This window comes from Serratia sp. CY82433 (assembly GCF_052166535.1).
Lineage (GTDB): Bacteria > Pseudomonadota > Gammaproteobacteria > Enterobacterales > Enterobacteriaceae > Serratia > Serratia sarumanii.
Genome location: NZ_JBJNOR010000001.1, coordinates 340,057 through 563,049, shown reverse-complemented (window position 1 = coordinate 563,049; position 222,993 = coordinate 340,057). Strand labels below are relative to the sequence as shown.

222 protein-coding genes, 6 tRNA genes, 2 other RNA genes, 1 pseudogene and 1 riboswitch (1 of these 232 only partly in view) are annotated in these 222,993 nt (G+C 61.9%); of the genes and pseudogenes, 100 read left to right on the top strand and 131 right to left on the bottom strand.

The genetic code is table 11. The features are described from left to right. Positions 1 to 71 precede the first annotated feature (71 nt). The 3 genes from ACJ8PI_RS02845 to ACJ8PI_RS02835 are packed head-to-tail and all read left to right on the top strand — an operon-like array spanning position 72 to position 3,203. Positions 72 to 716 (top strand): hydrolase, encoded by a 645-nt coding sequence (locus ACJ8PI_RS02845; protein WP_033637618.1) that lies wholly within the window; start codon positions 72 to 74, stop codon positions 714 to 716. 48 nt (positions 717 to 764) lie between these two features. Further along, positions 765 to 1,310, top strand: coding sequence for an antibiotic biosynthesis monooxygenase (locus ACJ8PI_RS02840; RefSeq protein WP_033637617.1), 546 nt, complete (start codon positions 765 to 767; stop codon positions 1,308 to 1,310). A gap of 21 nt (positions 1,311 to 1,331) precedes the next feature. Continuing rightward, positions 1,332 to 3,203 (top strand): amidohydrolase, encoded by a 1,872-nt coding sequence (locus ACJ8PI_RS02835; protein ID WP_033653428.1) that lies wholly within the window; start codon positions 1,332 to 1,334, stop codon positions 3,201 to 3,203. 102 nt (positions 3,204 to 3,305) lie between these two features. On the opposite strand, the gene ACJ8PI_RS02830 is transcribed toward ACJ8PI_RS02835, so the two are convergent. From ACJ8PI_RS02830 to ACJ8PI_RS02820, 3 genes are all read right to left on the bottom strand, one after another. Continuing rightward, on the bottom strand, positions 3,306 to 4,436 hold the full coding sequence (locus ACJ8PI_RS02830; RefSeq protein WP_060426488.1) for a Gfo/Idh/MocA family protein: 1,131 nt from the start codon (positions 4,434 to 4,436) through the stop codon (positions 3,306 to 3,308). A 228-nt stretch (positions 4,437 to 4,664) separates the two neighbouring features. Then, on the bottom strand, positions 4,665 to 5,288 hold the full coding sequence (locus tag ACJ8PI_RS02825; protein WP_033646945.1) for a glutathione S-transferase family protein: 624 nt from the start codon (positions 5,286 to 5,288) through the stop codon (positions 4,665 to 4,667). Between the two features lie 9 nt (positions 5,289 to 5,297). Next, the gene (locus tag ACJ8PI_RS02820; protein WP_033637613.1) at positions 5,298 to 5,480 is read right to left on the bottom strand and encodes a DUF1127 domain-containing protein; all 183 of its coding nucleotides are present in this window, start codon (positions 5,478 to 5,480) and stop codon (positions 5,298 to 5,300) included. Between the two features lie 180 nt (positions 5,481 to 5,660). Between ACJ8PI_RS02820 and ACJ8PI_RS02815 the strand changes: the two genes are divergently transcribed. Beyond that, positions 5,661 to 7,100 carry an aminotransferase-like domain-containing protein gene (locus ACJ8PI_RS02815; RefSeq protein ID WP_033646949.1) on the top strand — a complete coding sequence of 480 codons (1,440 nt, stop codon included), beginning with the start codon at positions 5,661 to 5,663 and terminating at the stop codon, positions 7,098 to 7,100. On the opposite strand, the gene ACJ8PI_RS02810 is transcribed toward ACJ8PI_RS02815, so the two are convergent. Further along, the gene (locus ACJ8PI_RS02810; RefSeq protein WP_101427933.1) at positions 7,088 to 7,510 is read right to left on the bottom strand and encodes an NUDIX hydrolase; all 423 of its coding nucleotides are present in this window, start codon (positions 7,508 to 7,510) and stop codon (positions 7,088 to 7,090) included. The two genes, ACJ8PI_RS02815 and ACJ8PI_RS02810, sit on opposite strands and share 13 nt — an antisense overlap. A 101-nt stretch (positions 7,511 to 7,611) precedes the next feature. Between ACJ8PI_RS02810 and sseA the strand changes: the two genes are divergently transcribed. Beyond that, positions 7,612 to 8,457, top strand: coding sequence for a 3-mercaptopyruvate sulfurtransferase (gene sseA / locus ACJ8PI_RS02805; protein WP_033653435.1), 846 nt, complete (start codon positions 7,612 to 7,614; stop codon positions 8,455 to 8,457). Here the strand turns inward: sseA and ACJ8PI_RS02800 are convergent. After that, complete coding sequence (locus tag ACJ8PI_RS02800) at positions 8,454 to 9,323, bottom strand: LysR substrate-binding domain-containing protein (RefSeq protein WP_164134051.1); 870 nt, start codon at positions 9,321 to 9,323, stop codon at positions 8,454 to 8,456. The two genes, sseA and ACJ8PI_RS02800, sit on opposite strands and share 4 nt — an antisense overlap. A gap of 124 nt (positions 9,324 to 9,447) precedes the next feature. Between ACJ8PI_RS02800 and ACJ8PI_RS02795 the strand changes: the two are divergent. The 5 genes and pseudogenes from ACJ8PI_RS02795 to ACJ8PI_RS02775 all read left to right on the top strand — a co-directional run. Then, a pseudogene (locus tag ACJ8PI_RS02795) lies at positions 9,448 to 9,588 on the top strand (DUF4865 family protein); the annotation flags it as partial. A gap of 76 nt (positions 9,589 to 9,664) precedes the next feature. Next, the gene (locus ACJ8PI_RS02790) at positions 9,665 to 10,900 is read left to right on the top strand and encodes an FAD-dependent oxidoreductase (RefSeq protein WP_164134050.1); all 1,236 of its coding nucleotides are present in this window, start codon (positions 9,665 to 9,667) and stop codon (positions 10,898 to 10,900) included. A gap of 68 nt (positions 10,901 to 10,968) precedes the next feature. Next, complete coding sequence (locus tag ACJ8PI_RS02785; protein WP_033637606.1) at positions 10,969 to 11,229, top strand: type II toxin-antitoxin system Phd/YefM family antitoxin; 261 nt, start codon at positions 10,969 to 10,971, stop codon at positions 11,227 to 11,229. Between the two features lies 1 nt (position 11,230). Further along, positions 11,231 to 11,536, top strand: coding sequence for a type II toxin-antitoxin system RelE/ParE family toxin (locus ACJ8PI_RS02780; RefSeq protein WP_033637605.1), 306 nt, complete (start codon positions 11,231 to 11,233; stop codon positions 11,534 to 11,536). A gap of 24 nt (positions 11,537 to 11,560) precedes the next feature. Next, entirely contained in the window at positions 11,561 to 12,073 is a 513-nt protein-coding gene (locus ACJ8PI_RS02775; protein WP_043146939.1) for a GNAT family N-acetyltransferase, read from the top strand. Between the two features lie 22 nt (positions 12,074 to 12,095). Here ACJ8PI_RS02775 and ACJ8PI_RS02770 read toward each other — a convergent pair whose 3' ends face one another. Further along, on the bottom strand, positions 12,096 to 12,608 hold the full coding sequence (locus ACJ8PI_RS02770; RefSeq protein ID WP_033653439.1) for a DUF2165 family protein: 513 nt from the start codon (positions 12,606 to 12,608) through the stop codon (positions 12,096 to 12,098). A gap of 135 nt (positions 12,609 to 12,743) precedes the next feature. On the opposite strand from ACJ8PI_RS02770, the gene ACJ8PI_RS02765 reads away from it, so the two are divergent. The 3 genes from ACJ8PI_RS02765 to ACJ8PI_RS02755 are packed head-to-tail and all read left to right on the top strand — an operon-like array spanning position 12,744 to position 13,290. Then, a complete protein-coding gene (locus ACJ8PI_RS02765; protein ID WP_049195072.1) occupies positions 12,744 to 13,007 on the top strand; it encodes a type II toxin-antitoxin system ParD family antitoxin in 264 nt (87 codons plus the stop codon). Next, on the top strand, positions 12,992 to 13,201 hold the full coding sequence (locus ACJ8PI_RS02760) for a hypothetical protein (RefSeq protein WP_229601695.1): 210 nt from the start codon (positions 12,992 to 12,994) through the stop codon (positions 13,199 to 13,201). Before ACJ8PI_RS02765 ends, ACJ8PI_RS02760 begins: the two co-directional genes overlap by 16 nt. After that, positions 13,150 to 13,290, top strand: coding sequence for a type II toxin-antitoxin system RelE/ParE family toxin (locus ACJ8PI_RS02755; protein WP_230116467.1), 141 nt, complete (start codon positions 13,150 to 13,152; stop codon positions 13,288 to 13,290). Before ACJ8PI_RS02760 ends, ACJ8PI_RS02755 begins: the two co-directional genes overlap by 52 nt. A gap of 7 nt (positions 13,291 to 13,297) precedes the next feature. On the opposite strand, the gene urtE is transcribed toward ACJ8PI_RS02755, so the two are convergent. The 15 genes from urtE to trpS form a co-directional block, all read right to left on the bottom strand. Then, positions 13,298 to 13,996, bottom strand: a complete 699-nt coding sequence (urtE, locus tag ACJ8PI_RS02750; RefSeq protein ID WP_033653440.1) for an urea ABC transporter ATP-binding subunit UrtE — start codon at positions 13,994 to 13,996, stop codon at positions 13,298 to 13,300. 12 nt (positions 13,997 to 14,008) lie between these two features. Further along, positions 14,009 to 14,815 carry an urea ABC transporter ATP-binding protein UrtD gene (gene urtD / locus ACJ8PI_RS02745; protein ID WP_103829716.1) on the bottom strand — a complete coding sequence of 269 codons (807 nt, stop codon included), beginning with the start codon at positions 14,813 to 14,815 and terminating at the stop codon, positions 14,009 to 14,011. Further along, entirely contained in the window at positions 14,812 to 15,888 is a 1,077-nt protein-coding gene (gene urtC, locus ACJ8PI_RS02740; RefSeq protein ID WP_049195078.1) for an urea ABC transporter permease subunit UrtC, read from the bottom strand. The genes urtD and urtC overlap by 4 nt, the downstream gene beginning before the upstream one ends. Next, a complete protein-coding gene (gene urtB / locus ACJ8PI_RS02735; protein WP_164134049.1) occupies positions 15,888 to 17,468 on the bottom strand; it encodes an urea ABC transporter permease subunit UrtB in 1,581 nt (526 codons plus the stop codon). The genes urtC and urtB overlap by 1 nt, the downstream gene beginning before the upstream one ends. 56 nt (positions 17,469 to 17,524) lie before the next feature. Continuing rightward, positions 17,525 to 18,793, bottom strand: coding sequence for an urea ABC transporter substrate-binding protein (gene urtA, locus ACJ8PI_RS02730; protein ID WP_164134048.1), 1,269 nt, complete (start codon positions 18,791 to 18,793; stop codon positions 17,525 to 17,527). 35 nt (positions 18,794 to 18,828) lie between these two features. Continuing rightward, positions 18,829 to 19,539 (bottom strand): GntR family transcriptional regulator, encoded by a 711-nt coding sequence (locus ACJ8PI_RS02725; protein ID WP_033646979.1) that lies wholly within the window; start codon positions 19,537 to 19,539, stop codon positions 18,829 to 18,831. 14 nt (positions 19,540 to 19,553) lie between these two features. Beyond that, positions 19,554 to 23,174 (bottom strand): urea carboxylase, encoded by a 3,621-nt coding sequence (uca, locus tag ACJ8PI_RS02720; RefSeq protein ID WP_164134047.1) that lies wholly within the window; start codon positions 23,172 to 23,174, stop codon positions 19,554 to 19,556. Between the two features lie 2 nt (positions 23,175 to 23,176). Further along, positions 23,177 to 25,006 carry an allophanate hydrolase gene (gene atzF, locus ACJ8PI_RS02715; RefSeq protein WP_164134046.1) on the bottom strand — a complete coding sequence of 610 codons (1,830 nt, stop codon included), beginning with the start codon at positions 25,004 to 25,006 and terminating at the stop codon, positions 23,177 to 23,179. 223 nt (positions 25,007 to 25,229) lie between these two features. Next, positions 25,230 to 27,797 (bottom strand): putative mucin/carbohydrate-binding domain-containing protein, encoded by a 2,568-nt coding sequence (locus tag ACJ8PI_RS02710; protein WP_164134045.1) that lies wholly within the window; start codon positions 27,795 to 27,797, stop codon positions 25,230 to 25,232. Between the two features lie 177 nt (positions 27,798 to 27,974). Then, complete coding sequence (locus ACJ8PI_RS02705; protein ID WP_004939471.1) at positions 27,975 to 28,439, bottom strand: DUF1456 family protein; 465 nt, start codon at positions 28,437 to 28,439, stop codon at positions 27,975 to 27,977. Positions 28,440 to 28,547: 108 nt separating this feature from the next. Then, complete coding sequence (phnE, locus tag ACJ8PI_RS02700; protein WP_033637591.1) at positions 28,548 to 29,447, bottom strand: phosphonate ABC transporter, permease protein PhnE; 900 nt, start codon at positions 29,445 to 29,447, stop codon at positions 28,548 to 28,550. Further along, entirely contained in the window at positions 29,444 to 30,307 is an 864-nt protein-coding gene (gene phnE, locus ACJ8PI_RS02695; RefSeq protein ID WP_033637590.1) for a phosphonate ABC transporter, permease protein PhnE, read from the bottom strand. Before phnE (ACJ8PI_RS02695) ends, phnE (ACJ8PI_RS02700) begins: the two co-directional genes overlap by 4 nt. Before the next feature lie 78 nt (positions 30,308 to 30,385). Continuing rightward, positions 30,386 to 31,318 carry a phosphonate ABC transporter substrate-binding protein gene (gene phnD / locus ACJ8PI_RS02690; protein ID WP_025302014.1) on the bottom strand — a complete coding sequence of 311 codons (933 nt, stop codon included), beginning with the start codon at positions 31,316 to 31,318 and terminating at the stop codon, positions 30,386 to 30,388. Between the two features lie 41 nt (positions 31,319 to 31,359). Next, positions 31,360 to 32,193, bottom strand: a complete 834-nt coding sequence (gene phnC / locus ACJ8PI_RS02685) for a phosphonate ABC transporter ATP-binding protein (protein WP_038880081.1) — start codon at positions 32,191 to 32,193, stop codon at positions 31,360 to 31,362. 117 nt (positions 32,194 to 32,310) lie between these two features. Beyond that, entirely contained in the window at positions 32,311 to 33,318 is a 1,008-nt protein-coding gene (trpS, locus tag ACJ8PI_RS02680; RefSeq protein ID WP_164134044.1) for a tryptophan--tRNA ligase, read from the bottom strand. Between the two features lie 279 nt (positions 33,319 to 33,597). Between trpS and ACJ8PI_RS02675 the strand changes: the two genes are divergently transcribed. Further along, positions 33,598 to 34,473 (top strand): NAD(P)-dependent oxidoreductase, encoded by an 876-nt coding sequence (locus ACJ8PI_RS02675; RefSeq protein WP_033653447.1) that lies wholly within the window; start codon positions 33,598 to 33,600, stop codon positions 34,471 to 34,473. Between the two features lie 33 nt (positions 34,474 to 34,506). On the opposite strand, the gene ACJ8PI_RS02670 is transcribed toward ACJ8PI_RS02675, so the two are convergent. From ACJ8PI_RS02670 to ACJ8PI_RS02660, 3 genes are all read right to left on the bottom strand, one after another. Continuing rightward, positions 34,507 to 35,034 carry a cysteine hydrolase family protein gene (locus tag ACJ8PI_RS02670; RefSeq protein WP_033653449.1) on the bottom strand — a complete coding sequence of 176 codons (528 nt, stop codon included), beginning with the start codon at positions 35,032 to 35,034 and terminating at the stop codon, positions 34,507 to 34,509. 29 nt (positions 35,035 to 35,063) lie between these two features. Then, positions 35,064 to 36,167, bottom strand: a complete 1,104-nt coding sequence (locus ACJ8PI_RS02665) for a suppressor of fused domain protein (protein WP_033653450.1) — start codon at positions 36,165 to 36,167, stop codon at positions 35,064 to 35,066. Between the two features lie 163 nt (positions 36,168 to 36,330). Beyond that, the gene (locus ACJ8PI_RS02660) at positions 36,331 to 37,203 is read right to left on the bottom strand and encodes an oxygenase MpaB family protein (protein WP_164134043.1); all 873 of its coding nucleotides are present in this window, start codon (positions 37,201 to 37,203) and stop codon (positions 36,331 to 36,333) included. 241 nt (positions 37,204 to 37,444) lie between these two features. Between ACJ8PI_RS02660 and ACJ8PI_RS02655 the strand changes: the two genes are divergently transcribed. The 4 genes from ACJ8PI_RS02655 (at position 37,445) to ACJ8PI_RS02640 (ending at position 40,677) form a co-directional block, all read left to right on the top strand. Further along, positions 37,445 to 37,888, top strand: a complete 444-nt coding sequence (locus tag ACJ8PI_RS02655) for an acetyltransferase (protein ID WP_015377088.1) — start codon at positions 37,445 to 37,447, stop codon at positions 37,886 to 37,888. A gap of 264 nt (positions 37,889 to 38,152) precedes the next feature. Continuing rightward, a complete protein-coding gene (locus ACJ8PI_RS02650; protein ID WP_041034030.1) occupies positions 38,153 to 39,178 on the top strand; it encodes a methionine ABC transporter ATP-binding protein in 1,026 nt (341 codons plus the stop codon). Next, positions 39,171 to 39,839: a methionine ABC transporter permease gene (locus ACJ8PI_RS02645; RefSeq protein WP_033637581.1), complete on the top strand. Its 669-nt coding sequence runs from the start codon at positions 39,171 to 39,173 to the stop codon at positions 39,837 to 39,839. Before ACJ8PI_RS02650 ends, ACJ8PI_RS02645 begins: the two co-directional genes overlap by 8 nt. A gap of 19 nt (positions 39,840 to 39,858) precedes the next feature. Continuing rightward, entirely contained in the window at positions 39,859 to 40,677 is an 819-nt protein-coding gene (locus ACJ8PI_RS02640) for a MetQ/NlpA family ABC transporter substrate-binding protein (protein WP_033653453.1), read from the top strand. Between the two features lie 35 nt (positions 40,678 to 40,712). Here ACJ8PI_RS02640 and ACJ8PI_RS02635 read toward each other — a convergent pair whose 3' ends face one another. Continuing rightward, a complete protein-coding gene (locus ACJ8PI_RS02635) occupies positions 40,713 to 41,357 on the bottom strand; it encodes a TetR/AcrR family transcriptional regulator (RefSeq protein WP_033637579.1) in 645 nt (214 codons plus the stop codon). Between the two features lie 176 nt (positions 41,358 to 41,533). On the opposite strand from ACJ8PI_RS02635, the gene bhsA (ACJ8PI_RS02630) reads away from it, so the two are divergent. The 3 genes from bhsA (ACJ8PI_RS02630) (at position 41,534) to dapF (ending at position 43,231) form a co-directional block, all read left to right on the top strand. Then, entirely contained in the window at positions 41,534 to 41,791 is a 258-nt protein-coding gene (gene bhsA / locus ACJ8PI_RS02630; protein WP_442528078.1) for a multiple stress resistance protein BhsA, read from the top strand. A 193-nt stretch (positions 41,792 to 41,984) separates the two neighbouring features. Next, positions 41,985 to 42,242, top strand: a complete 258-nt coding sequence (gene bhsA, locus ACJ8PI_RS02625) for a multiple stress resistance protein BhsA (protein WP_087762142.1) — start codon at positions 41,985 to 41,987, stop codon at positions 42,240 to 42,242. Positions 42,243 to 42,355: 113 nt separating this feature from the next. After that, positions 42,356 to 43,231: a diaminopimelate epimerase gene (gene dapF / locus ACJ8PI_RS02620; protein WP_164134042.1), complete on the top strand. Its 876-nt coding sequence runs from the start codon at positions 42,356 to 42,358 to the stop codon at positions 43,229 to 43,231. On the opposite strand, the gene ACJ8PI_RS02615 is transcribed toward dapF, so the two are convergent. Together ACJ8PI_RS02615 and ACJ8PI_RS02610 are read right to left on the bottom strand one after the other, a co-directional pair. After that, positions 43,206 to 44,504, bottom strand: a complete 1,299-nt coding sequence (locus tag ACJ8PI_RS02615) for an SLC13 family permease (protein ID WP_164134041.1) — start codon at positions 44,502 to 44,504, stop codon at positions 43,206 to 43,208. The two genes, dapF and ACJ8PI_RS02615, sit on opposite strands and share 26 nt — an antisense overlap. A gap of 84 nt (positions 44,505 to 44,588) precedes the next feature. Beyond that, positions 44,589 to 45,494 carry a bifunctional helix-turn-helix transcriptional regulator/GNAT family N-acetyltransferase gene (locus tag ACJ8PI_RS02610; RefSeq protein WP_080353487.1) on the bottom strand — a complete coding sequence of 302 codons (906 nt, stop codon included), beginning with the start codon at positions 45,492 to 45,494 and terminating at the stop codon, positions 44,589 to 44,591. A 481-nt stretch (positions 45,495 to 45,975) separates the two neighbouring features. Here ACJ8PI_RS02610 and ACJ8PI_RS02605 point away from each other — a divergent pair, with 481 nt between their 5' ends. The 5 genes from ACJ8PI_RS02605 (at position 45,976) to ACJ8PI_RS02585 (ending at position 50,253) form a co-directional block, all read left to right on the top strand. Further along, complete coding sequence (locus tag ACJ8PI_RS02605; protein WP_033647014.1) at positions 45,976 to 46,647, top strand: CsgG/HfaB family protein; 672 nt, start codon at positions 45,976 to 45,978, stop codon at positions 46,645 to 46,647. Positions 46,648 to 46,665: 18 nt separating this feature from the next. Then, positions 46,666 to 47,022, top strand: coding sequence for a DUF4810 domain-containing protein (locus ACJ8PI_RS02600; protein WP_033637573.1), 357 nt, complete (start codon positions 46,666 to 46,668; stop codon positions 47,020 to 47,022). Then, a complete protein-coding gene (locus tag ACJ8PI_RS02595; RefSeq protein WP_033647017.1) occupies positions 47,019 to 47,675 on the top strand; it encodes a DUF799 domain-containing protein in 657 nt (218 codons plus the stop codon). The genes ACJ8PI_RS02600 and ACJ8PI_RS02595 overlap by 4 nt, the downstream gene beginning before the upstream one ends. Before the next feature lie 118 nt (positions 47,676 to 47,793). Beyond that, positions 47,794 to 49,284: an alpha-amylase gene (gene amyA, locus ACJ8PI_RS02590; protein ID WP_033647018.1), complete on the top strand. Its 1,491-nt coding sequence runs from the start codon at positions 47,794 to 47,796 to the stop codon at positions 49,282 to 49,284. A 120-nt stretch (positions 49,285 to 49,404) separates the two neighbouring features. Beyond that, complete coding sequence (locus tag ACJ8PI_RS02585; RefSeq protein ID WP_033637570.1) at positions 49,405 to 50,253, top strand: PA4780 family RIO1-like protein kinase; 849 nt, start codon at positions 49,405 to 49,407, stop codon at positions 50,251 to 50,253. Positions 50,254 to 50,262: 9 nt separating this feature from the next. Here ACJ8PI_RS02585 and ACJ8PI_RS02580 read toward each other — a convergent pair whose 3' ends face one another. Continuing rightward, positions 50,263 to 50,481 (bottom strand): DUF7661 family protein, encoded by a 219-nt coding sequence (locus tag ACJ8PI_RS02580; RefSeq protein WP_033653456.1) that lies wholly within the window; start codon positions 50,479 to 50,481, stop codon positions 50,263 to 50,265. A 69-nt stretch (positions 50,482 to 50,550) separates the two neighbouring features. On the opposite strand from ACJ8PI_RS02580, the gene ACJ8PI_RS02575 reads away from it, so the two are divergent. After that, positions 50,551 to 51,378, top strand: coding sequence for an AraC family transcriptional regulator (locus tag ACJ8PI_RS02575; RefSeq protein ID WP_060438047.1), 828 nt, complete (start codon positions 50,551 to 50,553; stop codon positions 51,376 to 51,378). Here the strand turns inward: ACJ8PI_RS02575 and ACJ8PI_RS02570 are convergent. From ACJ8PI_RS02570 to lsrG, 3 genes are all read right to left on the bottom strand, one after another. Next, positions 51,354 to 51,944 carry a LysE family translocator gene (locus ACJ8PI_RS02570; RefSeq protein WP_033647484.1) on the bottom strand — a complete coding sequence of 197 codons (591 nt, stop codon included), beginning with the start codon at positions 51,942 to 51,944 and terminating at the stop codon, positions 51,354 to 51,356. The two genes, ACJ8PI_RS02575 and ACJ8PI_RS02570, sit on opposite strands and share 25 nt — an antisense overlap. Positions 51,945 to 52,027: 83 nt before the next feature. Then, a complete protein-coding gene (locus ACJ8PI_RS02565; protein WP_033647025.1) occupies positions 52,028 to 52,933 on the bottom strand; it encodes an EamA family transporter in 906 nt (301 codons plus the stop codon). Positions 52,934 to 53,020: 87 nt separating this feature from the next. Next, the gene (gene lsrG, locus ACJ8PI_RS02560) at positions 53,021 to 53,314 is read right to left on the bottom strand and encodes a (4S)-4-hydroxy-5-phosphonooxypentane-2,3-dione isomerase (RefSeq protein ID WP_004939559.1); all 294 of its coding nucleotides are present in this window, start codon (positions 53,312 to 53,314) and stop codon (positions 53,021 to 53,023) included. A 193-nt stretch (positions 53,315 to 53,507) separates the two neighbouring features. On the opposite strand from lsrG, the gene lsrK reads away from it, so the two are divergent. From lsrK to ACJ8PI_RS02530, 6 genes are all read left to right on the top strand, one after another. Next, positions 53,508 to 55,073 (top strand): autoinducer-2 kinase, encoded by a 1,566-nt coding sequence (gene lsrK, locus ACJ8PI_RS02555; protein WP_033637567.1) that lies wholly within the window; start codon positions 53,508 to 53,510, stop codon positions 55,071 to 55,073. A gap of 221 nt (positions 55,074 to 55,294) precedes the next feature. Then, positions 55,295 to 56,479 carry an MFS transporter gene (locus ACJ8PI_RS02550; RefSeq protein WP_033637566.1) on the top strand — a complete coding sequence of 395 codons (1,185 nt, stop codon included), beginning with the start codon at positions 55,295 to 55,297 and terminating at the stop codon, positions 56,477 to 56,479. A 59-nt stretch (positions 56,480 to 56,538) separates the two neighbouring features. After that, positions 56,539 to 57,432 (top strand): LysR family transcriptional regulator, encoded by an 894-nt coding sequence (locus ACJ8PI_RS02545; protein ID WP_060438968.1) that lies wholly within the window; start codon positions 56,539 to 56,541, stop codon positions 57,430 to 57,432. 79 nt (positions 57,433 to 57,511) lie between these two features. Then, positions 57,512 to 57,853 carry an HNH nuclease YajD gene (gene yajD / locus ACJ8PI_RS02540; RefSeq protein ID WP_016928619.1) on the top strand — a complete coding sequence of 114 codons (342 nt, stop codon included), beginning with the start codon at positions 57,512 to 57,514 and terminating at the stop codon, positions 57,851 to 57,853. Positions 57,854 to 58,124: 271 nt separating this feature from the next. Continuing rightward, positions 58,125 to 58,760 carry an AAA family ATPase gene (locus ACJ8PI_RS02535; RefSeq protein ID WP_033637564.1) on the top strand — a complete coding sequence of 212 codons (636 nt, stop codon included), beginning with the start codon at positions 58,125 to 58,127 and terminating at the stop codon, positions 58,758 to 58,760. Further along, a complete protein-coding gene (locus ACJ8PI_RS02530) occupies positions 58,757 to 59,059 on the top strand; it encodes a hypothetical protein (RefSeq protein ID WP_033637563.1) in 303 nt (100 codons plus the stop codon). The genes ACJ8PI_RS02535 and ACJ8PI_RS02530 overlap by 4 nt, the downstream gene beginning before the upstream one ends. A 39-nt stretch (positions 59,060 to 59,098) precedes the next feature. Here the strand turns inward: ACJ8PI_RS02530 and ACJ8PI_RS02525 are convergent, their stop codons facing one another. The 5 genes from ACJ8PI_RS02525 to ACJ8PI_RS02505 all read right to left on the bottom strand — a co-directional run bounded on the left by ACJ8PI_RS02525 (position 59,099) and on the right by ACJ8PI_RS02505 (position 64,592). Then, positions 59,099 to 61,342, bottom strand: coding sequence for a xanthine dehydrogenase family protein molybdopterin-binding subunit (locus ACJ8PI_RS02525; RefSeq protein WP_049212834.1), 2,244 nt, complete (start codon positions 61,340 to 61,342; stop codon positions 59,099 to 59,101). A 2-nt stretch (positions 61,343 to 61,344) separates the two neighbouring features. Then, positions 61,345 to 61,797, bottom strand: coding sequence for a (2Fe-2S)-binding protein (locus tag ACJ8PI_RS02520; RefSeq protein ID WP_033653460.1), 453 nt, complete (start codon positions 61,795 to 61,797; stop codon positions 61,345 to 61,347). 16 nt (positions 61,798 to 61,813) lie between these two features. Beyond that, the gene (locus tag ACJ8PI_RS02515) at positions 61,814 to 63,145 is read right to left on the bottom strand and encodes a c-type cytochrome (RefSeq protein ID WP_053088907.1); all 1,332 of its coding nucleotides are present in this window, start codon (positions 63,143 to 63,145) and stop codon (positions 61,814 to 61,816) included. Further along, positions 63,142 to 63,666, bottom strand: coding sequence for a MarR family winged helix-turn-helix transcriptional regulator (locus tag ACJ8PI_RS02510; RefSeq protein WP_049212833.1), 525 nt, complete (start codon positions 63,664 to 63,666; stop codon positions 63,142 to 63,144). The genes ACJ8PI_RS02515 and ACJ8PI_RS02510 overlap by 4 nt, the downstream gene beginning before the upstream one ends. Positions 63,667 to 63,836: 170 nt before the next feature. Then, a complete protein-coding gene (locus ACJ8PI_RS02505; RefSeq protein ID WP_047568735.1) occupies positions 63,837 to 64,592 on the bottom strand; it encodes a CDP-diacylglycerol diphosphatase in 756 nt (251 codons plus the stop codon). Positions 64,593 to 64,829: 237 nt separating this feature from the next. Between ACJ8PI_RS02505 and ACJ8PI_RS02500 the strand changes: the two genes are divergently transcribed. After that, on the top strand, positions 64,830 to 65,630 hold the full coding sequence (locus ACJ8PI_RS02500) for an alpha/beta fold hydrolase (protein WP_080335407.1): 801 nt from the start codon (positions 64,830 to 64,832) through the stop codon (positions 65,628 to 65,630). 28 nt (positions 65,631 to 65,658) lie between these two features. Here the strand turns inward: ACJ8PI_RS02500 and ACJ8PI_RS02495 are convergent, their stop codons facing one another. The 5 genes from ACJ8PI_RS02495 to ACJ8PI_RS02475 all read right to left on the bottom strand — a co-directional run bounded on the left by ACJ8PI_RS02495 (position 65,659) and on the right by ACJ8PI_RS02475 (position 69,799). After that, on the bottom strand, positions 65,659 to 66,384 hold the full coding sequence (locus tag ACJ8PI_RS02495) for a substrate-binding domain-containing protein (protein WP_164134164.1): 726 nt from the start codon (positions 66,382 to 66,384) through the stop codon (positions 65,659 to 65,661). Continuing rightward, positions 66,377 to 67,156: an ABC transporter ATP-binding protein gene (locus tag ACJ8PI_RS02490; RefSeq protein ID WP_041033997.1), complete on the bottom strand. Its 780-nt coding sequence runs from the start codon at positions 67,154 to 67,156 to the stop codon at positions 66,377 to 66,379. Before ACJ8PI_RS02490 ends, ACJ8PI_RS02495 begins: the two co-directional genes overlap by 8 nt. Then, the gene (locus ACJ8PI_RS02485) at positions 67,149 to 68,150 is read right to left on the bottom strand and encodes a FecCD family ABC transporter permease (RefSeq protein ID WP_164134040.1); all 1,002 of its coding nucleotides are present in this window, start codon (positions 68,148 to 68,150) and stop codon (positions 67,149 to 67,151) included. Before ACJ8PI_RS02485 ends, ACJ8PI_RS02490 begins: the two co-directional genes overlap by 8 nt. Beyond that, positions 68,147 to 69,220: an ABC transporter substrate-binding protein gene (locus ACJ8PI_RS02480; protein WP_319861243.1), complete on the bottom strand. Its 1,074-nt coding sequence runs from the start codon at positions 69,218 to 69,220 to the stop codon at positions 68,147 to 68,149. Before ACJ8PI_RS02480 ends, ACJ8PI_RS02485 begins: the two co-directional genes overlap by 4 nt. Positions 69,221 to 69,406: 186 nt before the next feature. Next, entirely contained in the window at positions 69,407 to 69,799 is a 393-nt protein-coding gene (locus ACJ8PI_RS02475) for a hypothetical protein (RefSeq protein ID WP_038879962.1), read from the bottom strand. A gap of 380 nt (positions 69,800 to 70,179) precedes the next feature. Between ACJ8PI_RS02475 and ACJ8PI_RS02470 the strand changes: the two genes are divergently transcribed. Both ACJ8PI_RS02470 and ACJ8PI_RS02465 read left to right on the top strand, forming a co-directional pair. Beyond that, positions 70,180 to 70,500 carry a methyltransferase dimerization domain-containing protein gene (locus tag ACJ8PI_RS02470; RefSeq protein WP_239509765.1) on the top strand — a complete coding sequence of 107 codons (321 nt, stop codon included), beginning with the start codon at positions 70,180 to 70,182 and terminating at the stop codon, positions 70,498 to 70,500. Continuing rightward, entirely contained in the window at positions 70,500 to 70,637 is a 138-nt protein-coding gene (locus ACJ8PI_RS02465; protein ID WP_223182132.1) for a hypothetical protein, read from the top strand. Before ACJ8PI_RS02470 ends, ACJ8PI_RS02465 begins: the two co-directional genes overlap by 1 nt. On the opposite strand, the gene ACJ8PI_RS02460 is transcribed toward ACJ8PI_RS02465, so the two are convergent. The 3 genes from ACJ8PI_RS02460 to ACJ8PI_RS02450 all read right to left on the bottom strand — a co-directional run bounded on the left by ACJ8PI_RS02460 (position 70,634) and on the right by ACJ8PI_RS02450 (position 74,962). Beyond that, positions 70,634 to 71,557 carry a DUF7916 family protein gene (locus tag ACJ8PI_RS02460; protein WP_164134038.1) on the bottom strand — a complete coding sequence of 308 codons (924 nt, stop codon included), beginning with the start codon at positions 71,555 to 71,557 and terminating at the stop codon, positions 70,634 to 70,636. The two genes, ACJ8PI_RS02465 and ACJ8PI_RS02460, sit on opposite strands and share 4 nt — an antisense overlap. A 74-nt stretch (positions 71,558 to 71,631) precedes the next feature. Beyond that, a complete protein-coding gene (gene bglX, locus ACJ8PI_RS02455) occupies positions 71,632 to 73,929 on the bottom strand; it encodes a beta-glucosidase BglX (protein WP_033647044.1) in 2,298 nt (765 codons plus the stop codon). Between the two features lie 112 nt (positions 73,930 to 74,041). After that, a complete protein-coding gene (locus ACJ8PI_RS02450; RefSeq protein WP_041033988.1) occupies positions 74,042 to 74,962 on the bottom strand; it encodes a LysR substrate-binding domain-containing protein in 921 nt (306 codons plus the stop codon). Positions 74,963 to 75,080: 118 nt separating this feature from the next. On the opposite strand from ACJ8PI_RS02450, the gene ACJ8PI_RS02445 reads away from it, so the two are divergent. Both ACJ8PI_RS02445 and ACJ8PI_RS02440 read left to right on the top strand, forming a co-directional pair. Further along, entirely contained in the window at positions 75,081 to 76,235 is a 1,155-nt protein-coding gene (locus tag ACJ8PI_RS02445) for a pyridoxal phosphate-dependent aminotransferase (protein WP_033653470.1), read from the top strand. A gap of 34 nt (positions 76,236 to 76,269) precedes the next feature. After that, positions 76,270 to 77,049: an ABC transporter substrate-binding protein gene (locus ACJ8PI_RS02440; RefSeq protein ID WP_130042675.1), complete on the top strand. Its 780-nt coding sequence runs from the start codon at positions 76,270 to 76,272 to the stop codon at positions 77,047 to 77,049. Between the two features lie 34 nt (positions 77,050 to 77,083). Here ACJ8PI_RS02440 and ddlA read toward each other — a convergent pair whose 3' ends face one another. Beyond that, a complete protein-coding gene (gene ddlA / locus ACJ8PI_RS02435; protein ID WP_049195873.1) occupies positions 77,084 to 78,187 on the bottom strand; it encodes a D-alanine--D-alanine ligase in 1,104 nt (367 codons plus the stop codon). Between the two features lie 168 nt (positions 78,188 to 78,355). On the opposite strand from ddlA, the gene ACJ8PI_RS02430 reads away from it, so the two are divergent. From ACJ8PI_RS02430 to ACJ8PI_RS02410, 5 genes are all read left to right on the top strand, one after another. After that, a complete protein-coding gene (locus tag ACJ8PI_RS02430; protein WP_006324220.1) occupies positions 78,356 to 78,559 on the top strand; it encodes a ParD-like family protein in 204 nt (67 codons plus the stop codon). Beyond that, positions 78,556 to 79,350: a type I methionyl aminopeptidase gene (gene map, locus ACJ8PI_RS02425; RefSeq protein WP_033653472.1), complete on the top strand. Its 795-nt coding sequence runs from the start codon at positions 78,556 to 78,558 to the stop codon at positions 79,348 to 79,350. Before ACJ8PI_RS02430 ends, map begins: the two co-directional genes overlap by 4 nt. A gap of 125 nt (positions 79,351 to 79,475) precedes the next feature. Then, positions 79,476 to 81,182 (top strand): D-lactate dehydrogenase, encoded by a 1,707-nt coding sequence (gene dld / locus ACJ8PI_RS02420; protein ID WP_049234974.1) that lies wholly within the window; start codon positions 79,476 to 79,478, stop codon positions 81,180 to 81,182. Positions 81,183 to 81,404: 222 nt separating this feature from the next. Next, the gene (locus ACJ8PI_RS02415) at positions 81,405 to 81,830 is read left to right on the top strand and encodes a PAS domain-containing protein (protein WP_049234976.1); all 426 of its coding nucleotides are present in this window, start codon (positions 81,405 to 81,407) and stop codon (positions 81,828 to 81,830) included. Between the two features lie 5 nt (positions 81,831 to 81,835). Then, complete coding sequence (locus ACJ8PI_RS02410; protein ID WP_164134037.1) at positions 81,836 to 83,359, top strand: flavodoxin domain-containing protein; 1,524 nt, start codon at positions 81,836 to 81,838, stop codon at positions 83,357 to 83,359. A 13-nt stretch (positions 83,360 to 83,372) separates the two neighbouring features. Here the strand turns inward: ACJ8PI_RS02410 and ACJ8PI_RS02405 are convergent, their stop codons facing one another. The 3 genes from ACJ8PI_RS02405 to ACJ8PI_RS02395 are packed head-to-tail and all read right to left on the bottom strand — an operon-like array spanning position 83,373 to position 86,066. Further along, a complete protein-coding gene (locus ACJ8PI_RS02405) occupies positions 83,373 to 84,380 on the bottom strand; it encodes a FecCD family ABC transporter permease (protein ID WP_049195876.1) in 1,008 nt (335 codons plus the stop codon). Continuing rightward, a complete protein-coding gene (locus ACJ8PI_RS02400; RefSeq protein WP_164134036.1) occupies positions 84,377 to 85,333 on the bottom strand; it encodes an ABC transporter substrate-binding protein in 957 nt (318 codons plus the stop codon). Before ACJ8PI_RS02400 ends, ACJ8PI_RS02405 begins: the two co-directional genes overlap by 4 nt. 16 nt (positions 85,334 to 85,349) lie before the next feature. After that, on the bottom strand, positions 85,350 to 86,066 hold the full coding sequence (locus ACJ8PI_RS02395) for an ABC transporter ATP-binding protein (protein ID WP_060420052.1): 717 nt from the start codon (positions 86,064 to 86,066) through the stop codon (positions 85,350 to 85,352). Between the two features lie 598 nt (positions 86,067 to 86,664). On the opposite strand from ACJ8PI_RS02395, the gene ACJ8PI_RS02390 reads away from it, so the two are divergent. Beyond that, positions 86,665 to 87,516, top strand: a complete 852-nt coding sequence (locus ACJ8PI_RS02390) for a DMT family transporter (RefSeq protein WP_033653478.1) — start codon at positions 86,665 to 86,667, stop codon at positions 87,514 to 87,516. Positions 87,517 to 87,573: 57 nt separating this feature from the next. Here ACJ8PI_RS02390 and ACJ8PI_RS02385 read toward each other — a convergent pair whose 3' ends face one another. Further along, positions 87,574 to 88,164: a Yip1 family protein gene (locus tag ACJ8PI_RS02385; protein WP_033637547.1), complete on the bottom strand. Its 591-nt coding sequence runs from the start codon at positions 88,162 to 88,164 to the stop codon at positions 87,574 to 87,576. Between the two features lie 205 nt (positions 88,165 to 88,369). Here ACJ8PI_RS02385 and ACJ8PI_RS02380 point away from each other — a divergent pair, with 205 nt between their 5' ends. From ACJ8PI_RS02380 to ACJ8PI_RS02355, 6 genes are all read left to right on the top strand, one after another. Further along, positions 88,370 to 88,837: an acyltransferase gene (locus tag ACJ8PI_RS02380; protein ID WP_033647061.1), complete on the top strand. Its 468-nt coding sequence runs from the start codon at positions 88,370 to 88,372 to the stop codon at positions 88,835 to 88,837. Next, complete coding sequence (locus ACJ8PI_RS02375) at positions 88,837 to 89,379, top strand: GNAT family N-acetyltransferase (RefSeq protein ID WP_041033982.1); 543 nt, start codon at positions 88,837 to 88,839, stop codon at positions 89,377 to 89,379. The genes ACJ8PI_RS02380 and ACJ8PI_RS02375 overlap by 1 nt, the downstream gene beginning before the upstream one ends. A 104-nt stretch (positions 89,380 to 89,483) precedes the next feature. Further along, complete coding sequence (locus tag ACJ8PI_RS02370; RefSeq protein WP_049234982.1) at positions 89,484 to 90,335, top strand: DUF1460 domain-containing protein; 852 nt, start codon at positions 89,484 to 89,486, stop codon at positions 90,333 to 90,335. 130 nt (positions 90,336 to 90,465) lie between these two features. Next, positions 90,466 to 91,278 (top strand): MetQ/NlpA family lipoprotein, encoded by an 813-nt coding sequence (locus tag ACJ8PI_RS02365; protein ID WP_033653481.1) that lies wholly within the window; start codon positions 90,466 to 90,468, stop codon positions 91,276 to 91,278. A 158-nt stretch (positions 91,279 to 91,436) separates the two neighbouring features. Next, on the top strand, positions 91,437 to 91,976 hold the full coding sequence (locus tag ACJ8PI_RS02360; protein ID WP_033653482.1) for a GNAT family N-acetyltransferase: 540 nt from the start codon (positions 91,437 to 91,439) through the stop codon (positions 91,974 to 91,976). A gap of 103 nt (positions 91,977 to 92,079) precedes the next feature. Beyond that, positions 92,080 to 92,163: a membrane protein gene (locus ACJ8PI_RS02355; RefSeq protein WP_016928643.1), complete on the top strand. Its 84-nt coding sequence runs from the start codon at positions 92,080 to 92,082 to the stop codon at positions 92,161 to 92,163. A gap of 42 nt (positions 92,164 to 92,205) precedes the next feature. Here the strand turns inward: ACJ8PI_RS02355 and ACJ8PI_RS02350 are convergent, their stop codons facing one another. Together ACJ8PI_RS02350 and ACJ8PI_RS02345 are read right to left on the bottom strand one after the other, a co-directional pair. Beyond that, positions 92,206 to 93,126: a DUF808 domain-containing protein gene (locus ACJ8PI_RS02350; protein WP_033653484.1), complete on the bottom strand. Its 921-nt coding sequence runs from the start codon at positions 93,124 to 93,126 to the stop codon at positions 92,206 to 92,208. Between the two features lie 94 nt (positions 93,127 to 93,220). Next, positions 93,221 to 93,625 (bottom strand): VOC family protein, encoded by a 405-nt coding sequence (locus tag ACJ8PI_RS02345; protein ID WP_103772549.1) that lies wholly within the window; start codon positions 93,623 to 93,625, stop codon positions 93,221 to 93,223. 75 nt (positions 93,626 to 93,700) lie between these two features. On the opposite strand from ACJ8PI_RS02345, the gene ACJ8PI_RS02340 reads away from it, so the two are divergent. Next, the gene (locus tag ACJ8PI_RS02340) at positions 93,701 to 94,156 is read left to right on the top strand and encodes a GNAT family N-acetyltransferase (RefSeq protein ID WP_033647069.1); all 456 of its coding nucleotides are present in this window, start codon (positions 93,701 to 93,703) and stop codon (positions 94,154 to 94,156) included. Between the two features lie 34 nt (positions 94,157 to 94,190). On the opposite strand, the gene pbpG is transcribed toward ACJ8PI_RS02340, so the two are convergent. The 3 genes from pbpG to ACJ8PI_RS02325 form a co-directional block, all read right to left on the bottom strand. After that, a complete protein-coding gene (pbpG, locus tag ACJ8PI_RS02335) occupies positions 94,191 to 95,120 on the bottom strand; it encodes a D-alanyl-D-alanine endopeptidase (protein WP_041033978.1) in 930 nt (309 codons plus the stop codon). A gap of 151 nt (positions 95,121 to 95,271) precedes the next feature. After that, the gene (locus tag ACJ8PI_RS02330) at positions 95,272 to 96,375 is read right to left on the bottom strand and encodes an adenosylhomocysteinase (RefSeq protein ID WP_164134035.1); all 1,104 of its coding nucleotides are present in this window, start codon (positions 96,373 to 96,375) and stop codon (positions 95,272 to 95,274) included. 45 nt (positions 96,376 to 96,420) lie between these two features. Further along, complete coding sequence (locus tag ACJ8PI_RS02325) at positions 96,421 to 97,365, bottom strand: GlxA family transcriptional regulator (RefSeq protein ID WP_033653487.1); 945 nt, start codon at positions 97,363 to 97,365, stop codon at positions 96,421 to 96,423. 91 nt (positions 97,366 to 97,456) lie between these two features. Between ACJ8PI_RS02325 and ACJ8PI_RS02320 the strand changes: the two genes are divergently transcribed. Both ACJ8PI_RS02320 and ACJ8PI_RS02315 read left to right on the top strand, forming a co-directional pair. Next, the gene (locus ACJ8PI_RS02320) at positions 97,457 to 98,134 is read left to right on the top strand and encodes a DJ-1/PfpI family protein (protein WP_033653488.1); all 678 of its coding nucleotides are present in this window, start codon (positions 97,457 to 97,459) and stop codon (positions 98,132 to 98,134) included. Between the two features lie 50 nt (positions 98,135 to 98,184). Beyond that, positions 98,185 to 98,748 (top strand): DedA family protein, encoded by a 564-nt coding sequence (locus tag ACJ8PI_RS02315; protein ID WP_033647075.1) that lies wholly within the window; start codon positions 98,185 to 98,187, stop codon positions 98,746 to 98,748. A gap of 16 nt (positions 98,749 to 98,764) precedes the next feature. On the opposite strand, the gene ACJ8PI_RS02310 is transcribed toward ACJ8PI_RS02315, so the two are convergent. Next, positions 98,765 to 99,658 carry a LysR family transcriptional regulator gene (locus ACJ8PI_RS02310; RefSeq protein ID WP_033637531.1) on the bottom strand — a complete coding sequence of 298 codons (894 nt, stop codon included), beginning with the start codon at positions 99,656 to 99,658 and terminating at the stop codon, positions 98,765 to 98,767. Between the two features lie 112 nt (positions 99,659 to 99,770). Here ACJ8PI_RS02310 and ACJ8PI_RS02305 point away from each other — a divergent pair, with 112 nt between their 5' ends. Further along, the gene (locus ACJ8PI_RS02305; protein WP_033637530.1) at positions 99,771 to 100,208 is read left to right on the top strand and encodes a PACE efflux transporter; all 438 of its coding nucleotides are present in this window, start codon (positions 99,771 to 99,773) and stop codon (positions 100,206 to 100,208) included. Positions 100,209 to 100,644: 436 nt separating this feature from the next. Beyond that, complete coding sequence (ansP, locus tag ACJ8PI_RS02300) at positions 100,645 to 102,111, top strand: L-asparagine permease (protein ID WP_033637529.1); 1,467 nt, start codon at positions 100,645 to 100,647, stop codon at positions 102,109 to 102,111. A gap of 37 nt (positions 102,112 to 102,148) precedes the next feature. On the opposite strand, the gene ACJ8PI_RS02295 is transcribed toward ansP, so the two are convergent. After that, positions 102,149 to 102,928 carry a HalD/BesD family halogenase gene (locus ACJ8PI_RS02295; RefSeq protein ID WP_164134034.1) on the bottom strand — a complete coding sequence of 260 codons (780 nt, stop codon included), beginning with the start codon at positions 102,926 to 102,928 and terminating at the stop codon, positions 102,149 to 102,151. Between the two features lie 116 nt (positions 102,929 to 103,044). On the opposite strand from ACJ8PI_RS02295, the gene ACJ8PI_RS02290 reads away from it, so the two are divergent. Beyond that, entirely contained in the window at positions 103,045 to 103,944 is a 900-nt protein-coding gene (locus tag ACJ8PI_RS02290) for a LysR substrate-binding domain-containing protein (RefSeq protein ID WP_164134033.1), read from the top strand. A gap of 197 nt (positions 103,945 to 104,141) precedes the next feature. Next, complete coding sequence (locus ACJ8PI_RS02285; protein WP_033653491.1) at positions 104,142 to 105,962, top strand: hypothetical protein; 1,821 nt, start codon at positions 104,142 to 104,144, stop codon at positions 105,960 to 105,962. Positions 105,963 to 105,994: 32 nt separating this feature from the next. Here ACJ8PI_RS02285 and ACJ8PI_RS02280 read toward each other — a convergent pair whose 3' ends face one another. Continuing rightward, positions 105,995 to 106,747, bottom strand: coding sequence for an SDR family NAD(P)-dependent oxidoreductase (locus ACJ8PI_RS02280; RefSeq protein WP_164134032.1), 753 nt, complete (start codon positions 106,745 to 106,747; stop codon positions 105,995 to 105,997). 151 nt (positions 106,748 to 106,898) lie between these two features. Between ACJ8PI_RS02280 and ACJ8PI_RS02275 the strand changes: the two genes are divergently transcribed. From ACJ8PI_RS02275 to ACJ8PI_RS02240, 8 genes are all read left to right on the top strand, one after another. After that, on the top strand, positions 106,899 to 107,663 hold the full coding sequence (locus tag ACJ8PI_RS02275) for an arylamine N-acetyltransferase family protein (protein ID WP_049234993.1): 765 nt from the start codon (positions 106,899 to 106,901) through the stop codon (positions 107,661 to 107,663). 123 nt (positions 107,664 to 107,786) lie between these two features. Next, entirely contained in the window at positions 107,787 to 108,416 is a 630-nt protein-coding gene (locus ACJ8PI_RS02270) for a response regulator transcription factor (protein WP_033647090.1), read from the top strand. Next, complete coding sequence (locus tag ACJ8PI_RS02265) at positions 108,416 to 109,957, top strand: MASE1 domain-containing sensor histidine kinase (protein ID WP_164134031.1); 1,542 nt, start codon at positions 108,416 to 108,418, stop codon at positions 109,955 to 109,957. The genes ACJ8PI_RS02270 and ACJ8PI_RS02265 overlap by 1 nt, the downstream gene beginning before the upstream one ends. A gap of 60 nt (positions 109,958 to 110,017) precedes the next feature. Continuing rightward, a complete protein-coding gene (gene uhpC, locus ACJ8PI_RS02260) occupies positions 110,018 to 111,346 on the top strand; it encodes an MFS transporter family glucose-6-phosphate receptor UhpC (protein WP_275428451.1) in 1,329 nt (442 codons plus the stop codon). After that, entirely contained in the window at positions 111,343 to 112,374 is a 1,032-nt protein-coding gene (locus ACJ8PI_RS02255) for an ABC transporter substrate-binding protein (RefSeq protein ID WP_033647097.1), read from the top strand. The genes uhpC and ACJ8PI_RS02255 overlap by 4 nt, the downstream gene beginning before the upstream one ends. A 67-nt stretch (positions 112,375 to 112,441) precedes the next feature. Then, the gene (locus ACJ8PI_RS02250; protein ID WP_164134029.1) at positions 112,442 to 114,520 is read left to right on the top strand and encodes an ABC transporter permease; all 2,079 of its coding nucleotides are present in this window, start codon (positions 112,442 to 112,444) and stop codon (positions 114,518 to 114,520) included. Between the two features lie 11 nt (positions 114,521 to 114,531). Next, a complete protein-coding gene (gene fbpC, locus ACJ8PI_RS02245) occupies positions 114,532 to 115,578 on the top strand; it encodes a ferric ABC transporter ATP-binding protein (protein WP_060421251.1) in 1,047 nt (348 codons plus the stop codon). 246 nt (positions 115,579 to 115,824) lie between these two features. Continuing rightward, positions 115,825 to 116,091 carry a hypothetical protein gene (locus tag ACJ8PI_RS02240; protein ID WP_164134028.1) on the top strand — a complete coding sequence of 89 codons (267 nt, stop codon included), beginning with the start codon at positions 115,825 to 115,827 and terminating at the stop codon, positions 116,089 to 116,091. A gap of 41 nt (positions 116,092 to 116,132) precedes the next feature. Here ACJ8PI_RS02240 and dusC read toward each other — a convergent pair whose 3' ends face one another. The 3 genes from dusC to rhlE all read right to left on the bottom strand — a co-directional run bounded on the left by dusC (position 116,133) and on the right by rhlE (position 119,599). Continuing rightward, positions 116,133 to 117,065 carry a tRNA dihydrouridine(16) synthase DusC gene (gene dusC / locus ACJ8PI_RS02235; protein ID WP_164134027.1) on the bottom strand — a complete coding sequence of 311 codons (933 nt, stop codon included), beginning with the start codon at positions 117,063 to 117,065 and terminating at the stop codon, positions 116,133 to 116,135. 84 nt (positions 117,066 to 117,149) lie between these two features. Continuing rightward, positions 117,150 to 118,109 carry a D-2-hydroxyacid dehydrogenase family protein gene (locus ACJ8PI_RS02230; RefSeq protein WP_047568809.1) on the bottom strand — a complete coding sequence of 320 codons (960 nt, stop codon included), beginning with the start codon at positions 118,107 to 118,109 and terminating at the stop codon, positions 117,150 to 117,152. A 113-nt stretch (positions 118,110 to 118,222) separates the two neighbouring features. After that, entirely contained in the window at positions 118,223 to 119,599 is a 1,377-nt protein-coding gene (gene rhlE, locus ACJ8PI_RS02225) for an ATP-dependent RNA helicase RhlE (RefSeq protein WP_033637514.1), read from the bottom strand. 297 nt (positions 119,600 to 119,896) lie between these two features. Between rhlE and cecR the strand changes: the two genes are divergently transcribed. Genes cecR through ACJ8PI_RS02200 form a run of 5 tightly spaced genes read left to right on the top strand, consistent with a single transcriptional unit; the run spans position 119,897 to position 125,614 of the window. Continuing rightward, a complete protein-coding gene (cecR, locus tag ACJ8PI_RS02220; RefSeq protein ID WP_041033964.1) occupies positions 119,897 to 120,595 on the top strand; it encodes a transcriptional regulator CecR in 699 nt (232 codons plus the stop codon). Between the two features lie 18 nt (positions 120,596 to 120,613). Continuing rightward, positions 120,614 to 121,600, top strand: coding sequence for a secretion protein HlyD (gene hlyD / locus ACJ8PI_RS02215; protein ID WP_033647110.1), 987 nt, complete (start codon positions 120,614 to 120,616; stop codon positions 121,598 to 121,600). A gap of 8 nt (positions 121,601 to 121,608) precedes the next feature. Beyond that, on the top strand, positions 121,609 to 123,345 hold the full coding sequence (locus ACJ8PI_RS02210) for an ATP-binding cassette domain-containing protein (protein ID WP_164134026.1): 1,737 nt from the start codon (positions 121,609 to 121,611) through the stop codon (positions 123,343 to 123,345). Next, positions 123,342 to 124,496: an ABC transporter permease gene (locus ACJ8PI_RS02205; protein ID WP_060420103.1), complete on the top strand. Its 1,155-nt coding sequence runs from the start codon at positions 123,342 to 123,344 to the stop codon at positions 124,494 to 124,496. The genes ACJ8PI_RS02210 and ACJ8PI_RS02205 overlap by 4 nt, the downstream gene beginning before the upstream one ends. Before the next feature lie 11 nt (positions 124,497 to 124,507). Further along, the gene (locus ACJ8PI_RS02200; RefSeq protein ID WP_033637509.1) at positions 124,508 to 125,614 is read left to right on the top strand and encodes an ABC transporter permease; all 1,107 of its coding nucleotides are present in this window, start codon (positions 124,508 to 124,510) and stop codon (positions 125,612 to 125,614) included. Positions 125,615 to 125,689: 75 nt separating this feature from the next. Here the strand turns inward: ACJ8PI_RS02200 and ACJ8PI_RS02195 are convergent, their stop codons facing one another. From ACJ8PI_RS02195 to moaA, 6 genes are all read right to left on the bottom strand, one after another. Continuing rightward, positions 125,690 to 126,400: a Bax inhibitor-1/YccA family protein gene (locus ACJ8PI_RS02195; protein WP_033637508.1), complete on the bottom strand. Its 711-nt coding sequence runs from the start codon at positions 126,398 to 126,400 to the stop codon at positions 125,690 to 125,692. Between the two features lie 130 nt (positions 126,401 to 126,530). Then, positions 126,531 to 126,998, bottom strand: a complete 468-nt coding sequence (moaE, locus tag ACJ8PI_RS02190) for a molybdopterin synthase catalytic subunit MoaE (RefSeq protein WP_004939764.1) — start codon at positions 126,996 to 126,998, stop codon at positions 126,531 to 126,533. 2 nt (positions 126,999 to 127,000) lie between these two features. After that, positions 127,001 to 127,246, bottom strand: coding sequence for a molybdopterin synthase sulfur carrier subunit (moaD, locus tag ACJ8PI_RS02185; RefSeq protein ID WP_019453985.1), 246 nt, complete (start codon positions 127,244 to 127,246; stop codon positions 127,001 to 127,003). Further along, a complete protein-coding gene (moaC, locus tag ACJ8PI_RS02180) occupies positions 127,243 to 127,722 on the bottom strand; it encodes a cyclic pyranopterin monophosphate synthase MoaC (RefSeq protein WP_033637506.1) in 480 nt (159 codons plus the stop codon). Before moaC ends, moaD begins: the two co-directional genes overlap by 4 nt. 3 nt (positions 127,723 to 127,725) lie before the next feature. After that, positions 127,726 to 128,241 (bottom strand): molybdenum cofactor biosynthesis protein B, encoded by a 516-nt coding sequence (moaB, locus tag ACJ8PI_RS02175; RefSeq protein ID WP_164134025.1) that lies wholly within the window; start codon positions 128,239 to 128,241, stop codon positions 127,726 to 127,728. A gap of 24 nt (positions 128,242 to 128,265) precedes the next feature. Then, entirely contained in the window at positions 128,266 to 129,252 is a 987-nt protein-coding gene (gene moaA / locus ACJ8PI_RS02170; protein WP_041033959.1) for a GTP 3',8-cyclase MoaA, read from the bottom strand. Next, a riboswitch (molybdenum cofactor riboswitch) is annotated at positions 129,239 to 129,383 on the bottom strand. (Overlaps the previous gene by 14 nt.) A gap of 259 nt (positions 129,384 to 129,642) precedes the next feature. Here moaA and yvcK point away from each other — a divergent pair. Beyond that, positions 129,643 to 130,560: a uridine diphosphate-N-acetylglucosamine-binding protein YvcK gene (yvcK, locus tag ACJ8PI_RS02165; RefSeq protein ID WP_164134024.1), complete on the top strand. Its 918-nt coding sequence runs from the start codon at positions 129,643 to 129,645 to the stop codon at positions 130,558 to 130,560. 6 nt (positions 130,561 to 130,566) lie between these two features. Here yvcK and ACJ8PI_RS02160 read toward each other — a convergent pair whose 3' ends face one another. Together ACJ8PI_RS02160 and uvrB are read right to left on the bottom strand one after the other, a co-directional pair. Then, on the bottom strand, positions 130,567 to 130,833 hold the full coding sequence (locus ACJ8PI_RS02160) for a VF530 family DNA-binding protein (RefSeq protein WP_049201151.1): 267 nt from the start codon (positions 130,831 to 130,833) through the stop codon (positions 130,567 to 130,569). A 100-nt stretch (positions 130,834 to 130,933) separates the two neighbouring features. Then, positions 130,934 to 132,946: an excinuclease ABC subunit UvrB gene (uvrB, locus tag ACJ8PI_RS02155; protein WP_033647115.1), complete on the bottom strand. Its 2,013-nt coding sequence runs from the start codon at positions 132,944 to 132,946 to the stop codon at positions 130,934 to 130,936. Positions 132,947 to 134,054: 1,108 nt separating this feature from the next. Here uvrB and ACJ8PI_RS02150 point away from each other — a divergent pair. Further along, positions 134,055 to 134,765 (top strand): ATP-binding cassette domain-containing protein, encoded by a 711-nt coding sequence (locus ACJ8PI_RS02150; protein ID WP_041033958.1) that lies wholly within the window; start codon positions 134,055 to 134,057, stop codon positions 134,763 to 134,765. Between the two features lie 129 nt (positions 134,766 to 134,894). Continuing rightward, a complete protein-coding gene (locus ACJ8PI_RS02145; protein ID WP_164134023.1) occupies positions 134,895 to 136,529 on the top strand; it encodes a hypothetical protein in 1,635 nt (544 codons plus the stop codon). A 65-nt stretch (positions 136,530 to 136,594) separates the two neighbouring features. Here the strand turns inward: ACJ8PI_RS02145 and bioD are convergent, their stop codons facing one another. The 4 genes from bioD to bioB are packed head-to-tail and all read right to left on the bottom strand — an operon-like array spanning position 136,595 to position 140,207. Further along, positions 136,595 to 137,275: a dethiobiotin synthase gene (gene bioD, locus ACJ8PI_RS02140; protein WP_164134022.1), complete on the bottom strand. Its 681-nt coding sequence runs from the start codon at positions 137,273 to 137,275 to the stop codon at positions 136,595 to 136,597. Further along, entirely contained in the window at positions 137,268 to 138,035 is a 768-nt protein-coding gene (gene bioC / locus ACJ8PI_RS02135; protein ID WP_164098036.1) for a malonyl-ACP O-methyltransferase BioC, read from the bottom strand. Before bioC ends, bioD begins: the two co-directional genes overlap by 8 nt. Beyond that, entirely contained in the window at positions 138,019 to 139,170 is a 1,152-nt protein-coding gene (gene bioF / locus ACJ8PI_RS02130) for an 8-amino-7-oxononanoate synthase (protein WP_164134021.1), read from the bottom strand. The genes bioC and bioF overlap by 17 nt, the downstream gene beginning before the upstream one ends. After that, positions 139,170 to 140,207, bottom strand: a complete 1,038-nt coding sequence (bioB, locus tag ACJ8PI_RS02125) for a biotin synthase BioB (RefSeq protein ID WP_033653544.1) — start codon at positions 140,205 to 140,207, stop codon at positions 139,170 to 139,172. The genes bioF and bioB overlap by 1 nt, the downstream gene beginning before the upstream one ends. Positions 140,208 to 140,295: 88 nt before the next feature. On the opposite strand from bioB, the gene bioA reads away from it, so the two are divergent. Next, entirely contained in the window at positions 140,296 to 141,570 is a 1,275-nt protein-coding gene (bioA, locus tag ACJ8PI_RS02120) for an adenosylmethionine--8-amino-7-oxononanoate transaminase (RefSeq protein ID WP_164134020.1), read from the top strand. Positions 141,571 to 141,574: 4 nt separating this feature from the next. Here bioA and ACJ8PI_RS02115 read toward each other — a convergent pair whose 3' ends face one another. After that, positions 141,575 to 141,976: a YkvA family protein gene (locus ACJ8PI_RS02115; RefSeq protein ID WP_016928691.1), complete on the bottom strand. Its 402-nt coding sequence runs from the start codon at positions 141,974 to 141,976 to the stop codon at positions 141,575 to 141,577. A 156-nt stretch (positions 141,977 to 142,132) separates the two neighbouring features. Here ACJ8PI_RS02115 and ACJ8PI_RS02110 point away from each other — a divergent pair, with 156 nt between their 5' ends. Continuing rightward, complete coding sequence (locus tag ACJ8PI_RS02110) at positions 142,133 to 142,615, top strand: kinase inhibitor (protein WP_033637497.1); 483 nt, start codon at positions 142,133 to 142,135, stop codon at positions 142,613 to 142,615. A 67-nt stretch (positions 142,616 to 142,682) separates the two neighbouring features. Here ACJ8PI_RS02110 and pgl read toward each other — a convergent pair whose 3' ends face one another. Then, positions 142,683 to 143,678, bottom strand: coding sequence for a 6-phosphogluconolactonase (gene pgl, locus ACJ8PI_RS02105; RefSeq protein WP_033637496.1), 996 nt, complete (start codon positions 143,676 to 143,678; stop codon positions 142,683 to 142,685). A gap of 178 nt (positions 143,679 to 143,856) precedes the next feature. On the opposite strand from pgl, the gene ACJ8PI_RS02100 reads away from it, so the two are divergent. Beyond that, complete coding sequence (locus tag ACJ8PI_RS02100; RefSeq protein WP_164134163.1) at positions 143,857 to 144,675, top strand: pyridoxal phosphatase; 819 nt, start codon at positions 143,857 to 143,859, stop codon at positions 144,673 to 144,675. A 31-nt stretch (positions 144,676 to 144,706) separates the two neighbouring features. Here the strand turns inward: ACJ8PI_RS02100 and modC are convergent, their stop codons facing one another. The 9 genes from modC to ACJ8PI_RS02055 all read right to left on the bottom strand — a co-directional run bounded on the left by modC (position 144,707) and on the right by ACJ8PI_RS02055 (position 153,413). Beyond that, positions 144,707 to 145,774 (bottom strand): molybdenum ABC transporter ATP-binding protein ModC, encoded by a 1,068-nt coding sequence (gene modC, locus ACJ8PI_RS02095; RefSeq protein WP_033647131.1) that lies wholly within the window; start codon positions 145,772 to 145,774, stop codon positions 144,707 to 144,709. Continuing rightward, the gene (gene modB / locus ACJ8PI_RS02090) at positions 145,775 to 146,464 is read right to left on the bottom strand and encodes a molybdate ABC transporter permease subunit (protein ID WP_033653514.1); all 690 of its coding nucleotides are present in this window, start codon (positions 146,462 to 146,464) and stop codon (positions 145,775 to 145,777) included. Beyond that, positions 146,461 to 147,234, bottom strand: a complete 774-nt coding sequence (gene modA, locus ACJ8PI_RS02085) for a molybdate ABC transporter substrate-binding protein (RefSeq protein ID WP_033647133.1) — start codon at positions 147,232 to 147,234, stop codon at positions 146,461 to 146,463. The genes modB and modA overlap by 4 nt, the downstream gene beginning before the upstream one ends. A gap of 158 nt (positions 147,235 to 147,392) precedes the next feature. After that, on the bottom strand, positions 147,393 to 147,542 hold the full coding sequence (locus tag ACJ8PI_RS02080) for an AcrZ family multidrug efflux pump-associated protein (protein WP_004939813.1): 150 nt from the start codon (positions 147,540 to 147,542) through the stop codon (positions 147,393 to 147,395). Between the two features lie 145 nt (positions 147,543 to 147,687). Beyond that, positions 147,688 to 148,476: an ABC transporter ATP-binding protein gene (locus ACJ8PI_RS02075; protein ID WP_164134019.1), complete on the bottom strand. Its 789-nt coding sequence runs from the start codon at positions 148,474 to 148,476 to the stop codon at positions 147,688 to 147,690. Then, positions 148,473 to 149,498 (bottom strand): FecCD family ABC transporter permease, encoded by a 1,026-nt coding sequence (locus ACJ8PI_RS02070; RefSeq protein WP_033637492.1) that lies wholly within the window; start codon positions 149,496 to 149,498, stop codon positions 148,473 to 148,475. The genes ACJ8PI_RS02075 and ACJ8PI_RS02070 overlap by 4 nt, the downstream gene beginning before the upstream one ends. 1 nt (position 149,499) lies before the next feature. Beyond that, complete coding sequence (locus tag ACJ8PI_RS02065; protein WP_060421210.1) at positions 149,500 to 150,255, bottom strand: class I SAM-dependent methyltransferase; 756 nt, start codon at positions 150,253 to 150,255, stop codon at positions 149,500 to 149,502. A gap of 1 nt (position 150,256) precedes the next feature. Next, positions 150,257 to 151,246, bottom strand: coding sequence for an ABC transporter substrate-binding protein (locus ACJ8PI_RS02060; protein WP_239509764.1), 990 nt, complete (start codon positions 151,244 to 151,246; stop codon positions 150,257 to 150,259). A 4-nt stretch (positions 151,247 to 151,250) separates the two neighbouring features. After that, a complete protein-coding gene (locus tag ACJ8PI_RS02055) occupies positions 151,251 to 153,413 on the bottom strand; it encodes a TonB-dependent siderophore receptor (RefSeq protein WP_164134017.1) in 2,163 nt (720 codons plus the stop codon). 188 nt (positions 153,414 to 153,601) lie between these two features. Here ACJ8PI_RS02055 and modE point away from each other — a divergent pair, with 188 nt between their 5' ends. The 9 genes from modE to gpmA all read left to right on the top strand — a co-directional run bounded on the left by modE (position 153,602) and on the right by gpmA (position 162,661). After that, on the top strand, positions 153,602 to 154,393 hold the full coding sequence (modE, locus tag ACJ8PI_RS02050; RefSeq protein ID WP_041033928.1) for a molybdenum-dependent transcriptional regulator: 792 nt from the start codon (positions 153,602 to 153,604) through the stop codon (positions 154,391 to 154,393). Positions 154,394 to 154,483: 90 nt separating this feature from the next. Continuing rightward, positions 154,484 to 155,971: a molybdate ABC transporter ATP-binding protein ModF gene (modF, locus tag ACJ8PI_RS02045; RefSeq protein WP_164134016.1), complete on the top strand. Its 1,488-nt coding sequence runs from the start codon at positions 154,484 to 154,486 to the stop codon at positions 155,969 to 155,971. Between the two features lie 95 nt (positions 155,972 to 156,066). Then, the gene (locus tag ACJ8PI_RS02040) at positions 156,067 to 156,639 is read left to right on the top strand and encodes a cysteine hydrolase family protein (protein WP_164134015.1); all 573 of its coding nucleotides are present in this window, start codon (positions 156,067 to 156,069) and stop codon (positions 156,637 to 156,639) included. Positions 156,640 to 156,805: 166 nt separating this feature from the next. Further along, the gene (locus tag ACJ8PI_RS02035) at positions 156,806 to 157,624 is read left to right on the top strand and encodes a CPBP family intramembrane glutamic endopeptidase (RefSeq protein ID WP_047568848.1); all 819 of its coding nucleotides are present in this window, start codon (positions 156,806 to 156,808) and stop codon (positions 157,622 to 157,624) included. 285 nt (positions 157,625 to 157,909) lie between these two features. Continuing rightward, complete coding sequence (galT, locus tag ACJ8PI_RS02030; RefSeq protein WP_033647144.1) at positions 157,910 to 158,962, top strand: galactose-1-phosphate uridylyltransferase; 1,053 nt, start codon at positions 157,910 to 157,912, stop codon at positions 158,960 to 158,962. Then, entirely contained in the window at positions 158,959 to 160,110 is a 1,152-nt protein-coding gene (gene galK / locus ACJ8PI_RS02025; RefSeq protein WP_164134014.1) for a galactokinase, read from the top strand. The genes galT and galK overlap by 4 nt, the downstream gene beginning before the upstream one ends. After that, on the top strand, positions 160,104 to 161,147 hold the full coding sequence (gene galM, locus ACJ8PI_RS02020) for a galactose-1-epimerase (protein ID WP_049195926.1): 1,044 nt from the start codon (positions 160,104 to 160,106) through the stop codon (positions 161,145 to 161,147). The genes galK and galM overlap by 7 nt, the downstream gene beginning before the upstream one ends. A gap of 197 nt (positions 161,148 to 161,344) precedes the next feature. Beyond that, positions 161,345 to 161,692, top strand: a complete 348-nt coding sequence (locus ACJ8PI_RS02015) for a PsiF family protein (protein ID WP_033637480.1) — start codon at positions 161,345 to 161,347, stop codon at positions 161,690 to 161,692. A gap of 216 nt (positions 161,693 to 161,908) precedes the next feature. Continuing rightward, the gene (gene gpmA, locus ACJ8PI_RS02010) at positions 161,909 to 162,661 is read left to right on the top strand and encodes a 2,3-diphosphoglycerate-dependent phosphoglycerate mutase (RefSeq protein WP_033647147.1); all 753 of its coding nucleotides are present in this window, start codon (positions 161,909 to 161,911) and stop codon (positions 162,659 to 162,661) included. A 49-nt stretch (positions 162,662 to 162,710) separates the two neighbouring features. Here the strand turns inward: gpmA and ACJ8PI_RS02005 are convergent, their stop codons facing one another. The 3 genes from ACJ8PI_RS02005 to aroG form a co-directional block, all read right to left on the bottom strand. Continuing rightward, a complete protein-coding gene (locus ACJ8PI_RS02005) occupies positions 162,711 to 163,745 on the bottom strand; it encodes a M48 family metallopeptidase (protein ID WP_164134013.1) in 1,035 nt (344 codons plus the stop codon). A 7-nt stretch (positions 163,746 to 163,752) separates the two neighbouring features. Then, positions 163,753 to 164,943: a YjgN family protein gene (locus tag ACJ8PI_RS02000; protein ID WP_033647495.1), complete on the bottom strand. Its 1,191-nt coding sequence runs from the start codon at positions 164,941 to 164,943 to the stop codon at positions 163,753 to 163,755. Positions 164,944 to 165,208: 265 nt separating this feature from the next. Continuing rightward, positions 165,209 to 166,261, bottom strand: a complete 1,053-nt coding sequence (gene aroG / locus ACJ8PI_RS01995; protein WP_049235016.1) for a 3-deoxy-7-phosphoheptulonate synthase AroG — start codon at positions 166,259 to 166,261, stop codon at positions 165,209 to 165,211. Between the two features lie 212 nt (positions 166,262 to 166,473). Here aroG and ACJ8PI_RS01990 point away from each other — a divergent pair, with 212 nt between their 5' ends. Genes ACJ8PI_RS01990 through zitB form a run of 3 tightly spaced genes read left to right on the top strand, consistent with a single transcriptional unit; the run spans position 166,474 to position 171,238 of the window. Further along, the gene (locus ACJ8PI_RS01990; RefSeq protein ID WP_033653531.1) at positions 166,474 to 167,079 is read left to right on the top strand and encodes a response regulator; all 606 of its coding nucleotides are present in this window, start codon (positions 166,474 to 166,476) and stop codon (positions 167,077 to 167,079) included. Next, positions 167,076 to 170,276: an ATP-binding protein gene (locus tag ACJ8PI_RS01985; RefSeq protein WP_164134012.1), complete on the top strand. Its 3,201-nt coding sequence runs from the start codon at positions 167,076 to 167,078 to the stop codon at positions 170,274 to 170,276. The genes ACJ8PI_RS01990 and ACJ8PI_RS01985 overlap by 4 nt, the downstream gene beginning before the upstream one ends. Beyond that, positions 170,276 to 171,238, top strand: coding sequence for a CDF family zinc transporter ZitB (zitB, locus tag ACJ8PI_RS01980; RefSeq protein ID WP_033637476.1), 963 nt, complete (start codon positions 170,276 to 170,278; stop codon positions 171,236 to 171,238). Before ACJ8PI_RS01985 ends, zitB begins: the two co-directional genes overlap by 1 nt. Positions 171,239 to 171,273: 35 nt before the next feature. On the opposite strand, the gene pnuC is transcribed toward zitB, so the two are convergent. The 21 genes from pnuC to cydA form a co-directional block, all read right to left on the bottom strand. Beyond that, entirely contained in the window at positions 171,274 to 171,999 is a 726-nt protein-coding gene (gene pnuC, locus ACJ8PI_RS01975) for a nicotinamide riboside transporter PnuC (protein ID WP_033637475.1), read from the bottom strand. A gap of 20 nt (positions 172,000 to 172,019) precedes the next feature. Beyond that, on the bottom strand, positions 172,020 to 173,081 hold the full coding sequence (gene nadA, locus ACJ8PI_RS01970) for a quinolinate synthase NadA (RefSeq protein WP_015376982.1): 1,062 nt from the start codon (positions 173,079 to 173,081) through the stop codon (positions 172,020 to 172,022). 319 nt (positions 173,082 to 173,400) lie between these two features. After that, positions 173,401 to 173,525: non-coding RNA, RtT sRNA (locus ACJ8PI_RS01965), on the bottom strand. A gap of 74 nt (positions 173,526 to 173,599) precedes the next feature. After that, a non-coding RNA gene (locus ACJ8PI_RS01960) (RtT sRNA) lies at positions 173,600 to 173,724 on the bottom strand. Positions 173,725 to 173,798: 74 nt separating this feature from the next. Then, positions 173,799 to 173,874, bottom strand: a tRNA-Lys gene (locus ACJ8PI_RS01955). Between the two features lie 6 nt (positions 173,875 to 173,880). Next, a tRNA-Val gene (locus ACJ8PI_RS01950) sits at positions 173,881 to 173,956 on the bottom strand. Positions 173,957 to 174,001: 45 nt separating this feature from the next. After that, positions 174,002 to 174,077 (bottom strand) — tRNA-Lys (locus ACJ8PI_RS01945). A gap of 156 nt (positions 174,078 to 174,233) precedes the next feature. Next, positions 174,234 to 174,309: transfer RNA gene (locus tag ACJ8PI_RS01940), tRNA-Lys, on the bottom strand. A gap of 6 nt (positions 174,310 to 174,315) precedes the next feature. Next, positions 174,316 to 174,391, bottom strand: a tRNA-Val gene (locus ACJ8PI_RS01935). Positions 174,392 to 174,420: 29 nt separating this feature from the next. Next, positions 174,421 to 174,496, bottom strand: a tRNA-Lys gene (locus ACJ8PI_RS01930). Positions 174,497 to 174,674: 178 nt separating this feature from the next. After that, positions 174,675 to 175,469 (bottom strand): cell division protein CpoB, encoded by a 795-nt coding sequence (gene cpoB / locus ACJ8PI_RS01925; protein ID WP_033647153.1) that lies wholly within the window; start codon positions 175,467 to 175,469, stop codon positions 174,675 to 174,677. Positions 175,470 to 175,478: 9 nt separating this feature from the next. Continuing rightward, a complete protein-coding gene (pal, locus tag ACJ8PI_RS01920; protein WP_025160033.1) occupies positions 175,479 to 175,988 on the bottom strand; it encodes a peptidoglycan-associated lipoprotein Pal in 510 nt (169 codons plus the stop codon). A gap of 44 nt (positions 175,989 to 176,032) precedes the next feature. Then, positions 176,033 to 177,325, bottom strand: coding sequence for a Tol-Pal system beta propeller repeat protein TolB (gene tolB / locus ACJ8PI_RS01915; RefSeq protein ID WP_004939856.1), 1,293 nt, complete (start codon positions 177,323 to 177,325; stop codon positions 176,033 to 176,035). 132 nt (positions 177,326 to 177,457) lie between these two features. Next, positions 177,458 to 178,639, bottom strand: a complete 1,182-nt coding sequence (gene tolA, locus ACJ8PI_RS01910) for a cell envelope integrity protein TolA (RefSeq protein ID WP_121535289.1) — start codon at positions 178,637 to 178,639, stop codon at positions 177,458 to 177,460. Between the two features lie 81 nt (positions 178,640 to 178,720). Further along, the gene (gene tolR, locus ACJ8PI_RS01905) at positions 178,721 to 179,149 is read right to left on the bottom strand and encodes a colicin uptake protein TolR (protein ID WP_004939859.1); all 429 of its coding nucleotides are present in this window, start codon (positions 179,147 to 179,149) and stop codon (positions 178,721 to 178,723) included. A 12-nt stretch (positions 179,150 to 179,161) separates the two neighbouring features. Further along, positions 179,162 to 179,845, bottom strand: coding sequence for a Tol-Pal system protein TolQ (tolQ, locus tag ACJ8PI_RS01900; RefSeq protein WP_004939862.1), 684 nt, complete (start codon positions 179,843 to 179,845; stop codon positions 179,162 to 179,164). Next, on the bottom strand, positions 179,842 to 180,246 hold the full coding sequence (gene ybgC, locus ACJ8PI_RS01895; RefSeq protein WP_025160034.1) for a tol-pal system-associated acyl-CoA thioesterase: 405 nt from the start codon (positions 180,244 to 180,246) through the stop codon (positions 179,842 to 179,844). The genes tolQ and ybgC overlap by 4 nt, the downstream gene beginning before the upstream one ends. Before the next feature lie 130 nt (positions 180,247 to 180,376). After that, positions 180,377 to 180,673, bottom strand: a complete 297-nt coding sequence (ybgE, locus tag ACJ8PI_RS01890; protein ID WP_033647158.1) for a cyd operon protein YbgE — start codon at positions 180,671 to 180,673, stop codon at positions 180,377 to 180,379. Next, on the bottom strand, positions 180,673 to 180,786 hold the full coding sequence (gene cydX / locus ACJ8PI_RS01885) for a cytochrome bd-I oxidase subunit CydX (RefSeq protein WP_004939868.1): 114 nt from the start codon (positions 180,784 to 180,786) through the stop codon (positions 180,673 to 180,675). Before cydX ends, ybgE begins: the two co-directional genes overlap by 1 nt. A 17-nt stretch (positions 180,787 to 180,803) precedes the next feature. Continuing rightward, on the bottom strand, positions 180,804 to 181,943 hold the full coding sequence (cydB, locus tag ACJ8PI_RS01880; RefSeq protein ID WP_019454033.1) for a cytochrome d ubiquinol oxidase subunit II: 1,140 nt from the start codon (positions 181,941 to 181,943) through the stop codon (positions 180,804 to 180,806). Between the two features lie 14 nt (positions 181,944 to 181,957). Continuing rightward, positions 181,958 to 183,526 (bottom strand): cytochrome ubiquinol oxidase subunit I, encoded by a 1,569-nt coding sequence (gene cydA, locus ACJ8PI_RS01875; protein WP_019454034.1) that lies wholly within the window; start codon positions 183,524 to 183,526, stop codon positions 181,958 to 181,960. 683 nt (positions 183,527 to 184,209) lie between these two features. Here cydA and ACJ8PI_RS01870 point away from each other — a divergent pair. Beyond that, positions 184,210 to 186,108 (top strand): bifunctional metallophosphatase/5'-nucleotidase, encoded by a 1,899-nt coding sequence (locus ACJ8PI_RS01870; RefSeq protein ID WP_164097417.1) that lies wholly within the window; start codon positions 184,210 to 184,212, stop codon positions 186,106 to 186,108. A gap of 72 nt (positions 186,109 to 186,180) precedes the next feature. Here the strand turns inward: ACJ8PI_RS01870 and sucD are convergent, their stop codons facing one another. From sucD to sdhC, 8 genes are all read right to left on the bottom strand, one after another. After that, a complete protein-coding gene (sucD, locus tag ACJ8PI_RS01865) occupies positions 186,181 to 187,053 on the bottom strand; it encodes a succinate--CoA ligase subunit alpha (RefSeq protein WP_004939878.1) in 873 nt (290 codons plus the stop codon). Then, complete coding sequence (gene sucC / locus ACJ8PI_RS01860) at positions 187,053 to 188,219, bottom strand: ADP-forming succinate--CoA ligase subunit beta (RefSeq protein WP_025301883.1); 1,167 nt, start codon at positions 188,217 to 188,219, stop codon at positions 187,053 to 187,055. The genes sucD and sucC overlap by 1 nt, the downstream gene beginning before the upstream one ends. Positions 188,220 to 188,341: 122 nt before the next feature. Continuing rightward, complete coding sequence (gene odhB / locus ACJ8PI_RS01855) at positions 188,342 to 189,559, bottom strand: 2-oxoglutarate dehydrogenase complex dihydrolipoyllysine-residue succinyltransferase (RefSeq protein WP_033637469.1); 1,218 nt, start codon at positions 189,557 to 189,559, stop codon at positions 188,342 to 188,344. A 64-nt stretch (positions 189,560 to 189,623) separates the two neighbouring features. Then, entirely contained in the window at positions 189,624 to 192,431 is a 2,808-nt protein-coding gene (sucA, locus tag ACJ8PI_RS01850) for a 2-oxoglutarate dehydrogenase E1 component (RefSeq protein WP_033647497.1), read from the bottom strand. Between the two features lie 275 nt (positions 192,432 to 192,706). Next, positions 192,707 to 193,423 (bottom strand): succinate dehydrogenase iron-sulfur subunit, encoded by a 717-nt coding sequence (locus tag ACJ8PI_RS01845; protein WP_004939885.1) that lies wholly within the window; start codon positions 193,421 to 193,423, stop codon positions 192,707 to 192,709. A gap of 16 nt (positions 193,424 to 193,439) precedes the next feature. Next, complete coding sequence (gene sdhA / locus ACJ8PI_RS01840; RefSeq protein ID WP_015376974.1) at positions 193,440 to 195,206, bottom strand: succinate dehydrogenase flavoprotein subunit; 1,767 nt, start codon at positions 195,204 to 195,206, stop codon at positions 193,440 to 193,442. Next, positions 195,207 to 195,554, bottom strand: a complete 348-nt coding sequence (sdhD, locus tag ACJ8PI_RS01835) for a succinate dehydrogenase membrane anchor subunit (protein ID WP_004939891.1) — start codon at positions 195,552 to 195,554, stop codon at positions 195,207 to 195,209. Continuing rightward, complete coding sequence (gene sdhC, locus ACJ8PI_RS01830) at positions 195,548 to 195,937, bottom strand: succinate dehydrogenase cytochrome b556 subunit (RefSeq protein WP_004939893.1); 390 nt, start codon at positions 195,935 to 195,937, stop codon at positions 195,548 to 195,550. The genes sdhD and sdhC overlap by 7 nt, the downstream gene beginning before the upstream one ends. A gap of 730 nt (positions 195,938 to 196,667) precedes the next feature. Here sdhC and ACJ8PI_RS01825 point away from each other — a divergent pair. Beyond that, positions 196,668 to 197,960: a citrate synthase gene (locus tag ACJ8PI_RS01825; RefSeq protein ID WP_016928730.1), complete on the top strand. Its 1,293-nt coding sequence runs from the start codon at positions 196,668 to 196,670 to the stop codon at positions 197,958 to 197,960. Between the two features lie 57 nt (positions 197,961 to 198,017). Here the strand turns inward: ACJ8PI_RS01825 and nei are convergent, their stop codons facing one another. The 12 genes from nei to ACJ8PI_RS01765 all read right to left on the bottom strand — a co-directional run bounded on the left by nei (position 198,018) and on the right by ACJ8PI_RS01765 (position 208,324). After that, a complete protein-coding gene (gene nei / locus ACJ8PI_RS01820; protein WP_164134421.1) occupies positions 198,018 to 198,809 on the bottom strand; it encodes an endonuclease VIII in 792 nt (263 codons plus the stop codon). Positions 198,810 to 198,863: 54 nt separating this feature from the next. After that, entirely contained in the window at positions 198,864 to 199,508 is a 645-nt protein-coding gene (pcp, locus tag ACJ8PI_RS01815; protein WP_033655163.1) for a pyroglutamyl-peptidase I, read from the bottom strand. Positions 199,509 to 199,516: 8 nt separating this feature from the next. Beyond that, positions 199,517 to 200,536, bottom strand: a complete 1,020-nt coding sequence (locus tag ACJ8PI_RS01810) for a DUF979 domain-containing protein (protein WP_094860042.1) — start codon at positions 200,534 to 200,536, stop codon at positions 199,517 to 199,519. After that, positions 200,533 to 201,264 (bottom strand): DUF969 domain-containing protein, encoded by a 732-nt coding sequence (locus ACJ8PI_RS01805; RefSeq protein WP_015376970.1) that lies wholly within the window; start codon positions 201,262 to 201,264, stop codon positions 200,533 to 200,535. Before ACJ8PI_RS01805 ends, ACJ8PI_RS01810 begins: the two co-directional genes overlap by 4 nt. 70 nt (positions 201,265 to 201,334) lie before the next feature. Then, positions 201,335 to 202,075, bottom strand: a complete 741-nt coding sequence (gene pxpA / locus ACJ8PI_RS01800) for a 5-oxoprolinase subunit PxpA (protein ID WP_033647161.1) — start codon at positions 202,073 to 202,075, stop codon at positions 201,335 to 201,337. Further along, positions 202,065 to 202,997, bottom strand: a complete 933-nt coding sequence (gene pxpC / locus ACJ8PI_RS01795; RefSeq protein WP_161726984.1) for a 5-oxoprolinase subunit PxpC — start codon at positions 202,995 to 202,997, stop codon at positions 202,065 to 202,067. Before pxpC ends, pxpA begins: the two co-directional genes overlap by 11 nt. Next, positions 202,991 to 203,647 (bottom strand): 5-oxoprolinase subunit PxpB, encoded by a 657-nt coding sequence (pxpB, locus tag ACJ8PI_RS01790; protein WP_101427886.1) that lies wholly within the window; start codon positions 203,645 to 203,647, stop codon positions 202,991 to 202,993. Before pxpB ends, pxpC begins: the two co-directional genes overlap by 7 nt. 159 nt (positions 203,648 to 203,806) lie before the next feature. Then, complete coding sequence (locus ACJ8PI_RS01785) at positions 203,807 to 204,550, bottom strand: type 2 GTP cyclohydrolase I (RefSeq protein WP_025301873.1); 744 nt, start codon at positions 204,548 to 204,550, stop codon at positions 203,807 to 203,809. 18 nt (positions 204,551 to 204,568) lie between these two features. After that, on the bottom strand, positions 204,569 to 205,549 hold the full coding sequence (locus ACJ8PI_RS01780) for an MBL fold metallo-hydrolase (protein WP_047568879.1): 981 nt from the start codon (positions 205,547 to 205,549) through the stop codon (positions 204,569 to 204,571). 22 nt (positions 205,550 to 205,571) lie between these two features. Next, positions 205,572 to 207,002, bottom strand: a complete 1,431-nt coding sequence (gene phrB / locus ACJ8PI_RS01775; protein WP_060429646.1) for a deoxyribodipyrimidine photo-lyase — start codon at positions 207,000 to 207,002, stop codon at positions 205,572 to 205,574. Positions 207,003 to 207,017: 15 nt separating this feature from the next. Further along, the gene (locus ACJ8PI_RS01770) at positions 207,018 to 207,974 is read right to left on the bottom strand and encodes a YbgA family protein (RefSeq protein WP_033647169.1); all 957 of its coding nucleotides are present in this window, start codon (positions 207,972 to 207,974) and stop codon (positions 207,018 to 207,020) included. A 140-nt stretch (positions 207,975 to 208,114) separates the two neighbouring features. Next, positions 208,115 to 208,324 (bottom strand): YbfA family protein, encoded by a 210-nt coding sequence (locus ACJ8PI_RS01765; protein WP_004939916.1) that lies wholly within the window; start codon positions 208,322 to 208,324, stop codon positions 208,115 to 208,117. A 441-nt stretch (positions 208,325 to 208,765) separates the two neighbouring features. On the opposite strand from ACJ8PI_RS01765, the gene ACJ8PI_RS01760 reads away from it, so the two are divergent. The 6 genes from ACJ8PI_RS01760 to kdpE all read left to right on the top strand — a co-directional run bounded on the left by ACJ8PI_RS01760 (position 208,766) and on the right by kdpE (position 216,709). Further along, entirely contained in the window at positions 208,766 to 208,855 is a 90-nt protein-coding gene (locus tag ACJ8PI_RS01760) for a K(+)-transporting ATPase subunit F (RefSeq protein WP_016928742.1), read from the top strand. Continuing rightward, entirely contained in the window at positions 208,855 to 210,543 is a 1,689-nt protein-coding gene (gene kdpA / locus ACJ8PI_RS01755) for a potassium-transporting ATPase subunit KdpA (RefSeq protein WP_033655172.1), read from the top strand. The genes ACJ8PI_RS01760 and kdpA overlap by 1 nt, the downstream gene beginning before the upstream one ends. 26 nt (positions 210,544 to 210,569) lie before the next feature. Beyond that, positions 210,570 to 212,645 (top strand): potassium-transporting ATPase subunit KdpB, encoded by a 2,076-nt coding sequence (gene kdpB, locus ACJ8PI_RS01750; protein ID WP_164134422.1) that lies wholly within the window; start codon positions 210,570 to 210,572, stop codon positions 212,643 to 212,645. 18 nt (positions 212,646 to 212,663) lie between these two features. Beyond that, positions 212,664 to 213,233, top strand: a complete 570-nt coding sequence (gene kdpC / locus ACJ8PI_RS01745; RefSeq protein ID WP_041033885.1) for a potassium-transporting ATPase subunit KdpC — start codon at positions 212,664 to 212,666, stop codon at positions 213,231 to 213,233. A 73-nt stretch (positions 213,234 to 213,306) separates the two neighbouring features. Then, positions 213,307 to 216,003: a two-component system sensor histidine kinase KdpD gene (gene kdpD, locus ACJ8PI_RS01740; protein ID WP_041033883.1), complete on the top strand. Its 2,697-nt coding sequence runs from the start codon at positions 213,307 to 213,309 to the stop codon at positions 216,001 to 216,003. Positions 216,004 to 216,019: 16 nt separating this feature from the next. Next, complete coding sequence (gene kdpE / locus ACJ8PI_RS01735) at positions 216,020 to 216,709, top strand: two-component system response regulator KdpE (protein ID WP_033637458.1); 690 nt, start codon at positions 216,020 to 216,022, stop codon at positions 216,707 to 216,709. A 27-nt stretch (positions 216,710 to 216,736) separates the two neighbouring features. Here the strand turns inward: kdpE and ACJ8PI_RS01730 are convergent, their stop codons facing one another. The 4 genes from ACJ8PI_RS01730 to seqA form a co-directional block, all read right to left on the bottom strand. Further along, a complete protein-coding gene (locus ACJ8PI_RS01730; protein ID WP_033655173.1) occupies positions 216,737 to 217,036 on the bottom strand; it encodes a DUF3861 domain-containing protein in 300 nt (99 codons plus the stop codon). After that, positions 217,036 to 217,683, bottom strand: a complete 648-nt coding sequence (locus ACJ8PI_RS01725) for a PadR family transcriptional regulator (RefSeq protein ID WP_164134423.1) — start codon at positions 217,681 to 217,683, stop codon at positions 217,036 to 217,038. Before ACJ8PI_RS01725 ends, ACJ8PI_RS01730 begins: the two co-directional genes overlap by 1 nt. Positions 217,684 to 217,874: 191 nt before the next feature. Continuing rightward, complete coding sequence (pgm, locus tag ACJ8PI_RS01720; RefSeq protein WP_033638690.1) at positions 217,875 to 219,518, bottom strand: phosphoglucomutase (alpha-D-glucose-1,6-bisphosphate-dependent); 1,644 nt, start codon at positions 219,516 to 219,518, stop codon at positions 217,875 to 217,877. A 75-nt stretch (positions 219,519 to 219,593) separates the two neighbouring features. Continuing rightward, positions 219,594 to 220,136: a replication initiation negative regulator SeqA gene (gene seqA / locus ACJ8PI_RS01715; protein ID WP_033637454.1), complete on the bottom strand. Its 543-nt coding sequence runs from the start codon at positions 220,134 to 220,136 to the stop codon at positions 219,594 to 219,596. Positions 220,137 to 220,360: 224 nt separating this feature from the next. On the opposite strand from seqA, the gene ybfF reads away from it, so the two are divergent. From ybfF to fur, 4 genes are all read left to right on the top strand, one after another. Then, positions 220,361 to 221,134 carry an esterase gene (ybfF, locus tag ACJ8PI_RS01710; RefSeq protein WP_164134424.1) on the top strand — a complete coding sequence of 258 codons (774 nt, stop codon included), beginning with the start codon at positions 220,361 to 220,363 and terminating at the stop codon, positions 221,132 to 221,134. Between the two features lie 256 nt (positions 221,135 to 221,390). After that, entirely contained in the window at positions 221,391 to 221,678 is a 288-nt protein-coding gene (gene ybfE / locus ACJ8PI_RS01705) for a LexA regulated protein (protein ID WP_004939936.1), read from the top strand. A 264-nt stretch (positions 221,679 to 221,942) separates the two neighbouring features. Continuing rightward, entirely contained in the window at positions 221,943 to 222,482 is a 540-nt protein-coding gene (fldA, locus tag ACJ8PI_RS01700; RefSeq protein WP_025301862.1) for a flavodoxin FldA, read from the top strand. Between the two features lie 329 nt (positions 222,483 to 222,811). Beyond that, positions 222,812 to 222,993, top strand: partial view of a ferric iron uptake transcriptional regulator gene (gene fur / locus ACJ8PI_RS01695; RefSeq protein WP_019454058.1) — the beginning only. It continues 265 nt past the right edge of the window; 182 of the gene's 447 nt are visible here — the first part of the coding sequence; its start codon is at positions 222,812 to 222,814; the stop codon falls past the right edge of the window.

Sequence of the window (222,993 nt, the reverse complement as noted above, 5' to 3'; positions counted from 1 at the left end):
TGCCTACCATGCGTTTTATCGGCGTTACACTCATCAGATGTTCAACCGAAATATCACTGGGAAGGTAAATTATGTCCAAGTTTCAACTGCTTGATAAAGACAACTCCGCACTGATTTTTATCGACCATCAACCGCAAATGGCCTTCGGCGTGGCTAATATTGATCGTCAGCAACTGAAAAACAACGTTGTTGGTTTGGCGAAGGCGGGCAAGATTTTCAACGTGCCAACCCTTTTCACCTCGGTAGAAACCGAAAGCTTCAGCGGCTATATCTGGCCGGAACTGCTGGCGGTACACCCGGAAATCACCCCGATTGAACGCACCTCGATGAACTCCTGGGAAGACGCGGCCTTCGTTAAAGCCGTGGAAGCCACCGGCCGCAAAAAGCTGGTGATCTCCGCGCTGTGGACCGAAGTGTGCCTGACCTTCCCGGCGCTGATGGCGCTGGAAGCCGGCTATGAAGTGTATGTGGTGACCGACACCTCCGGCGGCACCTCCGTCGATGCGCACGAGCGTTCGATCGATCGCATGGTGCAGGCCGGCGCCGTGCCGGTGACCTGGCAGCAGGTGCTGCTGGAGTACCAGCGCGACTGGGCGCGCAAAGACACCTACGACGCGGTGATGGCGCTGGTGCGCGAACACAGCGGCGCGTACGGCATGGGCGTCGACTACGCTTACACCATGGTGCACCACGCACCGGCCCGCACGCTGAAATAATTCCCCTTGCCCCGGCCCCGCGCCGGGGTATTTTCAGGAGTCGGTTTTATGGCCCATCCGCAGCATGTCACGCTGGTGATCACCCACCGTTTGGCGCCGGGGAACGAGCAGGCCTATGAGGCCTGGCTGAACCGCATCATGCCGGACGCCGCGGGCTTCACCGGCCATTTGGGCGTCAACGTGATTCGCCCTTCCGGCGACGAGCAGGCCTATACGGTGCTGGTTCGCTTCGACAACCTCGACAATCTGTACCGCTGGATCCACTCACCGCTGCGCAAGCAATACATCGAAGAAGTCACCCCGCTGTTGCTGGAGAGCGACCATATCGAGATCCGCCCCGGCGCGGAGTTCTGGTTTACCCCGCCCAGCCCCGGCGTGCGCCAGCCGCCCCAGTGGAAGCAGTTCATCATCACCCTGCTGGTGATCTTCCCTTCCACCAATCTGGTGCCCTGGTTTTGGGGGTTGGCGCTGCCGCAGCTGAACGGCACGCTGCTCGGCCATTTTCTCAATGACGCCACCGTGGTCGCCCTGGTGGTGTACCTGTGGATGCCTATCGTGACCCGCGTTTTTCATCAATGGCTGACCCGCCGCTAGGCGGTTCGCCGGGAGAATGTTATGAACCACCACGCTTCATTGATTATCACCAACGGCAAGTTTCACACCGTCGATCGCCAAAATCCCACCGCGCAGGCGGTCGCCATCCGCGACGGCAAGTTTCTGGCGGTCGGCAGCGAAAGCGAAGTCATGCAGCACGCCGGGCCGGAAACCCAGGTGATCGATCTGCACGGCCACACCGCCATTCCGGGCCTGAACGACTCGCACCTGCACCTGATCCGCGGCGGCCTGAACTATAACCTGGAGCTGCGCTGGGAAGGCGTGCCTTCGCTGGCCGACGCGCTGCGCATGTTGAAAGAACAGGCGCTGCGCACGCCGAATCCGCAGTGGGTGCGGGTGGTCGGCGGCTGGACCGAATTCCAGTTCGCCGAGCGCCGCATGCCGACGCTGGACGAAATCAACCAGGCGGCGCCGGACACGCCGGTGTTCATTCTGCACCTCTACGATCGCGCGCTGCTCAACCGCGCGGCGCTGAAGGTGGTCGGCTACACCAAAGACACGCCGAACCCGCCGGGCGGCGAGATCCAGCGCGACGCCAACGGCAACCCGACCGGCATGCTGATCGCCAAGCCCAACGCCATGATCCTGTACGCTACGCTGGCGAAAGGGCCGAAGCTGCCGCTGGAGCAGCAGGTCAACTCCACTCGCCAGTTTATGCGCGAGCTGAACCGTCTGGGCCTCACCAGCGCCATCGACGCCGGCGGCGGTTTCCAGAACTACCCGGAGGATTATCAGGTGATCGCCGAGCTGCACGAGAAAAAGCAGCTGACCATTCGCATCGCCTATAACCTGTTCACCCAGCGGCCGAAGCAGGAGCTGGAAGACTTCGAGCTGTGGACCGACATGCTCAAGCCGGGCCAGGGCACCGACTTTTATCGCCACAACGGTGCCGGCGAGATGCTGGTGTTCTCCGCCGCCGACTTCGAAGACTTCCTGCAGCCGCGCCCGGATCTGCCGCCGGGCACCGAGGACGAGCTGGAGCGGGTGGTGCGCCATCTGGTCGAGCACCGCTGGCCGTTCCGCCTGCACGCCACCTATGACGAATCCATCAGCCGCATGCTGGACGTGTTCGAGAAGGTGAACCGCGACATTCCGTTCAACGGGCTGCACTGGCTGTTCGACCACGCCGAAACCATTACCGAGCGCAATATCGAACGGGTCAAGGCATTAGGCGGCGGCATTGCGGTGCAGCACCGCATGGCGTTCCAGGGCGAGTATTTCGCCGAGCGCTACGGCATCGAAGCCACCAAACATACGCCGCCGGTGGCGAAAATGCTGGCGGCCGAGCTGCCGGTCGGGCTGGGCACCGACGCCACCCGCGTCGCCAGCTACAACCCGTGGACGGCGCTGTACTGGCTGGTTTCCGGCCGCACCGTCGGCGGCATGGCGATGTACGACGACAGCGCCCGGCTGGATCGCGAAACGGCGCTGATGCTGTGGACGCAAGGCAGCGCCTGGTTCTCCACCGAGCAGGGCAAGAAAGGCCAGATCAAGGTCGGCCAACTGGCGGATGTGGCGGTGCTGTCGCAGGACTATTTCAGCGTGCCGGAAGAGCAGATCAAAGGCATTGAGTCGGTAATGACGGTGGTGGACGGCAAGGTGGTCTACGCCGCCGGCAGCTTCTCGCCGCTGGCGCCGCCGCCGCTGCCGGTGCTGCCGGAGTGGTCGCCGGTCACCCAGGTGCCGGGCCACTACCGTTCCGCGCCGCCGTCGGCGGCGGCCAAAGTCGGCGTGCTGAGCCAGGCGCACCAATGCTGCGGCCCGTGCGGCGTACACGCGCACCAGCATGACATCGCGCGCCGCTCCAGCATCCCGGTGTCGGATGAAAACGCCTTCTGGGGCGCGTTCGGCTGTTCGTGCTTCTCGTTCTAAGTTGCCAGGCAAACAACTTATTATGTAACTAGCTTAATAAGATATTAAGCTATCAACACAACAAATTAATGGCGCTGCCCACGGGAGAGCGCCATTTCATTTTCAATCGCGGTTAATCTCCAGCCAGCGCCGCTGCTCGGCGGAGGCGGCTATCGCATCCAGCACGCAAGACACCTTCCAGCCTTCTTCAAAGTCCGGCCACATGCGATCGCCCGCGGCGATGCCGTTGACCAGATCGCGGATCTCCACCGTCTTCTGATCGTTAAAGCCGATGCCGTGCCCGGCGCTGATGCAGAACGCCGCGTAGTCCGGGTGCTTCGGCCCTACCAGCAGCGTTTTGAACCCCTGCCGCTCCGCCGGCTCATCGTGCCGATACAGCTTCAGCTCCGCCATCCGCTCCTGGGTATAGCTCAGCGTGCCCTTGGTGCCGGTGACCACATAGGTCAGCCCCATCTTGCGCCCGCAGGCAATGCGCGAGGTTTCGATAGTGCCCATCGCGCCGCCGGCGAAGCGCAGCAGCGCGCCGGCCTGATCTTCGTTTTCCACCGGCAACAGGCGCGCCGGGTCTTGCGGGTCCGGGCGCTGTTTGATCACGGTTTGCATATCGCCACAGACCGCCACGATGTCGCCCACCAGGTAGTGCGCCATGTTGACGATGTGCGCCGCCAGATCCCCCAGCGCGCCCAGCCCGGCGCTGGCGCGGCGGCAGTGCCAGTCGAGCGGCGTGCGCGGGTCGGCCAGATAATCCTCATTGTGGGTGCCGTAAAAATGCACCACCTCACCGATTTCACCGTTGGCGATGATCTCGCGCGCCAGCTGGCTGGTCGGGTTCTTCATGTAGTTGAAACCGACCAGCGTTTTCACGCCCTTGGCGCGGGCGGCCTGCACCATCTCCGCCGCGTCGGCGGCGTCCAGCGCCAGCGGCTTTTCCGAATACACGTGCTTGCCGTGGCGGATCGCCTCCAGCGCCATCTCTTTGTGCAAGAAGTTGGGCGCGCAGATGTCCACCACGTCGATCGCCGGATCGGCCACCAGCTGCCGCCAATCGCCGGTCGAGCGCGCAAAGCCGAACTCGGCCGCGCGCTGCGCCGCCAGCTCGGGCGTCACTTCCGCCAGCATCTCCAGCACCAGCTCCCCTTTCAGAGGAAAGACCGTGGCGGCCTGCGCATAGGCGATAGCATGACAACGCCCGATATAGCCGGTGCCGATTAACCCAACGCGTACCTGTTTCATCATTTTCTCCCGTGATCGAAATCCTGTGTAGAACCACGCGCCGCTCAATGAAACGCGCCGGTTGATAACAGGTTTATATGGAATTTAAATTTCAACAACAAGAAAAAAGGAAAATAAAGTTCACATTCGTGATGCCGTTCATGAAACATTGACGGGATGATGCAACGGGGAAAGCCCGGATACGGCTTGCCGTATCCGGACGAGATAAAATGAACCGTTTATTTCATATCAAGGTAAACCGTTGGCGCCATGCTGCACGTAGCCAGGGCGTTGCAGCAGGCGCTGCTGATAGGCCGCCAGCGCCGCATAATTCGGCCGCTCGAACGGCGTCATCAGCCAGCGATTCAGCGACAGCCCCAGCACCACGTCCGCCAGCGTGAAGGCCGCGCCGGCGGCATAAGGGCCGTGCTGCGCCAAATGCTTGTCCAGCAGCCCCATCAGCCTATTCCACTCACGCTCGGCGGCGGCCAGGCTGGCGGCATCCTGATAATCCGCATGCCCGCGCACCCGCGACATGAACACATAGCGCCAGGCGCCGTTCAGATCGGTGGCCTGCCAGTCCATCCACATCTCCACCGCCGCGCGCGCGCCGGGTTCCTGCGGCAGCAGATCGCGGCGCCCTTCCCGTCCGGCCAGGTAGCGGCAGATAGTGTTCGACTCCCACAGCACCCGCTCGCCGTCGATCAGCACCGGCACCAGGCCGTTGGGATTCAGCGCCAGAAACGCCGGCTCCTGCGTGGAGCGAAAGCCGCTGCCCCAGTCCTCCCGCGCCAGCGGCAACCCCAGCTCCTGGCAGGTCCACAATACCTTGCGCACGTTGATCGATGAGGCTTTGCCCAATAATTTCAGCATTCGCTTTCCTTACCCTCTCCAGAACGGTTTATCGCCTTCGCGCCGCGCATCCGCCCGCGTCAGGCCGATATCCGCCAATTGCCTGTCGTTCAGCAGCAGTAACTCTCTGCGCGTACTGCGGCGCAACAAATACCAACGCCAGCGTGACCAGCCTACCCGTCGCCACGTCGTCATGCCATCAAACAGTGCCATGTTGTTATTCTCCCTGCTGTTTTTGCGTTGCAGTCATCATGCTCGCCGGGAGGAAAACAATACAGATTCACGCTGGCGCTATTTTTTTCATACAGCTGCGCCAAAAAAACCGCTGAATGGTTTACTTTGAAAGCATCTGTACCGGTTTTTTAATCCTGTATCCCGATAAGAGGCCTCTGTATGACACGCTACGCCACTCTGGCCGCCATTCTCAGCCAACGCATTCAGCAAGGGCTGTATCCCGCCGGCCATCGCCTGCCTTCGGTGCGTGCGCTGAGCCAGGAGCACGGCGTCAGCATCAGCACGGTGCAGCAAGCCTACCGGCTGCTCGAGGAACAGCGCCTGGTGGAGGCGCGGCCGAAGTCGGGCTACTTCGTGCATACGCGGCGCGCGCAGGCCGAGCTGCCCGCCATGACGGCGCCGGTCCAGCGGCCGGTGGACATTTCGCAATGGGAGCAGGTGCTGGAGCTGGTGCGCAGCAGGCCGCGCGAGGGCCTGATCCAGCTGGGGCGCGGTATGCCGGATATCGCCGAGCCGACGATGAAACCGCTGATCGTCGCCCTGCGCAACGCCGCCCGCCACGGCGATCTGCGCAGCCTGTATTACGACAGCATTCAGGGCGTGGCTGCGCTGCGCGAGCAGGTCGCCCGCCTGCTGCTGGATTCCGGCTGCCAAATCGGCCCCGATCAGTTGCTGATCACCACCGGCTGCCAGGAAGCGATCTCCGCCGGGCTGCGCGCCGTTTGCCAACCCGGCGACATCGTGGCGGTCGATTCGCCCTGCTTCCACGGCACCATGCAGACGCTGAAGGGCCTGGGCATCAAGGCGCTGGAAATCCCCACCGATCCGCTCACCGGCGTCAGCCTGGCGGCGCTGGAGATGGCGCTGGAACAGTGGCCGATCAAAGCGATTCTGCTGACGCCCAACTGCAACAATCCGCTGGGCTACATCATGCCCGACGCCCACAAACAGCGGTTGCTGACGCTGGCGCAGCGCCACGACGCGGCGATCATCGAGGACGACGTCTACGGCGACATCGCCTATCACTACCCGCGGCCGCGCACCATCAAGTCGTTCGACGAAGACGGCCGCGTGCTGCTGTGCAGCTCGTTTTCCAAAACGCTGGCGCCGGGGCTGCGGGTGGGCTGGATCGCGCCCGGCCGCTACCTGGAACGGGTGCTGCACATGAAATTCATCGGCTCCGGCGCCACCGCCACCCAGCCGCAGCTGGCGATCGCCGAATTCATCCGCGGCGGGCACTATCTGCAGCACCTGCGGCGCATGCGCGCCCGCTACCAGCAGAACCGCGATCGCATGACCGACCTTATCCTGAAACACTTCCCGGCCGGCACCCGCGTCAGCCGGCCGCGCGGCGGCTTTATGCTGTGGATCGAACTGGACGAGGCGTTCGACACCCTGCGGCTGAACCGCCATCTCGAGCAGCAGGGCGTGCAGATCGCCGTCGGCAGCATCTTTTCCGCCGCCGGCAAATACCGCAACTGCCTGCGCATCAACTATGCGCCGAAGCTGACGGCGGAGATCGAACAGGCGGTGCAGCGGGTCGGCGCCACCATCCAGGCACTGATGCCGAGCGGCGTGCTGCAACCTCAGGCGGACTGAAGCCAATACTCCGCCACCCGGCGGCGCAGATGACCGATGCCCTGCGGGTGATGAATAAACTGCTCTACCGGCATCATTCGCCAGCGCAGCCCTTCATCGCCAAAGCGAATGGCGGCGATCTGCGCCGGGGTGATCACCCCGGCCATAAACCAGGTCGGCGGGTAGCCGGGCTGAATACCGTCGTAACGCCGCTGCCAGACAACCTGGCGTTCGGCGAGCAACACCCCGAACTCTTCCTGCGTTTCCCGCAGCACGCACTGCAGCGGCGTCTCGCCGTTTTCCCGCCCGCCGCCGGGCAGATCCCACATCCCGGGCCACGGAATGCCCGGCTTGTCGTCCCGTTGGTAAACCAGCAGGCGGCCGTCGCACAGCAGCGCGATCTTGGCTCCGCCAAACGCCCGATCCGTCATGTTTTCCGTCTCCCGCCCATACCGTTGCCTGAACATCATACTCCATCCCGGCACGGCCTGGTGTATAGTGAAAATCCGTTTCACAACAGGCGAACAATACGATGAATTCTCCGTTTCTGGTGACCCCTCAATGGCTTGCGCAACATATCAACGATGAAAATCTGGTGGTGATCGACGTCCGGATGTCGCCGGTGGGGCTGACGCCGAAGAAAGATATGCTTGCCGAGTTCGAACGCGGCCATATCCCCGGCGCGGTCTATTTCGATATCGACGAGGTGGCGGACAAAAGCACCGCGCTGCCGCATATGCTGCCGACGGCGGCGGAATTCGCCGCGGCGGCGGGCCAATTGGGCATCAGCGAACGCGATACCCTGGTGATTTACGACGAGGGCAACCAGTTCTCCGCGCCGCGCGGCTGGTGGACTTTCCGCAATTTCGGCGCCGAGCGCGTTTACGTGCTGGACGAAGGGCTGAACGGCTGGACCGCGCAGGGCCAGGCGCTGGCAACCGGCCCGGCGCAGCCTGCCCCGCAGACGTTCAACGCCCGGTTCAACGCCGACGCGGTGGTGGATATGCGGCAAGTGGAGCAGGCGTTAGGCACGCCGGTGCAAATTCTCGACGCGCGCGCCGCGCCGCGTTTTTATGCCGAAGCGCCGGAGCCGCGCCCCGGCCTGCACCGCGGCCATATTCCCGGCAGCATCAACATTCCGTACGGCGAGCTGCTGGAAAACGGCCGCTTCAAATCGCTGGAGGCGCTGCGCCAAACCTTCAACGACAAGGGGGTGGATATCAACGGCCCGATCATCACCAGCTGCGGCTCCGGCGTGACGGCGGCGGTGCTGGCGTTCGGCCTGCTGTCGCTCGGCGCGCCACAGGTCAAGCTGTATGACGGCGCCTGGAGCGAATGGGGCCAGCTGAGCGGCAAGCAGCCGATCGCCCAAGATTAAGTTTCGATCCGCTCGACCACGATCTGCGCCAGCCGCTGCACGGCGGCCGAAGGCTGATCCTCGGCGCGGTGCAGCACCACGCCGAGCTGGCCGAGAGCGGGCAGCAGATCGGGGGCCAGCGGCGCCAGGCCGGGCGGCAAACCCGCCGCCGTGCGCACCGTGACGCCCAATCCAGCGCTCACCGCCGCCCACACGCCGTTCAGGCTGCGGCTGGTAAAGGCGATGCGCCAGGGTATGCCGGCGCGATCCAGCGCCTGCGTCGCCGCGCTGCGCATCAGGCAAGGCGCGTCGAACATCACCAACGGCAACGGCTCATCCCCTTCTCGCCACGGCGCCAGCGCGAAGCCTGGCGACGCAATCCAGTGCAACTGCCGCTGCCCCAGCGCCTGATGAAACGGCGTGCTCAGACCGCCATCCCACGCCAGCGACAGATCCAGCTGGCCTTTCAGCACCCAGTCGATCAGCTCGGCATTGCGGGCGATGCGCGCCTCGATGCGCACCTTTGGATTGGCGCGCGCAAAGCTGCCCAACACCTGCGGCAGAAACGTCTCGCCGAAATCCTCCTGCAGCCCCAGCCGCACCGTGCCCTGCAGATCCAACCCGCGCACCGCGGCGGCGGCTTCGTCATTGAGCTCCAGCAGGCGGCGAGCGTAACCGAGCAGGATTTCCCCCGCCTCGGTCATCACCATGCCGCGTCCGGCCTTGCGCAGGATCGGCGCGCCGACCTGCTGCTCCAGCTTTTTCAGGTGAGCGCTGACCGCCGACGTCGAACGCCCCAGCCGTTCCGCCGCCTTGGCGAAGCTGCCCAGCTCGACGCCGGTGACGAAGCTGCGCAAATCCTCGAGATCGAACGTGATTCGCCCCATGCTGACCATCCTGATTTTCTGAACCATCAATCAAAATAATACCGATTTTACTGATAAAGATGGCGTGTCACTCTCTCCCGGTCAATGTCTTTGCGGAGAATCCTTATGCTCGCGATGCACGCAGCCCGCCAAGTGGCGGTTAGTGCGGCTGGATTTATGGCGTGAACCGCCGCAGGCGCAGCCGCACAACGGCCAGCTGTTCCGCATCGGCCATCTGTCCGCCCCCTTTGACCACACTGCGCCGCGGGTTGACAGTCAAACTTGATATTGATAATCATTATCAACACTAAACATTCACTTGCGGCTCGCGGGATGCGGGCCGCTCTCCGGGGTCAACCGCCATGCCGTCATCACCGATCACACCTTACGCCACCACCTGCTGCATCGTGGGGGGCGGCCCCGCCGGGCTGATGCTCGGCTATCTGCTGGCGCGGGCGGGGATCGACGTGACGGTGCTGGAGAAGCACGCCGACTTCCTGCGCGATTTTCGCGGTGACACCATTCACCCGTCGACGCTGGAAGTCATGCACCAGCTGGGCCTGCTCGACGAACTGCTGACGCTGCCACACCAGCGTGCGGAATCCCTGCACGCCGAAGTCGCCGGGCGCGACATCAAGCTGGCGGATTTCACCCGCCTGCCGACGCGCTGCAAATTTATCGCCTTTATGCCGCAGTGGGAGTTCCTCAACTTTTTGGCACAGCAGGCCGCCGCATTCCCCCATTTCAGGCTGCTCACCTCGACGCAGGTTCATAAGCTGCTCTACGACCGCGGCCAGGTATGCGGCGTGCTGGCCGACACGCCGGAAGGCCCGATCCGCGTGCGCAGCCAGCTGGTGATCGGCACCGACGGCCGCAACTCGGTGGTACGCGAGCAGGCGGCGCTCAGCAGCCGCTCCTTCGGCGCCCCGCGCGACGTATTGTGGATGAAGCTCAGCAAGCAGCCGGGCGATCCGGCCTGGTCGATGGGCCATACCGGGCCGAAGCAGAACTTCATCATGATCGATCGCGGCGACTACTGGCAGTGCGGCTACTCGATCGATAAAGGCAGCTTCGACGCGATCCGCCGCAGCGGCCTGGAGAAATTTTTGCTGCACCTCGCCGAGGTGGCGCCATTCCAGGACGATCGCCTGCAGGAGATCGTCGAGTGGGATCAGGTGAAGCTGCTGAGCATCCGCATCGATCGTCTGGATCGCTGGGCCAAACCGGGGGTGCTGTGCATCGGTGACGCCGCGCACGCCATGTCGCCGATCGGCGGCGTGGGCGTCAACCTGGCGATTCAGGACGCGGTGGCCGCCGCCAACGCCCTGATCCCACCGCTGCGCCAGCATCGGCTGCAGCTGAAGCATTTGCTGAGCGTGCAGCGCCGGCGCGAATTCCCCACCCGGGCCATCCAGTTTTTGCAGATCAAAATGAGCCAGCGCAAGCCGGGCGAACGCCGCGCAGCGGGCGGTTCGCGCCTGATCGCCCACGTCGGCAACAGCCGCTGGCTGCCGCGCCTGTTCGGCCGCATCATCGGCCTGGGTTTTCGCCGCGAAACGCCGCGGCATCTGTCCAACGAAACCTGCCCGCCGGAATAACATTGGTGCTTTTTTCATCGCGCCGTATAATGGTTAAATCGAACGATTTAATTAACTGGAGCGATTAAATGTACGCACTCAGCGCGAACGAGGCCAAAACCCAATTCGGCGATTTGCTGCTCAAGGCGCAGCGTGAGCCGGTGCAAATCAATCGCAACGGCAAACCGGTCGCCGTCGTCATGTCGGTAGAAGACTACCAGGCGCTGGAAGATCTCAAACTACGCGCACTGCAGCAAAAAATCGCGCAGGCTACCGCCGAGGAAGACGCCGGTAAGGCGGTAGACGGTGATGCCTTCTTCAACCGTCTGCTCACCGATGAAACCGACTGATATGCCCGCGTTTCGCCTCACCCCGCAAGCCCAACAAGATCTGCTGGCTATTCGCCATTTCACCGTCGAGCACTGGGGCCAAACGCAATCTCGCCGCTATCTTGAGCAGTTGAGAGAGATCATGCATCATCTGGCGGACATGCCGGAAGCGGGTAAAGCCCACTTTCACGATCTGGGCGAAGAGATACGCAGTTTTCCTTACGCCAGCCATAGGATCTACTACCGCAGCCGCCCTGCCGGCATCACCGTTCTTGCCATTTTGCATCAGGCGATGGTGCCCCACCGGCATCTGGAACAACGGCTGTAATTTTTCTTACTCAAAGGGGCACAGATGTTCACCGTCCGTCAGGCATTGCTGGAAGATTTAACGCAGGTACGCGATATCGGCATCCGCACCTATCGCGCGCACTTCGGTGAGCTGTGGCGCTACCCGCACGAGCTGGAGGCCTTTCTGGCCGAGGATTTTGCCGTCTCCGCGCTGGAACGGACGCTGCGCGATCCCGACGTGTGCTGGCTGTTGGCCTATGAGGATGACGCCCTGGTCGGCTATGCGCGGCTCAACGTCGACAGCTTGCTGGCGCCAACGCAAACCCGCGGCGCAGAGCTGCAGAAAATCTATTTCCTGCCGGGCCATGCCGGCAACGGCTATGGCCAGCGCCTGTTCGAACAGGTGCAGCAGCGGGCCATCGAGCGCCGGCAGAAGACGCTGTGGCTGGAGGTGCTGCAACGCAACACCGGCGCCCAACGCTTTTATCAGCGCCAGGGATTGAGCATTTGTGGCGAGACCTGCTACACCAGCGCCCAGGGCTCGATAGGCATCTGGTATATGAGCAAGGCGCTGTAACCGCGCCCCGCTCCGCCTTCGTTTAGCGCGGCTCCCGCTGCAGCATCAGGAACAGCAAGGCAAACGCATTGGGCGCCAGGTAGATCAGTGCCCCCAGCTGCACCGCCAGCGGATCCTGCTTGGCCTGCCAGGCCATAAACCAGTCGCCGGCGACCACCATAAAGCCGACGCCCCACACCGCAATTGCGCAAATCGCCCCCAGCATCGCCCAGATTTTGCCCTTGGCGAAGGCGGCGTAAGGGCCTTTAAATCGCCCGATCATCAGCACCACGCCTGCGGCCGCGAATAGGCCGGCCAGCGTTTCCAGCGTGGTGATGACAGCCAACCCCAACATACAGGCCCAGTCAGCGCCGATCGCGCGCCACATCAACCCCGGCGTCTGATAGGTATCCTGCATGGCGAGCAGCGGGCCCACCGCATTGCGCGCGGTGCCGGCGAAATCCGCCGTATTGTTCAACAGGCTGAACAGCCCCCACAGGGCCGGAAACAGGGACAGGACGATGCAACCGAGGCGTGACACAGTGATTTCGTTCATGGGTTATCCTTAATTAATAAACTTGCGGCTTCCGCCCTCATGGCGGTGCCGCAGTCGAGATCCTGAGAGTTTGACGTGCACAATGTAAGAACTAATCTTACAATGACGCAGCATAGCCGAAAGTGAGGGGGAACAATGGGCAGAACATTAACGGTAGATCTGGGTGACGAACTGCGTAGTTTCGTCGAAGACCTGGTGGCCAGCGGCGATTACCGCACGCCCAGCGAAGTCATCCGCGAATCCGTGCGCACTTTGCGCGAACGTACCGCCGCCTCAAAACTGGAAGAGCTTAGGCGCCTGATTGCCGAAGGAGAGAACAGCGGCGAAGCCGTCGAATGGGATCGTGATGTGTTTATGGAAAGAATACGGAGCAAAGCAAAAGGATGCGCAGGAAAGTAACCGTCCGCCCAAAAGCCTTGGACGATATGGAAGAGATCTATTTTTACGGATTGGCGCACTTTGGCTTACAGGTGGCCGAAGATTATCTGCGCCACCTGCACAGGCTTTCGATAACCTTAGCCACCACCAACTCGGCAGAAACATCGATGCAATCGGCCCCGGCCTATGGGTATTGCCCGTCGCCAACCACCTGATTTATTTTCGTCAGCACAGGCGGGAGGTGAATATCATCAGAGTGCTGCATCATTCCCGAGATCCGCTCAGCCGATCCTTTTTCAGCTGATCCAACGTCAAATCGCCACCAGCCCGCGTACGCCGTCCTGTTCCATATTGCTGCCGGCGCCGCGCTGCACGATGCTGCCGCGCGACATCACCAGATAGCTGTCCGCCAGGTCGGCGGCAAAGTCATAGAACTGCTCCACCAGCAGGATCGCCATATCGCCCTTCGCCGCCAGCTGTTTGATCACCGCGCCGATCTCCTTGATCACCGAAGGCTGGATCCCTTCCGTCGGCTCGTCGAGGATCAGCAGCTGCGGCCGGCAGGCCAGCGCCCGGCCGATCGCCAACTGCTGCTGCTGCCCGCCGGAGAGATCGCCGCCGCGCCGATCCTTCATTTGCCGCAGCACCGGAAACAGTTCATAGATCGGATCCGGCACCGTGCGCGCGGCGGCGCCGGAAAAGCGCGCCAGCCCCATCAGCAAATTTTCCTCCACCGTCAGGCGCGGGAAAATCTCCCGCCCCTGCGGCACATAGGCGATGCCCGCCCGCACCCGCTGATGCGGCTTTTTACCGGTGATGGTTTCGCCCTGCCAACGCACGCTGCCGCTGCGCGCCGGGACCAATCCCATCAGGCATTTCAGCAGCGTGGTCTTGCCCACGCCGTTGCGCCCCAGCAAGCAGGTCACCTCGCCAATGCGCGCCTCGAACGACAGGCCGCGCAGAATGTGGCTGCCGCCGTAATACTGATTCAATTCTTCTACCTGCAGCATGATTACGCCTCCTCAGCGCCCCAGATATACCTCAATCACCCGTTCGTCGGCCTGCACCTGCGCCAGCGATCCTTCCGCCAGCACCTGCCCCTGGTGCAGCACCGTCACGCGATCGGCGATGGTTTCCACAAACCCCATATCGTGCTCCACCACCATCAGCGAATGCTTGCCCGCCAGCTCGCGGAACAGTTCGGCGGTGTAGTCGGTTTCGGCGTCGGTCATGCCGGCCGCCGGCTCGTCGAGCAGCAACAGGTGCGGCTCCTGCACCAGCAGCATGCCGATCTCCAGAAACTGTTTTTGCCCGTGGGACAACAGCCCGGCGGGCCGGTGGCGTTCATGCCCCAGCCGCAGGGTCTTCAGCATCTCGTCGATGCGGTCGCGCTGTTCGCTGTTCAGGCGGGCGCGCAGGCAGGCCCACACCGACTTGCGGGTTTTCTGCGCGATCTCCAGATTTTCGAACACCGTCAGCGCCTCGAACACCGTCGGTTTTTGAAACTTGCGGCCGATGCCGGCGTGGGCGATCTGCATCGGCGCCAGCCGGGTCAGATCGACGGTCTGATCGTAAAACACCTTGCCGCTGTCCGGCCGGGTCTTGCCGGTGATCACATCCATCAGCGTGGTCTTGCCGGCGCCGTTGGGGCCGATCACGCAGCGCAGTTCGCCGACGCCAATGCGCAGCGACAGATCGGTCAGCGCGCGAAAACCGTCGAAGCTGACGTTGACGTTGTCGAGCTGCAGCACCGGATCGGTTTGCTGCCGGTATTTATCCGCCGGCAGCGGGTGGGTAAACAGCTCGTCGGTCACTTGCATCGCTTTCATGAGGTTTTCCTCCGGCGCAGCAGGCCGATCACCCCTTTGGGCAGAAACAGCGTGACGACGATAAACATCAGGCCGAGGAAGAACTGCCAGTATTCGGGAATGGCCATGGTGAACCAGCTCTTGGCGCCGTTGACGATGCCGGCACCGAGCAGCGGCCCCACCAGCGTGCCGCGCCCGCCGAGCGCCACCCAGATGGCGGCTTCGATCGAGTTGGTCGGCGACATTTCGCCGGGGTTGATGATGCCGACCTGCGGCACATAGAGCGCGCCGGCCAGCCCGCACAGCACCGCCGACAGCGTCCAGACGAACAGCTTGAAGCCCTTCGGGTCGTAGCCGCAGAAGGTCAGCCGGTTTTCCGCATCGCGCACCGCGGTCAGCACCCGGCCGAACTTGCTGCGCGCCAGCGCAAAGCCGATGGCCAGGCTGGCGGCCAGCAGCAGCACCGTCGCCAGAAACAGCGCCACCCGCGTGCCGGGGGCGGTGATGGGAAAGCTGAGCAGCGTGGTAAAACCGGTAAAGCCGTTATTGCCGCCGAAGCCGGTCTCGTTGCGAAAGAACAGCAGCATGCCGGCATAGGTCAGCGCCTGGGTCATGATCGAGAAATACACCCCTTTGATTTTTGAGCGGAAGGCGAAGTAGCCGAACAGGAAAGCCAGCAGGCCCGGCACCAGCACGATCAGGCACAGCGCCCAGGCGAAATGCTGGGTGCCGCTCCAGAACCACGGCAGCTCATTCCAGGAGAGGAACGCCATAAACGCCGGCAGCCCGTCGCCCGCCGCCTGCCGCATCAGGTACATGCCCATGGCGTAGCCGCCGAGCGCGAAGAACAGCCCGTGGCCGAGCGACAGCAGCCCGGCATAGCCCCACACCAGATCGAGCGCCACCGCCACCACCGCGTAGCACAGGATCTTGCCCGCCAGCGTCAGGGTATAGGTGGACACCGCCAGCGGATGATCCGCCGGCAACAGCGTCAAGAACGGCATCACCAGCAGCACCAGCAACGCCAGCGCGCCGATGCTCAACGCCAGCCGGGGCGCTTTCTGCACGCCGGTTACGGTCAATGGTTGGCTCATCAGTCAATCACCCTGCCCTTGAGGGCGAACAGCCCCTGCGGACGCTTTTGAATAAACAGAACGATCAGCACCAGGATCAGGATCTTGCCCAACACGGCGCCGATCTGCGGCTCGAGGATCTTGTTGACGATGCCTAGGCCGAAGGCCGCCGCCACCGTCCCCGCCAGCTGGCCGACGCCGCCGAGCACCACCACCAGGAACGAATCGATGATGTAACCTTGCCCCAGCTCCGGCCCGACGTTGCCCAACTGCGACAGCGCCACCCCGCCGAGCCCGGCGATGCCGGATCCCAACCCGAAGGCCAGCATGTCCACCCGCCCGGTGGGCACGCCGCAGCAGGCCGCCATCGCGCGGTTTTGCGTCACCGCGCGCACGTTCATGCCGAGCCGGGTCTTGTTCAGCAGCAGCCAGGTCAGCGCCAGCACCAACAGCACGAATGCGATCACCGCGATGCGGTTCCACGGCAGCACCAGGTTCGGCAGCAGCTGCACGCCGCCCGACAGCCACGCCGGGTTGGCGACCTCGACGTTCTGCGCCCCGAACAGCACCCGCACCAGTTGGATCAGCACCAGGCTGATGCCCCAGGTGGCCAGCAGGGTTTCCAGCGGCCGGCCATACAGGTGGCGGATCACCGTGCGCTCCAGCAGCATGCCGATCCCGGCGGTGATGGCGAACGCCACCGGCAGCGCCGCCAGCGGGTAGAGCGCCAGCCACTGCGGCGCAAACTGCTGAAACAGCCCCTGCACCAGGTAAGCGGAATAGGCGCCGAGCATCAGCATTTCGCCGTGCGCCATATTGATGACGCCGAGCAGGCCGTAGGTGATCGCCAGCCCGAGCGCCGCCAGCAGCAGGATCGAGCCGAGCGACAGGCCGCTGAACGCCTGGCCGAGCAGATCGCCGATCATCAGGCGATGCTGCACCCGCTGCAGGCTGCGTTGCGCCTCGGCGCGCACCGCGGCGTCCGGCTCGTGAGCGGCGTCGGTCAACGCCTGCAGCCGCGCGCGGGTTTCCGGCTCGCCCGATTCCCCCAGCAGCCGCACCGCATTGAAGCGCACCTGCGGGCTGGCGTCGGTCAATTGCAGGTTCGCCAGCGCAATGCTCAGCGCGTCGCGTACCTGCAGGTCTTTCTCCTGCGCCAGCCGCCGGCTCAACAGCGGCAACTGCTCGCCCTGCGCTTCGCGCTGCAGCGCGGTCGCCGCCTGCAGCCGCACCGCCGCGTCCGCGCTGACCAGCCGCTGCGCCGACAACGCGTTGGCGATCAGAATGCGCAGCCGGTTGTTCAGCCACACCTTCTTCGGTTCGCCAACCGGGGCCGCCTCACCTTCAAGCGGCAGATAGCGGTCGCCCTGGCGGATAAAGGCGCGCTTCGCCTCGTCGATCGCCACGGTTTCCTGCTGCAGCCCCTGCAGCAACGGCAGGCGAGCGGCGTCCGGCTCGGCCGCCCACGCCTGCAGCAGTTTGGCCTGCTGCGCGCGATTGGCCGCCGCGAACTCATCGGCCGGCCCGGCCTGCGCCAGCAGGGGCCAGGCGCACAACAGCCACAGCCCGACGCGCAAAAAGGATAAAAACGGAGATTGCATCAGCTGCCTCTTCTGTTGGGCCGGCGCGCGTCGAGCCGCGCCGGCGCTGAGTGACGTTACTTGCCGCCTTTCACCGGGTAATCCGGTTTTTTGTCGTTACCGGCGATATAGGGACTCCACGGCTGCGCGCGCACCGGCGCTTCGGTTTGCCACACCACGTTGAACTGCCCGTTGCCCTCGATTTCGCCGATCATCACCGGCTTGTGCAGGTGGTGATTGGTCTTGTCCATGGTCAGCGTGAAGCCCGACGGCGCGGTGAAGGTTTGCCCGGCCATCGCGGCGCGCACCTTATCGACGTCGGTGGTACCGGCCTTTTCCACCGCCTGCGCCCACATGTGGAGGCCGACGTAGGTGGCCTCCATCGGATCGTTGGTCACCGCGGTGGCGTAATTCGGCAGATTGTGCGCCTTGGCGTAGGCTTTCCACTGGCTGACAAACTGTTTGTTGGTCGGGTTATCCAGCGATTCGAAGTAGTTCCAGGCCGCCAGGTTGCCCACCAGCGGTTTGGTGTCGATGCCGCGCAGCTCCTCCTCGCCGACCGAGAAGGCGATCACCGGCACGTCGGTGGCCTTGACGCCCTGGTTGGCGAGTTCTTTGTAGAACGGCACGTTGGAATCGCCGTTGATGGTGGAGATCACCGCGGTGTTGCCGCCGGCGGCGAACTTCTTGATGTTGGCGACGATGGTCTGGTAATCGCTGTAGCCGAACGGCGTATAGACCTCTTCGATATCCTTGTCCTGCACGCCTTTGCTGTGCAGGAAGGCGCGCAGGATCTTGTTGGTGGTGCGCGGATAGACGTAATCGGTGCCCAGCAGGAAGAAGCGCTTGGCGCCGCCGCCGTCCTCGCTCAGCAGGTATTCCACCGCCGGGATCGCCTGCTGGTTCGGCGCCGCGCCGGTGTAGAAGACGTTCGGCGACATCTCTTCGCCTTCGTATTGCACCGGGTAGAACAGCAGTCCGTTCAGCTCCTCAAACACCGGCAGCACCGACTTGCGCGACACCGAGGTCCAGCAGCCGAACACCGCCGCCACCTTGTCCTGGCTCAGCAGCTGGCGCGCCTTTTCGGCGAACAGCGGCCAGTTGGAGGCCGGATCCACCACCACCGGCTCCAGCTTTTTGCCGAGCACCCCGCCTTTGGCGTTGATCTCGTCGATGGTCATCAGCGCCACATCCTTCAGCGGCGTCTCGGAAATCGCCATGGTGCCGGAGAGCGAACTCAGAATGCCGACCTTGATGGTGTCGGCGGCCTGCGCGCTCCAGGCCAGGCCCAGGCCGAGCGCGGCGGCGGACAGCGCAAAAGCTTTGATAAAACGACGACGTTGCATAGTTCAAACTCCTGATGTGTGTGAAATCAAAATCGTTACGCCGAGCGCGCCGGCTGCTGGGCCCGCGCCTGGTGCAACATGTGCAGCGTTATTTTTCGTACCTCTGCCTTGCTGACGGCGATATGCTCGCCGAGCAGCGCTTGCGCCACCCCGCTTTGCCGCTGCAGGATCGCCTGCAAAATGGCGGCGTGTTCGCGGTAGGTGGCGTCCACCCGCGCCTGCTGGGTGAAATCCAATCGGCGAATGATGCGGATCTTTTCGGTCAGCTCGCGGTGGATGCGTGCCATTTCGCCGTTGCCCGCCGCGGCTACCAACGCCTGATGAAACTGCTCGTCGTGCTGCGACACCACCTGGCCGTCCGCCAGACGCGGCGCTTCGGTCCAAAAACGGTTCAGCGCCGCCAGCGCGGCCGGCGTTTCCCCGGCCGGCCATTCGCACAGCCGTTTCACCGCCTCTTGTTCCAGCACGATGCGCAGGTCGTACAGCTCTTCGAAGTAGGCAAAATCGAACGGCCGCACCTGCCAGCCGCTGCGAAACAGCACCTCGACATAGCCTTCGCGCTCGAGTCGAAACAGCGCCTGACGCACCGGCGTGCGGCTGGCCGCCATGCGCTGCGCCACGTCGCTTTCGCTGAAGCGATCGCCCGGCAGCAGGCGAAACTCGAAGATGTCGGCCTTGAGCTGCAGATAAATGCGCTCCGCCAGCCCCTCCGGCCGCGCCTTGTGCTCTCCGTTGGTGATTTGCATCCTCGCCCCTCCGTTCAGATCGCTTTTTCCAGCCACAGCAGGGCGTCGCCCGGCCCGACCGGCCGCCCCTGCCGGCAGCTGATGCGTTTGACGATCCCGGCGCGCGGCGCGGTGACCGCCAATTCCATCTTCATCGCCTCGACCACGATCAGCGGCTGCCCGGCCGCCACCGCCTGCCCCGGCTCCACCAGGATCTTCCACACGCTGCCGTTCAGATCGGCGCTGACCAGATCGCCGTCGATCGCGTCTTCTTCAACCGGCGGCAACAGCTGCGCCTCGGCCTCGTCGTCATCGCTGCGCCAGCGCGCCACTTCGGCGTTGAACGCCTGCTGCTGGCGATGCTGGAAGTCGGCGATCGCCCCGGCGTTGTCGGCCAGGAAATCGGTGTAGGCGGCGAAGTCGAATTCGCTCTCTTCGATGCGCACCTGCATGCGCCCTTCGCGGAACGCTTCGCGCTGCTCGTCCAGTTCTTGCTCGCTGACCGGGTAGAAGCGCACCTGATCGAAGAAGCGCAGCAGCCAGGGTTCACCGGCGGTGAACTGCGGGTTTTTGAGGAATTTGTTCCAGATCGGCAGCGTGCGCCCCACCAGCTGGTAACCGCCCGGCGAATCCATGCCGTAGATGCACATGTACATGCCGCCGATGCCGACCGTCCCTTCGGCGGTGTGGGTGCGCGCCGGGTTGTATTTGGAGCTCAGCAGGCGATGGCGCGGATCGAGCGGCACCGCGCAGGGTGCGCCGAGGTAGACGTCTCCCAGCCCTAGGATCAGGTAGCTGGCGTCGAACAGGATGTCGCGCACCTGCTCGCGTCGGCTCAGGCCGTTGATACGCTGAATGAAATCGACGTTGTTCGGCAGCCAGGGCGCCGAAGCGCGCACCGTCTGCTGATAGCGATCGACCGCCCCCAGCGTGGCCGAATCCTCGAACGCCATCGGCAGCCAGACGGTGCGCGTCGGCACCTTCAGGCGGCTGACGTCCCCCAGCGCCCGTTCGCGCGCCAGCAGGCGCTGCAGCAGATCGGCCTGACTTATCAGCCGGCTGTCGTAGCGGATCTGCAGCGAACGCACGCCCGGCGCCAGCTCCGCCACGCCCGGTATCGCCTCCTGGCGCAGCGACTGCATCAGCAGATGAATGCGCAGCCGCAGCGCCAGATCGAGCACGTTGTCGCCGTACTCCATCAGGATGTAGCCGTCTCCCGCCTGGCGATACGCCACCGCCGGGCGCCCTCCCGCCGCCGGCAGCGCCGCCAGCACCGCGGCGGAAACGGTATCCGCCGGGGCCAGATCCGGCGGCGGCAGGGCGATGGCCTTCACCGCCGCCAGCGCTTCGATGCTGCCGAGCTGCGCCTGTTCCAGCGACTGCGCCTGGCGAAAACAGATCGGATGAAACCGGATGCGGTCGCCCGGCTTCACCTGCCCCACTTTCCACAGCTCGGCCTTGGCGATGGTCACCGGGCAGACGAAGCCGCCAAGGCTCGGCCCGTCGCGGGTCAGGATCACCGGGAAGTCGCCGGTGAAGTTGATCGCGCCGATGGCGTACTCGCAGTCGTGCACGTTGGAAGGATGCAAACCGGCTTCGCCGCCGTCCTCTCTCGCCCACTCGGGCTTCGGACCCGACAGGCGCACGCCGAGGCGATTGGAGTTGTAATGCACCTGCCAGTCGGTGGCGAAGAAGGCGTCTATCGATTCGGCGGTGAAAAAGTCCGGCGCGCCGTGCGGCCCGTACAGCACGCCGATGTGCCACTGGTCGCCGTAGTGCGGGATCAGGCTGTCGTCCATCGCCTGCGGCGCGGCGATCGGCGCCGGCGTAGTGCTGGCGGCCAATTCCGGTTGAGCGATCGCCAGCATGTCCGCCACGCGCAAGGTGCGCCCGGCGTGGCCGCCGAACTGGCCGAGCGCGAAGGTGGAACGGCTGCCGAGATACACCGGCACGTCGAAGCCGTTGCGTACCGCCAGATAGGTGCGGCAACCGTGCGTGGCGCGCCCCAGCGTCAGCACCTGCCCGGCCCGCACCGCGATCGGCCGCCAGTAGGCGACCGCTTCGCCGTCCAGATCGGCCGGGCAGCTGGCACCCGTCAGCGCGATGGTGGCGTCGCAGTGAAAGCGCAGCGTCGGCCCCTGCAGGGTGAACTCCAGCCCGGCGGCCGCCGGGTGGTTGCCGACGATGCGGTTGGCCAGCCGGAACGCGAAGTCGTCCATCGGGCCGGACGGCGGCACGCCGATGTCCCAATAGCCGAGGCGGCCGGGATAGTCCTGCACGCTGCTGTAGGTGCCGGGTTGCAGCACTTCGAGGCAGTGCGGCTGGTAATGCAAATCGTCCAGCAGGCGCGTCCAAACGTCGCCGCGCTGAAATTGCGGCGTGGCGATCACCTGCCGCAGATAATCGAGGTTGGTGGCGATGCCGTGCAAACGGGTCGCCGCCAGCGCCACGCGCAGTTTTTCCAGCGCCTGCGCGCGGTCAGCGCCGTGTACGATCAGCTTGGCGATCATCGGGTCGTAAAACGCCGAGACTTCGCTGCCGGTCGCCACCCAACCGTCGAGGCGCACGTCGGCGGGGAAATGCACCTCGGTCAGCACGCCGGGGCTGGGCTGGAAGTTCTTCAGCGGATCTTCGGCATAGAGGCGCACTTCGATCGCCGCGCCCTGCGGCGCGCGTTGCAGCGCCGCCCAATCCAGCGCATCGCCCGCCGCCACCTGCAGCATGCATTCGATCAGATCCAGGCCGGTGACCATCTCGGTGACCGGGTGCTCGACCTGTAAACGGGTGTTCACTTCGAGGAAGTAAAACTCGTCGCGCGCAGCGTCGTAAATAAATTCCACGGTGCCGGCGCTGCGATAGTTCACCGACTCGCCCAGCGCCACCGCCGCCCGCTGCAGCGCCTGGCGGGTCGCCGCCGGCAGGTGTGGCGCCGGGGTTTCCTCCACCACTTTTTGGTTGCGGCGCTGCAGCGAGCAGTCGCGCTCGCCGAGCGCCGCCACCCGCCCCTGGCCGTCGCCGAAAATCTGCACCTCGACGTGACGCGCCCGATCGACGAAGCGTTCGATAAAGGCGCCGGCGTCGCGGAAGAACTGCTCTCCCAGCCGTTTGACGCTGTCGTACGCCTCGCGCAGCGCCGCCTCGTCGTCACAGCGCGTCAGGCCGATGCCGCCGCCGCCGGCGGTGCTTTTCAGCATCACCGGGTAGCCGATGCGCGCGGCGGCGGCAACCGCCTGCTCCACGTTCTCCAGCAAGCCGGTGCCCGGCGTCATCGGCACCCCGGCCAACGCCGCCAGCTCGCGCGCCCGGTGCTTGAGACCGAACTCGCGCATCTGCGCCGCCGTCGGGCCGATAAAGGCGATACCCGCCGCCTCGCAGGCGTCGGCAAACTCGGCGCTCTCGGACAAAAAGCCGTAGCCGGGGTAGATCGCCTGCGCGCCGGTGGCTGCCGCCGCCGCAAGGATCTTGTCGATGCTCAGGTAGCTGTCGGCGGCCTTGTCGCCGCCGAGCGCCACCACCCTGTCGGCTTCGGTGACGTGCGGCGCATTGCGGTCGGCGTCGGAATAAACCGCCACGCTGGTGACGCCCAGGCGTTTCAGGGTGCGAATGGCGCGGCAGGCGATTTCGCCGCGGTTAGCGATCAGTACGGTAGTAAACATGTTCATGCCCCCTTAACGCCGGCGAGATAATCGCGCCAGCCGCCAAACTCGGTAATATCCGTGGCGCCTTCCAGCGCCCAGGCTTCGCAGATAAACCCCTTCACCCGCCGGCCGTCCGCCAGCAGCAGCGTGCCGATACCCAAGGGCGCCGGAATTTCCGCCACAAACTCGCCGAAACGGGCCAGCGGGATGTCCCACAGCTCAAGACGGATCGCCTCTCCCTGCGCCGCGCGCGCCAGCCCCGGCTTCGGCGGCTCGGTATCGGCCAGCGCGTACAGGCGGTAACAGGGGGCGGTGACGGTTTGCTCCACCCGCACCGCGTCGCGCTGCGTCAGCTGGACGTTGAGCGGCATACCGCTGAGGTGAGCGCCCACTACCGCCAAACGCACATGCCCCGCCGACGGCGCCGGCGCCGGCTGCGGCGGCAATGCCCGGCCGGTTGCCCCGAGCGGCAAGGCGCTTTGCCGTTGCCAGCGCAGGCCAAACGCCGCCAGCGCCCGGTCATGCCAGGCGGGCGCAATCAGGGTGATGCCCGCCGGCAGCCCGTCTTCGCGCAGCGGCCCCGGCAGCGCCAGCGCGCTCAGATCGGCCAGGTTGGTGAAATTGGTGTAAGTGCCGAACTGCGAATTGAACAGCACCGGCTCCTGCGCCATCTCCGCCAGGGTGCGAATAGTGGGCGCGGTCGGCACCACCAGCGCGTCGAACGGCGCCAGCCGCTGGGCGATCTGCCGCGCCAATTCGGCACGCAGGTATTCCGCCTTGTAGGCGTCGCAGGCGCTGTAGCCCAGGCCGTTGCCGACGATGCCGCGCACCACCGGATCGATAGCCTGCGGGTTCGCTTCCAGCACCTGCTCAATCGCCACGGTGCGCTCCGCCACCCAGGGGCCGTAATACAGCTGCTCCGCCAGGGTGCGAAACGGCGCGAAATCGAGGGGCTCCAGCGTGGCGCCGCCCACCTGCAGCTGCGCCAGCGCGCGGTGAAACGCCCGCTCGGCCTGCACGTCGCCGAAAAACTCCAGCTGGGCGGGAACGGCAAAACGCGGCGCGGCGGGGATATCCGCCGGCGCGGTATGCGGATCGGGGCGGGAATACGGATCTGCCGCGTCAAAGCCGCTCGCCAGTTCCGCCACCTGCGCGGCATCGGCCACCGTCAGCGCGAAGACCGACACCGTATCGTTCAACCGGCAGGCCGGCACCACGCCGCGGTTGGACAACCGCCCTTTGGTCGGCTTCAGCCCGACGATGTTGTTGAACCCGGCGGGCACGCGCCCCGAACCGGCGGTGTCGGTGCCCAGCGCGAACGGCACCAGGCCGCGCGCCACCACCGAAGCGGAGCCGGAACTGGAGCCGCCGCTGACGTAGCGGCTGTCGAAGCTGTTGACCACTGCGCCATAGGGTGAGCGGGTGCCCACCAACCCGGTAGCGAACTGGTCGAGATTGGTTTTACCGAGGGCGATCGCCCCGGCGGCGCGCAGGTTGGCGACCACGGTGGCGTCCGCCGCGGCCTGATAGGTGAACGCCGGGCAGGCGGCGCTGGTCGGCCAGCCGCCGACGTCGATATTGTCTTTGATGGCGAAGGGCACGCCGAACAGCGGCAGGCGGCTGAGATCGCCGGCGACTGCTTCGAGCCTCTGTGCCAGTTGCCGATACTGCCGCTCGCGCTGCGCCGGGGTGGCGAGATACAGCCAGGCGTTGTCGTCTGAATCCAAATCGGCGACCAGCGCTTCGATCGCGGCGCTGACGCAGGCGAGGCGCTCGCCCGCCGGACGGGTTTGATAATGGTGCTGCCATTCACTGAGGGTAAAACCGCACGTTTCAACAGGGTCGCTCATCGGCTGAATTCCATCTGGTACACAAGATGGGATTCAACAGAGCAACCGGCGTGCCAATTTTTAATTTCATGATTTCAATAAATTATAATTAAAACTTATGACGGCGACGGCGAATGGGCTGCACCAGCGGCGCGCAGCGGGAGAACAAAAAGAGTGCAATAAGGGGATGATGCAGAGGAAAACCGGGGCGACGACGCTCGCCGCCCCGGGAGGGGGATGTGGATCAGTCGTTGATACGTTTCAAACCGATCGAGGTAATGCAGTAGGTCTGTTGCTTGCCCTTCTCCGCCAACCGCACGTGCTGCATCTCGTTGACGATCGTCAGACGGTTGTCCGGCTCTTCATGCCGCAGATGGATCACCTCACCGCCGTACCCCGACAGCGGCAGCACCCAGGTTTTAGCCTGTTGATTTTGGCTGCCGATGACGTCGTAGCTGAGCAAGGTGTTACCGTCCGCATCCGTCACGCTGAGGAAGGCGTAGCTGTCGGCAAAGTAGTGGTGGGCAATCCCCGCCGCCAGCGTCACGGTCACGGTTTTCTTCACCAGATCGACGGCGCCGGTCAGAAACTGGCGATCGCCGATCCCTTTGCAAACCACGGTAAACGCATTGCCGACGTTAGCGCCCGGCGGCGCATTGTCGGCCGGCAGGCAATCCCGATAGGTCGCCAACAGCGACTCGTGCTGCGGCTCGGCGAAGGCGCCGATCGCCAGATAAATATCGTCCTTGAACGACGACGACGGCGCGTAGTAAGCCGGCAGCAGGCGGCGCAAACGCTGCGCCGCCTGTTCCAGGCGCGCCAGCAGCGCTTGCTCGGGATCGCCGGGCAACGCCGGATTTTTCAGCCCGCTTTTTTCGATACGCAGCACGTTGGTTTTGTTTTTGTTGTCGATGACGCCGGCCGCCGCCGGATTCAAGCGCACCCGGCTCGGCTCCACATGGTAAATCTCGATGTCATCGCCCTCGGCAAACGGCAGCTCGTCATGACTTAACGTAGCCTGAGTGCCCTGAATCTCCTTAGTGAAGCGCACCGCGCCCTGCCGATCGCGCAGCGTCACTCGGGCATAGGTTTCACCGGGGAAGTAGGAATGCGGCGTGGTACTGGTCACGTCAACCACCACTGCGCCCTTGGCGCGATCGACGACCACGGTGGCGAAGACCGCATCGCTCAGGCCCAACAGAGCGATCTCCTGTGAAACGATCGGCGAAGCGGCTTTGCGTTCGAAGCGAAGCGTTACCGCGTTTTTCCCCTGCTTCACCGTCAGGTAACCCGCCGTTGGCCGATATTTGCGATCCTTGCCGGTCGGTAACCGCAGGGTGTACACGCCGATCGGCAACGCATTCAGGGCCAGGGTCGGCGCGTCGATACGGACCTTGTGGGCATAGCGCGCCCCTTCCATCAGCACCAGATCCTCACCGTAGATCTGCGCAAAGTCATCGATATCCAGACTCAGGGCGACATCGCCTTTCAGGCCGCTCGCCTTGAGCTGAGAGGAATCGACCAGGCGCAGGGAGGAATCCAGCTTCAGCTGTGCCTGCACCGCCGGCAAACTCTGCGCATCCACCAGTTGATACAGCGGATACACCGCCTTGGCGTGGCTGAACGCGTTGAGATCGCGCTGCGTTTGGGTGATCACGCCGCCGGTCAGCTCGACGAACGGCGTCACGTCGATTTGCTCGCCGGCCGCGGCGAAGCTTGCCGACAGCAGATCCAGCAAGGCATGTTCGGACGGCACGAAACCCGGCGTATTGCAGCTTTGGCGATACTGCTGGTTAAAGTGCGTGAAGGCGTTCTTGCCTGCCTTGTCGACCATCAGCATCGCGAAGAACAGCTTGGAGCGCAGATCCCACTGGTTGAGCGGCGTGCCCTGAGCGATCAGATCGACGATTTTCTTCTCGACGCCGGCCGCGTTGCCGTAGTTATACAGCCACCCTTCCTGGTATTTGCGCTCTCCCAGCATCACGTCCTGATAGCAAGCGGCGTAAATATTGTTCCACATCTCACCGGTGGAGAAATATTTGTCGCCCATAAAGTGCCCCTGATAGCCGTGCGCAATCTCATGCAGGCTGCCCCAGTTGCTGTCTTTCGGCGTCAGCCAGAAGCTGCTGACCGAGTTGCTGGTTTCCGCCGTCCAGCGCCCGCCGTAATACGCGGCGCCGGCGCCGTGTTTATCGGCCTTCATAAAGTAGCGGTTGCGAATATTGCGATCGGATTCGTGTTCGGCCTCGAACGAGACGCCGGTCAGCGCATTGTAGAAGGTGAAAATGCGGTCATAGTAGGCGATCAGCCCGTCGATGTTTTTCGCTTCGCCCAGCGACTTCAGCGCCGGTTTACTGATTTTCGGCACCAGCAATACCGCGTATTCCGCATCGACCAGCGCAAACTCGGCGTCCCGATCGTCCCAGCGGGCGAAAAATGCGGCTTCGTTTTCGCCACGGCGATAAACCGGCAGCGCTTTCGCCGCGTCCGAATACTCGAACTCCAGCGCCGGTTCGCCCTGCCCGTACGGCGTATCGATGAACGGCACCGAGACGGCATTGACCTGGGCCTCGACCCAGCTCGCGCCGACGCTGAATTCAGCCTCCGTTTTGCTGTCGTCATTCAGCAAGCGCAGCGTGAGCTTGCCGGTAAACGCCGCGTTGGTCTGCCGCACTCGCAGCACCTGCCCGGCGGCGAGAATGATGCCCAGGTGCTGACGATCGTGGTCGATGCCCTTGCTCATGCCTGCCGCATCCAGCCAGACCGGCCGGGTCAACGTGTAAAGTGATTGGGTTTTCGTGATGGTTGGCATCCTGCTTTCCTCATGGTTGGGGGGATTGAATTGACCATGAGAAAGTAACCGGAGGGGCGGCCCGCCCTCCATCGATGGCGGATGGCTGAGAGCCAGTACAACAACGGCGGGCGGGAGAGCGGCAAAAAAAAAGGCGCAACCTTGCGATTGCGCCCGATGTTCGATGAACGCTGCGCGCTACTCGCCGCGAACGCGCTGCGCCAGCCCTTTGAGGAAGTAGCGCAGCATCTGATCGCCGCACGGACGGTAGTTCTTGGTGCCTTCTTTGCGGAACAGCGCGCTCAGCTCCGGCTTGGAGATACGGAAGTCCACCGCGGTGAAGATCTGGTGCATATCGGTGTCTTTCAGCTCAAACGCCACGCGCAGCTTTTTCAGCACCAGGTTATTGGTGATCGGCAGCTCAACCGCCGGCGCCGGGAACTTGTCGTCCTTGCCGCGCTTGAAGAACACCAGGCCGTTGAGGAAGTGCGCCATCACTTCGTCCGGGCACTTCTCGTAGCCCGGCTCGCCTTCTTTGATCACGTAAGCGTCCATCGCCGACACCGCCACCTCGAAATCGTCCAGTTTGATAATCTCGACCATTTTGGCGTTGTTAATGCTCAGCATATAGCGCACGCTGCGCAGCACGTCGTTGTTCATCATGGGATTGCATTGCCTTATTTGTCTAACGGGGACGTGCGCACATTGCGAAACGAAATGACTGCCACACACCTTGAATGTGCGGCAGTATAGGGATCGGCAAGGGGTTTCTCAATCGATTTGGCTTTTTTGCTGATACAGCGGGATGTCTTCGCCGATGATGTACTTGTTGCGCAGCATCGACGAGACCTTATCCATGATCATCACCACCACCACCAGGATCAGGGTGATGAACATCACCACGTCCCAGTTCCACAGCCGCATGTTCTCCGCGTACACCAGGCCGATGCCGCCGGCGCCGACGAAGCCCAGCACCGCCGCAGAGCGGGTGTTGGACTCGATCTGGTACAGGCTGAGCGCCAGGAAGGTGGGGAACGATTGAGTGAAGATGCCGTAGCGGTGCTTCTGCAACCCGTTGGCGCCTACCGCCGTCAGGCCACGGCTGGGGGACTTGTCCACCGCCTCGTGCCCTTCGGCGTACAGTTTGCCCAGCAGCCCGACGTCCTGCATCACGATCGCCAACACCCCGGCCAGCGGCCCCATGCCGACGGCGCGCACGAAGATAAGCCCCCAGATCGCCATGTCGATACCGCGCAGCACGTCCAGCAAGCGGCGCACCAGCACGGAGATCGGCCGCAGCAGCGGCGTCGACATCACGTTGCGTGCGGCGAAGAACGACAGCGGCAGCGCGATCAGCGACGCGGTAATGGTGCCGGCGAACACGATGGCGATGGTGATGCCGATCTGCTGGAAGTAGTACATGAACGGCCAGTTGACGAAGTCGTGCCAGACGAACATGCGCAGGAAATAGCGCCCCAGCTGCTGACAGCCGTTGATAAACTGCGGCCAGGTAATGCCGAACACCAGGAAGAAGAACACGTAGTACAGCACGATCGCCAGCGCGATCAGGCCAACGGTGCGCAGGTAGCGCCCCTGCTGCGCGAAGATCGCCGGATGCTGCTGTTTCAACTGGCGCAGCGTTTCCGCCGACGCCGGAGTGCCCGCTATCATTTTGCCCCCTCCACCACGCGCTTGCGCAGCTCGCCCGACACGTAGTCGAGCACGGAAACCACCACGATAATCAACAGCAGCGTCATGCTGACCTGATCGTAGCGGTCGAGTTTAATGTTGGTCATCAGCTCCTGGCCGATGCCGCCCGCCCCCACCAGCCCCAAAATGGTCGACTGGCGGAAGTTGATCTCCAGCCGCATGAAGCTGTAGGAAAGAAACACCGGTTTCACCTGCGGCCACAGGCCGAAACGCATGCGCTGCAGCGGCGTGGCGCCGCAGGCCGCCAGCCCGCGCACCGGTTTGTTGGAGGCGGTTTCGATCGATTCGTAGAACAGCTTGGTCAGGCTGCCGATAGTGTGCAGCGCCAGCGCCAGGAAGCCGGGAATGGCGCCGATGCCGAACGCCATCACGAACATCACCGCCCACGCCAGCTCCGGCATGGTGCGCAAAAACGCCACCAGCGTGCGGATCGCCAGCCGCACCGAAGCCGGGGTATAGGTGTTGCCGGCCGCCAGAAACGCCAGCACGGTCGCCACCAGCACCGAGAAAATGGTCGCCGCCAGCGCCAGCTGCAGGGTCTCCCAGATCAGCGGCAGCTGGATATTCAGGCGGTAACCCCAGTAGGCCAGCGAGCCCTCGGTGCGCCCGTCGGCGAACAGCAGAGGCCAGTGCAGCGTCGGAATGGTTTCGGCCAGGTAGTCGAAGAAGTGCGGAATAGACACCCAAACGGTGTGCAGGTTGAACTCGGCGAGGTTGCCGGCGCCCAGGTACAGCGCCACCAGCCCGAGCGACCACAGCAGCGCTTCGCGCTTTTGCTTGCTGCGGATCCGTTGGTAATAGTGTGCGAAATCGGTATTCAAAAGAGGTCTTCCATCTTTATGGAACAAGGGGCTCAGCACGCTGAACCCCTTCATTCGAACGGCCAGGGCAGCCGGGAATTAACGGTCGCCTTTGGTCAGCTCGCGCTTCATATCGATGATGGTCTGGTATTCCGCCAGGGTGGTGTCGCCGATGTGCTGCTTGCCGCCCATCGCCTTGATAAAGCACTGGTGATCGTCTTTATCCAGCTTCTTGATGGCGGTGACCACTTTGGCCTTGAAGTCGGCCGGCAGCGAGTTGCTCACCAGGATCGGGCCGTTCGGGATCAGCGGCGACTGCCAGATGATGCGGATCTGCTTCATCAGGTCTGGATGATCCATGCGGATCATGCGGGTGAACGCGCCGCTGGTGTAGCCGGTGTTGTAGTCGCCGATCATCGACGCCCAGGTCACCGCACCTTCGAACTGGCCGTTCAGCACGCCGAGGATGTCCTGCTCGTGGCCGCCGGAGAAGGTGACGCTGGAGAAGGTGTTGTTGTATTTGTTGTCGACCGTGCCGCCGAACAGCTTTTTAAACGCCTGGTTCGGGATCAGGAAGCCGGAGGTGGAATCCGGATCGGCGAAGCCGATGGCCTTGCCCTTCAGATCTTCCAGTTTCTGGTAGGGGCTGCCGGCCTTCACCACCACCACCGAGTGGTAGCCGCGCGACTGGTCGACGTCGTCGACCGCGATGCCGACGATGTCCACCGCTTTCGGATCCTTGATGTAGACCGAGGCGAACGACGACGGCGACATGCTCAGCACCAGGTCAATCTTGCCGCCCAGCAGGCCCTGGATCACGCCGGAATAGTCGGACGAGTTGCGCAGCTTGGTATCGACGTTCAGCTCTTTGTCCAGGAACTGCTTCACGCACTGGTTATCGCCGATCTGCTGGGTGGCGTTCTGGCCGCCGAGAATGCCCAGGTTCAGCTCTTTCGGCGCATCCGCTGCGGCAGCATTAAATACCATCATCGCGCCGGCCATCAGGGTGGTCAGACTCAATACTTTTTTCATTAGGTGTGCCTTGTGTGTAAAGGGTAAAGGTCAAAAGTGCTTCAATGGATCTGATTGGCTTCTTCGCCATACAGCTGGTGCAGGATCCGTTCGTTCAGTTGCGAAGGATGCCCGTCAAACACGATCTTCCCGTGGGCGATGCCGATCACCCGCGAGCAATACTCTTTCACCAGTTCGACCGAGTGCAGGTTCACCATCACCGCGATGCCGTCTTCGCTGATTTTCTGCAGCGCGTCCATGATGCGGCGGGTGTTTTTCGGATCGAGCGACGCCACCGGCTCATCGGCCAGCAGGATTTGCGGGTTTTGCATCAGCGCGCGGCAGATGGCGACGCGCTGCATCTGGCCGCCGGAGAGGTTCTCGGCGCGCTGCAGCGCGTGCGGCAGCATGTTGAGCCACTGCAACAGCTCGATGGCGCGAGCGCGGTCGGCGTCATCGAACAGTTTGAAGAAGGATTTCAGAGTGGAAGTGTGGCTCAGGCGGCCCAGCAGCACGTTGGTCATCACGTCCAGCCGCGGCACCAGGCAGAAGTCCTGGAAGATCATGCCGCAGCGCGCGCGCCACTGGCGCATCTGGCGGCCGGCCAGCTGGGCGATATCCTGCGCCGCGCCATCGTCTTCGAAGTGCAGCATCTCGCCGCAGCTGGAAGGAATGGTGCCGTTCAGGGTGTGCAGCAGCGTGGACTTGCCCGCGCCGGAGCGGCCGATCACCGCCACGAATTCGCCGGCGTGCAGATCGAAATTGATGTCATCCAGCACGCGCTGCTGCGCTTTGTAGGCCTTGCCGAGTCCCTTTACCGATAATACTTTGCGGGATGCGGCGGCGTGCTGCCCTGGAAAGTCGTGCTGTGCCAATTTTAACAGTGCCTGAGCCATATGATTTCTCTGGTTTCAGTGGCTAATCATTATGGGCACCTATTAACGGATAAGTTTATGACAGTGGGATGATGGTTTTATGGCCGGGGCGTGACGCGTGCCGCCCCGGCGTTCACCTCACGCCAGGGTGAAGAAGTCCAGCCCCAGCGCCGTCTTGACCTGTTGCAGCGTCTGCTGGCTGACCTGATGCGCGCGGCGGGTGCCGTGCTGCAGGATGCGCGTCAGCTCGCCTTTATCGGCGATGAATTCGGCGCGGCGGGTGCGGATCGGCTCAAGCAGGCTCTGCAGGCAATCCTCCAGCAGCCGTTTGATTTTCACGTCCCCCAACCCGCCGCGGCGATAGTGCGCCTTCAGATCCGCCACCAGCGCGGTGTCTTCGCAGAAGGCGTCCAGGTAGGTGAACACCATGTTGCCTTCCACCCGGCCGGGATCGCTGACGTTGAGATGGCCGGGGTCGGTGAACATGCTCATCACCGCCTTGTGCACCTCGTCGGCGCCGGCGCCAAGCTGAATGGCGTTGCCGCGCGATTTCGACATCTTGCCCTGCCCGTCCAGCCCCGGCAGACGCCCGACGTTGCTCAACAACGGCCGGCACTCCGTTAATATCGGTTGGCCGACGATGTGGTTGAAACGCCGCACGATCTCATTGGTTTGCTCCAGCATCGGTAGCTGATCCTCGCCGACCGGCACGTGGGTGGCGCCAAAGGCGGTGATGTCCGCCGCCTGGCTGACCGGATAGATCAGAAAACCGGCCGGCAGGCTGCGGGCGAAATCCTTCTCGGCGATTTCGTTTTTCACCGTCGGGTTGCGCTCCAGCCGCGCCACGCTGACCAGATTAAGGTAGTACATCGTCAGCTCGGCCAACGCCGGCAGCGCCGACTGCAGGCAGATCGTGGTCTTATGCGGATCGATGCCCACCGCCAGATAGTCGGCCACCACGTTGAGCACGTTGGCGCTGATTTTTTGCGGGTTGTTACCGTTGTCAGTCAGACCCTGCAGATCCGCCACCATCACCGTTTGGTTATGCTGGTGCTGCAGTTCCACGCGCTGGCGCAGCGAGCCGACGAAGTGGCCTAAATGCAGTGGGCCGGTGGCGCGATCGCCGGTAAGAATGGTGTAGCTCATGACAGTGCTCCTGAAGGTCTGTAGACCGCCGGATCAACGCCACAAAAAATAATGCCGCCAAACCGGCGGCATTAATAAGAGATGTGAATACTCGTGCCGCCTCAGAAGAGGCGCCACCATGACTGATTGTGGGTGGAGTGCATCGATATATTCATGGCATCAAGGTATACCCGCAGCGGCAACGCGTCAATAGCGCGTAAGACGGCGTTACACTCCGGCATTTGCGTTCCTGCCCTGGCGCGCTAGGGTAAAACCTTCAACCTGAAAAAGGAGCGCATGATGAAGATCGGATTTGCCGGACTGGGTGGGATGGGCAGCGCCATGGCGGCCAACCTGTTGCAGGCGGGCTTCACCTTAACGGTATGGAACCGCTCGCCGCAGGCGGCGCAGCCGCTGGTGAGCGCCGGCGCGCAGCAGGCAGAACGGCCGGAACAGCTGGCCGATGCCGACGTGCTGATCACCATGCTGGCAGACGATGCCGCCACGCAACAGGTGGTGGTCGACAGCGGGTTGCTGCAACGGATGAAACCGGGCGCGCTGCATATCAATATGGCGACCATCTCGGTCGAACTCGCCAAGCGTTTGACGGCGCTGCATGCGGAACACGGCATCGGCTATCTCGCCGCGCCGGTGCTGGGGCGGGTCGACGTGGCCGCCGCCGGCAAGCTGAATATTCTGGCGGCCGGCGATAGCGAGCGGCTGAAGCAAGCGCAGCCGCTGTTCGATGCCCTCGGCCAGAAAACCTGGCACTTCGGCGCCGATCCGGCGCAGGCCAACGTGGTCAAAATCGCCACCAACTTTACGCTGGCCAGCGCCATTGAAGCGATGGCGGAAGGCAGCGCGCTGGTGCGCAACTACGGCGTGTCCGGCGCCGACTACCTGCAGATGCTGGGCGGCACCGTCTTCGCCGCCCCGGCCTATCAGGGCTATGGCGCGCTGATCGCCGCCGAGAAGTATTCCCCCGCCGGGTTCCGGCTGGCGCTGGGGCTGAAGGACGTCGGGCTGGCGCTGGCCGCCGGCGCCGACAGCCATACGCCGATGCCGTTCGCCGGGGTGCTGAAAGACAACTTCCTCGACGCGATGGCGCAGGGGGATGCGGATCTGGACTGGGCGGCGCTGGCCAAGGTGGCGGCGCGGCGGGCGGGCCTGAAATAACGAACGGGGGCTGAGGCCCCCGTTTTTCTGTTCTCAGAACACGATGTCCGCCGCGGGCACGGCGCGGATCGGCACGCCGAAGCTTTCGATATTCGACAGCGTCTCGTTATGGTGGGTGCGGATCAGCAGACCGTCGGCATAGGGTTTGTCGTGGCAGGTGTGGGCATCAGCCGCCAGCGTCACCGGATAGCCGTGCGCCGCCGCGCTGCGCACCGTGGTATCGATGCAAAACGGCGTGGAATAGCCGCAAACCACCAGCTGCGATACGCCGTTGGCAATCAGTAACGCACCCAGTGAGGTGCGCAGGAACGAGTCCGGCGTGGTTTTATCCACCCGATGATCGCCCGGCGCCACCTTCAGCGCCGCAAGCACTTGCCAGGCGGCGCTGCCGTGCGGCAGTTCGTCGTCCGGCGTGTGGTGCTGAATCACGACAACCGGCACGCCCGCCCGGCGGGCGCGCTCGCTCAGTTGGTTGATACGCGCAACGGTGCCCGCGGCATCCGCCGGCGGCGGCGTAAACAATCCTTCCTGCACATCGATAATCAACAGCGCGCTGGTCATGGCGGCTCCCGAAGAGAAGATAAGTGGCGTCAGCACACCGGCTGGCGCGGGCGGAAAATATGGTCGACGCCCTGCTCGCGCAGCCGGTTCACCAGATCGTGCCCGCCGTTCGGCGTGGCGTGCGCCAGCTGCCGCTCGGCGGTAAACACCGGGCTGGCCCAAAACAGGTTCACCGGATCGCCGTACTGCTGCGGCAGAGTCAGGTGCGCGTTATGCGGGTAGAAGGACGACGATAAAATATAGCCCTCGTAGCCCAGCGGCGCCACGTCCGACTCCAGCGTATGCCCTTCGCCGATCCAGGTCAGCCGCGCCCACGGCGCATGCGCGAAACCGGCCAGCGCGCTGGCCATCTGCACCGCGTTGTCTTCGGTCATGTATTGGCTGTCGATGGCGATCGCCATCTCCATACGGCGATAGCGCGAAGCCTCGTCGTTGAACAGGATCTCCACCCACGGCATCGGCCGGATGCTGACCCCCATGGTGAGGAAGTAATAGATGCCGTCGCGCTCGTGCTGGGTGATGGCCATCGGCGGCCACTTGCCCTGATCGATGGCGTAGTACTTCACCGAAGGGCCGAAATGCGGCTCATAGCGCGCCTGAAAATCGCGCTGCATCTTCGGCCACGGGTTGCCCTCTTCACGCTGCCAGCTGCGCCAGAACTGGCGGGTGCTCTCCGCCTGCGCATACTGGGTGTTGGTCGAGGCCGAGCCGAGCGGATAGGCCAGCGGGCTCTCCTTGATGCAGCTGGCGGAATAGCACACCGAATGGTCGATATACAGGCTCCAGCCGGGGATCACCGCCAGCAGTTGGCCGTAATACCACAGGGCCGCGCCGTCGTCGCTTTCGCTCCACACCACCATCAGCCCTTCCGGGTTCAGCGGCGCTTCGCCTTCCAGGTTGCGGCAATACTCCGCCGCCAGCATCGGCGGCTGCCCTTGTTCCAGCGCGGCGCGATCTTCCTGCAGCGGCGCGGCGGCCAGGTTGCGCAGCCAGCAGGCGCGCACCTGATAGCGATCGCTGTAGGCTTCGGCGGGATAGATATAAAAATAGGCTGCCCTGCTCCCTTGCTGAACCACCGCAACCAGCGTCTGGTTCTCATTGCTGACTTCAGCAAGTACGTATGACTCGTTCATATCACCTCAATAGGGTCAGGGCGCGGCAGAATCGGCTGCGCGCTAAAAATGGAATGTGGTTTTGCCCCCAAGTGTAAAACGCATTACTGGCCGGATCACCCGTAAAAGTCTCAAAAGCGGCCGTAAACGAAGATAAACAAAGACTAATTATAGCGGCTGTGGCTCATGACGACTGAGTGATGCGCCGCACCGCGCGCTGATAGGAGCCGTTGCGCATCGACGCGCCCAGCACCTTGCCGAGGCCTGCGGCGCCCGTTCGCACCAGCCGCCGCCGCAGCGCGCCCGGATGAAAACCGAACTGCCGCTGCGCCCATTCGGGCAACAGATCGATGCCCGCCTGCATCACCACCCCGCCGAGCGGGCGCGCCAATGCGCTCGGCGCCGGCGCCTTCAGCAGAATGCGCGCCACCTCTTGCGTGCGTTCATCGCAGACCAGCTGCGGCCGCATCGCCTGCAGGTACTCTTCGACCTCCGCGCAGGACTGAGGGATGGCGGTCGCCCCCAGCGCGGCGGCCACGCGCGCCGCTTCGCGGTAGTATTGATCCTGCAAATCGCGGGAAAGATGGGGGTTGCGGTAGCGCAGGTGGCTGGCCAGAAAACGACTGCTCTCCGCGACGTGCACCCAGGTCAGCAGCGCCGGATCGCTGGCGGCATAAGACGTGCCGTCGCTGCCGACGCCGGTCACCCGCAGATGGATGGCTTTGACTTTGGCGATCAGCCGCTCCGCCTCGGCGGTCGGGCCGAAGGTGGTGACCGACACGAACTGGCTGGTGCGGCGCAGGCGGCCAATCATATCTTCGCGAAAGTTGGAGTGATCCCACACCCCGGCCAGCGCCAGCGGGTGCAGCATCTGCAGCAGCAAGGCGCTGACGCCGCCGCACAGCATCGGGGTGAAATCGCGATGAACCTGCCAGATGACCGACTGCGGGCCGAACAAGCCCGGATCGCCCGGCGGGTTCTCAAAATCGACGCCGCCGAGCGCCAGCCCAGTCAGGCTGAGCACCTGTTTTTCTATCGCTGCGCGTACCGCTTCCATCCTGCTGCCCTCTCGCTCATTCAGTGGCCAGTGTATCACGCGGCGGGCACCTCATTGCGCCCTGCGGCGGTTGAAAGCATTAACTTACTGAATTACATTTATTATACCGTCGGCAGAAAGGCGGGCCTATTCGATCCACTGCAGAGGCGCTTTGCAGGGCGTTAACCCACGTTAATTCGGCACTAACCCCACAAAACCTCTATCTAGTTTTTTTCCTCCAACTTAGATAGCAGAGAGTTCGATGATTACCATCAGAGCACGCGCGGCGGAAGACAACGCGCAATTGGCAGATATCTGGCTGCGTTCGGTGCGCGCCACTCACCATTTTTTAACCGAAGACAACATCGCGCAGCTGTTCCCGCTGGTGCTGAACGACTACCTGCCGGCGGTTAACGTCTGGGTGGCCGAAGAGCGGCCGGGGCACCCCTGCGGCTTTATCGGCCTGAACGGCAACAAGGTGGAGATGCTGTTTATCGACGCCGATCAGCGCGGCAAAGGGGTGGGCAAAGCGCTGCTGACCCACGCGGAAACGCTGCACGATGAGCTGCAGCTGGACGTGAACGAGCAAAATCCGCAGGCCAGCGGTTTCTATCGCCACTACGGGTTTGTCATCACCGGCCGCTCGCCGCTCGACGGCCAGGGCAACCCGTTCCCGCTGCTGCACATGAAGCTGGACAAACGCTAGCCCTCCCGCCGGCCGCCCTGCGGCCGGTTTTCTCCCCCCCTGTTTCACCCGCCGTTTTATATATCAAATCAGAATAAGTAATAGAATTTACATTCTTCCTGTCACTATAAACCCTCGGTAGGATTGCCCGGTATTCACCCGCAACAGAGGTTCCGTCCGCCACTCCCCGCCGGGTTGTGCCCGCCGAAAAGCCGAACGATCCCTGTCCGGCGCACCGCGCTCTGGACGGAATGCTGTGATGTATCGATAAGGATCCGCTTCGCTATGATCGTTCTTTCGAACGTTTGCAAAACTTTTGACAGCACACAGGGCCGCGTCGTGGCGGTAGACAACGTCAGTCTGGCGGTAGAGGCCGGGCAAATTTACGGCATCATCGGCTACAGCGGCGCCGGCAAAAGTACGCTCATCCGCCTGCTTAACGGCCTGGAAACGCCCACCAGCGGCCGCATTGACGTAGGCGGCTTCGATATCGCCCGCGCCAAAGGCAGCCATCTGCGCCAGGCGCGCCTGAAAATCAGCATGGTGTTTCAGCACTTCAACCTGCTGTGGTCGCGCACCGTCAGCCAAAACATCGCTTTTTCCATGCAGATCGCCGGCGTGCCCAAGGCGCAGATTGCGCCGCGCGTGGCGGAACTGATCGCGCTGGTCGGCCTGCAGGGGCGTGAAGACGCCTACCCTTCGCAGCTCAGCGGCGGCCAGAAACAGCGCGTCGGCATCGCCCGCGCGCTGGCCAATAACCCGAGCGTGCTGCTGTGCGACGAGGCCACCTCGGCGCTCGACCCGCAGACCACCGACGCCATTCTCGACCTGCTGCTGGACATCAACCGCCAGCTGAAATTGACCATCGTGCTGATCACCCACGAGATGCACGTGGTGCGCAAAATCTGCCACCGAGTGGCGGTGATGGAAAACGGCCGCATCGTCGAAGAAGGCCCGGTGCTCGACGTGTTCACCCGGCCACAGCAGCCGATCACCCGGCAGTTCGTCAAACAGGTGTCGCAGTATGCGGATACCGAAGAGAGCTTCAACCCGCTGCTCACCGCTCATCTGCCGGGGGCGATTTTCAAGCTGACCTTCGTGGGTGTGCAGACTCATCAGGCGGTGATCGCCGAAGTGATCCGGCGCTACGCCCTGACCATCAACATTCTGCACGGCAAGATCAGCCACACCCTCAACGGTTCGTTCGGCGAACTGTACATCCACGCCGAAGGCAACGAACAACAAGTCGCCGACATGCTCAGCCTGCTGCACGAAAGAGATATCGCCGTCGAGGTTATCCAACATGATTGAATCCCTGTTCCCCCACCTGCGTCTGGACCAACTGTGGGACGCCACCTGGGAAACGCTGTACATGACCGGCATCGCCGGTTTGGCCACGCTGGTGCTGGGCATCGTGCTCGGCGTGCTGCTGTTTTTAACCTCGAAGGGCCAGCTGTGGCAGAACCGGGCGGTCTACTCGCTGATCTCCGTGTTGGTCAACGTCTTCCGCTCCATTCCGTTCATCATTCTGATCGTGCTGCTGATCCCGTTCACCAAATCGCTGATCGGCACCATTCTCGGCGCGGATGCGGCCCTGCCGGCGCTGATCGTCGGCGCGGCGCCGTTCTACGCCCGGCTGGTGGAGATCGCGCTGCGCGAGGTCGACAAAGGGGTGATCGAAGCGGCGCGCTCGATGGGCGCCAAAAACCGTACCCTGATTTTCCGCGTATTGCTGCCGGAAAGCTCGCCGGCGCTGGTTTCCGGCATCACCGTCACCCTGATCGCGCTGGTGAGCTACACCGCGATGGCCGGGGTGATCGGCGCCGGCGGCCTGGGCAACCTGGCCTATCTGGAAGGGTTCCAACGCAACCACAGTGACGTGACGCTGGTGGCGACGCTGACGATTCTGCTGATCGTTTTCGTCATTCAGTTCATCGGCGACACCCTGACAAGAACGCTCGATAAACGTTAATTAACCAAGGAAAACGATGATGAAAAAGCACCTACTGATGTTGGCTTTCGCCTCCGTGGCCACACTCGCCTCTTACGGCGCCGCCGCGGCGACCAAGCTGGTGGTCGGCGCCTCCAACGTGCCGCACGCCGAGATCCTCGAACAGGCCAAGCCGATACTGGCGAAGGAAGGCATCGATCTGCAGATCAAGCGCTTCCAAGACTACATCCTGCCGAACACCGCGCTGGCCAGCCGCGACATCGACGCCAACTACTTCCAGCACGTGCCTTATCTGAACTCGGTGCTGAAAGACCACGCCGACGACAAGAGCTACGACTTCGTCAGCGCCGGCGCGATCCATATTGAGCCTATCGGCATCTACTCGAAGAAGTACAAGAGCCTGAAAGATCTGCCGGAAAACGGCAAAATCATCATGCGCGACGCGGTGGCGGAAGAAGGCCGCATCCTGTCTATTTTTGAGCGGGAAGGCGTGATCAAGCTGAAGCCGGGGGTAAGCAAGGTGGACGCGCGCATCACCGACGTGGTGGAAAACCCGAAACACCTGAAATTCCAGGCCAACGTTGAGGGCGCGCTGCTGCCGCAGATGTACAACAACGACGAAGGCGACGCGGTGGTGATCAACGCCAACTACGCCATCGACGCCGGGCTGAACCCGACCAAAGATCCGATCGCGGTCGAAAGCGGCGAAAACAACCCGTACGCCAACATCATCACCGTGCACCAGGCCGACGTGAACAAACCGGAGATCGTGGCGCTGGTGAAGGTGCTGCACTCCAAACCGATTCAGGACTTTATCCGCGAGAAATACCAGGGCGCGGTGATCCCGGTCAATCAGTAATGGGTTACACGGCCCGGTAAAAGCCGGGCCGGTTGTTACACCTTATTGCCAATCTGGCTGAGCCGCGGCCACACCAGCATCAACGCCTCCAGCAACCGCAGCAGATCGCTCCGGCTTGCCCCTTCGCGCGCCTGCACCGACATGCCTTCAATGGTGCAAATCACGTATTTCGCCAGCAGCGTGGTGTCGGTTTTCGCCAGCAGTTCGCCCTGCTGCACCTTGCGATCGAAGCAGGCCTTCAGCGCCGCTTCCTGCGCATGATGTTTCCTGCGCAGCATCTGGGCGACGTCGTCGGACGCAGACGACAGCGCGGCCGAGGCGCACACCATAAAGCAGCCTGACGGCGTATCGGGGTCGGTAAACACTTCAACGGAAGAGCGCACGTAGGCCTCGACGATCTCGGCCACCGGCAGATCCTGCTCCAACAGTTGGTTGGTGCAGGTGGTGTATTTTTGCAGATAGCGTTCCACCGCCGCGCGGAACATTCCTTCCTTGTTGCCGAATTCCGCATACAGCGTCGGCGCCTTGGCGCCGGTCACTTCCACCAGATCGGCCAGCGAGGTGGCTTCATAACCGTGCCGCCAGAACAGATCGAGCGCGCTTTCCAGCGCCCGGTCGCGATCAAATTGTTTCGGTCTGCCGCGGCTTTTCTTGCCGCAAACCTCTTCATTGATGCTCATCGTTCCTCTCCTATCCCGCTCCACGGCAGGGTTAGCACAAATAAATTAACGATCATTATAAAAAAATATTGCGCCTTCGTCGAGAACCGATTAGCATTTAGTTATCGATCGTTAAGATAATTTAGCGAAGCGGATTAAAACCCTCTATTCACCGTTATCGGAAAGGAATTAACATTATGAAAAACTTAAAATTAACCTTAGCAGCTCTCACTCTGGCCAGCGTTTCCTTCGGCAGCTTCGCCGCCGATTTAGTCCAGAACCAACCGGCAGACCAGCAGAAAGTGGGCGTCATCCCCGTCAGCGGCGCGTCCGATCTGACCTCGCTGGAAAGCAGCCTGGCCGCCAAAGCCGATCAGGCGGGTGCCAAATCCTTCCGCATCATCGGCGCCGGCGGTAACAACCAGCTGCATGGCACCGCAGAAATCTATCAATAACAAGACATTAAACCAGCGGATCGCGAAAAATTCTGCTCCCGACGCCAGGGCATCAGAAAAAATTAATTAACGAGCATTAAAAAAATACTTGCAATCCGTCAAACCGGCATCTAACATTAAATTATCGATCGTTAATTAATTTAACGACCTTACAAAACAAACATCGTAAAGAACATAGATAGGAAATAAGACCATGAAAAACCTGAAAATGATCATCGCCGCCATCGCACTGGCCTCCGTCTCTTTCGGCAGCTTCGCCGCCGAACTGGTCAACGCTCAACCGGCCGATCTGCAAAAAGCCGGCGTCGTTACCGTCAGCGGTGCTTCCGACCTGAGCAGCCTGGAAAACAAACTGGCGGCCAAAGCCGACGCGGCCGGCGCCAAATCCTTCCAGATCATCGCCACCACCGGCGACAACAAACTGCACGGTACCGCGATCATCTACAATTAATTGCCAGATAGGTAATCGTGCAAAAGGGCGGCTCAGGCCGCCTTTTGTTTGTTTTGACGCCAACGTTCTGTTGTAAGCTGTAGCAACCTTTTTTTGCTGAGCCGAGCAACGACATGACTCCCCTGCTGTTTCACAAATATCACGGCCTGGGCAACGACTATCTGGTATGCCACCGTTCGGTCGCCGATCGTCTGAGCCAGGAACAGATCCGCCTGCTGTGCCACCCGCATTACGGCATCGGTTCCGACGGCCTGCTGATCGACAGCGGCGACGCCGTCAATCCCACCCTGCGCATCATCAACCCGGACGGCTCCGAAGCGGAGAAAAGCGGCAACGGCCTGCGTATCTACGCGCGGTATCTGTTCGACAGCGAGCGCGTGGGGCATCAGCCGTTTCTGGTGCACACCGCCGGCGGCGACGTGCGTTGCCAAGTGGCGGAAGACGCGCATCAGATAACCGTGGAGATGGGGCGCGCCAATTTCAGCCCGGCGGCGCTGCCGGCCTTGATCGATGTGCCGGAGGCGCTGAACTATCCCCTGCCCCTGAGGGAGGAGACGTTAAGCGTTTCGCTGGTGTCGATGGGCAACCCGCACTGCGTGGTGCCGGTGGAGAAACTTGATCTGGCGCAGGTGCATCGGCTCGGACCGCAGATTGAACACCATCCGCTGTTCCCGAAACGCACCAATGTACAACTGGTGGAGGTGGTCGATCGCCAGACGCTGCGCATCGGCATCTGGGAGCGCGGTGCCGGTTTTACCCTCGCCTCCGGCAGCAGCAGCTGCGCCGCCGCCAGCGTGATGCGCAAGTTGGGACGAGTCGGCGATCGGGTTAGCGTGCGGATGCCTGGCGGCGAACTGCAGATCGCCTTCAGCGGCGATTTTCAGGTCAGCATGCGCGGACCGGTGCATAAAATCGCCACCCTGACGCTGGACGAAGATTGTTTTGCCGGCGGCGCGGGGCTGTTTACGGGATCCACCCCAGCAGTCTGAACCACAGATAGTCCAACGGCACCAGCAGCGCAAAACTGAGCGCGGCCAACAGCAGGCACAGCTTCAGCCCTTCGCGCGCCGGCACTTTGCCCATCCCCATCGCCACCACGATCGGCGAAGCCTGATACGGCAGCAGCGGCGTGGCGTAACCGATCACCTGGGTCATCAGCACCGTCAGCAGCGGCAGGCCGCTGCCCGCGGACAGCGCCTGCGCCAGCGGGGTAAACAGCGCCGGCACGCCGTTGGCGGTCACCACGAAATTCAGCAATGCGGTGATCCCCACCAGCGAACCGAATGCGGTGAACGGTTTGCCGTGCAGATCCGGCATCATCGCCAGCAGCGCACCGCCCAACCGATCGCCAAGCCCCGAGTGGCTGACCAGCGCCGTCAGCCCCAGGATCCCCGCCACGTAGATGCAGGTGCGCACGTTAACCCCGGCGGCGAACTGCTCGCCGTTGAGAAACCCGATACGCGGCAACAGGCACACGCAGGCCGCCGCCAACCCGATCCAGGCGGGAGCGATGCCGTGCCAGCTGTCGGTCATCCACAGCAACACCGTGGCGCCCAACAGCGCGATCAGCCGCCATTCGGCGGCGCTGAGCGGGGTTTGCGCCGCCTCGGCCGCCACCGGCTGCGGCCGCGCACGGAACAGGCCGTAGATGCACAGCGTCAGCAGCGCGCCTTTGGCGATCCCGAGCACCGGGGCGTGCAACAGCAGGTAAGAGAGATAAGCGAAGTGGCTGCCGTAGGCGCTTTCCGCCGCGCCGCTCATCACCAGGTTGGGCACATTGGCCGGCAGGATGCTGGCGGAGAGCTGGAAGGTGCCGAACCCCACCGCCAGCGCCAAACCGATGCGGCCGCGCGTGCCCTCCGCCAGACCGGCGCGATCGGCCAACGCCATGACGATCGGCATCAACAGCGTAATGCGCCCCATGTTGGAAGGCATGACAAACGCCAGCGCGTAGCTTATCGCCACCACGCCGCCCACCAGGCGCGGCCAGGAGCCGGCCAGGTGCGGCAAGAGTCGGTTGGCCAGGCGATCCGCCAAGCCGGTGCTGCGGATGGCGGTGCCCAGCACGAAACCGCTGAGCACCAGCCAGAATGCGGAAGACGCGAAACCGGAAAAGGTCACTGCGGCGGGCGCCAGCTGCAACACCATCACCGCCGCGAAGAACAGCAGCGCGACCAGATACTCCGGTAAGCGGGCGCTGGCCCATAGCGCGATGACCACCAGCGTGACCAGCGCGGACAGCGCCATCGGATCCCCCAACATAGTTTCCTCCCTGATAAAACGTTGTGATTGTTATCAAACGGTTAACAGGGTGGCACAAGGCGCGGGCGCTAACCTTGAAACCGCTCACATATCGTCGTTCTGCAGATTTTTCAGCATGCACACGTTGCAGCCGTGATGGCCGGTGTTGCCGCGCCGTTCCGTCAACAGCGTGAACCCCAGCGCGTAGTACAGCCCGATCGCCTCTTTCAACTGTTCGGTGGTTTCCAGGTAGCAGTAGCGATACCCCGCCGCCCGCGCCGCCTTAAGCGCCTGCACCACCATATAGCGCGCCATGCCCAGCCCGCGCGCGCCGGGCTTGAAGAACAGTTTCTGCAGCTCGCAATAGCCGGGCTCTTCGCCCGCCAGCGGCGCCATGCCGACGCCCCCCACCACCTGCCCGTCCCGCTCCAGCACCCAGTAGTGGCCGCCGTTGTCGCGATACAGGCCGGTCAGCCGATCGAGATCCGGATCGTGCAGGCTGACGCCTTCCATCTTGTCCATACCGTACTCGCGAAACACGTCGCGAATGATCGCCGCCATCGCCGCATCGTCGCGCGCGGCGATCGGCCGCACCCGCAGGTTGGCGTCGCGCTGTTTGCGCGCGCTGCGCAGCGCCGCGGTCATCTTTTTCATCGCCGCCGTGGTGCTCGCCAGCTCATCGTCGTCCAACTGCGCCAGCGCCGCCTGCATAAAACCGTCGGCGTCGCTCTCGATGCCGGCCAGCGCCTTGCCGCCCTTTTTACTCAGCCGATGCAGGTTGTGCCGCTTGTCATCCGGATGATCCACCGTTTCTATCACGCCGGCGGCCACCAGGCTGCGCAGCGCCCGGCTGGCGCTGGCCTTGTCGATGCAAAGCCGGGCCGCCAGCTCGGTGACGCCCAGCGGCTGCTCGCTGACTTCGATCATCAGATGGATCTGCAGCGGCGAAAAGCGCGAGCCGTTGCTCTGCTTGTTCAACATACCGAATTCTCTGACCAAACTACGCGCCAATGCTCTGAAATCCCTGATGTTCACAATTGATATCCCCGATTAGCTACCGATGAAAAATGACACTTGGTTGATAGTGTTACCTATTTTTCACTACCTTAACGGATCATCAAGCCGTCATGAACCCCGGCATAACACAGGAGTTGATGCAAAACGTAACATTACTCAATACAACAAACTGATTAGTTAAAATATTTCAGGATTAATGGCCATATGTTTGCGATTAAAAAGACAATAACCCAGACAAAAAATGCACAATCGTGGAAAACGCTGTGATGACAAGAGAAAATCGATACTAATTCATTGCATTCCAATAGGTTACAATAATGTTAATAACGGCATTAATGCCGATATCTTGTTGTAATTTGTTACATATTCATGGCAGGATCGCGGCGTTTCCATAACGGCGGCAACGTTAGTTATGTCAACGTCGGGCGCGGGTTGCTCCCGCGCTGTTTTATGCTCATGGAGAGATCGCATGCCAATGAAAAAATCACTCGCCGTCTGTTCCGTTGCCCTTTCCGTCACTTTGCTGGCGGGCTGCGCGACCGAATCCTCCCGCTCTTTGGAAGTGCCGAAAGTGGCTTCCTACAACACCACTTATCAGGGCCCACGCAGCCCTATCGCCGTCGGCAAATTCGACAACCGATCCAGCTACATGAACGGCATCTTCTCCGATGGCGTCGATCGGCTGGGCAATCAGTCCAAGACTATCCTGATCACGCATTTGCAGCAGACTGGCCGTTTCAACGTGCTGGATCGCGCCAACATGGAAGAGTTGAAAACTGAAGCCGGCATTAAAGGGAAGGCGCAAACGCTGAAAGGCGCCAACTATGTGATTACCGGCGATGTCACCGAATTCGGCCGTAAAGAAGTCGGCGATCATCAGCTGTGGGGGATTTTGGGCCGTGGTAAATCACAGGTCGCTTACGCCAAAGTCAATCTGAACGTCGTAAACGTACAGACCTCAGAAGTCGTCTATTCCGCTCAGGGCGCCGGTGAATACGAACTGTCCAATCGCGAAATCATCGGTTTCGGGGGCACCGCCAGCTACGACTCCACCCTCAACGGCAAGGTGCTGGATCTGGCCGTGCGTGAAGCCGTCAATAACCTGGTCACCGGTATCGAAAACGGCGCATGGCGCCCTGCTAACTAACGGAATAGAAGCAGAAAGATGATAACTAAAAAAATGGGCGGGGCGCTGTTTGCAGCGACCCTGCTGGCCGGCTGCGCCGCGCCGAAAACGCTTTACAATTGGGATGGCTACCAGACTTCTCTCTATCAATACTACCAGCAGGAGGGGCAAAGCCCTGAGCAGCAGATCGCCACGCTGAAAGAGATCGTCGAGAAATCCCGCGCCAAGGATAAAGCCGTACCGCCAGGTCTGCATGCGCAGCTGGGGCTGCTGTACAGCAAAATCGGCAACGACGGACAAGCCATGAATGAATTCAACACGGAAAAAACGCTGTTCCCGGAGTCGGCGCCGTTTATGAATTTCCTGATGGCCAGGGATAAAGGGAGCTTTAAATGAAACGTGTACTCACTTTCCTCGCCGTTGCCGCCACCCTGTTGCTAAGCGGCTGTGCCAAGCAGACGCCTTATGACTATGCGGCGTTCCATGAGAGCAAGCCGAAGTCGATCCTGGTCTTGCCGCCGGTTAACCAGTCGCCGGACGTCAAAGCCAGCCACAGCGTGCTCGCCAGCGCCACCTTGCCGCTGGCCGAGGCCGGTTACTATGTGTTGCCGGTCGCTGTAGTGGAGGAAACCTTCCTGCAAAACGGCCTAACCAACGCCAACGACATCCGCGCCGTCAGTCCGAAAAAACTGCACCAGATTTTCGGCGCCGACACCGTGCTGTACCTGGATGTCACGCAATACGGCACCAGCTACATGGTGATCAGCAGCGAAACCCGCGTTACCGTAGCCGCTCGCCTGGTCGATCTGCGCAACGGCAAACAGCTGTGGGCCGGCACCGCCACCGCATCCAGCAACGAAGGCAACAACAACTCCGGTGGCCTGCTGGGCATGGTGATCAGCGCCGCGATTTCGCAAATCGCCGATACCATCAGCGACAAAGGATTTGATGTTGGCGCCATCGCCAACACCCGCCTGCTATCGGCGACAGGTCAGAACGGCGCCATTCTTTATGGCCCACGCTCACCTCATTACGCCAGCCAGCGTTAAGCCGTCTCTCGGGCGGCCTTCTCGGGCCGCCTATGCCAAACTTGTCCCTTTTGCCAAAAGTAGCCCATGCTTTAACGGCAACTGCTCCTCTCCTTCTGGCTAACCGGGACGCTGGCTCATGACGAAAAAAACCACCCTGCTGCAATTCTTCCACTGGTACTACCCCGACGGCGGCAAACTGTGGCAGGAGGCCGCCGAGCGCGCGCCGCACCTCGCCGAACTGGGCATCACCGATCTGTGGCTGCCGCCCGCCTGCAAGGGCGCTTCCGGCGGCTACTCCGTCGGCTACGATACTTACGATCTGTTCGATCTCGGCGAGTTTGACCAGAAAGGCAGCGTGGCCACCAAATACGGCGACAAGGCGGCGCTCGAACACGCCGCCAATACGCTGCGCGAACACGGCGTGGGGGTGCTCTACGACGTGGTGTTCAACCACAAGCTCGGCGCGGACGAGAAAGAACAGGTACACGTGTTCAAGGTGGACGCCAACAACCGCAACGACATCGACGACCAGGGCTTCGACGCGCTGGCCTACACCCGCTTCACCTTTCCCGGCCGCCAGGGCGTGCATTCCGAGTTTATCTGGGATTACAAATGCTTCAGCGGCGTCGACTACGTTGAGCAGCCGGACGACAAAGGGGTGTTCAAAATCGCCAACGACTATGGCGACGACGGCTGGAACGATCAGGTCGACGACGAAAAGGGCAACTACGACTATCTGATGGGCGCCGACGTGGAGTTCCGCAATACCGCCGTGACGGAGGAGCTCAAATACTGGGCGCGCTGGCTGTTGGAAAGCCTGCCGTGCGACGGCTTCCGCCTGGACGCCGCCAAACACATTCCCGCCTGGTTCTTCAAAGAGTGGGCGGATCACGTGCGCGACAGCGCGCAGCGCGACCTGCTGATCGTTGCCGAATACTGGTCGCACGATCTGAGCGCGCTGCAGCAATACATCGAGTTGGTGGACGGCAAGGTGATGCTGTTCGACGTGGCGCTGCACCTGAAGTTTCATCAGGCGTCGAAACAGGGCGACGGCTTCGACATGGCGCAAATCTTCACCGATACCCTGACCGCCGCCGATCCGGCCCACGCGGTGACGCTGGTCGCCAACCACGACACCCAGCCGCTGCAGTCGCTGGAAGCGCCGGTGGAACCCTGGTTCAAACCGCTGGCCTACGCGCTGATCCTGCTGCGCGAACAGGGCGTGCCCTGCGTGTTTTATCCCGACCTGTATGGCGCCAGCTACCGCGACAAGGGGCGCGACGGCGGCGAGTACCAGATTGATATGCCGGCGATCCCGGAGCTGGAGAAGCTGATCGCCGCCCGCCAGCGTTTCGCCAACGGCCCGCAAACCGACTACTTCGACGACAGCCACTGCGTGGCCTTCAGCCGCGCCGGCACCGCCGAGGCCCCCGGCTGCGTGGTGGTGCTGACCAACGGCGGCGAAAGCGGCAAGACGGTCGCGCTGGGCGCCGATCTGGCGCACACCGCCTGGCGCGATTTCCTCGGCAACCGTCAGGAGGAAATCACCACCGACGACCAGGGCAGCGCCCATTTCCCGGTCAACGCCGGCAGCGTCAGCGTCTGGGTGCCGGCCGCCAGCCTGTAAGCGCCCGCCGCCGCGCAATGATGCAGCGGCGGCAAAACTAATGTTTGCCTTTCGGGTCTAACTTACGCTATCAACTGCGCAAGCCATTCACACCGGAGCCTAAATAGGGTACAAGGCTGCATGAAAATTCCAAAACGACTCCAGCCGCTGGTTGATGACGGATTAATCGACGACGTCATCCGCCGGTTGAAAAGCGGCAAAGAAGCCGACGTGTTTATCGTGCGCTGCGGCGATGAGATCCGCTGCGCCAAAGTGTACAAAGAGGCCGAGAAGCGCAACTTCAAGCAGGCCGTTCACTATCAGGAAGGGCGCAAGGTGCGCAACAGCCGCGACGCGCGCGCCATGAGCAAAGGCTCCAAATTCGGCCGCCAGCAGCAGGAAGAAGCCTGGCAAAACACCGAAGTGGACGCGCTGTATCTGCTGGCCAAGGCCGGGGTGCGGGTGCCGCAGCCGGATATCTGCCTGGACGGCGTGCTGCTGATGGAGCTGATCACCGACGAAGAAGGCCTGGTGGCACCGCGCCTGAGCGATGTCATCCTGACGCCGGAACAGGCGCGCGCCGATCACGCCCTGATGATGAACTACGCGGTGCGCATGCTGTGCGCCGGCCTGGTCCACGGCGACCTGTCGGAATTCAACGTGCTGATGGATAAAGACGGGCCGGTGATCATCGATCTGCCGCAGGTGGTGGACGCCGCCGCCAACAACCACGCCAAAAGCATGTTCGAGCGCGATATCGGCAATCTGGCGGAATATTATGGCCAGTTCGCGCCGGAGCTGCGCGATAGCCAATACGCCAAAGAGATTTGGGCGCTGTATCAGGAAGGCAACCTGACGCCGGACAGCGTCCTCAGCGGCCGGTTCAGCGAAACCCTGAAACGCGCCGACGTCGGCTCGGTGCTGGAAGAGATCCAGGCCGCCGGCGAGGAGCATCAACGCCGCATGATGGCGCGCAACGCGGAAGAGTAACGCGCCGCGCTATTCGACGCGAAACACCTCCGGCCGCTGCGGCGTCGCCGCCTCGTGATAAATATCCCCCAGATAGCCGGCGATCTCCTCTTCGCGCAGGTCGGCCGGCAGCACGATATCGCAGCTGGGAGCATATTTGCGCTCCGGCAGCGTCACGCGGAACAGCCGCCATTCGTCCCCGATGCGCTTCACGCCCAGCAGACGGCCGAACACGTTAAAAATCATCATCCGCCATTCCCCCTCTCGTCGCTTTCAGGCTATAACACTGTGATGCCGCCGCAGTGAAAAGGAAAGCGTATGAGTGAAAAAACGCCGCAGTTCTGGCGCGATCCGCAGTTGCCGTTCGTCGAAGCCCGCGCCATCGCGGATGGCCGCCAGGTGTGCTACAGCCTGCACAGCCACGAATTCTTTTCCATCGGCGCCATCACCGGCGGCGTCAGCACCTATGTCAACGGCGAGCGGCGCATGCAGGTCAGCGCCGGCGATTTGGTTGTCATCAACCCGCAGCAGGCGCATGCCTGCAACCCCATCGCCGATCGGCGTTGGTCGTACATCATGTTCTATCTCGATCTCGCCTGGCTCGGCGCGCTGCAGCAGGAGCTGCTCGGCGGCGACGGCGACCGTTTTGTTCCGTTCAGCCAGCCGCTGAGCCGCGATCCGGCGCTGTTCCACGGCCTGAACCGGCTTTATGCGCTGCTGACGGATCCGCTGTGCAGCGCGCTGGAAAAACAGATCGCCATGGTGGAGTATTTCAGCGCCCTGCAGCTCGGGCTGGGCGATGCCCGCCAACCGGAAACACCGTCGCATGCCCGACTGGAAGCGGCGGCGGCGTTTATTGACGCGCACTGCACCCGGCCGCTGACGCTGGACGACATTTGCCGCGCCGCCGCGCTGTCCCCTTCTTACCTGATCCGCGCCTTCCGCCAGCGCTACGGCATGACGCCGCACGCCTATCTGGTTAACCGCCGCGTGCAGCACGGCCATCGGCTGTTGAAAAGCGGCCTGCCGATCGCCGCGGCCGCCAGCGAAAGCGGCTTTGCCGATCAGGCGCACTTCCAGCGCACCTTCAAGCAGCTGCTGGCCGCCACGCCGGGGCAGTATCAAAAACCCTCCGCCAGCAGATAGCAGGCGCTGGCCGCCAACAGCAGCGCCATTACGCGGTTGAAACGCCGCACGTTGCGCGCCTGCCTGAGCAGGCCGCGCAGCATCGCGCCGACATAGGCCCAGCAGGCCACCGAGGCATAGCAAATCACGAAGTAGAGCCCGGCGAACTGCCACAGCAGCCGGATGTCGCCGTCGCCGACAAAGGCGCCGAGGCTGGCCACCGACGCCAGCCACGCCTTGGGGTTCAGCCATTGCATCAGCGCGCCGTAGCGGCAGGAAGGCGCCCGCGCCGCGCCACTGCCCAACCTGCCGTCGTCAAACGCCAACCGATAGGCCATAAACAGCAGGAAAGCCACGCCGGCCCACTGAATCAAGCGGGTCAGCGCCGGCCACAGGATCAGCAGCTGGTGCATGCCCAATCCCAGCAGCACCAGCAACAGGGTAAACCCCAGCGTGGCGCCGAACACGTGGCGCTGGGCCGCGCCAAAGCCGAATTGCGCCCCGGCGCTCAATGCGACGATGTTGACCGGGCCGGGGGTGATGGAGGCCGCCAGCGCAAACGCGGCCATGGAAAGGTAGATATTCATGATGGTCACCTGAGAAAGTATTCACAGGCGCCAGAATGCCGACCGCCGTCGACAAGGTATTGAACAGAATTGCCCTGTTCGGTTTAACGCGCGATCGCCGCCCGGCGGCGCGGCAGCCCGAAGGTGTTGACCGCCATGCCGCCCAGCACCAGCAATGCGCCGCCGAACTGCGCCGGCGACAGCGCTTCATCCAGCAGCAGCCAGGCGGCGAACAGCCCGACCAGCGGCACCAGCAGCGTCAGCGGCGCAACGCGCCAGGTTTCATAACGCCCCAGCAGGCTGCCCCACACCGAATAACCGAACAGCGTGGCGGCAAACGCCAGGTAGGCAACCGCCAGCCAGGTGCCGACCTGCACATGGCCCAGGCTGCTCAGCACCGCCTGCGGGCCGTCGAACAGCCAGCTGCAGGCCAGGAACGGCACGACCGGGATCGGCGCGCTCCACACCACCAGCGACAAAATGTTGCGCTGCGGGAAACCGGCCAGGATCTTCTTGTTGGTCAGGTTGCCCAGCGCCCAGGAAAACGCTGCCGCCAGCGTCAGCAGCAGGCCCGCCAGGGGGACCGCGCCGCTGCCCGGCTTATGCAGGCTGGCCTGCGCCAGCACCAGCATGCCACCGCTGGCGATAGCGATGCCGACGAAATGGTTGACGCGCAGCTTTTCGCCCATCAGCACGACACCCAACAGCAGGGTGAAGAACACCTGCGCCTGCAACACCAGCGAAGCCAGCCCCGCCGGCATGCCCACCTTGATGGCGACAAACAGGAAGGCAAACTGCGCGAAGCTCATGGTCATGCCGTACAGCAGCAGCCATTTCCACGGGATCGTCGGGCGCGGGATAAAGAAGATCGCCGGCAACGCCACCAGCAAAAAACGCATCCCGGCCAGCAGAAACGGCGGCATGCCCTGTAAACCGAACTTGATCACGACGAAATTCACGCCCCAGATCACCACCACCAACAGCGCCAACAGCCGATCGCGCAATGTCATCCTCGCCCCGCTTATCCCATTGAAAATTCGCTTTAGCTTGCAGGTTACAACCAAACCGGGCGCATGGACACCGGCAAACGCCGGCGATTATTCCGGCATCAGGCCGATAAAGGTGGTTTTCTTGCGCGGGCCGGTCATCAGCGCTTCCAGCTTCTCCACGCACTGCAGGTAGTGCGGGGTCTGCTTGTGCGCCGCCACCGCCTGCTCGTCGCGATAGGCTTCGTAGATGTAAAACCGCGTCGGAATCTGTTCGTCCTGCAGCACGTCGAAGCGCAGGTTGCCCGGCTCTTCGATTGCACCCAGGTGATTGGCGCGGAAAACATCGATAAATTCGTCGATTTTGTCTTGTTTAACGTTGATCTCAACCAATGTGACGTGCATGACAGCTCCTTGTTTGAACGGCGCGCCGTAGCATGGCGCTTTCCAACCATAGGTTTATTCCCGTCGATTGCCCTGCCGCAACGGCAATTTTGCCGCCTGGCTCACAAATCGCATCGGCGACGCCCACTCCTCCCCCGGCGGGGTAAGGCGGCGGCATCTATAGTTAACACTCCTCCCCCTGAGAGCATAGGCTATGGATAACTACTTGATGGCGCTGGACGCAGGAACGGGCAGTATTCGCGCGGTGATCTTCGATCTGGCGGGCAATCAGATCGCGCACGGCCAGGCGGAGTGGCAACACCTGGCGGTGCCGGGCGTGCCCGGCTCGATGGAGTTTGACCTCAGCCGCAACTGGCAGCTGGCCTGCCAGTGCATTCGCCAGGCCTTGCAGCGCGCCGGGCTGACGGCGCAGGCGATACGCGCGGTGGCCTGCTGCTCGATGCGTGAAGGCATCGTTCTGTACGACCGCAACGGCGTGCCGATCTGGGCCTGTGCCAACGTCGACGCGCGCGCCAGCCACGAAGTCAGCGAGCTGAAAGAGTTGCATAACCACGGCTTCGAACGCGAGGTGTATCAATACTCCGGCCAGACGCTGGCGCTGAGTGCCATGCCGCGTCTGCTGTGGCTGGCGCACCATCGGCCGGACATCTACCGCCAGGCGGCGACGCTGACCATGATCAGCGACTGGCTGGCCAACATGCTCAGCGGCGAGCTGGCGGTCGATCCTTCCAACGCCGGCACCACCGGCATGCTGGATCTGACCAGCCGCGACTGGCGGCCGGCGCTGCTCGACATGGCCGGGCTGCGCGCCGATATTCTGTCGCCGGTGAAAGAGACCGGCAGCGTGCTGGGGCGCGTCACCGAACAGGCGGCGCAGGAGAGCGGGCTGCTGCGCGGCACCCCGGTGGTGATGGGCGGCGGCGACGTGCAGCTCGGCAGCCTGGGGCTTGGCATCGTGCGCGCCGGGCAGACGGCGGTGCTCGGCGGCACCTTCTGGCAGCAGATCGTCAACCTGCCGGAGCCGGCCATCGATCCGGAGATGAACATCCGCATCAACCCCCACGTCATTCCCGGCATGGCGCAGGCGGAATCCATCAGCTTCTTTACCGGCCTGACCATGCGCTGGTTCCGCGACGCCTTCTGCGCGGAGGAAAAATTGCTGGCGGAGCGGCTGGGGGTCGATGCCTACAGCCTGCTGGAAGAGATGGCGGCCAGGGTACCGCCGGGCGCCTACGGCGTGATGCCGATTTTTTCCGACGCCATGCATTTCAAAACCTGGTATCACGCGGCGCCGTCGTTCATCAATATGTCGATCGACCCGGAGCGCTGCAATAAACAGACGCTGTTCCGCGCGCTGGAGGAGAACGCCGCCATCGTCTCCGCCTGCAACCTGGAGCAGATCGCCGCCTTCTCCGGCGTGCAGGCGCGCTCGCTGGTGTTCGCCGGCGGCGGCGCCAAGGGCAAGCTGTGGAGCCAGATCCTCAGCGACGTCACCGGGTTGACGGTGCGGGTGCCGGTGGTGAAAGAAGCCACCGCGCTGGGCTGCGCGATCGCCGCCGGCGTCGGCGCCGGGCTGTTCGAGTCGCTGGCCGAAACCGGCGAACGCCTGGTGCGCTGGGAGCGCGAGCATCAACCCGACATGACCCACCATGCGCTGTATCAGGAACAGAAAGAAACCTGGCGGCAGGTTTACGCCGATCAGCTAACGCTGGTGGATAACGGCCTGACCACCTCGCTGTGGAAAGCGCCGGGGCTTTAAACGCAAGCGGCATTCGGTCATAACCTTATGCCGTTTTATTCCTTTCCCCCGCAGCGCGGCGCAAGCCGCGTTTTCACTCGCCGCCGGCGATTGTTTCCCCTCAGAAACAGTGTAACCACCGCAAACGGATTTATCCGCGGCTTCGGCCTGCCGTAGATTGTGACTTCGGTCACACCGCGCCCCGAGCGCGGCCTGCGCATTCACCCAAGACGAGCGGCATTATGCTGAATAATAAAGATAAACCTGCATCATCCCCGTGGCCGGCGATCTTCTCGCTGACGGTCGCCTGTTTTGTCATGGTCACCACCGAGTTTCTGCCGATCGGCCTGCTGACCAACATCGCCCCTTCGCTCGGCGTCAGCACCGGCACCGCCGGGCTGATGGTCACCATGCCCGGCATCGTGGCGGCGGTGGCCGCACCGGTGTTGAGCCTGGCTTCCGGCCGGCTGGACAGACGCCTGCTGATGCTGGGACTGTCGTTGCTGCTGATGGTGTCCAACCTGGTGGCGGCGCTGGCGGTCAACTTCCCGATGATGCTGTTGGGCCGCGTGCTGCTGGGCGTCTGCGTCGGCGGCTTCTGGTCGTTCGCCGCCAACTACGGCCGCCATCTGGTGCCGGAAGCCAGCCAGGGCCGCGCCACCGCGCTGATCCTCAGCGGCATCTCGGTCGGCGCGGTGTGCGGCGTGCCGGCGGGGGCGCTGATCGGCGATCTGTTCGGCTGGCGCGCCGCCTTCTTCGGCGGTGCGGCTCTGGCGGTCGGCGTACTGTTGGCGCAGCTGCGTTTACTCACGTCGGTACCGCCTTCCCGGCCGGTTACGCCGCGCGATCTGGTGCTGCCGCTGCGCCTGCCGATGGCGCGCATCGGCCTGATCGCCATCGTGCTGCTGTTCATCGGCCACTTCGCCGCCTATACCTATCTGCGCCCTCTGCTGCAACAGGTGTTCGTGCTCAGCCCATCGGCGATCTCGCTGCAGCTGCTGGCCTATGGCGCCATCGGCCTGCTGGGCACCTTCCTCGGCGAGCGCCTGGCGGAACACAGCCTGCGCGCCACCTTTATCCTGATCGCCGCCATGCTGGCGGGTATTCTGATCGTTTCGCCGCTGCTCAGCGGCCTCGCCGGCGCCACGCTGATGGTGTTGGTCTGGGGGTTGGCGTTCGGCGCCGTGCCGGTATGCGCCACCAACTGGATGTTCGCCGCGGTGCCGCAGGCGCCGGAAGCCGGCCAGGCGCTGCTGGTGTGCGTCATCCAGATCGCACTGGCCTCCGGCGCACTGCTGGGCGGCGAGGTGGTGGATTGGCAGGGCGTCAGCAGCGCCATGCTGTTCGGCGGCGCGCTGATCCTCTCCGCCACGCTGGTGTTCGGCCTCAGCTTGCGCTCCGGCGCGATTGGCGCTAAACAGTGTTAATCATTATCTATCTGCAGAAACATGCCCCGGCCACTGCCGGGGCATGACGTTGGGAACCTATGGATCATCATTTGCTCGCTATCCGGGTATTTAACCGCGTGGTGGAAACCGGCGGTTTTACCCGCGCCGCCGATTCGCTGGGCATGCCGAAAGCGACGGTCACCAAGCTGATCCAGAATCTGGAGGATCACCTGCAGACCAAGCTGTTCCAGCGCACCACCCGCAGCGTGTCGGTCACCCGCGAAGGCGAATGCTATTACCAGAATACGGTGAAATGGCTGGCGGATTTGGAGCAGATGGAGGGCTGTCTGACCGAGTCACAGAATTCTCCGCAGGGCGTGCTGCGCATCGATACCGGCAGCGGCACCGCCCGCCAGCTGCTGTTGCCGGCGCTGCCAGGCTTTTTGGAACGCTACCCGCAAATCCAGATCGATCTCAGCATCGGCGATCGCGTTATCGATCTGATCAGCGACAGCGCGGACTGCGTGATTCGCAGCGGCCCGTTGGCCGACTCCAGCCTGATCGCCCGGCGTCTGTTCGATCTGGACTGGGTCAGCTGCGCCACCCCGGCTTATCTGGCGCGCCACGGCGCCCCACGCCACCCGTGCGATCTGGAGCAGAGTTTCCCGATGGTGCACTACCGCCATCCGGTCAACGACCGCATCCATCCGCAACGCTATGTCGAACGCGGCAAAGAGATCGCCATTCAACAGCGCTACCCGGTCAGCATTAACGAAGGCAACGCGCTGCTGGCGGCGAGCCTGGCCGGATTGGGCATCATCCAGATCTATCGGTTTATGGCGCAGCCGCACCTCGAGCGCGGCGAGCTGGTCAGCCTGCTGCACGACTGGCAGCCGCCGCCGGAGCAGATGTACGTGGTGTACCCGTCCAATCGCCACCTCAGCGGCAAGCTGCGGGCGTTTATCGACTGGGCGGTGGAGACATTTCGCTAGCGACAGGATGAGCCGCACGTTGTCGCCGCACGCAGTGTGGTATTATTTGCCGCATAGTGATTCACGACGGACGACCACCATGGCCTATATCCCCAAAAACTATGCGAAGCTGGAAACCGGCTATCGCGAAAAAGCGCTGAAACTGTTCCCCTGGGTGTGCGGGCGCTGCTCGCGCGAGTTCGTTTATTCCAACCTGCGCGAACTGACGGTGCACCACATCGATCACGATCACAGCAACAACCCCGAAGACGGCAGCAATTGGGAAATGCTGTGCCTGTACTGCCACGACCATGAACACTCGAAATACACCGAGGCCGATCAATACGGTTCGACGGTGGTGGCCGGTGAAGACGCGCAGAAAGATGTCGGCGTCGCCACCCATAACCCGTTCGCCAACCTGAAGGCGATGATGAAGAAGTAACGCCACCGACAGCTTAATGAGCCACTAACTTATTAAGCTGTTAAATTAACAAACCCCGCCTCCGCATCGCCACTTCCCAGAGAATTCCTACTTACCCATCCGGGCCTTCCAGCGCAAAATAAGCTGCGCAGTTAACGACATACTGGCTTGGCAAGCCGCCGCAGTTGGTGCATATTGTTCGCGAGTTGTTCTTGTTAACCTGTTTGATTATCAACCTAATAAGCACATTAACTTAATAAGTTATCAGCTTAATAACTTGAGAGATGGCAGCATGATTGTTCTGATTGGCTCGCAAAAAGGCGGCGTCGGCAAATCGACGAAAGCGGTGAATATCGCCGGGTATCTGATTCTTAAGCAAGGCAAGACGGCGATCATCGTCGATGCCGACGACCAGAAATCGATCATGACCTGGTACAACGACCGTCAGAACGTCGAGGGGCTGCCGCACATTCCGGTGGTGGCCGCGTCGGGCAAAATCAAGGAAACGCTGCTGGAACTGGATCGCCATTACGACTACGTGATCGTCGACACCGCCGGCCGCGACAGCGCCGAACTGCGCTCCGGGCTGCTGGCCGCCGATCTGTTCCTCTCGCCGCTGCGCCCTTCGCAGATGGATCTCGACACCATCGGCTATCTGTCGGAGATGTTCTCCACCGCGCAGGAATACAACGAGAAGGTCAAAGGCTACATCGTGCTGAACATGTGCCCGACCAACATCTTCATCAATGAAGCCAACGAAGCGGCGCAGGTGCTGAGCGAATACCCGGAGTTCACCCTGGTGAGCCACCGCCTGTGCGACCGCAAGATTTACCGCGACGCCTGGGGCGAAGCCATCACCGTGCATGAGGCGAACAACGAAAAGGCGCAGAGCGAAATTGAATGCCTGGTGAAAGAGGTGATCCTGTGAAGAAGCGCACCCCCACCCACCGCATGTCGGAAGACGAATTCATCAACAGCGCCACCTCGCACACGCTGCCGGTCGCGGCGCCCGCGCCGGAAGCCAAACCGGCCGGCCGCAAGCGCACCTATAAGGCGATTTCCGTCAGCCTGACGGACAGCCACATTGAAGCCATCGATGAAGTGATCGTGCAGGCGGCGCGCAGCGGCATCGTGCGCATTACCCGCTCCGACATCATCAAGCTGGCCATCGACGGGCTGGCGGAGAAAAGCGAAGCGCAGCTGCTGGCGCTGCTGAAGAAGCTCTGACCGCGCGGCAGCCGCCGGCTGGCCATCGCCGGCGGGCCGTTACACCGAGGAGAACTCGCGTGGGAACGGCATCGTACGATAGGTTTTGCCGGTGGCCTTATGCAGCGCGCTGGCTATCGCCGGAGCGACCACCGCAGTCGACACTTCTCCGCATCCCTGCGGCGCACGCGCGCTGTCGAGCACCACCACTTCCACTTTGGGCATTTCGGCGATCGCCAGCAGCGGATAACGATCGAAATTCCCTTCCACCACGCCGCCCCGTTCAAAGTGCAGTTCGCTGTGCAGACAGGTGGTCAGCGCAAAGCCGATGCCGCCCTCTACGTTGGCGCGCACCAGGTTCGGGTTTATCACCTTGCCGCAGTCAATCGCACATACCGCGCGGAGCACCCGCAGCCGCCCTTCCTGAATGGCGATTTCAACCACCAAACCGACGTAAGTGGTGAAAGCGTTATTGCGGCCGAGCCAAATATTGCACGACATCCCGCGATAAACGCCCGGCGGCGGTTCGCGCTGCCAACCCGCCGCCGCCGCGGTAGCCTCCAGTACGCGCAACGCCTCTGGGTTGCCCTGCAGCAGATACCGCCGATACTGATACTCGTCCCGCTTGGCCTTATGGCTGAGTTCGCTGATAAAGCTTTCCAAAAAGAACAGGCTGGCGACGCTGCCGACGCCACGCAGATAGCTCAGGGAAATCGGCTGTTCGACGATGCCGGCCTCCACCTTCAGATGAGGGATGCGATACGGCGTGCTGTAAACGCACTCCACCATACTTTCATCCCATCCCCCGGCCTCGTGTACCGTTTCGCGCCGCATTTGCCAGAATAGCGACTGCCCGGCATAGCGCGCCCACAGCGCCTGCGGGTAGCCGTTTTCATCCAGCAACGCCCGATAATGGCTGATGCAGCCCGGACGATAATATTCATGCCGAATGTCGATCTCGCGCGGATAGATCACCTTGACCGGTTTCCCCACCGCCCGGGAGGCGGCGGTAGCATGCATTACGGCATCCGGCAGATATTTGCGCCCAAAGCTGCCCCCCAGGTAGGTCGTATTCACCACCACATCCGTCGGCTTCAGCCCGAACATTTTCGCCAGAACGTTGCGCACCATGTCCTGCCCCTGGAAGGGGCCCCAGGTTTCGATACGGCCCTCTTCATAATGGCTGGTGGCGTTGCATGGCTCCAGGGTGGCATGCGCCACATAAGGCGCGCCGTAACGCGCCTCATGCAAGCGCGAATCTTGTTCAGCGCCACGAATCAACGCCGGCGCCTCGCCGCGATCGACCGCCGACACCAAGGTATCGCCATCCAGCATCGCCAGATTCTCCGCCGCAATCGCGCTACCGGACAGCGCTTGTCCAGCGCCCGGCAGCCAGTCAACCTCCAGCAAATCCGCCGCCTTTTTGGCCTGCCAGTAGCTCGCCGCCACCACGATCACCGTATTGAGCGACATATCGTGATCCAATCCGACCATGTTGTTCATCGACCACTGCCGGGTCAGCACCAGATCCACTACGCCCGGCATGGCCCGGATCTGCCGTTCATTACGCACGGCGACCAGCTTTCCGCTGAGATCGGGTACCATCCAGGGGACGCCGATCAGCATCTCCGGCAGGTCAATATCGATACCGTAAATCGCGCTGCCGTCCACTTTCTCCGGCGTATCGACCCGCAACAGCGGCTTGCCGATGAAACTCTCTTGCTCTTGCGCTTCGCTCTTTAAAGCAGGCTGCGGATCCAACGGCAGCTCGGCGGCATAGCGCACCAAATCGCCATAGGCGACCTTACGCTGCCCGTCCTCCTCAATCACCCAACCTTTCTCCGTACGGCACTGCCGCGGTGAAAGTGCAAGATGTCGCGCACCGGCCCGCAGAAAAAAGTCTCTCGCCTGCGCGCCGGCCAGCCGGGTGCGCTGATAAAATTTGGTCATGGAGGTTGAAGCGGCGACAAACTGCGCGAAAGCCTCGCCCCCGGCAACCTGACGGTAGGCATCGCGGCCGGTGACGAACTTCACCGTCACCTGCGCCCAATCGGCATCCATTTCCGCCGCCACCACTTCGGCCAGGCCGGTGTAAATCCCCTGCCCGACCTCACATTGCGACACGCCGATGACGATGCGGCCGCCGCTATCGATCCAGATCCAATCGTTCAATTCATACTGACCGTCGGGCGGCGCCGCATCCTGCGAAACCACGGCCGCCAGGCTGCGCGTCGATATCGGCAGCAGCATGGCGGCCACCGCCAACGCGCTGCCTTTTAGCAAGGTTCTGCGGGTGATCGCCATGCTTAGGGTTCTCCCTTGTCGGCGGCGCGGTGCACCGCCGCGCGGATACGGTGATAAGTGGCGCAGCGGCACAGATTGGTCAGGCCGGTATCTATCTGCCGGTCGTCCGGCTTCGGGTGCTCCGCCAGCAGCGCGCTGACCGCCATGATCATGCCCGATTGGCAGTAGCCGCACTGCGGCACATCCTCCGCTATCCAGGCCTGCTGCACCGGATGACTGCGATCGGTGGACAATCCTTCGATGGTGGTCACCTGCCGATCGCGTACCAATTGCAGCGGATAGCAACATGAACGCACTGCCTTACCGTCGACATGCACCGTACAGGCGCCGCAGGCGCCGATACCGCAGCCGAACTTGGTGCCGGTTAACTTAAAATGTTCCCGGATCACCCACAGCAGCGGCGTATCCGGCTCGCCGTTAAATTCGACCGCCTGGCCGTTCAGATTGAACTTCATGCCACTCTCTCCTCGCTCAACGCTTCACCCGACGTTTCACCCACGCCCCGATGACGATCAATGCCAGTAATACCCCGCCCCAAAACACATAAGGCAGTGACGCGATCAACCACGGTTTCTCACCGCCAGCCCGCAGCTGAGCCACTTGCTCCGGCGTTATCCTGACCGCCGGATTGCCGAATTGCTGCAATACGTAATTGCCCAGCTCGGCCAGTTGCCGGTCATCCAGGCTGTCGGCGAATCCCGGCATCCAGGTTTGCAGCGTCTCTCCCTGGCGATGCACGCCTTGCAGCATCACCATGATCAGGTTATTGGCCTGCTCGCTGCCTACGGTGGAATTGTGTGTCAAAGAAGGGAAATGGCCGTCGTAGGCGCCTTCGCCGCCCAGGCGATGGCAACTGGCGCAGGCAGCGGCATACAGCGCCTGCCCGGCGGCACGGCCTTCACCGCCTCCCTGATAGGCATAGGCCGCTTTCGTTCCTTGCGCGGTGGCGATCGGCGGCGTCTGTTTAAGCCAGTCGGCGATGGCGTCAAGATCGTCGTCGCTCAGGAAACGCAGGCTGTGCTCCACCGCCTCCGCCATGCCGCCGGCCGCCTGGGCTTTGTCATTGCGCCCGGTACGCAAATACTGCACCAACTCTTCCCTGCTCCAGCCGCCGATGCCGCTGACAGGATCCGAGGTGATATTCGGCGCGATCCAACCGCCGGCCTCCCCGCCCGCCAGATAGCGATCGTCGCGTTCGGCCATCATCGCGTTGCGCGGGCTGTGGCACGCCGAGCAATGCCCCAAAACATCCACCAGATAGCGACCACGCGCTTTTTTCACGTCTTCATCGACGGGCGTTTTTTTCAGAAACAGCCAGTTCCAGCCGTGGATCGCATAACGCCAGGAAAAAGGGAACGCCAGTTGGGTCTCAGGCACCGCGCGATCGACCGGGGCGACGCCGGCCATAAAATAACGATACAGCGCGTGCAGATCGTCATCGCTCAGCCCCCGATAAGCGGTATAGGGCATGGCGGGATACAAGGGTTGGCCGTCTCGCCGGATGCCCTGCGTTAACGCGCGGCGAAACTCTGGCTCACTGTAGTCGCCAATGCCGGTTCCTTTGGCGGGCGTGATATTGCTGGCGATGATATTGCCCATCGGCGAAGCGATGGCATAACCGCCGACGTAGGGGGCGTCCTGTTGGGCGCTGCCGCGGTGACAAGCCGCGCAATCTGCGGCGATCGCCAGGTATTTTCCGCGTGCGATGACCTGTTGGTCATTCTGGCTGGCGAAGACCGGGCAGGAGAAGATCCCCAACGCGATAACGCACAGCTGTTGTGCTCTCCGCCAGCGGCCGTTCACGCTTCACCTTCCGGCTTCATCGCTCCCGCTCGCTCCTCCGCCAACAGCGCAAACTCGTCCGGCAATAGATTTTCCTGTTCGAGCATCGCTATCGCGTTATGTTTGATGCCAAACAATACGCGGTAAAAAGCCTCCAGATCGCCGGCCGAAATGCCGTTGAGCAGCTTTTGCCGTGCCTGTTGGCTGGAGTGATCCAACTGCGCCAGCATCTCCTGCCCGGCCGCGGTCATTCTCACGCCTTTAGCGCGCTTATCCTCAGACAGGGCATCGCGAGCGATCAGCCGGTTTTTTTCCAAAAACAGTAACGCACGCGACATCGTCGAGACTTCGGCGTTCAAATGCTGGGAAACGTCTTTCAGGGTGCAGCCATCACCCAAATCAGCAATCGCGCTCAGCGCCAGCCAGTGCGGGCGCGTCAGATTGGTCATTTTTACCGACTGGTCCATCGCCGTGCGCCACAGGCGATTGGTCACATCCAGATGGATGCCCAGCGCAGCAGGAAGTTTGCGTGGTTGTGACATACCGGATTGCTCTCTACTATTTATTTGCTTGTGCAAACAAATAGTAGATCGAACGTTCTGATGGGATCAAGCAGATGTCGCAGAATAAAATTAAATCCAGTTAATACAGAGCGATATATCGCATTTTTACAGATTCGCTCCCCGACAACGCGGGGAGCGATAAGAAAAACTCAGTTCCCCGCCACCGCGCAGTGGTAGTCCTGAATTTCGCCGGCCGAGCCCAGGTTCAGATCGGTCAACTTCAAACGGTTGGCCAACAGCAGCATCTCGCCCTGCGGGCTGACCGCCAGCGCCAGGCCATAATTGCCGATGCTGTCGCCCTGCTCGACCACATAGTTGTGCAGCAAACGGAAAGGATCTTCCTGGGTTAAATCGGTGCCCGCCAATTTTCTGGCCAGATATTGGTGGCCGACCAATTTCACCGCCAGCGGGCGCCACTGCTGATCTAATTGCTCCGCCTGTTGCCCCAGCGCGTTATAGACATCCTGACGCAGGCAGGCAACGTGAATATGCAGCTGATCTTGAGAACGGCCATATTTCGAATTGACCGCCAGCGAAAGCCACGCATCTTTTAACGGTTTGCCCAGCTCGCCGGATATATGTTCGCGGTTATTCCAGGCCTGGGCGAAATAAGGCGGCGCGTGCTCCGTCTGCAATGCCGGGCTCTCGATGCCGCTGACCTTTTCGGTTGGCATCACCAGATCGTGATAGGGGCCTTTGCTGTCCTTAAACAGCACATAACCCTGTGTTAAATCAACCTTTAAGCAGGGCGCCGGATCGTCGTTCTGCTGCTGATTGGGCACGCACTGTTGGCTGACGATTTGCCACAGCGCATTCGGATTGCCGCGCCCAAAGAACCACCACAGCACCGCCGCCAGCAGTAAAATGACAAGCAAAATAATTAATAGTCTGAAAAGTTTTTTCATCATGACTCCCTGTTTAGCTATTCCATCTTGAAAGGAGCGCCAGCATAAACCAAGGCGCTTATCGTCACCAGAATATTATCATTAGCATTACCTTTCATTGACGTCTTGTTATCAAGGGAAATTAAAAATAAGGATTTGCCTGAGTAATTTAAGGTAAATTAATACCGCAGTTCGAATATGAGTGTGATATAAGCAGCCGGACTCTCTTTATATTAAGGAACCGATAAGATGCCAACGATGGGCAAATCCCTGCATTATCTCGACGTGGGCTCAGGCTTTCCGTTGCTGCTGGGCCACAGCTATCTGTTCGATCTGAACATGTGGGCGCCGCAGTTTGAAGCGCTGGCGAAACGCTACCGCCTGATCGTGCCGGATCTCTGGGGCCACGGCGACTCACCGGCGCTGCCGACCGGGCGAAACAGCCTGTCGGATATCGCCGCCGATCATTTGGCGCTGATGGATCGCTTGGATATTGAAGAGTTCGGCATCGTCGGCCTGTCCGTCGGCGGCATGTGGGGCGCCGAACTGGCGGCGCTGGCGCCGGAACGGGTCAAGGTGCTGGCGCTGATGGACAGCTACCTGGGTGACGAAACGCCGGAGGCGCGGCAGCGTTATATGGGCATGCTGGCCGCCGTGGAGCAAGCCGGCGCCATCACTTCGCCGCTGCTGGAACATGTCGCGTCGCTGTTTTATTCCGATGACGTCCCCGACGCCTTATTGCAATCGCTGTTGTGTCAGCTCCAGAGCCTGCCCGCCGATCGCCTGCGCGAGAGCATCGTACCGCTGGGCCGGATGATCTTCGGTCGCCCCGACAAGCTGGCGCTGCTGGAAAACATCACCGCCGCCAGCATCGTCATCACCGGCGCCCAAGATAAGCCGCGCCCACCGGCGGAAGGCCAGCGCATGGCGGATCTTCTCGGCTGTCAACATGTGCTGATCCCCAACGCCGGGCATATCAGCAACAAGGAAAACCCGACGGCGGTCAACGAAACCCTGCTGGCGTTTCTGGCTGAAAACACCACCCCGCTGTTCTGGTAACATTCTCCGGGCCGCCAGGCCCGGCGAGTCATTCCGCGCGCCGCATAAACCCGTGTCGGCTCAGGATTTCCTGCCCCTGTTCGCTCAAGATAAATGCGGCTAACCGCTGCGCGCCGTCATCCAACAGGCATAAACCGTAATCCGCCTCGATGCCCAGCGGCGGCGCCAACGGCCGCACCGCCAACGTCGGGTAGGCGGCTAAGGCCGGAGCATAGCTGGCGTAGCCGAGAAAAATATCCGCCTGCCCGCCGGCGATCAGATATTCCGCTGCCAATCGGCCCGCCGGCACCGGGGCAGAATCCCTGCCGCCAACCAACGGCAGCGCCCGGCGGCGCAACGCTTCCCCTTGCCCCGGCCAGTATTGCTCACAGCGTTCGAAAAGCTGCAGCGCATAATCGCCGGAAGGATCTGCCTCCGGTGTCGAGGTAGCAAGGCGCCAGTGGGGATCGAACAGCACCTGCGGCAGCGGACGTTCGGTTAATGCCGGCACGTTGCGTACCGTCACACAGAGCCGATTGCGCGCAAAAATCTGCACCGCCCCCGCTATCCCAAGATCCGCCAACCTTTGCGGGTGCGCCACGTTGGCCGAGGCGAACAGCTGTGGCCGCTCGCCATTCTCTATCCGCTGGCGCAACAACCCCGCCGGGCCGAATTCCGCCGTGACTTTTTGCCCGGCGCGCCGCTGAAACGCCGACAGCAGCGGCGCAAACGCCAGCCGCAGGCTGCCGGCGGCAAACAGCAGGATATCATTCATCATGTCGCTCCAGTTGGCTGCGATACAGCGGCACCAGCGTCGCGTAACGGCGGCCCGCCACCGTCAGCGGCACCCGTTCGATCGCCAGCTCGAACAGGGGTGACAGGGATTGCGCCGTTAACACCTCGCGGCAGGCACCGAGCCGGCTGCGCCCTTCCTTGCCCAACAGCAAAGCCCGATCGGCCACCGCGTGAGCATGATTGGGTTGATGCGTAGAGAACACCACCGCCAACTGCTGCTCCCGCGCCAGGCTCGCCATCAGGCTCAACACCCGATCCTGATAATGCAGATCCAGCGCCGAAGTCGGTTCATCCAGGATCAACACCTCGCAGCGCATCGCCAACGCGCGGGCGATCATCACTAATTGACGTTGACCGCCGGATAGGCTGCCAAACTCGCGCTCTGCCAGGTGCTGCAAATCCAACGACTGCAACGCTTCTCTCGCCAGCCGATGATCCTCGGCTGACGGTGAACGAAACAGGCCGACATGGCGCGCCCGCCCCATCAATACGATATCCAGCACCCGGTAGGCGAACGGCGGCGCAAAGTGTTGCGGGACAAAGCCCATCTCCCCGCGGCGCTCAATCTCGCCGGATTGCGGCGTCAGGCTGCCTAACAACAGCTGCAGCAGCGTGCTCTTGCCACGCCCATTCGGGCCCAATACCGCCAGCACTTCGCCGCGCCGCAGCTGAATGTCCAGATGCTGGAACAGCGGTGCCCCGCCCGGCCAGGCGAACCTCACGCCCCTGGCGGCCAATAAGGTGTCAGTCATGCCAGCCTCTCACTTGCGCGCGGCGCAGCAGCAGCGCGAACAGCGGCGCGCCAATCAGCGCGGTCAGAATGCCCAGCGGGATTTCGCTGCTGCTCAGCGTGCGCGCCAAATCGTCGATCACCAGCATGTACAGGGCCCCCAGGCAAAGTGAAGCCGGCAACAGGTGCCGGTGATCCGGCCCCACCAGCCGCCTCGCCACGTGCGGGATCACCAAGCCGACCCAACCGATGCTGCCGCTGACCGCCACCTGGGCGGCCACGATGGCGGCGCACAGCGTCAAAATCAGCCAGCGAGTGCGCTCAACGTTGATGCCCAATGCACCGGCATCCTCATCGCCCAACGACAGCAGATTGATGCGCCAGCGCAGCGCCAACAGCAAGCCGCCGGCCAACAGCAAAGGCACAAACAGCATCAGCAGCTTTTGCCGATCGGCGGTGGCAAAGCTGCCGAGCAGCCAAAACACGATGCTCGGCAGTTTCTCTTCGGTATCCGCCAGATATTGCATCAGGCTGACGCAGGCTGAGAAGAAGCCGCTGAGGATCACCCCCGCCAGTACCAAAGAGAGAATATTGCGCCGCGCAATGGCGCTGGTGAGAGTGAAAATCAGCAGCAGCGCCGCCATGCCGAAAACAAAAGCCGACAGCAGCAGCGCCGCCAATGGCAGGCTGAGCAGGATAGCCAGCGTGCCGCCAAAGGCCGCGCCGGACGACACGCCGACGATATGCGGGTCGACCAGCGGGTTGCGAAAGACGCCTTGCAAAGCCGCGCCGCACAGGGCCAGCGCCGCGCCGGCGCCCATCGCCAACAGCACTCGCGGCACGCGCACGCCCAGGATCACCTGGCGTTGGATGGCATCGATGCCGGCATAATGCTGCCCGGTGAACGGCTCCAGCAAAATCATCAGGCTGTGCGTCATCGGCACCTGAAAGCGGCCAACGCCGAGCGAAAACAGCGCGCAGCACAGCGTCAACAACGCCAGCCAGCCCGGCCTCATTGCCCGCTCTGGCAGCAGGTGGCGCGGTAATAACGTTGATAGTAAGCGTCGACCCGCTGCTGCAGATTGATATCGGCAAAACGCTGCGGGTAAAGTTTTTTCGCCATCCACAACTCACCCAACGCCATCGCCTCCGGCATCGGATACCCCCAGGCCTTGGCGTACTCCGGCATCAGGTAGACCCGCTTATTCTTCACCGCGTCGATCGGCTGCCACTGCGGTGACGTCAGGATCTGTTTCACCACGTCCGGGTAGCGCTCCTGCACGAAAATCACCGCCGGATCCCACTTCAGGACATCCTCGATAGAAACCTGTTTAAACCCCTGAATTTCCTTCGCCGCCACGTTGAGCGCACCGGCGTGCCGCATCATCAACCCGGTATACTTGCCGGCGCCGTAAGTGGTGAGATCGGGGTTGGCCATATATACCCGCACCCGCTGATTTTCCGGCAGATCGCGCAGCCGTTCGGCGACCAACGCGCGCTGCTGAATGACGTCCTTAATCAACGCTTCGGCCTGAGGCTGACGCGACATCACTTCGCCGATCAGGCGAATGCCGTCCTGCAGCCCCAGCGTATAGGCCCGATCCTCATTGCTCAGCTGCGGATTCATTTTACCCGCCTGATCGGCCGCCTCGCGGCGCAGCGAGATAGCCACCACCGGAATGCCCACTCGTTCGATCTGCGCAATCATCTCCGGCGGCGCATAGTTGGCCACGAACACCACCTGCGGATGCAGGCCGAGCAGGCTCTCGATATTCACCGAAGTCAGATCGCCCGGCATCGGCAGGGTTGCCAACGTCGGCGCCAGCCGCAGGTAGTTTGGCCCCAGCTGCTTTTTCCAACTGCTGAGCACACCGACCACCTGAGGCATCGCATCAAGCTGCACCAACAGGTTCAACGTCTGGTGTTGCAGCACCACCGCGCGGGTGATGCGATCGGGCAGCGTGACCTGGCGATTGAGCTGATCGGTGACCTGGCGATTGAGCTGATCGGTGACCTGGCGATCCGCCTGGGCGGCGGTGGAAAACAAAACAAGCGCCAACAGCAGGCGCGGGAGAAAGTTAAACATGGCAGTGACCGGTTGATTATCGTTGTATAGCAAATAATATAGCGATGTGCATGGCGAAACAATCAGCGGGATCAAACCGGATGCGGGTACTCGGGAGGTAAAACGAGGCGTGAATGCGATCCTGGAAGCGGATCCGCCGGTGTGGCGACGGATCCCATCGGCCCTGTAAGGGCGCGTGAAGAAGACTTACTGACCGATAGACGTCAGCCCCTGGCGGATCCCTTCGTCAGCCTGCTGGCACCATGCCTGCAGCCCCTGCGGCGCTTCTTTTTCCAACGCGACCACTTTGCCGTCGTCGTTCAGCACATTGCCTTCGCGGCCCATCGCTTCGCGTTTGTCGCCGTCGCGGGTGTCGACGCCGCCGGGAATAGCCGCCACGTAGGCCACCATTTTCTTGGCGTTGTCGATGCTGTCGGCTTTCAGGAAGCCTTTATCGACGCAGTAGGACATCAACCCGGCGGTATTGCGCGTGATGTCATAGACGTTTTTCAATGCGGCAGGATCCATCCCTTCAGCGTTAGCGGTGTTGAACAGGCCCAGAGTCGCGGCAATCATGCCGGTCAGAATGCTTTTTTTCATTGTTAACTCGTTTTAATAATGAATTATTTAATTTTTAATTATTCACAAATACAGTGTGAATATCGGTACGGTATAACGGCGGCCTAGATTAACACAACCCTAATGCATTAATAGCGGTGATTAAGTTAAGCCTCAATAAAATAAAAACGCATGCTGGGGTAATAATCTCCGCCCGCTGTCATTTTTGCACGTTCGGCATTGGCCGCGCTCAATTCATAGTAAAAATAATCTCACCCAGGAATTATTTACAACGGAAGCGTTGGCCTGCGGTCAATTGCGCGCCCCTCTTTGCCAAAACCACCGGCGTGGCATAGCCTGTTAAGACGCGTCATGCCTTAGTGGGAGGGGATTCACATGAACCATGCCGTCCGGCCGCCGCAATGCGACGAAAAACCCTTCTCGATATCACAATGAATTTATATCTCTCTCCGGCGGTGCTTATCGCGCATCGCCTGGGCATCTTTGAGTTTATTGCTCTGCCCCCCCGCAACCTGACCGATATATGCGCTCAGGCCAATGTGGAAAGACGCCCGGCGGAAACGTTGATCATGGCGCTATTGGCATTGAAATTGATCGCCAGAGACGGCGAAACATTTCATCTTACGCCGGAAGCGGAACCCTTTTTGTTAAAAAAACCGCATTATTTCGGTTATTTCTGGAACTTGATCAGCAGCCTTTGGCCGCCGCGGGATGCGGCCTGATGATGATGGGATGGACGCAGGGCCGCCAATACTCCGGCAGGGAAATCGGCGACCAGCTGCGCGACGTCGGGCCTGCTCAGGTGCTGCCGTCACTCGGCTATTTCAGCATCGTGACGGCGCAAAAACCCCGGGCTTAGCGGTTCACCGAGCGCGCCATGCGGCTGTAGGTATGGCGCACGCCGCGAATCGCCACGCTGTAAGCGAAGATGTTTTCCGGCAGCGCCAGCCCCAGATAGCCGGTATCGCCGATATGGTGCAGATCCGCGCCGGCCATTTTGCTCATCAGCGCAATCTGCCGCACGGTCTGCACGTCGGCCCCCTCTTGCGAGGTGCCGATCGCCGTCATTGCCAGCACGCCCTGCCGCTGCGCATAAGCAATCAGCGCCGCCACTTTCTCCTGCGACATGCCGGGAATGGTGCCGGGCGCCGGCAACAGCACGATGTCCGCGCCGTTCTCCACGAACAGCGCGATGTCCTGCTCGCCGATCAGCTGGCTGCCGCTTTCGCGCACGATACCGGCCCCGTGCATCTTGCCGGTCACCAGCACCATCTCGTCGCCCACCTCATCACGGATCGCTTTCAGCGCGGCGGCGATCGCCTGATTGCTGACGCCGTTGTTCGGGTTGCCGGTCAGCACCAGCATGCGCGCGCCGAGTTGATACAGCTTGCGCGCATTCTCGGCGGTGGCGGCACGCCCCGCCGTCATCTGCCAGAAATCGTTATGTTCGGTGGCGAAGGCCGGATCGACGGCCTCCAGGTTCACCCCTATCACCCGCCCGGTCAGGCGCTGCAGCGTGCGCAGCGCCTCCTGCGGCGGCACGTCGGCGGGCAGCCCCGCAATATGCGGCTGGTCGACGTCGAACAGGTTCAGCAGCAGCAGGTCGGCGCCCTGGCTGGCCGCCAGCTCGGCGTTGGTGACGTTATTGAGCAGCGGCTGAGTGACCGCGATGGTTTCGCTGACCAAGATGCGCCCTTCGCTGGCGCGGATGGCGTAGAGCAGATCGGCTTTGCCGATATCGGCCAGATCGCTGGCGCTGCAGTCCAGATAGCGTTTCATGAGGCAAGCTCCGATGACGTTAGCGGGAATGAATAGATGCCCCTCGCTCAGCGCGGCGAACGAGGGGGACAGGGTTACTTCAGCGTAAAGCTTTGCGCCTGCACGTTGTCGGAGTCCAGGCCGACGAACACGTTGAATTTGCCCGGCTCCGCCCCCCATTTCAGGCTGGCGTTGTAGAACTTCAGATCGTCTTCGCTAATCGGCAGCTCAACCTGCTGCGACTGGCCGGCCTTCAGCGTCACTTTCTTGAAGTTGCGCAGCTCTTTCACCGGCCGGCTGACCGAGGCGGTCACGTCCTGCAGATACAGCTGCACCACCGTGGCGCCGTCGTACTTGCCGGTATTTTTCAGCGTGACGCTGGCGGTTAGCTTGCCGTTGCGCGCCATCGTCGGGCTGGACAATGTCAGATCCGACAGGCTGAAGGTGGTGTAGCTCAGGCCGTAACCGAACGGATACAGCGGGCCGTTGGGCGAATCGAAGTAGCGCGAGGTGTACTTGCCCGGATTCTCCTTGCCGAACGGGCGGCCGGTGTTCAGGTGGTTGTAGTACATCGGGATCTGGCCGACCGAGCGCGGGAAGGTCATCGGCAGCTTGCCCGATGGGTTGTAGTCGCCGAACAGCACGTCCGCCACTGCGTTGCCGCCCTCGGTGCCGCTGTACCAAGTTTCCAGCATCGCGTCCGCCTGCTCGCTCTCCCAGCTCAGCGCCAGCGGCCGGCCGTTCATCAGCACCAGCACCAGCGGCTTGCCGGTGGCTTTCAGCGCGGCGATCAGATCGCGCTGGCTCTGCGGGATCGTGATGTCGGCGCGGCTGGAGGCCTCATGCGCCATGCCCTGCGATTCCCCCACCACCGCCACCACCACGTCGGCCTTGTTCGCCGCCTGCACCGCTTCGTCGATCATCTGCTGCGGCGAACGGGTGTCGAACGCCACCGCCGGCTCATACTCATTCAGGTAGTCGATGATGCCTTTATCCTGCGTGACGTTGGCGCCCTTGGCGTAAAGAATGCGCGCCTTGTCGCCCACCGCCCGCTCCAGCCCTTCGCGCAGGGTCACCGACTGCTTGACCACCCCGGCGGCGGACCAGCTGCCCATCACGTCGCGCTGGCTGTCGGCCATCGGCCCGACCAGCGCGATGGTCGCCTGCTTGCTCAGCGGCAGCGTCTGCTTATCGTTCTTCAGCAGCACCATCGTTTTGCGTGCCACCACCCGCGCCTCAGCGCGGTGCAGGCGGCTTTCGGCGTTGGTGTCCTGCGGATCGGCACCCGCCGGGCCCAGATGCACATACGGATCGGTGAACAACCCCATGTCGTACTTGGTGTTCAGCACGTCGCGGCAGGCGCGGTCGATATCGCTTTCAGCCACCAGCCCGTCTTTCACCAGGCCCGGCAGGTATTTGTCGTAGAACTCGTCGCTCATGCTCATGTCGACGCCGGAGGTGATTGCCAGCCGCACCGCGTCGCGCGCGTCGGCGGCCACGCCGTGTTTAATCAGTTCTTTAATTGCGCCGTGGTCGCTGATGGTGATGCCTTTAAAGCCCCACTGGTCGCGCAGCAGATCTTTCAGCAACCACGGGTTGGCGGTGGCCGGCACGCCGTTGATCGCATTGAGCGACACCATCACCCCGCCGCTGCCGGCATCCACCGCCGCTTTATAAGGCGGCAGATAGTCCTGATGCATGCGCAGCGGGCTCATGTCGACGGTGTTGTAATCGCGGCCGCCTTCGACGGCGCCGTAAAGCGCAAAGTGCTTGACGCTGGCCATCACCGAACCGGGTTTGGCCGGGTCGCCGTTCTGGAAACCGTCGACCATCACCTTGGCGATTTTCGACACCAGCCAGGTGTCTTCGCCGAAGCCTTCGGAGACCCGCCCCCAGCGCGGATCGCGGGTGATATCGACCATCGGCGCAAAGGTCATGTTGAGGCCGTCATCGCTGGCCTCCTGCGCCGCCACCCGGGCGCTGAGCGCGATGGCTTCCAGATCGAAGCTGGCCGCCAGCCCCAGGCTGATCGGGAACACGGTGCGCTGACCGTGCACCACGTCATAGGCGAAGAACAACGGGATTTTCAGGCGGCTGAGCTGCATCGCCTGATCCTGCATCACCCGGATATCCGGCCGGGTAACGGTATTGAAGATGGCGCCGATCTGCCCTTTGCGGATGCCCTCGCGGATCGCTTCTTTCGGGTTATCCGGCCCGACGCTGATCAGCCGCAGCTGGCCGATCTTCTCTTCCAGCGTCATCTGCTTCATCAAATTGGACACGAAGGCGTCGCGCTGCTGGGCGTGCATGCCCTGCGTTATCGGCGTTTCCTGCGCAAAAGCCGGGCTGAGGGCCAGACCGGACAACATACTCACCACACAAAGCCATTTCATCTTGTTTTATCTCAGGCGTGTTTCCGCCGCCAACGCCGCGGAGTTTAATCGGAGTGAAGAAACAGTTTGCCACACTCTGTTTCATCGCCAAGGGAATTCGCATCGTTAATATTTACAAAGCATTACAGGTTATCGGCAGGTAATTCTGCAGCCGGGCGCGGCTGTCGGCGGCCTCCGCCGTCAGGAAATCGATAAACTGCGCCAGCGCCGGCGATGGCGCCCCGCGTTCAGGATAGACCAAATAATAGGCCGCGCCGCTGCTGACGCAGAGCGGGAACGGCGTGACGATACGCCGCGCCTGAATATCCTCCTCCAGCAGGCACAGATCGCCGATGGCGATGCCGAACCCCTGCAGCGCGGCGCTCATCGCCAGATCGAGGGTATCGAAATGCTGAGCCTTGCCGGACGGCAGCGCATCGGCCCCCGCCGCCTTCAGCCAGCGCAGCCAGTCGCGGCGATCGCGCGTCGGGTGCAGCAGGGTTTTGTCCGTCAAGTCCGCCAGCCGGGGCGTTGGCGGCAGGAACGTCGGCGTGCAGACCGGCGTGAGGATTTCGTCGAACAGCAGGTGCGCGCTCAGCTTTTTGCCCGGCGGCCGGCCGAATACCACCGCGGCGTCAAACTGCTCGGTGCTGAAATCCAGGCCGTGCGACACCGAGGCGGTCAGCTCAATATGCATGTCCGGCCGTTCATTCTGCAGGCGAATGATGCGCGGCAGCACCCAGCGCATCGCGCAGGTCGGGCATTTGATGCGCAGCGCCCCCGGCGGGGCGGCGGCCCGCGTCAGCGCCTCGTCCAACTGCCCCAGCGCCTGCTGCACCGGCACCAGCAGCTGCGCGCCCTGCGGCGTCAGCGCCAAACCGCGCGCCTGGCGGCTGAACAGCGGATAGCCCAGGCGCTGTTCCAGCCCGAGGATTTGCCGGCTGACCGCCCCCTGCGTCAGGTGCAGCTGCCGGGCGGCATGGGTAAAGTTGAGGCGTTGCGCCACCACCACGAAGGTTTTCAACACGTCGAGCGACGGCAGGGATATCGGCATAGCGGGCCTCGATTAGGTATGATCGTAGTGCATGGCAAGTATGACAAACTTTCCCTTGTCCGCCTACGCCGGCTGATGCTTAATCGCTCAACACTTCCCTGTTTGCCTGGAGCCCATCATGCAGAGCGCCTGCTCATCCCGCTCGAAGCTGCCGGACGTCGGCACCACCATTTTCACCGTCATTGGCCAACTCAGCGCCGAACATCAGGCCCTCAATCTGTCGCAGGGCGCGCCCAACTTCGCCGGCGACCCGCAGCTGATCGAGGCAACGGCGCAAGCCATGCGCGCAGGTCATAACCAATACGCGCCGATGAGCGGCGTGGCGGCGTTACGTGCTGCTCTGGCGGAAAAAGCTGAACGATTGTATGGCACACGCTATGACGCCGACGAAGAAATCACGGTGATCGCCAGCGCCAGCGAAGGGTTGTACTCGGCGATTAGCGCGCTGGTGCATCCCGGCGACGAGGTGATCTATTTCGAACCGGCGTTCGACAGCTATGCGCCGATCGTGCGCCTGCAGGGCGCCACGCCGGTGGCGATCAAGCTGTCGTTGCAGGATTTTCGCGTCGACTGGGACGAAGTGGCCGCCGCCATCAACGGCAAAACGCGCATGATCATCGTCAACACGCCGCACAACCCGACCGGCGCGGTGTTTGACGCGCACGACATCGAACGTCTGACCGCCCTGACCCGCGACACCGACATCGTGATCCTGTCCGACGAGGTCTACGAGCACGTGGTGTTCGACGGCGATATTCACCACAGCATGGCGCGCTACCCGCAGCTGGCGGAACGCAGCGTGATCGTGTCGTCGTTCGGTAAAACCTACCACGTCACCGGCTGGCGCGTCGGCTACTGCCTGGCGCCGGCGGCGCTGATGGACGAGATCCGCAAGGTGCACCAGTTTATGGTGTTCTCCGCCGATACGCCGATGCAGCACGCCTTCGCCGCCGCGCTCGCCAACCCGCAGAGCTACCTGGGGCTGGCGGCGTTTTATCAACAAAAGCGCGATCTGCTGGCCAGCGCCCTGCAGGATTCGCGCTTTGAGCTGCTGCCCAGCCGCGGCAGCTTCTTCATGCTGGCCCGCTTTAGCGGCTTCAGTCACGAAAGCGACAATGATTTCGCCGTGCGCTTGATCCGCGAAGCGAAGGTGGCGACGATCCCGCTGTCGGCGTTCTACAGTGACGGCACCGATACCGGCATTATCCGGCTGAGTTTTTCCAAAGATAACGAGACCCTGCTGGAAGGCGCGCGCCGCCTGAGCCAGGTGTGATTTTTTGTCCAACCATGGGAAAGGGGCACTGCCTATGAAAGCATTGAAAACGCTGTTCGCCGCCGGATGCCTGCTGGCCGCCGGCGCTTCGCTGGCGGCGGAAAACAGCCTGCGCTTCGGCCTGGAAGCGCTGTATCCGCCGTTCGAATCCAAATCCGCCAGCGGCAAACTGGAAGGGTTCGACATCGAACTGGGCGACGCTGTATGCGCCGCCGCGCAGTTGCAATGCAGCTGGGTGGAAACCTCGTTCGACAGCCTGATCCCGGCGCTGCAGGCGCGCAAGTTCGACGCCATCAACTCGGCGATGAACGTGACCGAACAGCGGCGTCAGGCGATCGCCTTCACCGACGCCATCTATCAGGTGCCGAACCGCCTGATCGCCAAGGCCAGCAGCGGCCTGCTGCCGGACGCCAAATCGCTGGCGGGCAAACACGTGGGCGTGCTGCAAGGATCGATTCAGGAGATTTACGCCAAAACCCATTGGGCGCCGGCGGGCGTGGACGTGGTGTCTTATCAGGATCAGAATCAGGTTTATCTCGATCTGGCGGCCGGTCGGCTTGACGCCACGCTGGTGATGGCGCCGTCGGGGCAAAGCGGCTTCCTGTCGCAGCCGGACGGCAAAGGCTTCGCCTTCGTCGGCGAGGCGGTGCGCGACGACAAAATCCTCGGTGAAGGTATCGCCTTCGGCCTGCGTAAAGGGGATGAGGCGCTGAAGAAAAAACTGGATGCCGCCATCGCCAAAGTGAAACAGCAAGGCACGGTGACGGCGCTGTCGAAGAAGTATTTCGGCGATATCGATGTGACGGTGAAGTGAGAGACGGGGGCGGCACCGCCGCCCCCTGCCGCGATTAGCGATCGAACACCGAGCTGTTCAGCGCGCGATCCTGCTGGTGGCGCTCCAGCGCCAATTCGATCAGGCGCGTGATCAGCGCCTGATAGCTGACGCCGCTGGCGGCCCACAGCTTGGGATACATGCTGATGTTGGTGAAGCCCGGCAGCGTGTTGATTTCGTTGATCACCACCTGGTTGTCCGGCGTCAGGAACACATCCACCCGCGCCAGCCCGAAGCACTCCAGCGCGCGGAACGCCTTCAGCGCCACCTCGCGGATGTGGTCGCTCACTTCCGGCGCGATTGCCGCCGGCACCACCACCTGAGCGCCCTGCTCATTGATGTATTTGGTGTCGTAAGCATAGAAGGCGTCGCTCAGCACGATCTCGCCGCATACGCTGGCCTGCGGATCGTCGTTGCCCAGCACCGCGCACTCGATCTCGCGGCCGACGATCGCCGACTCCACCAGCACCTTGTGATCGAAGCTGAAGGCCAGCGATACCGCCGCGTCGAACTCGGCGCGGTTTTCCACCTTGCTGACCCCGACCGACGAGCCCTGGTTGGCCGGCTTGACGAACAGCGGCAGGCCGAGGCGCTCGCTCAGTTGCTCAAACGTGAATCCGGCGCGGTTGGCGCGGGTCAGGGTGACGAACGGCGCCACCGCCAGCCCGGCATCGCGCAGCAGGCGCTTGGTCACGTCTTTATCCATGCTGACCGCCGAGCCGAGCACGCCGGCGCCGACGAACGGCATATTGGCCATGCGCAGCAGCCCCTGCAGCGAGCCGTCCTCCCCCAGCGTGCCGTGCACGATCGGGAAGATGACGTCGAGTTGGCCCAGCGCGCCGGCGCTGCCCGCTTCGATCAGCTGCTGTTTTTCCTGGCCCGGGATCAGCGCCACGTTCTTGTTCGAGCGGTTCAGCGCGATCAGCGCCGGGTTCTCGGCGTTGAGCAGGTAGTTGGAGGCGTCGTTGATGTGCCACTGCCCCTGTTTGTCGATCCCCAGCAGCGTGACGTCAAACTTCTCTTTGTCGATTGCATCCACAATGTTTTTGGCCGACTGCAGCGACACCTCATGCTCCGCCGACTTACCGCCAAAAATCACCCCAACACGTAGTTTAGTCACGCCTTAAATCCTTCTGAAAAATCATGGCAAAAAAGTCGTTTATCACAATAAACGCATTGCCTGGCGGCGGCAATCGTTGTTGCCAGAATCTTCTTACGCCACAGAATGCCACATCGCGACCATCCTAAACGTATACACTTCGTATATCGTTCACTTAGGGAGACGCCGATGGGCATCGTAAAAATTTCAGACGCGCTGCATGACGATCTGCGCCTCGCCAGCCTGACCATGACGCGTTCGATCAACGCGCAGGCCGAGTACTGGATCAAGATTGGCATGCTGGCGGAGTTCCATCCGGAACTGACCTACCCGCAGTTGGTAAAAAAAATGATGAAAGATAACGCGCTGACGCTGAAGGAGATTGTCGGGTGAAACAGATTGTGATTAAAACGCCGGAAGAGATTGCCAAAATGCGCCATTCCGGCGCCCTGCTGGCGAAAGTGTTTGCTATGCTCGATGAGGTCATCGTCGAAGGCATCTCCACCATGGAGATCAACGACCGCGCCGAGGCGTTTATCGTCGAAGAGCTGAAGTCGCGCCCGGCCAGCAAGGGGCAGTATGATTTCCCCTATGTGCTCAACACCTCAATCGACGACGTGGTGTGCCACGGGGTGCCGTCGGCCAGCAAAATCCTGCGTTCCGGCATGATCGTCAACGTGGACATCACGCTGGAAAACGGCGGCTATATCGCCGACTCCAGCAAGATGTACTGCGTCGGCCAGGTGACGCCGCTGGCCAAACGGCTGGTGAACAACGTCTATGAATCGATGTGGCAAGGCATTCGCGCGGTAAAACCGGGCGCTACCCTGGGGGATATCGGCCATGCCGTCCAGCGGCACGCCGAGCAGGCCGGCTACAGCATCGTGCGGGAATATTGCGGCCACGGCATCGGCCGCGATATGCATGAAGAGCCGGCGGTGCTGCACTACGGCCAACCCGGCAGCGGTCTGGTGCTGCAGGAAGGCATGGTGTTCACCATCGAGCCGATGATCAACCAGGGCGACCGCCGCATCAAGCAGAAGAAAGACGGCTGGACGGTGGTGACGCGCGACAAAAAACTGTCGGCGCAGTGGGAGCACACCGTGGCGGTCACCGCCGACGGTGTGGAGATCCTGACGCTGCGCGACGAAGAGCGCCGAGCCGGCTACGCCGAGCGTTACTAAACCCGTAAGCCATTGGCCTGGCAAGCCGATAGCTTAATAAGTTATTTAATTGATAACCTCTTAGCTTATATGCGGCACTCCGGCGCCGCGGTTAAAGCGACGGGGATGACAGGGAGACAGACAGCATGCAGTCAGGCAATCAGGCGTTTATCAATCAGCTCAAGGACATCGTCGGCGGCCCGCAGCTGTTGACCGGCGATCGCAACACCGAGCGGTATCGCAAGGGGTTCCGCTCCGGCGAAGGCCAGGCGCTGGCGGTGGTATTCCCAACCAACCTGCTGCAGCTGTGGCGCATTTTGCAGGCCTGCGTGGCCGCCGACAAAATCGTCATCATGCAGGCCGCCAATACCGGCCTGACCGAAGGATCGACCCCCAGCGGCAACGACTATGATCGCGACATCGTCATCGTCAGCACCCTGCGCCTCGACCATATTCAGGTGCTGGACAACGGCAAGCAGGTGGTCGGCTTCCCCGGCAGCACCCTGCACCACCTCGAGAAATTGCTCAAACCCTACGGCCGCGAACCGCATTCGGTGATCGGTTCCTCCTGTATCGGCGCCTCGGTGATCGGCGGCGTGTGCAACAACTCCGGCGGCTCGCTGGTGAAACGCGGCCCGGCCTATACCGAAATGGCGCTGTACGCCCAGCTAGGGGAAGACGGCCAGCTGCGCCTGGTGAATCATTTGGGCATCCGCCTCGGCGACACGCCGGAAGAGATCCTCACCCGGCTGGAAAAAGGCGATTACCGTCCAGAGGACGTCGAATACGGCGAGCTGCGCGCCTCGGATAACGAGTACGCCAGCCGGGTGCGCGACGTCGATGCCGATACCCCTTCCCGCTTTAACGCCGACAAACGCCGCCTGTTCGAGGCTTCCGGCTGCGCCGGCAAGCTGGCGGTGTTCGCGGTGCGGCTCGACACCTTCGAGAAAGAAGGCAAAGAGCAGGTATTCTATATCGGCACCAACGACACCGCGGTGCTGACCGAGCTGCGCCGCCACATGCTGAGCCAGTTCGACAATCTGCCGGTGGCCGGTGAGTACATGCACCGCGATATCTTCGACATCGCCGAGGTCTACGGCAAAGACACCTTCATGATGATCGACAAGCTCGGCACCGATCAGATGCCGCGCTTCTTCACCCTGAAAGGCCGCATGGACGCCAGCCTCAACAAGCTGCCGCTGCTGCCGCACAACCTGACCGACCGGCTGATGCAGGGCCTGAGCCATCTGGCGCCGAGCCACCTGCCGAAGCGCATGAAGGACTACCGCGAACGTTTCGAACATCACCTGCTGCTGAAGATGGCCGGCCCCGGCGTAGACGAAGCGCAGCGCTACCTGACCGAGTACTTCGCCCAGGCCGAAGGCGCTTTCTTCGCCTGCACGCCTGACGAAGGCAAAAAGGCCTTCCTGCACCGCTTCGCCGCCGCCGGCGCCGCCGTGCGCTACCATGCGGTGCACGCCGACAAGGTGGAGGATATTCTGGCGCTGGATATCGCCCTGCGCCGCAACGACACCGACTGGTTTGAAACGCTGCCGCCGGAAATCGACAGCCAGCTGGTGCATAAGCTGTATTACGGCCACTTTATGTGCCACGTCTTCCATCAGGACTACGTGGTGAAAAAAGGCGTCGACAGCCACGCGCTGAAGGAAAAGATGCTCGAGATCCTCAACCGGCGCGGCGCCGAATACCCGGCGGAGCATAACGTCGGCCACCTGTACCACGCCAAGGCGGATTTGCAGGCGTTCTACCGCGCCGCCGATCCGACCAACAGCTTCAACCCCGGCATCGGCAAAACCAGTAAACGCAAAGGCTGGGCCGAAGGCCCCCGCTAAGACCGCCCGATTGGCCCGCCGCCGCACCCGGCGCGGGCCTACTCTCCCCTGCCTGCCTCATCGTGATCTTTCTGCGCCCTTAAAGATGCATTTTTATTGCAACTTATAAATTTCCCGATTACCATTCATCGCAAATGAGAATCAATTACAAAACTGTCATGACGGATACATGGCATCCGCCGTGGCAATCACCGCGAAGTTGTTAATGAGAAGGAACCTACCATGAGTCAGACCCTCGATTCCGCCCAGCTGTTAGCCGCGCTCGATAAAGTGATGGTGATCTCCACCACCGATCTGCAGGGCACCATCACCTACGTCAACGATCTGTTTTGCCAACTGACCGGCTTTTCCCGGGAAGAGCTGGTGGGCCAGCCCCACAGCATCGTGCGCCACCCTTCCGTGCCGAAAGCGGTTTACAAAGCGATGTGGGACACCATCAAGGCGGGCGGCATCTGGACCGGCATCATTCCGAACGTCGGCAAAGGCGGCGTGCTGTACGTGGTCGACACCACAGTGCAACCGCTGTATGACGCCCAGGGCAATATCGCGGCCTATATCAGCATCCGCCGCGTGATCAACGATCTGATGACCGACTTCGAATCGGTGGAATTCGCCAAAGAACAGTTCGACAACCACTACGACAATTAACCGCCATGGCCGACCTTATCGAACGCATCCTGATTGGTTACGGTTCGGAGTCGGGCAACGCCCGGGCGCTGGCGATGCGCCTGGGCGAGCAAAGCAGCCTGCAACCCTACCGCCCCGTCGTGAAAGAACTCAACGCCATCCAGCCCGCCGATGTGGGCGAGCATGACGCCCTACTGATCGTCTCGAGCTCATTTGGCGACGGCGAACCGCCCGCCAACGCCGAACGTTTTTCCGACGCGCTGGCGCAATGGCCTGACCGCCACCGGTTGCGCTACGCCATCTTCGGCCTCGGCGACACCGCGTACCCGCATTTCTGCGGCTTCACGCAGGCGCTGGATGCACGCCTGACGCAATACGGCGCCCACGCCATCGTCAATCGCGTCGACGCAGACGTTAACTTCGAACCGTTCTTCGCAACCTGGCTGACGACGCTGGATAAGGTGCTGGCCGGCGATGCCCAGGCCGGCCGCGATTTACATCTGCGCGTAACCGCCTACGGTGAAGACCATGCGTTCAGCGCCGCCCTCCTCGAACGGCGGCCGCTCAGCGCACGCACGCCACAGGCCTGGCACCTGCGGCTGAATATCGCCGGCAGCGGCATCGTTTACCGGGCGGGAGATACCGTCTATCTGTTGCCGGAGAACGACGAAGGATTATTGACCCGGCTGGCTGACTGGCTCGGCAGGCCGGAGGCCGTCGACACGCTGCGGCGTCGGGAGCTGCGCCAGCTCAGCAAAACGACGCTGCGCGAACTGGCGCAGTTGGCCGACAGCGAAGAACTCAAAGGCTTGCTCAAGATCCGCCAGCGCAAAGCCCTGGAGAGCTATCTGTACGGCGCCGATCTGCTGGACGTGCTGCACGATTTTTGCCCGCCGCACGCGGTCACTCTGGAGAACCTGCTGACGCTGCTGCCCGTTTGCCTGCCGCGCGCCTACTCCATCGCTTCGGCAAGGCGGGAAGAGAGCCTCGATCTGTGCGTGCGCGACGTGCATTATGAACGCGGCGGCCGCACCCGGCGCGGCACGGCGACCGGCTGGCTGCTCAGCCAACCCGGCCCTTTCCGCCTCTTCTGCCGCGCCAACCCCGGCTTTTACCTGCCGCGCGATACCACCGTACCGGTGCTGCTTATCGGCACCGGTACCGGCATCGCACCGTTGATTGGCTTACTGCGCGAAATGGCCGCCCAGGGCGAACGGCGTGAAACCGTGCTGATCTTCGGTGAGAAAAGGCGCGATGAAGACTTCCTGTATGGCGAGGAGTTGGTCACGCTGAACGCGGCGGGCGTACTCACGCGGCTCATCACGGCATTCTCACGCGACACCGCCGACAAGTATTACGTGCAACACGCCATCGACGATCACGCCGATGCCATCAGCGGCCTGCTGCGGCGGGGGGCGCATGTCTACCTATGCGGCAATCGCCAGTATCTGGAACATGCCGTGGCGACGGCGCTGGAGCAAGCCCACGGGGCGGAAAACCTGTGGCAGACGCTGATTGAGCAGCAGCGTCTGCATCTGGAGCTCTATTGAGACAGGGCGGCGTTCACCGCTCCGCGCGCAGCAGCAAGGACACGATGAACGCGCCCCCCAGCCCCGCCGTAATGATGCCGATGGGCAGCTCCTGATTGGGGATCAGGCTGCGGCTGAGCATGTCACCGCCGGTCAGCAGCATCGCCCCCAGCATGCCGCACATCGGCACGGACAATCGGTGGCGCACGCCCACCAGGCGCCGGGCCAGATAAGGCACCATCAGCCCGACAAAGCCGATCACGCCCGTCAGCGAAACGAGAAACGCCGTGGACAGTGCGCAGCATAGAAAGGTCTCGGTGCGCAGCCGCGCCACGTTGACCCCCATCGAATGGGCGGTTTGCTCGCCCGCCAGCAGCGCGTCCAGCGCCCGCCAACGCAGCGCCGTAAACCCGGCCAGCAGCACGAAACTCGCCAGCGGAATGAACAGATTATCCCAACGCGCCAGCCCCAGCCCACCGAGCGACCAGAACAACACCGAACCGGCCGCCCGCTGATCGCCGGAAAACACCAGGTAGCTGGTCAGCGCGCTAAACAAAAATGAGACCGCCAGGCCACAGACGATCAGCTGCTCGGCGCGCCTGACCCGGCTGACGCGAAACAGGATCATCACCGCCATCGCGGACAGAATGCCGCCGACGAAAGCGGACAGCGGCAACGTCAGTACGCCCAACGCATCACCGAAGCGCGTGATGACCAGCACTGCGCCGGCGGAGGCACCGGAAGAGAGCCCAAACAAAAAAGGATCGGCCAACTCATTGCGGGTGGTGGTCTGCAGCAGCGCGCCGGTCATCGCCAGTCCGGCGCCGGTTAACGCCGCCAACAAAGCCCTGGGCACCCGCAGCTGCACGACGATGGTGTCCAGCATGCCGGAAAGCGGCGCCGAACCGAGCCCTAACGCCGCAAACGCCTGCCGCCATGACAGCGCGACGCTCCCCAGCTGCAGGCTCCAGATCATTAGCCCGCACAATACCGACAGCGCCAGCGGTGCGAGCAGCATAAAGCGCCGAGTCGGCGAGTTCATTCAGCCTCCGGCGCGTACAGCGCCCGCGCCAGCTTTTCCACTGCGCCGATGTTGGCCGGCCCCGGCGTCAGCTCCGCATACTGCAGTTTCAGATAGCGGTGGTGCCGTACGGCAGGCGTCAATTTCATCAACGGGTGAGACTCGAGGAAGCGCCGCAGCGCATCGGCGCCCGAGCCGGTCTGGTAATCAAGCAGAATAATGAAGTCGGGCTCGGCCGCCGCTACCGCCTCCCAGGACGCCGTCGTCCAGCTCGCCGACAAACCGTCCATCACGTTGCGGCCGCCCGCCGCTTCGATGATCGCCGTCGGCATAGCGTATTTGCCGCTGGTGAAAGGCTTCTCCTCCCCCGAGTCATAGACGAACACCTTGAGCGGCGGCTGGCCCGCCGGCCTGGCGGGAAGCGCAGCCAACCGGCGCTGCCAGCCCTCAACCAGCGCGGTGGCCTCTTGCTGCTTGCCGAAAATCTTGCCGAGCTTCAGCTCATCGTCATACAGCAGGTTCATATCGGCCTTCTGCGGCCGCCCGCCGGCCTGTACGCAGCTCTCGCTCAGCACCAGCGTTTTGATGCCGAACGGGGCGAGCTTCTCCGGCGTGACATCGCCGCCAATCTTCATGCCGTAATTCCAGCCGGCGAAAAAGAAATCCGGCTGTGCCGCCAGCAGCGTTTCCAAAGCGGGATATTTCGGCGCCAGCTCGGGAATGGTGCCCATCGCGGCCTTGAAGTCGGGCGTCAGTTTGTACCAGCCGGTGATGCCGGTCAGCCCGACAATGCGATCCTGCAGATGCAGTGCAAAGGCCATCTCGGCCATGTTGATGTCGTTGATGACGGCGCGCTGCGGCGCCTGGTTGAAGGTGACCGGCACACCGCAGCTTTCTACGGTGACGGGAAATTGTTCAGCCGCCGCCGACCTGGCGGCCAACAGCAGCAGCAGGATGAATACGCGTGCGTTCATGTTTCTCTCTGGTTTATCAAGCGCAATGGGGAACGTCAAAAATGCGCAGCGTTTTCCCGCTGACGGGATGTGCCACCTTGAAACTGTTCATGCCGAACACCGGCAGAATCACCGGGGTCTGCAACACCGCCTCGGGCGTACCACAGGCCACCTGACGGCTTTCGTTGAGCACCAGGATCCGATCGGCAAACGCCTCTGCCACGGGCAGATCGTGCAAGACCGCAATCACGGCGATGTCTTTATTTTTCACTAACGACAGCAGCGCCGAGCGCCCGGGCGGATCGAGGTGATTGGTCGGTTCATCCAGCAACAACAGATCGGGAGACTGCGCCAACGCCCTAGCCAGCGCGGCACGCTGGCGCTGGCCGCCCGAGAGCCGCCCCAACGGGTGGTGCCTGAGCGGCACCAACCCGGTTTCCCCGATGGCTTCGTCAACGATGCGCTTTCCCGTCGCAGAACATGCGCCATGCGGCAAACGGCCCAACGCCACGTAGTCCTCAACCGACAGCCGCAAATCCGGCGAATCGTTTTGCGCCAGAAAGGCGATGCTTCTGGCGCGCTCCGCCGCCGGCCACGCGGACAAGGCGCGCCCTCGCCAGTAAATGCCGCCGCTGTCCGGCCGCGTTTCACCGATCAGGGCACGCAACAGGCTGGACTTGCCGCTGCCGTTAGGGCCGATCACCGCCAGCTTCTCACCGGCGCGCAGCGCGAAATGGATGTTGTCGAGTATCAATGCCCCGCCGTGGCCGGTCAGGCTAATCCCATCAACGTGGAGGATGTCGTGAACTGAATTCATTATGCGCAAATTGTTATATTATAACATATCAATATTTTTACCACGATTACGCGCCTTCTGCAAAAGCGAATCGCAGCGTCTTTCGTCGCACGCATTGCGTGAACCGAGGCAAGAGCAAGCCGCGCCCTCTGCGTCAAAACTGCGCGGCCAAAGCAACATAGCATACCTCCCAATAAATGATAATGATTTTCATTATCATTTAAATCACTGCGATTTCCGATTGCACGCCCCGCTGAACTTAGTTATGTTTGAGCGATTAGTTTCATTCCCGGTTTTCAGGAACTCACATGGCCTACCTGGCGCACAGCACAGATCCGACAAACGCGACCGTTCCGGCCGCCGTTTTGCTGTGTGCTTCTTCCGCTCCACCCGCCGTTTCCTCTGTCGTTTCAGCGGTTGCCGCTTACCCGCCACGCATTGTGGTCGTGCGCTAAGCCAAACCGACTTTTTACCTCCGGCTTATTGATCTGTTGCGTTCAGGCGTAGACCGCCGCGCGCGCCGGAGCCTGTAATTTTCACGACAGGTGAAATTGACATGCGATTACCTTCTCTCTGGGCCAATGCCGGCCTGGCTACGCTGTTCGTCCTGCTTTGGAGCAGCGGCGCGATTTTCTCCCGTTGGGGGCTGGAGCACGCCTCCGCCTTCGCTTTTCTGTTCTTCCGCTGCGCCATCGCGCTGGCGGTGCTGTTGGCCATCGGCCTGTGGCAGCGCCAGTGCCTGCCCGCCCCCGGCACCCGCCGGCGCGTCGCGCTGATTGGCGTGCTGATGATCGGCAGCTATCAAATCTGCTATCTGCTGGCGTTGGAACAGGGTATTACGCCCGGCGTGCTGGCCACGTTGCTTGGCGTACAGCCGATCCTCACCCAGTTCATCACCGAACGGCGCTGCACCGGGCTGCGGGCGCTCGGCCTGGCGCTGGCGATGGCCGGGCTGACGCTGGTGGTGTACCAAAGCCTGATGGTGGCCCACTTCTCGCTGAGCGGCATGCTGTTCGCCTTTATCGCGCTGGGCTGCATGACCGCCGGCACCCTGCTGCAAAAAGGCATGACGCAGCCGCCGCTGGCGGTCTTGCCGCTGCAGTATGCCGTCGGGTTGCTGATGTGTACGCTGGCGCTGCCGTTTGAGCCGCTGCGGGTCGAGTGGCGGCCAGAGTTCGTGCTGCCGCTGCTGTGGATGGCGGTGGTGATCTCGGTGCTGGCAACCTTCTTGCTGTATCGCCTGATCCAGCGCGGCAACCTGGTGCAGGTCACCAGCCTGTTCTATCTGATCCCGGCGGTCACCGCCCTGCTGGACTACCTGCTGCTCGGCCACGCGCTGGCGGCGCTGAGCCTGCTGGGCATGGCGGGCATCGTGCTCGGCGTGATGCTGGTTTTCCGCCGCGCATAAAAGCAAAAGCCCCCGCGCCGTTCCACCGGCGCGGGGGCGACAACAACAGCCGTTAACTCAGAATAACCAGGAACCGTACCCCCACAGCAGCACCGTCACCCCAAGCAGCAGCTCGAGCAACAGAATGCCGATGGCGAAGGTCGAGCTGGAGAAGATGAACCCTTCCTTACTGTCGATATTCAGGAAGTGCGGGATCCCCAGATTCAGCAGATAGCCCGAATAGCACAGGCCGATAATGCCGACAAACAGACACAGCCAGACGACCGGATAGAGCGCCACAATCCCGCTGAGGAACATCGGGGTCGCCACGTAGCCGGCGAACACCATGCAGCGGTGCAGGCTGGGGCGCGATTCATAGCGCCGCGCCATCCAGTGAATGACTTTCCCCATGGCCGCTACGCCCGCCAGCATCAGCAGGTAAAACGCCACGGCGGTATAAAGCGCGGTAAACATGTCGAGCCTGATGGCATGTCCCTCGCCGGAGAGCCAGCCCAGCTGGGTGGTGCCGATAAAAGCGCAGACCACCGGGATTGCTGCCAAGAGCAACACGTGATGGGTGTATAGGTGCGAGACGCTTTCATTCTCGTTTTTGATCTGTTCGAACTCGGCGCTGGGATGCGCCAGAAGTCCCCAAACATGACTGACCATGAGACACCTCCTATCTCGCCGTAGGCCGCGATCGGCGAACGAATTTCACACCTCCGACGGACTGCTACCCGTGCGAGGATTGCGGCCACGGGGCTCTCTCCCCTGTACTCATTATAGTCTTTCGGCGAAAAAACGTGCGGAAAGCGCAACGCTGCGGCGCTTTGTCTTATACTCCCACCATAAAAACCAGGCTGCGAGGAAGGTCATGTCATCCGTTATCACCACCCGCCAGGCGGGGATCGTCGACGTCGACGCCGGGCGCAACGTCACCGTTGTCGAGCCCTGCAATCTGTACGGCTGCCGGCTCGGCGACGATGTCTTCGTCGGCCCGTTCGTGGAGATCCAGCGCCACGTCAGCATCGGCGCACGCAGTAAAATTCAGTCGCACAGCTTTATCTGCGAATACGTTACCCTCGGCGAAGCGTGCTTTGTCGGCCACGGCGTCACCTTCGCCAACGATCTGTTCAAAGACGGCGCGCCCAATGCAGATCCAGCCAGCTGGGGGCGCACGCGCGTCGGCGATCGGGTGTCCATCGGCTCCGGCGCCACCATCCTGGCGGTGGAGATCTGCAGCGACGCGGTGATCGGCGCCGGGGCGGTCGTGACCCGCAACATCACCCGCAAGGGGATTTATGCCGGCAACCCGGCGCGCCTGCTGCGAGAGCTACCGTAATGACCGCGGCCATCCGCATTGCGGCCATTGAGGCGCTGCCCGATGATTACCTGACGCGCGGCGATTTCGGCTTTACCATCCGCTGTTACGCCCTGCCGCAGTTCGACACCCCGGTCGACAGCTGGCCAACCCGCCCGGTGGCGCCGTTTCGCAAGCAGTATCCCCTGGCGCCGTTCGCCAACGAAGACAGCGCGACTTTCCTGGCATATCGCCAGGACCAAGCCGTTGGCCACATCACGCTGAGCAAAAACTGGAACGGTTACACCCTGATCGACGAGATCGCGGTCAGCGCTCACGCGCGCCGTCAGGGCATCGCCGGGGCGCTGCTGGACTGCGCCAAACAGTGGGCGCGACAGCAGGAAACCTCGGGTATGATGCTCGAAACGCAGAACAACAATCTGGCCGCCTGTCGCTGCTACCAGCATTACGGGTTTATTCTCGGCGGCATCGACCGTTTGCTGTACCGCGCCGAGCCGGAGATCGCCGATCACGAAATCGCGCTGTTCTGGTATTTGCCGTTCAATAGCGAAATCGGTTACTGATTTATCGGCCGCCATTGAGGCTATGTTTACTTTTTAACCCCTACCATCGGATGAGAACTGTTATCACTGACTCTGATAAGCCAGCGACACCCAGGGAGGGCCGTATGAACCAGAACAAGGTTGTTTTACTGATGTTAGCTATCGCCATGAGCGGATGTGCCGAGCGCCCCACCGCCGTCTCCCCCGCAACGCCGCCGACCGACGTCACCGTTTCGCCGCCGGCTGTGCAACCGCAGATGGACGCCAGCACCCGCAGCAAGCTGCATGAGATCCTCGCGCTGCGCGCCGGTTGGCCCGCCGCGCAGCCGCATGGCCGCACCGTCGATTTGATTTCACGCGAGTTTCTCGGCACGCCCTATCTCGCCAACCGCCTGATCGGTTCGCAGAGCACGCCCGAGCAGCTGGTGATCGACTTCCGCGGGCTGGATTGCTTCACCTACATCGATTATGTGGAAGCGCTCAGCACCGCCCGCAGCGAGGGCGAGTTCGTACAGCGCCTGGTAGACATTCGCTACGTCGACGGCAAAATCGCCTTTCCGCAGCGCAAACACTTCTTCACCGATTGGGCGCAGCGGCCGAAAAAAGTGGCTGAAGACATCACCGCGCGGCTCAGCCCGCACGCCGTCACCCTCGTGAAAACCCTCAACCGCAAAGCGGATGGCGGCAGCTACCTGCCCGGCTTGCCCGACGTACAACGCAGCGTGACCTATATCCCCAGCGACCGTATCGACGACAAGGTGCTGGCCCAGCTGCGCACCGGCGATTACATCGGCATTTACACCAACCTGGACGGGCTGGACGTGACTCACACCGGCATCTTCGTGATGACCGACAACGGCCCGGTGCTGCGCAACGCCTCATCGCGCAAGGCCAACATGCGGGTGGTCGATTCGCCCTTTATGGATTACGTGATGGCCACGCCGGGCATCGTGGTGCTGCGTTCGCTCAGCCGATAATCCCCCGCCGCATAACGGCTATAAGCTATAGCCGTTTATGCTGAGCGAGCGTTTGACTTCATCGGCGGTTCAAGCTTAGCTGTAAGAACAAAAACCAACTGATTTTATTGTTCTTTTCAGGGAGACTTCGATGACCTTACGCTGGCGTATCACCCCTCTGGCGGCGGCCTTCGCCGCCGTTTTGGCGCTTCAGGGCTGCGATCAAAAAACCGATCGGAACCATATCAAGGTCGGCGTCATCAACGGCGCGGAACAGGACGTGGCGGAAGTCGCCAGGCAAGTGGCGAAAGAGAAATACGGGCTGGACGTCGAGCTGGTCGGCTTCAGCGGTTCGCTGCTGCCGAACGACGCCACCGACAAGGGCGAACTGGACGCCAACGTGTTCCAGCACCGCCCGTTCCTCGAACAGCAAAACAAAGATCACGGCTATAAGCTGGTGGCGGTCGGCAATACCTTTGTCTTCCCGATGGCCGGCTACTCCAAAAAGATAAAATCGCTCAAAGAGCTGCCGGACGGCGCGGTGATCGCCATCCCGCTCGATCCGACCAACCTGGGGCGCGCCCTGCTGCTGCTGGAAAAAACCGGATTGATTACGCTGAAACAAGGCAAGGGGTTGTTGCCCACCGCCCTGGACATCAGCGCCAACCCGCACCGTTACCAAATCATGGAGCTGGAAGGCGCGCAGCTGCCGCACGTGCTGGACGATCCAAAGGTCACCGTCGCCGTCATCAGCACCACCTACATCAACCAGACCGGCCTGTCGCCGACCAAAGACGGCATCTTCATCGAGGATAAAGACTCGCCGTACACCAACATCATCGTCACCCGCGAAGACAACAAGGACGCGCCGAACGTGCAGAACTTCATCAAAGCCTATGAGTCTGACGAAGTGGCCAAGGCCGCCGAGAAAATCTTCAACGGCGGCGCGGTGAAAGGCTGGTAATTCCAGGCACAGCGCCACAGGGGCTCTCCCCAAAGAGCCCCTGCCACATCATCATCGCCTTTTCTTATCTCACCATAAGAAAACCCGATTTACCCCGGCGGCGAGCGGCGCGCATAATGGCGTTTATCCGCTGATTTCCAAGGTAAACAGGCATTACCATGACGCTCTCCGCTCCCGTACTCAGCCTCCTCGATGCCACGCCGGACGATATGGCCGCCGTGCTGCAAATTTACACTCACCACGTGCTGTACGGTGCCGCCTCGTTTGAAGAACAGCCGCCGCCCCTGGCGGAAATGCAGCTGCGGCTGAGCAAGGTGCAAGAAGCCGGGCTGCCCTGGCTGGTGGCGAAAAGCGAAGGCCATATTGTGGGCTACTGCTACGCCACGCCGTATCGGCCCCGGCCGGCCTATCGTTTTACCGTGGAAGACTCGGTGTATATCGCCGAGGGGCAACAGGGTAAAGGCGTCGGCAAGGCGCTGCTGAGCAAGCTTATCGCCCGCTGCGAGCAAGGCCCCTGGCGCCAGATGCTGGCGATCGTCGGCGATTCCGCCGCCAACCGCGGTTCGCTGGCGCTGCACCAGTCGCTCGGCTTTACCAGCGTCGGGACGTTAAAGGCCGTGGGGTTCAAACTGGGGGAATGGCGCGACACCCACCTCATGCAGCGCGCGCTGGGCGCGGGCGACAGTCAGCATCCTTGAATACATGGCGACGCACGATAGGAAGTTAGCGTCTATAGTGAAGAGTGATTTCATTAAGTTAGCGCCAATCGTGCGCCACATTTAACCGGTAAGGGAGAAGTAAATGAAAATTATTCTGTGGATTGTCGCCATCATCTTCATCGTGGGTTTGTTGACGATTACCGGCGTTCTCAAACTGATTTTTTAAAGCGTCAGCTCCGTCCCGCCCCTTGCGGGGCGAGACTTTTCATCATGCCTTGAAACGCGCGCGCACCGCGCCCAGCGCCGACACCACCGCCAGCACCACGCCGCCGGCAATCGCGCCGAACACCACGTTCAGCAGAGCTGGAATGACACCCTGCAAAATATGCCCCAACGTCGGCACCACCGTAGCGTAGGAAGCCCAGTCCTCAAACAGATGGTGCACCGGCGGCAGACCGTGGGTCAGGATGCCGCCGCCGACCATAAACATGGCGACTGTGCCGACGATCGACAGCGTTTTCATCAAATAAGGCGCGGCGCGCACGATGCCGCCGCCGACGGCGCGCGCCAACGCGCTGCCCTTGCGGCTCAGGTACAGCCCCAAATCATCCAGCTTGACGATACCGGCGACGATGCCGTAAACCCCCAGCGTCATCACCAGCGCGATGCCGCACAGCACGATCACCTGCTGACTGAAAGTGGCGCCGGCGACGGTGCCCAACGTAATGGCGATAATCTCGGCGGATAACACGAAATCGGTACGCACAGCCCCTTTTATCTTGCGCTTTTCATAGGCCGCCACATCCTCATTGGCGCCCGGTCCGTCTTGCTTATCCTCATGTGCCTGCTTGTCTTGGCTCAGGCTGTGATACACCTTTTCGAACCCTTCGTAGCACAGGTAGGCGCCGCCCACCATCAGCAGCGGCGTGATCGCCCAGGGCGCGAAAGCGCTGATCAGCAGCGCCAGCGGCACCAGGATCGCCTTGTTGATCAGCGAACCTTTGGCGACGCTCCACACCACCGGCAGTTCGCGGTCAGCTTTAACGCCAGTGACCTGCTGCGCGTTGAGCGCCAGATCGTCCCCCAGCACCCCAGCGGTTTTTTTTGCCGCCATCTTGGTCATCAAAGAGACATCGTCCAGCAACGAGGCGATGTCGTCGATAAGGGTAAGTAAGCTACTTCCTGCCAAAATGATTCATCCTTTTCATGTTCACGGGCCATTCTATATTTAGCATAGCGGTAAACCACCGCGAGCGGATATGGGATAAACGCCACTTTCTCCATCACCTCAGATCGCCCGCCGGCACATTGAGCTGCCAGGAAAGCCCAAAGCGATCGTTGAGCCAGCCGAAACGCGCGCTGAAGCCGTAGTCGTCGAGCGGCATCAGCACCTTACCGCCCTCCGCCAGGCGGTGGAACGCCCTCTCCAACGCTTCTTCGTTAGGCAGGTTGATGAACAGCGACACCGCCGGGGTAAAGCTGAAATCATGGCTGATCGGGCTGTCGATAAACACCAGGTTCTGCCGATCGAAATCGATGGTGGCATGCTTGATTAACCGCTGGCCGTCCGGCGTCGGGTCGTAATGCTGCACCTGCATGAGCCGAAAACGCTCAAACACCTGGCTGTAGAGGTCGATCGCCTGCTGCGCCTCCCCCTGGAACATGACAAAGGTCGAAACCTGACTCATAACATCCTCTTCGGTAATCGTTGTGGTATTAATGGAGGATAGCGGATTACCCTTGAAGCGGCGAAAGGAGCAACCATGAGCATCATTCATCGCCTGGCGCAGCCGGACGATCTCAACGGCCTGTTGGCTCTGTATCGCGAGCTGCGCCCACAGGATGCGCCGCTGCGCAGCGACGACGCGCGCCGTGCCCTGCAGCGCCTGCTGGACGATCCGGCGATCCGTCTGGTGGTAGCGGCGCAAGAGGAACAGCCGATCGCCACCTGCATGCTGGCGCTGATCCCGGGGCTGGCGCATCAGGCGCAGCCGTTCGGCGTCATCGAACACGTGGTGACGGCGGAGCCCTATCGCGGCCACGGCGTGGCGCTCGCGATGATCGAATACGCGCTGCAGCTGGCCTGGCGCAAGGGCTGTTACAAGGTGATGCTGCTGTCGGGGCAGCAACGCACCGGCGCGCACCAGCTTTATCTCAAGGCGGGTTTCGACGGCGATCGCGAGCGGGGATTTGTCATCAGACGGCCCGAGGGCCGATAGCGGCCTGCCGCAAACGGGCAGGCCGCCAGGCGGGTTATTCGCTGTCGTTCTTCGCCAGACGGGCGTCTTTTTGGCGGCGATAGTCACGGGCGGCGGCCGGGATCGGCGTCACCTTGCCGGTTTCAATCCAGCTGCGCAGACGGTTGGCGTCGGCGAAGTGGGTGTATTTGCCGAAGGCGTCCAGCACCACCAGCGACACCGAGCGGTTACCGATCACCGTGCGCATCGCCAGGCAGTGACCCGCCTGGTTGGTGAAGCCGGTTTTGGTCAGCTGGATGTTCCATTTCGGGTTGTACACCAGGTGGTTGGTGTTGCGGAACGGCAGCGTGTAGTTCGGATCCTTGAAGCTGGCCATGCGTTCGGTGGTGGTGCTGAGCTGGCCGATCAACGGATATTGCTTGGTGGCGATCAGCAGCTTGGTCAGATCGCGCGCCGTCGACACGTTATGAATAGACAGCCCGGTCGGTTCCACATAATGGGTATTGGTCATGCCCAGCGCCCTGGCCTTGGCGTTCATCGCTTTGATGAAGGCGTTGTAGCCCCCCGGATAGTGGTGCGCCAGGCTGGCGGCGGCGCGGTTTTCCGACGACATCAGCGCCAGCAGCAGCATATCCTTACGGCTGATTTCGCTGTTCAGCCGCACCCGTGAATACACCCCTTTCATCTCCGGCGTCTGGCGGATGTCCACCGCCAGCATCTCGTCGAGCGGCAGGTGCGCGTCGAGCGTGACCATGGCGGTCATCAGCTTGGTGATCGAGGCGATCGGCACCACTTCATCCGGGTTGCGCGCATACATCACCTTATGGGTTTGCATATCGACGACCATCGCGCTGCCGGAGGCCAGCTCCGGTTGGGTGGCGTGCAGGGCGGCGGCGTTGTCGCTGGCCAACGCGCGCGGCGCAAAGCCTGCGCCCGCCTGCAAAGCGAGCAGGGTCAGAACCAAAACACGTATTTTCACAGGCATTACTCTGAAATGGGGGCTTGAACTCAGCGAATTATATGTGAGGGTTCAGCGCTTGGCACTGGGATTGTATGGCGGATTTGTGACAAATTCTGTCCGCTGAAAAACGACGCAGCCCGCGGGCGCTCTGGGATGAACGCCCGCGTGGAAAAAGTTACAGCGCCGGCTGCCAGGCCGACTGCGGCAACAGGTACAGCCCCGGCGTTTGCCGCGCCCCGGCGCCGACGATATGGCCGATGCCGGCCGCCATCACCGCTAGCGTCACATCGAAGGCGTTAAGGCTGTCGCCATAGCCGGCGGTCAGGTTAAACATCGAGCCGTTGGCCAGCAAATACACCGTCTTCTCATTAAGTTGGTAAGCGTTCACATAAGGCATCGGCTCGTGGTGCGGCAGGCCTTGCAGGAAGCCGACGTCGATCTCTTCCGCCACGTGGCCGACGTTGAGGATAAACACGCCGTCTTGCGCCTGTTGCAAATGCTGCGCCGAGAGCACGTTTTTCGCGCCGGTTGCGGTGGCGATCACGTCCGCCTGCGCGACGGCGCTCGCCAGATCCACCACCTGCCAACCGTCATAGCGCGCCTGCAGCGCGCGCGCCGGATCGATTTCCGCCACCATCACCTGGCCGCCGTAAGCCCTGGCCGCCGCCGCTGTCCCCTGCCCGACCAGGCCGTAGCCGATCACCAGCACGCGCTTTTCGTGCAGCGTCAAGTGGGTGGTCTGGAAGAAGGTGTGCCAGGCGGTCAGCCCAACCATATGCCGATTGTGCAGCCCCTCTTTCACCGGCAGATCGTCCCAGTTGAAGATCGGGTAGCGCGGCGCCACGCCGTTTAACCGGCTGATGCCCGAGCCGGTGGCCTCCAGCCCGGCGACGATCTGCGGGCCGCTCGGCGATTGGTGCAAACGGGTGGTCAGATCCGCCCCCATTTCGCACAGGTGAGTCGGCTGCCAGGCCAGCGCGCGGTCGAAGGACTCCGACCATTCGCCGGCGTTCATGTCGCGCCAGGCATAGGCCTGCACGCCCCGCCGTTCCAGCCAGGCCACCACGTCGTTCTGCACCGTGGTGGGATTGCAGGTGGTCAGGAAGATCGCCGCGCCCTTATCCAGCAGGCCGGCCACCAGCGGCGCCATTTTCAGATCCAGGTGCATATTGCACGCCAGCCGCACCCCGTGCAGGTCCGGCAACGCCGCCACCGCCGCCCGAGTGCGCGGCATATGGCGCATCGCCCAGTTCAATTCGCTCTCGAAATCCTGATACATCCGTTGCTCCTCTGGTGTGCCCCGCCGCCAGGCGTGGCAAAAAAGTTATCCCGCGCGGCCGAGCCGGCGGATCGCCTGCGGCGACAGGCCAAATACGCGGATAAACGCCCGTCTCATGCGCTCCGGATCGCTGAACCCCACCGAACGGGCGATCGCCTCCAACGGCTCGGCGCTCTCTTCGATGCGCACCCTGGCCGCCTCCACCCGCAGTTGTTCGATCACCTTGGCCGGTGTCTGCCCGGTTTCGGCGCGGAACAGCCGGCCGAACTGGCGCTCGCTCAGGCAGGCGGCGTCGGCCAGATCCGCCACCGACAGCGGCAGGTGCAAGTGCTCGCGCGCGAACGACAGCGCGGCGCGCATGCGATCCGACGACGGGTTCAACGCCAGCAGCAGCGAATACTGCGACTGCCCGCCGGGGCGCCGATGATAGACCACCAGCTGCCGCGCCACGGCCGCCGCCAGGGTGGCGCCAAGGTCGTCTTCTATCAACGCCAGCGCCAGATCGATACCGGCGCTGATGCCGGCCGAGGTCCAGATATCGCCGTCGCGAATGAAAATGCGGTTGCTGTCGACGCGGATGCGCGGATAGCTCTGCTGCAGCCGCGCCGCGTGATACCAGTGGGTGGTGGCGCGCTTGCCGTCCAGCAAACCGCAGGCCGCCAGAATAAACGCGCCGGTGCACACGCTGGCGATGCGCCGCGCCCGCCGGCTGTGGGTGGTCAGAAACGCCACCAGCGCCGGCGACTGCGCCGCCATCACGTTGCCGCTGCCGCCGGCCACCACCAGCGTATCGAAACGCTCGTCGCCGCACGGCTGCGTGGCGATCTCCACCCCGGCCGAGCTGGCGACCATCCCGCCCTGCGGCGAGATCGCCACGCAGCGGTAGGCCGGCGGATCGGTAAACTGGCTGACGTTATCGAACGCCGCCAGCGGGCCGGCAAAGTCCAGCAGGTTGAAACCGGGAAAAACCACAAAACCGATCGTTTTCATGATGGCGCTTTTTGAGGGTTATCTGTCATACCAGCCAAAAACAGGGCGGCTATTATGGCCCAGGTCCAACGATAAAAATGAGGCGAATGTCATGTCTGAACCACTCGTGATTGTATTTCCCATCTATCAAGGCGTCACCCAGCTCGACTTCACCGGCCCGCTGCAGTTTCTGCGCCACATGCCGGGCGCGGAAATCATCGTCGCTTCGGTAGACGGCGCGGATGTCGAATCGGAAGGCTTGCACTTCACCCAGCTGCGCCCGCTGCCGGAGATCGCGCGCTGCGACGTGCTGTGCGTGCCGGGCGGCAGCGGCTGTACCCAGGCGCTGCAGGATAAAGCGTTCATGCAGCAAATCCGGCGGCTGGGCGCCGATGCCCGCTACCTGACCTCGGTGTGCACCGGTTCGCTGATCCTGGCCGCGGCCGGCCTGCTGGCGGGCAAACGCGCCGCCTGCCACTGGTCGATGCGCGACAGCCTGGCGCTGTTCGGCGCCATCCCCAGCGCTGCACGCGTAGAGCGCGACGGCAACGTGATCAGCGGCGGCGGCGTCACCGCCGGCATCGACTTTGCGCTGGCGCTGATCGCCGAACTGCACGGCGAAGACACTGCCCAGACGATCCAGCTTTATCTGGAGTACGCCCCGGCCCCGCCGTTCACGGGCGGCACGCCGGAACTGGCCCCGCCGTACATTTACGCCAAGGTAGAGGCACAAATGGCGGAAAGCCTGGCACGGCGCAGAGCGTTGGTGGCCCAGATCGCCCAAGGCTAGCGATCGGGCGTATACTTGCCCTTATGCGTCAGTCACATAAGGAGTAAGGAATGACCGATTTGGCCCACTACATTACGGACTACGGCTACTGGGCGTTGTTTATCGGCTGCCTGGCTGAGGGAGAAACCATCACGCTGCTGGGCGGCATCGCCGCCCATGAAGGCTTGCTGCACTGGCCGTGGGTGATCGCGGTGGTGGCGCTGGGAGGTACGCTGGGGGATCAGCTGCTGTACTTCGCCGGCCGCCGGTTCGAAGGCCGGGTCATCTCGCGGCTCAAGGGGCAGGAAAAGCGCATCGCGCGCGCCAGAAAGCTGATCGCCCGCCACCCAATGCTGTTCGTTATCGGGGTGCGCTTTATGTACGGTTTCCGCATCATCGGCCCGGTGCTGATCGGCGCCAGCCGCCTGCCGCCGTCGCGCTTCGTGCCGCTCAATATCCTCGGCGCCATTCTGTGGGCGACGATCTTCGTCATGCTCGGCTATTTTGGCGGCCAGGCGATCGAACGCTTCGTTACCGGCTTCGACAAAAAACTCTCCAGCCTGCTGTTTGTCGCGCTGGCGATCGCCGCCATCCTGCTGGTGCGCTTCTGGTGGCGCAAACGCCACGCGGAATAAGCCAGCGCGCCTGGCGTCAGCCTTCCTGCGGTGCCGCGCGCATCAGCTCGACCAGCTCGCGCGCCGCCTTGTCCAGCGGGCGATTCTTCAGCCAGATCAAATGCATCGGCAAGCGCAGCTCGTTCTTGGTGTTTTTGAATTTCAGCCGTACCAGCCGCCCCTGCGCCAGCAGCGGCTCGGCCAGCGACAGCGGGAAATTGCCCCACCCCAGGCCCGCTTCCACCATGTTCAGCGCCATCGGCAGGCTATCGGTGCGCCAGTAGGCCTCCGCCACCTGCGGGCGCAGATCGCCGATCGGCAGATCGCGGCTGGCCACCATGATCTGCCGCACGTTGACCAGATCCTCGAGAAACAGTTCGCCCGCCGCGCCGTCCAGCGCCGGGTGCTGCGGCGAGACCATCGCCACCAGCGATTCCGCGCCGACGGAGTGGAACTGCTCCGCGCTGTTGATGTTCAGCCCGCCGAACGCCAGGCAAACGCCAATGCGCTCCTGGTGCAGCATGTGCAGCACGTCGTCCTGCGGCGCGCTGAGCACTTCGATGTTGAGCAACGGATAACGCTGCGACAGCGTCTTCACCGCCGCCAGCAGGCTGGCGCCGTTAATGTCCGACGCCACGCCGATCGAAAGCCGGCTCTCCAGCCCCTGAGACAGTTCGATAGCGTGCACCTGCAGCTGCTTGAGCTGCCCGGCGATCAGGCGGGCGTGCGGCGCCAAGGCCAACGCCAGCGCGGTCGGCGTCGGTTCACGGTGCGAGCGATCGAACAAGGCGAAACCGAGTTCCGCCTCCATGTTGGCGATGCCCATGCTGACGGCGGACGGTACGCGCCGCAGCGCGCGGGCGGCGGCGGAAAACGAACCGCGATCGAGCACCGCCAGAAACAGTTCGATATTGTCGCTGGAAAAGTTCATCGTTTAACCTGTCAGTAAAACTGACAGCTCCTGACTTTTTCTATCAATGTGATTGACGTTATCTTAGCCGCCGTCGCCGCAGAGGCAACTAAAAACAGATCGGGAGAAAACAATGCAAGGCGTCAAACGCAAACTGGTGTATGTCACCGCTTATGAAATCATCGGCATGGCGATCTCGGCGCTGGGGCTGGCGCTGCTGTCGGGCCATGCGCCGAGCAGCACCGGGCCGCTGGCGGTGGTGATCACCACCATCGCGGTCAGCTGGAACTTTATTTACAACTCTTTATTCGAGTGGTGGGAAAGCCGCCAGCTGTCGCGCACCCGCACGCTCAAGCGCCGCATTTTGCACGCCGTCGGCTTTCAGCTGACGCTGGTGGTGTATCTGATCCCGCTGATCGCCTGGTGGATGGGCATCACGCTGTGGCAGGCGCTGCTGCTGGATATGGCGCTGATCGTCATCATTCCTTGCTACACCTTCCTGTTTAACTGGGCGTTCGACAAGCTGTTCGGCCTGCCGGCTTCGGCTCTGCCGGCCGGTGAATCCGCCTAAAAAGCCCCCGCGTCCGATTCGCCTGCGCACGCTAATTACTGCGCAGGCGCCATCGCTTTATTTTCCGCCCGCCTTCCCCCTCACGCAAAATAACTTCAAAATCCCTTTAATTTGCGCGGTAATTATTATTCTGTGATTTCAATCACTTTTATCGTTCGATATTTCCGTGTTGATAATAAGACTCATCTTACTGAATAATATGCGCTTTTGTTTTCAGTTTAAAAAATACACACAATTGTTCACGCTTTGTACGCAGGTTTTTTTGCCACCTTTATCGGGAAACGGTAGCATGCCACGCCGTTATTTAACGGCGGCTGTATACACAATAAACAGCGGAATGATGCCACGACCTCATTCTCATTACGATTGCTGATGGCAATCGTTTGCCCTGCAGCTCAGGGCGGCGTTCATCATAGACAGGTAAACAGGACGGATAATGCACTCACAAAAAAAGTCGGCGGACGATAAACACGCCGCCAGAAGACGCTGGCTAGACTCTCATGAATCCGGTTATCACAAAAGCATGGGCAACCGGCAAATCCAAATGATCGCCATCGGCGGTTCGATCGGCACCGGCTTGTTCCTCGGTACCGGCGGCCGTCTCGAGTTGGCCGGGCCGGCGCTGGCGCTGGTCTATCTGGTGTGCGGGATCTTCTCTTTCTTCATCCTGCGCGCGCTGGGCGAGCTGGTGCTGCATCGCCCTTCCAGCGGCAGCTTCGTTTCTTACGCCCGCGAATTTCTCGGTGAGAAAGCCTCTTACGTCGCCGGCTGGATGTATTTCCTCAACTGGGCGATGACCGGCATCGTCGACATCACCGCGGTGGCGCTGTACATGCACTACTGGGGCACCTTCGCCGACGTGCCGCAGTGGCTGTTCGCCCTCGGCGCGCTCGGCATCGTCGCCACCATGAACATGATCGGCGTGAAGTGGTTCGCCGAGATGGAGTTCTGGTTCGCGCTGATCAAGGTGGTCGCCATCGCGCTGTTCCTGATTGTCGGCGTCGTCTTCCTCGGCACCGGCACCCCGGTCGCCGGCCACACCACCGGCATGCACCTGATCACCGAAAACGGCGGCATGTTCCCGCACGGCCTGCTGCCGGCGCTGGTACTGGTGCAAGGGGTGATCTTCGCCTTCGCCGGCATCGAGCTGATCGGCACCGCCGCCGGCGAGTGTAAAGATCCGGCCAAAATGATGCCCAAAGCGATCAACAGCGTGATCTGGCGTATCGGCCTGTTCTACGTCGGCTCCGTGGTGCTGTTGGTGCTGCTGCTGCCGTGGAACGCCTACCAGGCCGGCCAAAGCCCGTTCGTCACCTTCTTCAGCAAGCTGGGCGTGCCTTACATCGGCACCATCATGAACATCGTGGTGTTGACCGCCGCGCTGTCCAGCCTCAACTCCGGCCTCTACTCCACCGGCCGCATCCTGCGTTCGCTGGCGATGGGCGGCTCGGCGCCGAAGCTGATGGCCAAAATGAGCAGCCAGCAGGTGCCTTATGCCGGCATCCTGGTCACCTGCGGCATCTACGTGATCGGCGTGGTGCTCAACTACCTGGTGCCTTCGCAGGTATTCGAGATCGTGTTGAACATCGCCTCGCTGGGCATCATCGCCTCATGGGCGTTTATCATCGTCTGCCAGATGCGCCTGCGCAAAGCCGTGCGCGAAGGCCGCGCGCAGCCGGTATCGTTCAAAATGCCGGGCGCGCCGTTCACCTCCTGGCTGACGCTGGCGTTCCTGCTGATCGTGGTGGTGATGATGGCGTTCGACTACCCGAACGGCACCTGGACCATCGCCACCATTCCGGTGCTGGCGGTGCTGCTGACGCTGGGCTGGTTCGGCCTGCGCAAGCGCGCGCAGGAAGTGAAGCGGGAGCAGCAGGCTCACGAAGAGCAGAACCCGCACTGAATCGACAAACCGCCCTCCGGGGCGGTTTTTTTATCCGCTATAAGCGGCCGTAGAACGTCATTCTGGCGCTTTCCGACAGCATCACGTCCGGCTGCGCATTGTAGGCCAGCACCACCAGCATGCGCGTGATGTCGCCTTCGGTCGGCGTCACCCGGTGCATGGCGTTGCGCCCGCGAAACAGCACCAAATCCCCCTCCTCCATCGCCAGCCGTTTGGCCGCCCGCTCGCCGTCCAGCACCTGCGTGACCCCGGCATAGTTCATCTCGCCGCGATCGGCGTCGCGCAGGTTCTCCACGTACTCGAAACGCCCGCCCGCCGCCGGTTTCTGGATCAGCAGCGTGATGGCGAACGACGAGTTGTCGAAGTGCCAGCCCAGCTCCTGGCCGGTGTGGGCGTAATGCAGGTTGATCGACGACAGCCGATCGGCGTAGGGATACAGCTGCGCCTCATCCAGCACCGCGCAGAGGAACGCGCGAAACGCCGGGGCGTCGTACAGCGCACGCAGCGGCGACTGCGGCGGAATATCTTCGTCGGTAATGCAGCCCTTGGACGACACCACCAGCCGGTTGCGCGCGTGATCGGCCGGCAGCGCGTCGTCCTGCGGCCGCAGATACACGTTGTGTTTGCTGGTGGCGTAAAACGCCGCATGGTGCTGTTCGGCACCTTCCAACCGCACCGTCGCCAGCGCGGCGGCGCGCAGAAATCCCGGCAGCACCAGCGCGCCGGCGCGCTCCAGCGTTTGCCGGCAGCGGGCGCGGAATGCGGCGTCGTCGATGGGATGAGCGGACAGATCGATAATATCGGCAAGTTGCGGCATGGCGTTCCCCTCGTGTGCGATAGCCGGATGCCTCTCACTGTAGCGAATGGCGCATTGCCGCCATAACAAAAATACGTTATGGATAAGCTAACCAATTCTTAGCGATAGCCCTGCCCATGCACTCACCGTCCCGCGCGCGCTTGCCCAAGCTGAGCGCCATTCTGGCGTTCGAAACCGCCGCCCGCACCGGCAGCCTGGCCCGCGCGGCGGATACGCTGGCGCTGACCGCCGCCGCCGTCAGCCAGCAGATCCACCAGCTCGAACAGCATCTGGGCATCACGCTGTTCATCCGCGCCAAAAGCGGCGTCACGCTGACCGAACAGGGCGCGGACTACCTGGCCTACGTGCAGGAGGCGTTCGAAACGCTGCGCGTGGCGCAGCAGCACGTCGAGCGCCAGCGCGGCAAACAGACGCTGACGGTGTTCGCCCTGCCGGCGTTGGCCTCCAAGTGGCTGAACCCGGCGCTGGGCGACTGGTTGGCGCAGTGCCCCGACGGCGATCTGCGGCTGCACGCCACCCATGCGGCGGTCGATTTCGCCCGTTCGGCGGCGGACTTCGCCCTGTGCTTCGGCGATCAGGACTATCCGCTGCTGGAAAAGGTGCGGCTGTTTCAGGATCGGGTGCAGCCGGTGTGCAGCCCGGCGCTGCGCGATCGCGGCGACTGGACGCAGTTGCCGCTGATCCACGTCGACTGGGGCAAGGAGAGCCAGTTTCTGCCGGGCTGGCACGAGTGGTTCACCGCCGCCGATCGAATGCCGCCGGCGCGGCGCGGGCTGACCTATAACCTGACCTCGCTGGCCATCGACGCCGCCGTGCAAGGGCGCGGGGTGCTGCTCGGCCAGCGGCGGCTGATCGGTCGTGAACTGGCGGCAGGCCAGTTGGTCACCCTGGCCGAACCGGCGCTGCCGCTCAGCAAACCCTACTACGTGGTTTACCCGCCGCGCACGCTGGAAAAACCCGGCGCAGCGGCGTTTCTGGCCTGGTTGCAAACCCTCGCATCTACAGACCAAGCCTGAACCCCAACGGCGATGTTTGCTGGCGTCAGACACAACCCTGAACGCTTAAGCCTCTCACCTCAGCCTGTTAATTTATCTCTGCCGACCGGGATCGCGAACCGATCCGCCCTTCGGCCACAATGCCATTTCCCTATGCCGCCGCCCCTGCAATCGCCATATTGCATCGGCCTCTTACTGTTCAAAATGAGGGTTACTCCATGATTTCATTAAATGATTACGCCAACCTACGCAGCTATGCCGGTAGCGAAACCGCGGTGATGCTCGAAAACCGCTACCATCACGGCGTATTTACCCGAGACGATGCAGATACCACCAGCCAGGACAACGGCGTCACCCTGCTCGTCGACGCGCAAAACCGCCGCTGGAAGCGCATCATCAATGACGGCGATTACAGCATCGATTGGTGGCACCTGCCGGGCGATGAACTGGATTACTCGCTGACCATTACCCGCGCGTGCAACTTCTTGCAGGTCAAAGGCGAAGAGTGGTGGCAATTGCCTATCCCTACGACCCCTGCGGGGATTACCCTGGTTGGCCCCGGCGGCGTTCGCCCTTGTAAAACCACCGCCAACCTGAAGCTGTGGAAAAACGCCGTCGATTTTAAGGGCACCATTCTGGACTTCAGCGGCGCCGCCAACATCGAGTGCGTACGCGTGCAATATTCGCTGGGAGCGCCGGCGATTTATAACCTGCGCATCGTGGGTGCCCCTGGCGCGGCGGCCAATCTGCGCGGCCTGTGTGTCTACAGCGATGCCTCAAACATGCACGGCCTGCCGGCCTGCCAACTGCTGGTGCAAAACGTCTGGCTGACCAACCTGTATAAAGGCATCGTCTTCGGCAATAACGCCTATATCCAGAGCTGGCACAGCATCATGGTGCGGGGCTGCTTCTGGCCGATCTGGTCTGAAACTACCGCCAACGCCGGCGAAAAAATCGTCTTCTACAAATGCCTGTTCGGCGACAGCCGAAACTATTATCAGGGAGTGCATAACCTGGCCTTCCGCGATTGTTCGTTCGACTACAGCGGCTTTAACAATGAAACCGAACAGTTGGCCAATACCGACTATGGTTTGTTCGACCTTAAGGGCGGCACGCTGGACTTTAAAAATTGCCACTTCGAATGGGGTAACGCCAACTGCCGCAACTACCGGCCGGTCTTTACCAGCAACAACGGTGGTACGGTAAAAATTAAAGACAGCCAATGGCACAGCGTGATGACCAACAACACCGATGCCGGCAGCAGTGTGCCCTACCAATACGTCGAGTATTTCTTCTTCGATAAGTCCAGCGAGCTAAGCGGAAAATGTTATATCGACGGTTTCGATCTGGTGAACGCCGACATTAAAAAAGGCTGGTCCAACAACCATATCGAGATGAAAAAGATCGTCGCGCCCGGCTACATCAACATGTGGCGCCTGCTCTATCTGGGCGATGGCGTCAACCATCTGCCGGAGCCGAGCTGGAAAGAGAGCGGCGCGCTGGCATTGAATAACGTCTACGCCTTCGGCGGCGCACGCCTCTCGCAAACGGAGACCGCCGATCTGGCGGTGACGCTACAAAACGGCGTGCTGACCGCCACCACCAAAACGGCGACAACGACGGACAAACGCGTCGAGATCTACTTCCCAATCGAGAAAAACGATCTGGTGCTGTGGCGCGCCACGCTGGCAAACCTGAAAGGCCAGAACAGCCTTGATGTCACCATCGGCACTTACCAAGGCAAGTATGTCCTGAACGGCGATGCCGGCGTCACTACCCTACTGGAAAAAGCTTGCCAGTGGGGGCGCACCGGCACGGTAACGCCGGCCGCTTCGGCAACGATGACCTCGGATCGGATCACTGCGCTTAACTCGTCGGAATATTTGCCGCTGCCTGAGGGCTATGTCAATTACGCCCGCATCGCCATCGTGCTGAAAAACTTTACCGGCAGCGCCGCTCAGCCCACCTCGGTGGATATCACCCAACTGTTGTGTCAAAAGATCGACATCGTCTCCCGCAACCCGCGTAAATCCTGGTAACCGAACGGGCCCCGTCAGGGGCCTGTCTTCCATTAACGCGCGGTATAACCGCCGTCGATGCTGTAAAACGCGCCGGTGGTGAAACTGCTGTCGTCCGAGAGCAGGAAAGCCACCGTTTTCGCCACCTCTTCCCGCGTCGCCATTCTCCCCATCGGGTGCGAAGCGGCCATCTGCGCCCGCGCCGACGCCGGCAGTTCCCTCATCGCCGGCGTCTCCACATAGCCCGGCCCGACGGCGTTGATGCGCACGCCGCGCGTGGCGAACTCCAGCGCCGCCGAGCGCGTCAGGCCCAACACGCCATGCTTGGCGGCGGTATAAGGCGCGATCCCGGCAATGCCCACCACGCCGTTGGCGGAAGAGAGGTTCACCACCGACCCGCCGCCGCCGGCGACGATCGCCGGCAGGCCGTACTTCATGCCGAAAAACGTGCCGCTCAGGCAGGTGGCGATCACCTCATGCCAATCTTCGACCGCGTACCGATCGATGTCCACCTCGTGCGGGCCGGTGATCCCGGCGTTGTTAACCAGCAGATGCAGCGCGCCGCAGCGCCGCACCGTCTCTTCAATGCCCTGCTGCACCGACGGCGCCTCGCGCACGTCCATCCGCAACGTCATCACCCGTCGGCCCTCGGGATCGAGCCGCGCGGCGGCGGCGGCGAGAGGCGCGGCGTGGCGGCCGGTCATCACCACCGTGGCACCGCGCCGAAACAGTTCGGCGGCGATCGCTTCGCCGATGCCGGTGGAAGCGCCGGTCACCAGCGCCACCCGATGTTTGAAATCTTGCATAGCCGTTCTCCTGCCAGATTGAACTCAGGGGAACAGGCTAGCGCCGGCCAGTGACAGTTTGCGGCAGCAGCGACAGCGCAGCACGTAATGCGCTCACAAAAGCCGCAAAGCCCGCTATTTTATGCCTACTTTTTCTCATGCGAGACTCCCTGTGGATACCCAACGCTACCTGCAGCATATCGGCTTTACCGGCGCCGCCCGCCCTGACCTCCCCACGTTGCAACAGCTGCACCATCGCCACATGCTGAGCGTCCCGTTCGAGAACCTGAGCATTATTTATCATCAGGGTATTCAGCTGGCGCCGGAGGCGCTGTTCAGCAAAGTGGTCGAGCGCAACCGCGGCGGTTTCTGTTATGAGCTGAACGCGCTGTTCGCTCTGCTGCTGCGGGAGATCGGTTTCAAGGTGAGCTTCATCTCCGGCGAGATCCGCGCGCGCGACGGCCATTTCGGCCCGCCCTACGACCATCTGGCGCTGCGGGTGGATCTGGCGGGCCAGGCCTGGCTGGTGGACGTCGGTTTCGGCGATTCTTTCCTGACGCCGCTGAAGATCGTCGCCGCCGAGCCGCAACCGCAGGCCAGCGGCACCTTCCACCTGGAGCGGGAAGGCGACTATTACCTGCTGGAGCGCCGCAACGGCGACCAACGTTCGCATGCCAAAACCCTGTATCGCTTTACCGTTCAGCCGCGCGAGCTGCATGAGTTCGACGAGATGTGCCGCTTCCACAGCACCTCGCCGCAGTCGCACTTCACCCAGCGCCTGGTGTGTTCACGGCCGACGAACCACGGCCGGGTGACCCTCAGCGACATGAAGCTGATCGTGACCGAAGATCACCAGCGCCACGAAACGACGCTGCATTCGGAAGAGGAGCGGCGCGCCGCGCTGTGGCAGCATTTCGCCATCGATTTGGATCGTTGACGGCGCAGGCGGCGCCCTTTTATTACGATTCTGTTACACCGATTGCATAACCGCGCTTGGCTGATTGCCAGCACCGCGGCGGCAGGCATCATAGGGCCATGATTCGGCAACAGAGTGCGAAAAATGATCCGTGTGATACTGGTGGATGACCATGTGGTGGTGCGCTCCGGCTTTGCGCAATTGCTCAGCCTCGAGGACGATCTCGACGTGGTGGGGCAATACAGCAGCGCGGCGGCGGCCTGGCCGGCATTGCTGCGCGACGACGTCAGCGTCGCGTTGATGGACATCGCCATGCCGGATGAAAACGGCCTCAGCCTGTTGAAGCGCCTGCGGGCGCAGAAGCCGCAGTTCCGCGCGATCATCCTCAGCATCTATGACTCCCCCACCTTCGTGCAAAGCGCGCTGGACGCCGGCGCCAGCGGCTATCTGACCAAACGCTGCGGGCCGGAAGAGCTGGTGCAGGCGGTGCGTTCCGTCGATATGGGCGGCCATTACCTGTGCGCCGACGCGCTGCGGGCGCTGCGCGGCGGCGAGCAGCCGGCCACGGCGCTGGAAGCGCTAACCCCGCGCGAGCGTGAAATCTTCGATCTGCTGGTCAAAGGCGACAGCGTAAAGGAGATCGCTTTCAAGCTCGCGCTCAGCCATAAAACGGTGCACGTGCATCGCGCCAACGTCCTGGGCAAGCTGCAGTGCAACAGCACCATCGAGCTGGTGCATTTCGCCCTCGACCATCAGCTGCTGGCGGGGCATTGATGTCGCCCAAACTCCGGCCCTGGGTTATCTCGCTGTTTATCCTGTTGGCCTGGGGCAGCGGCTGGCTGATGCTGTGGACGCTCGGCTTCTATCTGACCCACAACGGCAACCAGGCGGCGCTGTTTCTGCCGCACGGCGTCTATCTCGCGCTGCTGATCCTGCTGGCGCGCCGCTATTGGCCCGCCCTGATAATTCCGCCGGTGCTGTTGCTGTTCTGGCTGCACGGCGAACGCCTGCTGAGCGGCTACGGCCTGCTGGCCGCGCCGTTTATCACCCTGCTTCCGGCCGCGGTCGCGCAACGACTCTGGCACCGTTTTCCGCTCTACTGGCAGCGGCTGACGCTGCTGCTGGCAGCGGTGACCGCCGCCTCGCTGCTCAACACCGCCCTGCTTTCGCCGTTTGTGCCAAGCCCGGCGATGCTGCTTGGCCTGGCGTCGTTTACCGGCGGCGTCTTGCTGACCCCGTTCGTCTATCTGATCTTTGAATTTCTGCGCCAGCAGCACCGTTACCACCTGCTGGGGCTGGACACCCCCAACCCGCCGCTGCGCGCGTCCTTAATCATCTGGTGCAGCCTGTTCTTCGTTATCGGCATCGGCACGCAGATGGTGCTGTCGCCGGAAATCGAACGCCTGCTGCTGATCGTGGTGTTTCTGCCGAACGTGGTGATGGCGTGGAAGTTCGGCTGGCAGGGCGGCGTGCTGTCCGGCCTGCTCGGCAGCATGATGATCACCCTCGCCCGGCAGGTCGGCGTGGGGTTCGGCAACTTGGTCGAGCTGGAAATCTTTCTGGCGACGCAGGCGCTGCTCGGCATCGGCCTGGGCATCGCCATCAGCCGCCAGCAGCACCTGGCGCAAAACCTGCACCACTATCAGCGTCGCCTGGAAGAAGAGCTGGCGGCGCGGCGGGCGCTGACCGAAAAACTGATCCACACCGAAGAAGACACGCGGAAAAATCTGGCGCGCGAGCTGCACGATGAAATCGGCCAGAACATCACCGCGATTCAAATCCAGTCGCAGCTGGTCAAACGGGCGCGCGATCCGGCGCAAACCCAGGCCGCCGCGCACCAGATAAGCGAGCTCGCCCGGCGCATTCATCACTCCACGCGCCAGCTGCTGCGCCAGCTTCGCCCGCCCGCGTTGGACGAGCTGGCGTTCAAAGAGGCGCTTCACCACCTGCTGAGCGAATTCGCCTTTGCCGAACGGGGCATCCGCTGCCGTTTCGACTACCGACTCATAGACACGCCCGCCGGCGAAACGGTGCGCTTCACCCTCTACCGGCTGCTGCAAGAGCTGCTCAACAACGTGTGCAAACATGCCGAAGCCAGCGAGGTCGCCATCGTCTTGTATCAACAGGGCGCGCTTTTGCACCTCGAGGTGCGGGACAACGGCATCGGCATCCGCGCGGACAAGGCGCCCGGCCTCGGCATTCAGGGGATGCGCGAGCGGGTCAGCGCGCTGGGCGGCGAGCTGACGCTGGAAACGCATTGCGGCACGCGGGTAATTGTTAACCTGCCCACAAATTTGCAACAAACCATCGACTAACTAGGAAAAAGTCTTAGCCACTCCGGACTTTCTCTCATCCCCTTTCCCTTTCACCTTCTTATAGTCAGCACCAGGGAGGCGGCTATGCAGGCACGCTCGGCATCTGAAATCGATCATCGTTACCGCGCGCTGCGCCCGCGACTGCTGCTGTACATGGTCATCGGGTACGCCGCCTTTTACCTGACGCGCAAAAGCGTGAATTACGTGCTGCCGGCGCTGCAAACGGATTTGGGGCTGGATAAAGGGGACATCGGCCTGCTCGGCTCGCTGTTTTACCTGAGCTACGGCCTGTCGAAATTCGCCGCCGGACTGTGGCACGACGGCCACGGGCAGCGCAGGTTTATGGGGATCGGCCTGTTCGCCACCGGCTTGCTGAACGTGGCGTTCGCCTTCGGCGAATCGCTGACGCTGCTGCTGGCGGTCTGGGCGCTGAACGGCTTCTTTCAGGGCTGGGGCTGGCCGCCCTGCGCGCGGCTGCTGACCCACTGGTATTCGCGCAACGAGCGCGGCTTCTGGTGGGGCTGCTGGAATATGTCGATCAACCTCGGCGGCGCGATCGTGCCGCTGATCAGCGCCTTCGCCGCCCAGCGCTGGGGCTGGCAGGCGGCGATGCTGATCCCGGGCGCCGTCAGCATCGTGTTGGGCATCTGGCTCACGCGGCGGCTGACGGGCACGCCGCAGGAAGAAGGCCTGCCGTCGGTCGGCCGGTGGCGCCACGATCCGCTGGAGCTGCGCCAGGAACAGCAAAGCCCGCCGATGGGGCTGTGGCAGATGTTGCGCACCACGATGCTGAAGAACCCGATGATCTGGCTGCTCGGCGTCTCTTACGTGCTGGTCTACCTGATCCGCATCGCGTTGAACGACTGGGGCAATCTCTGGCTGACGGAAAGCCACGGCGTCAACCTGCTCAGCGCCAACGCCACGGTGATGCTGTTCGAGGTAGGCGGCCTGCTCGGCGCGCTGTTCGCCGGCTGGGGCTCGGATTTGCTGTTCGGCGGGCAGCGCGCGCCGATGATTTTGCTGTTCACGCTCGGGCTGATGGTTTCCGTCGCCGCGCTGTGGCTGGCGCCGGTGCATCACTACGCGCTGCTGGCGGGCTGTTTCTTTGCGGTGGGCTTTTTTGTCTTCGGCCCACAGATGCTGATTGGCCTCGCCGCCGTGGAATGCGGGCACAAAGGCGCAGCGGGCTCCATCACCGGTTTTCTCGGCCTGTTCGCCTACCTGGGGGCTGCGCTGGCGGGCTGGCCGCTGTCGCAGATCATCGAAGGCTACGGCTGGTCAGGCATGTTCAGTTTGCTGTCGATCGCCGCCGTTCTTATGGGTTTATTGCTGATGCCGCTGCTGATGGCGAGCGTTACCACCTCTACCGAGAGAAGGATAAAACAATGAAAAAAACCTTAGTCACTACCCTGATAGCTTCCGGCATCGCGCTGGCCACGCTGAGCGGCGCCGCGCATGCCAAGGGCCGCCTGGTGGTCTACTGCAGCGCCACCAATGAAATGTGCGAAGCGGAAACCAAAGCCTTCGGCGAGAAATATGACGTGAAAACCTCGTTCATCCGCAACGGCTCCGGCAGCACGCTGGCGAAAGTGGACGCCGAGAAGAAAAACCCGCAGGCGGACGTCTGGTACGGCGGCACGCTCGATCCGCAATCCCAGGCCGGTGAAATGGGGCTGCTGCAGCCATATAAATCGCCAAACCTCGAACAGGTGATGCCACAATTCCGCGATCCGGCGAAGCTGAAAGGCAACTACTCCTCGGCGGTCTACGTCGGCATTCTCGGCTTTGGCGTCAATACCCAGCGCCTGAAAGAGAAAAACCTGCCGGTGCCCAAGTGCTGGAAAGACCTGACCAAGCCGGAATACAAAGGCGAGATTCAAATCGCCGATCCGCAGAGCTCCGGCACCGCCTACACCGCGCTGGCGACCTTTGCCCAGCTGTGGGGAGACGATCAGGCGTTCGATTACCTCAAGCAGCTGAACGCCAACGTCTCGCAGTACACCAAATCCGGCATTGCCCCGGCGCGCAACGCCGCCCGCGGCGAAACGGCAATCGGCATCGGTTTCCTGCATGACTACTCGCTCGAAAAGGAACAGGGCGCGCCGCTTGAGCTGATCTCGCCTTGTGAAGGCACCGGCTACGAAATCGGCGGCGTCAGCATCCTCAAAGGCGCGCGCAACCTCGACAACGCCAAGCTGTTCGTGGATTGGGTGCTGTCGAAGGAGGCGCAGGAACTGGCATGGCAGAAAGGCAAGTCTTATCAGATCCTGACCAATACCACCGCCGCTACCTCGCCGAACTCGCTGAAGCTCGACGATCTGAAGCTGATCAACTACGACATGGACAAATACGGCTCGACCGAGGTCCGCAAGGCGCTGATCAACAAATGGGTCAGCGAAGTCAAGATGGGTAAATAAACCCGCATTCTGCGCCTGTTGCCGGGTAAGCCTCACGCCTTACCCGGCCTGAACATCCGGGAAACTTATGTCACATACACATGCTCTCCATCTCGTGAAAAAACGAGATGCGATATTCCTTTGGGTCTTGCTTGGCTGGCTGGCGTTCGCCCTGCTGCCGAGCTGGAGCCTGGATTACGGCCTGCTGGAGTCCACCGGCGATGAAATCCTCGCGGCCTACGGCTGGTCACACCGCAATGTCAGCTGGCTATGGTGCCTGTTGCCGAGCCTCCTGCTGCTTCGCCCCTACACCCCTGCGGGCGGTGAACGGCGGCGGCGCCACGCGTTCGATGCCGGCTGGGCGCTGCTGTGCATGGCCTTTATCGTCGTCAGCGCCACGGTGGCGGGGCGCGGTTTAGGCTACGCCACCCTGGTGCAATTGACCGCGCTGGGCGCCATCATGACGCTGGCGCAGACCCGCCTCGAATGGCTGGGCGGCGACCGTTTCGTTATCGGTGCGCTGGTCACCATCGTGGCGCTGATCGGCGTCTTCATCGTCTGGCCAAGCATCGCGATTTTCATTCCGATGTTCACCGACCAGACGGGTGCGTTCGCGCCGCTGGCGTTTATGAACGTGCTGTCGCAGGCGCATATCGTTCAGGTGATCCTCAACTCCATCGCCCTGTCGATCGCGGTGGGCGCCGGCTGCACCTTCTTCGGCCTGGTGCTGGCGATTTACACCACCCGCATCGCCAGGCGCAGCGCGATTATCGGCCGCATCTTCTCCATCCTGCCCATCGTCACGCCGCCGTTCGTCGTCGGCCTGGGCGTCACGCTGATGATGGGGCGCTCCGGCTACGTCACCGAGTGGATGGTGGCCTGGTTCGGCCTGACCAACACCAACTGGCTGTACGGCTTTACCGGCATCTGGCTGGCGCAGGTGCTGGCGTTCACGCCGATGGCGTTCATGATCCTCGACGGCGCGATCAAGACCATTCATCCTTCGCTGGAAGAAGCCTCCTACACCCTGCGCGCCAGCCGCTGGCAAACCTTTAACGGCGTGTTCGTGCCGCTGCTGAAACCGGCGCTGGCCAACGCGTTTCTGATCGTGGTGGTGCAATCGCTGGCCGACTTCAGCAACCCGCTGGTGCTCGGCGGCAATTTCGACGTGCTGGCGACGCAAATCTATTTCTACATCACCGGCTCACAGCTCGACTATCAGGCCGCCAGCACCCTCGGCGCCTTCCTGCTGCTGTTCTCGCTGCTGGTGTTCTGCATCCAGTACCTGTGGATCGGCAAACGCTCCTACGTCACCGTTTCCGGCAAATCCTATCGCGGTGACGTACAGCCGCTGCCGGTCACGCTGGTGTGGGGCGTGATCGCGCTGCTGGCGGTGTGGGTAGCCTTTAACGCCCTGCTCTACGGCAGCATTTTCTACGGCAGCTTCACCGTCAACTGGGGGGTGGATTACACGCTGACGCTGGATAACTTCATCAAGCTGTTCGGCCAGGGCATGAGCGACGGCGCGTGGCCTTCGCTGCTCGACACGCTGCTGTACGCCGGGATCGCCGCGCCGATCACCGCCGCCTTCGGCCTGCTGATCGCCTGGATCGTGGTGCGCCAGCAGTTCAGGGGCAAAAAGACCATCGAGTTCACCACCATGCTGTGCTTTGCGGTGCCGGGCACCGTGGCCGGCGTCTCTTACATTCTCGCCTTCAACAGCGCGCCGGTGTACCTCACCGGGACGGCCGCCATCGTGATTATCTCGATGGTGATGCGCAACGTGCCGGTGGGCATTCGCGCCGGGATTGCCGGGCTGGGCCAGATAGACAAATCGCTGGACGAAGCCTCGCTCAGCCTGCGCGCCGGCTCGCTGCGCACCATCACGCACATCCTGCTGCCGCTGCTGCGCCCGGCGATCCTGTCGGCGCTGATCTACAGCTTCGTGCGCGCCATCACCACCGTCAGCGCCATCGTCTTCCTGGTCACCCCCGATACCCGCGTGGCCACCGCATACATCCTCAACCGCGTGGAAGACGGCGAATACGGGGTGGCGATCGCCTACGGTTCAATTCTGATCGTGGTGATGCTGGCGATTATTTTCCTCTTTGACTGGCTGATCGGCGAGGCACGCATCTCCCGTTCAAAAGCCAAAAACCAGGCGTAATGGAGCCCATGATGAGCCAGAAAAATTTCGTTGAACTGCGCAACGTCTCCAAACGGTTCGGCAGCAACACGGTGATCGATAACATCGCGCTCACCATCCCTCGGGGGCAGATGGTGACGCTGCTCGGCCCTTCCGGCTGCGGCAAGACCACCATTTTGCGCCTGGTCGCCGGGCTGGAGAAACCGAGCGACGGGCAGATATTCATTGATGGCGAAGACGTCACCCATCGTTCCATCCAGCAACGTGACATCTGCATGGTGTTCCAGTCTTATGCCCTGTTCCCGCACATGTCGCTGGGGGAAAACGTCGGCTATGGCCTGAAGATGCTCGGCATTCCGCGCGCCGAAGTGAAAGCGCGCGTGCAGGAAGCGCTGGCGATGGTGGATCTGGCGGGGTTCGACGATCGCTATGTCGATCAGATCTCCGGCGGCCAACAGCAGCGCGTGGCGCTGGCGCGCGCGCTGATCCTCAAGCCGAAAGTGCTGCTGTTCGACGAGCCGTTGAGCAACCTCGACGCCAACCTGCGCCGCAGCATGCGCGAAAAGATCCGCGAGCTGCAAAAGCAGTTTGATATCACGTCGCTGTACGTCACCCACGATCAGAGCGAGGCTTTCGCGGTCTCAGACACCGTGCTGGTGATGAACAAGGGGCATATCATGCAGATAGGCTCGCCGCAGGATCTCTATCGGCAGCCGGCGTCGCGCTTTATGGCGAGCTTCATGGGGGACGCCAACCTGTTCCCGGCCGGCTTCAGCGCGGACTATGTCGATATCAGCGGCTATCGCCTGCCGCGCCCGGCGCACTTTGCCGCCGAAGGCGCCGGCACGGTGGGCGTGCGGCCGGAAGCGATCACGCTGAGCGAGCACGGCGAGGAAAGCCAGCGCTGCGTGATCCAGCATGTCGCCTACATGGGGCCGCAGTATGAAGTTACGGTGGCGTGGCATGGGCAGCAAATTTTGCTGCAGGTTAACGCCACTCGCCTGCAGCCGAACGTCGGCGAACATTATTATCTGGAAATTCACCCCTACGGCATGTTTATGCTGGCGGACGCGGCATAATAAGCATCACTCTTAAGCGTTAGAATAACGGCCATTCCGCATGGAATGGCCGGAAATAACCGTCTCAAAAACCGTATTTATCTATTTTTACAATTCCATCCAAGTCCTTGTTCAATCGAAAAATAAACACAGCCGCATTCATTAAAAAATAACCGCCAGGGCCGACAAGGGTGATATTTTTATTTATATAGGGTAAGCTTAATCCCGCAGTCGAAATTATTTAACGGCCAACTCAAGGAGAAATTCATGAGCAACAATGCAAACGCACAGGCACAGCTGGATAATTTACGCAACGTCGCTTCCCAGCTGAAGGAAATGCGCCACTATGCGCAGTCGAATACCGAGACGCTCTCCGCACACTGGCTGGCCTTCGATCAGGGGGAATGCAAAAATAAGGCATTCGCCGAAGCAATTAACGACCTGTTGAATAAACAGGGTGCCTGTCTGGAAGGGCTGGAAAAAACCATTCAGGATATCGAGATAGAATTTAACCGTCTCGACAACGCCGCCTGATAATACCGATTTAAATAAACCCGCCGCGTGCGGGTTTATTTTTAGCTGCGGCAGATGACGCGCGCAATATCCCCTGACGTCGTCAGCGCGCGTATTTCGCTGAACAGTTCGGCGGCTTCGTCATATTCCTTGCGCAAATAGCCCAGCCACTGTTTGATACGCGCCACGTGATACAGGCCGGTGTCGCCCTGCTTTTCCAGATGGGCGTATTTTTGCAGCAGCTCAACCACCTGCGGCCAGGGCATACGCGGTTCGTTGTACTTCACTACCCGGCTCAGGTTCGGCACGTTGAGCGCGCCGCGCCCCAGCATGATGGCGTCGCAGCCGGTCGTCTGCAGGCAATCCTGCGCGCTCCGGTAATCCCAGATCTCGCCGTTGGCGATCACCGGAATGCTCAGCCGCTGACGGATCTCGCCGATCGCCGCCCAGTTGATGCGATCCGCCTTGTAGCCGTCCTCTTTGGTGCGGCCATGCACCGTCAGCTCGCTGGCGCCCGCCTGCTGCACCGCATCGGCGATTTCAAAACTGCGGTTGGAGGAGTCCCAACCCAAACGCACCTTCACCGTGACCGGCAGATGAGTCGGCACCGCCGCGCGCATCGCTTTGGCGCCCTGGTAGATCAATTCCGGATCTTTGAGCAGCGTCGCCCCGCCGCCGCTGCCGTTCACCAGCTTGGATGGGCAGCCGCAGTTGAGATCGACGCCGTAAGAGCCCAGCTCCACCGCGCGCGCGGCGTTCTCCGCCAGCCACTGCGGGTGCTGCCCCAGCAGCTGTACGCGCACCAGCGTGCCCGACGGCGTGCGGCTGGCGTAGCGCAGCTCCGGGCACAGCCGGTAGAACGACTTGGCCGGCAGCAGCTGATCGACCACGCGCAAAAATTCGGTGATGCACAGATCGTAGTCGTTCACCTCGGTGAGCAACTCACGCACCAAAGAATCGAGAACGCCCTCCATCGGAGCCAATAATACGCGCATGACCAATCCCAGCTAAAAAAAGACCCGCAATGATACGGGTGAATGCCCGCGCCAGACAAGCCTCCGCGGGCATTAAAAGCGCCGTCAGCCCAGCCGGCGGATCGGTTGGCCGGCGAGGAACGCCGCAATATCCTCGACCGCCTCGGTGAAGTAGGCGCGGTAGTTGTCGTCCGCCACGTAGCCCACATGCGGCGTCGCCAGCACGTTGGGCAGCTGACGAAACGCATCGTCGGCCGGCAGCGGCTCCGTCTCGAACACGTCCAGCCCGGCGCCGGCGATCTTCCGCTGTTGCAGCACGTCCACCAACGCCGCCCGATCGACGATCGCCGCACGCGAGGTGTTGAGCAGGTAAGCGGTGGGCTTCATCGCCGTCAATTCGTCACGCCCCACCAGTCCGCGGCTGCGATCGCTCAGCACCAGGTGGATAGAGACAAAATCGCTCTGCTCGAACAACGCCCGTTTGGACGGCGCCAGTTCAGCCCCCTCCTGCGCCGCCCGTTCCGCCGTCAGGTTCTGGCTCCAGGCCAGCACCCGCATGCCGAACGCCTGCGCCACCCGGGCCATCTGGCCGCCGATCTTGCCCAGCCCCAGCAGCCCCAGCGTTTTCCCCTGCAGGGTGACGCCGAGATCCCGCTGCCACGGGCCGTTGTTTTGCAGCCCGACGCTTTCCGGCACGATATGCTTCGCCAGCCCGAGCAGCAGCGCCCAGGTCAGCTCCATCGGCGCCGCCGACCCGCTGCTGGTGCCGCACACCACCACGCCGCGCTCGGCGGCGGCGGCCAAATCGATAGCGGCGTTGCGCATGCCGGAGGTGATCAGCAGCTTCAGCTTCGGCAGCCGCGCCAGCAGCGAGGCGGTCATCGGCGTGCGCTCGCGCATGATGACCAGAATGTCGCACTCCTGCAGATGCACCGCCAGCTCCGCCTCATCGGTAAAGTGCGCGCTGATGGCGGACACCTCCACCCGCTCGGCCAGTGCCGACCAGTCCGCCATCTTGAGCGCCACCTGCTGGTAATCATCGAGAATTGCGCACTTCAATTTCATCTCCGTCTCCTGGAATGTAGGGGTAGCCACCGTCCAGCCTAGTACGAAAATGCCTTTCCGCCAGGCAAAAAAAAGCCGCCCGTATCGGCGGCTTACTCTTAGAGCAATCAGGCTTATTCGGCCGGTTTGCGATTGCGCGGGCGGCGCGAAGGCGCGCCGGAACGGCGCTGGCCGTCCCCCTGCGGGCGGGCGTTACCGTTGCCGTTGCCGCGGTTTTCACGCTGGCCGCCGTTCGCGTTACCGCTGCGCTGACCGCCGCCGTTACCGGAACGCTGGCCACCGCCGTTGCCGCGCGGCGCACCGCGCCCGCCACCCTGGCGGCCGTTGATGATCGGCTCGGCCTTGATGGTCGGATCCGGCTCGTAGCCCGGCAGCGCGATGCGTGGAATTTCACGCTTCAGCAGACGCTCGATGTCGCGCAGCAGCTTGTGCTCGTCCACGCACACCAGCGAGATAGCTTCGCCGGTGCGCTCCGCGCGGCCGGTACGGCCGATACGGTGCACGTAGTCTTCCGGCACGTTAGGCAGCTCGTAGTTCACCACGTGCGGCAGCTGGTCGATATCCAGACCGCGCGCCGCGATGTCGGTGGCCACCAGCACGCGGATGCGGCCGTCTTTAAAGTCCGCCAGTGCACGGGTACGGGCGCCCTGGCTCTTGTTGCCGTGGATCGCCGCGGCGGTGATGCCGTCTTTGTTCAGCTGCTCCGCCAGGTGGTTGGCGCCGTGCTTGGTGCGGGTAAACACCAGCACCTGTTTCCAGTCGCCTTCGCCGATCATCTGCGACAGCAGTTCCCGCTTACGCTTCTTGTCGACGAAATGCACGCTCTGTTCGATCTGCTCGGACGCGGTGTTGCGGCGCGCCACTTCTACCGAAGCCGGGTTGTGCAGCAGCTTGTTGGCCAGCGCCTTGATGTCGTCGGAGAAGGTGGCGGAGAACAGCAGGTTCTGACGCTTGGCCGGCAGCTTGGCCAGCACGCGGCGGATGTCGTGGATAAAGCCCATGTCCAGCATGCGGTCCGCTTCGTCCAGCACCAGAATTTCGATTTTGGACAGGTCAACCGCGTTCTGATGTTCCAGATCCAGCAGACGGCCCGGCGTCGCCACCAGGATATCGACGCCGCCGCGCAGCTTCATCATCTGCGGGTTGATGCTCACGCCGCCAAACACCACCAGCGAACGCAGGCGCAGGTGTTTGCTGTAGGCATCGACGTTTTCGCCGATCTGCGCCGCCAGCTCACGGGTTGGCGTCAGGATCAGCGCGCGCACCGGGCGACGGCCTTTGACCGGATGGTCATGCTTGCTCAGCAGCTGCAACAGCGGCAGGGTAAAACCGGCGGTTTTACCGGTGCCGGTCTGGGCGCTGGCCATCAGGTCACGACCTTCCAGCACGACAGGAATAGCCTGACGCTGAATTGGCGTCGGTTCGCGATAGCCCTGTTCTTCAACAGCGCGCACAATTTCAGCACTTAAGCCGAGGGTTTCAAATGACATAAAGAGAAAAACTCCAGATCCCCCCTAACCTAACGGTGTTCGGTGCAGTTTCCTGGGAGGATGATCAGACGGGGCATTAAGCATGACCACGAGGGATTGGCACAAACTGCAGTGCACCAGGCGCCGATTGTAACAGAAGTCGCGCAATAAAAAGCACTTTTACGCGTGGAGAGCACAATCTGCCGTAAATTCAGCATTGTCTGAAGCCGATCACATAACGCATTGTGATTAGCGGTTGCGTTTTAAACAATCTGGCATAAAGTTAATCATATGATTGATTAACTTCGAGCGTGACCCATGCCAGCTTCCGTACCTCATCAGGCCGCCGGCCGGGCGCGCGGCGAGCAAGCGCGCCGGCAGCTGCTCGCCGCGGCGACCGACCTGTTCGGTGAATATGGCCTGCAGGGCGCCACCACCCGCGATATCGCCCAGCGCGCCGGCCAGAACATCGCCGCCATCACCTATTACTTCAGCTCTAAAGAGGGGCTGTACCTGGCCGTGGCGCAGTCGCTCGCCGATTTCATCCAGCAGGCGTTCGCCCCGCTGGCCGAAGAGGTCGATCGCTTCTGGCAACAGCCCGTCGCGCAGCGCTCACCCGACGCGGCGCTGCGTTTGCTGCAGCGTGGCCTGCTGGCCTTCAGCGAACTGATGACCCAGCCGCACACGCTGAACCTGAGCAAAATCATGTCGCGCGAACAGCTCGCCCCGACCGACGCCTACCCGCTGATCCACAGCCAGGTGATCGCGCCGATGCACGAGCGGCTGTGCCGCCTGCTGGCGGCCGCCACCGGCATCGACGAACGCGCCCCCCGCCTCGTGCTGCATACCCATGCGCTGATCGGCGAGGTGCTGTCGTTCCGCGTGGCGCGCGAAACCATCCGCCGTCAGGCCGGCTGGCAAGAGATTGGCGAGGGCGAAGCGGCGCAAATCGCGGCGGTGCTGAGCGAGCATATCGAGATTCTGGTTGTTGGGCTGCGCCAACGTCACGGCGCGTAAATTCAGGCAGGGAGTGTTATGAACAAAAAACGCAGTGCCTTGATCGTGTTGTTAATTCTGCTGATCGCGGCCGCCGCTTACGGGGTTTGGCATTACCAACAGCAGCAGGATAAGCCGCTGACGCTGTATGGCAACGTCGATATCCGCACGGTGAACCTCGGCTTTCGCGTCGACGGCCGCCTGGCGTCGCTGACGGTGGATGAAGGCGATGCCGTTCAGCCGGGCCAGCTGCTCGGTAAGCTGGACGACGCCCCCTACCGCAACGCGCTGCAGCAGGCCGAAGCCAACGTCGGCAGCGCGCGCGCCAAGCTGTCGTTGCTGCAGGCCGGTTATCGCGCCGAAGAGATCGCCCAGGTACGGTCGGAAATGGCGCAGCGCCAGTCCGCCTTCGCCTACGCCGACAGCTTCCTGAAACGCCAGCAGGGGCTGTGGGCGAAAAACGCCACCTCCGCCGACGCGCTGGAGGATGCGCGCACCGCTCGCAATCAGGCGCAGGCCAACCTGCAGGCGGCGAAGGACAAGCTGTCGCAATACCGCAGCGGCAACCGCCCGCAAGAAATCGAACAGGCCAAGGCCGACGTGGCGCAGAGCGAAGCGGCGCTGGCGCAGGCACAGTTGAACCTGCAAGACGCCACGCTGGTTTCCCCTTCCGCCGGCACGGTGCTGACCCGCGCGGTGGAGCCGGGCACCATGCTCGGCGCCGGCGGCACGGTCTTCACCCTGTCGCTGACCCGGCCGGTGTGGGTGCGCGCCTACGTCAACGAAACCAGCCTGAGCCAGGCGGTGCCCGGCACCGAACTGGAGATCTACACCGACGGCCGCCCCGGCAAGCCTTATCACGGCAAGATCGGCTTCGTCTCGCCGACCGCCGAATTCACGCCGAAAAGCGTTGAAACGCCGGATCTGCGCACCGATCTGGTGTACCGCCTGCGGGTGATCGTCACCGACGCCGATGACGCGCTGCGCCAGGGCATGCCGGTCACTCTGCGCTTCGCCAAACCCTGAGGCCGGCCATGGAACAGGCGCACACCATTGAGCTGGAAGGGCTGGAGAAGCGCTTCCCGTCGCTTGAGAAACCGGCGGTCGCCAGCCTGACCACCACCCTGCGCAGCGGCGCGGTGATCGGGCTGGTCGGCCCGGACGGCGCCGGCAAAACCACCCTGCTGCGCATGCTGGCCGGGCTGCTGCAGCCCAGCAGCGGCAAACTGCGGGTCGCCGGGCTGGATCCGATCGCGCAGGATCGTCAACTGCACGCGATCCTCGGTTACATGCCGCAGAAGTTCGGGCTGTATGAGGATCTGACGGTGATGGAGAACCTGACGCTGTATGCCGATCTGCGCGGCGTCACCGGCGATCTTCGCCGCCAGACCTTCGAGCGGCTGTTGAAATTCACCGATCTGACCCGCTTCACCGAGCGCCTGGCGGGCAAGCTGTCCGGCGGCATGAAGCAAAAGCTGGGCCTGGCCTGCACGCTGCTGGGCGAACCTCAGGTGCTGTTGCTGGATGAGCCGGGCGTCGGCGTCGATCCGATCTCGCGCCGCGAGCTGTGGCGCATGGTGCACGAGCTGGCCAACGACGGCATGTTGATCCTGTGGAGCACGTCTTATCTCGACGAAGCCGAGCAGTGCCGCGAAGTGCTGCTGCTCAACGAGGGCGAGCTGCTGTTCAGCGGCGCGCCGCAGGCGCTGACCCGCCGTATGGCCGGGCGCACGGTGTTGATCGCCGCGCCCCCCGGCAGCCATCGATCGCTGCTGCAGCGGGCGATCTGCCTGCCGGCGGTCACCGACGGGGTGATCCAGGGCAAGTATCTGCGCCTGATCCTGAAGGAAGGCGAAGATCACCGCCGGCTGTTGCAAGCGCTGGATCTACCGGACGCCGAACTGGACGAAGCGGATCCGCGCTTCGAGGATGCTTTTATCGATCTGCTCGGCGGCGGCCCCAACCACCGCTCGGCGCTGGCGGAGATCATGCCGACCGTCAACGGCGCAAGCGGTGAAACGGTGATCGAAGCGGTGCAGCTGACCAAAAAATTCGGCGACTTCGCCGCTACCGATCACGTTGATTTCCAGGTGCGGCGCGGCGAAATTTTCGGCCTGCTCGGGCCGAACGGCGCCGGCAAGTCCACCACCTTCAAAATGATGTGCGGCCTGCTGATCCCCTCCAGCGGCAAGGCGTTGGTGCTGGGGATGGATCTGAAGACCAGCTCCGGCAAGGCGCGCCAGCGGCTCGGCTACATGGCGCAAAAATTCTCGCTGTACGGCAACCTGACGGTGGCGCAGAACCTGAAGTTCTTCTCCGGCGTCTACGGCCTGGGCGGCAAGGCGCAGCGCGACAAAATCGACGAGATGTCCCGCGCCTTCAACTTCGCGCCGATCCTCGATCAGACGCCGGACGCGCTGCCGCTCGGCTTCAAACAGCGCCTGGCGCTGGCCTGCGCGCTGATGCACGAACCGGATATCCTGTTCCTCGACGAACCGACTTCCGGCGTCGATCCGCTGACGCGGCGCGAGTTCTGGTTGCACATCAACGGCATGGTCGACAAGGGCGTCACGGTGATGGTGACCACCCACTTTATGGACGAGGCGGAGTACTGCGACCGCATCGGCCTGGTGTACCGCGGCAAGATCATCGCCGCCGGCACGCCGGACGATCTCAAACAGCAGGTGGCGCGCGACGACAATCCCAATCCCTCGATGGAGCAGGCGTTTATCGAGCTGGTGCAGGGCTACGATGAGGAGAAATCACGGTGAGCGATAACCGCACCCCAATCGACGACGGCGGCTTCTCCTGGCGCCGGTTGCGCGCGCTGTGCCTGAAGGAAACGCGGCAGATATTGCGCGATCCCAGCAGCGGCCTGATCGCCTTCGTCATCCCGCTGATGCTGCTGTTTATCTTCGGCTACGGCATCAACCTGGACTCCAGCAAGCTGCATCTGGGTATTCTGATGGAGCAGCAAAGCGAAGACGCGCGCGATCTGGCCCAGGCGTTCGCCGGTTCGCCCTATATCGAACCGACCATCAGCGACAACCGCCAACGGCTGATCCAGCAGATGCAGGCCGGCACGATCCGCGGCCTGGTGGTGATCCCGGTGGATTTCGACCAGCGCATGGCGCGCCCGCACGACAGCGCCCCTATCCAGGTGATTACCGACGGCAGCGAGCCGAACACCGCCAACTTCGTGCAGGGTTACGCCCAGGGCGTATGGCAAGTTTGGCAGCAGCAGCGCGCCACCGATCGGGGCAACAGCGACAAACCGCTGATTGACGTGCAGATGCGCTACTGGTTCAACCCGGCGGCCATCAGCCGGCACTACATCATTCCCGGCGCCATCACCATCATCATGACGGTGATCGGCGCCATCCTCACCTCGCTGGTGATCGCCCGCGAATGGGAGCGCGGCACCATGGAGGCCCTGCTGTCCACCCAGGTGACGCGCAGCGAGCTGCTGCTCTCCAAGCTGATCCCTTATTACTTCCTCGGCATGGCCGCCATGGCGCTGTGCATGGCGGTGGCGGTGTGGGTGCTCGGCGTACCCTATCGCGGCTCGCTGCTGATCCTGCTGCTGATCAGCAGCCTGTTCCTCGCCAGCACCCTCGGCATGGGCCTGCTGATCTCCACCCTCACCCGCAATCAGTTCAATGCGGCGATGGTGGCGCTGAACGCCGCCTTCCTGCCGTCGATCATGCTGTCCGGCTTCATCTTCCAGATCGACAGCATGCCGGCCATCGTGCGCGCGGTGACCTACATCATTCCGGCGCGCTACTTCGTCAGCACGCTGCAAACGCTGTTCCTGGCGGGCAACGTCGGCACCGTGCTGCTGATCAATCTGCTGTTCCTGATCGCTTCCGCGGTGGTGTTCATCGGCCTGACGGCCTGGAAAACCCAGCGCCGGCTGGATTGAGGAGAAAAGCGATGTTTCATCGTCTGTTGACGCTCATCATCAAGGAAATGCAGGCGCTGCTGCGCGATCCGCAAACCCGCGCCATTTTAATCATGCCGGTGATCCTGCAGGTGCTGCTGTTCCCGTTCGCCGCGACGCTGGAAGTCACCAACGCCACCATCGCGGTCTACAGCGAGGACAGCGGCCAGGCCTCGGTAGAGCTGACCCAGCGCTTCGCCAAGGCCAAGGCCTTTCAACACGTGCTGCTGCTGCGCAGCCCGCAGGAGATAAAGACCACCATCGACAATCAGCGGGCGCTGCTGCTGATCCGCTTCCCGGCGCAGTTCTCGCGCGATATCGCCACCGGCAACACCGCGCCGCTGCAGCTGCTGCTCGACGGGCGCAACTCCAACAGCGCGCAGATCGCCGCCAACTACGTGCAGCAGATCGTGCAGGAATATCAGAACGAGCTGCTCGGCAACCGCGCTAAACCCAACAACAGCGAGCTGGTGGTGCGCAACTGGTATAACCCGAACCTGGACTACAAATGGTTCGTGGTGCCGTCGCTGATCGCCATGATCACCACCATCGGCGTGCTGATCGTCACCTCGCTATCGGTGGCGCGCGAACGCGAACAGGGCACGCTGGAACAGCTGCTGGTCTCGCCGCTCACCACCTGGCAGATCTTTATCGGCAAGGCGGTGCCGGCGCTGATCGTCGCCAGCTTCCAGGCCAGCATCGTGCTGCTGATCGGCATCTTCCTGTATCAGATCCCGTTTGCCGGATCGCTGCTGCTGTTCTATGCCACCATGCTGATCTACGGGCTGTCGCTGGTCGGTTTCGGCCTGCTGATCTCGTCGCTGTGCGCCACTCAGCAGCAGGCGTTCATCGGCGTGTTCGTGTTCATGATGCCGGCGATCCTGCTCTCGGGTTACGTCTCGCCGGTGGAAAATATGCCGGTGTGGCTGCAGGATCTGACCTGGGTTAACCCGATACGCCACTTCACCGACATCACCAAGCAGATCTACCTGAAGGACGCCAGCTTCGACATCATCTGGCACAGCCTGTGGCCGCTGCTGGTGATCACCGCCACCACCGGCAGCGCCGCATACGCGCTGTTCCGCCGCAAAATCGCATAAAAAAGGCTCTGCATGTCACATGCAGAGCCTGGTAAGTCCTAGGGATTTCAAGCTGCTGCTTGAAAGACCACGGATTTAGCGGCGGTTGCCGAAGATACGCAACAACATCAGGAACAGGTTGATGAAGTCGAGATACAGCGTCAGCGCGCCGACGATGGCGTACTTGCGGAAGCTGTCTTTATCATCGGCGTTCAGCTGCTCGCCCATCGCCTTGAGTTTTTGCGTGTCGTACGCGGTCAGGCCGACGAACACCACCACCCCGATGTAGGTGATCGCCCACATCAGCGCGGTGCTTTTCAGCCAGATGTTCACCAGCGAGGCCAGCACGATGCCGATCAGCGCCATGAACAGCATGCTGCCGAAGCCGCTCAGATCGCGCTTGGTGGTGTAACCGTACAGGCTCATGGCGCCGAACATGCCGGCGGTGACCACGAAGGTGCTGGCGATCGAGCTGTAGGTGTAGGCAATGAAGATGCTCGACAGCGTCAGCCCGGTCAGCGCCGAGTACAGCATGAACAGCGAAGTGGCCACCGCGCCGCTCAGGCGGTTGACCATGCCGGAGATCACGAACACCAGCGCCAGCTGGGCGATGATCAGGCCGAAGAAGGTGATCTGGCTGGAGAAGATGAAGTTGAGGATCGCGGGCGTGTTGGCCGCATACCAGGAAACGAACGCCGTCAGCAGCAGACCGCAGGTCATCCAGCCGTAAACCTGCGCCATGTAGGCCTGAATGCCGCTGTTGGCACGTTCGACGATTGAACCATTAGAGCGTGGATATCGGTCCATGACGGTTACCTTTTGCGTTGTAAACAAGATTCCGAAGCCCCGCGAACGGGGCTTCGCCTGCTATAAGCGTACCACAGAATATGCCGGGCGAAAGCGGCAAAGGTCTTGATTTGTTTCCGCTGTTGACGCGTTATTTAGCCGCGTCGTGCCAGCGCTGCGCGGCCTCGCGATCGCTGTCGCGGGCGTCCACCCAACGATCGCCCTGGCCGGTGGCTTCGCGCTTCCAGAACGGCGCGCGGGTCTTCAGGTAGTCCATGATGAACTCGCTGGCGGCGAACGCCATGCTGCGGTGTGCGCCGGTCACGCCAACGAACACGATCTCGTCGCCGGGATACAGCGCGCCGACGCGGTGGATCACCGTTACCCGCTGCAGCGGCCAACGGCTGCGCGCCTCGGCCACGATCTCCGCCAGCGCCTTCTCGGTCATGCCGGGATAGTGTTCCAGCGTCAGCGCGCTGACGTCGTCACCCAGATTATGGTTGCGCACCTTGCCGGTGAAGGTCACCACCGCGCCATCGGCGTCGCACTGCGCCAGCCACTGGTACTCGTCGCCGACGTTGAACGGCGCTTCGCCCACGCGAATGCGGGTATTTTCCATGCTTACCCCCCGGTGACCGGCGGGAAGAAGGCCACTTCATCGCCGGCGCGCAGCGGATGGTCCGCCGCCACCAGCGACTGATTGACCGCCGCCAACAGCTTGCCGGACTCCAGCGCCAGCGCCCAGCGATCGCCGCGCGCGCACAGCGCCTGGCGCAGCGCCTCGACGGTCGGGTAATCCGCCGGCATCGACAGGCCGCCGGTGCCCACCAGTTCGCGCACCTGCGCGAAGAAAAGAATATCGATCATACGTTCACCTTAAAATCGCCGGATTTGCCGCCGCTTTTCGCCAGCAGGCGCACCGGGCCGATCACCATGTCTTTCTGTACCGCTTTGCACATGTCATAAATGGTCAATGCCGCCACCGAGGCGGCGGTCAGCGCCTCCATCTCGACGCCGGTTTTGCCGGTCAGCCGGCAGCAGGTTTCGATGCGCACCCGGCTGTGCTGCGTTTGCGCCTCCAGCTGCACTTCGACCTTGCTCAGCATCAGCGGGTGGCACAGCGGGATCAGCTCCCAGGTGCGTTTGGCCGCCTGAATGCCGGCGATGCGCGCCGTGGCGAACACGTCGCCCTTGTGATGGCTGCCGTCGACGATCATCGCCAGCGTGGCGGGCAGCATCTCGACGAAGGCCTCGGCGCGCGCCTCGCGCACCGTTTCGGCCTTGGCGGAAACATCGACCATATGGGCTTCGCCGGCGGCGTTAATATGGGTTAGCTGTGTCATGACTCAGGGCTTCTTCAAATGGGGCTGGAAGTTGCACGGGCGATGGCGCGCGTCCAACTGCTCTTCGATAATCCGCTCCCAGGCGGTGCAGCAGGCGCGGGTGGAGCCCGGCATGGCGAAGATCACCGTGCGGTTGGCCAGGCCGGCCAGCGCGCGCGACTGGATCGTCGCGGTGCCGATCTCTTCGTACGACACCATGCGGAACAGTTCGCCGAACCCTTCCACCTCTCTGTCGAACAGCGGCAGCAGCGCTTCCGGCGTGTTGTCGCGGGCGGTAAAACCGGTGCCGCCGGTGATCAGCACCGCCTGCACGTTGTCATCGGCGATCCAGGCGGAAACCCGCGCGCGGATCTGGTAAATGTCATCTTTAACGATGGCGCGATCCACCACCTGGTGGCCGGCTTCCTGCGCCGCTTCCTGCAGATAGTGGCCGGAGGTGTCTTCCGCCGCGCCGCGGCTGTCGGAGACGGTCAGGATGGCGATATGCGCCGCAATAAACTCGCTGCTCGCATGGCTCATTGTTCAATAGGCTCCTATTGGCTGTCAGCCGCCGATAAACGACAGATTCTGGGTGATCCCGCTGTTGCCCTGATGCAGGAAATGGGTCTGCTTCTTGCTCAGCAGCCCGCTCTGGATGCGCGCCTTCAGCGCGTCGAGCTGGCCGTCCTCGGCCAGCAGATCGCGCAGGGGCACTCCCTGCTCGCCGAACAGGCACAGGTGCAGATTGCCGATGGAAGAGACGCGCAGCCGGTTACAGCTGGCGCAAAAGTCTTTTTCATACGGCATGATAAGCCCCACCTCACCCTGGTAGTCAGGGTGGCTGAACACCTGCGCCGGGCCGTCGCTGCGGCCGCGTGCCTGGCGCTGCCAGCCCTGCTGCTCCAACTGCAGGCGAATCACTTCGCCGGAAACGTGATGTTTGCGAAACAGCTCGCCGCCCTCGCCGGTTTCCATCAGTTCGATAAAGCGCAGCTGGATAGGCCGGTCCTTGATCCAGGCGAGAAAGGCGCCGAGCTGCTGGTGGTTAACGTCGCGCATCAGCACCGCGTTGACCTTGACCTTGCTGAAACCGGCGCTGAAGGCGGCATCAATGCCGTCCATCACCTGGCGGAACTTGTCCTGGCCGGTAATGGCATGAAACTGGCGGGGATCCAGGCTGTCGATGCTGACGTTAATCGCCGTCAGACCAGCGTCACGCCAGGCGGCGACGTCGCGCGCCAGACGGTAGCCGTTGGTGGTGACCGCCAGGGTACGGATGGCCGGGTTTTCCCGCACGGCGGCGATGATCTCGGTAAAATCGCGGCGCAGCGAAGGCTCGCCGCCGGTCAGGCGCACCTTTTCGGTGCCCAGTTCGGCGAACGCGCGGCTGACGCGGCGGATTTCATCCAGCGACAGGAAGCTTTTCGGGCTGCCGCTCGGCTTGTAGCCGTCGGGCAGACAATAGGTGCAACGAAAGTTGCACACGTCGGTGATCGACAAGCGCAGGTAATAGAACTTGCGCTCATAAGCATCAATGAGTTGCGGCACCATAACACCTTTCCAAAGTCGGGAGATGCGAGCGTTTCCCCTCTGCACCCTGGTGGCTGACTTCGCCACGGCCCAGGCGCCATATCGTTCCGGATGAACAACGTAGGCGCAGGGGCTAGGAGTTTGATTTCTCTTCCCGCTACCTTGAGTAGCCGGAACGAAACCGTGGTTTTCAGCAGAATTCTAGCGCTAATCGGCAACGATAGCCAACGCGTAAATTCGCTATATAATTGTCTATACAGCGTTTTTAGACGCCGCGTATTCGGGTAAACCATGATAAACATCACTTGCGCGGACGAATTGACCGGAATCACGCAAATGACACTCTTATCGCGTTTTTATGCCGGATCCGCTACCTTATGCGGGCAGTTCAGCCCCTTTGTAAGGAAATTTATGCGTAATCGTACCCTGGCCGATCTCGACCGCGTGGTGGCGTTAGGCGGCGGACACGGCCTGGGCCGTGTGATGTCGGCCCTGTCGTCCTTAGGCTCCCGCCTGACCGGCATCGTCACCACCACCGACAACGGCGGTTCCACCGGCCGTATCCGCCGTTCGGAAGGCGGCATTGCCTGGGGCGATACCCGTAACTGTCTCAACCAGCTGATCACCGAACCGAGCGTCGCCTCGGCGATGTTCGAATACCGCTTCAGCGGCAACGGTGAGCTGGCCGGCCACAACCTCGGCAACCTGATGCTGAAAGCGCTGGATCACCTGAGCGTGCGCCCGCTGGAAGCGATCAACCTGGTACGCAGCCTGCTGAAGGTGGACGCGGCGCTGATCCCGATGTCGGAGCAGCCGGTGGATTTGATGGCGCACGATCACGAAGGCAACCATGTTTACGGTGAAGTGAATGTCGACCAGCTGACCCATATGCCGCAGGAGCTGATGCTGTCGCCGCCGGTCAACGCCACGCGCGAAGCGCTGGACGCCATCGCGCAGGCCGACGTGATCCTGATCGGACCGGGCAGTTTCCTCACCAGCCTGATGCCGCTGCTGCTGCTGGACGATCTCACCCAGGCGCTGCGTCGCAGCAGCGCCAACATGATCTATATCGGCAACCTCGGCCGCGAGCTGAGCGTGGCCGCCGCGGCGCTGTCGCTACAGGATAAGCTGACGCTGATGGAAGAGAAAATCGGCCGCCGGATGATCGATGCGCTGATCGTCGGCCCGGCGGTGGACGCCAGTGAAGTGCAGGATCGGGTGGTGATTCAACAGCCGCTGGAAGCGAGCGACATCCCCTACCGCCACGATCGCCAGCTGCTACGCCAGGCGCTGGATCGGGCATTGGTGGCGCTGGCCGCCCGCCGCTGACCGAATTTAACCGTCTCGCCCGCGCAACCAGGGATTATCGCTGGCTGGGGCGGGATGGCTGACCATATCGATATACAGGTCTTCCACCTCTTTGCGCGCCCAGGGCGTGCGACGCAAAAACTTCAGGCTGGACTTGATGCTCGGATCGCTGCGGAAGCAGTTGATGCGAATGCGCGCGCCCAGCTCGGACCAACCGTAGTGATCCACCAGTTTAGTCAGCAGTTGCTCCAGCGTCACGCCGTGCAGCGGGTCTTTGGACTGGTGTTGGCTCATGTTCGGTACTCTTCGTGGTCAAATCGGGCCGCACACCTTAACAGCTTTGACGCGGCCGACAAGGAATTTCGACGCCCGCCGCGCGGGCGCCATCCAACGGTCAGGAAATCGCAATAAACTGCTCGCGCAGCTGGTGGATCTGGTCGCGCAGCGCAGCCGCCTGCTCGAACTCCAGGTTTTGCGCGTGGGTGTACATCTGCGCTTCGAGATCGCGGATTTTCTGATCCAGCGCTTTCGGCGTAAGGTTCTGCAGCGAAGCGCCGCCGTCCGCCGCCTTGCCCTTGCCTTTGCTCTTGGCGCGGTTGACCGGCTGGCCGATCTGCAGAATGTCGCCGATCTTCTTGTTCAGCCCCTGCGGCACGATGCCGTTGGCTTCGTTGTAGGCCTGCTGCTTGGCGCGGCGCCGCTCGGTTTCGCCGATCGCCTTGGCCATCGAATCGGTGATGCGATCGCCATACAGGATCGCCTTGCCGTTCAGGTTACGCGCCGCGCGGCCGATGGTCTGGATCAGCGAACGCTCGGAACGCAGGAAACCTTCCTTGTCGGCGTCCAGAATCGCCACCAGCGACACCTCAGGCATGTCGAGCCCCTCACGCAGCAGGTTGATGCCCACCAGCACGTCGAACTCGCCCAGACGCAGGTCACGGATGATTTCGACCCGTTCTACGGTATCAATGTCCGAGTGCAGGTAGCGCACGCGCTCGCCATGCTCTTCCAGGTATTCGGTCAGGTCTTCCGCCATGCGTTTGGTCAGGGTGGTCACCAGCACGCGCTCGTTGATCGCCGCGCGCTTGCGGATCTCGGAGAGCAGATCGTCCACCTGGGTGGCGACCGGCCGCACCTCCACGATCGGATCCAGCAGCCCGGTCGGCCGCACCACCTGATCGATCAGATCGCCGCCGGATTTCTCCAGCTCGTATTTGCCCGGCGTCGCGGAGACATAGATGGTCTGCGGCGCCAGCGCCTCGAACTCCTCGAAGCGCAGCGGGCGGTTGTCCAGCGCCGACGGCAGGCGGAAGCCGTACTCCACCAGCGTTTCCTTGCGCGCGCGGTCGCCCTTGAACATCGCGCCGATCTGCGGAATGGTGACGTGGGATTCGTCGACCACCAGCAGGCCGTCCGCCGGCAGGTAGTCGAACAGCGTCGGCGGCGGCTCGCCCTCGGCGCGCCCGGACAGGTAGCGCGAGTAGTTTTCGATGCCCGAGCAGTAGCCCAGCTCGTTCATCATCTCCAGATCGAACTGGGTGCGCTGCGTCAGGCGCTGCTCTTCCAGCAGCTTGTTGTTGGCCAGCAGCACCTTGCGGCGGTCCGCCAGATCGACCTTGATCTCTTCCATCGCCTGCATGATCCGCTCGCGCGGCGTCACGTAGTGCGATTTCGGGTAGATGGTAAAGCGCGGCACCACCTGCTCGATCTGCCCGGTCAGCGGATCGAACAGCGACAGCCGCTCCACTTCTTCGTCGAACAGCTCGACGCGCAGCGCCAGCTCGTCCGACTCCGCCGGGTAAATGTCGATCACCTCGCCGCGCACGCGGAAGGTAGCGCGCTGGAAGGCCTGATCGTTGCGGGAATATTGCAGCTCCGCCAGGCGGCGCAAAATGGATCGCTGATCGATGATCATCCCCTGGGTCAGGTGCAGCATCATCTTCAGGTAAAGATCCGGATCGCCCAGGCCGTAGATCGCCGACACCGACGCCACCACCACCACGTCGCGCCGCTCCAGCAGCGCCTTGGTGGCGGAAAGGCGCATCTGCTCGATGTGCTCGTTCACCGAAGCGTCTTTTTCAATGAAGGTATCGGAGCTGGGCACGTAGGCTTCCGGCTGGTAGTAGTCGTAGTAGGAGACGAAGTATTCCACCGCATTCTCCGGGAAAAACTCTTTCATCTCGCCGTACAGCTGCGCCGCCAGCGTCTTGTTCGGCGCCAGCACCATGGTCGGCCGATTCAGATCGGCTATCACGTTGGCGATGGTGAATGTCTTGCCCGAACCGGTGACCCCCAGCAACGTCTGGTGCGCCAGGCCGTCTTCCAGCCCCTCTTCCAGCTTGCGGATGGCTTCCGGCTGATCGCCGGCCGGTTTGAACTCTGAATGCAGTTTGAAAAGTTTACTCATTGCTCGGCTACCCTGTGGAGATGCGCGCGCTCAGGCGGCCAGCCGACTCTGCGCCGGGCATGGCCCCTAATTATGGAAAGTGTCGGCGATTTGCGCCAGTGCCCATGATACTGGATATAAAACCAGCTTCAAGCGGATTCGTCGCTGCGCCCGATGCCGCGGCAACGCCGTTGCACCGTGGCGTTACAGTCCGGTGACATTTTTATTGTCAATAACAGATTTATCCCCAGAACTTGCCGCGAATTAACTTATTGATAGCACCGCGTCGAAAAATCATACATAGAGACCTGATCAATACCCTCGCGTCTTGATTTTAATTAAATTATTGATAATTAATTACTTTAATAAAAAGACGAGAATGCGGGCAAAGCGAACAGAACCCGCGTCCGCTCTCGCTTTACAGCGTTTTTCTAAATCTAATACACAAGGTTATCCACAGGAATAGTGGATAACTCTCACCGCCCCGCCCGGGGCGGGAGTTACAGAAAGAAAGCTTTTCGCCCTTTACACTGGCCAAAATGCCTTTTTTAGTTATTTTTTCATAAAAATATCGCTTTGTTTATGCCGATTAATACTAAAAATCCCCATTGCCAAAATCGCATTGGCTCCTTTCACGCGGATCGCTCTTGACGGCGGCGCAATGCCTTGCACCATGCCCACACCGAACAGCACCACAAGAGTGCAAAAAACGTCCGGGTTAACTTGCCCGCGTATTTTCAGGCCGTCACGGCAGCGCGCGTCAGGCCTGACGTGCGGTTAACAAGGCGATAACAATCCCCCGTTTTCACCCGGCGGCAAAAATTGGCCTGGGAGTTGCTTTATCTTCCTGCGTATAAATGCGGTGCGGCAGCATGATGCGCTGCCGACCGCGGAGTTTCACCGCCGAGGCGTTATCGCCCGTAAAAACGCAAGAACGACACCAAGTCGTCACAAGCGTCGTTTTTAACGACATATTGACTGTCATTCCGTCCACCGCAGACCTGGCTCTGGCTCTTCGGACGGACGGCATTTTGTTCCAGACATTGCCACACTCGGGAAATTCGCCGCGCATGCGGCCTTTGCAGCCCCCGCCAACGAGTGAAACGAGCGTCTATGAGGAGAATGCCAAATGCTGAGCCTGAGATCGGTCAATCAATTTTACGGGCAGAACCACACCCTGTGGGACATCAACCTGGAGCTGCCGCGCGGCCAGTGCACCGTGCTGCTCGGGCGCAACGGCGTGGGCAAGACCACGCTGGTCAACTGCATCATGGGGCATGTGCCGGTGGTGAGCGGCAGCATGACCTGGCAGCCGGCGGATCAGCCGCCGCAAAATCTGCTGCTGCAGCCGATGGAGCGCCGCGCCGCGCTGGGCATCAGCCACGTGCCCCAGGGGCGGCAGCTCTTCTCGCAGCTGAGCGTGGAGGAGAATCTGCAGGTGGCGCAAATGGCCGGGCGCGGCGCCCCTCGCCGCATTCCGCCGCTGATCTACAGCCTGTTTCCCCATTTGCGCCAGATGCGCGCGCGCCGCGCCGGCGATCTGTGCGTGGGCGCTCAGCGCCAACTGGCGATCGGTCGGGCGCTGGCCCAGGAGCCGGCGCTGCTGATCCTCGACGAACCGACGGCGGGTGTCCCCCCCTCGATCGCGGCCGACATCGGCAACGTGATCCGCCGGCTCAACCGCGAACTGGGCATGACCATTTTACTGGTGGAGCATCAGCTGCCGTTCGTGCGCCGGGTGGCGGATCGCTTCTGCCTGTTGGACAGCGGGCGCACTGTGGCGCACGGTGCGCTGGCGCAGCTGGATGAGGCGCTGATCGGCGCCGGGTTGGCGGAGTGAAAGCCCGGTTTGCCGCCTATGCCGATGTTGTATCAGCCACGGCAGGTCTGCGCCCAATAGGCAACGGCCTGCCGTCTTCCCATACTCGATATGCATTATACCAACACCACAATATCGAGGGATTTAGGCATGGCAGACAACAACGCGGCATTTATTCAATACGCGGATTTGCGCAATAGAAACTGGAGCCTGCAGGAACGGCTCAATGTCGAAGGGATTTATGTCAGCTCACGTGATGAACTGGTCAGCGCGCAAGATTTCATCATCAACACGTTAAAACGCCCGACGATCGTCAGATTCGCTGCGCCTTTTGCCACCTGGACCGCACCTAAAACCGACATCAACGTCGGCTTCGTTTATCTCGACGGCAACGGCGTCAGCATCACTACCGAGATCCCTAACGGCACGGAAAGCGACCATAACTATTTCCTGCGCTGCTATACCAGCAGCGGCGCGTTGGATAACAACGTTCCTATTCGCCCAGCGCCTATCATGAAAGATTTCACCGTCAAAGGCATTGGTGCCAAGATTAACAAAGGCAAGGATGAAACCCCGATCGAATACAACTATATCGATGGTATCCGTTTCCATTCGCCTGAAGGGCCGCTGGGCAACTTCTCGGTCAATAACGTCTATATTTCGGGTTTCTACTACGGCCTGTACTACGGCACCAATGCCTATATCGCCCACCATTACGCCTGTGAAGTCATCCGCTGTTTTGAAAGCCTACATATGCCCTCAACGAGCAGCGGAGCGCAAAACTTCGGCGAAGGCATCAACTTTTTCGGCGGCACCCTCGGCAATTCCCAGGGGCTGGCCGTACGCAACGCTAACCCCAACGGCGCCTTCCGTCTATTCGGCACGTCGCTCGACTACGCCGGTTCGATAGCTTACGTTCAGGCCGGTAGCGTTGAACTGCATGGCTGCCATATGGAATTCAACAACGGTAATAGCCCGCTCACGGATATCCCCTTTCGCTGCAGCGCCAATCAAAATGCATCGCTGTTAATTCACGGCGGCGAAATCATCGTCGCCGGCAGCCGACTGGCGCAGGAGTCGCTGTTTTACGCCGAGGCCGGCAGTAGCGGGATTATCGTCGACAGCGTGAAATTCTATGGCGTAAGAACCGCGAGCGGCCGCTATTTCAGCGGCACCGGCGACTTTGTCATCGCCCATAGCCGCCTGGATGGCGGCGGTGGCGGCGCCGGGATCCAGACGCTGGTCGGCACCGTGAATAACAAGCTCAAAGACGGCGATTTCACCTTTTCCACCAAGCCGTTCGGCTGGGAGGTGACCGGCGGCACGATCGACGATCCCTTTACCTCAGATGCGGTGACTATCGGCATCGAAACCGGCGCGGGCATCGACGGCGGTAACGCCCTGAAAGTAACCAAGTTGGGCAACGCCAATACCAACGCCGGGGTGAGAGTAAGCGTGCCCGTCGCGCAATATGAACAGCTGGGCGCCTGCTTTACCCTGAAAACGGTCAACGGCGGTACCGGAAATCTGTTTGCAACGCTACAGTTTGCCTGTATTCAAGAGCATGCGGACAACGGCATCTCGATCGTCGCCAAAGCCGCGCCGGCAGCCTGGGATGCCGTCATGAAAGCCGATGCTTACACCGAATACACCGAATATCGTTTCAACGCCAATCGGCGGAAGGTCCCGGTCTGGGCGACCCATGTCATCCTGACGTTCAACCTGTTTGCCCTGGCGAAAAATGGCGTGCTTTATCTCGATAACTCCTGCATTACCGCCATGTAAAAGCCAACGCCGGGTCATAAGATCCGGCGTGCGATATCATCAGCCAGAGAGACGGCAAAGATTTCTTACTGTGCCAACAGGCTGATATCCAGATACTGCCCCAGCGGCGCCCGTTCGGCCTGCGGCAGGTGCGGGATTTCTCCCAGCAGCGGCGCCGGCAGCATGCGGCGCAGCGTGGCCAGGTATTCCTGATGCCTTCGTCCCGGCGGCGCCACGTCGTTGGCGATCCAACCGGCCAGCGTCAGCCCGGCCTGCTGCACCGCCTGCGCCGTCAGCACCGCGTGGTTGATGCAACCCAGTTTGATGCCCACCACCAGGATCACCGGCAGTTGCTCCTGCTGCACCCAGTCGGCGAAGGTGTACTCCGCCGACAGCGGGGTAAACCACCCGCCCGCGCCCTCGACCAGCACCCAGTCGGCGCGCTGCTCCAGCCGGCGCAGGCCGTCGGACAGCCGCGCCGCGTCGATCGGCCGGCCTTCATCGGCGCTGACGATATGCGGCGAGGTGGGTTCGGCAAAAACGTAAGGGTTCACTTCATCGTAGCTGAGCGCCACGCCGCTGTTGGCCTGCAGCGCCAGCGCGTCGCCGTTGCGCAGCTCCTCGGCGGTCATCTCGCTGCCGGAAGCCACCGGCTTATACCCGGCGCTGCGATAGCCCGCCCGGTTGGCGGCCTGCAGCAAGGCGCTGCTGGCGACGGTTTTCCCCACTTCGGTGTCGGTGCCGGTTACGAACCAACGTTTAATCACGATAAATCACTCCATAAGCCAGATGATAGCTGAGCGGGAACTGCCCCCGCCGGCACGGGTAAGCCGCCTGCAGCGCGGCGAGACGGCCGCGCGACATCAGGCCGCCCTCGCGCCCCTGATGTAGGTGCGTGGCCCCGATGCCCTTGAGCGAACGCATCAGCGTCATCACGTCCGGGTAGTTCAGGGTGCGCAACTCCGTGACCAGCTCGTGTCGATAGCCAGCACAGGCGGCGCGGATCTGCGCCAGCGGCAGAAAGGCGTTCACGTGGCGCTCGCCGTCCACCTGTTGCCAGGCATCCCCCAGCTCCTGCAGCGAGCCCGCCGCCAGCGTGGAAAACAGGATCGCGCCGCCGGGGCGGGTCACGCGGTACAGCTCCGCCAGCGCGGCGGGCAGATCGCTGCACCACTGCACCACCAGGCTGCTGAAACAGATGTCCATCGCCGCGTCGGGCAGCGGCACCTGTTCGATATCGCCCAGCAGATAATGATGCGCCGCCTGCCGTTGGCGGGCGACATCCAGCATGCCCGGCGCCAGATCGAGCGCGGTCACCTGCTTGCCGCGCTCGCGCCACAGGCGGCTGAAATAGCCGGTGCCGCAGCCGGCATCCAGCAGCCGTTCGCCCGGATAGGCACTCCCCATCCCCAGTAAGCGCTCGCCAACGTCACGCTGCAGCGCGGCGGCGGCGTCGTAGCTGCCGGCGGCGCGGCTGAAGGCCGAAGCGACCGCCTGTTTGTTCACCCAGTCATTGGCTGACGTCATGCAATACCTCCAGCAGGCGATCGATATCCTGCGGCTGATGCGCCGCCGTCAGGGTGATGCGCAGCCGCGCGCCGCCCGGCGGCACCGTCGGCGGGCGGATGGCGCTCACCCACAGCGCGCGCTCGCGCAGGCGGGCCGCCAGATCGAGCGCGCGTTGATTGTCCCCCACCAGCAGCGGCTGGATAGCGGTGTCGGAGTCCGTCAGGGTCAGCGCCAGCGGCGCGGCGCCCTGGCGGAAACGGCGGATGTTGTCCTGCAGCCGGGCGCGCAGTTCATCGCCCTCTCGAATGCACGCCAGCGCCGCCTGCAGCGCGCAGGCCTGCGCCGGCGGCATCGCAGTGCTGTAAATCAGATGACGGGCGAACTGCAGCAGATACTCGGCGGTCGGCTCATCACACAGCACCGCCGCGCCGCTGACGCCGAACGCCTTGCCGAAGGTCGCCACCAGCAGTTCAGGGCGCACGCCCTGCTGCCAGCAGCTGCCGCGGCCTTGCTCGCCGCGCACGCCGACGCCGTGGGCATCGTCCACCATCAGCCAGGCGCCCGCCGCGCGGGTTAGGCGATGTAGTTCCGCCAACGGCGCACCGTCGCCGTCCATGCTGAACACTCCTTCGGTCACCGCCAGCCGCTGCCCGTCGCAGGGTTTGGCCAGCAGATCTGCCAGCGCCTGCGGCTGATTGTGCTGGAAGCGGCGCAGCTCGGCCGGCGACTGCGCCGCCGCCTCCAGCAGCGAGGCGTGGCTGAGGCGATCGGCCAAAATGCGATCGCCCTTTTGCATCAACGCCGCCAGCACCGCCTGGTTGGCGGCGTAACCGGAGATGAACAGCAGCGCGCGCGGATAGCCGAGCCACGCCGCCAGTTGCTCCTCCAGCGCCTGATGCGCCGCGCTAAAGCCGGTGACGTGGCCGGAACCGCCGCTGCCGACGCCGTAGCGCTGCGCGCCCTGCTGCCAGGCGGCGATCACCCGCGCATCCTGGCTCAGCCCCAGGTAGTCGTTGCCGGAGAAATTCAGGTAGAAACGATCGCCGAGCCGAATCTGGCGGCCATTGCCGCCCTCGGTGGTCTGTCGCCGACGGTAGGCGGCGTTGAGGCGCCGCTCTGCCAGCGCCTGCTCAATGCGTTGTTGCCAGCTCATCACAGCGCCGCGTTGTAAAACTCGGCGGTATCGGCGGTCAGCAGTTGCTTAGCCAGCGCCTGCTGTTGCTGGTTGTCGCCGTGTTCGGTGGCGGTCTGCTGCGGGTTCAGTCCCAGCTTGCGGAACAGCTGCAGGTCTTTGTCTTCTTCCGGGTTCGGCGTGGTCAGCAGCTTGCAGCCGTAGAAGATCGAGTTGGCGCCGGCCATGAAGCACATCGCCTGCGTCTGTTCGTTCATCTGTTCACGGCCGGCGGAAAGGCGGACATAAGAAGACGGCATCATGATGCGCGCCACCGCGATGGTGCGGATGAAATCGAACGGATCGACGTCGTCGTTATCCGCCAGCGGCGTGCCTTTCACCTTCACCAACATGTTGATCGGCACGCTCTCCGGCGGCTTCGGCAGATTGGCCAGCTGCACCAGCAGCCCGGCGCGGTCACGCACCGTTTCACCCAGCCCGACGATGCCGCCGGAGCACACTTTGATGCCGGCGTCGCGCACTTTGTCGAGCGTATCCAGGCGTTCCTGGTAGCTGCGGGTGGTGATGATGCTGCCGTAGAACTCCGGCGAGGTGTCGAGGTTATGGTTGTAGTAATCCAGCCCGGCCTCCGCCAGCCGTTCGGCCTGAGTGCCATCCAGCGTGCCCAGGGTCATGCAGGTTTCCATGCCCATCGCTTTCACGCCCTGCACCATCTGCTGCAGATAAGGCATATCGCGCTCGTGCGGGTTCTTCCACGCCGCGCCCATGCAAAAACGGGTCGATCCGTTCGCCTTGGCCTTGCGCGCCGATTCCAGCACCTGCTCGACCTGCATCAGCCGCTCCGCCTCCAGGCCAGTCTTGTAGCGCGAACTCTGCGGGCAGTATTTGCAGTCTTCCGGGCAAGCGCCGGTTTTGATCGACAGCAGCGTGCTGACCTGCACCTGACGCGGGTCAAAGTGCTGACGGTGTACGGTTTGCGCTTCGAACAGCAGTTCAAGCAGCGGTTTATCAAACAGGGCCTGGGCTTGCCCTACTGTCCAGTGAATGCGATCGGCCATCATGGCGTCTCCAAAACGAAAAAGTGTCGCCAGTTTAAATATTGTGGATATACTGTCAACCAATCTTAATTCAATTTGGTTTACAAGTATGTCTGTCACCGCTTCCGACCTGGTGTTTGACCAACGTCATATCTGGCACCCCTACACCTCCATGAGCCGCCCGTTACCCTGTTACCCGATCGAGTCGGCCAGCGGCGTCGAGCTGCAGCTGGCGGACGGCCGGCGTCTGGTGGACGGCATGTCCTCCTGGTGGGCGGCGATCCACGGTTACAACCATCCTCGCCTGAATCAGGCCGCCAGCCAGCAGTTGGAGAAGATGTCGCACGTGATGTTCGGCGGTATTACCCATCCGTCCGCCATCTCGCTGTGCCGTCGGCTGGTGGAGATGACGCCGGAAGCGCTGCAGTGCGTGTTCCTGGCGGATTCCGGTTCGGTGGCGGTGGAAGTGTCGCTGAAGATGGCGCTACAGTATTGGCAGGCGCGCGGCGAGCGGCGGCAGCGCATCCTGACGCTGCGCCACGGCTATCACGGCGATACCTTCGGCGCGATGTCGGTCTGCGATCCGGACAACTCGATGCACAGCCTCTATCAGGGCTATCTGGCGCCGCACCTGTTCGCCACCGCGCCGCAGTGCCGCTTCGACGAAGAATGGCGTGAAGAGGACATCGCGCCGTTCGCCGCGCTGCTGGAGCAGCACGCCGGTGAAGTGGCGGCGGTGATCCTGGAACCGGTGGTGCAAGGCGCCGGCGGCATGCGCATCTACCACCCAAGCTACCTCAAGCGGGTGCGCGAGCTGTGCGATCGCCATCAGGTGCTGCTGATCGCCGACGAGATCGCCACCGGCTTCGGCCGCACCGGCAAGCTGTTCGCCTGCGAGCACGCACAGGTGGTGCCGGACATTCTCTGCCTGGGCAAGGCGCTGACCGGCGGCTACATGACGCTGTCCGCCACCCTGACCACCCGTCACGTGGCGGAGACCATCAGCAACGGCGCGGCCGGCTGCTTTATGCACGGCCCAACCTTTATGGGCAACCCGCTGGCCTGCGCGGTGGCGGACGCCAGCCTGGCGCTGCTGGCGGAAAATCGCTGGCAGGCGCAGGTGAGCGCCATCGAAGCCCAGCTGAAGCAGGAGCTGCTGCCGCTCGCGGCGCTGCCGAAGGTGGCGGACGTGCGGGTGCTGGGCGCGATTGGGGTGGTGGAGATGCGCGAACCGGTGAACGTCGCCGAGCTGCAGCGCGGGTTCGTCGAACGCGGGGTGTGGATCCGGCCGTTCGGCAAGCTGATTTACCTGATGCCGCCTTACATCATCGAAGCGGAACAGCTCAGCCGCCTGACCGCCGCCGTGGCCGCCGCCGCGCGTTAATGGCTTACCAATGCTGGTCCAGATAGCGGGCCAGCAATCCCAGACACAGCAGCCAGAGTAAAATGATCATCACCGCCGCCATGCGGCCGGTGGGGTTATCGACGCGCTTTTGCGCCTTCTCGCGCAGCTCGGCCATCAGCGGCTTGGGGATCAGGCGCACCGCCAGCATGATGCCCAACGGTACGATAATCACGTCGTCCAGATAGCCCAGCACCGGAATGAAGTCCGGGATCAGATCGATCGGCGAGATCGCATAGCCGGCCACCAGCAGCGCGATCAGTTTGGCGTACCACGGGGTGCGCTTATCACGGGCGGCCAGCCACAGCGCGTAAATATCGCGCTTGATGCCTTTGGCCCAACGGCGCAGCCAGCCGAACCACGGCGTGCGTTTTTTCAGTGAGATCATGGTGGCGTTGTTTGGCTATCCGGCGGTCTGTAGGAAGGAAGATGCGGCCATGGTAACCGATCCGCGCCGCCGTTGGCGAATGGCAATCCCGCTTGTATTGTCACGACGAAACGATCTAGCTTAAGGGTTCGCGTTTACCGACAACTGGGAGTCACTATGGCTTTTCGTTTGTACAGCAACGATCTGCAGGACGGCGGCAAACTGCCGCAGCAGCAGGTTTTCAACGGCATGGGCTATCACGGCGATAACCTGTCGCCCCACCTGGCCTGGGACGGCGTGCCGGCCGGCACCAAAAGCTTCGTGATCGCCGTTTACGATCCCGATGCCCCGACCGGCTCAGGCTGGTGGCACTGGATCGTGGCCAACATTCCCGCCGACGTGCGCGAGCTGCCGCAGGGCGCGGGCTCCGGCAAAGCCCCGCTGCCCGCCGGCGCGCTGCAGACCCGCACCGACTTCGGCTCAGCCGGCTACGGCGGCGCGGCGCCGCCGAGTGGCGAAAGCCACCGCTACCAGTTCACCGTGCATGCGCTGGACGTGGAGCGCATCGAGGTGGATGAGGGTTCCAGCGGCGCGCTGGTGGGCTTTAACGTCCATTTCCACAGCCTCGGCAGCGCCACGCTGACGGTGACGTTCAACTGATCCCCCGCCAATAAAAAAGCGCTATTCCACCGAATCGCGCTTTTTCCATACTCGTCTGACCGCCGAATTACTTCGCCAGCACGCTCACCCACATCGGGCCTTTGCCCACCGGATAGCGCGCCAGCGTGGTCAGCTTACCGCTGGCCTGGTCAATTTCATGCACCGCGATGTGATCGGATTTCTGGCCGGACGAAATCACGAAACGGCCGCTGTGATCGATGTTGAAACCGCGCGGCTGCGCTTCGGTCGGATGATAGCCGACCACGCTCAGCGTGCCGCCGTCTGCGGAAACGCTGAAGATGGTCAGAATGCTGGCGGTGCGGTCGCTGGTGTACAGGAAGCGGCCGTTCGGCGTGATATGGATGTCCGCCGCCCAGCGGGTGCCGTCGAAGTCGGCCGGCATGATGTCCAGCGTCTGCGTGACGGTGTATTTGCCGCCGTTTTCCGAGATGGCCAGCACGTCCACCGTGCCGTCCAGCTCATTGACGCAGTAGGCGAACTTGTCGTTGTGGTGGAACGCCATATGACGCGGGCCGGCGCCGGCGGCGGTCGCCACCGCTTCCTGCGCGTGCGGCGTCAGCTGGCCCGCCAGGCTCAGGTTGAACAGGCGGATGCGGTCTTCTTTCAGGCAAGGCACCAGCACCAGCTGGTTGGTCGGATCGATGTTCGCCGAGTGCGGCGCGGTCAGGCCGTCGATCTGCTGAATAGGCGCCGTCACCACGCCGTCGTGGCCGATCGGGCTGATGCTGGCGCAGTTGCCGCTGTAGGAGGCGGAGAACAGGTAGCGCCCCTGCAAATCGGTGGAAATATGGGTCGGGCTGCCCGGCAGCGGCGCCATGCCGGCCTGCTGCAGCGTGCCGTCCGCCTCGATGCGGTAGCTGACGATGCCGAACGCCGGACGCACGCCGACGTACAGGTGGGTCTTGTCCGGATGAAGGGTCATCGGCTGCACCTGGCCCGGCACGTCAACGGTTTGCAGCAGCGCCAGCGCGCCGGCGTCATCCAACTGCCAAACGTGGATCTGCTGGCTCTCCGGGCTGGCGACATAAACGATTTGCTTCATGTGTTCTCCTTGCAAAGGGTAAAAGAGGAACCGGTTTCAGGCCGTTCGATTGCCCCTAGCTTACCGCACATCCGTCGCATGGCAACCCCGCTTAGCACCGGAAGCTCACGCGGTTTTCTCCGTTGGCTATCCGGTGTACCATCGGATTAATTTTATGGCTAACGATAACGAGAACCCTATGAGCTACCGCGTCATCGCCCTCGATCTTGACGGCACCCTGCTGGACAACCAAAAACGCATCTTACCGCAATCGCTGGAAGCGCTGGCGCTGGCGCGCGCCGCCGGCATCCAGGTGGTGGTGGTCACCGGCCGCCACCACGTCGCTATCCATCCGTTCTACCAGGCGCTGCAGATAGATACCCCGGCCATCTGCTGCAACGGCACCTATCTGTATGATTTTCAGCAGAAGAAGGTGTTGGCGGCCGATCCGCTGGCGAAAGATCAGGCCAGGCAGGTGCTGCAGATGCTCAAACAGACCGACATTCACGGGCTGATGTACGTCGACGACGCCATGCTGTATCAGGAGCCGAGCGGCCACGTGATCCGCTCGCTGGCCTGGGCCGAAACCCTGCCGGCGGCGCAGCGCCCGACGCTGCTGCAGGTCGGCAGCCTGGCGCAGGCGGCCGACGACGCGCAGGCGATCTGGAAATTCGCCACCTCGCACGCCGATATTCCGGCGCTGCGCGAGTTTGCCGACACGGTGGAGAAAGAGCTGGGGCTGGCGTGCGAATGGTCCTGGCACGATCAGGTGGATATCGCCAAAGGCGGCAACAGCAAAGGCAAGCGCCTGCGCCAATGGGTGGAGTCGCAGGGGCTGAGCATGGATCAGGTGGTGGCGTTCGGCGACAACTACAACGACATCAGCATGCTGGAAGCGGTCGGATTGGGCGTGGCGATGGGCAACGCCGATGACGCGATCAAGGAACGCGCCGATCTGGTGATCGCCGATAACCTGCAGCCGGGCATCGCCGAGGTGATCCGCACCCGCGTACTCTAGTTTTTTCGCCCTCCCGCCGGGAGGGTCTGTCTTAGCGGCTCTCGCGGCTGATAGACACGCTCTTCACCTGCGCGTACAGCCACTGCCCAGGGCGGATCGCCAGTTCATCGCGCGCCCAGGGCGTGATCCGCGCCCACAGCACGTGTTCCCCGACCGCCAGCTTCACTTCCACCTGCCCGTCCACGTCCAGACTCTCGCTTACCTTGGCCGGCAACACGTTGCGAATGCTGCTGTTGACCGGCGGTTGCAGCACCAGCGAGACATCGGCGGCGTTGATGCGAATGCGCAGCTGGGTGCCCAGTTCGGCGTCGATGCCGCTGACCCACAGCCTTTGATCGCCGAGCGCCAGCGCGGTCATGGCATAGCGCTGATGATGCTCAATCACGCTGACGCGCAGCACGCTGCTCTGATCTTCACGCTGCAGCCACGGCCGCAGCGCGCTGCTGGCCCAAACGGCTTCCAGCCCGCCGAACGCGCGCACCTCGCCGCGATCCAACACCATCACCTGCTCGGCCAGGCGCAGGATCTCGTCCAGGCTATGGCTGACGTAGAGGATGGGGATGTTGACGTCCTGCGCCAGCCGCTCCAGATACGGCAGCAGCTCGCGTTTGCGCGGCAGATCGAGCGAGGCCAGCGGCTCGTCCATCAGCAGCAGTTCCGGCGCGGTCAGCAGCGCGCGGCCGATCGCCACCCGCTGTTTTTCACCGCCGGAGAGCGTCAGCGGCAGCCGATTGAGCAGCGGCCCGATGCCCAGCAGCTCGACGATGGTGTTGAACTGCGCGCGCATGCCGGCCGCCATGCCGTATTGCAGGTTGCCGCGCACCCGATAGTGCGGGAACAGCCGCGCATCCTGAAACACGTAGCCGATACGGCGCTTTTCCGGCGGCAGGCAAAGGCCCGCGGCGGTATCCACCAGCGTGCGGCCATTGAGCGCGATTCGCCCCTGCTGCAAACGGGTCAGGCCGCCGATGGCGTTGATCAGGGAAGTTTTGCCCGCGCCGGACAGGCCGAAAATCGCGGTGATGCCCTGCGCCGGCAAATCGGCGCGGACGTTGAGATTAAGGTCGCCCAGCTGCTGCGAGAAATCCAGCTCCAGCATTTACACCCCCATCCGTTTGCGGCCCCAGCGGGCCAGCCATTCGGACACCATCAGCGAAGCCAGCGACAGCACGATGGCGATCGCGCACAGCCGCGCGGCGGCGGCTTCCGCCCCCGGCGTTTCGATCAGCGTATACATCGCCAGCGGAATGGTGCGGGTTTCACCGGGAATGTTGGAGACAAAGGTGATGGTGGCGCCGAACTCCCCCAGCGAGCGGGCGAAGGCTAGCACCACGCCGACAATGACGCCGGGCAGCGACAGCGGCAGCGTGACGGTGAAAAACACCCGCCACGGGTTGGCGCCCAGCGTGCGCGCCGCCTGCTCCAGCCGGGTATCTACCGCCTCCAGCGCCAGCCGAATGGCGCGCACCATCAATGGAAACGCCACCACCGCCGATGCCAGCGCGGCGCCGCGCCAGCTAAAGCTAAAGCTGAAGCCGAACCAGTCGTACAGCCACTCGCCGATGACGCCGCGCCGCCCCATGGCGATCAGCAGCAAATAGCCGACCACCACCGGCGGCAGCACCAGCGGCAGATGAATGACGCCGTCCAGCAGCGCCTTGCCGGGAAAGCGGCAACGCACCAACACCCAGGCCATCAGAATGCCGAACGGCAGGCTGCAGACCACCGCCAAACCGGAGACTTTCAGGCTCAGCTCAACCGCCTGCCACTCGTACTCACTCAGAATCATTTACGCGGGGTGAATCCATAATGTTCGAAAATAGCGGCCGCTTCCGGGCCCTTCAGATAGGTATAGAAAGCGCTGACCGTCGGATTTTGACGATCTTTCACCATCGCCATCGGATATTCAACCGGTTTGTGGCTGTCTTCCGGGAACACGCCCACCACTTTCACCTTGTCGCTGGCGACCGCGTCGGAGCCGTAGACGATGCCGAGCGGTGCTTCACCGCGCTCCACCAGCGCCATCGCGCTGCGCACGTTGTTGGCGCGCGCCAGTTTCGGCTCCAGCGCGCTCCAGGCGCCCAGGTGTTCCAGCGCCTCTTTGGCGTAGATGCCGGCCGGCACGTGATCCGGATCGCCCACCGCCAGACGGCCGCCGTTGAGCAGCTTGGCCCAGTCGGTCTGCTTGTCGATGGCGATCTTGTCTTGCTTATCGCTCTTGGCGGCGATCAGCACCAGTTCGTTGCCCAGCAGCGTATAGCGGGTGTCTTTCACCATCTGCTGTTTGTCGATGGCGTAATCCATCCACTGTTGATCGGCGGAGATGAACAGATCGGCCGGGGCGCCCTGCTCAATTTGGCGCGCCAGCGTCGAGGACGACGCGAAGGAGGAAACCACCTGCACGTCCTTGCCTTTTTGATACTGGGTGGCGATGTCCTGCAGCGCGTTGGTCAACGACGCGGCGGCGAACACGGTGATCTTTTCCGCCGCCGAAGCCTGTGCCACCAGGCCCGATGCCAACACGATCCCGCCAACCCATTTGGTCCATTGCTGTTTCATTGTTTTTCTCCGCAAGTTAACGTGCATTATCACTCTTCGTTATATAAAAAATAATATAACGTTGCGCGAAAGCTTGTCATGCGGTTTATCGGCAAAGCGTGAGATAACTTGAGGAATGCCCGCCGGGCGATGCCGGCGGGTATCGGGATGGGGAACGGTCAGTGCTGGGTGCGGTTTTCTTTCGAACGGCCCACTTTGGAGAAGACGTTGAACACTTCGCCAAAACCGTAGATCAGGCCGAGGATCAGCGCCATGACCACCGGCACCATGACCACGGCAAACAACAGACTTTTCAATAATTCCAACATGATAGCCTCGCTTAACTGCCCATTGAGCGGCAAATGCCTTTCACCGCATATCGGGTTATTCTAACCCAAAAAAATCGCTAAAACCGGAGTTATTTTAGCCAGCAGGGCGAAATTGTGATCGGCCAAACGTGCCCTTTCCACCGGCTCATCCCGCCGCAGGATAGTAGATCAGCGGTGGCGCATAGCCGGCGGGCGCCGCCAGCCGGGCTTCCACCCCGTACACCGCGCGAATGTTCTCCGGCGTCAGCGCCTGCCGCGGCGTGCCCGCCGCACAGATCCCGCCCTGCTGCAGCAGCGCCACCCGATCGCAATAACAGGCGGCCAGATTCAGATCGTGCAGCGTCACCACCACGCTGAGTTTCAGCCGCCGCAGCAAGGCCATAAACTGCTGCTGATGGGCGATATCCAGATGGTTGGCGGGCTCATCCAGCAGCAGCCACGGCGTCTGCTGCGCCAGAGCGCGCGCCAGATGCACCCGCTGTTGTTCACCGCCGGACAGCCGCTGCCAATCGCGATCGGCCAGGTGGCTGATGCCCACTTGCTCCATCGCCTGCCCGGCGAGGCGGCGATCTTCAGGGCCGAAACCGCGCCAGCGGCCGATATGGGCCAGGCGCCCCAGCAGCACCGCCTCCTTCACCGGCAGCGCGAAGGCGCCGGGGGCGGATTGCTCGAGAAAGGCGATGCGCCTGGCGCGCTCCCGCCCGGAAAACGCGGTAATTTGGCGCCCTGCCAGCCAAACGCGGCCCCCGGCGGCGGGCTGCAACCCGGCCAGCAGCTTGAGCAACGTGGATTTACCGCTGCCGTTGACGCCGAGCACGCCGGTGATCTCACCGGGCAAGGCGCAGAAATCCAGATTTTCCAGCACCGTGCGTTCGCCCGCTCGCCAGCTCACCGCCTCGGCGCACAGGCCGGATCGCGCTTTTTCAATCGTCATGCATTGACCTTCCGATACAGCAACAGCAGGAATACCGGCACCCCCAGCAGCGCCGTCAGCACGCCGACCGGCAGCTCGCGCGGAGCAAACAGCGTTCTGGCCAGGGTGTCCGCCGCCACGGCGAACAGCGCACCGCACAGCGCGCTGGCCGGCAACAGCAGCCGATGCCGCGAGCCGACCAGCCGCCGGGCGACATGCGGCACCGTCAGCCCGATAAATCCCACCGCGCCGCTGAACGCGACGATCGCCGCCGTCAGCGCGGTGGTCACCACATACAGCAGCAGCTTCAGCGGAGCCACCGCCACCCCCAGCGAAGCGGCGGTCACGCCGCCGAACGCCAGCGCGTCCAGCTCACCCGCCCGCAGCCAACACAGCAGCAGCGCCGCCGCCAGCGCCAACCCGCACAGCCCGACCTGCGGCCAGCGCGCGTCGCTGAACGATCCCAGCAGCCAGAACATCACGCCGCGCGTGGCGTTGGCGTCCGCCTGCCAGAGGGTGATCAGCGAAGTCAGCGCGGAGAGCAGCTGCGTCACCGCCACCCCGGCCAGGATAAACAGCGTGGACTCCCCCTGCAGCGAACGCCCGGCCAGCAGCATCACCAACGCAAACGCCCCCAACGCGCCGATAAACGCACCGCCGGACACCGACAACAGGCCGCCCCCCAGTCCCAATACCAATACCGTTACCGCCCCCACGCCGGCGCCGGAGGAGATGCCCAGCACCCAGGGATCGGCCAGCGGGTTGCGGGTCAGCGACTGCAGCACGGTGCCCGCCAACGCCAATCCGGCGCCGGCCAGCGCCGCCAACAGCGCGCGCGGCATCCGCAGCGACCAGATGATGCGCTGATACACATCGGCATCGGTCGCCGCGCTGCCGCTGACGCCAAGCACGATGCGCCAGGCGTCGTGCCACGCGATCGGCGCGGGCCCCGACAGGGTGGCGCCCAGCAGGGCCAGCGGCAGCGCCGCCGCCAGCAACAGCAGCCAGCCGGCCTCACGGCCGGGCAGTAACCGCCGGATCATGCTATTTCCAGCCTGCGATCACATAGTCGTCCAACAGCTGCCACACCGTCCCCGCCTCGCTGAAACCGGCCTGCCTGAGGGCCGCGAGCTGGAAATCCACCGGCGTCGGCGGCGGCACCGGGCGGCCGGCGAACAGCGCTTCACGCTCGGCCTGATAAGCGGCCAACGCCGGCGATTGCAGCGCGCCCGCAAACCAGCGATCCCAATCCTCAACGCCGTTGTCCCAGGCGCGCTGTTGGGTCTGCTCGTCGTGCCGCTCCGCCAACGCTTTCAGCCGCGGCTGGCGCTGGTCATAGCGCTGATGATCGGCGTTCAGGAACACGCCGCCGTCGGCCAGCAGCCCGGCGACGTTGCGGTACAGCGCCAGCTGCTGCTCGGGCATCAGCCAGTGCAGCGCCGTGCTGGACACCGCCGCCTGCGGCGCGGGGCCGGACAGCGCGGAAAAACAGGCCGGATCCGCCAGATCGGCCTGCAGAATGCGGATCCGATCGCCGTACGCCGCCAGCGCGCCGCGCGCCACCGCCAGCAGCAGCGGATCGAGATCGATGGCGGTCACCCTGGCCTGCGGAAAGCGCTGCAAAATGCGCAGGCTCAGCGAGCCCGGGCCGCAAGCCAGATCCACCACGTGAAAATTCTGACCGGCGGCCAGCGCGAGCACGTCCAGCTGGGCGTTAAAACGCGCTTCCCGTTCGGCGATGTAGGCCGCCTGCTGGCGATCCCAGGAGTCCAGCAGCGAAGAGAATGAAACGGCAGTCATATCAAGGTTCCTTGTTGGAAAAAGTCGGCGCCTGCGGCGGCAAGGCCGCCAGGCCCCGAATCAAACGGCCCAGCGCCGCCACGGTGCGGGCGGAAGGGTCCATGTCGTAACCGGGGAGGACCACGTAGCGCCGCTGACGCACGGCGCGCAGCGTCGCGGTCAGCGGGTGATGCTCCAGAAAGGCGATCTTGTCCGCCGCGCTGTCGCCGAGGCCGCCACGCGGCAGATCGCCAAGCACGATCGCATCCGGATCGCGGGCGGCGATGATTTCCCAGGACACCGTCGGCCACAGCTCGGGCCGATCGCCGAACAGGTTCTCGCTGCCGACGCTGCGGCTCAGCAAACCTGGCGCGCCGCAGCAGCCCGCCACATAGGGCGTTTGCGCGCCGGCATACCACCACAGCAGACGCAAATGCGGCAGCTGAGCACGCTGTGGTTCGAGCGCCCTCAGCTGCCCGCGCAGCCGTTCGACCAGCGCTTCACCGGCGCGGCTGACGTTGAAAATGCGCGCCAGCTCCCGCAGCTCGGTGAAAATGTCTTCAAACGTCAGCGCGGCGGCGATCGCGCTTTGCTGGCCGCAGCAGGCGCCGGGTGAGAGATAAGTGCCGATGCCCCATTCTGCCAGCCGCGCCCGATCGGGCGTTTCCGGGCTGTGCAGCCAGTAATAGCTGGCCGAATAGACAAAATCCGGCCGCATCAGCAGCAACGCTTCCGCCGTGGGCGGCGCCGGGCTGGTGGGCGCCTGCAGCGCATCGTCCGTCGGCGCGGGATCGCGCGCGCGGTCATACCCGACCACGCCGATCGCGCGGGCGGCCAGCCCCAGCGCCAGCAGGTTTTCCAGCGCCGGGTTGGCGTAAACCAGCACCCGCTGCGGCGGCTGCGGGTAATCGTGCGTTACCCCGCAATTTTGCAGGCTGACGGCATCGGCGCGCAGCGGCGCGCCGCCGCCCAATCCCAGGGCGCACAACAGCAGAGCAAGCCAGCGTTTCACGCCGTCAGAACCTGACCGACACGAAGGTTTCATAACTGCGCGGCGGCGCGATCAGCGCCTGATCCGGGTAAGTGCGCTGGTAGGCGTACAGCTGGTTGGTGGCGTTGCGAATGCGAAAACCGACATCGACGATCGGCGTCAGCTGATAGTCCGCCGCCAGATCGAGCGTGGTATACGCGCGCATCTTGCGCCGGTTGGCGTCGTCGTTGTAACTGCTGCCGACGTAGCGCAGCGAAGAAGCCAGCCCCAGGCGCTCCGTCGCCTGATAATGCACGCTGAGGTTGGCGGTCCAGTCCGGGATATAGGCCGGGCGATTGCCGTTGTAGCTGCGCAGCGGGCTACCGCCGCGATAGTCGTCGTAGCGGGCATGCGTGTAGGCGGCGTTGCCGGCCAGCTCCCAGCGCTCGTCGGGACGCAGCACCACGCCAAGCTCGATGCCGCGCGACGTCTGCCTGCCTACCGCGTTCAACGCATCCGGCCGCTGCGCGTCGGGCACAAACAGGTTGTCCTTGCGCAGTTCGTACAGCGCCAGCGTCGCCTCGCCTTTGTTACCCCAGAACTGCCCTTTGGCGCCGGCCTCCCACTGGCGCGCTCGCGTCAGCGGCAGATCGGTCTGCGTTGGGCTGAGGAAGAACAGATCGTTGCCCGGCTCCTGGCCGGTGGTGTAGTTGGCGTAGAGCGTGAGGTTATCGGTCAATGCATAGCTGGGGCCCAGGCTCCAGGTGCTGAAAACGTAGGTGTGCGCGCGACTCTCTTCCTGCGGCCCCTGGAAGCGCCAGTCCATGTTCATATGGTTGTAGCGCAGCTGGCCCAGCAGCGCTAAACGCTCGGTCAGGCTGAAGCGATCTTCAAGAAAGGCGGCATACTGGTTCTGGGTAACGTGGCGCACCGGCGCGCGTTGGCGGTCGGTTCCCTGGGCGAACGGCTCTCGGGGCGGCGCGCCAAGCGGCACGTCTTCGGATCCGGGGAAGCCGTTGGAGTAGTACTGAAAATGCCGCTTGCTCAGATCGAGGCCGACCAGCAACCGGTTATCGAAACCGGCGATGGCGCGATCGAACACCAGCGAACTGCGGTTGCCGATCAGATCGTCGTCGTGCGCCAGGGCGCCGAAGGAGTCGCGGTTGACGTCGCCGGGCCGGGCCGCCGCCGCGACGCGAAAGCGTTCGACGTTGCGCCACTCGCGAAAGCCGCTGTAGTAATAGAATTGGTTATGCCACTCCACTTCGGGCGTCATAAACCAGTCCAGACTAGCCTGAAATGCGGTGGCGTTGCTCTGGATGCGGCTGTCGGTCAGGTTGTTGTAATTGATGTCGCGCAGCTCGCCGGCAATGCGCCCGTCCAGCAGCGGCGTGCCGTAGTAAGGGTTGTTGGTGCGGTTGAGCATGCGGTCCAGGCTCAGCGTCAACAGCGCATCGTCCGTCAGCTTAAACAGCAGCGAGCCGGAAACCCGCTTCTGCCGATCGCGTTCGTACTGCACGTTGCTGCCGCTGTCGTTGCCGCTGACATCCAACCGGTACGCCACCGCATCGTCCACCAGCGCGCCGCCGGCCCCCAGATGCAGACGCTGGCTGCGGTAGCTGCCGAAGCCATAATCGAGCTCGAACGGCTGGCGGCTGAAGGTCGGCCGCCGCGAGATCAGGTTGACGCTGCCGCCCGCGGCGCTCAGGCCGTTCAGGGCCGATCCCGGCCCGCGCAGTATCTCGATGCTGTCGTAATGCGCCGGATCGCCCAGCTGCAGCGTGCTGCCGGGCATCTCCACGCCGTTATACAGCCAGGCGATCGGCCGGAAACCGCGCGCGGAAAAGTTGTTGGACAGCGTCGGCGAAGCGACGCCGGACAGGCCAGTGGCGTGCTCGACGGCGGCGGCCAGCGAGCGATCGCCCCGCTGTTGAATCGCTCTTGCGCTGATGATATCGACGCTGCGCGGCGTCTCCCGAGCGGTCAGCCCAAGCTGCGAAGCGCTGCGGCTCACGGCGCTCAACGCATCGTAGCGCCCGGCGGGGGCCGCCGCCTCCACGGTGAGCTGTTCTTCGCATCCCGTGGCATTGCGGGCTTTATCGCAGTCGGCGGCGAAAGCCAGCGGCGCCGTCAGTGCGCCGCCGACCCAGGCGGCGGCAAGGCATAACGATTTTCTGGGCGTGACAAGACGCCGGCGTGTCGTACTCATGTGAAGCATCCCTGTGGTGAAATAAAAACCGGCCGCAGCCAGCGTAAAGCCTTATCGTTTTTCTGTTATGTTATATTATAACATCAAAGCGATGCCAGTCTTTATTGCCCCGCCCTCCAGCGCACTGCGCTTGGCGCTTTGCCGCCAAATCGGCGACAATAAGATTTTTGCCGCCGACAGGATGCGCTATGCAGGCCGAAATTCTTCTGACTCTCAAACTCCAGCAAAAGCTGTTCGCCGATCCGCGCCGCATCGCGCTGCTGAAACAGGTGCAGCACACCGGCTCCATCAGCCAGGGCGCCAAACTGGCGGGCATCAGCTACAAAAGCGCCTGGGACGCCATCAATGAGATGAACCAGTTGGCGGAACAAACGGTGGTGGAACGCGCCACCGGCGGTAAAGGCGGCGGCGGCGCACAGCTGACGCACTATGGCCAGCGGTTGATCCAGCTGTATGACCTGCTGGGCCAGGTGCAGCAAAAAGCTTTCGACGTGTTGCAGCAGGACGATCTGCCGCTCGACAGCCTGCTGGCGGCCATCTCGCGCTTCTCGCTGCAAACCAGCGCGCGCAATCAGTTCTTCGGTACCGTCATCGAACGCGATCATCAGCAGGTGCAGCAGCACCTGGCGATTTTGTTGAATGACGGCACCACTCGCCTGACGGCGGCCGTTACCCAGCAAAGCGCCGACCGGCTGCAGCTGACTCCGGGCAAAGAGGTGCTGGCGCTGATCAAGGCGCCCTGGGTGCGGTTAAGCGTCGATACCGCGGAGCATGCCGGCGCGGATAACGCGCTGGCGGGCGTGGTGGCCGGCATTCAGCCGGGCGCCGAACACAGCGAGGTGCTGGTGACGCTGGCGGGCGGCGAAACCCTGTGCGCCACACTGACGACGGCGGAGCTGCAGCGCCTGCAGCTGAGCGTCGGCACCGCCGTACACGCCCTGTTCAACGCCGATCGCGTGATTGTCGCCACGTTGTGTTAAGCGCAACGTAACGTTGCGTTTTTGTTGATTGACATCACCCTGCAATGCGCCTATTCCTAAGGCAAATAATTGCAAAAAAAGGAACAGGTGATGTCGTCGTTGCACATTTCGCAAGGTTTATTCCGCTTAAGCGATACCCGCACCCTGACGCTGGACGCGCTGGAAATCCAGGCCGGCGACAGCTGGGCCTTCGTCGGCGCCAACGGCAGCGGCAAATCCGCCCTGGCGCGCGCGCTGGCCGACGAACTGGTTCTGCTGAGCGGTGAGCGCCGCAGCGACTTTCAGCACGCGGTGCGCATCTCCTTCGAACAGCTGCAAAAAATGGTCAGCGACGAGTGGCAACGCAACAACACCGATCTGCTCAGCGCGGACGAGGACGACACCGGCCGCACCGCGGCGGAAATCATTCAGGAAGAGGTGCAAGACGCCGCGCGCTGTGAGCGGCTGGCCGCGCAGTTCGGCATCACCGCCCTGCTGACGCGTCGCTTCAAATACCTCTCCACCGGCGAAACGCGCAAAACCCTGCTGTGCCGGGCGCTGATGCCCGAGCCTGACCTGCTGATCCTCGACGAACCCTTCGACGGGCTGGACGTGCACTCGCGCGCGCAGCTCGCCACGCTGCTGAGCGAGCTTTCCGCCCAGGGCCAGACCGTGGTGCTGGTGCTCAACCGGTTCGACGACATCCCGGATTTTGTCCGGCAGGTGGGCGTACTGGCGGACTGTACCCTGACCAACCGCGGGCCGCGCCGCCAGGTGATGGCGGACGCGCTGGTGGCGCAGCTGGCGCACAGCGAAAACCTCAGCGGGCTGGCGCTGCCGGAGGAGGAGGATCCAACGCAAAAGGTGGCGCTGCCGGCGGATCGGCCGCTGATCGTCCTGCGCGACGGCGTAGTCAGCTATAACGATCGGCCGATCCTCAATCATCTCGACTGGCAGGTTAACCCCGGTGAACATTGGCAGATCGTCGGCCCGAACGGCGCCGGCAAATCCACGCTGCTCAGCTTGATCACCGGCGATCACCCGCAGGGCTACAGCAACGATCTGACGCTGTTCGGCCGCCGCCGCGGCAGCGGGGAAACCATTTGGGAGATCAAGCGCCATATCGGCTACGTCAGCAGCAGCCTGCATCTGGATTATCGCGTCAACACCAGCGTGCGCAACGTGGTGCTGTCGGGGTTCTTCGATTCGATCGGCATTTATCAGGCGGTTTCGGATCGTCAGCGGCAGCTCACCGAGCAATGGCTGGCGCTGCTCGGGCTCGACGGCGCGCGCGGTGACGCCCCGTTCCACAGCCTTTCCTGGGGCCAACAGCGGCTGGCGCTGATCGCCCGCGCGCTGGTGAAACACCCGGCGCTGCTGATCCTCGACGAGCCGCTGCAAGGGTTGGATCCGCTCAATCGCCAGCTGGTGCGCCGCTTCATCGACGTGCTGATCGGCCAGGGCGCCACCCAGCTGCTGTTCGTCTCGCACCATGCCGAAGATGCGCCGCAGTGCATCACACACCGCCTCAGCTTCGTGCCCGACGGCGAGGGCGGCTACGGCTACCAACAGCAACGGCTGGAGCCGATCTCCACCTGAAGCGCGGCGTAAACATATCCGGCAACACTTCACCGCAGCACATCACATTTGGCCTTTTATCATAGAAAGAAAGAAGGCCATTTTCTGGAGACGCCATGTCCGCTGCGTTGATTATCATCGACCTGATCGAGGATCTGATCGGGCCCAAAGGGCGTGCCAATCACTGCCACGAACAGGTGACGGCAAGCCACCTGCTCGCCAACGTCAATGCCGCCGCGGCCTACGCCCGGGTGCGAAAAATCCCGGTGATTTGGGTGCGGACGGGATTTGCCGACGATTATCATGACATCCCGCTCCACTCACCGCTGTTCAACCATTTGAAACAGATAGGCGCGCTGCGGCTAAACGGCCCGGGCTGCCGCTGGGCGCCCGATCTGCATCAGGAGGAGACCGATCTGCAGTTTGATAAAACGGCGGTGAGCGCCTTCTCCGGTAACAATTTGTTAGCCTGGTTGCGGCAACATCGGTGCCATCATCTGCTGCTGGCGGGCGTCAGCACGCCGCTCGCCATCGAGAGCACCGCGCGTCAGGCGCACGACGCCGGCTTCCAGGTGACCGTGCTGCACGATCTGTGTGGAGCCCCCACGCAGGAGCTCCACCAGCAGAGTCTGGACACCCTGCAAAACCTGGCGGAAATCGCCCGTTCGCAGGCCTGGATGCAAGGCTGACCTCAATACCGCCGGTCGTGTGGGCCGGCACCCTGCACGGATGCGTCACTGCCCCGACCTTTAGCGTCATCTTGGTGTGCTACTATCCGCTCTAGCGCTCAATTTCGCCATCATCGCACGCCGCAAAGGCGCTGAGCGCCGTGTACATATTTTAAAGGGACATATCATGTGGGGCGTACTGGCTGCTTCGTTATTTTTCTTACCGTTTAACCGGCTGATAGCCTGGGTTATCCTGGCCGCCTCGGCGGGCATGGGGCTTTATCATGGGGTATTGACGCCGCTCAGCCTGGGTTGCCTGTTGGCCATCGTGGCGCTGGCGGGGCTACGTCACCATTTTCGCGAGCGGCGTAGTCTGGCGATCGCGTTCGAAGGGTTGGTGGTCGCCGGCTGCATCGCGCTGTTCTTGCACCTGGTGCCGGGCATCCACAATCAGCTGATGATCGACGGTGAAAAAGCCGGCCCGCTCAGCGCGCCGTTCACCATGTATTACAACTTCGACAAGGCGATGGTGCCCTTCCTGCTGTTCGCCTGCTTGCCCACGCTGTTTTCCGCTGAACGCGGCGGCAACGTCGGCAAAGCGGGCTGGATTGCGCTGCTGCTGGCCGTGCCGGCGCTGCTGCTGCTGGCCGTGGCGCTGGGCGGCTTAAAAATCGAGCTGCATGCGCCCGCCTGGATCCTGCCTTTCGTGATGGCGAACCTGTTCTTCGTCTGTATGGCCGAAGAAGCGCTGTTTCGCGGCTACCTGCAGCAGCGCCTCAGCCAGTGGCTGGGCGCCTGGCCGGCGCTGATCGTCGCTTCTCTGGTGTTCGGCGCCGCGCATTTGGCCGGCGGCATGCTGATGGTAATCTTCGCGACGCTGGCCGGGGTGATCTACGGCCTGGCGTGGATGTGGAGCGGCCGCCTGTGGGTGCCGATTCTGTTCCATTTCGGGCTTAATCTGACCCATCTGCTGTTCTTTACCTACCCGCTGTATCAGCATCCTTAACGGCTGACGCCGGCAGAGAGCCCTTCTCTGCCGGCAGGTCGGGTGAAAACGCTATCATCGGTAGCGCACCGCAATGCCCTCAATCACGTTGCCACCGGCTTTTCTCCGCCCATCAGGCGCTTTTCATTACAGTGTAAACGATTCCATTTTTCGCGTTAGATCACCTTTTTAGCGCCGCGAGCGTGCTATCTTTTTGCGCAATGACCTATCCCTGTTCAGCAACGGGCGTATTAAGACGGTAATTGGAAGCGATTACACCCTCGTCGACGCCAAGAAAGGAACCGTATGACAGAATTTAACCCTATCGATCATCCGCACCGCCGCTATAACCCGCTGAGCGGCCAGTGGGTGCTGGTCTCACCGCACCGCGCCAAGCGCCCCTGGCAGGGCCAGCAGGAGGCCGTCCCGACGGAAACGCTGCCGGCGCACGATCCCGACTGTTTCCTGTGCCCGGGCAACGCGCGCATCACCGGCGATCGCAATCCGGATTATCGCGGCACCTACGTCTTCGCCAATGATTTCGCCGCGCTGCTGAGCGATACGCCGCCGGCGCCCGACAGCCAGGATCCGCTGATGCGCAGCCAGAGCGCGCGCGGCGTCAGCCGGGTGATCTGCTTCTCTCCCGATCACAGCAAGACCCTGCCCGAACTGACGCTGCCGGCGCTGGAGCAGGTGATCGCCGCCTGGCAGGCGCAAACCGATGAGCTGGGCAAGCACTATCCCTGGGTACAGCTGTTCGAAAACAAAGGCGCGGCGATGGGCTGCTCCAACCCGCACCCGCACGGGCAGGTCTGGGCCAACAGTTTTCTGCCGAACGAGGCCGAACGCGAAGATCGCCTGCAGCACGCGTATTTTCGGGAACACGCCTCCCCGCTGCTGCTGGACTATGCGCAGCGCGAGCTGGCCGCCGGCGAACGCATCGTGGTGAACACCGAACACTGGCTGGCGGTGGTGCCCTACTGGGCCGCCTGGCCGTTTGAAACGCTGCTGCTGCCGAAAGCGGCGGTGCAGCGCATTACCGATCTCAGCGCGGCGCAAAGCCAGGATCTGGCGCTGGCGCTGAAGAAGCTGACCAGCCGCTACGACAACCTGTTCCAGTGCTCCTTCCCCTATTCGATGGGATGGCACGGCGCGCCGTTCAACGGCGCCGACAACCGACACTGGCAGCTGCACGCCCATTTCTACCCGCCGCTGCTGCGTTCAGCCAGCGTGCGCAAATTTATGGTCGGTTACGAGATGCTGGCGGAAGCCCAGCGCGATCTGACCGCCGAACAGGCCGCAGAGCGTCTGCGCGCCGTCAGCGATATTCATTACCGTGAAGCCGGAGCCCAAGCATGAGCCTGAAACCGCTTACCCATTCTCTGTTTACCGAACACTTTGGCTACGCGCCGGCGTTGACCATCCAGGCGCCGGGGCGGGTGAACCTGATCGGCGAACATACCGATTACAACGACGGCTTCGTGCTGCCCTGCGCCATCGATTACCAAACCGTCATCGCCTGCGCCAAGCGCGACGACCGCCAGATCCGCGTGCTGGCCGCCGATTATCAGCATCAGCAGGATCAATTCTCGCTCGACGATCCGATCGTCAGCCACCCCGATCAGCGCTGGTCGGACTATGTGCGCGGCGTGGTGAAGCACCTTCAGCGCCGCAACGCCGACTTCGGCGGCGCGGATCTGGTGATCGCCGGCAATGTGCCGCAGGGCGCGGGGCTCAGCTCCTCCGCCGCGCTGGAAGTGGCGGTGGGCCAGGCGCTGCAGGCGCTCTATCAGCTGCCGCTGGACGGCGTAGCGCTGGCGCTGAACGGCCAGGAAGCGGAGAACCAGTTCGTCGGCTGCAACTGCGGCATCATGGACCAGCTGATCTCCGCGCTCGGCCGGCGCGACAGCGCGCTGCTGATCGACTGCCGATCGCTGGAGACCCGTGCGGTACCGATGCCGGACAACGTCGCGGTGGTGATCGTCAACTCCAATGTGCAACGCGGGCTGGTGGACAGCGAATACAACACCCGCCGCAAACAGTGTGAAGACGCGGCGCGGTTCTTCGGCGTCAAGGCGCTGCGCGACGTCAGCCCAGAAGAGTTCGAAGCGCGTCAACATCAGTTGGATCCGCTGGTGGCCAAACGCGCGCGCCATGTCATCAGCGAGAATGCCCGCACGCTGGCGGCGGCCGACGCGCTGGCGGCCGGCGATCTGCAACGCATGGGCCGGCTGATGGCGGAGTCGCACGCCTCGATGCGCGACGACTTTGAAATCACCGTGCCGCCGATCGATAAGCTGGTCGAGATCGTCAAAGCGGCGATCGGCCCGCGCGGCGGCGTGCGCATGACCGGCGGCGGCTTTGGCGGCTGTGTCGTCGCGCTGATGCCGCAGGATCTCGTGGAGACGGTGCGTGCCGCCGTGGCGCACGAGTATCCGCGGCAAACCGGCGGATTACAGGAAACGTTCTATGTCTGCCAGGCTTCGCAAGGCGCCGGCCTATGCTGACCGCAACCACGGCAGTTGCCCCCGATGGGCAACCTTATCAGCTGACGCAGCTGCAAAACGCCGGCGGCATGACGGTGACGCTGATGGATTGGGGCGCCACCTGGCTGTCAGCCGTCTTGCCGCTCAAATCCGGCGAAAGACGCGAGTTGCTGCTCGGCTGCCGCAGCCCGGCGGACTACCCGCGTCAGGGCGCCTATCTGGGCGCCACCGTCGGCCGTTACGCCAACCGCATCGCCAACGCCAGTCTGCTCATCGACGGGAAACCCCATGCGCTGGCCGCCAATCAGGGCGCCCACCAGCTGCACGGCGGCCCCGACGGTTTTCATGCCCGCCGCTGGCGCCGGGTACAGCATGATGCGCAACAGGTCTGCTATGCGCTGCACTCGGCGGAGGGCGATCAGGGCTTTCCCGGCAATCTCGACGTGCAGGTTTGTTACCGCCTGACTCATGACAATCGCCTGGAAATCAGCTATCTGGCGCAGGTCGATCGCCCCTGCCCGGTCAACCTGACCAACCACGCCTATTTCAATCTGGACGGTGCCGGCACCGACGCCCGCGCCCAGCGGCTGCAGCTGTTCGCCGATCGCTATCTGCCCGTCGACGCCGAGGGCATTCCCTGCGCCGATCTGACGCCGGTGGACGGCAGCGGCATGGATTTTCGCCAGCCGAAAACGCTGCTGCAGGATTTCCTGCGCGACAGCGACCAGCAGCGGGTAAAAGGCTACGATCACGCATTCCTGCTGCATCGTACCTGTGGGGCGCTGGAGAGCCCGGCGGCTCATTTGTGGTCCGCCGACGGGCAAGTGCAAATGAGCGTGTTCACCGACGCGCCGGCGCTGCAACTCTACAGCGGCAATTACCTGGCCGGCACGCCGGCGCGCGATGGCGGCAGCTACGCCGACCATGCCGGCGTGGCGCTGGAGAGCGAGTTCTTGCCGGACAGCCCGCACCATCCCGAGTGGCCGCAGCCGGACTGCTGGCTGCAGCCGGGGAGCCGCTATCGCAGCGCCACGCATTATCAGTTTTATCCTATCTGACCCGCCACGCCCCTCGCAGTGCGGCCGGGGGCAATTTGTTATAAATGCTTACCTTTTAACGCTATCCCCCCATCGGCGCCCGCCTTCCCTTATTCCAAAGCGCGCACTACACTCAGGCTACCGTGATAAGCACAACGCCTTGTGCAACGTCACCTTTTTCGGCCGATGGCGGCCAATCAATAGCTGAAGGAACACCTATGCGTCTGATTACTGCACTTCCATTGCTGGCGGGCTTAATGCTGAGCACCAATCTGATGGCGGCCGACGCGACGACGGCGACGAAAACGCCTTCGCCGGCGCAGGCGGCTCAACAGAAACGCATGACCGACTGCAACCAGCAGGCATCCACCAAATCGCTGAAAGGCGCCGATCGTTCCACCTTCATGAGCACCTGTCTGAAATCCGAAGGCTCCGCCGCGACGGGCAAAACCCTGACGCCGCAGCAGCAGAAAATGAAGAACTGCAACGCCGACGCCAAGACCAAAGATCTGAAGGGCGACGCGCGTAAAACCTTCATGAGCAACTGCCTGAAAAAATCGGCCTGATTTCCCCCACGCCACGGCGCGCTCGAAGCGATTTTGGCGCGCCGTTTCCCCCCTCGCAGCGCCAGCCTGAACGATTCAGCTTTTTCCTTTCGCCAGCCCTTACTTTGCGGCAAGAAATTGGCTATGGTTAGACACTATCGATTGCCGAGCCCCGGCCCGCGGCAATATAATGATTTTCGTTATCATTGAAATGTCAGATTATTAAGGAGTTAAGCTATGGCTGTAACTAAGCTGGTTCTGGTGCGTCACGGCGAAAGCCAGTGGAACCAAGAAAACCGCTTCACCGGTTGGTACGATGTTGATCTGTCCGACAAGGGCCGCACCGAAGCGAAAGCAGCAGGCAAGCTGTTGAAAGAGGAAGGTTTCACTTTCGACTTCGCTTACACCTCCGTACTGAAGCGCGCGATCCACACCCTGTGGAACATCCTCGACGAGCTGGATCAGGCCTGGTTGCCGACCGAAAAATCCTGGAAGCTGAACGAACGTCACTACGGCGCGCTGCAGGGTCTGAACAAAGCGGAAACCGCCGAAAAATACGGCGACGAGCAGGTGAAACAATGGCGTCGCGGCTTCGCGGTGACCCCACCTGAACTGACCAAAGAAGACGAACGTTACCCTGGCCACGATCCGCGCTACGCTTCGCTGACCGAGCAAGAGCTGCCGCTGACCGAAAGCCTGGCGCTGACCATCGATCGCGTTATTCCTTACTGGGACGAAGAGATCCTGCCACGCATCAAGAGCGGCGAGCGCGTGATCGTTGCGGCGCACGGCAACTCGCTGCGCGCGCTGGTGAAATACCTGGATAACCTGAGCGAAGACGAAATCCTCGAGCTGAACATCCCAACCGGCGTGCCGTTGGTGTATGAGTTCGACGAGAACTTCAAGCCAATCAAACGTTACTACCTGGGTAACGCCGACGAGATCGCTGCAAAAGCGGCCGCCGTGGCAAACCAGGGTAAAGCGAAGTAATTTCGCCCGTTAACGAAAAAGCCCCCGGTAAAAACCGGGGGCTTTTTTATTACTGCTGCTCCATCGCCTCGTTCACCGCGTCCAGCCGTTCCTGCATCGCCGGATGGGTACTGAGCCAGGCCGGCAACGCCCAGTCATCGGCCTTTTCGCGTTCAGGCGCCTGCGCCAACGCGCGGTAGATCGCCGCCATTTGCGCCAGCGAACGCCCCTGGCGCTGCATTTCCGCTATCGCAAACGCATCCGCCTCACGCTCCATGCCGCGGGAAAACTGCATCTCATTCACGAAGGACGCAGACTGCAGCAGCGTGTCGCCGATGCCGCTGACGTCGCCGGTCATCCACATCAGCGTCAACGCCACCAGTGACGAACGCACCAGCATGCGCATCGGGTGGCGATGAGCGTGATGCCCCATCTCATGCAGCATCACCGCCGCCAGAGCATCGTCGTTTTTCGACAGGGCGACCAGCCCATCGCTGAGCACCAGCGTGCCGTCCGGCAACATAAAAGCGTTCGGCGCACCGGGCGCCGCCATCAGCTTCAACGACAGCGGCGTACGCTCCTGGCGCATCTCGGTCGGCATCACCTGCCGGAACAGCTGCTGCAACGCCTGCTGCCGCTCGGCCGGCAATGCGGAGGGTTCAAAGCCGCTTTGGCTCAAAAACGTCTGCGTATGTTCGCCCAGCGTCTGTTCCACCGAGGTAGGGATGCGCATGGCGATCTCGCTGCTCGCCCACGGCAGCAAGACGTTAACGTAGGCCACGACCGCCAGCAGCGTCATCAGCAGCGCCACGGCGACGCCGCGTTTGTGGCGCTCCAGGCGATGCACCCAGCCCGGCGAACGGCGCTGATAGAACCAGCGGCGGAAGGCCGCATCGTCATCGGGCACAAAGCGCGCGCCGTCCTTGAAGGTCAGCGTCAGCGGGATATTGCCCAGCGCCGCAGAGACGGTAATGTCGGCCAAGGGGATGTAACGTTGCTCATCCTGCCGCTGCAGCGTCACACCCTCGCCGCTTTCGTTCACCAGCAGGCGAGCCGCCTCACGTGCGGCCCGCCCCGGCAACTGATAGGCGCCCTCGAGGATCATCGGCGCCTCAGAAGCTACCGCCCAGATCCAGCGCCTGCACCGCTTCTTCGGCCACCGCGCTGTTGGCGGTTTCCTGATGTGCCGCGATGTCCAGCAACGCCAGATCGCCTTCAACCGCCGTGCACTCCGCCAGATAACGGGCGTGGCGCACTTCCGCCACCGGCACGGCGAAACCGAGCGAGAACAGGGTGATCAGGGTATTGGTGATCAACAGCCCCATATACGGCAGCGTTTGCATGGAAGAGCGCAGTTTAACGTTGCCGTTCAGCGTCGCCTGGTTAAACAGATAGTTGCGTTGGGCGACGACCTGATAGCTGCCGGCAATCAAGGCGCCAATCAGCAGCACCACCATCATCAGCAGCAGACTGCCAATATTTTCCAACACCAGCAAATCGGCGGTTTCATCCGTCAGCATGCCCATCAATACCATTTGGTACAGCGACAGAATGAACGACCCCATACACACCAGCGCCGCCAACATAAACGGCAGGAAAATGAGCAGGCCGATCAAGGCAAATTTGATAAAGGCCGACTTTTTCAGCTCGGCAATAAACGGCGTATTCCCGAAAAACAGGTTATTAACGTACAGATCGTGCTGCAGCGCGCTAATAATACCGTTGACGGCGGCGAATGCCGGCACGGCCAACAGCAGCGTCAACACCAACATCAGGCCGATGGCGTTGATGCTTTCAAAACCGCTGCCAATGCTGAGCAAAATGATTAAGGCGACATAAAGCCCGATAATCAGCAATAGCGGGCAGAACAGTAACGCCCAATAAGCGCGCCCGGTGCGGCAAACATAATTAAAACGCACGCCGCGATAGCTCGACATAATCGCATTGTAGCGCCAGCTGCGGATAACGATCCACGGCAGCAGGGCAAGCAACACCAGCAAAGCCAGCAGCCCCAGCAGTGGCGTTACCGCCAACAGGATATAAAATACGATGAGGCCGCCGATCACCAACAGCCGCCCTTTCAGAATTTGCAGCGGTTGCGCATGGTAATCGAAACGATCGCCGTCCAATTCCGTGTTGCCGTAAAAATAGCGGCGGCGGCGCACCGTCGCCCAGGCGGAATAGATGCCCAGCGTCACGATGGTCAATAATGCGTTAACCAACCAAATCGCGAAGTACTCGCCACCTTTCCCATGGAATTTAATCCGGTGCAGCCCCAGCGGCTGCGAGGTATTGCTTGTCATAATTCTTTCGTCCTGAAAGGAATAGGTCATACCACTCCCCGCTTATTTGTCATGCGGGGTTTGTGGAATAAAAAAGCGTCTTATATAAGCACAATGCCATGAGCAGTGACAATTATTCTTTTATTAAATAGGAATAATGCGAAGGTGGCCGCTTAATGATTTCATTGGCCTATTAAGTGTAAGCCTTAAATGAGTGGGATATATAGAGGTGCAATGACAAGGATAAAACAAGGGCCTGGCTGCCAGGCCCTTGTCATTTTAGCTATTATCCGCGGCGCGCTTTCACCGCCGCCGCCAGATCGCGCAGCACGGTTTCGGTATCCTGCCAGCCGATGCAGCCGTCGGTCACGCTCTTGCCGTAAACCAGCGGTTCGCCACTTTCGAGGTTCTGGTTGCCTTCCACCAGATGGCTTTCGATCATCACGCCGATGATCGCTTTTTCACCGCCGCCAATTTGCCCGCAAACGTCAGCGCTCACGTCCATCTGCTTTTTGAACTGTTTGCTGCTGTTAGCATGGCTGAAGTCGATCATCACCTGCGCCGGCAGCCCGGCTTTGCTCAGGCCGGTTTTGACGTCCTTCACGTGCGCCGCGCTGTAGTTCGGCTCTTTGCCGCCGCGCAGGATAATGTGGCAGTCGCCGTTGCCGCTGGTGTTAACGATCGCCGAGTGGCCCCATTTGGTCACCGACAGGAAGCAGTGCGGCGCGCCAGCGGCGTTGATGGCGTCGATCGCCACCTTGATGGTGCCGTCGGTGCCGTTCTTGAAGCCGACCGGGCAGGAAAGGCCGGAGGCCAGCTCGCGGTGCACCTGCGATTCCGTGGTGCGCGCGCCGATGGCGCCCCAGCTCATCAGATCCGCCAGGTACTGCGGCGTGATCATGTCGAGGAATTCGCCGGCGGCCGGCAGGCCGCTGTCGTTGATCTCCACCAGCAGCTTGCGCGCCAGGCGCAGACCGTCGTTGATGTTGAAGCTGTTGTCCATCTGCGGATCGTTGATCAGGCCTTTCCAGCCCACGGTGGTGCGCGGTTTTTCGAAGTATACGCGCATGACCACTTCCAGCTCGCCGCTCAGTTCTTCACGCAGCGCCAGCAGGCGCCCCGCGTACTCTTTGGCAGCTTTCGTATCGTGGATAGAGCAAGGGCCAATCACCACCAGCAGGCGATCGTCGCTGCCGCGGAGGATATTGTGAATTGCGCTGCGGGCCTGGGACACCGTCTTTGCTGCGCGTTCAGTGGCCGGGAATTTCTCCAGCAAAGCCACCGGCGGCAGGAGTTCCTTAATATCATTAATGCGTAAATCGTCGTTTTGGTAATTCATAGCTTTTCCATTCGGTATCGAGGGGTATTTCGCAGTGCGTAACGGTGTAGATCCCAACAATCTAGCCTGTGGGAATGGCGCTGTAAATCACCTTTGCCCCCCGCCGCTGGAACCGCCAAATTAACAGCAGATTGTGCTGTTTCATCAGGGGAGCGCAGAGCCTCCTTTTTCGCTATGCTAGCGATCGGAATATAAAGCGACCCGAGTTGAACATGCCCTCTCTGTTATTAGTTGATGACCACCCGGTGGTTCATGTCGCACTGGAAGCGGCGCTAATGAAATCATCCCGCCCCTACCGCCTGCAGGCGGCGCAGGACGACGTCCAGGCGCTGGCCCTGCTGGCCGAGGCCACTTTCGGCCTGGTGATCCTGGATATTGGCCTGCCGCAGGTCGACGGGCTGCAGCTGTTGAAAAAAATCCGCCGCCGCTACCCGCAGCAGCCGATCCTGATCTATACCGCGCAGGAGGCCGAGGTCTATGCGCGCATGGCGCATGCCGCCGGCGCCAACGGTTTCGTCAACAAAGGCAGCTCGTTGGCAGAGTTGTTGCAGGCGATCGAGCAGGTGCTGGACGGTGAAACCCACTTCCCCGCCGCCGCGCTGGCCGAAGAAGCGCCGACGGCAGACGGCGGGCTGCTCACGCCTAAAGAGCTCGAGGTGCTGGGCTTGTTGAGCCAGGGGCTGTCCAACCTGCAGATCGCCGATCGGCTGCACATCAGCAACAAGACCGTCAGCACCCACAAGAAGAACATCCAGCGCAAAACCGGCGCCGGCAACCTGCTGGAGCTGGTGGCGGTGTTTAAAGAGCTGGCGCCATGATGCGCCGCGCCCTGCTGCTGCTGCTCCTGTGGTGCGGTCTGGCGCAGACGGCGGAGCCGGTGCGCTATCAGCTGGTCAGCAATCTGAATACCCCCGAGAATATGCTGATCGTCGGCGAGAAAAACCCCTGGCGCGACCGTACGCTGCGCGTCGGCATCGTCAGTGAGAACACCAGCCCGTACAACATCATCGTGGATGACGATCTGTATGGGCTGAATGCCGACTACCTCGGCTATATCCAGCAGGTGACCGGCATTCGCTTCGCCATTTACGGCTTTGCCGATCTGACGCAGCTGGAGCAGGCGCTGCACGACGGCAAGATCGATCTGCTGTACGGCATCCCGCAGAGTGAGGCGCTGCACGGCCTGGCGATCTCTCAGCCCTATTACGTCAGCAACCTGCGCGTATTGCGCGATCGCAGCAACGATCGCCCGGTGATGCTCAACTCCGCCAACGCCCGCGTCGCGATCGGCGCGCTGACCGACATGCAGTCCGGCGGCGCTCTGCAGGCGGTCGCGTCGCAGATCCAGCGCTACGACAACAATCTGCAGGCGGTCTACTCGCTGCTCAACGGCAGCAGCGACTACTTTATCGCCGACGAGGCCAGCGCCAGCTTTATCATCGATCAGCTGCAGCTCGGCCAGCTCTATCAGATTGAAAGCAACGAGAACCTGGGCAACCTGTCCTTCGTGTTCGCCGCCGACGACTCGCGGCTGATAGACACGCTGGACACCGCCATCGCCGACGCGCCGATGGAGCTGATGAACGCCCTGCAGGGCCGCTGGAGCAAGAAGATCCCCAGCTACCTCGACACCGGCAATGCCGATCTGACGACGATGGAGAAGAATTGGGTGGCGAGCCACCGCGTGGTTTACTACGCCGCCATCGAAAACAACTTCCCGTTCGCCTACCGCGGCTCCGACGGCCAGCCGCGCGGCTACGCCATCGACATTCTCAACATCATCGCGCAAAACACCGGGCTGCGTTTCGCGCCGCTGTGGGCGCGCAACGCCGAGCAGGCCGATCTGCTGGTGCAGTCCGGCCAGGCCAGCTTCCGCGCCGCCCTGCCGCTGGCGCGCGGCGTCAAGGCGCGCTACGGCGCCAGCATGCCGATCCACCGTTCGCTGTGGGGGGTTTACGTCGGCCAGCACGCCAACGGCATTTCCACCTGGAGCGATTTGGCCGGCAAGCGCATCGGCGTGCTGCAGGGCGATTTGGCGCAGGGGCTGGTGCCGGAACAGGAGCAAACCATCAGCTTCGCCGACAGCAAGTCGATGTACGACGCGCTGGCCAACGGCCAGCTGGATGCGCTGGTGGATAACGTCATCTCCGCCAACTTTTTGGCGCTGTCGCGCTATTCCGGCGCCATCAAGCTGGCCTTTGCCGCCAACAACATCCCCTACCCGGTGGCCTTCGGCGTGCGCCGCGATCAACCTCTTCTGTTGGCGATCCTTGATAAGAACCTGATGCAGATCCCGGCGGACACCCTGCAATCGCTGCGCGACGAGTGGATCGTCGATCGCAGCAACCTGATCGACGCGGTGAACGACAACCGCATGCCGCCGCAGACCACCTGGCTGCTGGCGCTGCTGGCCGCCGCCACCGTGCTGCTGCTGGCGCTGACGCTGCGCCGTTTCATGCTGCAGCGCCGTGAAAAACGCGAACGCGAAGAACTCGAGCACGCGCGCCGCCGCGCCGAAGCGGACAACCGCATGAAGAGCAAATTCCTCGCCACCGTCAGCCATGAGCTGCGCACGCCGATGCACGCCATCCTCGGCCTGCTGGAGCTGGAGCTCAAACGCCAACCCGCGCCGGAAGGCCTGCCGGTGATATACAGCTCGGCCTCATCGCTGCTCAACCTGCTCAACGACCTGCAGGATCACGCGCGGTTGGAAACCGGCTCGCTGACGCTGGCACCGAAACCGGTGGTGCTGCGCCCCTGGGTAGCGCGCATCGACGCCCTCTACCGGCCGCTGATCGGCGAGCGGCCGTTGACGCTGAGCGTGGTGGCGGATCCGGCATTGCCGGAGGCGGTAGTGATTGATGGTGAGCGTTTACTTCAGGTGGCTAACAACCTGATAAACAACGCGATAAAATTTACGCCGCGCGGCGCCATTCAGGTCGAGATCGGCTGGCGCGCGCAGGATGAGCGGCAGGGGGAATTGCATCTGACGGTGAACGACAGCGGCTGCGGTATCGCCGCCGATGAAATAGACAAACTGTTCCAACCGTTTTACCGCGCACGCGGCGCGCAACGCATCTCGGTGCAGGGTACCGGTTTGGGGCTGTCGATCTGCAAAGAGATCGTCGAACAGATGGGCGGCCGCATCGAGCTGCACTCGCAGCCGGGCGTAGGCACCCGCGTCGAGGTCGCGATACCGGTCGAGCTGAGCGGCGCGGCGCCGGTTGCCACCCCGGAGGAAAGCCCCTTTGCTCTGCCGTCTTCCGCCTTGCGTACCGCGCTGATCGACGATCACCCCACCAATCTGTTGCTGATGGAACGCCAGCTGCGCCACTTCGGGCTGCAACCCGCCCGCTTCGAACAAGGCTATGCGCTGTTGAAGGCCCAACGCCGGCAACCGTTCGATCTGCTGTTTATCGACTATAACATGCCGCGCCCGGACGGCCTGACGCTGGCCAGGCTGATCCGCCGCGACGAACAGCGGCTGCAACGCCCGCCTTGCCGCATCGTGCTCTGTTCGGCAGACGTGCAGGAGTTTACCCGCATTCCTCCGGGGCTGGTGGCGATCGACCACTTCCTGACCAAACCGATTTCACTGGCGGCGATCGGCCAGGTGTTGGCTCAGCAACCGCAGGTGCAGGAAGCAAAGTCAGTCCTTACTGACCTGCGGCAAACGCTGGTCGAAATGGCGGGTGGCGATCGCGCCATGCTGCAGCGGCTGGCGCAGACGCTCGGCGATACGCTGCGGCAAGACCGGCAGCGGCTCGCGGACGCCGTCGCCGCGAACGACTGGCCGCGCCTGGAGCAGGCGGCGCACCGTATCAAAGGCAGCCTGCTGATGCTGCAACTGCCGGAAGCCGCGCAGCTGTGCCAGCAGCTGGTGGAAACCGCACGTCGGGGCGCGCTTGCCGCCGCCGCTTATACTAAATTAAAGGCGTTAGTGGCGCAGATAGTGCCGGAGCTGGACGCTCTGCTCGCCGCCGCCCCCTCTTTGGCTATGCATAAGGATGAATAATGTCGGACACTCCACACGTACACCTGCCGAAAGACAGTAATAGTAAACGCCTACTGACCGCTTTTTTAGTCACCGCCGTCTTTATGGTGGCCGAGGTGGTCGGCGGCCTGTTGTCCGGCTCGTTGGCGCTGTTGGCCGACGCCGGCCACATGCTGACCGATGCCGCCGCGCTGCTGGTGGCGCTGATGGCGGTGCACTTCTCCCAGCGCAAGCCCAACGCGCGCCACACCTTCGGCTACCTGCGCCTGACCACCCTGGCGGCCTTCCTCAACGCCGCGGCGCTGCTGGTGATCGTGGTATTCATCCTGTGGGAGGCGATACGGCGTTTCTTCGAGCCGCAGCCGGTGATGGGTACCCCGATGCTGATCATCGCCGTAGCGGGGCTGCTGGCGAACCTGTTCGCCTTCTGGCTGCTGCATCGCGGCAGCGAAGAGAAAAATATCAACGTGCGCGCCGCCGCGCTGCATGTGCTGGGCGACCTGCTCGGCTCGGTGGGCGCCATCGTCGCCGCCATCGTCATTCTTGCCACCGGCTGGACGCCGATTGACCCGATCCTGTCGGTGCTCGTCTCCTGTCTGGTGCTGCGCAGCGCCTGGCGGCTGCTGAAGGAGAGTTTCCACGAGCTGCTGGAAGGCACGCCGCAGGAGGTCGATATCGCCAAGCTGCAAAAAGACCTGTGCCTGAATATCCCGGAAGTGCGCAACATCCATCACGTGCACGTCTGGCAGATCGGCGAACAGAAGCTGATGACGCTGCATGCGCAGGTGATCCCGCCGCATGACCACGATGGGCTGTTGCAACGCATTCAGGCTTATCTGTTGGAACACTACAAGATTGGCCACGTGACCATTCAGATGGAGTACCGGCACTGCGAGACACCGGACTGCGGTATCAACCGGGCGCCGGAGCCGAGTGAACACTCACATGCCGAAGCGCACTCCCATCTTGGACATCGTCACTAAGCCAAGAGGGCGCCATCACGGCGCCCTCTGCGTTGTTAAGGTGCGGAAGAGAGCGGGTTGGAACCATTGCGCCCGGCGCTCTTGATCCATAGCCAGGAGCCGTTCAGGGCGATCAGCGTCAGAATGACATACTCCAGCGCCATCGCGTACACCCCCTGGTAGGCGAAGATCGCCACGCTGATGACATCGATAACCACCCACAGCAGCCAGTTTTCCACGTACTTGCGCGTCATCAGAATCATCGCCACGATGGAGAGCACCATCATCGCCGAATCCCAGAACGGGAACGCGTCCGGCTGCAGCTCAGGCATCTGCACGTTCAGCCCCAGCCCTTGCATCACCGCCACCGCGATCTGCGTCAACCAGGCGAACACGCGGTCGATATTGAAGGTCATCAGGCCGATGCCGATGACGCAGACCGCCGCCCAGGCCAACGCTTTCGGCAGCGGCAGCCAGCGGATCTGCAGCTCAGCCTGATTATCCTGGGTCTGGCGGCTCCAGGCATACCAACCGTAAATGTTGGCGCCGAAGAAGAACAGCTGCAGCAGCAGGCTGGCGTACAGCTGGATCTGGAAGAAAATCACCGCGAACAGCGTGACGTTGATCAGGCCGAACAGGTAGTTGATGATTTTTTCCTTGCTGGCGTACCAGATGCACAGCAACCCGAACAGCGTGCCGATGGCTTCGATCCACGACAGATCGTAACCGCCCGCGCCAAGCGGAATGTGCACCAGAATATTGCTGGTACTGAAGAAGCTCATGAGGTCATCCTTTTAAACGGTTAAGCGTTGCCTTTAACCTGCATTTTAAGTTGAGCGGCGAAATCCAGCATGCGGTTCAGCGGCACCAGCGCCTTCTCACGCAGCGCGGCGTCCACGTGGATCTCATGCTGCGCGCCCCCCTGCTCCAGCCCTTCGGCAATCGCCTTCAGGCCATTCATCGCCATCCACGGGCAGTGCGCACAGCTGCGGCAGGTCGCCCCTTCTCCGGCGGTCGGCGCTTCGAACAGCTCCTTGTCCGGACAGGCCTGCTGCATCTTGTAAAAGATACCGCGATCGGTGGCGACGATCAGCTGTTGATGCGGCAATGTTTTCGCCGCCTGGATCAGTTGGCTGGTCGATCCCACCGCATCCGCCAATTCAACCACCGCCTGTGGCGATTCGGGATGCACCAGGATGGCCGCCTGCGGATAGAGCGCCTTCATGCGCCGCAGCGCCTGAGTCTTGAACTCGTCATGGACAATGCAGGCGCCTTGCCAGCACAGCACGTCGGCGCCGGTCTGCTTTTGCACGTAGCTGCCGAGATGGCGATCCGGCGCCCAGATGATCTTCTCGCCCAGGCTGTCCAGGTGTTCGATCAGCTCGACGGCGATGCTGGAAGTGACCACCCAGTCAGCGCGCGCTTTGACCGCCGCTGAGGTGTTCGCATAGACCACCACGGTACGATCGGGATGGCTGTCGCAAAACGCATGAAACTCCTCTTCCGGGCAGCCCAGATCCAGCGAACATTCGGCAAACAGCGTCGGCATCAGCACCTGCTTTTCCGGGCTGAGGATCTTGGCGGTTTCCCCCATGAAACGCACGCCGGCCACCAGCAGCGTGGAAGCCGGATGGGCGCTGCCGAAGCGCGCCATTTCCAGCGAATCCGCCACGCAGCCGCCGGTTTCTTCCGCCAGCGCCTGGATTTCCGGATCGGTATAATAGTGGGCGACCATCACCGCATTACGCTGCTTGAGCAGGGTTTTGATCTTCTCGCGATAAAAGGCTTTTTCGGCTACGTCCAGCGGTACCGGTTTAGGCGGGAAGGGATACACCGCCGCATTGACATCAAACATTTCACTCATCGCTGCAATCTCATGCTAGGCTGGGCGCCTGCCGCGTGAATATCGCCTGCCGCAACGCCCTTCGTTTTATATACTAAACAAAATACCTAAAACTGCGCGAAAAGTCCGCTGATATTTTCATATTTGCGCACCTAGTGTTTAATGGATTAAAAAACACAGATATTGGTTACACAGCTCACAGCGGAAAATGGCCTGACGAGACCGTATAGCCGTTCAGAGAACAGCGTGATGATCGGTGCGCTGTTGAAACGAGAAAGCACGAATGTAGATTACGGTGCTGCAGATGCGAAAAAAGCGCCAAAAGGCGCTTTTCTCTGAATGGGGGGTCGTGCAGGATTGATTCGGCCTGTGGCCTCACCCTGCGGGCAACGCTGCGCGTTGTCGTATCGCTGCGCGATGCTCGAACCTGAGCGCAGGCTCTCACCCGCACGACTCGGTGAACTCTGTTGGCAAGAGGATAAAGCAGAATCTGGTGGCGTAGATGCGAAAAAAGCGCCAAAAGGCGCTTTTTTCTGAATTGGTGGGTCGTGCAGGATTGATTCGGCCTTTGGCCTCACCCTGCGGGCAACGCTGCGCGTTGTCGTATCGCTGCGCGATGCTCGAACCTGAGCGCAGGTTCTCACCCGCACGACTCGGTGAACTCTGTTGGCAAGAGGATAAAGCAGAATCTGGTGGCGCAGATGCGAAAAAAGCGCCAAAAGGCGCTTTTTTCTTAATTGGTGGGTCGTGCAGGATTCGAACCTGCGACCAATTGATTAAAAGTCAACTGCTCTACCAACTGAGCTAACGACCCGCAGTGTGGTGGGTGATGACGGGCTCGAACCGCCGACCCCCTCCGTGTAAAGGAGATGCTCTACCAACTGAGCTAATCACCCACTGCTGTGGTACTGCTATTTTTCACACCTTGCTCTATCAAAGAGTGGTGGGTCGTGCAGGATTCGAACCTGCGACCAATTGATTAAAAGTCAACTGCTCTACCAACTGAGCTAACGACCCACTGATGTGGTTTACTGCTGATGGCGAATGGGTTACTGAAACCAACTCGCGGAAAACAAGGATGGGGATGTTCAGGACAACTCGACGGGTACTCGACTCGGACCTTTACTTTGCCACATCAAACCGATTCTGAAGCTGCCATTCTTTCTTAAAGAATGGTGGGTCGTGCAGGATTCGAACCTGCGACCAATTGATTAAAAGTCAACTGCTCTACCAACTGAGCTAACGACCCGCAGTGTGGTGGGTGATGACGGGCTCGAACCGCCGACCCCCTCCGTGTAAAGGAGATGCTCTACCAACTGAGCTAATCACCCACTGTTGTGGTTACTGCTACTTCAGAAATTGGTGGGTCGTGCAGGATTCGAACCTGCGACCAATTGATTAAAAGTCAACTGCTCTACCAACTGAGCTAACGACCCAATTTCCCTGCCGCTTTAACATCTTGCAAGATGTCTTGGCAACGGCGGCATATATTACTAATTTATCTTGGCAGCGCAACCTAAATTTTTTACCGATGCGTTCAACTGCTTGTTCTTCACGCGAATGAGCCCAGAAATCGGACAAATCGACTAACTTCTGGGCTCATTTTTCTGACTGTTAACCGCCTACGCGACTTTTCGCCTGTTTGGCCGCCGCACTGGTTGGGTACTGTTTAATCACCTGCTGGAACACGGCTTTGGCTTTATCGGCCTGCCCTTTCTCCTGCATGATGATACCCACCTTGTACATGGCGTCCGGCGCCTTCGGTGATTTAGCGTAATTCTTCACCACCACCGCAAAATAGTAGGCCGCGTCGTCTTTTTTACCCTTGTTGTAGAACAACTGGCCCAGCCAATAGTTGGCGTTGGGCTGGTAAGTAGACTTCGGGTACTGTTTTACGAAGGACTGAAAGGCGGAAATCGCCTGGTCATACTGTTTTTTTTCCAGTGCCAGAGAAACAGCGGCGTTGTAGTCGCTGTTCTCATCACCGCCGCTCGGCGTGGCGGAGGCGGCTGCGGGAGCGCTGCCGCCCGCATCGGAAGATGCGCCTGCGGCTGCCCCGCCGGCAGCGCCCGCGGCCGCAGAGGCGCTCTGAGCGCCGCCCTGGCTGAGGCTATCCATCTGCTGATAGATTTGCTTCTGGCGTTCAACCACCTGATTCAACTGATACTGGCTTTCCTGGATTTGCCCACGGAGAGAATCAATGTCGCGTTGGTTATCAGAGAGTTGTTGCTGGAGTTGATTTAAAAGCTGGCCTTGAGCATTGCTGATGCGCTCAAGCGAGGTGACGCGGTCTTCGACCGAGCCGGAGCCGACATTACTGATTGGCGCTTGGGCAGTAGCGGCCCAGGGGGCCGCTACGCCAACCAGTAACGACAGACTCAACAGGTGACGTCTGAAGTTACTGTTCATGCGATTCTCTTAGTAAACCAGAACGGCACGACGGTTTTTAGCATAAGCCGCTTCGTCGTGGCCCAGTACTGCTGGTTTTTCTTTACCGTAAGAAACGATAGAGATCTGGTCAGCGGAAACGCCTTTACCCTGCAGGTACATTTTAACGGCGTTAGCACGGCGCTCACCCAGAGCGATGTTGTATTCCGGCGTGCCGCGTTCGTCAGCGTGGCCTTCAACGGTCACTTTGTAAGACGGGTTGTTACGCAGGAATGCAGCGTGCGCGTCCAGCATCTGAGCGAATTCGGAGCTTACGTCATACTTGTCCAGGCCGAAGTAAACGATGTTGTTCTTCTGCAGTTCTTGCATCTGCAGACGAGCTTGTTCTTCGGAAGACAGGTTGCTGCTGCCGTTTTCCATACCAGTGCCAGCGCCCATACCAGATTGGTCGTTGTTTGCGCTTTTGTTAGAACTACAAGCTGCTACAGCCAGAACTGGCAGTGCCAGCAGAAGCCCTTTCAGCACTTTGTTCAGTTGCATTTCTTTGATCCTTTTATAGTTTGCCATACATATTTACACATGCATCACAGATACGGCGACCAGGCAGGGAATTTGACCTGTCCATCAGTTGCCGGAAGACGCGCTTTGAAACGCCCATCAGTTGACACCAACTGCAGCACGGAGCCCATACCTTGCGTCGAGCTATAGATCACCATGGTGCCGTTTGGCGCAATACTAGGCGTTTCATCGAGGAAGGTACCGGTCAAAACCTGAACGGCGCCCGATCCAAGATCTTGTTTGGCGATGTGTTGCGCACCACTGTTGGTGCTGACCATCACCAGGAATTTACCGTCGGAGCTGACTTCAGAATCCTGGTTCTGAGAGCCTTCCCACGTCAGGCGCTGTGCGGCACCGCCGCTGGCGCTGATTTTATAAATCTGCGGACGCCCGCCCTGGTCGGAGGTAAACGCCAGAGACTGGCCATCCGGGAACCAGGTCGGTTCGGTGTTGTTGTTGCGGCCATCGGTCAGCTGCGTGATCTGGCCGGAGCCGAGGTTCATCACGTACAGGTTCAGGCTGCCGCTCTTGGACAGCGCGAAGGCCAGTTTGCTGCCGTCCGGCGAGAACGCCGGCGCACCGTTGTGGCGCGGGAACGAGGCGATCTGGCGGATGGCGCCGTTAGCCAGGGTCTGCACCACCAGCGCGGAACGGCCGCTCTCGAAGGTCACGTAAGCCAGTTTGCTGCCGTCCGGCGACCAGGCCGGGGACATCAGCGGCTCAGGCGAACGGTGCACCGTAAACTGGTTGTAACCGTCGTAATCCGCTACGCGCAGCTCATACGGGAATTTCCCGCCGTTGGTCTGCACGACGTAGGCGATACGGGTACGGAACGCGCCCTTGATGCCGGTCAGCTTCTCGAACACTTCGTCGCTGGCGGTATGGGCAGAATAACGCAACCACTGTTTGGTCACTTTATACTGGTTCTGCGCCAATACGGTGCCCGGCGAACCCGAGGTGTCCACCAGCTGGTAGGAGATCAGGTAGCTGCCGTCGGCGCCAGGTTGAACCTGGCCGACAACCACGGCGTCGATGCCGAGCGCAGTCCAGGCCGCCGGGGTCACTTCAGACGCGGAGGTCGGTTGCTGCGGCATGCGCGCCACGTCGATCGGGTTGAATTTGCCGCTGTTGCGCAGATCCGCGCCGACAATCTTGCCGATATCTTCCGGCGGCGTGCCTGGGCCCGCCCATTTAAACGGCACCACGCCAATCGGACGAGCGGAGTCGACCCCTTGGGTGATTTCAATGCGAACTTCCGCGTGCAGCACGGACGCCCACAGAATTAAAAAACCTAGCGCTACTCGAAATGCCTGCTTCATCTCATCTCCCTTATCCAGGCGGGATGCCTGCGATAAATTAGCAGAATTTTAACAAACCAACTTACGTAAAACTACATAATCCCTGTTGGTTACCTTAGTACATCCCTGTGATATCACTCAGTCAATCAACCGTTATTTCGGTTTGAATTCAAGGATAGAATTCTTAAAGTGCTGATAAACGGCATCGCTCGGCGGCTTCGGTATATGTGCCAACTTGGCGGCAGACACCGCGGCCTGACACAGCGCCGGATCGCCGCCCGCCGCTTGTACGCTTATCAGCAGGCCGTCCGGCGCCAGCTTGATACGCAGATCGCAGGTTTTGCCGGCGAACGAGCTGGCGTCATAGAACTTGCTCTGAATCGCCCCCTGAATTTGCCCCATATAACCGCTGATATCCGCCCCGCTGGCCCCAGCCGTTTTGGCATTGCCCTGCCCGGCCGGTTTACCGTCGCCCTTCGATTTGGCACCGCCGCCTTTCGGCGCGTTCTTGCCGTCCGCCAGGCCACCAAACAGATCGTTGACCTCCTCCGATTGCTTCGCAGCCTCAGCGGCGGCCTTCTTCTTGGCGGCAGCGGCTTTCTCGGCTGCAGCTTTCTTCTCGGCTTCCGCTGCGGCTTTTTTCTCGGCTTCAGCGGCCGCTTTCTTCTCCGCAGCTTCTGCGGCTTTTTGCTCTGCGGCGGCGGCCGCGGCTTTCTTCGCCTCTTCCGCCTGTTTCTTGGCGGCGGCAGCGGCGGCCGCTTCTTTCTTGGCTTCCGCTTCGGCTTTCTTCTGCGCGTCCGCCTGCGCTTTGGCTATCTTGTCCGCTTCAGCCTTCGCCTTCGCGGCGGCGGCCTCGGCGACCTTCTGTTGCTCTTTGGCCTTGGCTGCGGCGGCTTCCGCCGCTTTTTGCTGCTCGGCGGCCTGTTTCTGCTGCTCCGCCGCCTTCTGCTGTTGCTCAGCCTGCGCTTTGGCGTCCTGCGCGGCTTTCTCCTGCGCCGCCAAACGCTCTTTCTCCAGCTCTTTCAGGCGCTGCTGTTGCTCCGCCTGCTTCTGCTGAAGCTCTTCGGCCTGTTGCTCCGCCTTTTTCTGGCGCTGCTTTTCGGCACGCTGCGCATCGTTGCTCTGCTGCTGCTGGCGATTGTACTGCTCCACCACCGCGCCGGGATCGACCATCACCGCGCCCACCACGGTGCCATCACCGCCACCGCCGGCGCCCATGTCGACATTTTCCTGCAGCGATCCCCAAATCAGCAGGGCAATCAGTATGAAGTGCAGAACGACCGAAACAATAACGGCGCGGTTCAGCTTATCGTTTTGCTCAGTTGCCTTTACCAAAATAGATTCCCAAAAACTGGTGTTGCTTATACGGGGTTCCTGGGCCGCAGCGCAGGAACCGGGTTGCCGTTCGCCTTACGGTCAGATTGGCTGGGTCATCAGCCCTACGGAAGCCACGCCCGCCTGATGGAGAATATTCAATGCCTTGATAATCTCATCGTAAGGGACTTCCTTCGCACCGCCGATCAAAAAGACCGTTTTCGGGTTAGCCGCCAAACGCGACTTGGCTTCGGCCGCGACTTGCTCAGGCGGCAACAGCTCCATACGGTTGTGATCCACCACCAGGGTGTATTGACCTACGCCAGAAACCTCGAGGATCACCGGCGGATTGTCATCGCTGGACACCGTTTTGGAATCGGTGGCGTCCGGCAGGTCAACCTCCACGCTCTGCGTGATGATTGGCGCGGTTGCCATAAAGATCAGCAGCAGCACCAGCAACACGTCGAGCAGCGGAACGATGTTAATTTCGGACTTCAGCTCGCGCCGACTACGTCCACGTACTCTCGCCATGCTACCTCCTACTTATTTGCTGTCGCTGGAGAAGGCCTGACGATGCAGAATAGCGGTGAACTCTTCCATAAAGTTGTCGTAATTCTGCTCAAGCTTGTTGACGCGCTGGTTGAGACGGTTGTAGGCCATGACCGCCGGGATGGCGGCGAACAGACCGATCGCGGTGGCGATCAGCGCTTCGGCGATACCCGGCGCCACCATCTGCAGCGTGGCTTGCTTCACCGCGCCCAGCGCGATAAAGGCGTGCATGATCCCCCACACGGTGCCGAACAGGCCGATGTACGGGCTGATCGAACCGACGGTGCCGAGGAACGGAATATGGGTTTCCAGCGTTTCCAGCTCGCGATTCATCGAAATGCGCATCGCGCGCGACGCCCCTTCGATCACCGACTCCGGCGCATGGTTGTTGGCGCGGTGCAGGCGGGCGAACTCTTTGAAGCCGGAATGGAAGATCTGCTCGGAGCCGGTCAGGCTATCGCGACGCGCCTGACTTTCCTGGTACAGACGGGAAAGCTCGATACCGGACCAGAATTTGTCTTCAAAGGCTTCGGCGTCACGCGTCGCCGCATTGAGGATGCGGGTGCGCTGAATGATGATCGCCCAGGAGGCTACCGAGAAGCATATCAAAATCAACATGATAAGCTTAACCAGCAGGCTCGCCTTCAAGAATAAATCTAGGATGTTCATGTCAGTCACTGCTTAAACTCCGCGACAATAGACTTAGGAAGCGCTCTCGGCTTCATTTGGTGTGGATCAATACAGGCAATCAGGACATCTGCCTGGCTCAGTAGGGCCCCGTCAGAATTGACAATGCGTTGAGCAAACGTGAGAGAAGCCCCGCGCAGACAGGTGATTTCGCTCTGTACCTCCAGTTGCTCGTCGAGACGAGCCGGAGCCAGATAATCCACCGTCATGCGCCGGACGACAAAAGCGACTTGTTCACTGAGCAGCTGCTGTTGATGAAAGTTGTGCTGACGCAGCATCTCTGTGCGCGCTCTTTCAAAAAAGGCGACGTAGCGGGCGTGATAGACCACACCACTGGCATCGGTATCCTCGTAGTAAACGCGAACCGGCCATCGAAACAACGTATTACTCACTCTACTTCCCAGCAATGCAATTTAACGCTGCTACTATACGCAAGACGGATCGGGTTGGGAATGGGTTACAAGATGGGAATGAAAATAATTATGGGCCGTGAGGGCCCATAACATGGGGACATCGGGGAGATTATAAAGAAACGTAAAGTAATCCTGCGCACAAGATCACAATTGCGGGAAGCGGCGCGAAAAAGGCCCGCCAAATGCTGCGCTGCGGGCGGAATCCGAAACCGTGGATCACCCCGGCGCACACCGCCCAAATCAGCAGCAGCCCTTCCCAAATCTCCAGCGAGCTGGTTTTGGCGGCGAAACGCGTCGGATCCCAGAACACGCACCCCGCCAAAACCAACGCCAGCACCAGGGAAAGGGCCCGGATCGGGCCCTTGTCGGTGACAGCGTACAGCTTGTCAATCACGGACGAGCTCATCACTTACCGTCTTGCTGAGCTTTAGTCGCTTCGCTCTGCTCAAGCGCCAGCGCCGTGATGATGCCGAAGGCGCAGGCAAGAAGCGTTCCGAGAATCCAGGCAAAATACCACATGGTTTAGCTCCTTATCCTTAGTACAGCGAATGCTTGTTGTTTTCGATGTAGTTCTTGTCGAGGCGACCGAACATTTTGTAGTACGACCAGCTGGTGTACGCCAAAACGATAGGCACGAAGATCGCCGCCACGACGGTCATCACTTTCAGCGTCAACAGGCTCGACGTCGCGTCCCACATGGTCAGGCTGACGTTAGGCACGGTGCTGGACGGCATCACGAACGGGAACATGGTGACCCCGGCGGTGAGGATGACGCAGGCGATGGTCAGCGACGAGGTGACGAACGCCAGCGCGCCTTTCTCCAGACGCGAGAACAGGATGGTGAACAACGGCAGCACCACGCCCAGCGCAGGCAACGCCCACAGCAGCGGATACTTGTTGAAGTTGATCAGCCAGGCGCCGGCCTGATGCGCCACTTCTTTACGCATCGGGTTGGATTCCGCCAGGGTGTCCAGCGCCGACGTCACGACGAAGCCGTCGATGCCTTTCACCAGCCATACGCCCGCCAGCAGGAAGCACACCGCCATGATCAACGTCGCGATCTGCGCCGCAGCGCGTGAACGCAGGTGGATCTCGCCGGTGGTGCGCATTTGCAGGTAGGTCGCCCCCTGGGTGACCAGCATGGTCAGGCTGACCACGCCCGCCAACAGACCGAACGGATTCAGCAGTTGGAAGAAGTTGCCGGTGTAGAACAGGCGCATGTACTCGTCCATGTGGAACGGCACGCCCTGCAGCAGGTTGCCGAACGCCACGCCGAAGACCACGGCAGGCACAAAGGAGCCGATGAAGATGCCCCAGTCCCACATGTTGCGCCAGCGGCTGCTCTCCAGCTTGGAACGGTAGTCGAAACCGACCGGGCGGAAGAACAAGGCGGCCAGCACCAGGATCATGGCGACGTAGAAGCCGGAGAAGGCCGCTGCGTAGACCATCGGCCAGGCTGCGAACAGCGCGCCGCCTGCGGTGATCAGCCACACCTGGTTACCGTCCCAGTGCGGGGCGATGGAGTTGATCATCACCCGGCGCTCGGTATCGGTTTTCCCGATGATGCGCACCAGAATGCCGACGCCCATGTCGAAACCGTCGGTGACGGCGAAGCCGATCAGCAGTACGCCAACCAGGACCCACCAAATAAATCGCAGTACTTCATAATCAAACATACGTGGACTCCTGTTTAGCGCGCTTCCTGCACGGCGGCAGTCGGTTGTTCAAAGTGATAGCGGCCGGTTTTCAGGCTGCTTGGACCCAGACGCGCAAACTTGAACATCAGGTACAATTCAGCCACCAGGAATAGGGTGTACAAGCCGCAGATCAGCCCCATCGAGAACAGAATGTCGCCCGCGGTCAGCGAAGAGTTGGCGACCGCCGTCGGCAGCACCTCACCAATCGCCCACGGTTGACGGCCGTATTCCGCCACGAACCAGCCGGACTCGATCGCGATCCAAGGCAGCGGCAAACCGTACAGCGCCGCGCGGTGCAGCCATTTTTTCTGGCCGATGCGGCCGCGGATCACGTTCCAGAACGACAGGCCGATGATCAACAGCATGATCACGCCACAGGCCACCATGATGCGGAAGGCGAAGTACAGCGGCGCCACGCGCGGAATGGAGTCCTTGGTCGCCAGCTGGATCTGCGCTTCCGTCGCGTCGGTGACGTTCGGGGTATAGCGCTTCAGCAGCATGCCGTAGCCCAGGTCTTGCTTGGTTTTGTTGAATTCGGCACGCACCGCAGGATCGGTGTTGCCGCCGCGCAGCTCTTCCAGCAGCTGGTAGGCTTTCATCCCGTTGCGGATGCGCACTTCATGCTGCGCCATCAGATCTTTCAGGCCGGTGACCTGAGTGTCCGTGGAGCGGGTGGCGATCAGGCCAAGCGCATACGGGATCTGAATAGAGAAGGAGTTTTCCATCTTGTCCTGATCGGGAATGCCGAACAGGGTGAAGGACGCCGGCGCCGGCTGGGTGTCCCATTCCGCTTCGATAGCGGCCAGTTTGGTTTTCTGCACGTCGCCCATTTCGTAGCCGGATTCATCACCCAGAACGATAACGGACAGAATGGCAGCCATACCGAAGCTGGCAGCGATGGCGAAGGAGCGCTTGGCGAAGGCGATGTCGCGGCCTTTCAGCAGGTAGTAGGAGCTGATGCCCAGAACGAACATCGCGCCACAGGTGTAGCCGGAAGCCACGGTGTGAACGAATTTCACCTGCGCAACCGGGTTAAGCACCAGTTCGGAGAAGCTGACCATCTCCATGCGCATGGTTTCGAAGTTGAAATCCGACGCGATCGGGTTCTGCATCCAGCCGTTGGCGACCAGGATCCACAGCGCGGACAGGTTGGAGCCGAGGGCCACAAACCAGGTTACCGCCATGTGCTGCACCTTGCTCAGACGATCCCAGCCGAAGAAGAACAGGCCGACCAGCGTCGATTCAAGGAAGAACGCCATCAGACCTTCGATAGCCAGTGGGGCCCCGAAGATATCGCCGACGTAGTGAGAGAAATACGACCAGTTAGTCCCGAACTGGAACTCCATGGTCAAACCGGTGGCCACACCCAGAGCAAAGTTAATCGCAAATAACTTTCCCCAGAATTTGGTCATGTCTTTATAGATTTGTTTGCCAGACAGGACATATACCGTTTCCATAATTGCCAGCAAGAACGCCATACCGAGCGTTAATGGGACAAATAAGAAATGGTACATCGCCGTTAAAGCAAACTGTAAGCGCGACAGTTCGACAATATCAAACATCTTGACTCCTTGCTCCTCGCAGGAAGACTCCGACACGCGGTTATCGGCACGCCTCTTTCAAAGCCGCCAGTAACGCCCCGCAGTGAATGCCCTTAAACACAACAAATTTGATCCAGCTTCTCCGCTTTCAACCGCACACTCGGCCAATAGCCCCTCGGGCCCTCGACAAGCACGCCACTGAAAACCGACAACGGGTAACAAATGCAACAAGATCAACCATCCATAATCACAACATGGATGATACTCGCCCAATCCCACACAATAAATAGGTTTTTACGTGACGTGGGTTAGACTTTTGGTTACAGGTCAAATCTTAGCCGAAAGAGGTACTTCGGGCTAATTTGATCTGAGACAATTTAAGCCTATCCGCATCTTATTTCCATATTCATCAGCACATTTCGCATAATTTTCTTAGGGTCATGTTGCGCAATGGTTTAATTGTTTTTTAATGATATTTTTGTGTTAAATAAATGTAATTTAAAAGAGCCGCCATTGTATTATTACGCGCTTATTATGCGACATAATTAACCTTTTATTTCCAATAAGCCGTGACAGTGATAGCAGTCACAAAACAACAAATCTCTCTCCAATATTAGTCTATTTCTCGCGATGGGATCGTAAAGGTTGCGATTTTGTAGCAGAATGACCACTTATGTTAAAATTGCATTGAGTGACAATAACTTATGAAAAAAATCATCTTTGCCTCTGTCTTGGGACTCTCGGGAAACGCCATGGCCGCCGAAACGGTAAATATCACCCTGCTGGGCACCTCCGATCTGCACGGCACCTTCGTGCCCTGGGACTACGCCAGCGACACGGAAAATCTGGCGGGCAGCCTGAGCCAGATAGCCACCCAGGTCAAAAAGGTGCGCGCCGAGCAGCCCAACCTGATCCTAGTGGACGCCGGCGACACCATTCAGGGCAACTTCGTCGAAACCTTCAAGCATGAGGCCGTCAGCCCGATGATGCTGGGCCTCAACGCGCTCAATTATGACGTCTGGGTGATGGGCAACCACGAGTTCGACTTCGGCCTGCCGGTGCTGGCTACGCCGCTCAAGCAGTTCAAGGGCGCGGCGCTGGCGGGCAATATCGTCTGGGACAACGGCAACCCCTATCTGCCGGCCTACACCATCGTCGAACGCCAGGGCGTGAAGATCGGCATTATCGGCATGGACACGCCGATGACCGCGGAATTCGCCAAGGGCACCGATCGCATCAAAGGGCTGAACTTCACCGATCCGGTGCAGGCGGTGAAGCAGGTCATCAGGCAAATCGACGGCCAGGTCGACGCCATCGTGCTGGTGGCGCATATGGGCATCGACAATGAGAACCAGCGCCCCGGCACCGGCGTGGCCGACATCGCCAACGCCAACCCGGAGCTGGCGGCGATCGTCGCCGGCCATATGCATGTGAAGATCGACAAAGCGGTGGTTAACGGCGTCATCATCACCGAGCCGGATAAATACGGCCGCGCGCTGTCGCGTATCGATCTGCAGTTTGTACGCCGCGACGGCAAATTCACGCTGATCGACAAAAACAGCTACACCTATCCCATCAAGGGGATGACGCCGGACAGCGCCATGCAGGCGCTCTACCAGCCGTACCATGACATTTTGCGCGCCAATGCCAACCGGGTCGTGGCGAAGCTGAGCGGCAGCGATCTGGTGCCCGCCGACGAATTCCGCGGCATTCCCCAGGTGCACGTGCAGGATACCGGCATCAGCGCGCTGTTCCAGCAGGCCGCCCGCCACTATGCGCCGCTGGCGCAGGTGATCGCCCTACAGATCGACAACGATCGCGCCAAACTGGACGTCGGCGACATCAAGGCCAAGGATATCGCCTTTAACTACCAATACGCCGGCGGCGAGATCACCGTGTATCAGCTCAACGGCAAAGCGCTTAAACGCTACATGGAGTGGTCCGCCGGCTACTTCAATCAACTGCAGCCGGGCGATGTCACCTACAGCTTTAACCCGGCGCGGCGTTCGTCCAAATATTCCACCAACGATTTCTTCGATGGCGTCACTTACACCATTGACCTGCGCCAACCCGCCGGCGCGCGCATTGTCGATCTGCGCCTGACGGACGGCACGCCGGTCACCGACGATATGCCGATCCGTCTGGGCATGAACAGTTACCGCATGGGCCACCTGACGCAAAAGGGTGGCGCGCTGGAGGGGCAATCCTTCCCGGTGCTGTTCGACAGCAAAGCTCAATACGGTGAAGAAGAAGGCACCATTCGCCACCTGACCCTGCGCTACCTGACGGAGGTGAAACACGGCCACTATCAGGGCGTGCCGCCGCAGCGCTGGAAGCTGGTCGGCATGGAGGGTTACGAACCGCAGCGGGCGATCGTCAAACGGCTGCTCAATGAGGGCGTTATCCAGGTACCGACCACCGACGACGGCCGCTACACCAACGTCGCGTCGATCAACGTCAAAAACGCGTTGTTCCGCAACGCCGACGATTACCGCGCCGCCCTCACCTCGCTGGATCAACAGCGGCAAGCCGCCGTGGATCCGGTGCAACAGCGCCGCCTGCAAGATCGGATCGCGCTGATCAAGGCGCTCAACGACTTCTGATCGTCGCCCATAAAAAAGGCCACCCAATGGGTGGCCAAACATGTCGAGATAGTGTTATTTCGTACTAAATGCTTAGCGCTTCAGCACCGCTTTTACCGCGTCGCCGATGTCCGCCAGGCTGCGAACGGTTTTCACGCCCGCCGCTTCCAGCGCAGCAAACTTCTCGTCCGCCGTGCCTTTGCCGCCTGCAATGATGGCGCCCGCGTGGCCCATGCGCTTGCCTTTCGGCGCGGTTACGCCGGCGATGTAGCCGACAACCGGTTTGGTGACGTGTTCTTTGATGTAAGCTGCTGCTTCTTCTTCAGCGCTGCCGCCGATCTCACCGATCATCACGATCGCTTCGGTCTGCGGATCCTGCTGGAACATCTTCAGGATATCGATGAAGTTGGAGCCTGGGATCGGGTCGCCGCCGATGCCCACGCAGGTGGATTGGCCCAGACCGGCATCGGTGGTTTGTTTCACCGCTTCATAGGTCAGGGTGCCGGAGCGGGAAACGATGCCCACTTTGCCCGGCAGGTGGATGTGGCCAGGCATGATGCCGATTTTGCACTCGCCTGGGGTGATCACGCCTGGGCAGTTCGGCCCGATCATGCGCACGCCGGCTTCGTCCAGCTTCACTTTCACGGTCAGCATGTCCAGCGTCGGGATGCCTTCGGTGATGGTGATGATCAGTTTGATACCGGCATCGATCGCTTCCAGGATGGAGTCTTTGCAGAACGGCGCTGGAACGTAGATCACCGAGGCAGTGGCGCCGGTCGCTTCAACCGCTTCGCGCACGGTGTTGAACACCGGCAGGCCCAGGTGCTGAGTGCCGCCTTTGCCCGGGGTTACGCCGCCAACCATTTTGGTGCCGTAAGCGATAGCTTGTTCGGAGTGGAAAGTCCCCTGGCTACCGGTGAAGCCCTGGCAAATTACTTTGGTGTTCTTATCGATTAAAATGGACATTATTTACCCTCCACTGCTGCAACAACTTGCTGAGCCGCATCAGTCAGGCTGGTCGCAGCAATGATATTCAGGCCGCTGTCCGCCAGTTTCTTGGCGCCCAGTTCGGCGTTGTTCCCTTCCAAGCGCACCACCACCGGGACGTTAACGCCCACTTCGGCCACTGCGCCGATGATGCCGTCGGCGATCAGATCGCAACGTACGATACCACCGAAGATGTTAACCAGAACCGCTTTCACCTTGTCGTCGGACAGGATGATTTTGAACGCTTCGGTCACGCGCTCTTTGGTCGCGCCGCCGCCAACGTCCAGGAAGTTGGCCGGTTCGCCGCCGTGCAGTTTAACGATGTCCATGGTGCCCATCGCCAGGCCGGCGCCGTTAACCATGCAGCCGATGTTGCCGTCGAGGGCAACGTAGTTCAGCTCCCACTGAGCCGCACGGGATTCGCGCTCGTCTTCCTGGGAAGGGTCACGCATTTCACGCAGTTCCGGCTGGCGGAACAGGGCGTTGCCGTCGGCGCCCAGTTTGCCGTCCAGGCACACCAGATCGCCCTGCTTGGTGATCACCAGCGGGTTGATCTCAACCATCGCCAGATCGCGCTCCAGGAACAGCGTCGCCAGGCCCATGAAGATCTTGGCGAACTGGCTGACTTGCTTACCGGTCAGGCCCAGTTTGAAGGCCAGCTCACGGCCCTGATAAGGCTGTGGACCCGCCAGCGGATCGATGGTCATTTTGTGGATCAGTTCAGGGGTTTCTTCCGCCACCTTCTCGATTTCCACGCCGCCTTCGGTAGACGCCATGAACACCACGCGACGGGTAGAACGATCCACTACCGCGCCCAGGTACAGCTCTTTATCGATGTCGGTCGCCGCTTCTACCAGGATCTGGTGAACCGGCTGGCCCAGCGCGTCAGTCTGGTAAGTCACCAGACGCTTGCCCAACCAGGCTTCCGCGAAGGCACGGATATCTTCTTTGCTGTTGACGACTTTTACGCCGCCCGCTTTACCGCGGCCGCCAGCATGAACCTGACATTTCACCACCCACGGGCCGGAGCCGATTTTGGATGCGGCTTCTTCTGCTTCACGCGGAGTGGTACAGGCGTAACCGGTTGGTGCCGGCATGCCATACCGAGCAAACAGCTGTTTTGCCTGATATTCGTGTAAATTCATGATGTTCTATCCATTCAGTTCTGAAGGTTTTTAGCCGGACCATTATTACGCGGTAAACCGCATGGTTTTCCGGCCACATAGCACAGAGTGCGGGCGCGGCATGCCGCGCCCGGCAAGGGTTACTAGACGTCCAGCAGCAGACGAGCCGGATCTTCCAGCATCTCTTTGACCGTCACCAGATAACCGACGGATTCTTTACCGTCGATCAGGCGGTGGTCATAAGACAGCGCCAGATACATCATCGGCTGGATCACCACCTGACCATTGACCGCCATTGGGCGATCTTTGATGGCGTGCATGCCCAGGATGGCGCTCTGCGGCGGGTTGATGATCGGGGTGGACATCAGCGAGCCGAATACGCCGCCGTTGGTAATGGTGAAGTTACCGCCGGTCAGCTCTTCCACGGTCAGTTTGCCGTCGCGGCCCTTAACGGCCAGCTCTTTGATTTTCTTCTCGATGTCAGCCATGCTCATGGCGTCTACATCGCGCAGTACCGGCGTCACCAGGCCGCGCGGGGTCGAAACCGCGATGCTGATGTCGAAGTAGTTGTGGTAAACCACGTCGGAACCGTCGATCGACGCGTTCACTTCCGGGAAACGCTTCAGCGCTTCAACCACCGCCTTGATGTAGAAGGACATGAAGCCCAGACGCACGCCGTGGCGCTTCTCGAAGGCTTCGCCGTACTGCTTGCGCAGATCCATGATCGGCTGCATGTTGATTTCGTTGAAGGTGGTCAGCATCGCGGTGCTGTTCTTCGCTTCCAGCAGACGCTCGGCGACGCGTTTGCGCAGGCGAGTCATCGGCACGCGTTTTTCGCTGCGGCCGGCCAGAGCAGGCTGCGGCGCGGCTTCAGCGGCGGCGGCCGGTTTGGCGGCGGCGCCGCCTTTGGCCAGGTGCGCTTCCACGTCTTCACGCGTGATGCGGCCACCCACACCGGTGCCTTTGATGGCGCCGGCATCGAGATCGTGTTCGGCGATCAGGCGGCGAATCGCCGGGCTGAGCGCGTCATTGCTTTCTTCTTCCAGGCTCGCGGTAGCGCGCTGTGCAGGCGTGGCTTCTTTCTCCTGGCTCTTCTCAGCGGTCGGCTTGCCGGAGCTGTCGCCCGGACGGATGCGGCCGAGCAGCTGGCGAGACAGTACGGTCGCGCCCTCTTCTTCCACGATAGCATCGAGAATGCCCGCTTCACTGGCCGGCACTTCCAACACCACTTTGTCGGTTTCGATTTCAACCAGGACTTCATCACGCTGCACGCTGTCGCCCGGTTTTTTGTGCCAGGTGGCTACGGTCGCATCGGCAACCGATTCAGGAAGGTCAGGAACCAGAATATCTACGCTACTCATTTAGCTTTCCCTTAAGTTTTTTATCATCTGCTTGCCGGCCCCTCGGCCGGCAAGCGAGCGAACATTAGTCAATATTCAGCGCGTCGTTCACCAGAGCCTGCTGCTGCTTCTGGTGTACGGACATATAGCCCACCGCCGGAGAAGCGGAGGCCGGACGTCCTGCGTAACGTAAAGAAGCCCCGAACGGCACCACTTCACGGAAGTTGTGTTGGCTGCAGTACCAGGCGCCCTGGTTCAGCGGCTCTTCCTGACACCAGACGAAATCATGCACGTGCGAGTATTGCTCCAGCACGGCCTGCACGGCCTGATGCGGGAACGGATACAGCTGCTCGATACGCACGATGGCCACGTCTTTCTGCTCGTTCTTGCGACGCTGTTCCAGCAGGTCGTAGTAGACCTTGCCGGAGCACAGCACGACGCGCTTGACCGCTTTCGGATCCAAGTCGTCGATCTCGCCGATCGCCGGCAGGAAGGTGCCGTTGGCCAGTTCGTCCAGCGAAGAAATCGCCAGTGGGTGACGCAGCAGCGACTTCGGCGACATCACCACCAGCGGACGGCGCATACCGCGCAGCGCCTGACGGCGCAGCATATGGTAAACCTGCGCCGGCGTGGACGGGACGCACACCTGCATGTTCTGCTCTGCGCACAGCTGCAGATAGCGTTCCAGACGCGCGGAAGAGTGCTCTGGGCCCTGGCCTTCATAGCCGTGCGGCAGCAGCATCACCAGGCCGCACATACGGCCCCATTTTTGCTCGCCGGAGCTGATGAACTGGTCGATAACGACCTGCGCGCCGTTGGCGAAGTCACCGAACTGCGCTTCCCAGATGGTCAGCGTGCGCGGTTCCGCCGTGGCGTAGCCGTATTCGAACGCCAGCACCGCCTCTTCGGACAGCACGGAGTCCCAGACCTTGAATTCGCCCTGGCCGCTGTGGATGTTCGCCAGCGGAACGTAGACCGAACCATTTTTCTGGTTGTGCACCACCGCGTGACGGTGGAAGAAGGTACCGCGGCCGGCGTCTTCACCGGAGATGCGGATTGGAATGCCTTCATCCGCCATGGTAGCGTAAGCCAGCGTTTCGGCAGCGCCCCAGTCGAACGGCTTGTTGCCCGCCGCCATCTCGGCGCGGTCCGCGTAGATTTTCGCCACGCGCGACTGCATTTCGATCGCTTCCGGCACGGTGCTGATGCGGCGGCCCAGCTCCTGCAGGCGCTTCATCTCAACCTTGCTCGGGTACTCTTCGTCCCACTCGTGGTTCAGGTACGGTGACCAGGTGAAGGAGTGCAGGTTCATCGGACGCCATTCTTCAACCACGCAATCGCCGCGGTCGAGCGCGTCGCGGTACAGGTTGACCATTTCCGTGGCATCTTCCAGGCTGGCCACGTTCTGTTCGGTCAGAACGTCAGCGTAGATTTTGCGCGGCGTAGGGTGTTTCTTGATCTTCTGATACATCACCGGCTGGGTGGCGCTCGGCTCGTCGGCCTCGTTGTGCCCATGGCGACGGTAGCAAACCAGATCGATCATCACGTCACGCTTAAAGGTGTTACGGAAATCCAACGCCAGGCGGGTGACGAAGGCCACGGCCTCCGGATCGTCCGCGTTGACGTGGAAGATCGGTGCCTGAACCATTTTGGCGATGTCGGTGCAGTATTCGGTAGAGCGCGCATCCAGCGGGTTGGAGGTGGTGAAACCAACCTGGTTGTTGATGACGATACGCACGGTGCCGCCCACTTCGTAGCCGCGAGCCTGAGACATGTTCAGGGTTTCCTGAACCACGCCCTGGCCGGTGATGGCGGCGTCGCCGTGAATGGTGATCGGCAGCACCATGTTGCTGCGCGCTTCGTCCAAGCGATCGCGACGGGCGCGAACCGAGCCCATGACCACCGGGCTGACGATCTCCAGGTGCGACGGGTTGAACGCCAGCGCCAGGTGAACCATGCCGCCTTCGGTTTCCACGTCGGAAGAGAAGCCCTGGTGATATTTCACGTCACCGGTGCCGAGGTGTTCTTTATGCTTGCCGGCGAATTCGTCGAACAGATCGGCCGGCTTTTTGCCCAGCACGTTGATCAGCACGTTCAGACGACCGCGGTGGGCCATGCCCAACACCACTTCGCGCGTGCCGTTCTTGCCCGCGTGGCGCACCATCTCTTTCAGCATCGGCACCAGCGCGTCGCCGCCTTCCAGCGAGAAGCGTTTGGCGCCCGGGAATTTGGCGCCCAGGTAGCGTTCCAGGCCTTCCGCCGCGGTCAGCTCGTTCAGGAAACGGCGTTTTTCGTCGGCGGTAAAGCTGGCGCGCCCCACCACCGACTCGATGCGCTGTTGGATCCAGCGTTTCTCTTCGGTGTTGGTGATGTGCATGTACTCAGCGCCGATCGACCCGCAATAGGTCTGCTTCAGCGCGGCGTACAGATCGCCCAGCTTCATGGTTTCTTTGCCGATGGCGAAAGAGCCCACGTTGAAGGTTTCCTGGAAATCGGCTTCGGTCAGGTTGTGGTAAGCGGGATCAAGGTCAGGAACTTGCTCGCGCTGCCACAGGCCGAGCGGATCGAGGTTGGCATGCTGATGCCCGCGGAAGCGGAAGGCGTTGATCAGCTGCAGTACCTTGACCTGTTTGGCGTCGGTTTCCGGATCGGTGATGGTGGTGTTATAGCGCGCGGAGTCTTTCGCCAGGCGGCGGAAGTAATCGCGCGTTTGAGAGTGAAGCTGATCGGGTTTGACACCCGCGGTTGGTAGCTGTTGAAAAATGGAACGCCAGCTATCTTCAACGGAACCCGGATCGGTTAAGAAGTCTTCATAGAGCTGCTCTATGTAAGACTGGTTCGCGCCCGCCAGATAGGAGGAATCCAGCCAGGCCTTCATTGCGCCGTTCTGCATCATGATCCCTTAAGCTTTGAAGCTTTAGTTTTCGCCGTGGTTAACATAATTACCGTGATGAATACGGTTTGCCGTAAAACGGTTCACTCGACGTACTTGCGGCCATGACGGCCCGATACGTTCTGTTATGGACCTTGCGGTCCCTTACAAGGAACCTCTAAAAACCGGCGGAAGAACCAGGCTGCATAGCGCCGCAGCCGCGGGTCAGTTTTTAGAGGTTCCCTCCCCTATGGGATGTGCGCCGGAAAAGAGCCCGGCGCAGCATCTCATTCCGTTTATGCGCCGCGTTGCAGCAGCATGGACTTGATATGCCCGATAGCACGCGTCGGGTTCAAGCCTTTAGGACATACACTGACACAATTCATAATGCTATGGCAGCGGAAAACACTAAAAGCGTCGTCCAGATCATCTAAACGTTCTTGCGTTTCCGTGTCACGGCTGTCGATCAGGAAGCGATACGCCGCCAGCAGACCGGCAGGCCCGATGAACTTGTCCGGGTTCCACCAGAACGATGGGCAAGAGGTCGAGCAGCAGGCGCACAGAATGCACTCGTACAGACCGTCCAGCTTGGCGCGCTGCTCCGGCGACTGCAGGTGCTCGCGCGCCGGCGGGTTCTTGCCGTCGTTCAGCAGGTATGGCTTGATCTTTTCATACTGGGTATAGAACTGGCCCATATCCACCACCAGATCGCGCACCACCGGCAGGCCCGGCAGCGGACGGATCACGATCTTGCCGTTGCCTTTGCGCAGCGACGAAATCGGGGTGATGCACGCCAGGCCGTTTTTACCGTTCATGTTCAGGCCGTCGGAACCGCACACGCCTTCGCGGCATGAGCGACGGAACGACAGGGTCGGGTCTTTTTCTTTCAGCTGGATCAACGCATCCAGCAGCATCATGTCGCGACCTTCTTCCGCTTCCAGGGTGTAATCCTGCATGTGCGGCGCGTCATCGACATCCGGGTTGTAGCGATAAATGGAAAATTCGAGTTTCATCTGTCGATCTCCGCAATTAGTAAGAACGCACTTTCGGCGGGAATGCCGGGCGCAGCTTCGGTTGCATGTTCACTTCACGACGCGTCATGCTTTCCGATTGCGGCAGATACAGCGAATGGCACAGCCAGTTGGCGTCATCGCGTTCCGGGTAGTCGAAGCGGCTGTGTGCGCCACGGCTCTCGGTACGGAAGTTGGCCGACACGGCGGTGGAATACGCGGTCTCCATCAGGTTATCCAACTCCAGGCACTCGATGCGCTGGGTGTTGAACTCGCTGGAGGTATCGTCCAGGCGTGCGTTCTTCAGACGTTCACGGATCACTTTCAGTTCTTCCAGGCCCTTGGCCATCGCATCGCCTTCGCGGAATACCGAGAAGTTGTGCTGCATGCAAGACTGCAGCGCTTTGCGAATTTCGACCGGGTCTTCGCCGGAACGGGTGTTGTTCCAACGGTTCAGACGATCCAGCGAGGCTTCCACGTCGGAGTCGCTGGCGTCACGGCTCACGCCCTGCTCTTCCAGCGATTCCTGCAGGTGCATGCCGGCGGAACGGCCGAACACCACCAGGTCGAGCAGCGAGTTGCCGCCCAAGCGGTTGGCGCCGTGCACCGATACGCAGGCGATTTCGCCCACCGCGAACAGCCCCGGGATCACCACGTCTTCGCCTTTCTCGTTCACGGTCAGCGCCTGGCCGGTCACCTTGGTCGGAATGCCGCCCATCATATAGTGACAGGTCGGGATAACCGGGATCGGCTCTTTCACCGGATCGACGTGCGCGAAGGTGCGGGACAGTTCCAGAATGCCCGGCAGACGGGATTCCAGCACCTCTTTGCCCAGGTGATCCAGCTTCAGCTTGGCGTGCGGGCCCCAAGGACCGTCGCAGCCGCGGCCTTCGCGGATTTCGATCATGATCGAACGGGCAACCACGTCGCGGCCCGCCAGATCTTTGGCGTTCGGCGCATAACGCTCCATGAAGCGCTCGCCGTGTTTGTTCAGCAGGTAACCGCCTTCGCCGCGGCAGCCTTCGGTCACCAGCACGCCCGCGCCGGCGATGCCGGTCGGGTGGAACTGCCACATTTCCATGTCCTGCACCGGCACGCCGGCGCGCAGCGCCATGCCGACACCGTCGCCGGTGTTGATGTGGGCGTTGGTGGTGGACTGGTAAATACGGCCTGCGCCGCCGGTCGCCAGCACGGTGGCCTTGGCTTTGAAGTAAACCACTTCACCGGTTTCGATGCAGATAGCCGTGGTGCCAACCACCGCGCCGTCCTGGTTTTTCACCAGATCGAGCGCATACCACTCGGAGAAGATGGTGGTGTGGTTTTTCAGGTTTTGTTGGTACAGGGTGTGCAGCAGCGCGTGGCCGGTACGGTCGGCTGCGGCTGCGGTACGCGCCGCCTGCTCGCCGCCGAAGTTCAGCGACTGGCCGCCGAACGGGCGCTGATAGATGCGGCCGTCGTCCAGACGAGAGAACGGCAGGCCCATGTGTTCCAGTTCCAGAATCGCTTCCGGGCCGGTTTTACACATATATTCGATGGCGTCCTGGTCACCGATATAGTCGGAACCTTTCACCGTGTCGTACATATGCCATTCCCAGTTGTCCTCGTGGCTGTTGCCGAGCGCGACGGTGATGCCGCCCTGTGCGGACACGGTATGGGAACGGGTCGGGAAAACTTTGGACAGCAGGGCACAGGTCGAGCCCGCTTGGGAAATTTGCAGCGCGGCACGCATGCCCGCACCGCCGGCGCCGATTACGACGGCATCAAACTCTCTGACTGGCAGTTTCATTTAAGCACCCCACACTACGATTGTTCCGTACAGTAAATAGACCAGCAACGCGACCACGACAGCCAGCTGCAACACCAGGCGAACCGCCAGCGGCTTGACGTAGTCCGTCAGCACCTGCCACAGCCCGATCCAGGCGTGCACCAGAATCGACAGCAAGGTCAGCAGAGTGAACACTTTCGTAATGGAAGTGGCGAAGAAACCGCGCCAGATGTCATAAGTGAGTTCCGGAGCCGTGACGAAGAAGCCCAGGATATACAGGACGTACAGGGTGATGATGATAGCGGAAGCGCGCAGCAGCAGCCAATCGTGCACGCCGTTGCGCCCTAATGCAGAAACGTTGTTTACCATACGAGGACTCCAGCCAGAACTGACAGCACGACGGTCAGGCCGATCGCCACCTGGGCGGAACGGGTACCGGCGGCCAAACTCTCTTCGATGTAGCCAAAATCCATTAACAAGTGACGGATGCCACCGCAAATGTGATAGGCCAGCGCCGTGAGGATGCCCCAGAATATGAATTTGACGATGAAGCTATTCATGATGGCGGCCGCCTGCAGGAACCCCTCTTGGGAAGAGAGTGACAGGCCCAGCAGCCAGAGGAGGATACCCACGGCAACGAAGGTAATTACGCCAGAGACTCGGTGTAAGATAGACGCTATCGCAGTTACGGGGAACCGGATCGTTTGCAGATCCAAGTTGACAGGTCGTTGTTTTTTCACGTATTTGCCCACACAGCTCTTATTATTTTCCTTCCTCCGGGCCTGGGCGGGGATCAGACAGCGTTAAGAGCCTAAAACCCTTACACGTCACGCGCTCAAACATCAACATCCTCTGTGCTCAAACGGCGCGCATTTATAACGCTGGGTGCTCCTACTTCAGGGTAATCCGGAGACCTGGCGGCAGTATAGGAGGATCACATTCTGATTACAATTCTCATACAACCGCTTTGATAACATTTCCCCCGAACAGTGATTCAGATCACGGATTTCACAATTAGTGCAAAATTAATTATCTGATTTGACAAGAGATCAACATTTCCATTACATATAGGGGCACAAACGGTCCTATGATGCGCTATGGGTCAGCAGATACACTTCCCCCCGGGTTCGAGTTGTGCAACAGTGTATTTGACGAACCTATCCCAATAGCCGTTGTTTCCCGCTCGATTTTGCCGGCGTCAAAAAGCAAATAAAGCAAATAAAAACAGATTATTGGGATAGGTTCACATCTCTTCGAACAGCTCATAGGTAAGATTAACAGACTATAACGAATTACTATGAATCGTTAACAACTGGTCACCCGTCTCGTTCGCCTGGTCAGCACTCTGTACCCTACCCGCGCACAGTTGCGCAGTCGCTCACAGAGTTAGCGTCCGCACCATTTTTTTGCGGGCAACCTGCAGAGATTTAAGGTATTTCAGTTGTTAGTGGTTTTTAAAATAAGGCGCTAAGGAGACAGTAAATGACTGATAAGAAAGCGACGCTAACCATTAACGACAGCGAAGCTCCGATCGAACTGGGCGTATTGACACCGACACTGGGCCCTGATGTCCTCGATGTCCGCGCTCTGGGTTCCAAAGGTTATTTCACATTTGATCCCGGCTTTACCTCCACCGCTTCTTGCGAATCCAAGATTACCTTCATCGACGGCGACAAAGGCGTGCTGCTGCACCGCGGCTTCCCTATCGAGCAGCTGGCGAAAGAATCTTCCTACCTGGAAGTGTGCTACATCCTGCTGTACGGCGAGACCCCAACGCCGGAAGAGTTCGAGACCTTCAAGACCACCGTCACCCGCCACACCATGATCCACGACCAGATCACCCATCTGTTCCGTGGTTTCCGTCGCGACTCGCACCCGATGGCGGTGCTGTGCGGCGTGACCGGCGCGCTGGCGGCGTTCTACCACGATGCGCTGGACGTCAACAACGAGCGTCACCGTGAAATCACCGCGTTCCGCCTGCTGTCCAAAATGCCGACCGTGGCGGCGATGTGCTACAAATACTCCCTGGGCCAGCCGTTCGTTTACCCGCGCAACGATCTGTCCTATGCCGGCAACTTCCTGCACATGATGTTCGCCACCCCGTGCGAAGAGTACGTGGTGAACCCGGTGCTGGAACGCGCCATGGATCGCATCCTGATCCTGCACGCCGACCATGAGCAGAACGCCTCTACCTCTACCGTGCGCACCGCCGGCTCTTCCGGCGCCAACCCGTTCGCCTGCATCGCGGCCGGCATCGCCTCCCTGTGGGGGCCGGCACACGGCGGCGCCAACGAAGCGGCGCTGAAAATGCTGGAAGAGATCAAGACCGTCGAGCACATTCCGGAATTCATCAAGCGCGCCAAGGACAAGAACGACTCCTTCCGCCTGATGGGCTTCGGCCACCGCGTGTACAAGAACTACGATCCGCGCGCTACCGTGATGCGCGAAACCTGTCACGAAGTGCTGAAAGAGCTGAACAAGAAGGACGACAACCTGCTGCAGGTCGCGATGGAGCTGGAACACATCGCGCTGAACGACCCGTACTTCATCGAGAAGAAACTGTACCCGAACGTCGACTTCTACTCCGGCATCATCCTGAAGGCGATGGGCATTCCTTCTTCCATGTTCACCGTGATCTTCGCCATTGCGCGCACCATCGGCTGGATCGCCCACTGGAACGAAATGCACGACGAAGGCATCAAAATTGCCCGTCCGCGTCAGCTGTACACCGGCTATGCCGAGCGTGATTTCAAATCCCAGCTGAAAAACAAGTAAGCCGCTTTCCCGGCTGAAGCTGCACCGCGCCGCCCCTTCGGGCGGCGTTTTTTTTGGTTATTTCTGGCAGCCCGGGCACCAATAAAACGGCCGCGACGACAGATCGGTACGCACGATCATCCCGCCGCAGCGTTCGCAGGGCTCGCCGCTGCGATGAAACACCTTGAAGCGAAACAGCGCGCCGTGATGCCGGTTGTCATCCGCCTGCCCGCGCGTCTGGTAGGAAAGGCGCGGCACCGCCAGCAATGCGTCCGCCAGGCGGCGCAGCGCCTCCGGCGGCAGACCCTGCGGTTTGTGCTGCGGCGCCAGTTCGGCCTGCCACAGGATTTCGGCGCGCAGATAGTTACCCAATCCGGCAAGAAACGCCTGGTCGAGCAGCATGCCGCCCAGCTGCCGGCGGCGAAAACGCGGCGTCAGCAACCGCTCCGCCACATCTTCCACCGTCAACGACATGTCCAACACGTCGGGGCCGATGCGTTGCAAAAACGGGTGCTGCTCTATTTCCTCGCGCGGCCCGACGGTAATGTCGGAAGCGCTGTAGAGCAATATCGCGCTGCGGGCGGTTTCCAGCCGCACCCGCAGATCGCGCCGGGTCTCCGGCGTCTCCCCGGCCGCCGCCACTTTCCACACGCCGTACAGCTGGTTGTGGCTGTACATCGTCAACCCATTGGAGAAATGGGTCAGCAGCGCCTTGCCGCGCGGCTCGATGGCGACGATGCGCTCGCCGAGCAGACGCTGGCGATAGTGTTTCAGCTGGGGAAAAGCGAAATCGACGGAGGTCAACGGCTGATCGATCACCGCCGCCGCCAGTTTGTCCGCCGCCCGGCGAATCTCCGGTCCTTCCGGCATAGACCACTCCTTACGTAGACCCGGCGCAGCCCGATGCGCCGGGGATTTTCTTGATTAATGCGTCGCGCCGCCCACCACTTTCAGATCGTGCTCCACCTGCAAAGCGATGGAAACGGCCAGCTCCAATGCAAACAGCACCGTCGAAGCCGCCATGCTCGGCGCGCCGGGGTGCGCCGCCGCCTGCTCCGGCAGGTACGGGATATGGATAAAGCCGCCCTTCACCTCACGCTGGCCGCTCAAACGGTGCAGCAGGCCATACATGACATGGTTGCACACATAGGTGCCGGCGGTCTGCGAAACGGCGGCCGGAATGCCGGCCTCACGCATCGAACTGACCATCGCTTTAATCGGCAAGGTACTGAAATAGGCCGCCGGGCCGCCGGCGACGATCGGCTCGTCCACCGGCTGTTGCCCCTGATTGTCGGGGATACGCGCATCGTCGACGTTGATCGCCACCCGTTCAATCGTGATGTCGGTGCGGCCGCCGGCCTGGCCGATAGCCAGCACCATCACCGGCTGCACCTCGTCGATCGCCGCATTGAGCGCGTCCAGCGCCGCGCCGAACACGCACGGCAGCTGGCGCGCCACGATGCGCGTACCGACCAGCTCCATATCATTGAGCTGCTTCACCACTTCCCAGGAGGGGTTAAGGCGCTCGCCGCCAAACGGCTCAAAGCCGGTAATCAATACTTTTTGCATCCTTACTCCTACAGGAACATCAGGAAATACAGCAGAAACACGTTAACCAACAGCAGCAGCACACCGGTCGGCACCTGCGCCTTGATCACCGCATTCTTGTCCGGCAGCTCCAGCAGCGCCGCCGGCACGATGTTAAAGTTCGCCGCCATCGGCGTCATCAGGGTGCCACAATAGCCGGAGAACATGCCGATCGCCGCCATCACCGCCGGGTTGCCGCCGTGCTGCAACACCAGGATCGGAATGCCGATGCCGGCGGTAACGATCGGGAAAGCGGCGAAGGCGTTGCCCATCACCATGGTCAGCACAGCCATACCGATAGCGTAGACCGCCACGGCGATAAAGCGGTTATCCACCGCCAGATACTCCTGGGTCAAATGCGAGATCGCGGTGCCGACGCCGGCGACGGTAAACAGCAGCCCCAGCGTGGCAAGGATCTGCGGCAGAATGAACGCCCAGCCGATCGAATCCAGCAGGCGCCGCGCTTCCTGCACTGGCTGCAGGGCCTTCTCGTGGGTCATTTTCACCGCGATCGCCAGGCCAATCAGGCAGCCGACGGTCATCGAGAACAGGGTGATCAGCGTCGCATGGTTGCCGCTGCCGAATACCGCGCTTTGCAACGCCGGCACGTTGTTGAACAACAGCACGCCGATCACCGTCACCACCGGGATTGCCAGAGCGGGGATAAACAGCTTGTTGCCCAGGCGCTTGGCGCTGGCCTCGCGCTCCTGCGGCGCCCGCTGGTGGTAGCTGCCGAGGCGCACACCGCCAAAGCCGGCGATCAGGGCCATCACCACCACCACCACGCCAACGATGATATGCAGCATGCGTTTTTCGTTGCTGCCCTCGCCCAGCACATCGCCCAACAGGCGGTAAGTCCAGTCGCCGACCAGGAACACCAGGCCGTACAGCCCCCAAAACAGCCCGGTGGTGATGCGGCGCGGGTTGGCGCGATCGCGGAAGGACATCACCGCCACAATCAGCAGCACCGCGCCGGCCAGCCAGTAGAGGTATTGTTGCTGGAAGTTCATCGTGCCTCCCCCTTCGCCTGCAGCGCCGCCTGATTCAGCTGCGCCAGCTCGGCGCTCAGCTGCTTATCCATCCGATACAGCCGGAACGCGTGGATCAGGAAAGCGAAAATCGCGGTCGGAATGCCCCACAGCGCGATATGCAGCGGCTCGGTCTGAATGCCGCCGGACTCCAGCATAAAGTTGTGCATGAAGATGATCGCGCCGAAGGCGACGAAGATATCTTCGCCGAAGAACAGCCCGACGTTGTCGGTCGCGGCCGACATGGCACGCAAACGGTGGCGCGTGCGCTCCGGCAGCTCGCCGTAGCGGTTTTCCGTTGCCCCTTCCGCCATCGGCGCCAGCAGCGGCCGCACCATCTGCGGATGCCCGCCCAGGCTGGTCAGCCCCATCGCCGCGGTAATCTCACGCACAAACAGGTAGACGATCAGCAGACGGCCGGCGGTGGCGCTTTTGATCCTGGCGATCCACGCCTGCGCCCGTTCTTTCAGCCCGTGGCGCTCCAGCAGGCCGATCACCGCCAGCGGCAACAGCAGGATCAGCGGCAGGTTGCGGGTGTTGAGAAAACCCTCGCCGAGCTTTTCCAAAATGACGTCCAGCGGCATCAGCGCCGCCAAACCGGTGATGATGCCGGCGGCGATCACCACCAGCACCGGGTTGAAACGCAATACAAACCCGACCACGATGGCGGCGATGCCGATCAGTGGCCAGAGATTCACGGCCTGTTCCATAGTCTTCCCTCGATATTTTCTAATAGTTTTTTGCTTGTGATGTTGTGTCTTGCTTTATTGCTTTATTGCTTTACTGCTCCGCGCTGACGCGGATGCCCTGCTGAACAAAACTGTCCCGCAGCTTGCGCGCATACGCCAGCGCATGCTCGCCGTCCCCGTGCAGGCAGACGGTTTCCGCCTGAACGGCAGTCCAGACGCCATCCACGCTGCGCACCCGGTGATGGCGTACCATCTCCAGCGTTTGCGCCAGCGCCTGTTCGTCATCCTCAATCAGCGCCCCCGGCAAACCGCGCGGCACCAACGTGCCGTCGGCCTGATAGCCGCGATCGGCGAACACCTCTTGCCGGGTGGTCAGACCGAGTTGTTCCCCGGCACGGATCAGCTCGCTGCCGGCCAGCCCCACCAGCCGCAATGCCGGATCGACCGCCTGCACCGCCCGGGCGATCGCTTCCGCCAGCGCCGGCTCAACCGCCGCCTGGTTGTACAGCATGCCGTGCGGCTTAACGTGCACCATCACCCCGCCCTCGGCGCGGGCGATGGCCGCCAGCGCCCCGAGCTGATACACCACCTGCGCGTACACCGTTTCCGGCGGCAGCTGCATGCGGGTGCGGCCGAAGTTCTCCCGATCGGGAAAACTCGGGTGGGCGCCGATCGCCACGCCGTACTGCAATGCCCAGCGCACCGACTGACGCATGGTCTGCGCATCGCCGGCGTGAAAGCCGCAGGCGATGTTGGCCGAGCTCACCAGTTGCAACAGCGCCTGGTCGTTGGCGCAGCCTTCGCCGAGATCGGCGTTCAAATCAACGATCATGTAACCCCCAGGCAATCTGTCGAAGGAAGAGATCCTGCTCGGCTTTGGCGCGCTGCGCCTCGGCCAGTGAGCAGAGAACGAAGTGGATCGGTTCGCCGAGACGGATCTGCGCCAAGTGGTAGAGATCGGCCTCTATCACACAGGCGATACGCGGGTAACCGCCGGTGGTTTGCGCATCGGCCATCAGCACGATCGGCTGGCCGTTGTGCGGCACCTGCACCACGCCGGGCAGCAGGCCGTGCGACAGCATCTCGCGGTCGGTGGTGCGTTCCAGCGGCGTGCCGCCGTGCAGGCGGTAGCCCATGCGGTTGCTCTGCGGGCTGAGCTGCCAGGCGGTGCGCCAGAACGTGTCCTGCGCCTCTTCGCTGAATTCAGCGTACTCCGGCCCCGGCAGCGCGCGAATGCGGTTGGTGAACAGCAGTTGCTTCACGCCGCAGCGGTGTTGCGGCAGCGCGGTGGATTTGCCCAGCGGCAGCCGATCGCCGTCCTTCAGATTACGGCCTTCGTGGCCGCCAAAGGCGGCTTTCATGTCGGTGCTGCACGAGCCCAGCATTTCCGGCACGGCGATGCCGCCCGAGATCGCCAGGTAGCTGCGCATGCCACGTTTCGGCGTGCCCAGCACCAGCCGCTGCCCCTTTTTCACCGGGTAGCGCCAGCCGGTCCACAGCGGCTTGCCGTCCAGCTGCGCGTCGCAGCCGGCACCGGTCAAGGCGATCCAGCCAGGGCGGGTAAACTCGGCGCTGAACTGGCCGAGGGTGATCTCCAGCCCGGCGGCCTCCGGCGCATTGCCCACCAGCAGGTTGGCGATCTTCAGCGCCGGTTGATCCAGCGCCCCGCCGGTGCTGATGCCCAGGCGGCGGAATCCCTCGCGGCCCAAATCCTGCACCGTGGTATAGATGCCGGCACGCAGAATAATCAGCATACGCCCTCCTTCTGCGGCACGAAGCGCACGTTATCGCCCGGGCGCAGCAGCGTCGGCGGCATTTCATGCGGATTGAACAGCGCCAGCGGCGTGCGGCCGATCAGCTGCCAGCCGCCGGGCGTCACCAGCGGATAGATACCGGTCTGGCCGCCGCCGATGCCAACGGAACCGGCCGCCACCGCCAGACGCGGCTCAGCGCGGCGCGGCGTCGCCAGCTGTTCCGGCATGCCGCCCAAATAGGAGAAGCCCGGCTGAAAGCCGAGGAAATAGACCACGTAGGCCGCCGCCGCGTGGCATTCCACCACCTGCCGCGGCGTCATGCCGGTATGGCGCGCCACTTCATCCAGATCGGGGCCTTGCTCCCCGCCGTAGACCACCGGAATATCCACCTGGCGCGATTCCGGCGTCAGGCTCTCTTTGCTTTCCCAACCTTGCTGCAGCAGCACGAGCATCGCTTCGGCGTCGGCCTGCGGCGTATGCAGCAACAGCGTCAGGTTATTCATCCCCGGCACCACTTCCCGCACGTCGGGGTGGTGATTCAGCTTTTCCGCCAGCGCCCAGATGCGCTGCTGGCTCGGTAAGGTCACCGGCGGCGACAGTTCAAGCACTACCGCTCTTTCACCCAACAGGTAATAACGTGCTTGTTGCACCCTTATTCTCCTTATTATTATCGCGATGAAAAACACACCAGTTATGCGTGACGCGGCCCCGGCTGTCAATAGAACGCAACCATAGGGAAAATAAGGAAATAGCACGATAGAAGGATTCAGCCGGCGCACAGGCCGGGCTGGATCCGGGGAAGAAAAAAATCAGGCGGGATTCGGGATGTCGATAAAGGTCACATCAAAGCCGTGGTGCTGCGCCAGCCAGTCGCCCAGCGCCTTCACGCCGCCGCGCTCGGTGGCGTGGTGGCCGGCGGCGAAGAAATGCACGCCCATTTCGCGCGCGCTGTGAATGGTCTGCTCAGACACTTCACCGCTGATGAACGCATCGACGCCGAAGCGCGCCGCGCTGTCGATAAAGCCCTGGCCGCCGCCGGTGCACCAGGCCACCCGGCGAATGTGCTCAGGCGCGTTATCGCCGCAGTGCAGCACCGCGCGCCCCAGCCGGCTTTCGATACGCTGCTGCAGCGCTTCGCCGGTCAGCGGCTGTTCAAATTCGCCGTGCGGCACCAGCGGCTCGACGTCGCCAATCACCCGAATGCCCAGCGCCTGCGCCAGCTGCGCGTTGTTGCCCAGCACCGGATGCGCGTCCAGCGGCAGGTGGTAGCCGTACAGGTTGATATCGTGGGTCAGCAGCGTTTTCAGGCGGTTGCGCTTCATGCCGCGCACCGCCGGCGCCTCGTTTTTCCAGAAATAGCCGTGGTGCACGATAATCGCGTCGGCCTGATGCGCCACCGCGGCGTCCAGCAGCGCCTGACAGGCGGTGACGCCGGTCACGATGCGCTGCACGTGCGGGCGGCCTTCTACCTGCAATCCGTTGGGGGCGTAGTCCTGAAACGCCGCGGCGTTCAGTTCCGTGTTGATCAGTTGTTCCAGATCGAGGTTACGCATTCTCTTCTCTCTTCATAGTCAAAATGTCTGCCGGTCGCCCTGCGCCATCAGGATGAATTTCACCCCCAGATCGTTGCCCTGCGCCAGCTGTTGCGCAATGGCGGCGCGCGCATCTTCGCCCTGCTTCAGGCTGGGCTTGATGTGGCTGATCACCACCGGCAAACCGTTCAGCGAGCCATCGCCGCCGCTGTACTGCGTCAGGTTCTTCAGCTCCTTCAGCAGCCAGGCCGGCGTCAAATGGCCGTACAGATGTTTATCCTCCACCCCATTAGGGTAAGAGGTTTCGATAATCATGCCCTTGAGCTTCTTCTGCTCGACAAGCGGCCCCAGCGCGCGCCAGACGGTATCGAGATCGCGCGACTGCTCCACCTTATCCGGCCCGGTATCGCCGAAGTAGGCGAAGAACTCGTTGCCGTTGGAAATCAGCAGCATCGACGACGGATAGCGATCGTGGCTGAGCGGGTACATCACGCCGGTCAATCCGGTCAGGCCGAGGGTAAACCGCTGCTGCGGCCGCACCGTTTGCAGCCGGTAGGTGCCCAGCCGCGAGCCGTTGCCGGCGTCGGTAAAGTTCGGCCACGCCTTCCAGTTGAAGTAGTGATTACGTAGGGTCAGCACGGTGTCCGCCTGGGCGTAAACGGTTTTTTTATTGTCCTCGGGTGAGCCGAGGATCAGCCCCGCCACGTGGTCCAGGTGGCCGTGGCTGATAAAGTAGCTGCCGATCAACTGCCGGAACACATAGCCCTGCGGCGTGTAAGGCGCGGCCAGCTCGGGCGTCACCTGCGGGAAGCTGCCCTTCTCCAGCCCTTTGGCGATGCCCGGCAGCAGCGAACCGGCGTCCAGCGCCACATACCGCGGCTGATTGTCGCTGCGGATCAGGTAGGAAGTCAGGTTGCCGTCGCTGACGCCGCCGTCGACGCCCAGCGCCACCACGTCAAAGCCGGCGATCGCCAGCGCCGAATAGCCGCTCAGGCACAGGGCCAGCACCTTTTTCATCATTGCATCGCTCCTTGCAGTTGCCTCAAGACTCTCCCCGTTTTGCCGCCTCGAACGCCGCCAGCGTCTCCAGCCGGGCTTGCTTATGATCGACGATCGGCAGCGGGTAGTTCAGCGTGCATCGCTGCTTTTCCGCCCAGCGATGGGGATGATGGATGTCATTGTCGGGCACATCCGCCAGTTCCGGCAACCATTTACGGATAAAAGTGCCTTGTGGATCAAAACGTTCACCCTGAGTCGTCGGGTTGAAGATGCGGAAATACGGCGCGGCGTCGGTGCCGGTGGATGCCGCCCACTGCCAGCCGCCGTTGTTGGCCGCCAGATCCCCATCCAGCAGTTGCGACATGAAATAGCGCTCCCCGGCACGCCAGTCGATCAACAGATCCTTCACCAGAAAACTGGCGCTGATCATGCGCAGCCGGTTGTGCATCCAGCCGGTGGCGTTCAGCTGGCGCATAGCGGCATCGACGATCGGGTAGCCTGTCTCGCCCCGCTGCCAGGCGTGCAGCTTCGCCGCGTCATCGCACCAGCGCACCTTGTCCGTCCAGGCAATAAACGGCCGATGGCGGCACAGATCGGGATAGGCCACCAGCAGATGGCGATAGAACTCACGCCAAATCAGCTCGTTGAGCCAGGCGAAGGCACCGCTTTCGCGATCTTCCAGCAGCTGCGGGCATTCGGCGCGCAGGCGGTTGAAGCACTGGCGCGGCGACAGCACGCCGATCGCCAGATAGGGCGACAGGCTACTGGTGCCGGCGAGGGCCGGCAGATCGCGCTGCCGGAGGTAATCCTGCACCTGCTCGCGGCAAAAAGCGCGCAGCCGCTGCAACGCGGCCTCCTCACCAACGGGATAGCCATCCCCAGTCTCCGCCGTAGGGTAATCGAACGCCGCCGGCGCTTCAGGCGCAGGCAACGCGCCACCGGCGCGAGTCTTCGGCGCCGGCAGGCAGCTCACGTCGGACTCGGTCAGGCGTTGAAGAAAAGCGTTGCGAAACGGCGTATAGATCTTGTACATCTCGCCGCCGCCGGTGAGTACGCTGCCCGGCGGCAGCAGCAGGCTGTCATCGAAACCGTGACACCTCACCCGGCCACTCAACCGCTGTTCCAGCCGCGCATCGCGCCGCCGTTCGTTCAGTTCGTACTGGCGATTGTAAAACAGCGCATCCACCTGCTCTCGCTCGCAATAGTCCGCCAGCCAGTCGATCGACGCGGCAAAGTCCGCACAGGAATGGCAATGCAGCGCAATGCCCTTGTGCGCCAGCGCCTGCTGCACCGCCCGCAGGCTGGCGTGGATCAGCGCCGCCTGCCGCGGCGCCATCTCATGTTGCCGCCACTGCTGCGGCGTGGCGATAAACACCGCCAGCACCCGGGCTTCGGGATCGCTGCAGGCGGCGTGCAGGGCTTTGTTGTCGGTGATACGCAGATCGTTACGCAACCAGACCAGATGCGTGGTCATAAAACTCCTTGTCAATCAATGGCCGTAACGCAAACGCAGCGCCTCCGGATAAGGTTCGAAATAGCGTTGTTCCGCCAGATAGCGATCGGGGTATTCCGCCATGTAATGCTTGAGCAGCGCGATCGGCGCCAACAGCGGCTGCATGCCCTGCCGGTAGCGGTCGATCAGGTGCGCCAGCTCCTGGCGCTGCGCCGTACTGAGCTGACGGCGGAAGTAGCCCTGCACGTGCATCAACACGTTGGTGTGGTTGCGCCGCGTTGCTTTGTGCGCCAACAGCGCCATCAGGCGGCTGCGGTATTCCACGGCGAAGGCCTCCAGCGAATCCCAGCGGTGAATATCGGCGACGAAGCGCCCCAATTCGCGATACGCCGGCTGCGAATGCGCCAGCAGCGACAGCTTGTAGCGGCTGTGAAACGCGATCAGCCCGCCGCGGGTCAGCCCCTGGCGCCACAGCATGTTCAACTCGTACAGCGCGTACACCCGCTCGATAAAGTTTTCCCGCAGTGCCGCATCCTGCAATCGTCCGTCTTCTTCCACCGGCAGCCACGGCATCTGGCGCAGCAGTTCCGCGGTAAACAGCCCGACGCCGTTTTTACGTGAGTCCTTGCCGTTTTCGCTGTAGACCCGCACCCGCTCCAGGCCGCAGCTCGGTGACTTGGCGCAGACGATATAGCCGCACAGATGCTGCAAGGCCGCCACGCGCTGCGCGGAGAAGCCGCGCATCTCCTCGGTCAGATCCACGCCGGCGTCGTTGCTGTAGCGCATCGCCGGCCACGGCTGCGCCTGCTTCACCAGGCGCAGCGCCGGGCGTGGTGTAGGCAGGCCGATCGCCATTTCCGGGCAAACGGGCTCAAAGCGCACATAGGGCGCCAACTGTTCCACCGCAAAGGCCAGCCGTTTGTGGCCGCCGTCGAAACGCACCGCGTCGCCCAGTAAACAGGCGCTGATGCCGATAGGGATCTTGTCGCTCATACCGCTCTCCCGTGTTGTTGACCGATGAGGAAAGTGTAGAAGAATGGCTTGCCGAATACGACCTTGCGCTTGATAGAGCCGGCTATAGGCATAAAAAAACCCTCGCCGCAGGGCGAGGGTTTTCGTGAATCGGCAGTGGCTCAGTAGAAATCGCAGGACGCCAGTTCCGCCTGCTGCAGCCAGACCGGCTTATCGCTGGTTTTTGACCAGACGCGGTGCAGGTAGCTGTAAAAACGCCCGCGATCGCTGCGGAACAGCATCACCGGCAGGGCCAAAATGCCCGCGATAACCACTGCGCTGCGGCGCAGGAGAATCCGATGCAGTGAATAAGCGTGATAGGTCGTAGACATGCGAACCTCCTTAAAAACGCCTGCCGTTGATTTGTCAGGGAAAACGGCGTCGGCGTATCAAATGAACAATCGGTAATTTGGTAACTGGACAAAATTTTAGCGCACTTGATGAAAGTTTACTACTCATCCGACCACTAAATCGCACAAAAAATCGCTAACCGCCGCCGCGATCCGTAATTTTGTTACAGCAAGGTTAATTTTTAACTTACCATGAGTTACATTGTGGTTATTATCTGGTTCATTATTTCCCGCTTACGCCTGTTCTCCCTCCCCCATCAGGGACAATCTCGCCACCGGCCTGATGATTGAAATGCTAAATTTTCGCTGAAATTTCAGCCATTTTTATACTTTTTTTACACCCGCCCGCGCGATTTTTTCATCTTCTTTCTACCCCTCTCCCTACACTGCTTCTATCAAAAACAACACCTCTGGAGGTGTCCCGTGAGTTTCAGCGTTATTGGTGGTGCGCTGTTGGTTCTGCTGCTGTTGGCCTATCTGGTCTACGCCCTGTTTAACGCGGAGGATTTCTGATGGCGGCTTCAGCCTTTTTACTGATCGCCAGCTTCCTGCTGGTGCTTCTGCTGCTGGCCCGGCCGCTGGGCGGCTTTATGGCGCGCCTGATCGAAGGTGAGCCGCTGCCTGCGCTACGCGGGGTGGAAGCCGGCGTCTGGCGCGCCTGCGGCATCCGCGTCACCGAGATGAACTGGTGGCAGTACGCGCTGGCAATACTGGCGTTCAACCTGCTCGGCCTGGCGCTGCTGTTTGCCCTGCTGATGACACAGGGCTCGCTGCCGCTCAACCCGCAAGGCTTCCCGGGCCTCTCCTGGGATCTGGCGCTCAACACCGCCGTCAGCTTCGTCACCAACACCAACTGGCAGGCCTACAGCGGCGAAAGCGCCCTCAGCTATTTAAGCCAGATGGCCGGGCTGGCGGTGCAGAACTTCGTCTCCGCCTCTACCGGCATCGCCGTGGCCTTTGCGCTGATCCGCGCCTTTACCCGCCGCGCCGGCAAGACCGTCGGCAACGCCTGGGCCGATCTGTTCCGCATCACGCTGTATGTGCTGCTGCCGATCGCGCTGCTGATCGCCCTGTTCTTCGTCAGCCAGGGCACGCTGCAAAACTTCCTGCCTTACCTGCACGTCACCACGCTCGAAGGCGCGCAGCAGACGCTGCCGATGGGGCCGGTGGCCTCGCAGGAAGCGATCAAGATGCTCGGCACCAACGGCGGCGGCTTCTTCGGCGCCAACTCGGCGCACCCGTTCGAGAACCCAACCGTGCTGACCAACTTCGTGCAGATGCTGGCCATCTTCCTGATCCCCTGCGCGCTGTGCTTCTCCTTCGGCCAGTTGGCCGGTGAAAACCGCCAGGGCCATGCGCTGATCTGGGCGATGGCGCTGATCTTCGTGGCGGCGGTGGTGGCGGTGATGGTCGCCGAGCTGGCAGGCAACCCGCACCTGAGCGCGCTGGGCGCCGACAGCAACATCAATATGGAAGGCAAAGAGTCGCGCTTCGGCATTCTCGCCACCAGCCTGTTCTCGGTAGTCACCACCGCCGCGTCCTGCGGGGCGGTCAACGCCATGCACGACTCCTTCACCGCGCTGGGCGGCATGGTGCCGATGTGGCTGATGCAGATCGGCGAAGTGGTGTTCGGCGGCGTCGGCTCCGGCCTGTACGGCATGCTGCTGTTCGTGCTGCTGACGGTGTTTATCGCCGGTCTGATGATCGGCCGCACCCCGGAATATCTGGGCAAGAAGATCGACGTTTACGACATGAAGATGACCGCGCTGGCGATCCTGGTCACGCCGACGCTGGTGCTGCTGGGCAGCGCGCTGGCCATCGGCACCGACGCGGGCCGCGCCGGCATCCTCAACCCGGGCGCCCACGGCTTCAGCGAAGTGCTGTACGCCCTGTCCTCCGCCGCCAACAACAACGGCAGCGCCTTCGCCGGATTGAGCGTCAATACGCCGTTCTACAACCTGCTGCTGGCCTTCGCCATGTTCGTCGGCCGCTTCGGGGTGATCCTGCCGGTGCTGGCGATCGCCGGCTCGCTGAGCGCCAAGCAACGCCAGCCGGCGGGCAACGGCACCCTGCCGACCTATGGGCCGCTGTTTATCGGCCTGCTGATCGGCACCGTGCTGCTGGTGGGCGCGCTGACCTTCGTGCCGGCGCTGGCGCTGGGCCCGGTGGCCGAGCATTTGCAGCTTTGGTTGGCAAACTAATCGACGTCACAGAGAGAGAATAAGAGATGACTCGCAAACAACGCGCGCTGTTTGAACCGGCTCTGGTGCGCACCGCGCTGATCGATGCGGTGAAAAAACTGGACCCTCGCGTTCAATGGCGCAACCCGGTGATGTTCGTGGTGTATATCGGCAGCATTCTGACCACCGCCATCTGGCTGGCGATCCTCACCGGCCAAACCGACGGCGCCGCCGCCTTCACCGGCAGCGTCGCCCTGTGGCTGTGGTTCACCGTGCTGTTCGCCAACTTCGCCGAGGCGCTGGCCGAAGGGCGCAGCAAGGCCCAGGCGGAAAGCCTGAAGGGCACCAAGAAAACCAGCTGGGCGAAAAAGCTGGCCGGCCCGCGCCGCGACGGCGCCACGGAGAAAGTGGCCGCCGAGAGCCTGCGCAAAGGCGATATCGTGCTGGTGGAAGCCGGCGATACCATCCCGTGCGACGGCGAAGTGCTGGAAGGCGGCGCCTCGGTGGATGAAAGCGCCATCACCGGCGAATCCGCGCCGGTGATCCGCGAGTCCGGCGGCGACTTCTCCTCGGTCACCGGCGGCACCCGAGTGCTGTCCGACTGGCTGGTGGTGCAGTGCAGCGTCAACCCGGGGGAAACCTTCCTCGATCGCATGATCGCCATGGTGGAAGGCGCCAAACGCCGCAAAACGCCGAACGAGATCGCGCTGACTATCCTGCTGGTGGCGCTGACCATCGTGTTCGTTCTGGCCACCGCCACCCTGTTCCCGTTCTCGCAATACAGCGTGGAAGCGGCCGGCAGCGGCAGCGGCAGCGTGGTCACCATCACCGTGCTGGTCGCGCTGCTGGTCTGCCTGATCCCCACCACTATCGGCGGCCTGCTGTCCGCCATCGGCGTGGCCGGGATGAGCCGCATGCTCGGTGCCAACGTGATCGCCACCAGCGGCCGCGCGGTGGAAGCCGCCGGCGACGTGGACGTGCTGCTGCTGGATAAAACCGGCACCATCACGCTGGGCAACCGCCAGGCTTCGGAGTTCCTGCCGGCGCCGGGCGTGAAAGAGCAAGAGCTGGCGGACGCCGCGCAGCTGGCCTCGCTGGCGGACGAAACGCCGGAAGGCCGCAGCATCGTGGTGCTGGCCAAACAGCGCTTCAACCTGCGCGAACGCGATCTGCAGGCGCTGAACGCCACCTTCGTGCCCTTCTCCGCCCAGACCCGCATGAGCGGCGTCAACGTGCAGGAGCGCATGATCCGCAAAGGCGCGGTGGACGCCATTCGCCGCCACGTCGAAACCAATCAGGGCCACTTCCCGCGGGCGGTGGACGATCTGGTGGAAAGCGTGGCGCGCACCGGCGGCACGCCGCTGGTGGTGGCGGAAGGCGCCCGGGTGCTGGGCGTGGTGGCGCTGAAGGATATCGTCAAGGGCGGCATCAAGGAACGCTTCAATGAGCTGCGCAAGATGGGCATCAAAACGGTGATGATCACCGGCGATAACCCGCTGACCGCGGCGGCGATCGCCGCCGAAGCCGGGGTGGACGATTTCCTGTCGGAAGCCACGCCGGAAGCCAAGCTGGCGCTGATCCGCCAGTATCAGGGAGAAGGCCGTTTGGTGGCGATGACCGGCGACGGCACCAACGACGCCCCGGCGCTGGCGCAGGCCGATGTGGCGGTGGCGATGAACTCCGGCACCCAGGCTGCCAAAGAGGCGGGCAACATGGTCGATCTGGATTCCAACCCGACCAAGCTGATCGAAGTGGTGCATATCGGCAAACAGATGCTGATGACGCGCGGCTCGCTGACCACCTTCAGCATCGCCAACGACGTGGCCAAATACTTCGCCATCATTCCGGCGGCGTTCGCGGCCACCTACCCGCAGCTGAACGCGCTGAACGTGATGCACCTGCACTCCCCCGCCTCCGCCATCATGTCGGCGGTGATCTTCAACGCCCTGGTGATCGTGTTCCTGATCCCGCTGGCGCTGAAAGGGGTGAGCTATAAACCGATGAGCGCCGCGGCCCTGCTGCGCCGCAACCTGTGGCTGTACGGGGTCGGCGGTCTGCTGGTGCCGTTCGTCGGCATCAAATTGATCGACCTGATCCTGGTCGCGCTGCACGTCGCCGGTTAACCATTGAGGGAAATGAACATGACTTATTTACGACCTGCGCTGGTGATGCTGATTTTGCTGACGCTGATCACCGGCATCGCCTATCCGCTGCTGACCACCGGGCTGGCGCAGCTGCTGTTTCCGGCCGCGGCCAACGGCTCGCTGCTGTACCAAGGCGACAAGGCGGTGGGCTCAGCACTGATCGGCCAGAACTTTATGCGCGCCGACTATTTCTGGGGCCGCCCGTCGGCCACCGGCGATTCGGCCTATAATCCACAGGCCTCCGCCGGCAGCAACCTGGCGGCCACCAACCCGGCGCTGGATAAGGCTATCGCCGAACGCGCAGCGCAGCTGCGCCAGGCCAACCCGGCAATGAGCGGCCCGATCCCGGTCGATCTGCTGACCGCCTCCGGCAGCGGGTTGGATCCGCAGATCTCGATCGCCGCCGCGCAATATCAGCTGGCGCGGGTCGCGGCGGCGCGTCATCTGCCGCCGGAACAGGTCGCCAAACTGATCGACGACAATACCGATCGGGCCACGCCCAACTTCATGGGGGAATCGGTGGTCAACGTGCTGAAGCTGAACCTGGCGCTGGATGCGTTGAAGTAACGCGCCGTATTCAGCATAGTGATAGGGTTCGGCATGCCGAACCCCTTTTTGCTTGGTAACACAAGGAATTGTCATGGTCGAAGAAGAGCAGCAGCGCCCCGATCCCGATAGCCTGCTGGCGCTGGCCAATGAAAAGCCGCGCGGCCGGTTGAAGGTATTCTTCGGCGCCTGCGCCGGCGTGGGCAAAACCTACGCCATGCTGCAGGAGGCCCAGCGTTTGCGCGCTCAGGGGCTGGACGTGCTGGTCGGCGTGGTGGAAACCCACGGCCGCAGCGAGACCGCCGCCCTGCTCGACGGCCTGTCGCTGCTGCCGCAAAAACGCATCCAGCATCGCGGCCGGCTGGTGCATGAATTCGATCTCGACGCCGCGCTGGCGCGCCACCCGGCGCTGGTGCTGATGGACGAACTGGCGCACAGCAACGCCCAGGGTTCGCGCCACCCCAAACGCTGGCAGGATGTGGAAGAGCTGCTGGACGCCGGCATCGACGTGCTGACTACCGTCAACGTGCAGCATCTGGAAAGCCTGAACGACGTCGTGGGCGGCGTGACCGGCGTGCGGGTGCGCGAAACGGTGCCCGACCACGTGTTTGACGAAGCCGCCGAAGTGGTGCTGGTCGATCTGCCGCCGGACGATCTGCGCCGGCGGCTGCACGAAGGCAAAGTGTATATTCCCGGTCAGGCCGAGCGCGCCATCGAGCACTTCTTTCGCAAAGGCAACCTGATCGCCCTGCGCGAGCTGGCGCTGCGCCGCACCGCCGATCGGGTCGATGATCAGATGCGCGAGTTTCGCGATACCCAGGGGCGCGAGAAAGTGTGGCACACCCGCGACAGCATTCTGCTGTGCGTCGGCCACAACAGCGGCAACGAAAAGCTGGTGCGCATCGCCGCCCGGCTGGCGGCGCGGCTCGGCTGCCACTGGCATGCGGTCTATGTGGAAACCCCCAAGCTGCACCGGCTGCCGGAAAACCAGCGCCGCGCCATTCTGCGCGCGCTGCGGCTGGCGCAGGAGCTGGGGGCAGAAACCGCCACCCTGGCCGATCCGTCCGAAGAGCGCGCGGTGCTGCGCTACGCCCGCGAGCATAACCTCGGCAAAATCATCATCGGCCGCCGCAGCGAACAGCGCTGGAAGCTGCGCGGCAGCTTCGCCGATCGCCTCGGCCGACTGGGCCCGGATCTCGATCTGGTGATCGTGGCGCTGGAGAACGACGCCGCGCAGCCGCCGCCGGGCAAGGAGCACGACGGCCGCAGCTTCAATGAGAAATGGCGCATGCAGCTGCGCGGCTGCGCGGTGGCGGTGGCGCTGTGCGCGCTGATCACCCTGCTCTCGCAGTGGCTGCTGCCGGGCTTCGATCAGGCCAACCTGGTGATGATCTATCTGCTCGGCGTGGCGATCGTCGCGCTGTTCTTCGGCCGCTGGCCGTCGGTGCTGGCGGCGGTGATCAACGTCGCCAGCTTCGATCTGTTCTTCGTCCAGCCCGAATGGTCGTTCGCCGTCAGCGATATGCAGTATCTGCTGACCTTCGGCGTGATGCTCGCCGTCGGCATCATCATCGGCAACCTGACCGCCGGGGTGCGTTATCAGGCCCGAGTGGCGCGCTACCGCGAGCAGCGGGCGCGTCACCTGTACGAAATGTCGCGCGGGCTGAGCCGCGCGCTGACCGTGGCCGACATCGCCAACACCAGCCGCCACTTCCTCTCCAGCAGTTTCCAGGCGAAAACCGTGCTGCTGCTGCCGCAGGAAGACGGCCGCCTGCAACAGATGGTTGGCGAGGAAGGCGGGCTGCTGTCGGTAGATGAAGCCATCGCGCGCTGGAGCTTCGACAAAGGCCTGCCGGCAGGTGCCGGCACCGACACCCTGCCCGGCGTGCCTTACCAGCTGCTGCCGCTCAATACCCCCAAGCAGACCTTCGGCCTGCTGGCGATCGAGCCCAACAACCTGCGCCAGCTGATGGTGCCGGAACAGCAGCGGCTGCTGCAGACCTTCGCGGTGCTGATCGCCAGCGCGCTGGAGCGGCTGCACCTGGCGCGCAGCGCCGAAGAAGCCAAGCTGGACGCCGAGCGCGAACAGCTGCGCAACTCGCTGCTGGCGGCGCTGTCGCACGATCTGCGCACGCCGCTGACCGTGCTGTTCGGCCAGGCGGAAATCCTCACGCTGGACCTGGCGGCCGAAGGCTCCAATCACGCCACCCAGGCCAGCCAGATCCGCCAGCAGGTGCTGAGCACCACCCGGCTGGTGAACAACCTGCTGGATATGGCGCGCATCCAGTCCGGCGGTTTCAGCCTGCGGAAAGAGTGGCAGTCGCTGGAAGAGATCGTCGGCGCCTCGCTGCACATGCTGGAGCCGCTGCTCAGCCAGCATCCGATCGTGGTCAAGCTGCCGCCGGAACAGATCCTGGTCAACTGCGACGGCAGCCTGCTGGAACGGGTGTTCACCAACCTGTTGGAAAACGCCAATAAATACGCCGGCGCCGAGGCCACCATCGGCATTCGCGCCCGCACGCTGCCCGAGTGGCTGGAAGTCGAGGTCTGGGATAACGGCCCCGGCATCCCCGCCGATCAGCTGCAGCTGATTTTCGACAAGTTTTCACGCGGCAATAAAGAGTCGGCGATCCCCGGCGTCGGCTTGGGGTTAGCGATTTGCCGTGCCATTATTGAAGTGCATGATGGCCGCATCTGGGCGGAAAACGGCGCCAACGGCGGCGCCAGCTTCCGCTTCGTGCTGCCGCTGGAAAAACCGCCCGAGATCGACGGTGACGCCTTCGATCTGTAATCAACGCAGGGGAAACGTGAGCATAACGCCAACCAACATTCTGATTGTTGAAGATGAAAAAGAGATCCGCCGCTTCGTGCGCACCGCGCTGGAGAGCGAAGGCCTGCGGGTGTTTGAAAGTGAAACGCTGCAGCGCGGGCTGATTGAAGCCGGCACGCGCAAACCGGATCTGATCATCCTTGATTTGGGGTTGCCGGATGGCGACGGGCTGAGCTACATCCGCGATCTGCGGCAGTGGAGCGCCATTCCGGTGATCGTGCTGTCGGCGCGCAACGCCGAGGAGGACAAGATCGCCGCGCTGGACGCCGGCGCCGACGACTACCTCAGCAAGCCGTTCGGCATCGGCGAGCTGCTGGCGCGGGTGCGGGTCGCGCTGCGCCGCCACTCCGCCAGCCAGCAGGAAAGCCCGCTGGTGAGTTTTTCAGCGATCACCGTCGATCTGGTGAATCGCCGGGTGCTGCGCAACGACGAAGACCTGCACCTGACGCCGATCGAGTTTCGCCTGCTGGCGGAACTGCTGGCCAACGCCGGCAAGGTGATCACCCAACGTCAGCTGTTGAGCCACGTCTGGGGGCCGAACTACGTGGAGCACAGCCACTACCTGCGCATCTACATGGGCCATCTGCGGCAGAAGCTGGAAGCCGATCCGGCCCGGCCCAAACACCTGCTGACCGAAACCGGCGTCGGCTACCGCTTCATGCCTTAACCCCGGCGGGCGCGGTGTGCCGCGCCTTTACGCCGCCGGGCCTTTCTTCAATCCGACCATAAATTCCTTAAACGCATCGCGCAGCGGAGCGAACACCGGGTGTTTGCGGTTTTCGATCATCACTTCGGAGAACAGCTTCAAGCCTACGGCGAAGGCCGCGCTCTGCTCGGGGCCGAAGTTCAGATCGTCACGCGCCCGGATGCGCTCGACGATCTCGAGAATATCGTCGTGGTTGGTCACTTCAAAACTCAGCGGCGCTTTCTCGACGGGATTGCCCTGGCGATCGCTCAGGGCTTCAACGGTAATAGTAAAACGGTGGCCGGGCATCAGTTCTTCTCCTGCTGCGTGGGTTGAATATGCATTTCGCTTTCGATCGCCGCCACGGCGGTCAGCAACGCGGCGTTGATGCGCTCCACCTGCTGCGGCGTAAGATCGGCGCGCATCACGTTGCCGCGCAGCAGGCTGCGCAGGCGGTTCATGGCGTCGTAGATGCCTTCCGCCAGGTTGCCGTGCCGATGATGCTCGCGGCCGGCGCCCGCCAGGCGCGCCAGAATGACGTCAACCGCCTGTTGATGCTTTTGCAGCTCGCCCTCGCCCGCCGCGGTGATGCGGTAGCTTTTGCGGCCGTTGCCGGTGGTGAGCGGCTCAAGGAAATCCTGCTCTTCCAGCAGCGTCAGCGTGGGGTAAATCACCCCCGGGCTCGGCACATACAGGCCAGAAGAGGCCTCCTCAATCGCCTTGATCAGCTCATAGCCGTGGCTGGGCTTGCGCGCCACCAGCGCCAGCAACACCAGGCGCAGATCGCCGTGTTCGAACAGACGATGACGCCCGCCCCGGCCGCCGCGCCCACCCCGGCCGTGCTCTTCGCCGTCGCCGCCGAAATGATGGCGCCCGCCGCGATGACGGCGGCCCTCTTCACATTCATGATGGTGATGGTGATGGTGATGCCGGTGTAAACCTAATCGATGAAACATAGGGTGATACCTCGCTTTAACAGTGAACATCAATACGAGGTTGTTTAGATATATCTAAACAGCGTCGATAACGCTAATCTAGATCGATATATCTAAATGCGCAAGCGCGCACCGATAAAAAGATATATCTAAATTTCAGGCATAAAAAAAGCGCTGTAAAAACAGCGCTTTTTATCAATCAGGGAAAGTGATTACTTGGCGGAAGCCAGCACTTCGCTGACGATTTCGACCGCTTCATGCTCAATCTTCTCGCGGTGTTCCGCGCCGAGGAAGCTCTCGCAATAGATCTTGTAAGCCTCTTCGGTACCGGAAGGACGGGCCGCGAACCAGCCGTTGTCGGTCATCACTTTCAGCCCGCCGATCGAGGCGCCGTTACCCGGTGCCGCGGTCAAACGTGCGGTGATCGGATCCCCGCCCAGCGTACTGGCCTTGACCATCTCCGGCGACAGCTTGGACAGCGCCGCTTTCTGCGCATGGGTTGCCGGCGCCTGGATGCGGTTATAGCTCGGCGCACCGAAACGCTTGGCCAGATCGTCATAGTGATGCTGCGGATTCTCACCGGTTACCGCGGTGATTTCAGCCGCCAGCAGGCACATGATGATGCCGTCTTTGTCCGTCGACCACGGCTGGCCGTTGAAGCGCAGGAACGAAGCCCCGGCGCTCTCTTCGCCGCCGAAGCCCAGGCTGCCGTCGAACAGGCCGTCCACAAACCATTTGAAACCGACCGGCACTTCCACCAGCTTGCGGCCCAGGTCGGCCACCACGCGGTCGATCATCGCGCTGGACACCAGCGTTTTACCGACTGCGACATCGGCGCCCCACTGCGGGCGATGTTGGAACAGGTAGTTGATGGCTACCGCCAGATAGTGGTTCGGGTTCATCAGGCCTTTCGGCGTGACAATGCCGTGGCGGTCGTAATCCGGATCGTTGGCGAACGCCAGATCGAATTTGTCGCGCAGCGCCAGCAGGCCGGCCATCGCCGACTCGGACGAGCAGTCCATGCGGATGATGCCGTCGTGATCCAGGTGCATGAAGCGGAAGGTCTGATCGATGGAATCGTTCACCAGCGTCAGATCCAGCTTGTAGTGTTCCGCCACGCGCTGCCAATAGGCGATGCCGGAGCCGCCGAGCGGATCCACGCCCAGCTTCAGGCCGGCGCGTTGAATGGCCGGCATGTCGACCACCTCAACCAGGCCTTCGACATAAGGCTGCACCAGGTCTTTGGCGTGCAGGTGGCCACTGTTCCAGGCCTTGTCCAGCGACTGGCGCTGAACGCCTTTCAGCTGCTGCGCCAGCAGTTCGTTGGCGCGCTTCTCGATCACCGACGTCAGGTTGGTGTCAGCCGGGCCGCCGTTCGGCGGATTGTATTTGATGCCGCCGTCTTCCGGCGGGTTGTGGGACGGCGTAATGACGATGCCGTCGGCCTGCGCGCCGCCGCGGCGGTTGTGGCACAGAATGGCGTGCGATACCGCCGGCGTTGGCGTGAAACCGTTATTTTCCTGCACGATCACATCGACGCCGTTGGCGGTCAGCACTTCCAGCACGGAAATGAAGGCCGGCTCAGACAGCGCATGGGTGTCTTTGCCCACGTAGCACGGGCCGGTGGTGCCCTGCTGATGACGAACTTCGGCGATCGCCTGAGCGATGGCGAGGATGTGCGCTTCGTTGAAGCTGTGGCGCTGCGCGCTGCCGCGGTGGCCGGAGGTGCCAAACTTCACCGCGTGTGCGGCATTGCCGGCTTCAGGTTGCAGCACATAGTACTGCGACGTCAGCTGGGCTACGTTGATCAGATCGCTTTGGCGGGCGGGCTGCCCGGCACGTGGATTATTCGCCATCGACATATCTCCCTCACCCTGTCGGTGACCGGGCAATACGTCGCGCACGGCCAGCATGACGGGCTGTTCGCTAAATTAGACGGTACCGCAAACTTTCTCGATCAGTTCCGCCGGGAACTGCATCGCCTGCATGATGTGTTCGATCATGCTGCGTTTGCGGCCGGTATTGGTATTGGTGATCACCCAGTAAGGGGTGCCCGGTACATGCTTCGGCTTGGTATGCGTGCCGTTGGCCAGCAGGGTCTGCTGATCGCCGGCGAAATAGGTGCGGGTACGGCCGGTCAACGCCTCGGTGGCGGCGGCGAAACCGGCGGCATCGAGGGTGTACAGCGTGGACAGCACCAGCATGAAACGGTTGACCGCTTTGTTCTGCTCGGCGTATTCATCCGATAACAGCAGCTCACGCATGGCGCGCACGCGATCGCGCGGACGCTGCGCCGGCGCCGCTTTTTCCAGCTCGACGGACTGCGGGGCACTGGCGGCAGGCAACGCGCGCACCGGCTGCCCGGCGGTGAATTTCAACATGCGGCGTAAAATATCGGACGCGCTTTCACCGATGTGTTGCGTGTGGCTGGCAATATAACGGTAAAGCTCTTCGTCGACTTCAATAGTTTTCATCTTTATCCAATACTGTTTTTTCTACTTAGAACCTGAAGCCAGATCCTGCATTCAAGCCATGGGATTATAAGGTTAAAAGCGCTGGGGCGAACACAACAATGTGCCTCCGGACGGCAAATGCAGACTAATACCTATAGCCGGCACTGCCAAGCCCGCGCCGCGAAAATTCCGCATGATTCATCGTGCGATTCAATCATGATACCCTAATCTGAATCTCTCTCAGTATGAACTTCGCCATGAAATTACATTATCAACTGCTGGCCGCCGAGTCAGACGCGCTGCCGGTGCTGCTGATCCACGGGCTGTTCGGCAATCTGGACAACCTGGGTGTGCTGGCGCGCGATCTGCATAAACAGCACGCGGTGATCAAGGTCGATCTGCGCAATCACGGCCTCTCCCCGCGCGCCGACGACATGAACTACCCCGCCATGGCGCAGGATCTGCTGGCGCTGCTCGACGAACTGCAGCTGGAGAAAGCGATCGTCATCGGCCATTCGATGGGCGGCAAAGCGGCGATGGCGCTGACCGCCATCGCGCCCGAGCGTGTCGCCAAGCTGATCGTTATCGACGTCGCGCCGGTGGATTACCAGACCCGCCGTCACGACGAGATTTTCGCCGCGCTGAAGGCCGTCAGCGCCGCCGGCATCACCCAGCGCCAGGCGGCCGCCGAGCTGATGCGCGACTACCTGCAGGAAGAAGGCGTGATCCAGTTCCTGCTGAAGTCCTTCCACAACGGCGAATGGCGCTTCAACCTGCCGGTGCTGATCGCACGCTACGAAGACATCACCGGCTGGCAGGAAGTCCCGCCCTGGCCGCACCCGACCCTGTTCATTCGCGGCGGCCTGTCGCCGTACGTGCAGGACAGCTACCGTGCGGACATCGCCCGCCAGTTCCCGCAGGCCCGCGCGCACGTCGTCGCCGGTACCGGCCATTGGGTGCACGCCGAAAAACCGGAAGCGGTGCTGCGCGCCATCCACCGTTTCCTCGACGAAGCCTGAAAAACACGCTTTCCTGGCGAAAAAACGCGCTAAAGATAACGGCTTAGCGCGTTTAGCCCGCAGTTAGGCATTGTCGCCGCTCCATCTGCTGGGGTAATATGGCGCGCTATAATTTTGCCGCCGCGCCAGCGCGTTCACGAACGCCGGTTCGGGGGTGAATTTGGGTTAGGGTTTATTGGCCCGAAGTGTGTTAACCGATGCCTCCGGAAGCGTGCGAGCGCTTTTTGATGCAAACTCCCTTGCAGTACCGCTACCTATGGCAAAAGAACAAACGGATCGCACGACGCTGGATCTGTTCGCAGATGAACGCCGTCCGGGGCGCCCGAAAACCAACCCGCTCTCCCGCGATGAACAGCTTAGAATCAATAAGCGCAATCAGTTACGGCGCGATAAAGTGCGTGGATTGCGGCGCGTAGAGCTGAAAATCAACGCGGATGCGGTGGACGCCCTGAACAAACTGGCGGAACAGCGCAACATCAGCCGCAGCGAACTCATCGAGCAGATGCTGTTGGCGCAACTGGCGGAAGAACAGCCGGAACATTGATCTCTTCGGCCGCACGCGCGGCGCGGCGTTAAGGACAACGCCGGATCGACCACGCTTTTCTTCATTCTCCGGCATCGCATAAATGCGATAAAACCCCGGCGCCACTTTCTGGCATGATACGCATTTACCGGCTAGAGACTGCGCCTGTCGGCGCCCGCCCCGGAGGCGAAAGGCTCTTGCCATGGCATCATTTTAATCGGCGTCAGCGGCGGCAGTGCCGGCGTCGAGTAATGCAATTACTTGAATTTAAAGGTTATACGCGATATGGCTACTGTAGGCATTTTCTTTGGCAGCGACACTGGCAATACCGAAAACATTGCCAAAATGATCCAGAAAATTCTCCAGAAACAGTTTGGCGACGACGTCTCTGAAGTGCATGACATCGCTAAAAGCAGCAAAGAAGACCTGGAAGGGTTCGATATCCTGCTGCTGGGTATCCCGACCTGGTACTACGGTGAAGCACAGTGTGACTGGGATGATTTCTTCCCGACGCTGGAAGAAGTCGACTTCAACGGCAAACTGGTGGCGCTGTTCGGCTGCGGCGACCAGGAAGACTACGCAGAATATTTCTGTGACGCGATGGGCACCATCCGCGACATCATCGAACCGCGCGGCGCGGCCATCGTGGGCCACTGGCCGACCAAAGGCTACCACTTCGAGGCCTCCAAAGGCCTGGCGGACGACGATCACTTCATCGGTTTGGCGATCGACGAAGACCGCCAGCCGGAGCTGACCAACGAGCGCGTGGACGCCTGGGTCAAACAGATCGTCGAAGAGCTGAGCCTGGCCGATATCGTCGGCTAAGCCCCGGCACTGGCGAAAGGTTGAACAAAGGCCCTGTAAAGTGCATAGTGTGCCCACAGGGCCGTCATCGGCAGCAGGGATTGCTGCGATAGAAGCTACAGATTTGTAACTTCCCACCCCGTCACGGTAGACTGAGATATCGGTTTATCCCATCCATCAAGGCGTTGCATGCAAAACATGCAATAGTGCAATTATATCTTTGTTAACAACCGGCGGTTTCTATTTAGTACAACCGGTTCTATAATGAGACGCATTAACTCTTTGTGCCGACCGATGCCACAGGCGAGTACGCCTCAACTTGATTAGCATAGTAACAGGACTGAATTCGCATGACCGACAACAACATCGCACTGAAGAAGGCCGGCTTAAAAGTCACGCTTCCGCGACTCAAAATCCTGGAAGTACTGCAAAATCCGGAATGCCATCACGTCAGTGCGGAAGATTTGTACAAAAAACTGATTGATATGGGCGAAGAGATCGGGCTGGCAACGGTTTATCGCGTACTGAACCA

Coding starts and splice junctions, on each gene's coding strand:
- ACJ8PI_RS02035 (WP_047568848.1), top strand. CDS start 156,806: ATGTGGGGCGTACTGGCTGCTTCGTTATTTTTCTTACCGTTTAACCGG.
- ACJ8PI_RS02575 (WP_060438047.1), top strand. CDS start 50,551: ATGAGTGAAAAAACGCCGCAGTTCTGGCGCGATCCGCAGTTGCCGTTC.
- ACJ8PI_RS02490 (WP_041033997.1), bottom strand. CDS start 67,156: ATGACTGACACCTTATTGGCCGCCAGGGGCGTGAGGTTCGCCTGGCCG.
- dapF (WP_164134042.1), top strand. CDS start 42,356: ATGACTCCCCTGCTGTTTCACAAATATCACGGCCTGGGCAACGACTAT.
- tolB (WP_004939856.1), bottom strand. CDS start 177,325: ATGAAGCAGGCATTTCGAGTAGCGCTAGGTTTTTTAATTCTGTGGGCG.
- ACJ8PI_RS02470 (WP_239509765.1), top strand. CDS start 70,180: ATGCGACGAAAAACCCTTCTCGATATCACAATGAATTTATATCTCTCT.
- ACJ8PI_RS01805 (WP_015376970.1), bottom strand. CDS start 201,264: ATGGAACAGGCCGTGAATCTCTGGCCACTGATCGGCATCGCCGCCATC.
- ACJ8PI_RS02580 (WP_033653456.1), bottom strand. CDS start 50,481: ATGATGATTTTTAACGTGTTCGGCCGTCTGCTGGGCGTGAAGCGCATC.
- yajD (WP_016928619.1), top strand. CDS start 57,512: ATGGCCTATATCCCCAAAAACTATGCGAAGCTGGAAACCGGCTATCGC.
- ACJ8PI_RS02310 (WP_033637531.1), bottom strand. CDS start 99,658: ATGAACTTTTCCAGCGACAATATCGAACTGTTTCTGGCGGTGCTCGAT.
- pgm (WP_033638690.1), bottom strand. CDS start 219,518: ATGGCGAATAATCCACGTGCCGGGCAGCCCGCCCGCCAAAGCGATCTG.
- ACJ8PI_RS02005 (WP_164134013.1), bottom strand. CDS start 163,745: ATGATCCTCGAGGGCGCCTATCAGTTGCCGGGGCGGGCCGCACGTGAG.
- ACJ8PI_RS02500 (WP_080335407.1), top strand. CDS start 64,830: ATGGGCAAATCCCTGCATTATCTCGACGTGGGCTCAGGCTTTCCGTTG.
- ACJ8PI_RS02040 (WP_164134015.1), top strand. CDS start 156,067: ATGTCCGCTGCGTTGATTATCATCGACCTGATCGAGGATCTGATCGGG.
- moaC (WP_033637506.1), bottom strand. CDS start 127,722: ATGACACAGCTAACCCATATTAACGCCGCCGGCGAAGCCCATATGGTC.
- ACJ8PI_RS02520 (WP_033653460.1), bottom strand. CDS start 61,797: ATGAAGTTCAATCTGAACGGCCAGGCGGTCGAATTTAACGGCGAGCCG.
- ACJ8PI_RS02115 (WP_016928691.1), bottom strand. CDS start 141,976: ATGATCTCACTGAAAAAACGCACGCCGTGGTTCGGCTGGCTGCGCCGT.
- pbpG (WP_041033978.1), bottom strand. CDS start 95,120: ATGCCTGTGAAAATACGTGTTTTGGTTCTGACCCTGCTCGCTTTGCAG.
- sdhD (WP_004939891.1), bottom strand. CDS start 195,554: ATGGTAAACAACGTTTCTGCATTAGGGCGCAACGGCGTGCACGATTGG.
- bioF (WP_164134021.1), bottom strand. CDS start 139,170: ATGAGCTGGCAACAACGCATTGAGCAGGCGCTGGCAGAGCGGCGCCTC.
- cydX (WP_004939868.1), bottom strand. CDS start 180,786: ATGTGGTATTTTGCCTGGATTCTCGGAACGCTTCTTGCCTGCGCCTTC.
- phrB (WP_060429646.1), bottom strand. CDS start 207,002: ATGACCACGCATCTGGTCTGGTTGCGTAACGATCTGCGTATCACCGAC.
- ACJ8PI_RS02150 (WP_041033958.1), top strand. CDS start 134,055: ATGCTGAGCCTGAGATCGGTCAATCAATTTTACGGGCAGAACCACACC.
- ACJ8PI_RS02450 (WP_041033988.1), bottom strand. CDS start 74,962: ATGCCGATATCCCTGCCGTCGCTCGACGTGTTGAAAACCTTCGTGGTG.
- ybfF (WP_164134424.1), top strand. CDS start 220,361: ATGAACTTCGCCATGAAATTACATTATCAACTGCTGGCCGCCGAGTCA.
- pxpC (WP_161726984.1), bottom strand. CDS start 202,997: ATGCTGATTATTCTGCGTGCCGGCATCTATACCACGGTGCAGGATTTG.
- ACJ8PI_RS02840 (WP_033637617.1), top strand. CDS start 765: ATGGCCCATCCGCAGCATGTCACGCTGGTGATCACCCACCGTTTGGCG.
- lsrK (WP_033637567.1), top strand. CDS start 53,508: ATGGATAACTACTTGATGGCGCTGGACGCAGGAACGGGCAGTATTCGC.
- ACJ8PI_RS02340 (WP_033647069.1), top strand. CDS start 93,701: ATGAGCATCATTCATCGCCTGGCGCAGCCGGACGATCTCAACGGCCTG.
- seqA (WP_033637454.1), bottom strand. CDS start 220,136: ATGAAAACTATTGAAGTCGACGAAGAGCTTTACCGTTATATTGCCAGC.
- ACJ8PI_RS02655 (WP_015377088.1), top strand. CDS start 37,445: ATGATTACCATCAGAGCACGCGCGGCGGAAGACAACGCGCAATTGGCA.
- ACJ8PI_RS02765 (WP_049195072.1), top strand. CDS start 12,744: ATGGGCAGAACATTAACGGTAGATCTGGGTGACGAACTGCGTAGTTTC.
- ACJ8PI_RS02055 (WP_164134017.1), bottom strand. CDS start 153,413: ATGAGTACGACACGCCGGCGTCTTGTCACGCCCAGAAAATCGTTATGC.
- ACJ8PI_RS02075 (WP_164134019.1), bottom strand. CDS start 148,476: ATGACGATTGAAAAAGCGCGATCCGGCCTGTGCGCCGAGGCGGTGAGC.
- ACJ8PI_RS02320 (WP_033653488.1), top strand. CDS start 97,457: ATGTCTGAACCACTCGTGATTGTATTTCCCATCTATCAAGGCGTCACC.
- bioA (WP_164134020.1), top strand. CDS start 140,296: ATGTCTGTCACCGCTTCCGACCTGGTGTTTGACCAACGTCATATCTGG.
- ACJ8PI_RS02525 (WP_049212834.1), bottom strand. CDS start 61,342: ATGGCGATCACCCGCAGAACCTTGCTAAAAGGCAGCGCGTTGGCGGTG.
- cydB (WP_019454033.1), bottom strand. CDS start 181,943: ATGTTTGATTATGAAGTACTGCGATTTATTTGGTGGGTCCTGGTTGGC.
- ACJ8PI_RS02405 (WP_049195876.1), bottom strand. CDS start 84,380: ATGAACTCGCCGACTCGGCGCTTTATGCTGCTCGCACCGCTGGCGCTG.
- modC (WP_033647131.1), bottom strand. CDS start 145,774: ATGCTGGAGCTGGATTTCTCGCAGCAGCTGGGCGACCTTAATCTCAAC.
- bhsA (WP_087762142.1), top strand. CDS start 41,985: ATGAAAAACCTGAAAATGATCATCGCCGCCATCGCACTGGCCTCCGTC.
- ACJ8PI_RS02550 (WP_033637566.1), top strand. CDS start 55,295: ATGCTGAATAATAAAGATAAACCTGCATCATCCCCGTGGCCGGCGATC.
- uca (WP_164134047.1), bottom strand. CDS start 23,174: ATGTTTACTACCGTACTGATCGCTAACCGCGGCGAAATCGCCTGCCGC.
- ACJ8PI_RS02295 (WP_164134034.1), bottom strand. CDS start 102,928: ATGCCGCAACTTGCCGATATTATCGATCTGTCCGCTCATCCCATCGAC.
- fldA (WP_025301862.1), top strand. CDS start 221,943: ATGGCTACTGTAGGCATTTTCTTTGGCAGCGACACTGGCAATACCGAA.
- galT (WP_033647144.1), top strand. CDS start 157,910: ATGACAGAATTTAACCCTATCGATCATCCGCACCGCCGCTATAACCCG.
- urtC (WP_049195078.1), bottom strand. CDS start 15,888: ATGAGCCAACCATTGACCGTAACCGGCGTGCAGAAAGCGCCCCGGCTG.
- ACJ8PI_RS01825 (WP_016928730.1), top strand. CDS start 196,668: ATGACTGATAAGAAAGCGACGCTAACCATTAACGACAGCGAAGCTCCG.
- ACJ8PI_RS02360 (WP_033653482.1), top strand. CDS start 91,437: ATGACGCTCTCCGCTCCCGTACTCAGCCTCCTCGATGCCACGCCGGAC.
- ACJ8PI_RS02650 (WP_041034030.1), top strand. CDS start 38,153: ATGATCGTTCTTTCGAACGTTTGCAAAACTTTTGACAGCACACAGGGC.
- trpS (WP_164134044.1), bottom strand. CDS start 33,318: ATGAGCTACACCATTCTTACCGGCGATCGCGCCACCGGCCCACTGCAT.
- ACJ8PI_RS02080 (WP_004939813.1), bottom strand. CDS start 147,542: ATGTTGGAATTATTGAAAAGTCTGTTGTTTGCCGTGGTCATGGTGCCG.
- gpmA (WP_033647147.1), top strand. CDS start 161,909: ATGGCTGTAACTAAGCTGGTTCTGGTGCGTCACGGCGAAAGCCAGTGG.
- ACJ8PI_RS02830 (WP_060426488.1), bottom strand. CDS start 4,436: ATGAAACAGGTACGCGTTGGGTTAATCGGCACCGGCTATATCGGGCGT.
- ACJ8PI_RS02505 (WP_047568735.1), bottom strand. CDS start 64,592: ATGAAAAAACTTTTCAGACTATTAATTATTTTGCTTGTCATTTTACTG.
- ACJ8PI_RS02345 (WP_103772549.1), bottom strand. CDS start 93,625: ATGAGTCAGGTTTCGACCTTTGTCATGTTCCAGGGGGAGGCGCAGCAG.
- ACJ8PI_RS02665 (WP_033653450.1), bottom strand. CDS start 36,167: ATGAACGAGTCATACGTACTTGCTGAAGTCAGCAATGAGAACCAGACG.
- fbpC (WP_060421251.1), top strand. CDS start 114,532: ATGAGCCAGAAAAATTTCGTTGAACTGCGCAACGTCTCCAAACGGTTC.
- ACJ8PI_RS02670 (WP_033653449.1), bottom strand. CDS start 35,034: ATGACCAGCGCGCTGTTGATTATCGATGTGCAGGAAGGATTGTTTACG.
- ACJ8PI_RS02790 (WP_164134050.1), top strand. CDS start 9,665: ATGCCGTCATCACCGATCACACCTTACGCCACCACCTGCTGCATCGTG.
- ACJ8PI_RS02145 (WP_164134023.1), top strand. CDS start 134,895: ATGGCAGACAACAACGCGGCATTTATTCAATACGCGGATTTGCGCAAT.
- ACJ8PI_RS02100 (WP_164134163.1), top strand. CDS start 143,857: ATGAGCTACCGCGTCATCGCCCTCGATCTTGACGGCACCCTGCTGGAC.
- moaB (WP_164134025.1), bottom strand. CDS start 128,241: ATGAGCCATGCGAGCAGCGAGTTTATTGCGGCGCATATCGCCATCCTG.
- odhB (WP_033637469.1), bottom strand. CDS start 189,559: ATGAGTAGCGTAGATATTCTGGTTCCTGACCTTCCTGAATCGGTTGCC.
- sucC (WP_025301883.1), bottom strand. CDS start 188,219: ATGAATTTACACGAATATCAGGCAAAACAGCTGTTTGCTCGGTATGGC.
- ACJ8PI_RS02015 (WP_033637480.1), top strand. CDS start 161,345: ATGCGTCTGATTACTGCACTTCCATTGCTGGCGGGCTTAATGCTGAGC.
- sdhA (WP_015376974.1), bottom strand. CDS start 195,206: ATGAAACTGCCAGTCAGAGAGTTTGATGCCGTCGTAATCGGCGCCGGC.
- ACJ8PI_RS02615 (WP_164134041.1), bottom strand. CDS start 44,504: ATGTTGGGGGATCCGATGGCGCTGTCCGCGCTGGTCACGCTGGTGGTC.
- dusC (WP_164134027.1), bottom strand. CDS start 117,065: ATGCGCGTATTATTGGCTCCGATGGAGGGCGTTCTCGATTCTTTGGTG.
- ACJ8PI_RS02315 (WP_033647075.1), top strand. CDS start 98,185: ATGACCGATTTGGCCCACTACATTACGGACTACGGCTACTGGGCGTTG.
- urtE (WP_033653440.1), bottom strand. CDS start 13,996: ATGCTGCAGGTAGAAGAATTGAATCAGTATTACGGCGGCAGCCACATT.
- zitB (WP_033637476.1), top strand. CDS start 170,276: ATGTCGGACACTCCACACGTACACCTGCCGAAAGACAGTAATAGTAAA.
- galM (WP_049195926.1), top strand. CDS start 160,104: ATGCTGACCGCAACCACGGCAGTTGCCCCCGATGGGCAACCTTATCAG.
- moaA (WP_041033959.1), bottom strand. CDS start 129,252: ATGGTGCCGCAACTCATTGATGCTTATGAGCGCAAGTTCTATTACCTG.
- nadA (WP_015376982.1), bottom strand. CDS start 173,081: ATGAGTGAAATGTTTGATGTCAATGCGGCGGTGTATCCCTTCCCGCCT.
- sucA (WP_033647497.1), bottom strand. CDS start 192,431: ATGCAGAACGGCGCAATGAAGGCCTGGCTGGATTCCTCCTATCTGGCG.
- ACJ8PI_RS02380 (WP_033647061.1), top strand. CDS start 88,370: ATGTCATCCGTTATCACCACCCGCCAGGCGGGGATCGTCGACGTCGAC.
- ACJ8PI_RS02725 (WP_033646979.1), bottom strand. CDS start 19,539: ATGCAAATCACCAACGGAGAGCACAAGGCGCGGCCGGAGGGGCTGGCG.
- ACJ8PI_RS01725 (WP_164134423.1), bottom strand. CDS start 217,683: ATGTTTCATCGATTAGGTTTACACCGGCATCACCATCACCATCACCAT.
- moaD (WP_019453985.1), bottom strand. CDS start 127,246: ATGATCGATATTCTTTTCTTCGCGCAGGTGCGCGAACTGGTGGGCACC.
- ACJ8PI_RS01780 (WP_047568879.1), bottom strand. CDS start 205,549: ATGATGAAAAAGGTGCTGGCCCTGTGCCTGAGCGGCTATTCGGCGCTG.
- phnE (WP_033637591.1), bottom strand. CDS start 29,447: ATGATAGCGGGCACTCCGGCGTCGGCGGAAACGCTGCGCCAGTTGAAA.
- ACJ8PI_RS02810 (WP_101427933.1), bottom strand. CDS start 7,510: ATGACGGATCGGGCGTTTGGCGGAGCCAAGATCGCGCTGCTGTGCGAC.
- ACJ8PI_RS02605 (WP_033647014.1), top strand. CDS start 45,976: ATGAAAAAATCACTCGCCGTCTGTTCCGTTGCCCTTTCCGTCACTTTG.
- modB (WP_033653514.1), bottom strand. CDS start 146,464: ATGATTCTGAGTGAGTACGAGTGGCAGGCGGTTGAGCTGAGCCTGAAA.
- ACJ8PI_RS02065 (WP_060421210.1), bottom strand. CDS start 150,255: ATGACTGCCGTTTCATTCTCTTCGCTGCTGGACTCCTGGGATCGCCAG.
- ACJ8PI_RS02480 (WP_319861243.1), bottom strand. CDS start 69,220: ATGTTTAACTTTCTCCCGCGCCTGCTGTTGGCGCTTGTTTTGTTTTCC.
- ACJ8PI_RS02430 (WP_006324220.1), top strand. CDS start 78,356: ATGGGCATCGTAAAAATTTCAGACGCGCTGCATGACGATCTGCGCCTC.
- ACJ8PI_RS02240 (WP_164134028.1), top strand. CDS start 115,825: ATGAGCAACAATGCAAACGCACAGGCACAGCTGGATAATTTACGCAAC.
- ACJ8PI_RS02710 (WP_164134045.1), bottom strand. CDS start 27,797: ATGCCAACCATCACGAAAACCCAATCACTTTACACGTTGACCCGGCCG.
- bglX (WP_033647044.1), bottom strand. CDS start 73,929: ATGAAATGGCTTTGTGTGGTGAGTATGTTGTCCGGTCTGGCCCTCAGC.
- ACJ8PI_RS02400 (WP_164134036.1), bottom strand. CDS start 85,333: ATGAACGCACGCGTATTCATCCTGCTGCTGCTGTTGGCCGCCAGGTCG.
- cecR (WP_041033964.1), top strand. CDS start 119,897: ATGCCAGCTTCCGTACCTCATCAGGCCGCCGGCCGGGCGCGCGGCGAG.
- ACJ8PI_RS01870 (WP_164097417.1), top strand. CDS start 184,210: ATGAAAAAAATCATCTTTGCCTCTGTCTTGGGACTCTCGGGAAACGCC.
- hlyD (WP_033647110.1), top strand. CDS start 120,614: ATGAACAAAAAACGCAGTGCCTTGATCGTGTTGTTAATTCTGCTGATC.
- pxpA (WP_033647161.1), bottom strand. CDS start 202,075: ATGATCGTTGATTTGAACGCCGATCTCGGCGAAGGCTGCGCCAACGAC.
- ACJ8PI_RS02325 (WP_033653487.1), bottom strand. CDS start 97,365: ATGAAAACGATCGGTTTTGTGGTTTTTCCCGGTTTCAACCTGCTGGAC.
- ACJ8PI_RS02445 (WP_033653470.1), top strand. CDS start 75,081: ATGCAGAGCGCCTGCTCATCCCGCTCGAAGCTGCCGGACGTCGGCACC.
- sseA (WP_033653435.1), top strand. CDS start 7,612: ATGAATTCTCCGTTTCTGGTGACCCCTCAATGGCTTGCGCAACATATC.
- kdpB (WP_164134422.1), top strand. CDS start 210,570: ATGACTCGCAAACAACGCGCGCTGTTTGAACCGGCTCTGGTGCGCACC.
- ACJ8PI_RS02250 (WP_164134029.1), top strand. CDS start 112,442: ATGTCACATACACATGCTCTCCATCTCGTGAAAAAACGAGATGCGATA.
- ACJ8PI_RS02370 (WP_049234982.1), top strand. CDS start 89,484: ATGAACCAGAACAAGGTTGTTTTACTGATGTTAGCTATCGCCATGAGC.
- ACJ8PI_RS02705 (WP_004939471.1), bottom strand. CDS start 28,439: ATGATGAACAACGACGTGCTGCGCAGCGTGCGCTATATGCTGAGCATT.
- ACJ8PI_RS02465 (WP_223182132.1), top strand. CDS start 70,500: ATGATGATGGGATGGACGCAGGGCCGCCAATACTCCGGCAGGGAAATC.
- ACJ8PI_RS02460 (WP_164134038.1), bottom strand. CDS start 71,557: ATGAAACGCTATCTGGACTGCAGCGCCAGCGATCTGGCCGATATCGGC.
- bioC (WP_164098036.1), bottom strand. CDS start 138,035: ATGACGTCAGCCAATGACTGGGTGAACAAACAGGCGGTCGCTTCGGCC.
- kdpA (WP_033655172.1), top strand. CDS start 208,855: ATGGCGGCTTCAGCCTTTTTACTGATCGCCAGCTTCCTGCTGGTGCTT.
- ACJ8PI_RS02770 (WP_033653439.1), bottom strand. CDS start 12,608: ATGAACGAAATCACTGTGTCACGCCTCGGTTGCATCGTCCTGTCCCTG.
- tolR (WP_004939859.1), bottom strand. CDS start 179,149: ATGGCGAGAGTACGTGGACGTAGTCGGCGCGAGCTGAAGTCCGAAATT.
- ACJ8PI_RS02775 (WP_043146939.1), top strand. CDS start 11,561: ATGTTCACCGTCCGTCAGGCATTGCTGGAAGATTTAACGCAGGTACGC.
- atzF (WP_164134046.1), bottom strand. CDS start 25,006: ATGAGCGACCCTGTTGAAACGTGCGGTTTTACCCTCAGTGAATGGCAG.
- cydA (WP_019454034.1), bottom strand. CDS start 183,526: ATGTTTGATATTGTCGAACTGTCGCGCTTACAGTTTGCTTTAACGGCG.
- ACJ8PI_RS02440 (WP_130042675.1), top strand. CDS start 76,270: ATGAAAGCATTGAAAACGCTGTTCGCCGCCGGATGCCTGCTGGCCGCC.
- ACJ8PI_RS02385 (WP_033637547.1), bottom strand. CDS start 88,164: ATGGTCAGTCATGTTTGGGGACTTCTGGCGCATCCCAGCGCCGAGTTC.
- ACJ8PI_RS01730 (WP_033655173.1), bottom strand. CDS start 217,036: ATGCCCGGCCACCGTTTTACTATTACCGTTGAAGCCCTGAGCGATCGC.
- ACJ8PI_RS02475 (WP_038879962.1), bottom strand. CDS start 69,799: ATGAAAAAAAGCATTCTGACCGGCATGATTGCCGCGACTCTGGGCCTG.
- ACJ8PI_RS02635 (WP_033637579.1), bottom strand. CDS start 41,357: ATGAGCATCAATGAAGAGGTTTGCGGCAAGAAAAGCCGCGGCAGACCG.
- ACJ8PI_RS02160 (WP_049201151.1), bottom strand. CDS start 130,833: ATGAGCCAACACCAGTCCAAAGACCCGCTGCACGGCGTGACGCTGGAG.
- ACJ8PI_RS02355 (WP_016928643.1), top strand. CDS start 92,080: ATGAAAATTATTCTGTGGATTGTCGCCATCATCTTCATCGTGGGTTTG.
- ACJ8PI_RS02195 (WP_033637508.1), bottom strand. CDS start 126,400: ATGGACCGATATCCACGCTCTAATGGTTCAATCGTCGAACGTGCCAAC.
- amyA (WP_033647018.1), top strand. CDS start 47,794: ATGACGAAAAAAACCACCCTGCTGCAATTCTTCCACTGGTACTACCCC.
- ACJ8PI_RS02595 (WP_033647017.1), top strand. CDS start 47,019: ATGAAACGTGTACTCACTTTCCTCGCCGTTGCCGCCACCCTGTTGCTA.
- urtA (WP_164134048.1), bottom strand. CDS start 18,793: ATGCAACGTCGTCGTTTTATCAAAGCTTTTGCGCTGTCCGCCGCCGCG.
- modF (WP_164134016.1), top strand. CDS start 154,484: ATGTCGTCGTTGCACATTTCGCAAGGTTTATTCCGCTTAAGCGATACC.
- ACJ8PI_RS02305 (WP_033637530.1), top strand. CDS start 99,771: ATGCAAGGCGTCAAACGCAAACTGGTGTATGTCACCGCTTATGAAATC.
- ACJ8PI_RS02365 (WP_033653481.1), top strand. CDS start 90,466: ATGACCTTACGCTGGCGTATCACCCCTCTGGCGGCGGCCTTCGCCGCC.
- ACJ8PI_RS02270 (WP_033647090.1), top strand. CDS start 107,787: ATGATCCGTGTGATACTGGTGGATGACCATGTGGTGGTGCGCTCCGGC.
- cpoB (WP_033647153.1), bottom strand. CDS start 175,469: ATGAACAGTAACTTCAGACGTCACCTGTTGAGTCTGTCGTTACTGGTT.
- urtB (WP_164134049.1), bottom strand. CDS start 17,468: ATGCAATCTCCGTTTTTATCCTTTTTGCGCGTCGGGCTGTGGCTGTTG.
- ACJ8PI_RS02415 (WP_049234976.1), top strand. CDS start 81,405: ATGAGTCAGACCCTCGATTCCGCCCAGCTGTTAGCCGCGCTCGATAAA.
- ACJ8PI_RS02290 (WP_164134033.1), top strand. CDS start 103,045: ATGCACTCACCGTCCCGCGCGCGCTTGCCCAAGCTGAGCGCCATTCTG.
- phnD (WP_025302014.1), bottom strand. CDS start 31,318: ATGAAAAAAGTATTGAGTCTGACCACCCTGATGGCCGGCGCGATGATG.
- bioB (WP_033653544.1), bottom strand. CDS start 140,207: ATGGCCGATCGCATTCACTGGACAGTAGGGCAAGCCCAGGCCCTGTTT.
- ACJ8PI_RS02510 (WP_049212833.1), bottom strand. CDS start 63,666: ATGTCACAACCACGCAAACTTCCTGCTGCGCTGGGCATCCATCTGGAT.
- ACJ8PI_RS02255 (WP_033647097.1), top strand. CDS start 111,343: ATGAAAAAAACCTTAGTCACTACCCTGATAGCTTCCGGCATCGCGCTG.
- sucD (WP_004939878.1), bottom strand. CDS start 187,053: ATGTCCATTTTAATCGATAAGAACACCAAAGTAATTTGCCAGGGCTTC.
- ACJ8PI_RS01785 (WP_025301873.1), bottom strand. CDS start 204,550: ATGCGTAACCTCGATCTGGAACAACTGATCAACACGGAACTGAACGCC.
- ACJ8PI_RS01990 (WP_033653531.1), top strand. CDS start 166,474: ATGCCCTCTCTGTTATTAGTTGATGACCACCCGGTGGTTCATGTCGCA.
- ACJ8PI_RS02495 (WP_164134164.1), bottom strand. CDS start 66,384: ATGAATGATATCCTGCTGTTTGCCGCCGGCAGCCTGCGGCTGGCGTTT.
- galK (WP_164134014.1), top strand. CDS start 158,959: ATGAGCCTGAAACCGCTTACCCATTCTCTGTTTACCGAACACTTTGGC.
- yvcK (WP_164134024.1), top strand. CDS start 129,643: ATGCGTAATCGTACCCTGGCCGATCTCGACCGCGTGGTGGCGTTAGGC.
- ACJ8PI_RS01985 (WP_164134012.1), top strand. CDS start 167,076: ATGATGCGCCGCGCCCTGCTGCTGCTGCTCCTGTGGTGCGGTCTGGCG.
- ACJ8PI_RS02660 (WP_164134043.1), bottom strand. CDS start 37,203: ATGGAAGCGGTACGCGCAGCGATAGAAAAACAGGTGCTCAGCCTGACT.
- ACJ8PI_RS02545 (WP_060438968.1), top strand. CDS start 56,539: ATGGATCATCATTTGCTCGCTATCCGGGTATTTAACCGCGTGGTGGAA.
- kdpD (WP_041033883.1), top strand. CDS start 213,307: ATGGTCGAAGAAGAGCAGCAGCGCCCCGATCCCGATAGCCTGCTGGCG.
- aroG (WP_049235016.1), bottom strand. CDS start 166,261: ATGAATTACCAAAACGACGATTTACGCATTAATGATATTAAGGAACTC.
- nei (WP_164134421.1), bottom strand. CDS start 198,809: ATGCCGGAAGGACCGGAGATTCGCCGGGCGGCGGACAAACTGGCGGCG.
- ACJ8PI_RS02760 (WP_229601695.1), top strand. CDS start 12,992: ATGCGCAGGAAAGTAACCGTCCGCCCAAAAGCCTTGGACGATATGGAA.
- ACJ8PI_RS02640 (WP_033653453.1), top strand. CDS start 39,859: ATGAAAAAGCACCTACTGATGTTGGCTTTCGCCTCCGTGGCCACACTC.
- ACJ8PI_RS01765 (WP_004939916.1), bottom strand. CDS start 208,324: ATGTCTACGACCTATCACGCTTATTCACTGCATCGGATTCTCCTGCGC.
- phnC (WP_038880081.1), bottom strand. CDS start 32,193: ATGGCTCAGGCACTGTTAAAATTGGCACAGCACGACTTTCCAGGGCAG.
- uvrB (WP_033647115.1), bottom strand. CDS start 132,946: ATGAGTAAACTTTTCAAACTGCATTCAGAGTTCAAACCGGCCGGCGAT.
- ACJ8PI_RS02200 (WP_033637509.1), top strand. CDS start 124,508: ATGTTTCATCGTCTGTTGACGCTCATCATCAAGGAAATGCAGGCGCTG.
- ACJ8PI_RS02585 (WP_033637570.1), top strand. CDS start 49,405: ATGAAAATTCCAAAACGACTCCAGCCGCTGGTTGATGACGGATTAATC.
- moaE (WP_004939764.1), bottom strand. CDS start 126,998: ATGGAAAATACCCGCATTCGCGTGGGCGAAGCGCCGTTCAACGTCGGC.
- pal (WP_025160033.1), bottom strand. CDS start 175,988: ATGCAACTGAACAAAGTGCTGAAAGGGCTTCTGCTGGCACTGCCAGTT.
- ACJ8PI_RS01770 (WP_033647169.1), bottom strand. CDS start 207,974: ATGAGCGACAAGATCCCTATCGGCATCAGCGCCTGTTTACTGGGCGAC.
- ACJ8PI_RS02230 (WP_047568809.1), bottom strand. CDS start 118,109: ATGAAATTGAAGTGCGCAATTCTCGATGATTACCAGCAGGTGGCGCTC.
- ACJ8PI_RS01845 (WP_004939885.1), bottom strand. CDS start 193,423: ATGAAACTCGAATTTTCCATTTATCGCTACAACCCGGATGTCGATGAC.
- ACJ8PI_RS02375 (WP_041033982.1), top strand. CDS start 88,837: ATGACCGCGGCCATCCGCATTGCGGCCATTGAGGCGCTGCCCGATGAT.
- ACJ8PI_RS02410 (WP_164134037.1), top strand. CDS start 81,836: ATGGCCGACCTTATCGAACGCATCCTGATTGGTTACGGTTCGGAGTCG.
- ACJ8PI_RS02600 (WP_033637573.1), top strand. CDS start 46,666: ATGATAACTAAAAAAATGGGCGGGGCGCTGTTTGCAGCGACCCTGCTG.
- rhlE (WP_033637514.1), bottom strand. CDS start 119,599: ATGTCATTTGAAACCCTCGGCTTAAGTGCTGAAATTGTGCGCGCTGTT.
- ACJ8PI_RS02825 (WP_033646945.1), bottom strand. CDS start 5,288: ATGCTGAAATTATTGGGCAAAGCCTCATCGATCAACGTGCGCAAGGTA.
- ACJ8PI_RS02820 (WP_033637613.1), bottom strand. CDS start 5,480: ATGGCACTGTTTGATGGCATGACGACGTGGCGACGGGTAGGCTGGTCA.
- ACJ8PI_RS02070 (WP_033637492.1), bottom strand. CDS start 149,498: ATGATCCGGCGGTTACTGCCCGGCCGTGAGGCCGGCTGGCTGCTGTTG.
- ACJ8PI_RS02835 (WP_033653428.1), top strand. CDS start 1,332: ATGAACCACCACGCTTCATTGATTATCACCAACGGCAAGTTTCACACC.
- pnuC (WP_033637475.1), bottom strand. CDS start 171,999: ATGAGCTTCTTCAGTACCAGCAATATTCTGGTGCACATTCCGCTTGGC.
- urtD (WP_103829716.1), bottom strand. CDS start 14,815: ATGAAAGCGATGCAAGTGACCGACGAGCTGTTTACCCACCCGCTGCCG.
- ACJ8PI_RS02800 (WP_164134051.1), bottom strand. CDS start 9,323: ATGGGGCGAATCACGTTCGATCTCGAGGATTTGCGCAGCTTCGTCACC.
- ACJ8PI_RS02280 (WP_164134032.1), bottom strand. CDS start 106,747: ATGCAAGATTTCAAACATCGGGTGGCGCTGGTGACCGGCGCTTCCACC.
- bhsA (WP_442528078.1), top strand. CDS start 41,534: ATGAAAAACTTAAAATTAACCTTAGCAGCTCTCACTCTGGCCAGCGTT.
- ACJ8PI_RS02570 (WP_033647484.1), bottom strand. CDS start 51,944: ATGAATATCTACCTTTCCATGGCCGCGTTTGCGCTGGCGGCCTCCATC.
- ybgE (WP_033647158.1), bottom strand. CDS start 180,673: ATGAGCTCGTCCGTGATTGACAAGCTGTACGCTGTCACCGACAAGGGC.
- modA (WP_033647133.1), bottom strand. CDS start 147,234: ATGAAACAGCAATGGACCAAATGGGTTGGCGGGATCGTGTTGGCATCG.
- ACJ8PI_RS02675 (WP_033653447.1), top strand. CDS start 33,598: ATGAAGATCGGATTTGCCGGACTGGGTGGGATGGGCAGCGCCATGGCG.
- lsrG (WP_004939559.1), bottom strand. CDS start 53,314: ATGCACGTCACATTGGTTGAGATCAACGTTAAACAAGACAAAATCGAC.
- ACJ8PI_RS02535 (WP_033637564.1), top strand. CDS start 58,125: ATGATTGTTCTGATTGGCTCGCAAAAAGGCGGCGTCGGCAAATCGACG.
- ACJ8PI_RS02210 (WP_164134026.1), top strand. CDS start 121,609: ATGGAACAGGCGCACACCATTGAGCTGGAAGGGCTGGAGAAGCGCTTC.
- ACJ8PI_RS02390 (WP_033653478.1), top strand. CDS start 86,665: ATGCGATTACCTTCTCTCTGGGCCAATGCCGGCCTGGCTACGCTGTTC.
- ACJ8PI_RS02485 (WP_164134040.1), bottom strand. CDS start 68,150: ATGAGGCCGGGCTGGCTGGCGTTGTTGACGCTGTGCTGCGCGCTGTTT.
- ansP (WP_033637529.1), top strand. CDS start 100,645: ATGCACTCACAAAAAAAGTCGGCGGACGATAAACACGCCGCCAGAAGA.
- dld (WP_049234974.1), top strand. CDS start 79,476: ATGCAGTCAGGCAATCAGGCGTTTATCAATCAGCTCAAGGACATCGTC.
- kdpC (WP_041033885.1), top strand. CDS start 212,664: ATGACTTATTTACGACCTGCGCTGGTGATGCTGATTTTGCTGACGCTG.
- ACJ8PI_RS02780 (WP_033637605.1), top strand. CDS start 11,231: ATGCCCGCGTTTCGCCTCACCCCGCAAGCCCAACAAGATCTGCTGGCT.
- ACJ8PI_RS01810 (WP_094860042.1), bottom strand. CDS start 200,536: ATGAACTTCCAGCAACAATACCTCTACTGGCTGGCCGGCGCGGTGCTG.
- ACJ8PI_RS02265 (WP_164134031.1), top strand. CDS start 108,416: ATGTCGCCCAAACTCCGGCCCTGGGTTATCTCGCTGTTTATCCTGTTG.
- ACJ8PI_RS02000 (WP_033647495.1), bottom strand. CDS start 164,943: ATGACAAGCAATACCTCGCAGCCGCTGGGGCTGCACCGGATTAAATTC.
- ACJ8PI_RS02845 (WP_033637618.1), top strand. CDS start 72: ATGTCCAAGTTTCAACTGCTTGATAAAGACAACTCCGCACTGATTTTT.
- ACJ8PI_RS02565 (WP_033647025.1), bottom strand. CDS start 52,933: ATGACATTGCGCGATCGGCTGTTGGCGCTGTTGGTGGTGGTGATCTGG.
- ACJ8PI_RS02815 (WP_033646949.1), top strand. CDS start 5,661: ATGACACGCTACGCCACTCTGGCCGCCATTCTCAGCCAACGCATTCAG.
- ACJ8PI_RS02285 (WP_033653491.1), top strand. CDS start 104,142: ATGATTTCATTAAATGATTACGCCAACCTACGCAGCTATGCCGGTAGC.
- ACJ8PI_RS02645 (WP_033637581.1), top strand. CDS start 39,171: ATGATTGAATCCCTGTTCCCCCACCTGCGTCTGGACCAACTGTGGGAC.
- ACJ8PI_RS02785 (WP_033637606.1), top strand. CDS start 10,969: ATGTACGCACTCAGCGCGAACGAGGCCAAAACCCAATTCGGCGATTTG.
- pcp (WP_033655163.1), bottom strand. CDS start 199,508: ATGCAAAAAGTATTGATTACCGGCTTTGAGCCGTTTGGCGGCGAGCGC.
- pgl (WP_033637496.1), bottom strand. CDS start 143,678: ATGAAGCAAATCGTTTATGTCGCCAGCCCGGAGAGCCAGCAGATCCAC.
- modE (WP_041033928.1), top strand. CDS start 153,602: ATGCAGGCCGAAATTCTTCTGACTCTCAAACTCCAGCAAAAGCTGTTC.
- ACJ8PI_RS02110 (WP_033637497.1), top strand. CDS start 142,133: ATGGCTTTTCGTTTGTACAGCAACGATCTGCAGGACGGCGGCAAACTG.
- ACJ8PI_RS02330 (WP_164134035.1), bottom strand. CDS start 96,375: ATGTATCAGGATTTCGAGAGCGAATTGAACTGGGCGATGCGCCATATG.
- ybfE (WP_004939936.1), top strand. CDS start 221,391: ATGGCAAAAGAACAAACGGATCGCACGACGCTGGATCTGTTCGCAGAT.